Below are 218,524 nucleotides of genomic sequence, written 5' to 3'. Positions count from 1 at the left end.
CTTCTGGCCCCTGCACGAACCGCTACAGCGGCTCATTGCCGACCTCGCGCGCTTACTTGAGCAAATCGCACCGCATCTCTCCAACCGCGCTGCCGCCTAAAAAACAAACCCCACGTTCCGAAAAACATGGGGTTCGTCAGCAGTCTGAGGGCGCGCGATTGCGAGGCGCGAAGCCGGGAACGTGCACGAAGAAGGTCCGACGCAAGACCGCACGTATCCCAGTGGGGGAAATTGAGGCCTCGTCGAAACGAAGGGTAAGGTCGGGAAAACCAAGCTTTGACCTAGCACAATCCGATTCGATAGCGCCCCCCCTTGCTGGGCGCTTCGTCTTTCAAGCTCCTGCGAGGAACGAATCCTCGTCTGCGGGCGGCGGCGCGTCGAGGTAATCGGCCCACGCTTGCATGATGGGGCGACGGTCCTTGAGGAAGCGAGTTCGCTCGCAGGTTTGTTCAACGCCGCTGCGCTTATCGTGGGCGATGACTGACTCGGCAATCTCTTTCTTGATGTCTTTGTAGGTGTCGCCCACCCATGTGCGCAGCGTCGAGCGAAAACCGTGCGTCGAGGCTTCGCCGATCTGATAGCCCAAATCGCGCAGCACGTCATTCACGCGACTATTGGCGACCGGCGTTCCTTCGCGCGACGGGAAAACAAGGTCGTCGGGATGATGATCGCCCGGCAGCGCTTCAAGGAACGCGACCACCTGACGCGGCAGCGGGATTTCGTGAATATGCCTCTTCTTCATCCGATCCGGGGGAATCGTCCAGATGCGCCGTTGAAGATCGAATTCTTTCCAGCACGCAGCAGCGGCTTCGATATACCGGGCGCCGGTGTAGGTCACCAGCCAGAGGGCGCGACCGTCATTGTCAGTCCGGCCTGCCAGCTTTTGGACGAAATCATGTGCTTCCTGATAAGGCAGTGAGGACCGCGGCATGGCGACATGGACATGCTTGACGATTAGATGCTCGATACGACCGTCGTAGCGGGCTGGATTCGGGCCGTTGCGCGATCCGCGCGTCGTTGCTCAGTCGAGAATGTTCTCGATGCGACTCCGAACGTTCCGGGCCGTCTTATGTTTTCCCGTCCAGATCGGTTTCAGGATTGAGACGATGTGGTCCGTCTCTATGTCCGCCACGTCGAACGCGCCAATGACCGGCTCCGCGTAGTCACGCATGGTTTGCCGCCAGTCGTGCGCCGTGCGCTTGCCGGTCCAGCCGGCTTCGTGCGTCTCGATGTAGAGCGCGGCCGCTTCTTTGAAGGTGAGCCGGAGCGCAGTCTTTCGCTTCGATGCTGCGCGCACAGAGAACTTTGCGGCGCGTGGGTCGATGCCGGCTTCATGTCGCCAACTCAGTTCATGCAAGACTGGCTTGCGGCTCAGCGGACAAAGGATGCGGCTGCATAACTCGGGGCCTCTGAAAGGCGAAAAACCGAGGGAAGCTCACATATCCACATATGCAAAAACAAAAAACATCCACAAGACGCCACAACACAAAGCTCAAAGCTGCGAATCGAGCAACGCGATGCCTCGCTCAAGCATTTTTTCGGCAAACGGACGCCCACGCCACTCATCGAGCGTAATGCGTTTCGCGCAAGAAACGTCGTCATCGAAAATAGCCGTCTGACGGCGCGCGAACTCGCGGTCGTAGATGTTGAGGTTGGCCTCGTCGTTCAGCTTGAACGAGCGGCTGTCGAAGTTCGTCGAGCCGACCGACACGAGAAATTCGTCCACCACGATGAGCTTGCAGTGGAACATCGTCGGCTGATACTCGTACATCTCCACGCCCGCCGCGAGCAGGTCGCCCCAGCATGCGCGCGACGCCTCCCGCACCGTGTGCGTGTCGATGCGCTTGCCCGGCGTGATGATCCGCACCTTCACGCCACGCTTCGCCGCCTCGACGATCGCGTTGATCGTCAGCTTGTCCGGCACGAAGTACGCACTCGACAAGTGGATGGAACGGGTCGCGGCAGTGATCGCCATGAGGTACATCAGCTGCATGTCGTCGCTGCCACCGGAGGGCGAACTGCTGAACATGTGCGCGAGCCCGTCGCCCGCGACCGCGATTTCCGGAAAGTAGCGCGGGCCGTGCAGCACGTTGCCGCTCGCCTTGATCCAGTTGTCCATGAAGACCGCCTGCATCTGCCCGACCGCCGGACCTTCGACGCGAAAGTGCGTATCACGCCAGTGCTTCTCGTCCTGCGCATGCCCGGTCCACTCCTCGGCAATGCCCACGCCGCCCGTGAAACCGATGCGTCCGTCCATCACGAGCAGCTTGCGGTGCGTGCGGTCGTTCATGCGCCCAAGCCCCGTCCAGTGCGGCTTGTGATACTGGATGACCTCGGCGCCCGCCTCGCGCAGCATGCGCAAATAGCGCTTGTCCATCTTCGACGAGCCAACCCAGTCGAGCAGCACATGCACCGCGACACCCGCGCGCGCCTTGTCCGAAAGCGCATGGGCGATCTCCTCGCCGATCGCGCCGGACCAGTAGATGAAGGTTTCGAAGGTGATCGTCTGTTGCGCCGAGCGGATGCCGTCCAGCATCGACGGAAAGATCTCGTCGCCGTTCACGAGCACCTCGAAGCGGTTGCCCTCGACGACGGGCGGCCCGAGCAGCAAGCCCATCGAGCGCATGAACTGCGGATCGTCGCTTGCGTACTGGCGTTCGATCCGGTGCTCGATCTTCTTTTCACCGCTCGACAAGTTCGCGATCACGAGCACCACGACGAGGGTAACGACAACGGTCAGGGCAATCAGGGCAATCGTCGGCATGCGCGGGCCTCGCAAAGCGAACATCCGTCCGAAACCATCAGTGTACGAGGGTTCCGGAGGGCGCATGGCCCCGCTTCGCTCAGCTCTTCGCCTGCAACCAGCCCTGTTCCTTGCCGAGCTTCGCGATCTGCTTTGCGATTGAATCAGCAAGGCGCTTTTCGTCGGACGAGACTCCCGCGTGCTTCGTCTCCGATACCGCGTGCAAGCCGCCCGACACCGCGAGCGAACTCGCAACATGCCCCGCCGCCGCGCCGATACCCGCCATCTCCGCGACGCCAGGAGCGTGGCCACTGTCGGCCTTCGCGTCGAATTGCTCGAGCAGCTGCGGCGCGCCGTGCGCGGGCTTGAAGACGAGCTGCACGGTCGCGCCGACCTTGCTTTCGCCTGCGCCGAGACCGATCAGCATGCGGCGCCGGCGATTGCCCGCGTCGATCGTGTTGAAGTTGCCAACGACCTCGAGCACGTTCTGGTCGTCCGACGGCGGCACGTCGGCGCGAATGGCGCGCAGGCCCATCGACTGGAGCTTCGCGACGATCTCGTTCGCCACTTCCTCACGCGCCGCGATCGCGTCCTGCGTCGCTTTGTCGGCCTGCGAGCCGCCGGAGAACGCCGAGCCGATCTTCGAGATCATGCCGTGGTTGTCGAGCTTCACGTCGCTCGCGTCGCTGGCGAAGGCGTAGACGTAAATGTTGTCGAGCCCCACGGCGGGCGTGGCCGCGACGGTCTGCACGGTTTGAGCGCCGGATCGGCCGTACTGGCTCGCGGCTTGCGCGGGGTTGCTCGCGCAGCCCGCCAGCAGCGCCGTGCCGACGACGAGCCCCACGAGCGCCGCGCCGCGCGCCTTCCTGAAGGTCGTGTTGAGCGAGGAAAATTTGATCGGGTTGGACATGATGCATCTCCGGAAAAACGTGGAATCGTTGGCTCGTTCGTACCGCGCGATGAGGAGGCTGCCGTGCTGCTGCGCTCCTTATCCGTGATCTCGTCTGTGCGTGATACGGCTCTCGGTTCTCGTTGCTGCCCTGGCTCCCGGTCACGCAGACGCAACTATGCTCGATGGCCCCGGCGCGCGCCATCGAGCATTTATGTCGCAACGTTTCACGCCCCGCAAAGCCTTATGGAACAAGGCTTGCGCGATTTTCGGAACGTGGCGTCCGGCGCCCGCCGATGCACCGTTCATGCAGGTTTCCCGTGCTTCTGGTTAACTTCTGACCAACACATCGCGCTATGCGCGATGCATCCCGTCAAATCTTTTTGAAGGAGCAGACATGGACCTCAAGATCGCCAACAAGCTCGCATTGGTATCCGGATCGACGAAGGGCATCGGCCACGCCATCGCGGTGGCGCTCGCGCGCGAAGGTGCGCGCGTGATCGTCAACGGCCGCTCGCAGTCGTCAGTCGATGCCGCCCTCGCCAGACTGCGCGAACACGTGCCGAACGCGCAGGCCGAAGGCTTCGCCGGCGACGTCTCCGAGGCCGCGGCGGTCGACGCGCTCGTCGCGCGCTTTCCGCACGTCGATATTCTCGTGAACAACATGGGCATCTTCGACCCGAAGCCGTTCGAAGAAATCTCCGACGAGGAATGGCTGCGCTTTTTCAACGCCAATGTGATGTCTGGCGTGCGGCTCTCGCGCGCCTATCTGCCGAAGATGAAGGAGAAGAACTGGGGCCGGGTCGTGTTCATCAGCAGCGAGAGCGGCATTCAGATTCCCGTCGAGATGATTCACTACGGCCTCACCAAAACGGCGCAGCTCGCCCTCTCGCGCGGACTCGCCGAAACCTGCACGGGAACGGGCGTGACGGTCAACGCGGTTCTGCCAGGGCCGACGAGCTCCGAAGGCGTCACGGACTTCGTCGAGAAGCTCTCGGGCGGCAAGAGCTTTGATGAGTTCGAGGCGCAGTTCTTCGAGGAAGCGCGCCCGACCTCGATTCTCAAGCGCTTCATCACGCCCGAAGAAATCGCGAACATGGTGGCGTACGTGTGCTCGGAATTGTCGTCGGCGACGAACGGCGCCGCGCTGCGCGCGGACGGCGGCGTCGTGCGCGCGGCGTTCTGATGCGGCGCGCGATGGAACCTGTCCGACCATCGCGGGCAACTTTGAAACCCTGACTTCCCGGAGCCCCCATGCGATTCGACTACAAGACATTCCACATCGATTGCACCGCGCGTCACGATGAGGACGGGAATTACTACGCGCACGCCCGCATTACGCGTGCGCCTGGCGAGCCCACGACGCATGTGGAAGTCTTCGAATCCGGCGACCTCGATGCCTTCGCGAGCGAATCGGATGCCGTTCACTGCGCGCGCGCGTGGGCCATCGAGTGGTGTGACGAAGCACCGGGCTGAGCTTCGCGTTCCTCTCCAGAAACGTGGTCTGACGCCCGCACGGCACGGCGATTGCGCAATGTAAGCCGCGCAGCCGCAACGTCCAGCGAGGCGGCGCGCATCACCACAACCGATCAACGGGAGGACACCATGAAGAACGCAAAGCGAGGCTTGCTGATTTCGGCAATGATGCTGAGCCTGTCGGGCGCGGCGTTGGCGCAGGGAGCGGGCGGCGGAGCGGGAGGCGGCACGGCGGGCGGCAACGGAGCCGGCCAGGGCGGCACCGGCATGAGCACGCCGAACAGCAACGGCGAGACAGGCGCGACCTCGAACGCATCCGGCGCTAACACGATGGGCTCCACGCAAAGCTCGGGCAGCAAGATGCACAAGCCCAAGAAGAGCGACTCGGATTCAGGCACCTCGAGTGGCGGCGCCGCCAAGTCGTACTAAGCGTCGATCTGCACGCCCGGACCGCATGAAGGTCCGGGCCAGCTCTTCCGTCCAGGCTTCGTTTAGCGGCTAATTTAATAAGCGCTTACCGCCGCATCGGCTCGTCCCTGCAAAAGGATCCCCACCAGATAGGGATTTCGCGCATCCCCGCATCGCCGTAACTTAGCCCTCGAGCGCCTTCTGTCGCGTTCGACGCGTCTTTCCATTTGCTCGTCGAACGAAAACACGTATCGGCCACCCCGCATCGTGCCGGCGCTTGCGCGACCGCATGCTCCATCACGGCCGCACGCGCTCGATCCCATCCGTCGACAAAGCTGCAAGGAGTCCGAGAATCGCGTTTCCCGGCTGCCTGTGCATGCATTATTTCAAGGAGCTGGAAAATGAAGCCCAGGATCAACCCCAAACTCATCGCCATGATGGCCGCCTGCGCGATCGTCGCCAATGTTGCCGGCATCGGCGCCGCGCGCGCGCAAGGCATGCCCGCCGACGCGCAGCAACTCATCCAGACGATGCGCCCGATGGTCATGTCGCAGGCCACGCCCGAGCAGTCGCAAACCGCCGCGACGCCCGCGCAGCAAGCGGACGATTCCGCCTACGGTGGCACGACGGCCGGCGCGAGCGCCTCCGCGAGCGGCCGCCGTCAAGGCTGCACCGACATGCCGCGCTGCGACGTCTTCTTCGGTCAGTAACCGCGCGAAGTCATGCGTCGCGGACGCGTTCCGCGACGCCCCGCTCGACGCAGGTCGTCCACGCGAATCTCGCGCTGACCGACTCGCCCGGTTGCAGCACCGCGCCGCCCTTCATCGCGCGATCGACATCGAGATTGATCCAGTCCGCCACGTTGCTCACCGGCTCCACGCACAGCAGCCCGGGATGCGATGCCGGCGCGTAGACCACAAGGTGATCGAAAGGAGTTTCGGCATCGAGCATGATCGAGCGGCCTTCGTCGGGCCACGCGATCGTCGCCGCGCGCGACCAGCCGGCAAAATTGTTGTCGAGATCGAACGCATCGGCGGACATGCCTTCCACGGACGCCATCGCGTCGACGCAAGCATGCGGGCCGGCATGCGTCGGCAGGAGATCGGGCGTGCTGTGCCACATCGCGGCGACGCGCGCGTGAATGCGCGTGTTGCGCGTGCGCGGATAGTAGGGGTGATGTCCCATGCCGAAAGGCATCGGCCGATCGGACAGATTACGCGCCGACATCGTGACCGCTAGCGCATCGGCATCGAGCGCGATGTCCTGCGTCGCTTCGTATGCAAACGGCCAATGATGCGCCGCCTCGCGCGAAGGCTCATGCCGAAGATGCAGGCGCGCACGCGATTTCGACGTATCGCCCACGCGCCAGGGCAAGCGCCACGCATTGCCGTGCAGCGCATGCGCGAAGCCGTTGCCATCGCCGGAAAGATCGACGAGCGCACCGTCGAACACGAAGCGCGCATCGCGAATGCGATTGCAATACGGCAGGAGCGGAAAGCTCGCCATGCCCAGCGGGTCGCGCGCGGCAAGCGCTGCGGGCGTCGCGGGACGCAGCCAGTCGATCACGCGTTCACCGTGTGTCTCGTCGAAAGCCGCGATCGCTCCGCCGACCGCCGGCGCAAGCAGCACGCGCCGCTCGCCATGACGCAGCTCGACGAGCTGATCGGAAGGCGCGGCGCTCAATATGCGAACTGCCGGTAGCTTTCGTCAAAGACGCGCGCCGTCTTCTCGACCAGGGGATTGAAACGCAAGAGACGCCGCGCACGCGCGGGCAATCCGGCCAGGACATCGCGCGGCACGTCGATGCGCACCTCGGGCCGGAAATACCACGCGCGGCTGTAGCCGATCACGACCATCGGCCGCGGCTCGCCGGTCAGGTTCGGCGTGCCGCGATGCAGGCCGCGCACGTCGCGGATCAGCACGTCGCCGACGCGCATCGGCACGCGCTCGGCTGCAAAGCGTCCTGCCTGCAGGCCGGCAAAGGCTTCGTCGCGCGACATGCGATGCGTGCCGCGCGTCGTTTCGAGCGGGCCATTATGGTCATCGACATCGACGAGCGGAAAATTCACCGCAAGCTGGAACGAAGGCGTTTCGGGCGCGTCCTCGAAAAGCGGCGGCGTGTCGCGATGCCAGTCCTGATATTCCGATCCGAGCACGGGCGTGTCGGTGGCGAGCTGGCACATCACCGGATCGCGCCCCGCGACGCGCTCGACGATGCCCACGATGTCCTCGTCACAGAAGATCGACGGGTCCGCGAATTCGCCTTCGAAGGGCAAGGTCACGTAGTAACGCCCCGGCCCGCGATTGCCGTTCGCATCGGCGTCGACGTGCGGCTTCAGCAAAGGCGCGAACGCGTCCCGCCAGGCTTCGAGTGTGGCGCGCGGGAAATGATCGCGCAGCATGACGATGCCCTCCCGTTCGAACGCTTCGGCGAGCGCGTCCCGCGTGCCCTCGTCGTACTTGCCCATGCGCTGTCTCCTCGTTGCCGGTTCGAGAAAAGAATCGCACGCACGTAATCCCTTCGTCAATATTATTAGTAATAACCGGTGGAAACCCTGATCTGATACATGCAGTCTCGCGTGCTTTTCGCGTTGTTCATCACTAATATTAGTGGTAAATTTCTCTGGCCCGTGACGCATCGTTCGTGAAGAGTTGAGCCGCCCGACGCGGCACGCACAATGAAAAAATCCACGCAACGCCGCCCGACGATGACCGACATCGCGAAACTCACCGGCGTATCGCAATCGACGGTCTCGCTCGTGCTGAACAACGCGAGCGGCGCGAAGTTCTCCGACACCACGCGCGACAAGGTGCTGCGCGCCGCGCAGGAACTGGGCTACCGTATGACGCAGCGCGAGCCGGTCGCGGCGCTCGAGAGCGAGGGCGAGCGCAATCTGATCGTCTATCTGGCCGATGAAATCTCGACGAGCCCGCATCCGGTCGTGAGCATCGACGGCGCGCGCGACGCCGCGTTCGCCAATGGCCGCATGCTCGCGGTCTACTCGACACACGGCAACGCGGAGATCGAAGCCCGCGTGCTCGACGCGACGCTCGGCAATCCGAACGTGCTCGGCGTGATCTACGCGACGGTGTACACGCGCCGCGTCACGCTGCCGGCCGCGCTCGCCAGGGTGCCGACCGTGCTGCTCAACTGCTATGCGAACGAGGCGAACGTGTCGTCGGTCGTGCCGGCCGAAGTCGCGGGCGGGCACACGGCGACCGATCACCTGCTGGCCGCGGGTCACAGGCGCATCGGCTATATCAACGGCGAACCCTGGCAGGACGCGGCGCGCGATCGCCTGAAGGGTTATCGCACGGCGCTCGCCACGGCCGACCTGCCGTTCGCGCCGGAACTCGTGCGCGAAGGCGACTGGAGTCCCGGCACGGGCTTCGAGCAGACGCTCTCGCTGATGCGCGAGGCGAATCCGCCGACCGCCATCTTCTGCGCGAACGACCTGATGGCGCTCGGCGCGATCGAGGCGCTGAAGCAGCTCGGCCTGCGCGTGCCCGACGACGTCTCCGTGCTCGGCTACGACGACCAGGAAATCGCGCGGCATACGCATCCGCCGCTCTCGACCGTCGTGCTGCCGAACTACGAGCTCGGCCGCTGGGCGGTCGAGACGCTCCTGCAGGAAGAACAGAACCGCGCGGCGGGCGCGCCCGTGCGACGCCGCACCGTCAAGCTCGACGGACCGCTGATCGAGCGCGGCTCGGTCAGGGTAATTACCGAAGCAAAGCAGCTGGCGACTAATAATATTAGTGATTGACCGTTAATAAAACGCGATGAAATAATCGTCGCACTCGCAAGGACGCAGCACTGAAACTCTCGCAGCAGGCAGACCGGGCAACACAAGCATCGGCATCACTAGAAAAAGGCAAACCATCCTATGGAGGAAGACATGCTGTCGCTAGAGAAGAAATCGCGCCTGGGCCCGCGCCCGCTCGCTGCCGCACTGACCGCCCTGACGCTCGCGGCCGGCTTCACCGCCGCCCACGCCGCTGATGACGGCCTGCCGAAGATCCCGAACAAGAAGCCGCTGAAGGTCGGCTTCGCGCAGACCGAGAGCAACAATCCGTGGCGTCTTGCGGAAACGAAGAGCTTCAAGGAAATCGCGGCGAAATGCGGCTGGCAGATGGTCATGACCGACGCCAACAGCTCGGCGGCCAAGCAGGTCTCGGACATCCAGAGCATGATCGCGCAGCACGTCGACCTGCTCGTGTTCCCGCCACGCGAGGAGAAGCCGCTCGCGCCCGTGGTCTTGCAGGCGAAGAAGGCCGGCATTCCGGTGATTCTCGTGGACCGCAACATCGACCAGTCGATGGCCAAGGCGGGCAAGGACTACATCACGTTCATCGGTTCCGACTTCATCGATCAGGGCCACCGCGCCGCCGACTGGCTCGTGAAGGCGACCAACGGCAAGGCGACGATCATCGAACTTGAAGGCTCGACGGGCGCGTCCGCCGCGAACGACCGCAAGAAGGGCTTCGACGAAGTGATCGCAAAGAATCCGGGCATGAAGATCGTCGCGTCGCAAAGCGGCGACTTCGCGCGCGACAAGGGCCGTCAGGTGATGGAGACGCTGCTCCAGGCGCATCCGGACGTGACCGCCGTCTACGCGCACAACGACGAAATGGCGCTCGGCGCGATCGCCGCGATCAAGGCCGCGGGCAAGCAGCCGGGCAAGGATATCGTGCTCGTGACGATCGACGGCACCAAGGGCGGCCTCGAAGCCATCAAGGCCGGCGAACTCGGTGCAAGCGTGCAGTCGAGCCCGTTCTTCGGACCGCTCGCCTGCGATGTCGCGCAGAAGTACGCGAAGGGCGAAACGATCCCGCCGTGGGTCAAGGTGTCGGATCGCTTCTACGACAAGAGCAACGTCGACGCGAGCATGCAGTACGGGTATTGAGCGAAGTGTGCGTGTCTTGCGGGCGCCTGATCGAGGGCGCTCGCTTTTTCATTTCGATGGACCTCACGGCATGGCTCAGACTCCCCTACTCGACATGCAGGACATCGACATCGCGTTCGGCGGTGTCGCCGCGCTCAAGCGCGCGCGCCTGAGCGTCGCGGCGGGCGAAGTGCACGCGCTGATCGGCCAGAACGGCGCGGGCAAGTCCACGCTGATCAAGATTCTCACCGGCGCGTATCGCAAGAGCGCGGGCACGATTCGCTTCGATGGCCGCGAGGTCGATTTCCGCACGCCGAAGGACGCGCGCGAGGCGGGCATCAGCACGATCTATCAGGAGATCAACCTCGTGCCGTTCCGCTCGGTCGCAGAGAACATCTTCCTTGGACGCGAGCCGCGCAGGTTCGGCTTGATCGAATGGAAGACCGTGCAACGGCGCGCGTCGGAACTGCTCGAATCGTTCGGCTTGCATATCGATGTGAAGAAGCCCGTGCGCGAATATTCCACCGCGATTCAGCAGATGATTGCGCTCGCGCGCGCCGTATCGTCGGATGCCAGGATGGTCATCATGGACGAATCGACCTCCTCGCTCGACGAGCGCGAAGTCGAGTTGCTCTTCACCGTCGTGCGCCGCTTGCGCGACGACGGGCGCGCGGTGATCTTCGTCTCGCACCGGCTCGACGAACTGTATGCGCTATGCGATCGCGTCACCGTGATGCGCGACGGACAGACCGTCGCCGAAAACACGATGCAGGAGATGGACAAGCTGAAGCTCGTCACGACGATGCTCGGCCGCACGCTCGCCGCCGTCGTGCACGAGGACAGCGCGGTGAAGGAGGCGAATCTCGCGAAGCGCGGGCCCGTGACGCTCGCGGCACAGGGCCTTGCCGCGGGCGCGAAAGTCACGGACGTCTCGCTCGACGTGCATGCCGGCGAAGCGGTCGGCCTCGCGGGCCTGCTCGGCTCGGGCCGCACGGAAACGATGCGTCTGCTCTTCGGCGCGGACCGTCCCGCGCAGGGCACGCTTTCCGTGGGCGGCGAAAGTGCCGCGTTCAGGTCGCCGAAGGACGCGATCGCACGTGGCGTCGCGTATCTGACGGAAGACCGCAAGGCGGAAGGCATCGTGCCCGAACTCTCGGTGCGCGACAACCTGACGCTCGTCTGCCTGCCCGCGCTCACGAAGCGCGGCGTGGTCGACGTGGCGAAGCAGCGCGAGATCGTCGATGGCTTCATCGAATCGCTCGGCATCAAACTGCGCTCGCCGGACCAGCCGATACGCGAGCTGTCGGGCGGCAATCAGCAGAAGGTGCTGCTCGCGCGCTGGCTCGCGACGCATCCTCGCCTGCTGCTGCTCGATGAACCGACGCGCGGCATCGATGTCGGCGCGAAGGCCGATGTCGCGAAGATCGTGCGCGAGTTGCGCGATGCGGGGCTTGCGGTGCTGCTGTCCGCGTCGGAACTGGAAGAGCTGACGGCCGTGGCCGATCGCGCGGTGGTGATCCGCGATGGCGAGACGGTCGCGCAACTGGATGGCGCGCAGATGAACGAGGCGTCGATCATGGATGCGATCGCGTACGGTGCGGGAGAGCAATCGACGCTGGCCGAGGCGGTGGAATCGACGGCGCGAGGAAGCGAATGATGATCGACAAGACGCAACCGGCCGCGGCGTCCATGGCGCAGGAACCGGTGAAGAAGAAGCGCGGTGTCGCGATTCAGCGCGAGATCGCCGTGCTGCTCGCGATGGTCGTCTTCAACCTCATCTTCACGCAGCACTTCGTGTCGCTGCAGACGTTCAACGTGAATCTCACGCAAGTGGTGACGATCGTGATCGTCGGCATCGGCATGACGCTCGTCGTCGCGACGGGCGGCATCGACTTGTCGGTGGGCGCGTCTATGGCGATTGCCGGCGCGCTCGCGCCGATGCTCTTCATGAACATCGAGGGCCCGCTCGGCATTCTGCTCGCGTTCACGCTGCCGATACTGGCCGCCGCCGCATGCGGCATCTTCAACGGCTTGCTGGTGACGCGGCTCAACGTGCAGCCTATCGTCGCGACGCTGGTGTTGTTCATCGCGGGGCGCGGCATCGCGCAGGTCATCACCGACGGCAGCCTGCAGGCGTTCAACAATCCCGCATTTCAGTGGATCGCGCTGGGCAAGATCGCGGGCGTGCCGTTCCAGATCCTGCTGATGCTCGTGCTCGTCGCCCTCTTCACGTGGATCGTGCGCAAGACGCTGTTCGGCAAGTACCTGCTCGTGACGGGCGGCAACGAGGACGCCGCGTATCTTTCCGGCATTCCGACCGCGCGGGTGAAGATGATCGCGTACACCGTGTGCGCGGCGCTCGCGGGACTCGCGGGACTCATTTCGATTTCGGTGAATTCCTCGTCGGATGCGAACGTGGTGGGGCTGGGCGTCGAGCTCGATGCAATCGCGGCGGTCGCGGTCGGCGGCACGGCGCTTACGGGCGGCAAGGCGTATATCACCGGCACGCTGATCGGCGCGCTCATCATCCAGTTGCTGCGCTATACGTTGCTTGCGCACGGCATTCCGGATGCCGCCGCGCTCGTGCTCAAGGCCGCGATCATCATCGCGGCGGTATACGTGCAACGCAAGCGAGGCTGACCTCGTCATGAAAAAGAACCTGCCTATCCTGATTGCGCTCATCGCGTTGCTCGTGCTCGGCGTCGTGCGCTACGAGCATTTCCTGTCGGCGTACAACGTGACGTCTTTCTGGCGTTACAACTCGATGTTTGTGCTCATCTCGGTGGGCATGGCGTTCGTGATCATCACGGGCGGCATCGATCTTTCGGTTGGCGCGGTTGCTGCGCTGGCGAGCGTCGTGTCGGCGCTTGCGAGCGCGCATGGCGCATTGGCCGGCGTGCTTGCGGGATCGTTCGCGGGACTCGCGGTGGGCGTGTTGAATGGGCTCGTCATCACGCATATGCGCATTCTGCCGTTCATCGTCACGCTGGCGACGAGTCTTGGCGCGCACGGGCTCGCGCTGCTGTTCGGCCATAACGATGCGGTCGGCATCTCGTCCAATTCGAACTTCGCGAGCTTCGGCCAGGGCGATCTGTTCGGCTTGCCGATTCCGGGCATCGTGTCGGCGGTGGCGGCGATACTCGGCTGGATCGCGCTGCGTTCGTCGCGCTTCGGGAGGCATGCGCTCGCGATCGGCGGGAGCGAAGAGGCTTCGCGGCTGATGGGGTTGAATGTGGACCGCACGCTGGTCTTCGTTTATGCCGTGAGCGGATTGCTTGCCGGCATCGCGGGGGCGATTCTCGCCGCGCAGTTCGGCGCGGGGCAGCCGAATGAAGGCGTCGGCTGGGAGCTGTTTGCGATTTCGGCTGTCGTGCTCGGGGGCACGCGGCTTACGGGTGGAGATGGGTCGATTGCGATGACCATCGCGGGGGTCGCGTTGCTCGGGCTTGTGTTCAATCTGCTCAACTTCGAGAATGGCCTGGGGTATATATCGCTTTCGGCTTACTGGCAGTCGGTGATTCGCGGGTTGTTTCTGTTGCTCGTGATTGTGTTGCAGGCGAGGGTTCTGAATCGTCGGGGGAGCGCGGTTAAGGTCGCGCGTTGAGGGTTTTGCTTTGTTTTGCTTTGCCTGTTCTTTCGGCGGATCCCGTTTTCGTTTCGGTCTTTTAGCACTGCCCCTGTGCGGGGCAACGCTAATAGACCACTAAGACTTCAGGATTCCACATAAGAACAAGCAAACAAAGCAAAAACAAATGCCAAAAAAACAAAACCGGCCCAACTGCACAAAGCCGCCGGGCCGCAGGCCAATCAAAATCAACTACAGACAATCAAGCATGCCGATGCTCCGGAAGCGCCTCATGCACCGCTTCCTCCCGCCGCGTCCCCGACGGGGTCCCCTTCTCCCCAGGAATCCCGCGCCCGCGCAACGAACACCCCACCGTCTCGGTAACGAACAACAACGCAACCGCACCGACAGCACACGCGGCCATCATGTAATAAGCCGGCACCAACGTGCTCCCCGTACGCCCGATGAGCCAATCGGTGACCATCGGCGCAGTGCCGCCGAATATCGACGTCGACACGTTATAGGCAATCGCCATACCCGCATACCGCGCCTGCGTCGGGAACATCGCAGGGAACATCGCCGAGATGCTCGCCAGTTGCGGGACATAGAGCAGCCCCAGCACGGCGAGACCAATCAGCGCACCCGCAATGCCATGCGACATCAGCGTAAACATCGGCACCGCCGCGACAAAGATGCCAACGAGCGACAGCCACCACACCTTCTTCCGGCCGATACGATCAGACAACGCGCCCGCAAACGGCAGCAGCACCATCATCGACAACATGCCGAGCAGCGGCAGGAACAGCGAAAGGTTGTCGCTCATGCCGAGCTCCTTCTTCATGAAGGTCGGCATATAGGCGAGCAGCACGTAGTTCACCACGTTGAGCGCCACCACCAGCCCGCCGAGCTGAAGCAGCGGCTTCCAGTAGTTCGCGAACAACTCCCGCAACGGCACGCCCGCATGATGCTCACGCTCCGCCACTTCGGCGCACTCGCGGAACACCGGCGTGTCCTCCATCTTCGAGCGCAGATACAGGCCGATCAGACCAAGCGGCGCCGCAACCAGGAACGGCAGACGCCAGCCCCATGCATGCATGGCGTCGTTACCGAGCAGAACCGAGCAGCCGAGCATCAGAAACGCGCCAAGCGAGAAGCCCGCGAGCGTGCCGAATTCGAGGAAGCTGCCGCAGAAGCCGCGCTTGTGGTCAGGCGCGTACTCGGCCATGAAGGTCGCCGCGCCGCCATATTCACCGCCGGTCGAGAAGCCCTGAATCATACGCAGCGCGATGAGCGATGCAGGCGCCCAAATGCCGATGCTCGCGTATGAAGGCAGCAGGCCCACGAGAAGCGTCGCCACCGACATGATGATGATGGTCAGCGCCAGCACGTGCTTGCGGCCGAGCCGGTCGCCGAGCGGCCCCCAGAAGAGCCCGCCCAGCGGCCTGACAAGGAACGAAATCGCGAAGGTGGCCAGCGCGAAGAGCGTGGCTTGCGCCGTGCTGCCTGGAAAGAGCGCCGCGGAAATATAAGTCAGGCCGTAGCTGTAGATGCCGTAGTCGAACCATTCGGTCGCGTTGCCGATGGCCGAAGCCGCCATGGCGCGCCTGATCGGCCCGCGCGACGGCGCATGAAAGTGCGTCTGTTCGCCTTGCTTCGTGGAGGGTTGCACGTAACTCATAGTCGTCTTCCGGATGCGTCGATGATCCAGTGCTGCGCTCGAGTTCGCGCGCCATGCACCGCCTTGAGTTCAAGATACAGACGCACGCCGCCTGCCTCGCATGTCCTAGGACGATAGTAACGCTGGGGTTTTCCCCGAAGCGCGGGCCATTCTTGCCGATCGCCGGGTCGCGTCGCGGGCTTCTTACCGCCATGCCGCACGCCAGTCGGATTCACGGCCCCTGGCTCGCTGCGTGCGCATACCGCGTACCCGCATGAAGCGTCATAGGACATTTGCCATGTGTCGACGCTCAAGGCTCCGGATTGGCGATATCCGCCTCCACGATCCGCAAGCCGAGCGCCTCGGCGGCGCGGCGCGCGCTTTCGCTCGATTCGAACGGGCCGATCGTCTCGCAGCCGTCGAACGGATAGAGCACGCGCTTGTCGCGCTTCCTCACGACCTTCAACGTGCCGATGTGCATGCCCGTCGCGTTGACCACGTACGATGCGTAGATGTCGAAGCCTTCATGCATCCCTGCTTCTGATGTTGACGTAGTCTTGGGCATCGGTTTGGACATGATTTCGCGCGGGCAGCCTGGGTATGGGATCGTCGTTGTCTTGCACCGGCTCTCAGCAAAAAGCGTTCCGTTCCGGAAGCCCTCAGGGTCTTGCGCCCAAGCATCGCTTCAGGTTCAAATGCCGGGCGCCGCAGGCTCGACACTCGAACCCTTGCCCTCCTCACTCGCCGCCATGAAATCGCTCTTCCGGAAACTCGCCGCGTTCTCGTTCATTGCCGTCGCCGCCAGCGCCGTGCAGGCCGCCGAACTCCATGTGATGAGTTCCGGCGGATTCACCGCCGCGTACGAAATCCTCGGCCCGAAGTTCGCCGCCGCGACCGGCAATACGCTCGATACCGCGCTCGGGCCCTCGATGGGCACGTCGCCCGAAGCAATCCCCAACCGTCTCGCTCGCGGCGAGCCCGCCGATGTCGTCATCATGGTCGGCTACGCGCTCGACGATCTCGTCAAGCGAGGCCTGGTGATGCCGGATTCACGCGTCGAACTCGCCGATTCGCGCATCGGCATATCCGTGCGCACGGGCGCGCCGAAGCCCGACATCGGCACCGTGGACGCGCTCAGGGAAACGCTGCTGCACGCGAAATCCATCGCCTACTCGGACAGCGCGAGCGGCGTCTACATCCAGAACGAGATGTTCAGGAAGCTCGGCATCGAGGATCGAATCAGGCCGAAAGCGAAGATGATCCCGAAGATCCCGGTGGCCTCGGTCGTCGCGAACGGCGAGTACGAGATCGGCTTTCAGCAGGTGAGCGAGTTGCTGCCGGTGCCGGGCGCGCAGTTTGTCGGCAGGATTCCCGAAGAGGTGCAGTCGGTCACGCGCTTCGCGGCCGGCATTCCGGTCGGCGCGAAGCATCCCGACGAGGCGCGCGCGCTCCTGCGCTATCTCGCATCGCCGCAGGTGCAGGACACCGTGCGCGCCACCGGCCTCGATCCGATCGCGGCGCCCTGAGGGCCTTTGCTGACAGGGCTGACACGCGCACAGCCGGCGCAAAAGAAAGCGCTTTCCGTGCGAGAATTCGAAATCGCTCATGCTCGCCCGTTCGGGCCCTCTGCGTGAGAGGCAATCGCTGGCAGATGACATCGCCACATCGAAGGACGGGGCGAGGAGATCAAGCGTCGATGAAAGCTGACAATCTGATCGCGGATTCGAGGATGAACGGGCGCGACCCCAGCTTCCTCCTGGGCGGCGGCGAAATGGGCGCGCTCATCCGCAATTTCGATTGGACGCAGACCGCGCTCGGCGCGCCCGAGCACTGGCCGCAGAGCCTCAAGACGGCCATCCGCATCATGCTGACCTCGCGCCAGCCCATCTGGGTCGGCTGGGGCGCGGACCTGCTCTTCTTCTACAACGACGCGTACAAGTCGATCATCGGCGGCAAGCATCCGCAGGCGCTCGGCCAGCCGACGTCCGTCGTGTGGCGCGAGATCTGGAACGAAATCGGCCCGCTGCTCGACACGGCGCTCGCGGGCATCGAAGGGATATTCGTCGAGCAGAAGCTCCTCATCATGGAGCGCAACGGCTTTCCGGAGGAAACGTACTACACGTTCTCCTATAGCCCGATTCCCGACGACCACGGCGGCGCGGGCGGCATCATCTGCGCGAACAGCGACGACACCCAGCGCGTGCTCGGCGAGCGGCAGTTGAACGCGCTGCGCGAGCTGGCGGCATCGGCGGCCGATGCGCGCACCTGGCGGGAGGCGTGCGAACTGTCGATGAACACGCTGAAGAGCGCCCCGCGCGACATGCCGTTCGCGCTGCTCTACGCGGCCGAGCCGGGCGGCGAGACGGCGACGCTCGTCGGCGCGTGCGGCATCGAGCCGGGGCATCCGGGCGCGCCCGCAACGATGCACGCCTCGCGCATGAGCCCGTGGCCCTTTCAGGATGTGCTGCGCAACAACCAGGCGCGCGTCGTGACGGATCTCGATCGCCGGTTCGATGCGCCGCTGCCCACGGGCGCGTGGAACGTAGCGCCGCGCAGCGCCGTGCTGCTGCCCATCGCGCCATCGGGCGAGACGGGTCGCGCGAGCGTGCTGATCGCCGCACTCAATCCCTACCGGCTCTTCGACGAAGGCTATCGCTCGTTCATGAATCTCGTCGCCGGCCAGATCGGCGCCGCGATCGGCTACGCGCACGCTTACGACGAAGAGCGCCGCCGCGCCGAAGCGCTCGCCGAGATCGACCGGGCCAAGACCACGTTCTTCTCGAACATCAGCCACGAGTTCAGGACGCCGCTCACGCTGATGCTGGGCCCGCTCGAAGAACTGCTCGCCAGCCCCGGACGCGTCAGCCACGAGGACATGCGTCTCGTGGAGATCATGCATCGCAACGGCTCGCGGCTGCTGAAGCTCGTCAATGCGCTGCTGGACTTCTCGCGCATCGAGGCCGGGCGCATCGAGATTCATCGCCAGCCGACGGATATCGCCGTGTTCACCGCCGAGCTCGCCTCGCTCTTTCGCTCGGCGATCGAAACGGCCGGCCTGCGCCTCGAGATCGACGTTCCTTCGACGCCCGTCGTCGCGGACATCGACCGCGACATGTGGGAAAAGATCGTGATGAACCTGCTTTCGAACGCGTTCAAGTTCACGTTCGACGGCGTCATCCGGATCGCGTTGCGGACCAGCGCGGAGCAAGGCATCGAGATGAGCGTGCGCGATACGGGCATCGGCATTCCGGAGAACGAGCTCGGGCGCGTGTTCGAGCGTTTTCATCGCGTCGCGGGCGCGGCGGGACGGTCGGTGGAAGGCAGCGGCATCGGCCTCGCGATGGTGCAGGAGCTCGTCAAGCTGCACGGCGGGACGATCGGCGTCGAGAGCCGGCCGGGCGTCGGCACGCGCTTCACCGTGACGCTGCCCGCTCCGCGCGAGCCAGCGGCCGACGGGCACGGTGCGCCGCACGCCGAGGCGAGCGCCCGCGCGCGTTCATATGTCGATGCCGCCATGCGCTGGATGCCGGACGCCGGTGAGCAGCCGGCCGCGAATGCCGTGATGAACGAGGAAGACGTGCCGCTCGGCGTGCCCGGCGCCGATGAGCCGACACCGCTGGACGCGCTGCCGGGGCGCGTGCTCGTCGTCGACGACAATGCGGATCTGCGCGACTACATGCGCCGCATGCTCACCGCGGCGGGCCACGAAGTGAGCGTCGCCGCCGACGGCGAAGCCGCGCTCGCGATGGCCCGCGAAACGAGGCCGGACGTGATCGTCTCGGACGTGATGATGCCGCGCCTCGACGGCTTCGGCCTCCTGCGCGCGCTGCGCGAGGACGAGGTACTCCGCGAGACGCCGGTCGTGCTGCTGTCGGCGCGCGCGGGGGAAGAGGCGCGCGTGGGCGGCCTCGAAGCCGGCGCCGACGACTATCTGACCAAGCCCTTCTCCGCGCGCGAGCTGCTCGCGCGCGTGGCGAGCAATCTGCGGCTCGCGCGGTTGCGGCACGAGACCGAGCGGAAACTGCGCGAAGAATCGCGCACGCTGGAGATTCTCAATCGCGTCGGCACGACGGTTGCGGGCGAGCTCGAACTGAGCCGCGCGGTGCAGGTCGTGGTCGATGCCGCCACGGAACTGACGGGCGCCGCGTTCGGCTCGTTCTTCTACAACGTGATCGACGACGAAGGCGGCCGCTACACGCTCTACACGCTGTCGGGCGTGCCGAAGGACGCATTCGCCCGGTTTCCGATGCCGCGCAACACCGCCGTGTTCGGGCCGACGTTCGAAGGCGTTGGCATCGTGCGCTCGAACGACATCACGAAGGATCCGCGCTACGGTCACAACGCGCCGCATCACGGCATGCCGAAAGGCCATCTCGCCGTGTGCAGCTATCTCGCCGCGCCGGTCGTGTCGCGTACCGGCGAAGTGCTCGGCGGATTGTTCTTCGGGCATCCGGAGCCGGGCGTGTTCACCGAGCGGTCGGAGCGGATCGTCGCGGGCATCGCGGCGCAGGCGGCGATCGCCATCGACAACGCGCGGCTCTTCCAGGCGGCGCAGGACGAGATCGCGGAGCGCACCCGGGCGCAGGAGGCGCTGCGCGATCTGAACGAGACGCTCGAGCGCCGCGTGGCCGATGCGGTCGCCGACCGGGACCGGCTGTGGGAATTGAGCGAAGACCTGTTCTACGTCGCGAGCGTCGAGGGCGCGCTGCTGCGCGTGAGCCCTTCGTGGACGACGTTGCTCGGCTTCGACTCGCAGCGCCTGCATTCCCATGCGGTGCTGGACCTCGTGCATCCGGACGACGCGCGGGAGGCGGCCGCGGAGCTCGACAGGCTGCGCGCAACCGGCCTGCCCGTGCGCTACGAATGCCGGCTGCGGCGCACGGATGGCGGCTGGCGCTGGATCGCGTGGACCGTCTCGCTCGATCCGCGCACGCGGCGCATTCACGGCGTGGGCCGCGACGTCACCGCGGACCGCGAAACCGCCGACGCGCTGCGCCATGCCGAGGAAGCGCTGCGCATGGCCCAGAAGATGGAGGCGATCGGCAAGCTGACGGGCGGCGTCGCGCACGATTTCAACAACCTGCTGCAGGTGATCGGCGGCAATCTGCAGTTGCTCGCGAAGGACGTCGCCGGTCAGGACAGGTCCGAGCAACGAGTGAGGAATGCGCTCGCGGGCGTCGCGCGTGGCGCCAATCTTGCCTCGCAGCTACTCGCGTTCGGCAGACGCCAGCCGCTCGCGCCGAAGGTGGTCAATCTGGGGCGCTTCGTGCGCGGCCTCGACGACATGTTCCGCCGCGCGCTCGGCGACGGCATCGAGATCGAGACCATCGTGTCGGGCGGCTTGTGGAATACGCTCGTCGATCCGTTCCAGGTCGAGAACGCGCTGCTCAATCTCGCGATCAACGCGCGCGACGCGATGAACGGTCATGGCAAGCTCACGATCGAGGCGGGCAATGCGTCGCTCGACGAGACCTATGTGCTGCGCAACGTGGATGTCGCGCCGGGCCAGTACGTGATGGTCGCCGTGACGGACACGGGCATGGGCATGTCGCCCGAAGTGCAGGAGCGGGCGTTCGAGCCGTTCTTCACGACCAAGCGCGAGGGACAGGGCACGGGCCTCGGGCTTTCGATGGTCTATGGCTTCGTCAAGCAGTCCGGCGGCCACGTGAAGGTGTACAGCGAGGAAGGGCACGGCACGACGGTGCGCATCTATCTGCCGCGCGCGCGAGAGGAAGAGGATCTCGAAACGAACATCGATGCGGGCCCGGCGAAAGGCGGCAGCGAGACGATACTCGTGGTGGAGGATGATGAGGAAGTGCGCGCGACGGTCGTCGAGCTGCTTTCGGATCTCGGTTATCGCGTGCTGCGTGCGAAGGATGCGCAGAGCGCGCTGGCCATTGTCGAGAGCGGCGTGCCGATCGATCTCCTGTTCACCGACGTGGTGATGCCCGGGCCTTTGCGCAGCACCGAGCTGGCGCGCAAGGCGCGCGAGCGTGTGCCGGGTGTCGCGGTGCTGTTCACGTCGGGCTATACGGATAACGCGATCGTGCATGCGGGGCGGCTGGACGAAGGCATCGATCTGTTGAGCAAGCCTTATACGCATGAGGCGCTCGCGCGCAAGGTGCGGCATGTGCTCGGGCAGCGTGCGTCGGAAGCGGGGCCTGTTGGTCCGGAGGTGGGCGCGAGCGTGCCCGATGCTGCGCAAGAGGACGTGCTTTCGCGCATGCGTGTGCTGTTCGTCGAAGACAATGATCTGGTGCGCGCAAGCAGCGCGGAGTTGCTGCGCACGTTCGGACTGGATCTGATGGATGCGGGCAGCGTGGAGGAGGCGTTGGCGCTGTTGCGCCAACATCGGTTCGAGTTGCTGCTGACGGATGTCGATCTTGCGGGGAAGTCGGGGGTGGAGCTGGCGATCGAAGCATGTCGCGAGGACCCCGGTCTCGGGGTTGTGTTCGTGACTGGCTATGATCTCGCTCTCAGCGAGGATGAGCGGCGTGTTTTGCCTAAGGCTGTTCAGTTGCGGAAGCCTTTTGATCCGTTGGCGTTGGTTAATGCTTTGAATGCTGCGGTGGTGAGGTAGGGGTTTGGCTGGTTCGTTCGTTCGCTTGGGCTTCTATGAAATCCTGAGTTCTTAGTGGTCTATTAGCGTTGCCCCTGTGCGGGGCAACGCTAATAGACCACTAAGAATTCAGGATTCCACGGAAGAGCCAGCAGGCAAAACAGCCACCCCCTACATCACCCCAGAATCAAACTCCCCAAGCTCAAGCACCGCGAACCCACTCGCATGTTCCTTGGCCCAACGCTTGGCCACAGCCGCAACCGTACTCACATGCGCACTGCCACGCGCCGCGCCCGGCTCAACACACACCGCCCCCGCCGATAACCTGACGAAACCGAAAAACGTCCGCCGCGCCAGGCGATCCTCACCATGAATGCCGCCTGCGAGCCGCTCCTGCGGCGAATAGCGTGACTTCACCGTGAGCGTCGGCGCTTCGACTAGCATGCGCTCGAGCAGCACCGCGTTCATGTCGGCAGTCGCGCTCGTGCGCGTGCGCGCCGGATAGACCGCGATCTGCCCGAACGCAGCGCATTCGTCACCGTCTCGGGCAGGCGCGCCTCGGGCCGGGCCGCCGGGCGGCCGAGCAGATAGCCCTGCGCGCACGCAATGCCGAGATCCCGCACGATCTCCAGATCCGCCTCGCTCTCGATACCCTCCGCAATCAATAGCGCACCGCTCGCGTTGGCGAACGACACCATCGCCTTCACGGCTTCGAACTTGAGCGGATCGCGCGCAATATCCGCGACGAAGAAACGATCGATCTTCACGTAATGCGGCGCGAGCCGCACCCACAGATTCATCGACGCATTCGCGCTGCCGTAATCGTCGAGCGCGAATTGCGAGCCCGACGCACGCAGCGCGCGCACGCTCGCGCCGAATCTGTCGGCGTCGGCAATCACGCTCTGCTCCGTCAGCTCGACGACAAGCCGCTTCGCATCGAGCCCGCTCTCGCGCGCGAGATCGCCCGGCGTTTCGCATTCGGTGATGCCCGATTCGATCGCGGCCGCGCTGAAGTTGATGAACAAGAGCCTCGCGCGTTCGAGCCCCGCGAACGCCGCGATGCACGCGCGCGCCGCCGCCTGTTCGAGCGCAATGGTCTGCCGCTCCCGCGCGGCCTGTTCGAAAAGCGCCGCGGGCGATTCCAGCGCCGTGCCCGCCGGCCCGCGAATCAGGCCCTCATAGCCGATGATCTCGCCGTCCGCGAAGCGCACGATAGGCTGGAACACAGCCGTCAGTGCATTCGACGCGATGATCTGTTGGATGCTGGAAGTGTGCGTCTCGTGGACGCAGAGGCTGAGGGACATGGGCCTTTTCGATCGAACGGGCTATCGGCAAAACTAACGGCCCGCTTCGCCCGAACTTGAATGAAGCTTTTATGAAGCGTTGCACCGCGATGGTGCTTCGCCCATGTCCCGCTTTCGACTCGCGAACGATCAGCCGGCGCGGCGCTTGCGCACGGCCTGCGCGAGCAGTTCGAGCACCGGCTCGCTCTGCGCCCAGCCGAGGCACGCATCGGTGATCGACACGCCGTGCCTGAGCGGCACGCCCGGCTTCAGGTCCTGACGTCCCTCTTCCAGATGACTCTCGATCATCACGCCGGTGATGCGCCGCTCGCCCGCCTCCAGTTGCCGCGCGATGTCCTGAGCGACATCCACCTGGCGCAGGTGCGACTTGTTCGAGTTGGCGTGCGAGCAGTCGATCATCACCTGCTCGCGCTGGCCGAGCGCCGCCAGCGACGCGCAAGCCGCCGCGACGCTTTGCGCGTCGTAGTTCGGGCCCGCCTTGCCGCCGCGCAGAATGACATGGCAGTCGTCGTTGCCGCGCGTCTCGAAGATCGCGGCCATGCCCATCTTCGTCATGCCCATGAACGCATGGCTCGCGCGCGCCGCGACGATCGCATCCGCCGCCACCTGCACGCCGCCGTCGGTGCCGTTCTTGAAGCCGATCGGACAACTCAGCCCCGACGCCAGCTGACGATGGCTCTGGCTCTCCGTCGTGCGCGCGCCGATCGCGCCCCACGCGATCAGATCGGCGATGTATTGCGGGCTCAGAAGATCGAGGAACTCGGTTCCGGTCGGCAGTCCGAGCCCGCTGATGTCGAGCAGAAGCTCGCGCGCGCGGCGCAAACCCTCATTGATGCGGAAGCTGCCGTCCAGGCGCGGATCGTTGATATAGCCCTTCCAGCCGACCGTCGTGCGCGGCTTCTCGAAGTACACGCGCATCACGATGAAGAGATCGTCGCGCAAGCGGTCCGCCACGGTCTTGAGGCGGTGGGCGTACTCCATCGCCTGATCGTGATCGTGGATCGAACATGGGCCGACCACCACGACGAGCCGATCGTCGCGGCCATGAAGAATGTTCGCGATGGCCGCGCGGCTCTCTTCGACGAGCGTCTGCACGCCCGGCGTGACCGGCAGTTCGTCGAGCAGCAGCGCGGGCGAAATCAGCGGACGCACCGCGCCGATGCGCGTGTCGTCGATGCGGGTGGTGTCTTGCGTGGAGTCGGCCACGCCTGCCTCCTGATCGCGGGAGGGATTGTCGATGCGGGTCAAGATAGGCTCCGTCATGCGTTATCGATGCAAAATTCCAGGGTTTTATGCGTGTTAAACGCGCATATACTGCGTTGTTGCGCAAACATCCATTATCGCACTTGCGGCGAACCACGGCGCTCATCTGCCTTTGCGACAGTGCGTATCATGAAAGCGGAACGGTTTATTCAAAGGGAGCAGACCATGCGAATCGAAACGTCATTCCTGTTCGACCTGGACGGCACGCTCGTCGACAGCGTCTATCAGCACGTCCTGGCGTGGAAGGAAGCGCTCGACGCCGAGGGCATCGAATTGTCCGTGTGGCGAATCCACCGCAAGATCGGCATGAGCGGCGGGCTCTTCACCAATCAGTTGCTGCGCGAGACACACGGCGAGATCAGCCCCGATCGCGTGGAGCGGCTGCGTCATCTGCATGCGGAGGCGTACAAGCGGCTGCGCGCGCAGGTCTGCCCGCTGCCGGGCGCGCGCGAGCTGCTCGAAGCGCTCACGCAGGCAGGCACGCGCTGGGCCATCGCGACGAGCGGGCGCATGGAAACGGCGCAGGTCAATCTCGAAGCACTGGGCGTCGATCCGGCGAAGCAGGTCGTCGTCACGCGCGATCAGGTGAAGTATGCGAAGCCCGATCCCGATCTCTTCCTCGCCGCCGCCGCGCGGCTCAACGTGCCGATCGAGCATACAGTCGTCGTCGGCGACAGCATCTGGGACATGCTCGCCGCGCGCCGCTGCCGCTCGCTCGGCGTCGGCCTGTTGTCGGGCGGTTATGGCAGCGACGAACTGGAGCGCTCCGGCGCATTGCGCGTGTACGAAGACCCGGCCGACCTGCTCCTGCATCTCGACGAAGTCGCGGCGCGCCCTTGAAGCAAGCCGGATCGTGAGATGATCGCGCGCATGACTGCTCACTCTTCCATCGACATGCGCGCGTGGGGCGCCCTCTCCGACGGCACGCAAACGCATCTCTACACCTTGCGCAACGCTCAGGGCATGCGCATCGACATCAGCGATCTCGGCGCGACGCTCGTCTCATGGCTCGCGCCCGATCGCACGGGCCGGTTCGCCGATGTGCTGCTCGGCTACGACTCGCCCGACCAGTATGTGAGCGGCAGCGCGTTCATGGGCGCGATCGTCGGGCGCTGGGCGAACCGCATCCGCGATGCGCGCTTCGTGCTCGATGGCATCGTGCATGAAGTCGAGCGCAACGAAGGCGCGAACCATCTGCACGGCGGATCAGCGGGGTTTCATCGACAGATGTGGCGCGTGCAAGAAGCGGATGGCGCGCTCGTGATGACGCTGCCATCACCTTCGGGCGCGGCGGGCTTTCCCGGCAATCTGGACGTGACCGTGCGCTATGCGCTCGCGGACGACGGCACGCTATCCATCGATTACGAAGCGCGCACCGATGCGCCCACGCCGGTCAACCTGACGAATCATGCGTACTTCAATCTGAGCGGAAAGGCAGGCGAGGAAGCGAGCATTCGCGATCATCGAATCGCGATCGCGGCGAACGAGTACTTTACGATCGATGCAACGTCGATTCCCATCGCGCGTGACGACGTGACGAACAGCGTCTTCGATTTGCGCACACCTCGAACGATCGGCGCGCGTCTCGATGCCTCACACGAGCAACTCGCGCTCGCGGGTGGCTTCGACCATTGCTATGTAATCGACGATGAAGCAGAAGAACGCCGCCCCGTCGCCGTGCTGTTCGATCCGTCGACCGGGCGCGAGCTGACCGTGGCGACCGATGCGCGCGGCTTGCAGTTCTACTCGGGGAATCATCTGGAAGGCGTGCCGGCGCGCGGCGGCTCGCGTTATCGCAGGCACGCTGGCCTGTGTCTGGAAGCAGGCGGCTTCCCCAACGGAATCAACATGAACGGCGCGCACGCCGTCCTGCGTCCTGGCGAGGTGTATCGTCAGCGCACGCGCTACACACTGCAAGTGCGCTGAACGCGATCAGAAGATGTTGCGCAAGCCGATCGATACGCCGGTCTGATTCGAGCGGCCGGGCAGTTCGACATCGCCCGCGCCCGTCACCTTGTTGAAATCGACGGTGCCATACACTTCCGTGCGCTTCGACAGCGCGTACTCCGCGAGCGCGACGCCCGTATAACGATTGCCGCTGCCCGTCGCGCCGCCGCCGATTGCCGCGTTCTTCATGTGGTCGTAGTAGAACGCGCCCGTGAGCAACAGCGCTGGCGTGACCTGATACGTGACGCCCGCGAACGGACCGTCGTCACGGCGGCCCGAGCCCTTCAGGATATCCGTGCCCGAAACGAGGCCGCGCTGCTGCAGGATGCTGTCGACGAAGCCGGTATCGTCGGTCGAATGCAGATAGCCGACATAGAGCTTCGCCTGGCCGATTGCATAGACCGCGTTGGCGTTCCAGATCTTCTGCTTGTTGCTCGAGTTGTCGCTGTTCTGCTGATAGCCGCCGCCGACGGAGAGCGGACCCATCGCGTACGACGCCGTAAAGCCATACATGTTGCCCGCGCCGAGGTGACCCGGCACCTGGCCCGAGAAGCCGCCGGGACCGGTCGCCGTGTAGTTCGTGCCAAACGAGTACATCGCGCCGATCGTCAGGCCCGCGAACGTGCCGTTGTACTTCACCGCGTTATCCGCATAGAGACCCGCGCCCAATGCCACCGGCAGCCATGCGTTCTCGAAGTAGTTGCCCACCGTGAGTGGATCGTACGTGTCACCGAGCATGTCGAAGAGCGGCGTCTTCTGACGGCCAAGCGTGAGCGTGCCGTAACGGCTGGAGAGGCCGACGAAGGCCGCGCGATTGAATTCGCGCGCGCTGTCCGAGTACTGGCCGTTCTCCAGCTCGACGCCGCTCTCCAACTGGAAGATCGCCTTGAGGCCGCCGCCCAGATCCTCGCTGCCCTTCAGCCCGATACGGCTATTGGTGATCGCGCCGTTGGTCATGAACACCTTGCCGTCGTTGTTGGCGTTGGCGTTCGAGAGATAGCGCACACTCACGTCGGCGACGCCGTACAGCGTGACCGAGCTTTGCGCGAACGCGGATTGACAGGCGAGTGCGATCAAGGATGCGCCGACGCCTGCAACGGCACGCGATATGAATGTCTTCATGATGTGTCTATTTTTTAGCAATTTTTCTGATGGGCTTTGATGCGCAGCCTTTCAGTTCGCTGTCTGACTTTGCCCATGCCGGCAACGCTCGCAGAAACGCTTCGGCGCAACGAAAAAAGCACGTGGATTTTTAACACATTCAATATCGCGAGGCGCGGCTTATGGCAGGGCCTGTCGTGTTTTACGCAACAACGGTTGCATGATCAAAGGAATGCGCCTATGGATGGCGCGGCGAGCAAGACGGGCCGTCGCTCGTCGTGGCTGCGTTTGTCATGGCGTTGACTCACGCTCTCGCCCGCGCCGTTTGCGGTAGCTCGGACGGCACCGCTTCGAGGAAGCCGCGCCCCATCTCCTTTTCGAAGCGCGACGGGCTGCCCTCCCACACGATGCGCGCATGCTCGAGCACATACACGCGATCCGCATGAGGCAGCGCGAACGTGACGTTCTGCTCGCCGAGCAGCACCGTGATCGGCGTCGTCTTCTGCATCAGTTCCATCGCCTTCGACAACTGCTCGAGAATCACGGGCGCGAGGCCGAGCGTCGGCTCGTCGAGGATCAGGAGCTTCGGCTGCATCATCAAGGCGCGTGCGATCGCGAGCATCTGCTGCTCGCCGCCCGAGAGCGTGCGCGCGGTCTGCGCCTGACGCGATTCGAGAATCGGGAACAGCTCGAAGAGCCACTTGAGCTGATCCGCGCGCACCTTGTCGGCGAGATGGTAGCCGCCGAGATCGAGGTTCTCGCGCACCGTCATGTCGCCGAACAGCTCGCGCGTTTCCGGACACTGCACGATGCCCGCGCGCGCGATCGCCGCGCCGCTCATGCCCTTCAGGTCCTGCGTGCCGTAGCGAATCGTCCCCTGATAGGGCACGAGTCCGGAGATCGCGTTGAAGAGCGTCGTCTTGCCCGCGCCGTTCAACCCGACCACCGACACGAACTCGCCTTCACGCACCTGCAGGCTCACGCTGTCGAGCGCGCGCGCCTTGCCGTAGAGCACGCCGACGTTCTCGACCTGAAGGATCGGCGGCTTGTTGTTCGCCACTTCGGCGCCACGCTCGCGCGCCTCGATCTTGCCGCCGAGATAGACGCGGCGCACGGTCTCGTTGCGCATCACTTCTTCGGCCGTGCCTTCCGCCACGTATTCGCCGAGATACATCGCGAGCACGCGATCCGCCAGCGCCGCGAGGCTCTTCACGTTGTGATCGACGAGCAGTACCGCGCACCCTTCCGCACGAAAGCCGCGAATCAGGTCGGAGAACGCTTCCGATTCGGCCGCCGTGAGACCGGCGAAAGGTTCATCGACGAGCACGACACGCGGGTCCCGCGCAATCGCCTTCGCCATCTCCATGCGCCGCAGATCGGCGAACGGCAGGGTCGCCGGATGACGATGCATCACCTTGCTCAGGCCCACGCGCTCCGCGATCTCGCGCGCGCGCCGGTTCACGTGCGGGTCGGCGGCGAGCTTCACGAGCGAATCGGGCAGCAGCGCGAGCTTGATGTGTTCGAGCACCGTCTGCCGATGCAGCGGCCGTGAATGCTGGAACACGATACCCACGCCCGCGCGCGCGATGCGATGCGGCAGCCAGCCCGCCATCTCGACGCCATCGACCTTGATCGAGCCGGCATTGGGCCGCTCGATGCCCATGATGAGCTTCATCACCGTGGACTTGCCGGACCCGTTCGGACCAATGAGGCCGAGGATCTCGCCGGGCCGGATATCGAAGCCGATGTCCTTCACCGCGACGAGGCCGCCGAAGCGCTTCGTCAGACCGCGCACTGAGAGCAGGGGCATATCGTTCATTCGCGCTCCCTCACGCGCAGGATGTTGCCGAGCAATCCATCCGGAAAGAACAGGATGACCGCCAGTGCGACGGCCGCGACCACGAAGGTGTTGATCTGCCCGAGCGGACGCAGGAACTCGCCCGCGACGATGAGAAAGATCGAGCCGAGCACAGCACCGAGTATCGTGCGCCTGCCGCCCAGCACCGCCGCGATGATGATCTGCACGCCGATGCCGATATCGACCACGGTGCTGACCGACGCCGTGCCCTGATAGAACACGAGCATCGCGCCCGCGACGCCCGAGAACACCGCGCTGATGCAGAACGCCGCGAGCTTGTGCTTCACGACGTTGAAGCCGAGCGCCTGCGCACCGACCGTGTCCTGGCCGCTCGCCTGCAGGATGAGACCGATCGCCGAGCGCGACAGGCCGAACAGGATGATCGCGCAGACGATCAGGAACGCCAGCGCGATCCAGTAGTTATGGCCCGCATCGACGGACATCACATCGGGCACCATCATGCCGATCTCGCCGCCCGTGATGCCCGCGAAGATCACGATCGCGTTCTGCAGCAATAGCACCGCCACGAGCGTGACAAGGCCGAAGTACGGCCCGCGCAGCCGCAACGCGGGCACCGCGAGCAGCAACCCGCCGACGAGCGCGACGAGCCCGCCCGCGATCACGCATATCGGTATCGGCGCGGCGGCGTGCGCGTTCAATATCGCGGCGGAATACGCGCCCAGGCCGATCAGGAACGTCGGACCGAAGTTGACTTCGCCGGCAAAGCCGAACAGCAGGTCCCACGACATCGCGAAGACGCCGAAGTAATACGCGACGGTGAGCACGCCGAGAATGTAACCGGTGAGCCACCACGGCAGCGTCGCGGCGACGATTGCGAGCAGCACGGCGGCCCAGGTCAGACGCGAACGAACGATGTCTTTCATGATCAGCGACGTCCGAGAAAGCCCTGCGGCCGCACGTACACGACGAGCACCAGCAGCAGCAGCGCGGGAAGCGGCCGCAGCGTCGGCGCGATGAGATATGCGGTCACGGTCTCCAGATAGCCGACGACATAGGCGGCCATCAGCGAGCCCGAGACGCTGCCGAGACCGCCCAGCACGACGATGGAAAACGCGCTCGCCGTGAGCTGTCCCGTGTTGTTCGTGCTCACGCCGAGGAACGACGCGAGCAGCACGCCCGCGATGCCCGCGAGCACGCCGTAGATGGTCCAGGCGCGCAGATAGATGCGCGAGAGCTCGAAGCCGAGCAGCGTCAGCCCGCGCGGATTCATCGATGCGGCGAGCAGCGCTTTCCCCGCTTTCGTGCGGTTCACGAAGAGCCACAGCAGGCCGATCACGACCCAGCACACCACCGCGATCATGATTTCGTTATAGGGCACGCGCACGCCGCCCAGGCTCGCGACGCCCGGAATGAGCGGACGCATCGTAATGGGGTTGTCGGAGAAGAGATAGGCCATGCCCTGCTGGATCATGATGCCCCACAGCAACGTGCCGGTCAGCACGAAGATCTCCTTCTCCTCGCGCGGAATCGCACTGGAGCGCTGAATGGGCCGCACCACCATGAAGTACGTGATGTACGCGGCGATCATCCCGCAGATCACGCCGAGCGGCGTGCCGAGATACGTGCCCAGACCCGCTTCGCCCGCGAGCGCCCAGCCGAGCAGCGCGGCGATGAGCATCACGCCGCCGTGCGCGAGATTGAGCACGCCGGATACGCCGAAGATCAGCGTGAAGCCGATCGCCCCGAGCGCGTAGAGCGAGCTGATCGCGAAACCGTCGATGAGAATTTGCAGTGGCAGCATAGCGGCCCTTGATGTCGATGCCAACGTGGAACCGGTCCCCGCTAAACGCGTGAACGAGCGAGCGGCTTCATGACGAAGCGCTCGCCCGTTTCAGCACATTCAGTTGGCCGCTGCCTGCACCTTCACGAAGGCCGGGAACTTGACCTTCGCGTTCGCCACCGACTTCGGCCAGATCGCCACTTGCTTGCCGTTCTGCCATTGCAGATTGATGCCGGTGATATAGCCCTCGCCGTACTTCAGCGCGTGCGTGAACTGATCGTTCTTGCCGTAGAACTGCCAGCGTCCGATCGTGCCGACGTAGTCGGTCTTCTCCAGTGCATCGACCATCTTGTCGGGATCGGTCGAGCCCTGGTTGCGATGAATCGCATCCGCGATGATGTACACCAGGTCGTAGCTCGTGAAGCCGTCATATGCGGGCGATACGCCGCCAAAGCGCTTCTGGTATGACTCGACGAAGGGCACGGTCTTCGGCGTGATCGCGACGCCCGGCGCGGCAGCGGATGCCGTGATGACGCCTTCCGTCGCGCCGTTGGTGTCCTTCCAGAAGCTCGTCGTCGTGGCCTGCGAGCTCTGGCCCGACATCGGAATCGGCACTTGCTGATCGTGCCATTGCACCGTCGGTTGCACGCCGACGTGGCTGATGCCCGTCGTGATCGTGTCCGGATGCTTCGCCTCGATCTGGTTGAAGATCGGCGTGAAGTCCGACGTGTCCGGGTTGAAGCGGATGTGATCGAGCACCTTCAGGCCCGCCTTCGGCAGGCATTCGAGGTAGCGCTCGTCGAGCGGCTTGGTCCACGCGGCGTCTTCGCTCATCACCACGGTCGTCTTCATCTTGAACTCGCCGACGAGCACGTCATGCGAGAAATCGCAGATGGACTGCGCGATGAACGCGGACGTCATCCAGCCATGGAAGGTGTACTTGTAGTTGGTGTAGTCGTCGTGAACGCGCTTGGAGATATCGTTGCTCGCCGCGCCCGGCGTGATGAAGGGCATCTTCAGGCGCGCGGACCACGGCTCCATCGCGAGCGCGACTTCGCTGATATAGCTGCCGATGATCGCGACCACCTTGTCCTGACTCGCCGCGCGCTGGAATGCGCGCACGCCGTCGGAGGCCGACGAGTGGTCGTCATACGCGATGATCTGGATCTGCCTGCCGTCGACGCCGCCGTGGGCGTTGATCTCGTCCGCCGCGAGCTGCGCGGCCTTGCTGATCGAAGCGCCCGCGACCGCGGACTCCTCGCTGATGACGCCGATCTTGATCGGCTCTCCTGCTGCGTGCGCCGTGGCCGAAATGCCCAGCCCCGCCATCACCGTACCCGTTGCAATGACGGTCGTCATTCCCCGCCACGCCTTGATCTTGGACATCCGCAGTCTCCTCTTGTAATCGAATCGTGGAGCGACGCCGGCCAGACACATGCAGCTATTAAGGATTTGCCGACAAACATTAGCACTCGCTTATCGCGCGCTGAATCAGTAATAACGATAAAGACGATCATGCGGAAACATCATGAGTCGCGATGCGGCAAAGCCGCGAAGTCACTACACTTTCAAACTGCTTTCGTAATGAACTCGCGCAGCCACCGATGCGCCGGATCGCGATGCACGCGCTCGTGCCAGTACATCGACATCTCGTAGCCCGGTACGTCGACAGGTGGCGCGACGATGCGGAGCGCGGCGCTGTCCTGCACGAGACGCGAAGGCAGCATTGCGACGAGATCGGTCGTCTCGATCAGCGAGCGCACGAAGAGAAAATGCGGCACGGAAAGCACCACGCGCCGCGACAGGCCCAGCGCGGCCAGCGCTTCGTCGGTGGGACCGTGGAAGCCGCCGCCATCGGGCGACACGATCACCTGGTCCAGCGCGCAGAACTGCGAGAGCGTCGGGCGGCGCTTCAGGCGCGGGTGATCCTTGCGGCCCGCGAGCACATAGCTTTCCGTAAAGAGCGCGCGCCGATGCAAACCGGCGGGCGCATCCGACGTGATGTGAAACGCGAGATCGATGTCGCCGAGCTCCGCTTCCTTCGCGAGCCGCGGCGGATTCGCCTCGACGACCGCGAGCCGCGTATTCGGCGCGACCGCGCGCAGCGCACCGAGCGCAGGCAGAAGCACGGTCGATTCGCTGTAGTCCGTCGCCGCGATGCGCCAGATGTTGGCGGCGACGGATGGATCGAAGGCTTCTTCCGGCGACACCGCGCGTTCGAGCGAGGCCAGGGCCTCGCGCAGCGGCGCGCGCAGCGCTTGCGCGCGCGCCGTCGGCCACATGCCGCGCGGGCCGGGCAATAGCAACGGATCGCCGAAGATATCGCGCAGCTTGGCCAGATGCACGCTCACGGAAGGCTGCGAGAAATGAAGACGTTCCGCCGCACGCGTGACGTTCTGCTCGGCGAGCAGGACATCGAGCGTGACGAGCAGGTTGAGATCGAGCCGTCTAAGCACATTATTCATTTTAATTCCTGCAATTCGAGATATTCATTTCCAATATACCTGAGCACGCCCTATTCTGGCCTCCTTCCGAGTTGAACTGGAGATGCTTCATGAATGTGCTGATCGTGTATGCCCACCCGGAACGCCGCTCGCTCAACGGGGCCATCAATGACTTCACGGTCGAGCGGCTGCGCAATGACGGCCATGCGGTGCAGGTCTCCGACCTGTACGCGATGAACTGGAAAGCCCCGCTCGATGCAAACGACGTCCGCGAACGCAATGGCGACACGCCGTTTCACCCGAGCCTCGATTCGAAACACGCATTCGAAAACGGCCTGCAAAGCCGCGATATCGAAATCGAGCAGGACAAGCTGCGCTGGGCCGATGCCTTGATCCTGCAATTCCCGATGTGGTGGTTCTCGATGCCCGCGATCATGAAGGGCTGGGTCGAGCGCGTGTATGCGTACGGTTTCGGCTACGGTGTGGGCGAACACTCCGACACCCATTGGGGCGACCGCTACGGCGAGGGAATGATGGCAGGCAAGCGCGCGATGATCGTCGTCACGACGGGCGGCTGGGAGTCGCACTACGGCCCGCGCGGCATCAACGGACCGATCGACGACATCCTGTTCCCGATCCAGCATGGCGTGCTCTTCTATCCCGGCTTCGACGTGCTGCCGCCCTTCGTCGTCTATCACACGAGCACCATGGACGATGCGCGCCTGCAAGCAACCTGCGATGCGCTCGGGCAGCGCCTCGACCGCCTCTGGGACGACGCACCCATCGCATTCCGCAAGCAGAATCACGGCGATTACGCGATTCCCCTGCTCACGCTGCGCGACGAACTCGCGGAGGGCCGGACCGGTTTCGCGGCACACGTCGAGTAAACAGGTTCGCGGCAAAACGCGGAACCCGGCTAAGATTGATCCTTCGACACGAATGCAGCGAAGGCATGGCGCGGCGACCCGCCGTCATGCCTTCGCCGGACGACACGTAAGGAGGAAGACATCGAATGCTGACGATCTGGGGCAGAGCCAACTCGGTCAACGTGCAGAAAGTACTGTGGTGCTGCGAGGAACTGGGACTCGCGTACGACCGCATCGACGCCGGCCTGAACTTCGGGCGCAACGACGAGCCCGAATACCTCGCGATGAACCCGATGGGCCGCGTGCCCACGCTGGTCGACGGCGATTTCGTGCTATGGGAATCGAACTCGATCATCCGCTATCTCGCGATGCAGTACGGCCCCGCCAGCACGCTCTACCCCGGCGAGCCGAAGGTGCGCGCGAGCGCGGACCGCTGGCTCGACTGGACGCTCTCCACGCTGCAGCCCGCCGAGCGCCCGGTATTCTGGGGCTATGTCCGCACGAGCCCCGCCGACCGCGACGTGGCGCAGCTCGCCGCCGCCGCGAGCGGGGTCGAGAAACTCTGGCGCGTCATCGATGCGCATCTGAAAGGCCGCACCTATCTCGAAGGCAGCACGTTTACGCTGGCGGATCTCGTCATCGCGGCGTATGCGCGCCGCTGGTTCGGCATCGCCGAGCTCGCGCGGCCCGCGCTGCCCGAGCTCGAACGCTGGTACGTGGGCATCACGCAGCGCACGGGTTTTCAGCGCTACGTCGCGCCCGCATTGACCTGAACCGGAACGCATCGCCATGACCATCGAGCTACATACCTGGAATACGCCCAACGGACGCAAGATCAGCGTCGCGCTGGAGGAAATGCAACTGCCCTATACCGTGAAGACGGTGAACATTTCCAAGGGCGAGCAGCACGCGCCCGGGTTCCTGCGCATCAGCCCGAACAACCGCATACCGGCGATCGTCGATCCTGACGGCCCCGACGGCCAGCCGATCAGCGTGTTCGAATCCGGCGCGATCCTGCTCTATCTCGGCGAGAAGACCGGCAAGTTCCTGCCTGCAGGCCTGCGCGATCGCGTACCGGTGCTCGAATGGCTGATGTGGCAGATGGGCGGCTTCGGCCCGATGCCTGGGCAGGTGCATCACTTCCGCATGGTCGAGGCGGAAAGCGATCGCCGCTATGGACTGAAGCGCTATTCCGATGAAACCCGCCGTCTTTATGGCGTGCTCGACCGGCGTCTGGCGCAAGTGGAGTTCGTCGCGGGACCGCTGTCCGTCGCCGATTTCGCGATTCTCGGATGGGCCTGGCGGCATGAGCGGCATCAGGTTTCGCTCGACGAGTTTCCCAACGTCAAGCGCTGGTATGAAGCGCTCTTTGCGCGCCCTGCCGTCAGGCGCGGCTTCGAGGTCAAGCTCGACGATCTCGCCTGACATCTCGTCTGAAGGCTTCACCGCACCGGAGGAAGACATGCAGAAAGCTGGCTTTATCGGACTCGGCATCATGGGCAAGCCCATGGCCGTCAATCTTCGCAAGAACGGCGTCGAGCTTGCGGCCTTCACGAGAAGCGGCGTGCCCGACGAACTGACGCAGGCGGGCGTCGTCGCGTGCAGGAGCCCGGCCGAAGTCGCATCGAAGGCCGACATCCTGTTCGTGATGGTGCCGGACACACCAGACGTGGAGCGCGTGCTCTTCGGCGAGAAGGGCGTGGCGGAGAAGCTGAAGGCGGGGCAGATCGTTGTCGATTTGAGTTCCATCTCGCCAATGGCCACGCGCGAATTCGCGGCGAAGGTGCGCGAGAAAGGCGCGGATTATCTCGACGCGCCCGTCTCCGGCGGCGAAGTCGGCGCGAAGGCAGGCTCGCTCACGATCATGGTCGGCGGCGCGCAGGCCACCTTCGACAAGGTCAAGCCGCTCTTCGAGATGATGGGCAAGAACATCTCGCTCATCGGTGAAGTCGGCGCGGGGCAAGTGTGCAAGGTCGCCAATCAGGTGATCGTCGCGGCGACCATCGAGGCGGTGGGCGAGGCGCTCCTGCTCGCGTCGAAGGCGGGCGTCGATGCCGAGAAGGTCCGCACCGCACTGATGGGCGGCTTCGCGTCTTCGCGCATTCTCGAAGTGCACGGCGAACGCATGACCAAGCGCACGTTCGATCCCGGCTTTCGCATCGAACTGCATCAGAAGGATTTGAACCTGGCGCTGGCGACGGCGCAATCGCTCGGCGTCGCGCTGCCGAACACGGCGACGTGCCAGCAACTCTTCAATGCATGCACGGCGCACGGCGGCAAGGCGTGGGACCACTCCGCGATGGTGCGAGCGCTCGAAATCATGGCAAACCATGAGATCGGACAAAAGCCGAAATGCTGACACTGTGGAATGGTGCGCCGGCGTCAGTCGTGTGTAAGCCACGCGGGCATAATCGGGAAAGCGCATCGAAATGCGCGCACAGGAGACGACGATGACAGCCGGCATGTACGACGATGGCCTTCCCAAGACGGCCGCCAACTTCGCGGCGCTCACGCCGCTCAAGTTCATCGAGCGCGCGGCATCCGTGTATCCGACGCGCCCCGCCGTCGTACACGGCAATGTGCGGCGCAACTGGGCCGAAACCTATGCGCGCACGCGGCGGCTCGCGTCGGCGCTCGCGGCGCGCGGCATCGGCTTCGGCGATACGGTGGCCGCCATGCTGCCGAACACGCCTGAAATGGTCGAAGCGCACTTCGGCGTGCCGATGACGGGCGCCGTGCTCAACACGCTCAACACGCGGCTCGACGCCGCCACGCTCGCCTTCATGCTCACGCACGGCGAGGCGAAGGCGGTGCTCGTCGATCGCGAGTTCTCGGACGTGATGTGCAAGGCCCTGGCGGACGTTCCGCAGAAGGTGCTCGTCATCGACGTGGACGATCCGCAGTACACCGGCGCCGGCGAGCGCATCGGCGAAATCGAATACGAGGCGCTGCTCGCGAGCGGCGATTCCGCATACGAATGGTCGCCGCCATCGGACGAATGGAACGCCATCTGCCTGAACTACACGTCGGGGACGACGGGCAATCCGAAGGGCGTTGTCTATCACCATCGCGGCGCGTACACGAATGCGCTGAGCAACATCCTCGAATGGGACATGCCGAAGCACGCCGTTTACCTGTGGACGCTGCCGATGTTCCATTGCAACGGCTGGTGCTTTCCGTGGACCGTCGCGGCGCGCGCGGGCGTGAACGTGTGCCTGCGCCGGATCGACGCGAAAGCGATCTTCGATCTGATCCGTAACGAGGGCGTCACACACTATTGCGGCGCGCCGATCGTGCAGAACCTGCTCGTCAACGCGCCCGACGAGATGAAGGCCGGCATCGACCAGAAAGTCCATGCGATGGTCGCCGGCGCCGCGCCGCCCGCCGCGATGATCGAAGGCATGGAACGCATGGGTTTCCAGCTGACGCACGTGTACGGCCTGACCGAGGTTTATGGGCCCGCCGCCGTCTGCGCGCAGCAGGCCGAATGGAGCGAGCTCGATATCGGCGAGCGCGCGCGGCTCAATGCGCGTCAAGGCGTGCGCTATCACCTGCAGGACGCGGTCGCCGTGCGCGATCCGCTGTCGATGGAGCTCGTGCCGCCGGATGGCGAGACCATCGGCGAGATCATGTTCCGCGGCAACATCACGATGAAAGGCTATCTGAAGAACCCGGCCGCGACCGGGGAAGCGTTTCGCGGCGGCTGGTTCCATACGGGCGATCTGGCCGTCGCGTATCCGGACGGCTATGTGCGCATCAAGGATCGCAGCAAGGACATCATCATCTCGGGCGGCGAGAACATTTCGAGCATCGAGGTCGAGGACGTGCTGTACCGGCATCCCGCCGTGCTTGCGGTCGCCGTCGTGGCGAAGCCGGATGCGCGCTGGGGCGAGACGCCCTGCGCCTTCGTCGAGCTGAAGACGGGCGCACAGGCAAGCGCCGAGGATCTGATCGCGCATTGCAAGCAGTATCTCGCGGGCTTCAAGGTGCCGCGCGCGATCGAGTTCTGCGAGCTGCCGAAGACATCCACCGGCAAGATCCAGAAGTTCGAGTTGCGCAAGCGCGCGGGGTCGGTGGCGGCCATTGATGTTTGATGGAGAACATCTCGATGAGCGAACTGATCCAGATCGAACGCGACGCGTATGACGCCAGGGGCGTCGTCAAGCTCACGCTCAACCGTCCGGAAGCATTCAACGCGCTCTCGGAAGCGATGCTCGAAGCGCTGGAGCGCGCGTTGCAGGAGGTCGCCGCATCGGACGCGCGCGTGGTCGTGCTGGCAGGCGCGGGCCGCGCGTTCTGCGCGGGACACGATCTGAAGGAAATGCGCGCCGAGCCCGCGCTCGATTACTATCGCGAGCTCTTCGCGCGCTGCTCCCGCATGATGCTCACGATCCAGCGCATGCCGCAGCCGGTGATCGCGCGCGTGCAGGGCATCGCGACGGCAGCGGGATGTCAGCTCGTCGCGATGTGCGATCTCGCCGTGGCGTCGAGCGACGCGCGTTTCGCGGTTTCGGGCGTGAATCTCGGGCTGTTCTGCGCGACGCCGAGCGTGCCGCTGTCGCGCAACGTATCGCGCAAGGCGGCGTTCGAGATGCTCGTGACGGGCGAGTTCATCGACGCCGCGACGGCGCGCGAGCGCGGTCTGGTGAACCGCGTCGCATCGCCCGGCGAACTCGACGATGCGGTCCGCACGCTGGCTGCCGCGATCGCCGCCAAGCCGCGCGAAGCGGTCGCGGCGGGCAAGGGCTTGTTCTATCGGCAGCTCGAAACCGGCATCGAAGCCGCATACGCGCTCGCATCGGAAACGATGGCCTGCAACATGATGGACGACGCCACGCTCGAAGGCACGCAGGCGTTCATCGAGAAGCGTCCGCCGCGCTGGGACTGAAGCCTCAGCTCACGTGCTCGACCGGATGCTGTTCGAGCCACGCGTTCTCCTCGTCGCTATAGAGGCGTGAACGCGTGAGAAAGCGCAGCCCGGTCGGACGCTCCAGCGAGAACATGCCGCCGTTGCCCGGCACGGCATCGATGATGAGCTGCGTGTGCTGCCAATACTCGTATTGCGATTCGGTCATGTAGAACGGCACGCCGCCAATCATGCCCAGCTTGACGTCCGAGCCGCCGATCATGAACTCGTTGACCGGAAAGCACATCGGCGCGCTGCCGTCGCAGCAACCGCCGGACTGGTGGAACAGCATGTCGCCGTGCTCGGCCTTGAGTTTTTCGATCAGTTCGATCGCGGCTGGTGTGGCTGTGACGCGGGATACTTCGCTCATGGTTTTCTCTTTCTCGCTTGCTTCTGCTTTCGTAGAATCCTGTATTCGTGTCGGTCTATTAGCACTGCCCCTCCCCGGGGCGGGAGTCACTTTCTTTGCTGCTGCGAAGAAAGTAACCAAAGAAAGCAGCTTTGGGCCCGGAGTGCCACGGGCGGACTCGTCGTCATGGTCCGGGGTGACTCAGCCCCTAAGTGTCGCCCTCAAAGGACTCCCCCGGCTTGGCCCGCGCACGATCTGCCAAGCCAGTGCGTTCAGGGCACTGGTTCAGCTCCAAAGCGTTCCGGCCCGCTTCGCGGCCGTTGGGTCTTCTTCTTTTCAAGGGCCGCCGTTTTCCGGCGGCCCCCTCTCGCCTTAGAAGAAGCCGAGCGGCTTGTCGCTATAGCTGACGAGCAGGTTCTTCGTCTGCTGATAGTGATCGAGCATCATCTTGTGATTCTCGCGTCCGATGCCCGACTGCTTGTAGCCGCCGAACGCCGCGTGCGCCGGATACGCGTGATAGCAGTTGGTCCACACGCGCCCCGCCTGAATCGCGCGGCCGAAGCGGTAGGCCCGCGTGCCGTCGCGCGTCCAGACGCCCGCGCCCAAACCGTACAGCGTATCGTTCGCGATTTCGAGCGCCTCTTCCTCGTTCTTGAAGGTCGTCACGGAAAGAACCGGCCCGAAGATTTCCTCCTGGAAGATGCGCATCTTGTTGTGACCTTTGAACACGGTCGGCTTGATGTAGTACCCGTTCTTCAGCTCGCCTTCCAGCGTGTTGCGCTCGCCGCCCGAGAGGCACTCGGCGCCTTCCTGCTTGCCGAGATCGATGTACGACAGGATCTTCTCCAGCTGCTCCTGCGAGGCCTGTGCGCCGATCATCGTCTTCGTGTCGAGCGGATGGCCCTGCGCGATCGCCGCCACGCGCTTCAGCGCGCGCTCCATGAAGCGCTCGTAGATCGACTCCTGGACAAGCGCGCGCGACGGGCACGTACACACTTCGCCCTGATTCAGCGCGAACATCGCGAAGCCTTCGAGCGCCTTGTCGAAGAAGCTGTCGTCGGCGCTCAGCACGTCCTCGAAGAAGATGTTCGGGCTCTTGCCGCCCAGCTCCAGCGTGACGGGAATCAGGTTCTGGCTCGCGTACTGCATGATGAGACGGCCGGTCGTGGTCTCGCCGGTGAACGCGATCTTCGCGATGCGCTTGTTGGAGGCGAGCGGCTTGCCCGCCTCGAGACCGAAGCCGTTGACGACGTTGATGATGCCCGGCGGCAACAGGTCTGCGATGGTTTCGAGCAGCACCAGGATGGAAGCAGGCGTCTGCTCGGCCGGCTTCAGCACGACGCAATTGCCCGCGGCCAACGCCGGCGCCAGCTTCCAGACAGCCATCAGGATCGGGAAGTTCCACGGGATGATCTGCCCGACGACGCCCAGCGGCTCATGGAAGTGATAGGCGACCGTATCGTGATCGATCTCCGAGATCGAGCCTTCCTGCGCGCGCGCCGCGCTCGCGAAGTAGCGCATGTGATCGATCGCGAGCGGAATGTCCGCGGCCATGGTTTCGCGCAGCGGCTTGCCGTTGTCGATGGACTCGGCCACCGCGAGGCGCTGCAGGTTCGCCTCCATGCGATCGGCGATCTTCAGGAGCAGGTTCGCGCGATCCGTGACCGAGGTCTTGCCCCACGACGCCTTCGCGGCATGCGCCGCGTCGAGGGCGGCTTCGATGTCTGCTTCGCGCGAACGCGGAATCGACGTGAAGGGTTCGCCGGTGATCGGCGAGATATCGTCGAAATACTCACCGCCCGCAGGCGGCACCCACTTGCCGCCGATGAAGTTGCCATATTGCTTCTTGTACGGGTACTCGGTGCTCAGGAACTGCATCTCTGCGTGATTCATTTCTATGTGCTCCTCGCATGTCGACGTGAACGGGCCGGCACTGCCGAAGTCCGGCGCCGGTCGCTCTTGTTTGCGAGTTCCATGCCATCGTTCGCGCGATGAAGTCGTCGGCGCGCAAGCCGCTGCGGCATGCGGGTCCGCGGCGCGACGTCAGGGTTATTACGAGGTGCGCGCGAACTGTTCACATACAGAACACCTGCCTCGCGCTGTAGCGATGCGGTACAGCGCCGCCCCGTTCGTCACATGAAGTTCACATGGCCGTCAAAGCGTCACGGATGCGCGCGCATTGCCGCGCGAGCCGCGCCAGGCCTGCGGGCAAACGCTTATGGCACAAGTGTTCATATTGCAAAGCGCCTGGCACTTGTCTATGTTCTTGCCCAGCCGTGGCAAACCGTCGCACCCATATGTCGTTACATTGCATGTTTGGGCGTCGCGAAATGGCCTTGCGATCGGCGATGCGGACCGCGTCGCCGATCGCATGAACCACGGCGGGCCGCTGCCCGGCGACCCCGGCAGCCACCGCAAGCAATGACGAGCGCGCACATGCATTCCCAGCGCGCCACGGAGACCACAATGAACAGCACCACCAATCAAGGGGCCGCGCACGGCCCGACGCGCTTCTTCTCCAAGGAGGCGACCATCGCACGGCCCGGGTTCTCGCGCTGGATGGTGCCGCCCGCCGCACTCGCTGTTCATTTGTGCATCGGGCAGGCGTATGCGTTCTCGGTGTTCAATGCGCCGCTCACGAAGGTCATCGGCATCACGCAGTCCGCGCCGGATGACTGGTCGCTCACCACGCTCGGCTGGATCTTCTCGCTCGCGATCGCGTTTCTCGGCCTTTCGGCGGCGTTCGCCGGCAAGTGGCTGGAGAAGGTCGGCCCGCGCCGCACGATGTTCACCGCTGCCTGCTGCTTCGGGGGCGGCTTCCTCGTCGCGGCGCTCGGCGTCTATCTGCATCAGATCGTGCTGCTCTATCTCGGCTACGGCGTGATCGGCGGCATCGGGCTCGGTCTCGGCTATGTGTCGCCGGTGTCGACGCTGATCCGCTGGTTTCCGGACCGCCGCGGCATGGCGACGGGCATGGCGATCATGGGCTTCGGCGGCGGCGCGATGATCGCGGCGCCCGGCTCCGTCGCGCTGATGAACCACTTCAAGAGCGCGACGAGCGTCGGCGTGGCCGAAACGTTCCTCGTGCTCGGCGTGCTGTACTTCATCTCGATGACGATCGGCGCCCTCGCGATCCGCATTCCGCCCGCGGACTGGAAGCCGGCCGGCTGGACGCCGCCCGTGACCGCCAACAAGATGATCACGAAGAACCACGTGCACATCGACCAGGCGCTCAGGACGCCGCAGTTCTATCTGCTGTGGCTCGTGCTGTTCCTGAACGTGACGGCGGGCATCGGCGTGCTCGGACAGGCATCGGTGATGATTCAGGAAAGCTTCAAGGCGTCGGTCACGGCGGGGGCGGCGGCGGGCTTCGTCGGGCTGCTGTCGCTCTTCAACATGGGCGGGCGCTTCGTGTGGGCGTCGGCGTCGGACTGGATCGGCCGCAAGAACACGTACTTCGTGTTCTTCGTGCTGGGCGCGGTGCTGTATTTCCTCGTGCCGCAATTCGCGAGCGCCGGCAACATCGCGCTTTTCGTGCTCGCCTACGGCGTGATTCTGTCGATGTACGGCGGCGGCTTCGCCACCATCCCCGCGTATCTCGCGGACATGTTCGGCACGGCGTTCGTCGGCGGCATTCACGGCCGGCTGCTGACCGCCTGGGCCGCGGCGGGCGTCGCGGGTCCGGTGCTCGTCAACTACATCCGCGCGTACGAAGTGGCGCACGGCGTGGCCAAGGCAGATGCCTATACGATGACGCTGCACATCATGGCCGCGCTGCTCGTGATCGGCTTCCTCTGCAACCTGCTGATCGCGCGCGTGCACGAGAAGCATCACATGAACACATCGGCGCAGACCGCCAGCTGAGATTGAAAAGAGGAGATCCGCAATGAATACCCGTATCGATGCTCAGGAAGGTGGCTCGTCGAACAAAGGGCTGCTTTTGCTGTTCTGGGCGTATGTGCTCATTCCGCTCGCATGGGGTGTGACGAACACGCTCACGCAGGCGGTCAAGCTGTTCCAGTAAGCCGTCGGCAAGCGTCCTTTATGCGCGCCGGGCGGTCGACTTCGTGTCGGCTTCCGGCGCGCAGTCGTTTCAGCGCCCGCGATCCGCCACTTGTCGCAAGCTGCGGTGCGCGAGCGCGCTCAAGATGAGCGTGCCGCCAACGAGCGCCGCCAGATACGCGCCCGCCACGATCCAGTCCATTCCAGTCACGGTCGTTCTCCTTCGAATTGATCCGCGGCCGGGACGCCGCGGGAATGATTCACGCGATTGCAACTGCGTTCTTGGCTGATTTACGGCACGTGCGCGCAAAGGTTTAACGGTGCGCGCCGGTGTTGAAGGAGAAAGCCGAAATCGCGCGGCGCATAAACAGACCGATCGTTCGATTCTCAAACATGTGCCGCCGCGCGTGAAAAAGGCGCGAAATCGCGCGCCGGCGTATTGTTCGACTAGCGCCTCGGCGCACACGAAAACAACCCACGATCCCAAAGAACGGTCCGCCATGAAGAACGTATCCCGCCGCAGCTTCATGATTTTCAGCCTCGGCATGGGCTCGGCGCTCTGGCTCTCGCGAGCCGACGCCGATGCGCCGCATCTGAGCGAAGCCGACCCGGCGGCCGTCGCCGTCGGCTACAAGGAGGACGCCGCGAAGATAGACAAGTCGAAGTACTCGAACTATTCCGCCGGGCAGACCTGCGCAAACTGCTCCCTGTTCCAGGGCAAGTCGACGGATGCCTGGGGCGGCTGCACGCTCTTCGGCGAGAAGCTGGTGGCCGGACGCGGATGGTGCGCGTCCTACACGAACATGTGATGCGACGTAGCGTTCAGCGCACCGAATACCCGGCGAAACGCCAGACGTTGTCCGGGTCGAGAATGAACGTCACCATCTCGCGCGCCGACTGCGCGACCTGACTGAACTGCGTATCGAAGAGCACGTTGATATAGGCGCCGGCGGGCAGCTTGCCGGTGCCGTCGTATCGGTAGTGCCGGATACCCATCGGCATGCGCATGCCGGGCGCGCCGAACTGCGCGCGATCATGCGCGATCTTGTTCAGGAAATCGTCGCGCGAAATGATCCGTTTGGCGACGGGCGACGCGCCATCCCACACCTCTCCTGCCTTGCCCTCGTCGATCGTCCTCACGATGTCGAGCGCGACCTGAGCGATATCCTGGTCTTGCTTGTCCAGGACGGCTTGCTGCTCCCTGGTGAGCGACCGGGGTGCCGTGGACTGAACCGGCTGTGGCACGAGCTGTGCCGGTTGTTGCGCCTGGCTTGCGATGCCGTACGACATCAGCAGGAGCGCGCCGAGCGAAAGTTCGATGCTTGCTTTCATGATCCGGACGACATCCTTTTGTTGATGGTGCGAATCGCATCTTCGGCACCGCGATGAAAAATCAGAACCCGGCATCGCATGAATGAACGAGGAGACACGGCCGATTTTCCGGTGCGTGCTCCTCGCGCAATGACAAAGCCGTGCCTCCGCCCTTACTTGACGATCACTCCGTTGCGGGTGACGTCGATCGCGGTAGCCGCGAGGTACGTCGCCATGACGCTGTCTCCTACCTTGAGCTTGTCGAGCTGGACATCGGGCTGAACCTGCAGCGTCACCGTGCGCTTCGGACCGGTAAGCGTCACTTCGCGAGTCTTCATGTCGATTTTCTGAATGACGGCCACGACTTGCACGCCGGCCGTCTTCACGACGACACCGCCCGATGCGGGCGTCGTCTCTTCCGCCTTCACACGCGACAGCACGCCTTTGGGATCGACCTTGTCCGCCGAGATCAGCAGCGCACCGCGATACGCCACGTGCACTTCGTCGCCCACCTTGAGTTTCCTGACGTCGGCGACGGTGGGGTCGACATCGATCACGACCGTGTTGCCTTTCGGACCCTTCACTTCCACGCTGTTCGTATCGGCGAAGACCTGCGTGACCGTCGCCGTGAGGTTGATCCTGGCTGCCTCGCCCACGCCTTGCACCGCGCTGGCGGCATTTGCGGGACTGGCGCCCGAGGCCGGGCTCGCGGGTTGTTGTGCCTGAGCGGCGGACAGGAACACGAGGGCTGCACCGGCCGTAGCCGTTGCCGAAAGGATTCGAACGAGATGGGAAATGCGTTGCTGCATGAGTTGCTCCAAACGGAAATTCAGACCACGCGGGCCTGAGCAAAAGGATGACTAACGTTCGGATCCATTCGAATGGCTGCCCGTCCTGACACGGACAGATTCGTAAGCGTGCGAAACGTCGCCAGATTCTTATGTGCCCGGTGTGTCTAATCAAGAGCGATTTGCCGCGATTTTCAGCAGGTTTGGAACAATTCGATGAAATTTGACATCCACCCGCGTCGCCGGCCGGACATCGGTAGAAATCGACGGTAGCCAGGCGGGGCACGATTGATGCGACCTGAGCGATGAACGCAACACAACGGATCAGGTTACTTATGAGACTCGTCGACTGGAACATCCAATGGGGACGCGGCGTGGACGGCCGCGTCGATCTCGCGCGCATCGTCACCTAAGCGAAGGAACTGCACGATTTCGACGTGCTGTGCCTGCAGGAAGTGACGCGCGGCTTCCACGAAAGCGAACAGGCGGGCGGCCTCGCCGGCCATCCGGGCGCCGATCAGTTCGCCGAGCTGGAACAACTCATTCCGGGCGCGACCGTCATGGACTGCATCGGCTCCGATCTGCCGCCCGCGGGCGCGGGCCTCGCGCGGCGGCAATTCGGCAACGCGATCGTGAGCCGCCTGCCAGTGCGTCAGGTACTGCGCCATTCATTGCCGTGGCCCGCCGATCCGGCGAAGCCATCGATGCTGCGCGTCGCACTCGAAGCCGTCATCGATACCGACGTCGGCCCGCTGCGCATCATCAGCACGCATCTGGAGTTTTATTCGGAGAAGCAGCGGCTCGCGCAGATCGCGCGCCTGCGCGAGCTGCATGCCGAAGCCTGCGATCATGGGCGCCGCCCGGCGAAGGCCGAGAGCCAGTCGAGCCCGTTCGCCGACACCGCGCGGCCGAGCTCCGCGATCATCTGTGGCGACTTCAACAGCGCGTTCGAAGCGTCGGCGTATCGCGCGATGCTCGAGCCGTTCGCCGATGCGCCCGCGTTCGTCGATGCCTGGACCTGCGCGCATCCGAACGAGCCGCGCGCGGCGACCGTCGGCCTGTACGATCACGATCAATGGCCCGATGGCCCGTTCGCATGCGATTTCATCTTCGTGACGGAAGATCTGAAGCCGCGCATCGTCGGATGCGAAGCGGATCAGCAGAGCCGGTCATCGGATCATCAGCCGATGTGGCTCGAACTGCGTTAGACGCCCTCTTCGCGCGACAGGCCGTACAGCGCCTGCAGCACGGCCGCGCGCGCCTGTCCGATGATCATGCCGCGCCACACATCGTCGTCGATGCAGAAGGCCGCGCGAATCTGCTTGCGAATCGCGGCCTTCAGCGCTTCGGGCGCGTGCGGATGATGCCGCACCCAGACGTCCGCGCGCAGCATGTCGAGCATGTCGGTGAGCGGCACGGTTCCGTATTCGATCGCGATCGCCGCGTTCGCCGAGTGGGGGCACGTCTGCCGCAGCGTATCGAGCAGCGGCCCCGCGACGTCCGCCGCGATCGACGTGCCGTCCGACGGGCTCGTCACGTCCGCGCCCCACCAGCGTCGCGCGCGCTGCACGTCGCCGACGCAGATTTTCGCGCCGAAGCCGCGCGGGCCGAGTCCCGTATGAAAGTCGATCCAGCCGATCGACACGCACGTTTCGCCGTATTCCGCGAGCACAGCCCGCATCGTGCGCGTGCTCCACGCAGCCTCCGCGCCGCCGTAGAACATGCCTTGCGGATGCGTGTACTGCCCCGTCGTCACGGCTTGCTGATACGCCCATTGCCCGCGCGCTTCGATATAGCCGCGAATCGCCGCCACATTCGCCTCGTCGGGCGGCCAGTTCGGGGGCACCAGCAGCTCGTGCAGTTCCGCATAGGCCGGGTTCCGCGGCAGAGGTCCGGCAAAATCCACGCTGTTGCGATTCAGGTCGACGTTGCCTTCCGTCGTGCGGCTCAGATGAGAGAAACCATAAGGATTGGTCGCATGAACGAGCAGCATCGCGACACCGAGCCTGTCCATCAGCGCGGCCAGCACGTCGTCGCGCATCAACGCGATCTGCGCGCCCGAGCCGCAAAAGCCCTCGACGCCATGCGTCGCGGACGTGAGCACGAGCAGGCGCTTCGCATCGGCGGGACCGATGCGCACGATGTCGGTTGCGAGCGTCTCGCCTTCGAGGCCGATGACGCCATCCAGCACGCGCGTATCGACCGCGCGCTTGCGCTCGGCGGCCGTATCGAGAAATCGTCGACGCGCATCGCGGTAGGTCGATGAAAACATGTCCACCTCCTCCGTTGCGTCAGGCGCGCGCGAGAAACTTCTCGACGAGCCGCACCCAGTACGTCGCGCCGAGCGGCAGCAGTTCGTCGTTGAAGTCGTAGCTGCTGTTGTGCAGCATGCACGGACCGATTCCGTGACCATGCTCGCGATGCGCGCCCAGCCCGTTGCCGATATACGCATAGCAGCCGGGCCGCTCCAGCAGCATGTACGAGAAGTCTTCGGCGCCCATCGTCGGATCGACGCTGGTGTTCACGCGCTGTGCGCCGACGATGTCGCGCATCACGCCCAGCGCGAAGTGCGTCTCGGCTTCGGTGTTCACCGTCGGCGGATAGTTGCGCAGGAAACTAACTTCGGCCTTGCAACGATACGCCGCCGCCGTCGCCGCGACGATCTCCTTCGTGCGCGTCTCGATCAGATCGAGCACGTCGACGGAAAACGTGCGCACGGTGCCGGCGAGCGTCGCGGTCGTCGGAATCGCGTTGACCGCGTGGCCCGCCTGCATCCGCGTGATCGAAAGCACGGCGGCATCGATGGGGCGCTTGTTGCGCGTCACGATGCTTTGCAGGCCGGTGCCGATCTGCAGCGCCGTGAACACGGGATCGACGCCGTCGTGCGGAATGGCCGCATGCGCGCCCACGCCTTCGATGCGGATCTCGAACTCGTTGCTTGAAGCCTGCGTCGCGCCGACGCGCGCGCCGAATTCGCCCGCCGGCATGCCCGGCCAGTTGTGCAGTGCGAACACGGCATCGACGGGAAAGCGCTCGAACAGTCCGTCTTCGATCATCGCCTTCGCGCCGCCGCCGCCTTCTTCCGCCGGCTGGAAGATGAAGACGACGGTGCCGTCGAAGTCGCGATGCTTCGCGAGATATTGCGCGGCGCCGAGCAGCATCGCGGTGTGGCCGTCGTGGCCGCACGCGTGCATCTTGTTCTCGTGGCGCGAAGCGTGCGCGAAGGTGTTCAGCTCGGGAATGGGCAACGCGTCCATGTCGGCGCGCAGGCCGATCGCGCGCTTGCCCGCGCCTTTCCTGAGCACGCCGACGACGCCCGTCTTGCCGAGCCCGCGCGTCACTTCGATATCCCAGCCCTCGAGCTTTTGCGCGACGAGCTCGGCGGTGCGCGCTTCTTCGTAGCAAAGTTCGGGATGCGCGTGGATATCGCGGCGAATGGCCTGAATCTCGTCGCGCGACTGGGCGATCTCGGGAATGATCGACATGCTTTCCTCTTTGTGTGAATGGGTCAACGAACGGCACGGTCATGCCCGATGCATTGTCGATGGCCGGAATTCACAGGGAAAGCTGATATTTCTTGTCCGTGACTTAAGGAAAGCTTTAGCTTCAGTCTCAAGCCTCGCGCGGCGGCAAGGCTCCATGCGAACGCAATCGAATGCGCTCCTGCACGACGCTCATCACTGAATGGCGATCGTGAATCCTGCGCTCCAGCATGCCGACCACGCGGCGCGGCGTGTTCTTTGCGAGCGGCAGCACGCGCAGCGCGGGATCGCTGGCCCACGAGCCATATTCGAGCAGCGGCACGACCGACACGCCCGCATCCTGCCGCACCAGTTCGACGATCACTTCCAGCGAATTCAGTTCGAGGAACTCGTTCACCACGAGCCGGTTGTGCTTGAGCGCGCGCTCGATCAGTGCGCCGGTGCGCTGCGCGCGATCGAAGCGCAGGAACGGACGGTTCGCGAGCATCTCGGCGGCGCTCGCGGGCGCGCTGCCGGGCGAACCGATCGCCACGAGCGGCTCGGAATAAAGCGGCGTCCAGTTGAGGCTCGCCGGCGTCTTGCCCGCCATCTCGACGATCACCGCCGCATCGATCTCGCCCGCCTCCACTTGCGGCGCGAGCGCGAGCGCCTTGCCGGTGAACAGCCGCACATCGAGCCGCGGATACTGACCTTTCAATTCGGTGACGACGGATGCGAGCGCGCCCATCGCCGAATCGACCGCGCCGATGGAAACCGACCCGGCGATCTCATCGTCGAGGCCGGTGAGCCGCATGCTGTCGTACAGCGCGACGATGCGCTCCGCCTGCGGCAACACCTGCTTGCCGATGCTCGTCAGCCGGTTCGTGCGCCCCACGCGGTCGAAGAGCGGCCGCTTCAGATCGTCTTCGAGCGATTGCATCTGCATGCTCACGGCGGCTTGCGTGAGCGCGACCTTCTCGGCGGCTGCCGCGAAAGAGCCGTAGCGCGCGACGGCGATGAAGGTGCGCAGGAAGCGGATATTGCTCATTTGGCCTAGAGGCAATCCTGATCGTTCGATCAGGTTTCCTTGAGTGTCAGTTCAGAAATTCTATATTTTCTTATTTCAACCAGGCGTAATGTTTGCGTGTTGCAGCGGCTTGCGCGCCTGCCCGGCAAGCCATGAGAAAGCGGATGTCGCCGCACGAAAACAGACCGGCATTGATCAATCGCCCCACGCCCACGGAGTGCATTCGATGAGCACCGTACTACCTGCAGCACACGCGGCCGACCAGGACGCCGCGCTCAATCTGTCCGGCCGACGAGCCATCGTCGTATCGACCATCGGCAATGCGCTCGAATGGTTCGACTTCATGGTCTACGGCTTCTTCGCGGTCATCATTGCGAAGCTGTACTTTCCCGCGACGAATCCCACCATCTCGCTGCTCGCGACCTGGGCCACCTTCGGCGTCGGCTTTCTGACGCGGCCGCTCGGCGGCATCGTGCTGGGCGCGGTGGCGGATCGCGTCGGGCGCAAGTCGGCGCTCACGCTGACGATTTCGCTGATGGCCGTCGGCATCGCCATCATCGCGTTCGCGCCGACGTATGCCGCGATCGGCATCGCCGCGCCCTTGCTGATGCTGCTGGGCCGCCTGATCCAGGGCTTCTCCGCCGGCGGCGAAGTGGGCTGCGCGACGGCGTTCCTCGTCGAATACGCGCCCGCCAACAAGCGCGGCTATTTCGGCAGCTTCCAGATGGTCGCGCAGGCCGCGGCGAGTCTCGCGGGGTCGTTCTTCGGCGCGGTGCTCACGCGCACGCTGAGCCCCGAGCATCTGAACAGCTGGGGCTGGCGCATCCCGTTCGTGATCGGTCTGCTGATCGTGCCGGTCGGTCTCTATCTGCGTTCGAAGCTCGATGAATCCCCCGTGTTCGTCGACAAGGCGCAGAAGAACGAGCTGACCACGCGCCCGATCCGCGATACCGCCACGAAGCACTGGATGCCCGTCCTCGCGGGCTTCGGCCTGACGGTGTTCGGCACCATCGGCACGTACATCTTCCTGCTGTATTTGCCGACGCACGCGACGCGCGTGCTGCACATGGCGCTCACCGACGGCCTCATCAGCTCGACGATCGGCGCGCTCGTGTATCTCGTCTGCTGCCCGATCTTCGGCCGCCTGTCCGACCGCATCGGCCGCAAGAAGCTGATGGCCACGGCCCTCGCACTCTCGCTCCTCACCGCGTATCCGATCTTCGCGGTGCTGACGGCGCATCCGAGCCTGGCCGTGCTGATCGTCTGCCAGGCGCTGCTCATGACCTACCTCGGCATCTTCCAGGGCTGCTATCCTGCGTTCATTTCCGAGCTGCTTCCCTCGAGCGTGCGCTCGACGGGCATCTCGGTGAGCTACAACGTGGCGGTGATGATCTTCGGCGGCTTCGCGCCGGCCATCGTGCAATGGCTCACGATGACGACTGGCGACCCGCTCTCGATCTGCTATTACGTGATCTTCGGGAGCGCGGTCGCGCTTCTGACGATTTTCCCGCTGCGCGATCGCTACAGCGAAGCGCTGGCTTGAGCATGCTGCATCGCGCTCGCAAGCAAGGAAAATGGGCGGCCCGCACTGAGGATCGATGCGCTTAAGTCTGATTTAAGAAAGCGCGCTTACTCTGAAGTCTGACCGACCCACCCTCCTTCCGGCCGCGCAAGCGGCCATTTTTTTTGGAGCGACGCGATGCAGATGATCCTGCGCCTGATCCTGATCCTCGTGGCGCTCGTCGCATTCACGACGGTCGGCGTGTTCATTTTTTCGCTCTTCGCGCGGGGCGTGCTCCCGCACTGACGCTCTCGCCTGTCGCGCACGCCGGCCGAAAAGGCGTCCAGCGACCACGGGCATGTTTCATGCGCTGGCGTTCGATCAGGAAAGTTCCGCGGCGGCTGCCTATACTGGCTTGAGTGTCGATATTCGCTGCACCGTCGGCGTTCGAAAGTCCTGCGCGCGACGCGCAGATCCTTTCCCGCCGCTCTTTCCCAGCACCACCGGCGCCCGACACGCTTCGCCGCATCTTCGTCTTTCTCACATCCTGCCGCTCTTGCCGCTTCAGTGCGGCTTTTGCGCGATCGCCATTCCAGGAGAATGCCCGATGCCACAACGTCCTGTCCCCCAATCGAAAACCACGCACGCCGATACGCCGAACAAGAGCCGGCGCGCCGATGCACTCACGCCGACGCCGCCCGAGACCGGCGCCGCGAACGTCACCTTCACGCTGACGGTCAATGGCCGCGGCCATACGCTTTCGCTGGACCCGCGCACGACGCTGCTCGATGCGTTGCGCGAGCATCTGCATCTCACCGGCACGAAGAAAGGCTGCGATCACGGCCAGTGCGGCGCATGCACCGTTCATGTGAACGGCCGCCGCGTGAACTCATGCCTGTGCTTCGCCGCCGCGTGCGATGGCGACACCGTCACGACCATCGAAGGCATCGGCGAAGTGGATGCGCTGCATCCGCTGCAGGCCGCGTTCGTCGAATGCGACGGTTATCAGTGCGGCTACTGCACGGCCGGTCAGTTGATGTCGGCGGTCGCGCTGCTCAACGAGCCCATCGGCCCGAGCGACGACGACGTGCGCGAAGCGATGAGCGGCAACCTGTGCCGCTGCGGCGCGTATCAGAACATCGTCGCGGCGATCCAGTCGGTGCGCGCCACCAAGCCTTCGGCCAAGTAAGGAGAGCGACATGGAAACGTTTCAGCTCTCGCGCGCGCGCGACATGCGCGAAGCGATCAATGCCGGCGCGCTCGCGCATACCGCGCAGCAAGGCGCGGAAGTGCGCTTTCTCGCGGGCGGCACGACGCTGCTCGACCTGATGAAGCTGAACGTCGAGCGGCCGATGCGCGTGATCGATATCAGCCGCCTGCCGCTCGATGCGATCGAGGCGACGCAGGACGGCGGCGTGCGCATCGGGGCGACCTCGCGCAACTCGGACCTCGCGCATCATCCGCTGATTCGCGAGCGTTACGCGGTGCTGTCGCAGGCGGTGCTCGCGGGCGCCTCCGCGCAGTTGCGCAACATGGCGACGACCGGCGGCAACATCCTGCAGCGCACGCGTTGCGTGTATTTCCGTGACACGGCGTCGCCTTGCAACAAGCGCGAGCCGGGCAGCGGATGCTCGGCGATTCAGGGCGTCAATCGCATGATGGCCATTCTCGGCACGAGCGAATCGTGCATCGCGAGCAATCCGTCGGACATGTGCGTGGCGCTCCAGGCGCTGGAAGCGACGATTCACGTCGAAGGCACGGGCGGCAAGCGGGCGATTCCGATCGACGAGTTCTTTCTGCTGCCGGGCGCGACGCCCGATCGCGAGAACGTGCTCGATGCGGGCGATCTGGTCACGCACGTCACCTTGCCGCCGCCGGTGGAAGGCGCGCGCTCCGCTTATCTGAAGCTGCGCGATCGCGCGTCGTATGAGTTCGCGCTGGCGTCGGCGGGTGTCGTGATCGGCGTGAAGGATGGACGCATCGCGCACGCGCGCGTGGGTCTCGGCGGCGTCGGGACGAAGCCGTGGAGATCGCGAGAGGCGGAGAAGGAGCTGCAGGACGCGGCGCCCGACGAAGCCACGTTCAGACGCGCCGCCGATGCCGCGCTCGCCGATGCGAAGCCGCAAAGCGAGAACGGCTTCAAGGTCGAGCTCGCGAAGCGCTGCATCGTGCATACGCTCGAGATGGTCACGCAAACATCCTGAATACGACCGAGGAACCGAACATGTCCACCGCGCCCGACATCACGCAGTCCTTCATTGGACGGCCCCAGTCGCGCATCGACGGACCGCTGAAGGTCTGCGGCCGCGCGACTTATACCTCCGACGTCGACTTGCCCGGCATGCTGTATGCCGTGCCGGTCGGCGCGACCATTGCGAGCGGCAGGATCACGTCGCTCGAATTCGCCGCCGCGCAGGCCATGCCCGGCGTGAAGCTGATTCTGCATCGCGGCAATATCGGCCGCTTCTATCGCATCTCCGGCAATTCGATCGATACCGGTTTCGTCGACGAGAACCGCCCGCCGTTCGACGATGACATCATCCGCTATTACGGGCAATACGTCGCGCTCGTCGTGGCCGAAACCCTGGAAGCGGCGACCGCCGCGGCCGCGGCGATCAAGGTCGGCTATGACAAGACGCCGCACGACGTCAGCGCGACGCTCGGGGCCGACAAGGAACTCGACGTGCACAGCAAGCGCGGCGACCCCGACCAGGCCTTCGACGACGCGCCCGTGAAAATCGACGAGACCTATGTCACGCCGGTCGAAACGCATAACCCGATCGAACTGCATGCGACCGTCGCGCACTGGAACGGCGAAAGCTATACGTTCTACGAGACGAGCCAGGCCGTCACCAATCATCAGGGCACGCTGATGCAGATGATGGGCCTGCCGAAAGAGAAAGTGCGCGTGATCTCGCGCTATCTCGGCTCGGGCTTCGGCGGCAAGCTGTGGATGTGGCCGCATTCGCTGCTCGCCGCGGCCGCGACGCGGCAAACGGAACGGCCCGTGAAGCTCGTGCTCTCGCGCAAGATGATGTTTCAGAACGTCGGGCACCGGCCGACCACGCAGCAGCGGATGCGGCTTGCGGCAACGCAGGACGGCAAGCTCGTGTCGCTGCGGCACGATTTCGTGAATCACGCCGCGCTCGCCGACGAATACATGGAAGACTGCGGCGAAGCGACGCCGTCGATGTACAGCACGCCCAACCTGCGCGTGACGGGCGGCACGGTCAAGCGCAACGTCGGCTCGCCCACGGCGATGCGCGGTCCCGGCGCCGTGCCCGGCTTGTTCGCGCTCGAATCGGCAATGGACGAGCTCGCCATCGCGTTGAAGATGGACCCGGTCGAGCTGCGTCTGCGCAATGAGCCGAGCGTCGATGAAAGCACCGGCCTGCCGTTCTCGTCGCGGCATTTCGTCGAGTGCCTGAAGACCGGCGCGGAGAAGTTCGGCTGGTCGAGGCGCACGCCGGAAGTCGGTTCGATGAAGCGCGACGGGCTCACGCTCGGCTGGGGCGTCGGCGCATGCAGCTGGCCGGGCTTGCGCTTCTCCGCGGATGCGACCGTCGATCTGCGCGCGGACGGCAAGGCGCGCGTCGCGTGCGGCACGCAGGATATCGGCACGGGCACGTACACGATCCTCGCGCAGCTCGTCGCGGAACATACGGGCATTCCGCTCGACAGGATCGAGGTCGGTCTCGGCGATACGGCGCTGCCGCTCGGGCCGGTGTCGGGCGGATCGGCGGCGACGGCGTCGGTGATTCCGGCGGTATCGGATGCGGTTCGCGCCGCCGTCAGGACGCTGCTTGCGCGGGCGGCGCAGACCGAAGGTTCGCCCTTCGCCGGCGCAAAACCCGAAGAACTCGCGATGACCGGCGGCCAGGTGCATCGCAAGAACGAGCGGCCGGAGAGCGGCGTGCCGTATGCGCAGATACTCGAAGCGGCGAAGCTGCACGCGGCGTCGGGAAGCGGTAGCGCCAAGGGCGGCTTCGATGATCCGCTCAAGAAGAAGTGGTCGATTCATTCATTTGGCGCGCACTTCGCCGAAGTGACCTGGGAACCCGCGACCGCGCGCCTGCGCGTGAGCCGCGTCGTGACCGTGATCGATGCCGGCAGGATCCTGAATCCGCGCGCCGGGCGCAATCAGATCGAAGGGGCGGTGGTGATGGGCGTCGGCATGGCGCTGTTCGAGCACACGGTCTACGACGATCGCAGCGGCGCGCCGATCAACAGCAACCTGGCGGATTACGTCGTCGCGACCAATGCCGATACGCCGAAGATGGACGTCACCTTCCTCGATTATCCGGACACGATCTTCAACGAACTCGGCGCACGGGGAATCGCGGAGATCGGGCTGGCGGGCATCGCGGCGGCGATCACCGGCGCCGTGTATCACGCGACGGGCGTGCGCGTGAGGAAGCTGCCGGTGATGATCGAGGATTTGCTCAAGGCATAGCGAGTCGTGGGTTGCCGTTCGAGCCCGGTCTTTCGTGAGCTGTATTGGCATGGAAGCCGGGCTTGATTCCTGGCCGAGTTGCTTTCATTTCTCCGAACGCCTGGACCACGCATTGGCGCATCGGGAATGAAGTAACGCTATGCGTCGAAGCCCATCGCGCATCGAACGCGCGGGTGTTCGGTTCCGTCGCGCGCGGGCAAGACACGGAAGACAGCGACCTCGATTTGCTGATCGATCCGACGCCCAAGACCACGATGCTCGACATCGGAGCAATGCGCCACGAGTTGCGCGCATTGCGGACGCCATTCCAGTATGGGCCGCGACGCACACGCGCTGACTGATCACGTGAGCCAAGTCATTACGGCAATCGAACGCATCAGCCGCTATACCGGCGGAATCGACGAAACCGCCTTTCTGCAAGACGAACTGCTTCAGGACGCCGTCATTCGCAATCTCGAGGTCATCGGGGAGGCCAGCAGAATATTCGACCGCACTTCCCCGCCTTTGCTGCTGCACCCCGAAGTTCCTTTTTTATCCGCTTACGAAATGCGCAACGCGCTTGCGCACGGCTATTTCCAAGATCGACATGAACGTCATCTGGGCGACGATCCGGGAAGACCTCCGCGCTCTCCTGCTGCAATTTCAGTCCCTCGCAGAAAGTCTGCAAACTCGCGGCTAACAGCCCCAGCGCCTTTTCCCGCGTTCCAGCCGTCGCCGGCACGGACACCCCCTGGCACACCGCTTGCCTCCTTCCTGGGGTTCGATCCTCTCCCAAGACGCGCTACCATAGTGGCCAGCCCACCCCAAAACCCCTGTGTAGCAGAAAAATCAGCCGGAGTGCCCATGAACGACATGATCAAACAACACGGCCTGCAGGTCGACGCGAGCCTGGCGAAGTTCGTCGATGAGGAAGCCATCCCCGGCACGGGCGTCGACAGTGCGTCCTTCTGGAAGGGATTCGATGCGCTGGTGCACGACCTCGCCCCCAAGAACCGCGCGCTGCTCGCCGAGCGCGACCGCCTGCAGTCCGAACTCGACAACTGGCATCGCAACAATCCCGGCCCGGTGCGCGATCTGCGCGCCTATCGCAAGTTTCTCGAAGAGATCGGCTATATCGTGCCCGCGCCCGCCCACGTGCAGGCGAGCACCGCCAACGTCGATCGCGAGATCGCCGAGCAGGCCGGCCCGCAGCTGGTCGTGCCGCTCTCCAACCTGCGCTATGCGCTGAACGCGGCCAACGCGCGCTGGGGCAGTCTCTATGACGCGCTCTACGGCACCGACGCCATCGACGAAAGCGACGGCGCCGAGCGCACCGCCCAGTTCAATCCGAAGCGCGGCGCCAAGGTGATCGCCTATGCGCGCGCCTTCCTCGACGACAACGCGCCCCTCGCGCACGGCTCGCACGCCGATGCGACGAAGTACAGCGTCGAGCAGGGCAAGCTCGTCGTCACGCTGAAGGACGGCAGCAAGAGCGGCCTCGAAAACGCCGAACAGTTCGCGGGCTATCAGGGCGATGCGAGCGCGCCCAGCGGCATCCTGCTCAAGCACAACGACCTGCACTTCGAGATTCAGATCGACGCGAACAATCCCATCGGCAAGACGGATGCGGCGCACGTGAAGGACGTGCTGATCGAAGCGGCGGTCAGCACGATCATCGACTGTGAGGATTCGGTCGCGGCTGTCGACGCCGCCGACAAGACGCAGCTCTATCGCAACTGGCTCGGCCTGATGCAGGGCCATCTGTCGGAGCAGGTGACGAAGAACGGCAAGACCTTCACGCGCAGCATGAATCCGGACCGCGAATACACCGCGCCCGACGGCTCGACCGTCAGGCTGCACGGCCGTTCGCTCCTGTTCATCCGCAACGTCGGCCATCTGATGACGAACCCCGCCGTGCTCGACCGCGACGGCAACGAAGTGCCGGAAGGCATCCTCGACGCCGTGATGACCACGCTCGGCGCAATGCATGACCTCAAGAACAAGATGAACTCGCGCACGGGTTCCATCTACATCGTGAAGCCGAAGATGCATGGGCCCGCCGAAGTCGCGTTCGCGGACGAACTCTTCTCGCGCGTCGAAGACCTGCTCGGCCTGCCGCGTCACACGATCAAGATGGGCATCATGGACGAGGAGCGCCGCACGAGCGTCAACCTGAAGGCGTGCATCGCGGCGGCGGGTCCGCGCGTCGCGTTCATCAACACGGGCTTCCTGGATCGCACCGGCGACGAGATGCATTCGTCGATGGAAGCCGGCCCGATGATGCGCAAGGGCGACATGAAGTCGTCGAAGTGGATCAACGCCTATGAGCGCAGCAACGTGCTCGTCGGCCTGAACACGGGCCTGCGCGGGCGCGCGCAGATCGGCAAGGGCATGTGGGCGATGCCCGATCTGATGCACGCGATGCTCGAGCAGAAGATCGCGCATCCGCGGGCAGGCGCGAACACCGCATGGGTGCCCTCGCCCACGGCGGCCACGTTGCACGCGCTGCACTATCACATGGTCGACGTGCAGCAGGTTCAGCAGGAGCTCGAGAGCGTCGACTACGACAGCCAGAAGAACGAGCTGCTCGACGGTCTGCTGACGATTCCCGTCGTCGACAAGCCGTCTTGGTCGGAAGAGGACATCAGGAACGAAATCGAGAACAACGCGCAGGGCATTCTCGGTTATGTGGTGCGCTGGATCGATCAGGGCGTCGGCTGCTCGAAGGTGCCCGACATCCACGATGTCGGCCTGATGGAAGACCGCGCGACGCTGCGCATCTCCAGCCAGCACATCGCGAACTGGCTGCGTCACGGCATCGTCACGGAAGAGCAGGTTCGCAAGACGCTCGAACGCATGGCGGCTGTCGTCGACAAGCAGAACGAAGCCGATCCGACCTATCGCCCGATGGCGCCCGCCTTCGACAGCTCGTTCGCGTTCAAGGCTGCGTGCGCCCTCGTGTTCGAAGGCCGCACGCAACCCAACGGCTACACGGAACCGCTGCTGCACAAGTTCCGTCTCGCCGCGAAGCAGTCGATGTAATGTGAGGGCGCGCGCACGCCGGCCGGCGTGCGCGCGCCCAGGCGCTCACTGTTCCGACCAGAGCTTGCCCGCGGTCGCCCAGTTCTCGCGTTTCACGTCGGTCAGAATGATGTCCACCGAGCCCGGCTCGCAGCCGAGCGTCTCGCAGGTCGTGCGCGTGATCGCCTCGACGAACTTGCGCTTCTCTTCCGCCGTGCGACCTTCGAACAGCTGAATGTTGAATGTCGGCATTCCGTTGATCTCCTGTCGGGTTGAATTCAGTCGCGATACGACGCGTCGATGCGGTCCAGCTTGCGCAGCAGCGCGGGCCATTCGAGCGCGCCTTCGATGGCGTCGTCGTCGTGCAATTGCGCCGCGGTGCGGGTGACGACTTCCGGCGTCGGCATGATCATCTTGCCCACGCCCGCGAGCGCGCGCAGCTGAATATCGCATGCCTTGATGAGCATATCCATCAGCACGTAAGCCTCGGCGATGGTGCGCCCGAGCGTGAGCGGGCCGTGATTGCGCAACAGCATCGCGCGATGCGCGCCGAGGCTCGCCACCAGCCGCCCGCCTTCGGCCGGCGAAAACGCGAGGCCTTCGTAGTCGTGATACGCGAGATGGCCATGAAAGCGCATCGCGTGTTGCGACGCGGGCAGCAGGCCGTTAGGCTGCGTCGAGACCGCAATCGCCTCGCGCACATGCAGGTGCATCACGCATGCGGCGTCCTCGCGCGCGCGGTGCACGGCCGCGTGCAGCGCGAAGCCCGTCGCGTTCACCGGATGCGCGCTTTCGCCGATCACGTTGCCGTCGATATCGATCTTCACGAGGTTCGACGCCGTGACTTCATCGAACGAAAGCCCGAACGGATTGATGAGAAAGCGCCCGGGCTCGCCCGGCACGCTCGCGGAAATATGTGTGTAGACGACATCGTCCCAGCCATTGAGCGCGACGAGCCGGTACGCGGCGGCGAGATCCACGCGCGTGGCTTGCTCGGCCTCCGAGCGCGGCCCGCATTCCGCGATCCTGTGCTCAGGCGTGTGGGTGAACGACATGCGAATCTCCTTGTTTCGATGTTCCGGACAGACGCCGCCGAAGCGCGATGACCGCCCACGAAGCCAGCACGAACGGCGCGGTCAGCGCGGCGATGCCGAGGCAGTCGATCAGGCGCTCGATCAGCACGGCGGCAACGATGGCCAGCAATGCATAACGCTTGCCGATCGGCGCGGCCGCGAGCGCCGCAAGCGCCGCATTGAAACCGCACGCGCCCGAGAGCACGACGGCGTCGCTCGCGCCGCCGAGCCCATGCAGCGCCGCACCGAGCGCGCTGCCGGTGAGCGCCCAGCCCGCCTGCGACGGCCGCGCGGCGAGAAGCCCGGCCGCAATGAGTCCGCCCGCGAGCGCGCCGGTTGCGAACGTGATCGGCGCGAGACCCGCGAACGCAGCCTGAAGCATCGGGATGAAGCCGGCGGCGACGGGCGGAATCGCGCCCGTGTCGCCGCGATCGGCGAACAGCGGCAGCCAGCACCAGGTCACGATGATGGCCGGGCTGGAGAAGATCGGCAAGGCGTGGCGCGCGAGAATGCGCGTGAGCTTGTGGGCGAGAAAGGTCGCGCTCATCGCCGCGACGATCGCGACGGCGGCAGCCCGAGACGCATCGCCGATGAACGTGAAGGCGGCGAGCGCGGCGAGCGCGCCGTTGAAGCCGTAGAGATCGTCGCGGAAAGCGGGCGCGTCCGCATCTTCGATGATGACGCTGATGACATTGCCCGTCAGCGTGCCGGTCAGGAGCCCGCACGCGAGTCGCGGGCTCGCGCACAGCACGGCGAGAAACAGCAGCGCGCCTGTCGCGGCGTTGCGCTGAAGCACGATCTGCCCGATCGCGCGGGCGAAGCTGCGGAGCTGATCGCCGAATGCGGCGTCGGAATGGAGAGCGGAGGACATGCTTGGCGGCTACGGCGTGGGAAGCCGCCAGCATAAAGCAGCCGGCGCGCGCCGTGGGGCGGCGGGCCGAATAACCTGTATGTGGCTTGAAGCGGCGGGCGCGGTGGCGCGCCGAAGACCGGAAGCTTAGTTGAACGCCATCGGAACCAGCGGCGTCGGCTCTCCGACGCCCGGATTCGCCAGCGACAAGTCCGAGCTCAGGCGCACGATTTCCGTGACGTTTTCGCGGAAATTGGGGTGCTTTTCCCAGGTGATGTAGCTTGCGTCCAGCACGGCGGACAGCGTGAGCAGGGCAAAGGCGGCTTTTTCGAGCACTTCGTAGCGGCGGCGCATGATCTGTTCCTCAAACTTTGCGATATTGTAACAGACCCAAGGGTTTTCCCCTAGATCCATGTTGCAATGCCGCAAATCGCCCGCCGCAACGCCGTCGGCGCTCCGGCCCCATATCGACCGGGGCGCCGTTTCGAGGTTACATCGACGCCTCCAGCATAGCCTCGTAGTCCGCGCTCGACGCTTCGCGCGGATTCGTCTTATGACTGTGATCCTTCAGCGCGCCGGCGATGATGCGCGGGAACGACTCGCGCGTCACGCCGAGTTCGGCGAGGCCGCGCGGCAAGCCGAGCGACGCGGTCATCGCACGCACGGCTTCGCCGACTTCGCTGCCCGATTTCAGGCCCATTGCCTGCGCCATGCGGTCGAGTTTGCCCTCTTCCCGCATCGACGGCGCGCTGCTGTTGAATGCGATCACCGCCGGCAGAAAGATGGCGTTGAGCGTGCCGTGATGCAGCTTCGGATTGATGCCGCCAAGCGAGTGGCTCAGGCTGTGCACGCAGCCCAGGCCCTTCTGGAACGCGAGCGCGCCCTGCATCGACGCGCTCATCATGTTCAAGCGCGCGGTGCGGTCGGAGCCGTCGCGCGTCGCCCGCTCGATGTGACGCCACGCGCGCCACAGGCCGTCGAGCGCGATGCCGTCGGCGGGCGGATTGAACGCCGGCGCCATGAAGGTTTCGAGGCAGTGCGCGATGGCGTCCATGCCGGTCGCGGCCGTGAGCATCGGCGGCAGGCCGAGCGTCAGTTCGGGATCGCAGATCGCGACTTTCGGCACGACATGCGGAGAGATCACGCCGACCTTGCGGCCGTCGTCGAGAATCAGGATCGCGCCGCGGCCGACTTCGCTGCCGGTGCCCGCCGTCGTCGGAATCGCGATGACGGGTGCGGTCTTCGCCGTGATGCGGGCAAGGCCGCCCTCGATCACCGCGAAGCTTTGCAGCGGGCCTTCGTGCGTCGCGCAGACGGCCACGCCCTTCGCGAGATCGATCGACGAACCGCCGCCCACCGCGATCACGCCGTCGCAGTCGTGCTCCTTGTATATGGCCACGGCGGCGCGCACGGCGGCTTCGTTCGGATTCGGCGGCGTCGCGTCGAACACCGGCACGGGAGACGAGGAACCGAGCGCGTCGAGCACCTTGTCGACGAGGCCTGCCGCGCGAATGCCGGCGTCGGTCACGATCAACGGACGGCGAATGCCGATGCGCTCGCACTCGCTCGCAAGCAGGCGCACCGCGCCGAAATCGAATTGAATCTGCGTGATGTAGTTGATGAGGGACATGGTGACTGAGGGAAGGTTATGGCCGGTGGTCGCGTTCATCGTGCCGCGATGCCGGCCAGTATACGGCCCACGGCGTCGGCGCGCAGCTTGACGTGCCGCCGTTGTCTTCCCTCGCGCGAGGTGCGGCGTCAGAAACGGAAATCGTTGAAGAACTTCTCGCGTTCCATCACGGTGAACGCGGCGCGCTTGTGTGGGAAGTCGAATTCCTTGAGCGTGTAGAAGCCCATGCGATGCATGTAGGCGATGTGCCGGACGTGATCGATGCCCGGTACGCCGACGAGCCGTTCCGTGCGCGGATCGTCGATGAACATGTAATGCAGCACGCCGCTCCACCACGCCTTCAGCTTGCCCGCGCTCTGGAATTGCGCATCGCCGATCAGCAGATGCAGGCCGCGATCGAAATCGCCTGCATCGTAGAAGGGCCGAGGCGGTCTTCCTTCGCCCAACAGAACTCGAAGTAGCCGAAGGGCTTGTCGACAAAGTAGCCGATCATCGGGTGCATGTGCGGATCTTCGCGGCGCTCCGCGAGGTAGGCCGCATGCTCGGCGCGCGTGCCGCGCTGGTCCCAGAAGTGCGCGACGCGATCGAGGTTCATCCATGCGCTGAAGACTTCCGAATCGGCTTCGGGGTCGGCCGTGCGCAGGCTGAAGGTCATGTCGATCTGCGGGAAATGGCGTTCGTAGATGGTGCCTTCGGTGTTCTTCGGCCTCACGGGGTGGGTTCTGCCGTTCGTTTCCGTATAGCGCAGAGGTATTTCGCTCGATGCGGGCGCTTTTAGCCATGGGCGAGGGCTTTGCCAGAACGTTTTTCTCGATGTCGTCAGTAGAAGGTTGCCGTTGTTGTGTTCCGCTTCGTCGATCAGGTGCTCGTTTTTCGCCTGGGCCGCGAAGGAGTTTGCCTGTGTTTTCGTGGAATCCTGAATTCTTAGTGGTCTATTGGTGTTGCCCCTGTGCGGGGCGGCAGTCACTTTCTTTGCTGCTGCAAAGAAAGCAACCAAAGAAAGCAGCTTTGGGCCCAGGCAGACTCGTCGTCATGGTTCGGAGTGGCCCAGCCTCTAAGTGTCGTCCTCATAGGACTATCGCGGCTTGGCTCGCGCACGGTCTGCCCCAGCGGACCACAAGACAAACTGGTTCAGCACCAAAGAGCGCCGGCCCGCTTCGCGGCCGAAGGGAAATCCAAAATGTCAAGAACATTCGGGGAACGAATATTTTTTGTTACGCGAGCGCGCGATATTGGCCCGCGTCGGGGTCGATCTGGCGTACCCGGGATGGAGTGAGCGCGGCGCAATGCCCGGCCCGCCGCCGCGGCGCGCCTAAAGTCTGGAACCGGGCGACCGTTATTCGATGTGTGGTCCGGCTTTCCCGCAAGGGTCCAGCCATCGCCGGACCGCGCCGGAAACCAATATGGATCATCAGACTGAGGTGTTCACCCTGCCGCGCGGACGTGCGGCCACGTGGTTGCTGCACGCGGGAGCCGATATTCCCCGCGCGATCCGCGTCGCCCTGGTCGGGAGCCTGTTCGGCACCTTGCCGATCTTCGCGGGCGGCGTGCTCAACACGATTGCCGTCGCGTGGGTGCTCGACCGCCGGCATCCGGCGACGGCCTTCCATGTGTGGCTCGCGCTCGAAGTGGCGGTCTGCCTCGTGCGGCTGATCGTGCTCATCGTCGCGCGGCGGCGGGCGCGCCAGCGCAAGTCCACCCTGACCGATACCTACGTGCTGCTCGCGCCGCTTTGGGGCGCGACAGTCGGCTACGGCGCGCTCGTCTCCGTGCTGTCCGGCGACTGGATCGCGGCGACGCTCTCCTTTCTGTCCGCGGCCGCGATGGTCGGCGGCATCTGTTTTCGCAATTTCGGCGCGCCGCGTCTCGTCGCGGTGATGATCTTCCTGTCGCTCGGGCCGTGCTGCCTCGGCGCGGTGCTGGCGGGCGAGCCGACGCTGTGGCTCACGCTCCTGCAGATCCCCTTCTATCTCTTCGCCATGAGCGCCGCCGCATTCCGCCTGAACGGCATGCTCGTCTCGACGATGAAAGCCGAGCAGGAAAACGACCGCCGCGCGCGTCACGACGAGCTGACGGGCCTGCTCAACCGCGCGGGGCTGTTCCAGGCGGTGCGCTCTCGCGCGCCCGGGCATGCGTGTGACAGCGCGCGCACCGCGCTGCTCTATCTCGATCTCGACGGCTTCAAGGCCATCAACGACGCGCAGGGCCACGAAATCGGCGACACGCTGCTCGCGCTCGTCGCGCGGCGCCTGCGGCATCTGTCAGGGGAAGGCTCGCTGGTCGCGCGGCTCGGCGGCGACGAGTTCGTGATCGTCACGCAGCCGCAGGCCGATCCGCTCGCGCTCGCGGATGTCGTCGTGCGCGAGCTGGCGAAGCCGTTCCATGCCGATGACGACGTGCCTTTGCGGATCGGCGTGAGCATCGGCATCGCGATGTTCGATCATCATCACGACGAGCTCGACGGCGTGCTGCGGGATGCCGACAACGCGCTCTATGAAGCGAAGCGCGCCGGCAAGAGCCGCTGGGTCGCGGCGGGCGAGCGCGAGGCCGAGCACGCCCAGGCGCAGGCCCGCGCGATCAAACCGGTCGGGCTCGTCGCCTGAGCGATCAGCCGCTGAGCGCGGCGCTCAGGCTCTCCGCTTCCTTCGCGAACCGCTGGCGCTCCTCGCCGCGCAGACGATCGTCGCCCGGCAGGTCGACCGTGAGCGGGTCCATCGCCACGTCGTCGACGTGCACCTCGTAGTGCAGATGCGGCCCCGTCGCCCAGCCCGTCTCGCCGACGTAGCCGATCACCTGTCCGCGCTCGACCGTGCCGCCTTTCCTGACACCCTTCGCGAAGCGCGACAGATGCGCGTAGACGGTCGAATACGGCGGCGGATTCTCGAGCATGATGACCTTGCCGTAGCCCGTCTGCCTGCCGACGAACTTCACCTTGCCCTGCGCCGTCGCGTGCACCGGCGTGCCGATGGGCGCGGCGAGATCGACGCCGTCGTGGCTCTGCCAGCGATGCGTCACCGGATCGAGCCGGCGCAGCGAAAAGTCCGACGACACGCGCGTGAACGCGACCGGATAACGCGAGAACGCGGGCCGCGTGCTCTTTCCGTCCTTCGAGTAGTAGCGGGCTTCGCCCTGGGGATCGCGGTACAGGAACACGTCGTGCGACGACGAACCGGTCGTCAGGCGCACGGCGAGCGGTTCGTCATGGGCCGCGGCGCCACCTTGCGGCCGGTCGTAGATGACGCTCAGCGTGTCGCCTTTTCTGAGATCACGGTGCAGATCGACCTTTCCCGCGAAGGCGTCGGTCAGCGTCGCGATGGTGCCCTGATCCATGCCGAGGCTTTGCGCGGCCTGCGAGAAGGTCTGATCGACGGTCGCGCTTTCGGCGGCGCGCGCCAGCTCAGGCGGCTTCGGAGCGGGCGGCGCCAATGCCGGCGAAGCGCCTTGTTTCAGCGAAACAGCCGGGGCGTCTTCCTTGCTGGACGAAGGTGCATGCGCCCGGTTGAGCGAGTTGCACATCACGACGGATAGGACAGAGCCGATCGCGCAAGCAAAAAAGAATCTGCCTGCCTTGCCGGGCAGGGCGGTGGTTGGAATAAAAGCCATCGGTGGAGAAGCGGAACGAGCGACGCGCGGGTGGGCGCGATCGTTCGGAGAATCAGAAGGCACGGCGAGATGGCCGAGCGGCGGAACAGCCCGCGCGTTACTCGATCTGCCGCGAAATTGGGCTGATCGTCAGGGAAATCGATGCGAAACGGCGAGCTGGCATGAAGAAGCAGAGCCGTGGACACGGCTTCGGACGCGGCGCATTCAGGTTGCACCGAGACTATGAGAGATTTCTTAAACGAAACTTAAGCTGCCCCTTTTTAAGCTTTTGCACGAAGTTTGATGGCAATTGCAAGCCGATGACGGGCAGAAGCACGCCGATTACGAGCGCCGGAGGGGCGTCAGCGCTTTTCCACTTCCAGCGTCCGCGCATATCCCGTCAGTTCGAGATAGCCGCGCCCGGGCTTGTCGTCGCCGCTCAACCTGACCGCGCCTTCCCAGTAAAGGGCGCCGGTGGAATCGCGCGAGTCGAGTTCCTGATCGTCGATGAGCGGACTCAGCCGCCAGCGCGTCCCGCCGACGCGCACGTTCATCGCCACCGGATAAACCGTGTTCGTGCGCGGCGAACGCCACTGGCGTTCCGGCGTGAACTCGACCTCGCCCGGACCGAATTGCGTCGTGCGGCCTTCGCGGTCGCGCAGCGCGGCGTGCGCCCAGACCGCGTGCCCGTCGCGGGCGCGAACCTTGAACGCCATCAACGCGGAGCCGTCGTCCAGATTCGCGCCGAGCCAGTCCCAGCCGGCGGCGTCGGGCGACAGGAGCGTGCTCGACCATTCGTGATCGAGCCACGCGCGGCCCGTCACGGCGACGCTCGCATTCGCCTTCCCCGATGCCGACGGACGCGTCACGCTGCCCGTCACCTTCAGTTGCGGCTCGCTGTAGTAGTAGCTCGCCTGCTCGGGCAATGGCCCCTTGCGCGAATAGCCTTGCTCGCCCTGGATCATCGGCGGCTGCGTCGGCGTGAAGATCAGATGCAGCGCGAAGCCCGCGGCGTCCGCGCTGACCGAATAGCTGCCGTCCGATGCGCGCGTCATGCGCCAGGCATCGAGCCTGACGTCGGTGTTGCCCTCTTTCGCGTACGCGAGACCGAAACCCTGCCGTGCGATGTTCTGATCGTGCGCGAGCCGTCCATACGCGGGATCGGAGAGCGCCGCGTGCGCGACGATCAGTTGCGACGGATCGAACGCGCTCCCGCTTTCCTCCTTGCCCTTGCCCGTGTTCGAACGAAAGAACGTGATCTGGAAGCCCAGCGGCTGATGATCGGGCGTTTCGAGCCACCCGGTCGCGTACCACCATTCGGTGCGATAGCGCGGATGCGCGCCGCTGTCGCCGGGCCATTCGATCGCATGTCCCGGCACGACGGGCGCGAACGCCGGTTCGGCCGCGAGCACGGTCACCGGGAACAGCAGCGCGAGGAGCAATACGCGCATCACCAGTCCTCCCGCACGGCGCGCACCGCATCGACCGAAACGGCGCGCCGTCCCGAAAGGACGGCGGTCGCGCAGGACGACGCCAGCATCACGCCTGCGATGACGGCGATCATCGTCCACGGAACGTGCAGCGACATGCTCCAGTGAAACGACTGCGGATTCACGACGAACACGAGAATCAGGCTGATCGCGAAGCCGAGCACGCAGCCCAGCGCGATGCCGAGCAGCGTGAGCCATCCCGCCTCCGACGCGAGGAGCGCGAGGATCTGCGCGCGCGTCACGCCGACGTGCCGCAGCATGCCGAATTCGCGCGAGCGTGCGAGTGTCTGCATCGAGAACGTCGCGCCGACGCCGAAGAGACCGATCACGATCGCCACGGCTTCGAGCAGATAAGTCACGGCAAAGCTGCGGTCGAAAATGGTCAGGGTGCGCGCGCGGATCTCGCCGGGCTGCGAGAATTCCAGCGTATCGCCGAATGGCAGCTTCCTGATTGCCTCGATGACCTGCGCGGCGCTCGCCCCCGCGCGCAAGGCGATGGCGATGTCCGTCGCGGCCGTGTCGCCGGTCAGGCGCCGATAGTCGTCGATGCGCATTTGCAGCGCCCCCGTCTGCCGCACGTAATCGCGCCAGATTCCCGCGACGACGAAGCGCACGTTCGCCCCGCCGACCGGCAGCGCCACGCGCTCGCCCAAGCGGTAGCCGTACAGATCGGCCATCGCTTCCGAAGCCCACACCGGCGTCTCGTCCGCGCGCCACGCGGAAGGCGGCAACACCGCGCCGGTCATTTGCAGGGTCGCGCCGGGATCGGCGGCGTCGATTTCGCGCGCGATCAGCGCAACGGGCGGCTTCGCGGGATCGAGCGTGAGTTTCGACGCGCGCGTGAAGGCCGCATGCGCGACGCCGTTCGCGGCGGCAATCTGCCTCTGCTGGTCGGGACGCAGGCCGCCGGTGTCGCCGCTCGACGCCATGCGCACGTAGAGATCGGCGGACAGCAGATGCGCGAGCCAGTCCTCCACCGACACGCGAAAGCTCGTCACCATGATCGCCATCGCGACGATCAGCGTGAAGCTCGACAGCACGCCGCCCATCGCGATCGACGCCTGGCCCGGCGCATTCGCGAGGCGCGCGAGCGCGAGCGTCGCAACGGCATTGCGCGACCCCGGCGCGAAGCGAAACATGATCGCGGTAAGACGCGGCATCAGCGCGATCCCGCCGACGAGCAGCAGCGCGACCGCGACATACCCGGCGATGGGTGCATCGAAGACGGGCGGCGCCTGCGTGAGCGCGCCGCCGAGCGCGAGGCACGCGAGCGCCGGCCACGGCGTGCCGAGCGGCGCGAGCGCGGCTTCCTCGCTGCCGGCTTTCAGCGCCGGCGCGGGCCGTGCGCGCGCCGCTTCGAGCGCCGGAACGAGCGTGCCCGCGAGCGCGACGCCGATGCCGAGCGCAAGGAAGATCGCGCTCGCGACCGGCTCGAACGCGACGCGCGGCTCGACGCCCGGAAAGTAGCCGCCGCCGAGATCGCTGCCGAAGAAGCGTAGCGCGAGCGCCGCGACCGCGAAGCCGAGCGCGATGCCGAGCACGCCGCCCGCGACGCCGAGCAGCGCGCCTTCGAGCATGATCTGCCGCACGAGCGCCGCGCGCGTCATGCCGAGCACGCGCAGCATCGCGAACTGCGCGCGGCGGCGCACGACGCCCGCCGCCTGCGTCGAGAACACGAGAAACGCGCCGGTGAAGAGCGCGACCAATGCGAGCACGTTCATGTTGATGCGATACGCGCGCGAGAGACGGTCCGTGCGCGTTTCGACATCACGCGTTTCCGTCACGACGAGCCGCCCGCCGAGTTCGCGCTGCAGCGCCTGCCGGAAAGCGTCGCGCTCGACGCCGCGCGCGAGTTGCAGATCGACGCGCGAGAGCTTGCCCGTCATCGCGAAGCGCGTCTGCACGGCGGCGATGTCCATCACCGCGATGCGCTGCCCCGGCCGCGTCCTCGCAATGCCCCCCGCCACGCGCAACTTCACCGGCGAGGTGCCGCTTTGCAGCTCGATCTGCGCGCCATCGCGCGTGCCGAGCCATGTCTGCGCGGCGGGAGAAAGAAAGATGGCGTCGCCGGCGAGCACGTCGAGCGGCGCTTGCGGCGACGGCACGCCGGTCAGGTCCGGCGCGATGCGCTTCGCGCGGAACACGTCGATGCCGAGCACCTTGAGCGGCGCGTTCCTGCCGGGCACGGCGACGTCGACTTCGAGCACCGGGCTCGCCACCGCGACGCCCGCATGCGTCGCGAGCCGCGGATACACGCTTTCGTCGATGAAGGGCCGCGCGCCGCGCACCTGCAGGTCCGCTTGTCCCGAGAGACTGCGCGCGGCGGCGGAAAACTCGTTGAACGCGGCGCCGTTGATGAGCTGCACCGCATAGCCGAGTCCGACGCCGAGCGCGATCGTCAGCACCGCGACGAGCGCGCGGCCGCGATGACTGCGCCATTGCGCGCCAAGCAGCCAGCGCGTGAGCGTGTCGAACGAGCGGCGAGCGGCGGCGATGTCCGTCATGTCGCCACGGCCGAAGCGTGCAGCGCGCCGTCGGCGAGAATCAGCACGCGATCGGCGAAGGCGGCGGCCGCTTCCGAATGCGTGACCATGACCGTCGCGGCGCCCGTCGCCCGGGTTTCGGCGCGCAGCAGGCCGAGCACTTCATGCGCGGTTTGCGGATCGAGGTTGCCGGTGGGTTCGTCGGCGAGGAGCAGGCGCGGCCGGTGCACGAGCGCCCGCGCGATCGCCACCCGCTGCAATTCGCCGCCGGAAAGCTGGCGCGGCAGGTCGTCGTCGCGGCCTTCGAGGCCGACGGCCGCGAGCATCGCGCGCGCGGGCGCGGGCGGCATGCCGTTGAGCAGCAGCGGCACGGCGACGTTCTGATAAAGCGTCAGATGCGGCAGGACGTGAAACGCCTGAAACACGAAGCCGAGCTTCTGGCGACGCAGGCGCGTGGCGGCATCGTCGGAGAGGTTCGAGATCGGCGCGCCGTCGATCAGCACTTCGCCGCTGTCGGCGGAATCGAGGCCCGCGATCAGATTGAGGAGCGTCGATTTGCCTACGCCCGAATCGCCCATGATCGCGACGAACTCGCCCGCGCCGAGGGCGAAGTCGAGTTCGTCGAGGACGACGCGGCCGCCGCCGTAAGTCTTCGTGAGGCGGCGGCACTCGAGAGCGGGCGTGACGTCCGGGTCGGCGGGTCGCATGGCGGATTGGCAGGGCTCGATATCGGCGATGCAAGCATTGTGCCCAACAATCGCGTATTCATGCTCGATCCGCCGGCCGAACGCGGCCGCGCTATTCCTTCGCGCCGTATCCGCCGCCTCCCGGCGTCTGGATCACGAACACGTCGCCCGGATTCATCTGCGTGCGATGGCGTGCGCCGAAGCCTTCGCGTTCGTTCGAACCATCGCGCTCGACCCAGTTCGCGCCCGTCGCGCCCGGCGCCCCGCCTTCGAGCCCGAACGGCGGCACGCGGCGACGGTTCGACAGGATCACCGCCGTCATCGGTTCGAGAAAACGGATGCGCCGCTCGGTGCCGTCGCCGCCGCGCCTGCGCCCTTCCCCGCCACTGCCGCGCCGGACCCGAAAATCCTCGAGCCGCACGGGGAAGCGCCATTCGAGGACTTCGGGATCGGTCAGGCGCGAGTTGGTCATATGCGTCTGCACCGCGCCGCATCCCTCGAACGAAGGACCCGCGCCCGCGCCGCCGCAAATGGTTTCGTAGTACTGGTACGTGTCGTTGCCGAAGGTGAAGTTGTTCATCGTGCCCTGCGCGCCCGCCATCACGCCGAGCGCGCCGTAGAGCGCGTCGGTGACGACCTGCGAGGTCTCGACATTGCCCGCGACGACCGCCGCCGGATAGCGCGGATTGAGCATCGAGCCTTCCGGAATGCGGATGTCGAGCGGCTTCAGGCAGCCGGCGTTGAGCGGGATGTCGTCGTCGACGAGCGTGCGGAACACATACAGCACCGCCGCCTTGCAGATGGCCGCGGGCGCGTTGTAGTTGTTCGGCTGCTGCGCGCTCGTGCCCGCGAAATCGATGATCGCCGCGCGCTTCTCGCGATCGATCGACACCGCGACGACGATCTTCGCGCCATCGTCGAGCTCGTATTCGAAGCGGCCGTCCTTCAGCACGGAAAGCGTCCTGCGCACGACCTCTTCCGCGTTGTCCTGCACGTGCCGCATGTACGCGCGCACGACCTCGAGGCCGAACTGGTCGCACATGCGCGCGAGCTCTTCCGCGCCCTTGTTGCATGAAGCGACTTGCGCGCGCAAGTCGGCCATGTTCTGTTCGACCTTGCGCACCGGGTAAGCGCCCGATGTCAGCACCTCGCGAATCTCCCGTTCGAGAAAGCGCCCTTGCGACACGAGCTGCACGTTGTCGAGCAACACGCCCTCCTGATCGACGTGCGTGGAATCGGGCGGCATCGAGCCCGGCGAAATCCCGCCGATATCGGCATGATGCCCGCGCGCGGCGACATGGAACATCGGGCTCGCGTGGCCGTCGACGAACACGGGCATGATCACCGTCACGTCCGGCAAATGCGTGCCGCCGGCGTAGGGTGCGTTGAGCACGTACACGTCGCCGGGGCGCATGGTCGTGGCGCGACGCGCGATCACCGTCTGCACGCTCTCGCCCATCGAACCGAGATGCACGGGCATGTGCGGCGCGTTCGCAATCAGATTGCCGCCTTCGTCGAAGAGCGCGCACGAGAAGTCGAGACGCTCCTTGATGTTCACCGAGTACGACGTGTTCGCGAGCGTCACGCCCATTTGCTCCGCGATCGACATGAAGAGGTTGTTGAACACCTCGAGCAGAACGGGGTCCGCTTCGGTGCCGATCGCCTTGCGGTTATCGAGCGGCACGGTGCGCTCCACGACCAGGTGATTGTGCCGCGTCACCTGCACTTGCCAGCCGGGCTCGATCACCGTCGTTCCCGTCTTTTCGACGACGATGGCCGGGCCATCGATGCGCGCGCCGGGCGCGAGGGCGTCGCGATCGAACACGTGCGTGTCGTGCCAGACGCCAGCCGAGAACATGCGCGTCGTCGAAAGCGGTTCGGGATTCGTGGATGCGTCGCGCGCGAGCGGCCATCGCTCGTCGTCGACGCGCTGCGCATGGCCGACCGCCTCCACCGCCGCCGCTTCCATCACGAGCGCCTTGTTCGGCATCAGAAAGCCATAGCGCGTCCGATACAACTGCTCGAACGCCTTGGCGATTTCTCTCGAATCGTCGGACCACGCGATTTCCAGCGTCGTGTCCGTGCCTTCATATTTGATGTGCAACGTGCGCTTGATGCTGATCGCGCGCTCTTCGATGCGTTGCGCCTTTACCTCGTCACGCGTCGCACTTTCGAGCCGCGCGAACGCATCTTCGGTGGCCGCCAGCGATGCGTCGTCGAGGCGCGTTTCGAGCGCTTCCTGGCGCAATGCGCGCACATCGGCGAGTCCCATGCCATAGGCCGACAGCACGCCCGCGAGCGGATGGATGAACACGCGCGTCATGCCGAGCGCATCGGCGACGAGACACGCATGCTGGCCGCCCGCGCCGCCGAAGCACGCCAGCGCGTATTTCGTCACGTCGTAGCCGCGCTGCACCGAGATCTGCTTGATGGCGTTCGCCATGTTCTCGACGGCGATCTTCAGGAAGCCGTCGGCGATGGCTTCCGGCGCGCGCGCCACGCCCGTCGCCGCTTCGACTTGCGCTGCGACTTCCGCGAACTTGCGCCGAACCACTTCCGCATCGAGCGGCAAGTCGCCCGCCGGCCCGAATACATGCGGGAAATGGCGCGCGTCGATCTTGCCCGTCATCACGTTGCAGTCGGTCACGGTCAACGGACCGCCGCGCCGGTAGGACGCAGGCCCCGGATTCGCACCCGCGCTTTCCGGCCCGACGCGCAGGCGCGCGCCGTCGAACGTGCAGATCGAGCCGCCGCCCGCCGCGACCGTGTGGATCTTCATCATCGGCGCGCGGATGCGCACACCCGCCACTTCCGTCGCGAACTCGCGCTCGTACTCGCCGGCGTAATGCGTGACGTCGGTCGACGTGCCGCCCATGTCGAAACCGATGATCCTCTCGAAGCCGGCGAGCCTCGACACTTGCGCCGCGCCGACGATGCCGCCCGCCGGCCCCGACAGAATCGCATCCTTGCCCTGGAAGCGATGCGCATCGGTGAGGCCGCCGTTGCTCTGCATGAATTGCAGCGGCACCGGGCCGAGTTCGCTTTCGACCTGCGTCACGTAATGACGCAAGACGGGCGACAGATAGGCGTCGACGACGGTCGTATCGCCGCGCGAAACCAGCTTCATGAGAGGGCTGGTTTCGTGACTCACGGAGATCTGCGCAAAGCCGATGTCCCCCGCGATGCGCTTGAGCCTTTGCTCGTGGTCCGTGAAGCGGTAGCCGTGCATCAGCACGATCGCGCACGAGCGAATGCCGTCGTCGAACGCGCGCTGCAATGCCGCGCGTGCCTGCGCCTCGTCCAGTTCGCGCACGACCTCGCCCTGCGCGCCGATGCGCTCGTCGATCTCGACGACCGTGTCGTAGAGCGATTCGGGCAGCACGATCTCGCGCACGAACAGCTTCGGGCGGCTTTGATATGCGATGCGCAGCGCATCGGCGAAACCTTTCGTGATCGCGAGCACGGTGCGCTCGCCCTTGCGCTCGAGCAATGCATTGGTCGCGACGGTCGTGCCCATGCGTACGCTATCGATGCGTTCCGCAGGCACCGGCTCGTTCGGCGCCACGCCCAGCAGCTCGCGAATGCCCTGCACCGCCGAATCGCGATATCGTTCGGGATTCTCCGACAGCACCTTGTGTGTGACGAGGCTGCCATCCGGCTTGCGCGCGACGATATCGGTAAAGGTGCCGCCGCGGTCGATCCAGAATTGCCAGCGTTTGTCGGCGGGAACGTGCTCGTGCTTGTCCATCGTTGAAGACTCCATCGGAATAGATTCGAACTCAGGCTTTCAGTTGTGCGCCACGCGTTTCGGGCAGTGTCAGCGCGGCGAGGATCACCACGCCGTATGCAGCCGCCGCGAACGTGCCGATCGCCATGCCGAGCGACATCTTCTGCGCAACGTAGCCGATCAGGAACGGAAACGTGGCGCCGACCGCGCGGCCGAAGTTGTAGCAAAAACCCTGTCCCGAGCCGCGAATGCGCGTGGGGAAGAGCTCGGTCATGAATGCGCCCATGCCCGCGAAGATGCCCGATGCGAAGAAGCCGAGCGGAAAACCGAGCATGAGCAGAAGGCCGTTGCTCATCGGCACGCGGGTATAGGTCAGCGCGATGATCGTCGAGGCGATCGAGAACGCGATGAACGTGAGCTTGCGCCCGAAGCGGTCGCTCAGATACGCGCCGCACAGATAACCCGCATACGACCCGGCGATGATCACCGCGAGATAGCCGCCCGTGCCGACCACGCTCAGATGCTGCTCGGTCTTGAGATACGTCGGCAGCCAGGTGGTGATCGCGTAGTAGCCGCCTTGCGTGCCGGTCGCGAGAATGGCGGTGCGCAAGGTCGTGAGCCAGATATCCTTGCCGAAGATCTCGAGGAAAGAGCTCGATTCGCCGCGCTTCGTGTCGCACTCCTTCTGCTTCCTGTGCACGTCGGGTTCCTCGACGAAGCGGCGGATGAAGATCACGAACGGCGCAGGCAGCACGCCGAGCGCGAACAGCACGCGCCATGCGGTCTCGGCGGGCATCAGCGAGAACACGAGCGTGAAGAGCCCCGCCGACGCCGCCCAGCCGATCGCCCAGCCCGCCTGCACCATGCCGACCGCCTTGCCCCGATCGCGCGACCGGATCACTTCGCCGATCAGCACCGCGCCCGCCGTCCACTCGCCGCCGAAGCCGAAGCCCATCAGGCCGCGCGCGATCAGAAGCTGGCCGTAGTTCTGCGCGAACGCGCAGACGAGCGTAAAGAAGGCGAACCACAGGATCGTGATCTGCAGCGTCTTCACGCGGCCGATGCGGTCAGAGAGAATCCCGGCGAGCCATCCGCCGAGCGCGGACGTGAGCAATGTCACCGTGCCGATCAGCCCCGCTTCGCTATTGCTCAAGCCCCAGCTCGCGATGAGCGCGGGAATCGCGAAGCTCAGGAACTGCGTGTCCATCGCGTCGAGCGCGTAACCGATCTTGCAGCTCCAGAACGCGCGCTTCTCGCTCGCGCTCGTGTGCCGATACCAGCCGAACATCCCGGGGCTCGCGGCGGCGCTCGCGTGATCGTCGTCGTGCGGCGCGCCGGCGTAATGCGTTTCCGTGTTCATGCGTTTCTCCATATGAGGCCGCGTGTCAGAGCACGGCGAGCGATGCATTGGGAATATCGGTGACGAGCATGTGACCCGGCCGGTGCGCGATCGCGAACGGCAGGCGTGCGCTTTCTATCGCGCTTTGCGGCGTGACGCCGCACGCCCAGAACACCGGCAGCTCGTGCTCGTGAACCGACACGGCATCGCCGTAGTCGGGCCGCGAGAGATCGCCGATGCCGATCGCCGCCGGGCTGCCGATATGTACCGGCGCGCCGTGCACGGAAGGAAAGCGGCTCGTCACCTGCACGGCGCGAATGGCGTGCGCGCCGCTCATCGGACGCATCGACACGACGAGATTGCCGCGAAAGGGACCAGCGGCCTGATTGGGTATCGACGTGCGATACATCGGCACGTTGACGCCTTCATCGACGTGACGCAGCGGGATGCGTTCCTGCGCCAGCATCTGCTCGAAGGAGAACGAGCAGCCGATCGCGAACACGACGAGATCGTCGCGCCACAACTCGCGGATATCGCGCGGCTGTTCGCACAGCACGCCATCGCGATAGACGTTGTAGCCGGGAACATCGGTGCGGATGTCGAGCTCGCGGCCCAGGGCCGGCACGTCGAACTGGCCCGGTTCGCCCACGGCAAGCAGCGGGCACGCCTTCGGATTGCGCACGCAGAAGCGCAGGAAATCCTCGGCGCAGTCCCGCGGGAGGATGGCGAGATTGGCTTGCGCGTAGTCGCCGCAATAGCCCGCGGTGGGGCCGGTGAAAGCGCCGGTGCGGACCTGATGGCGAAAGTCTCGAGGCATGGTCGTGATCTCCAGTCGGATGCGATGACGTGCAGGTTAGGACCGAAAAAATAACGATGCCAGCGAGTAATTCCGACCCTCTCTGTCAAGGTTTTCTTAACACTTTCATGAGGGTTTCCCCCGAAATCTGCGACTGCGGACGCAATTCGAATCGCCACGTTGAAAGCTTTGTTTAACGCGCATAAGCTGGCGACGACTCGACATCCGGACGTCATCGCATGAACACGCGCTTTCTCGAAACCTTCGTCACGCTCGCGCAGCTGGAGAGCTTTCGCGCCACCGCGCGCCTCCTGCACGCGACGCCCGCGACCATCTCGCTGCGCGTGCGCTCGCTCGAAGACGAACTGAAGACCGAACTCGTCGATCGCTCCTCGGCGAAGTTCAGGCTCACGCCATCGGGACAGCGCCTGCTCGGGCCCGCGCAAACCGTCGTCGATGCGGCGCGCGCGTTGCGGCAGGCGGCGGGGCTCGAAGTGATCGTCGGCGGCAAGCTGCGGCTGGGCGTGATCGAGACCGTCGTGCATAGCTGGCTCGCGCACTATGTCACCGAGCTGAACGCCAGCTTCCCCAATCTCGAAGTCGATCTCACCGTCGATTCGAGTTCCGTCCTGCAACGGCGCATGCTCAACGGCGAGCTCGATATCGCGATTCGCGTGGAAGGCATCGACAGCACGAAGATCGTGTCGAGCGCCGTCGCAAGCTATCCGGTGCGATGGATCGCGCGGCGCGGCCTGCTCTCGAAGCGCGCCGCCGGACTTGCGCAACGCGTGCTCGCTCGCCCGGTCCTGACTTTCGGGCGCGGTACCGCGCCGCAGGTCGCGCTCGAGCACATCGTGCATACGCTCGCGCGCGAGATCGACATGCCCGTGGATCAGACCCGCATCACGTGCTCGCCTTCCGTCGCCGCGATCGTGCAACTCGTGCGCGACGGCTATGGCGTCGCGGCCATCCCCGCTCTCTTCGTCAGCGACGCGCTCACGAGCGGCGAGTTTGTCGAGTTGCCGCTGAAGCCGGTGCCGCCGCCGATCGTCGTCTCGCTGTGCACGCCCGTCGATGCAACGCCGACGATTCGCGCCGCCGCGAGCGCCGCACAGCTCGCATGCTCGGCGTATTGCCGTCAGCGGAAAAAGGATCTGATCGAGCCGCTCTGAGCTGCCTCGGGGTTATCCCTTAGACGCTTCGCATTGACTAAAGCCTGTGCTGAAATCAAACTGTGATCACAGATCAAAGATCAGCAAGGAAACGCCCGTGGCACCCCGATCCGCATCGCAACCCATTCCACAACTCGAAGTCATCGCCACAGAAACGATGGCGACCAAGGTCTACCAGCAACTGCGCGAAGCGATCATGAGCGGCAGTTTCGCCGCCGGCCAGCCGCTCAGTCTGCGCGGCGTGGCGGAAGCGGTCGGCTTGTCGACCATGCCGGTGCGCGGCGCGCTCACCCGCCTGCGCGCGGAAGGCGCGCTCGTCGACGGCCCGTCGCGCGGCCTCATGGTCCCGCCGATGACGCTCGAACTGCTGGAAGAGCTGCGCGACGTGCGCATCGCGCTGGAAGGCTGCGTCGCCGAGCGCGCGGCGGCCCGCATGACGAACGACGACGTCGCGGCCGTGCAGCGCATCTTCGACGAAATGGACGCGCACGTCGAAGCCGACGATGCGCGGGCCTACCTGCGCTGCAATTTCGCGTTCCACACGAGCATCTATCGGCATGGCGCGAGCGAGATGACGCTCGCGACGATCCAGAACATGTGGATGCGCATCGGTCCGTTCCTGAACATGGTCGCGCCCGATGTCGCGCACATGCGCGTGTCGATGGAAGCGCACCGGCAGATCATCGATGCGCTCTGGAAGCACGACGGCGCGGCCGCGCGCGAAGGTATCGCCAGGGATATCCGCGACGCGGCGCGCGATCTCGAAATGCGCTTGCAAACCCAGCAGGCAGAGAACACGCAAACGCGGCGCCAGGCGCAATCCTGAACGACGAAGGCGAAGCGTTCGAAGCGCCCTTCGCCGATTTACACCCTTCAGCATGACTGATCGCTTGAGCGAGGACGGTGCACGTCCTTGCCGAACATAACCAGAAAGGATTCAGACGATGGATTTCATGAAACTTCTCACGCCGCGCCCGGGCTTGCGGGTGCTCATCACGGGCGGCGCATCGGGCATCGGCCTCGTGATCGCGAAGGCGTTCGTATCGACGGGCGCACGCGTGCATGTCTGCGATGTCGATCCGAAGGCGATCGACGCCGTATCGACCGTTTCGCCGTCCATCACGGGCACGCGTGCGGACGTCGCCAGCAAGGACGACGTGAAGCGCGTGTTCGAGGACGTTCAGCGCGAACTCGGCGGACTGGACGTGCTCATCAACAACGCGGGCATCGCGGGACCGACTGGCGGCATCGACGCGATCGATTCGGCCGACTGGGAAAAGACCATCGACGTGAACCTGAACAGCCAGTACTACTTCGCGCGCGAAGCCGTGCCGACGCTGCGCCAGGGATCCGATGGCGGGGTGATCGTGTTCATGTCGTCGGTGGCGGGACGGCTCGGCTACGGCTTTCGCACGCCCTACTCCGCGACCAAGTGGGCCGTGGTCGGTCTCGCGAAGAGTCTCGCGATCGAGCTCGGCCCGGACAACATCCGCGTGAATGCGGTGCAGCCGGGCATCGTCAAGGGTCCGCGCATGGAAGGCGTGATCGCCGCGCGCGCGAAGCAGCTCGGCATCAGCTACGAGGACATGGAAAAGCAGTATCTCGCGAAGATTTCGCTGCGCCGCATGGTCACGCAGGAGGAAGTCGCGGCGAGCGTGCTGTATCTCAGCTCGCCGGCCGGCAGCGCCGTCTCGGGGCAGGCGCTCTCGGTCTGCGGCAACGTCGAAACGCTTTGAAGAAGGAACGAGGATCACATGGCAACGAAACGCAAGGTCATCATCACATGCGCACCGACGGGCGCCATTCATACGCCGTCGATGTCGCCCTATCTGCCGGTCACCCCCGATCAGATCGCCGAAGCCGCGCTGGCGGCCGCAAGGGAAGGCGCGGCGATTCTGCATCTGCACGCGCGCGATCCCGAAGACGGTCGCCCGACGCAGGACCCCGCCGTGTTCCAGCGCTTTCTGCCGCGCATCAAGTCGGAAACGGACGCGGTCATCAACCTGACGACGGGCGGCAGTCCGCACATGACGGTCGCCGAACGCCTGAAGCCCGCGCATCACTTTCAGCCGGAAGTGGCGTCGCTGAACATGGGTTCGATGAACTTCGGCCTCTATCCCATGCTCGACCGCTTCAAGGATCTGAAGCACGACTGGGAGCGCCAGCATCTCGAGAAGAGCCGTGATCTCGTGTTCAAGAACACGTTCGCGGATATCGAATACATCCTGACGTCGTGCTCGGCCAACGGCACGCGCTTCGAGTTCGAGTGCTACGACATCTCGCATCTGTATAACCTTGCGCACTTCGTCGATCGCGGGCTCGTCAAGGGACCGTTCTTCGTGCAGAGCGTGTTCGGCCTGCTGGGCGGCATCGGCGCGCATCCCGAGGACCTCGCCCATATGAAGCGCACGGCGGACCGCCTGTTCGGCAACGATTATGTCTGGTCGATTCTCGGCGCGGGCCGCAACCAGATTCCGCTCGGCTCGATCGGCGTCGCGCAGGGCTCGAACGTGCGCGTGGGTCTGGAGGATTCGCTGTGGATCGGCCCGGGCCAGCTCGCGGATTCGAGCGCGGCGCAGGTGCGCAAGATTCGGCAGGTCATCGAAGGCCTGTCGCTGGAAGTCGCGACGCCTGCCGAAGCACGCCGGATGCTGTCCCTCAAGGGCGGCGACAACGTGAACTTCTGATCGTCGATCGCACGCGCCGTGCATGCGGCGCGTGCTCACGCCATCACGCCAATAAAACTACAACGCTTACGGAGACACTTTCCTTGAACGCTCAACGCCTTCCCGACACCGCACCGCATACGCGCATGGCGCGTCCACTTTGATCCCGGGAGCCATCATGTCCAAGCCCAATACGACGAGCGCCGCGCAACACGCGTCGTTCAACGCCATGCTGCTGCGCAAGCTGATGCCCTTGCTGGTGATCGTCTATGTGATCAGCTTTCTCGATCGCACGAACATCGCGCTCGCGAAGCATTCGATGAGCATCGACCTCGGCATCTCCGCCGCCGCATACGGACTCGGCGCGGGTCTGTTCTTCCTGACCTACGCGCTCTTCGAGATTCCGAGCAACCTGATCATGCACAAGGTCGGCGCGCGCTTCTGGATCACGCGCATCATGGTGACATGGGGCGCGCTGTCGGTCGCGATGGCCTTCGTGACCGGTGAAACCTCGTTCTACGTGATGCGCCTTCTGCTCGGCGCCGCCGAAGCGGGACTCTTCCCCGGCGTGATGCTGTATCTGACGTACTGGTTCGGACGCGAGGAACGCGCTCGCGCAACGGGCTATTTCCTGCTCGGCGTGTGCGTGGCGAACATCGTCGGCGGACCGCTCGGCGGCGCGCTGCTCGAGCTCGACGGCTGGCTCGGCTTTCACGGCTGGCAATGGCTCTTCGTGATCGAAGGCCTGCCCGCGATCCTGCTCGCGTTCGTCGTGTGGAAGATGCTGCCCGATCGTCCGACGAGCGCGTCCTGGCTTTCGCGTGAAGAAGCGCTCGCGCTGGAACGCCGCCTCGCCGCCGAACAGGACGCCCAAGGCAGCGGTCACGGCGCCGGCGCATTTCGCAGCGTCCTCGCGGACCGTCAGGTGTGGCTCGCGATTCTCGTCTACTTCTGCCATCAACTGACGATCTACACGGTGATCTTCTTCCTGCCGGGCATCATCGGCTCGTCGGGGCACTTCTCGCCGCTCACCATCGGTCTGCTCACCGCAACCCCGTGGATTGCCGCGGCGATCGGCGCCGCCACGCTGCCGCGCTTCGCGAGCGATTCGTCGCGCAGCCGCCGCATATTGATCGGCGGGCTCGTCATCATGGCGTCAGGCATGCTGATCGCCGCCTGGGCGACGCCGGCGATCGGGCTTCTGGGCGTGTGCCTGTCCGCTTCGATGTTCTTCGTGGTGCAGTCGATCATCTTCACGTTCCCGTCGTCGCGCCTCTCGGGCAGCGCGCTTGCGGGCGGCCTCGGGCTCGTGAACTCGTGCGGCCTGCTGGGCGGCTTCGTCGGACCGACCGTGATGGGCATCATCGAGCAGACGACCGGCCGTGCGATGAACGGGCTCGTGTGTCTCGCGGTGGCGCTCCTGTTCGCCGCGGTGTGCAGCATGCGCTTGCGCCACGGCAACGAGGAACGCGCGGAAGACAAGCGCGGTGTGATGTCCAACGCGTGATGCGGCGCCGCACGCCTGCAACGGGCGTGCGGCGTTTCAGTCCTGCGGCAGCGTGCCGGGCCGGATATACGCGAACATGTGCGAGACGTAGTCCGGTTTGCCGAGCGGCACGCCGTGATGGCGCAGAATCGCGTACGCCGTCACGGCGTGAAAATAGAACTGCGGCAACGACCAGTCGCGCGCGTATTGCTCGCCGGTCATATCGAAGACGATGCCGTTCGGCAGATCGAGCGCGATCTGCAAGTCATTCCCGGCATCGAGCGCATCCGGCGCGAGGCCGGAGAGAAACGCGATCGCATCCGCGATACGCGATCGAGCATCGGCCAACGAGCCGGGTTGCTCATTCGACTTCCATCCTTCCTGCCGCACGTTCAGCAACGCCTGCGGCACTTCTTCTCCACGCAAACGATACGCGGACTCCTGCGCCTGAAAGCAGACGAAGCGCACTTGTGCCGCGAGCGGATACATGTCCGGCGCGAGGCGCAGGGTCACGAGCGCTTCGGGATCCGCGCCCTGTTCCCTGTCATGCGCGGCGGCCTTGTCGAGCCAAGCCGACAGGCTCTTCAGCGTCTGTACGAAAGTCGGAACGAGAAGACGGGTCAGTTGCATGAAGCGCTCCACAGGTTGAGGTACCGCGATCTTATATCGATGCAGCCTCAACCTGCATGGATCGCATCAGCCGCCGCGCAAGCCGAACACCGCGACGCCCGTCTTCGTGCCCACATAGACCTTGCCGTTCGCGATCATCGGCGAGATGAACTTGTTGCCCGGACCGAACTGGTCGCGCGCGCCCGACTGACTGCTGTTGTAGAGCTCGTTGGCGAGATTGCCGGCGTCGTAGGCGTGCAGTACCGCTGTCGTGCCGTTCTCGGCCGCCCACACGATGCCGTTCGCGCTGCCGTTGGCGGAGATGACGGGCGCGACGCCCGGAAAGCCCCAGCTCTGCGAGCTCTGGCTCGATGCGGTCGTCGCGAACACCGCGTTGGTGATCGGCAGCGCCTTGAGATGATCGCCCGCCGGACCGACGTACACCGTGTTGTTGTAATACGCGGGCGCGCTGAACATGGGGCCGAAGATCGTCGAGAAGAGCTCCTGATAGATGTGATCGCCGTTCGAATCGAAGTTGCCCATGGAATCGCGATTCACGATGAAGAGCGCGCGCGTCTTGCCGCCGCCCATCGCGAGATGCCTGACGTTGCCGTTGATGTCGACGAGATCGGGCAGCACCAGCACGCCGCCCGAGCCGAGATCGAGGTCCGCGTTCGATTGCTGCACCGTGTCCGACGGCTCGAAGTAATCGGCCACGTGGAGCGTGGGAGTCGGGCTGACCTTCAGGAAGCCATTGCCGAAATCGCCCTTGTTGGGCATGTCCTGCGCGTTGGTCGTCGGGTCGAAGGTGCCGTTGCCGTCGAGGAAATAGATCGACGTGCCATCGGATGCGAGCCCCGCGCCGCTCATCCAGATGCCGCCCATCTCGCCGTTCGGCGTGACGTTGAGGACGCCCGTCTGCTTGAGCGTGTCCGCGCTATGGCCGATGACCCAGCCGGTGTACGGCGGCGTATCGCAGTGCGAGCTCCAGCCCGTATAGATGACGCCGTTCAGCAGCAGCAGCGATGCGCGCTCGACATACTGGCCGGGCGTGAACGGCACGACGCCGTTCACGCTGCCCGACCCGGTGCCGGGATACGAGCCCGTGATCTCGGCGGGACCGTTGAAGAGCTCGGCGCCCGTGGTGATGTCCAGCGCATGAAGGCGTTGATGATAGCCGCCGCCGCTGTCGCGCGACATGCCGACCATATAGATCGTGCCATTCGGCCCACGCGAGCGGTCGATGACGGGCGTCGCCGTGATGCCGATGGTCGGCGAGATCTGGTTGCAGCCGCGGTCGTCGCTTGGCGTCTCGCCCGTGGGCACCGTGGAGACGCGCCAGAGTACCGTGCCGGTGTCCGCATCGAAGGCATACGCGCTCGCGTTCTCCGTCACGACGTAAAGCACGTTATGCGTTCCGCCCGCTATCGGCACGTTCGCGAGGAAGAGCGGTTGAGCATCGACGGCGCCATCAACGGAATAGAAGCCCAGCCTGCCGAATGTGGAGGCGTTGACGTTCGCGAGCGTGAGTCTGGTTTCCGCGAGTTGCTGGCCGGTGCGACGGATGTCGTTGTGATAGGTGGTCACGTCCATCGGATTGGATGCCGATGGCGGATTCCTCGCGGGCGTACTGGCGCCCGATGGCGCGCTCGCGCCGCTCGGCGAGGATGCCGTCGATGGACTCGACGCCGCGGCCGGTGGACTCGATGCCGGTGCCGCTGGGCTCGAAGCAGCCACTGGGCTCGATGCGGTGGAAGCATCCGACGCGGCCGACGGGCTTGACGGCCCGGACGATGGACTCGACGCCGGCGCAGCGCCCTGGGTAGTCGAGCCGGGGTCCGAGCCCGAACCGCCGCCGCTGCAGCCGGCGACCAGCGCTGCGAAAGCGAGTGCAATCACGCCAACCGTCACGTGCCCTTTCATCTGCGGATCTCCCGAATTCGAGGGGCCAGGCCGATGCTCTCGCGATTATTGTCTGCGACGGCGCCAGCAAATGAAAATGGTCGGACGATGGCTAGGATTTGGCGGAATGATTAGCCAGGTTTCTGCATGCGTATGATGATTGACGAACCGGGCGCGCCGGCTTTTGCGATGGAATCAGCGGGCCGGCCACCGCCTTCGTAGACGGAGACGCCGAGATTGCCCGCGATGGTCGGAATCGCGACCTTGGCGATCGACGAGTCGAGCACGTTCATGAAGGTAGCGAGCGCGACGGCGAGTGTCGCAAGAACGAGCTTCCCGCCTTGCAGCGGCGCGGGTTGCGTGGCCGGATTCATTGCATCACCTGTTCGGTCTATGACTGACATGTCAGATAATTGGACGAGAGAAAGCGCGCGTCAGTCTGCCGACCGCGAGGCCCGCGCGGTACTCCGTGAGCGCGAGTTGCTGCGCCCGGTGCGCGCCGTCTTCCGCGGCGCCTGCATCGACGAGTCGCGCATCGGTCGGTGCGGGTCACCGGCATTCACACTCACTTGCCTCGCGTCATCATTTCTACTATATTGGAAATATGGAAGAGAACGATGTCATCCGCGCCCTTGCGGCGCTTGCTCACGGGCTTCGCCTGCGTGTGTTCCGGATGCTGGTCGTGGCCGGTCCCGCAGGGCTGACGCCGGGCGCCATCGCCGAGCAACTCGATATTCCCAACGCGACGCTGTCCTTTCATCTGAAAGAGCTGATGCACGCGGGCCTGATCACGCAGGAGCGCGATGGGCGCAGCCTGATCTATCGGACCGCCTTCGAGCAGATGAATGCGCTCCTGGGCTTTCTGACCGAAAACTGCTGCCAGGGCCAGGCTTGCCTTGAGCCGGGCGCGGACTCATGCAAATGCTGACGGAGAACCTTCATGAAGCGGTTTCACATCCATGTCCACGTTGACGATCTTGCAGTCAGTGTCGCGTTCTATACGAAGCTGTTCGCCGCGGAACCGGCGCGCGTCGAAGCAGATTACGCGAAATGGATGCTGGACGATCCTCGCGTGAATTTTGCGATTTCGACGCGTGGCACGAAGGTCGGTGTGGACCACCTGGGCTTCCAGGTGGAGGACGCAGGGGAGCTGGCCGAGCTCTCGGAGAGGGCGAAGGCCGCGGACATGGCCCTGCTCGATCAGGGCGAAACCACGTGCTGCTATGCGCGCAGCGACAAGCACTGGATTGTCGATCCACAGGGCATCGCCTGGGAACATTTCCATACGCTCGACAGCGCGTTGGTCTATGGCGAAAGCCGGCAGGAATCGCCGTCGACAGCGGCATCGGCATCGGCTTGCTGCGCTCCGCGTGGCAAACCCGTCGGTGTTCCTGTGAAACCCGTCGGTTCGGCTTGCTGCTGAAAGCACGTCATGGCTGACAGAATCTACAACGTCCTGTTCATCTGTACGGGTAATTCGGCTCGATTCATCCTGGGCGAAGGCTTGATGAATCAATCGGGTCGTGGCCGCTTCAAGGCGTATTCCGCAGGCAGTCACCCCAAGGGCGGGTCAATCCCTACGGCTGCAAGCGCTGCAGAAATTCGGTATCTAGCCGATCCCGCTTCGGTCAAACGCAATGAGGAGCGCAAGCAGCAGGCGATCCGGGACGCCGCTGTTACATTGAAGCGCCTGATCGAACTATTCCTCTCGCTGCCTCTCGAGAAACTGGACGCCGCGGCCGTGAACAAGGCCGCCCACGATATCGGCAAGCAATAAGGCACCTTCCGCCATGACCACGAACGTACTCATCCTGTGCACTCACAATTCCGCCCGGAGTGTGCTAGCCGAGGGCATGCTGAACCATTGGGCCCGGAAGCTCCGCAAGGACGTCCGCGCGTACAGCGCAGGCAGTGCCCCGAGCGGTCGCATCAATCCGTTCGCCCTCGAAGCGCTGACGAACGCGGGTCTCGATAAGGAAAGCTATCGCAGCAAGAGCTGGGATGAATTCGCGAATGACGGCGCTCCGCAAATGCGCATCGTCATCACGGTCTGCGACAGCGCGGCTGCCGAACAATGTCCGCTTTGGCCAGGTAGCCCGGTCAAGGTCCACTGGGGCTATGCCGACCCGTCGAACGCGCCAGGCGGCGATGAAGGCAAGCGGCAGGCGTTCGAACTCACACGCCAGGCGATCGGCTATCGCATGCTGCAGTTGCTTGAACTTCCGCTGGACCGTCTGAGTGATGCCGGGCTTCAGCAAGCGCTGAACGACATCCAGCAAAGCTGAACCCTTCTCCGCCGAGTCGTCCCATGAACACCCCCAATGTTGCCGCTTCGAGAAGCACCGCTTCGAAACCGGCCATCAGCTTCTTCGAGCGATACCTGACCGTCTGGGTTGCACTGTGCATCGTCGCCGGCATCGTGCTCGGCCAGATTCTGCCAGGCGTCTTCCAGACGATCGGCCGGATGGAATACGCCCAGGTCAATCTCCCGGTCGGCCTGCTGATCTGGGTGATGATCATCCCGATGCTCGTCAAGGTCGACTTCGGCTCCTTGCATGAAGTCCGTCAGCACATCAAGGGGATCGGCGTTACGCTCGTTGTGAACTGGCTGGTGAAGCCGTTCTCGATGGCGTTGCTTGCCTGGATTTTCATCAAGCACCTCTTCGCGCCGATGCTGCCTGCCGCGCAGCTCGACAGCTACGTCGCGGGCCTCATCCTGCTGGCTGCTGCGCCGTGCACGGCGATGGTGTTCGTCTGGAGCCGGCTGACCGGCGGCGATCCGCTGTTCACGCTGTCGCAGGTGGCCCTGAACGACAGCATCATGGTGGTCGCCTTCGCGCCGCTCGTTGGCCTGCTGCTCGGCATCTCCGCGATTACGGTGCCCTGGGCGACACTGCTCACCTCCGTTGCGCTCTATATCGTGATCCCGGTGGTCCTCGCACAGATCCTGCGCAAGTTGCTGCTCGCCAGGGGACAGGCGTCATTCGATGCAGCGTTGGCGAAGATCGGCCCCTGGTCCATTACCGCCCTGCTCGCGACGCTGGTGCTGCTGTTCGCGTTCCAGGGCGAGGCCATCCTGAAGCAGCCGCTGGTCATTGTCCTGCTGGCCATCCCGATCCTGATCCAGGTGTTCTTCAACTCGGCCCTTGCGTACTGGCTCAATCGCGCGGTCGGCGAAACGCACAATGTCGCCTGCCCATCGGCGCTGATCGGCGCATCGAACTTCTTCGAACTGGCTGTCGCCACCGCGATCGGCCTGTTCGGTTTCAACTCAGGTGCCGCGCTTGCGACGGTCGTGGGCGTGCTGATCGAGGTGCCGGTCATGCTGCTGGTGGTGCGCATCGTCAATCGTTCGAAAGACTGGTACGAATGCGCCTGAGGAATACGGAAAAAACAACATGAGCGACGTCATCATCGATCACAACCCGGACTGCGGGACCTCGCGAAGGGCAAGCGTGTCCGATCTCACGACTGAACTGCCGCAAGTCGACCCGGCGCTGCTCCGCGTTCCCGACCTGGCCCGCCTGCAGCCTGCGAAAGCGTCGCCGCATCCGCCGCGTATCCTGCTTCTTTATGGTTCGCTGAGAGCGCGCTCCTTCAGCCGCTTGCTGACCGAAGAAGCCGCGCGCCTCCTCACGGCCATGGGCGCCGAAGTCCGCACGTTCAACCCGAGCGGCCTGCCGCTGCCGGACGATGCGCCGGACAGCCATCCCAAGGTCGCCGAGCTGCGGGATCTGGTGCTGTGGTCGGAAGGCATGGTCTGGTGCTCGCCGGAGCGGCACGGCGCGATGACCGGCATCATGAAGTCGCAGATCGACTGGATTCCACTTTCGGTCGGCGCGCTCCGGCCAACCCAGGGGAAGACGCTTGCCGTGATGCAGGTGAGCGGCGGCTCGCAGTCGTTCAATGCGGTCAACCAGATGCGCGTGCTCGGCCGCTGGATGCGGATGCTGACCATCCCCAACCAGTCGTCGGTGGCCAAGGCGTTCATGGAATTCGACGAAGCCGGCCGCATGAAGCCGTCAGCCTATTTCGACCGTGTCGTGGACGTGATGGAGGAACTGGTCAAGTTCACGTTGCTGACCCGTGACATTGGTCCCTATCTGGTCGATCGGTACAGCGAACGAAAGGAAAGTGCCGAGGAACTGACCAAGCGCGTGAACCAGGCCAGTATCTGACCCATGCCAGCTTCTGCTCCATTGGCGCCGTAGCGTAGCGCCCGGCCGAAACCGACCTCGCATCCGCCCTTCGGCCTTGCGCGACATCATGGCTGCTTCCGCAGTGCTTCGAACGTCCGTTGATGAGTCGCGCCGCAAAGGTTTGTCGACACGAACGGAGTCGATGCGATTATCCATCTCGGCAGACCATGGAGTTCAAGGTTCCGGAGGAGACACGGCCTTCGACTTCCGTCAACTCGATGTGTCCGGACAACGCCAACAGGAAACGCGTATCTGTTGGTCGACCGGCGTCACCAGGCAATTGCAGCACGCGCGCCGCAAGGACAATTTCGCGCTTAATCAATGGTGTAGAGCGACAGGACAAATTGGCACGTCGCATGCAATGTTGGTTTAGAGCCGGCGTTGCGCCGAATACCGTAAAACGGCATCAGCAGGCTTCGAAACACCGGACGCATCGGCGCCCGGTGTGGCTTTCAGGAGTCTACATATGCCGCTCGCTCGACTGCTCCTCTGCTTTCTCCAGTGCTCGTTCGTGGCCGCGGTGCTTTGTCCCGCCGCCGCGGGCGCCGCGAACCTGCCGACCGCATCGCAACGCTATGAAGCCGGCGCGCGTGACTCGGGTCCTGGCGATCCCGCCACACCGCACGCGCTGAAAGCTGGCATCGAGCGCCTGCGCACCGGCACGTGGTGGGAAGCCAACCGCAAGATCCGCCCGGAACTCGCGCAAGTCGGCGACTTGATGTTTCTCTTGCCGCTCGCCGACAGGAAGCTCGAACCATCGTCGGATGCGATCGGCCGCGTGCAGCGCCTGCGCGAAGCGCTGCGCAGCCACCTGACGCGCGAACCCGCCGGCTGGACCCGCCTCGTTGCGCAGGTGCGGGCAGAGCGCGTGAAGGCCGGCGATCTGTCAGCCGTGCTGCTCGCCGACGCGCTCGTCAACGAGGTCCGCTACCGTGACGGAACCGACGGCAGCTACTACGCGCCGGCACGGTTCTTTGCTGAAAGCGGCGTGTGCAAGGATTTTGCCGTCGCCAAATACCTGCTGCTGCGCGACGCGGGTTTCGACATCGCCCGGCTGCGGCTCGTGTCGCTCGCGCCGCGCTACCACAACACGCCGGACGACTGGCACGTCCTCCTCGTCGTGCAGATCGACGGCGCGAGCGAACCGCTCGCACTCGATTCACCGAGCGCGCCGACCGCGAAGCGCGCCGACGATACGGCCAACGAAGCATCGGCTTCGAGCGGTCCGTCCGCGCTGCTCGGCGCGATCCTCGCCGGCCGCAAGCCTGCCGACGCAGTGCTGCGCGCGCCCGCGGGACCGCTTGCCGCGCCGCTCAGCCGGTCGGGTCAGGCGCGGCGGCCGCTTGCGACAGTCTTTAACGAACACGGCAGCCGGTCGTTCGAACGCGCTGCGCCGGACGCGCTACGTCGCGCGTCAGCGGCAGGACGAAGCGCGAGCGCGACATATGTCGACGAAATGGGCGAGCCGTGGAAAGTCGACAGCTCCGGGACGTTTCCGAAGTGGCGCGTCGCCGCTGACCAGGCAGACGCGCCGGCGAAGCCGGGTCCGGCGGCAAGACTGATACGCGTGGCGGCACGCTGACTGAGTCGTGGATGGCGCGCTCCCGACGCCGCCGCGATCAAAAGGTCTTCCACGCGATCAATCCGCAGGACGGGGAGCATCCGGGCGAGACGAGCAGTTGATTCGTGAGTACATCGATCGGTGCAACGATCGCTCGTGACTCACAGATGGAGACAGGTGGCCGGCCTTCGCTGGTTGCGAAGTCACGCTCACGCCCCGTTGCAGCCACTGAAGATTCCAGAAAGCAGACTGCTGTTTATCTACTTTGCGGACATCCGTCGAGGAGCGGCAGGCCGTACTGACTGCTGCTCACTCGTGGCGGGCCTTCGGGCTTTTTTCACTTTGCGTGAGACGGAGCGCTGGCTGGCACCCTTTGGCAAGCGCTGAGCATTGCCAAGGAACTCGACCAGCCGTGTCTCGCATTCGGAAAACGAGTACCCGCGCCGCTGCGAGATCATAAAGGTGAGGGGGCGCATGTGCCATGCGCGCCGTTGGAGTTCGACAAGTGTTCCATTCGCGAGATCTTCCGCAACCAGATGATGCGGCATGTGCCCCCAGCACAAGCTTCCCCTGAGCAGATCGTGCTTCGCGCCGAGGTCATTCACCCGCCACTGGCGTTCACTGGCCACCCCCTGTTGTGTTTTTTCCGCATCGGGCTGATTGTCGGTTACGACGAGCTGGATGTGCCGGCCAAATTCCTCCCGCTGGATCGGCCCTGCGATTGCGGCCAGCGGATGCGATGGCGCACAGACGGTCACCATTTGCGCTTCACATAAATGCTGCCTTTCTATGGTAGCCGGGCTCAGCTCCGGCACGTCCGTGATCGTCACGGCCAATGCGCACGTGCCTTCGAGAACCAAACGCTCGCCGCCTTGCATGGTCGTCATGCGCAGATTGATTGCAACCGTTGGAAAGTCCGCCTGCAGGGTGCGCAGGCATTCAATCAGGTGGGCACGCGGAAAATAGGTATCCACGGCAATCGAGGCCTGCGGGACCCCGGCTTCAGCAATCGAAACCGCGCGCATCTTCATTTCCTCGGTACGTGAGATCACCCCACGAGCATCAGGCAGGAGGCTGCGGCCCGCGGCCGTCAGCGTCGCTTTGCGGGTGTTGCGCTCGAACAGCACCACATCAAAGGCACTCTCGAGCGCGTTGATCGCGTGACTGATCGCCGACTGTGCACGCCTCAGTTCCCGTGCAGCCCCGGAAAAGCTTCCCTGGTCACACACGGCGACGAAGGCCCGAAGTTGATTGATAGTGACGTTGTCGAGCATAAGTATCTAAAGAGTAGATGGTACTTATAGATATTCAGTCAATTGGCTTCATGGATCAAGAGCCCCAGAATCGTGTTTGTCGCTTTTGCTTCGAAGGATGCATGACATGAACAGACTGAATGGAAAGACCGCCGTGATCACCGGTGGCGCTACCGGCATCGGCCGCGCCGCAGCAAAGCGCTTCATCGAGGAGGGCGCCTTCGTCTTCATCTTCGGCCGCCGGCAGGAAGCGCTCGACGCCGCTGTGGCCGACCTCGGGCCCAATGCCCGCGCGGTAAAGGGCTCAGTCTCCGATCTGGCCGACCTCGACCGACTCTACGCGGCGGTAAAGGCCGAGCGCGGAACCCTCGACATCGTCTTCGCCAATGCCGGGGCCGGAAGCCAGCTTCCGCTCGGCAAGATCACCGCCGGGCACATTGACGAAATCTTCGACACCAATGTGAAGGGTTCGATCTTCACGGTCCAGAAAGCGCTGCCGCTGATGGGCGTGGGCGGTTCGATCATCCTGACCGGATCGAGCGCCGGCACCACGGGCGCCCCGGCATTCAGCGCCTACAGCGCGAGCAAGGCCGCAGTGCGCAACCTCGCGCGGACCTGGGCGGAGGACCTGAAGGGCACTGGCATCCGGGTAAACGTGCTGTCGCCCGGGCCGACGGCGACCGAACTCGCCGTGGAAGCGCTAGGCGAGGAAGGCATGAAGGTCTTCGCCTCGCTCAATCCGCTCAAGCGCATGGCCGATCCTGCGGAGATCGGAGCGGTGGCCGCCTTTCTCGCGTCGCAGGACAGCAGCTTCATGACCGCCAGCGAGGTCGCCGTCGACGGCGGTCTGGCGCAAATCTGACGCGCTACGCCCGGCTGGTCACTCCATTCGATATTCGGAGCCCGTAGGGCGTGGTAAACCGAAGGAGAATATATGAGCTACGCAATTATCGGCTTCGGCAAGATCGGCCAGGCTCTTGCCAAGGCGTTTGCCCGAAGCGGCATGGAAGTATCCGTTGCAACCACTCGCGACCCGGAAAGCTTTGCATCCGCTGCGGCCGCGATCGGACCCACGATCATTCCCAAAAAACTGGCGGAAGCGGTCAAGGCGGACATCGTCTTTCTGGCTGTCCGTTTCGAGTCGCACCAGGATGTCGCGAGGGCGCTGCCCACCTGGCAGGGGAAGACTATCGTCGATGTGACCAATGCCTACGGCGTGCCCCCAGAGGAACTGGGAGGGCAACCTTCTTCCAAGGCCGTCGCGCAGGCCTTCACGGGTGGAAAACTGGTTAAGGGCTTCAATCATTTGGGCGCTGCCGTCCTTGCCCAAGACCCGGCCGTACATGGTGGCAGAAGAGTCGTGTTCTTGGCGAGCGATGATGACGGCGCCGCAGCGGAGATTGGTGCGCTTGCGGAAAATCTCGGTTTCTCGCCGATCAAACTTGGCGGGCTTTCGGAAGGTGGACTGCTTGTACAGGCGCGCGGAAATAGCTGGGGTCAACTGATCTTTAAGGACTTGGTCAAGTTCGACTGATGAATCGTGATCGCAAATTTTGATGCGATCCTGCCTCGTGGACAAAGGGCAGCCACAGTTTGATTAAAGCGAGGGCGACGCCGGCAGTAACCCGGTCGCCCCGGCCTCTCGGGCCTCGTCACCCCCTGCGGCAGTTCTGGGTGCGCAGGAGACCGCCAAGGGCCTCCCCTCCGACGCGCATGTCCGATGTAAGGGAAATGGAGACATTTCGATGAGCATTGAAGAGAATGTCCAGATTGTGAAAGACTTTTTTGCAGCAATCGGCCGCGGCGATAAGCAAGGTCTGCTGGCGTTGTGTGCCGAAGATATCGAGTGGATCATTCCGGGCGAGGACTGGCCGCTGGCTGGCACGCACCACGGGCACGCGGGACTGGCGGATTTGCTTCAGACGCAATCCGAAACGATGGAAACGTCATTGACGGAGCCCCGCGAATCAGTCGCGCAGGGAGACCGGGTTCTGGTCGTCGGCTTCGCCAGGGGGAGAATCATAGCCACGAATAGGACGTTCGAGGACGATTGGGTCTTCGCCATTACCGTTCGGAATGGCAAACTGACGAACATCCGGGAGTACGTCGACACGCAAGCACTGGCGCGGGCCTCCGAGATGGACGCGCTTCCCAGGCCCTGACCCATCGAGATCGATACCGCACAAAATCGAATTCGCCGCCTGAATGTCGCAGTAGGACCGAAGGCAAATGTCTTTTGTTGGCCGACCAGAGCCGGTATGGTGAGCCGATTCGAACCCGTTCGGCGCCGCGTGCAATAAGCGTACTGTCCGGCGAGAGCGAACCGAAACGGCAACTGGCAGCGCCTACGCTAATCGTAGATCCCACAAGGCATCGAGTACGTGTTGAGTGGCACGCTCGACGTGCCCTGCACGGTGTGCAATGCCTAGTCGACGCCACAACGCCGGGCGCAGCGGACGCATGACGACGCGCCTGTCGGGTAATGGCGTCGTGGCCTCATGGGGCAAAAGCGCAGCGCCATACCCTGCCGCTACCAGACTCTTGATCGCGTCGTTGTAGTTGAGCTGAATACGCGGCGCAGGATGATGCCCCGCGGTCGCAAACCACTCCGCCGTCAGGCGCGAGAGACGCGTAGTCGCGTCATTGAGAATGAGAGGCTGAGCGGCGAGCCATTCAGGCGTTACACGGGCGGGGCACCGCCAATGCGCCGGCACGAAGGCCATCACGGGGTCGCGGCGCCAAGGCTTTATCACGAGTCCGGCCACGGGGGGCTGAGGCAGCGCGACCAGCCCGACATCCAGCGTCCCATCCGCCAATCGGGACAGCGTTTCATGCGACGTGAACACCGCAAGCTGAATATCGATTGCGGGATTGTGCCGGCGCAGCACCTCGAGCGCCTGCGGCAGCAAGTACGCGATCACGCCGGTCGACGCACCGAGCCGCACGCGCCCTTCGAGCCCCTGCACTTGGCGTTGAATATCGTCCAACGCCTGCTCCGCATCGGCCAGCAGTCGACGCGCGCGCTCCACCAGCACCTCTCCTATCGCCGACGGCCTTACCTGCCCGCGCTTCCGTGACAGAAGTGGCGCCCCAATGCGGTCCTCGAGTTCAGCGATATGGAGGCTGACCGTCGGAGGCGCCAGATTCAACGCGCGCGCCGCGTCGGCAAATGAGCCACGCTCGGTAATCGCGATCAGAGTGCGCAAGCGGTCCAGGCTGATCTCTCGCATGTCGGCGTCCAGATTCAGAAAACCTGAATGTTCAGGTTATGAAATTCAACTTTCCCTATTCTAGCGGTTCAGGGAACATGGGTGCTCGTTCTGCCCGTTACAACCACTCGGAGTATTCCGCGTATGAGCGCTCCCATTGTTTTCATCGATGGCGACCAAGGCACCACCGGACTGCAAATCCACGATCGGCTGCGCCATCGGACCGACATCACGCTGTTCACGCTTGCAGCCGCGGAACGCAAAGATGCGCGCCGTCGCGCAGAAGCCATCAACGCCTGCGACATCGCCATTCTCTGTTTGCCTGATGCCGCCGCACGCGAGGCCGTGGACGCCATCGTTAATCCTGCCGTCAGAGTCATCGACGCAAGTTCGGCCCACCGCACACAGCCGGGCTGGACATACGGCTTTCCGGAAATGACGCCCGGACAAGCTGAGCGCATCGCGAGCGCCCGTCGGGTCACCAATCCCGGCTGCTATCCGACGGGGGCAATTGGCTTGCTGCGTCCCCTGTTGCAGGCTGGGCTCATACCAGGCAACTACCCCATCAGCATTCATGCGGTGTCCGGCTACTCCGGACGCGGTCGTGCGGGCGTAGAGGAACACGAGGGGCAAGATGCCGTCAACGCGCCTTCATTCCAGGTATATGGTCTGGAACTCGCGCACAAGCACACCCCGGAAATTCAGACGCACGCCGGACTCGCGCAGCGGCCCATCTTCGTTCCTGCGTATGGTGCGTTTCGTCAGGGCATCGTGCTGACTGTGCCGCTGGAGTTGCGGCTGCTCGCACCCGACGTGGACGGCGCGAGGTTACACGCATGCCTCGCGCTTCACTATGCGGACGCGGCGCACGTGCGTGTCTTGCCGCCGCATGAAGCGGGTGTCCTGGCGCGCCTGGATCCGCAAGCGCTGAACGGTACGAACGACATGCGCTTAAGCGTATTTCCTAACGTGGAACACGGGCATGTCCTGCTGTCCGCGGTTTTCGACAATCTCGGCAAAGGCGCATCCGGCGCTGCGGTGCAGAACCTGAACCTGATGCTCACGCGGCAATAGTGGCCGATGGCTTGAGCTAACGTTCGGCAGCACCTACATGCCAACGATTGTCGCCAATCCGGTCATAACCTTCGAATGTCTGATAGTGGCCGAAAGTGATCAGCGAAACAAACGGGGCATCGGCGCCGGGACTAATCAACGCGCGAGTCGAAGCCCATCGCCCAACATCAGGGAAGCCAGTCCGGCCTGCCGCTGGATGTCGGTCTTTGCCAGTATCCGATTGAGATAGCCGCACCGTTCCAGTTCAGATGCCGCCTTGCATGGCCGCTCCGCGACATCCTCTCCTTGCCGAGCAGCGCGGGAAGCCATGCCTCGCCTCGCTGCCGTTGTTGCGTTGTTCATGCTGCAACGCAGCACTTCGAACTGGCCTCGACGCGCGCGCAGATCGCGCGGTTATTTAGCTTCGCCGCCCGCACCAGCCGTTCGCAAACGTTACTGGCGCCGGTCACACTGACATACCCTGCATGCGCCGGGCGAAACGCGCCCGCTCGGCTTGGTCCATCAGATGCAGGAATTGATCCGTGCCCATGTGAATCAGCTGTTCATGATCGCCGGCCTCGAAATAAATGTCCGGCTGCTGAGCGAGGCTCTCGTCGAGATAGGTTTGCATGCCATACGCCGTACATACCGGCGGAAGCGCTCCCGCATCGCAATCCTTGAACAACTCCCGCAGGTCGGGCTCTTTGGCCAGCATGAGATGGCGTCCGGTCCTTGTCCAAAGCTCGGACAATCGCACGGCGTAGGTCGATGGCAGCACGGCCGCCACATAGCCCTGCTCGTCCTCAAAAAGCACTGTTTTGGCGAGGCGATCGCCGGGAACATGGGCGGCCGCCGCGGATTCGGCGCTGGAATGGCTGTACGGATGACGCACGATTTCGTACTGCGAGCCCTTGCTGCGCAGGCAGTCCTGGAGTGTGGCTGACATTGACATGACGCACCTCCGCTGGAGGGACAGAAAAAGAAACTACTTCGCAAGCTTCCTTAAGAATAGTCCGCTTTCGCTCGCATTTGAAAAACAGCCTGAAGACGACGCCGACCCCGAGCGCGTGTGACGACGAGTGAGACCGCTACCCGTATGGCACACGGGTCTGTTTTCGCCAATAATGGCCCCACATCCACTACTGGACGAGGGCGGCCATGCCTTACAGCCCCGATTCCATACGTACCGTCGCCCTGGTCGGCCATGCCGGGTGCGGCAAGACCTCTCTCGTCGAAGCACTGCTGCACGAGGGCGGCGCGCTCCACGCGCGCGGCTCCGTCGAGCGCGGTACCACGGTGTGTGATTTCGACCCGCTCGAGCGCAAATATCGTCACTCGTTGAACTCCGCCATCACTCATCTGCACTACCGGGATACACGCATTTTTCTGCTGGATACGCCCGGCTATCCGGACTTTTCCGGGCTGTCGATCAGTGCGCTGCCCGCTGTCGAGACCGCTGCCATCGTCATCAACGCGCAGACCGGCATCGAAATGGCCACCCGGCGGATGATGGCGTGGGCGGAAGAACGCAAGCTCTGCAGAATGATCATCGTGAACGGTATCGATGTCGAAAAGGTCGATCTTCCGGGACTTCTGACGCAAATTCAGGAGACCTTCGGCACGACATGCCTGCCTATCAATCTGCCGGCTCAGCGCGGCCGTCAAGTGGTGGATTGCTTTTTCAACCCTGCTGGCGACGCCGACTTCCTGTCCGTTGCGGCAGCGCACACTGCATTGGTCGATCAAGTGGTCGAGATCGACCCCGCCCTGATGGAGCTTTACCTGGAGCAAGGCGACGCGATCAGCCCGGAGCAGTTGCACGAGCCCTTCGAGCGCGCGCTGCGCGAAGGGCATCTGGTGCCGATCTGCTTCACGTCAGCGGCCAACGGCGCCGGCATCGCGGAATTGCTCGACGTGTTCATCCGTCTCCTGCCCAATCCCATGGAAGGCAATCCGCCGCTCTTCTACCGCGATGCGGGCGGCCGTCAGGAAGTCGTGCACGTCGCACCCGTTTCCGACAAGCATGTATTGGCCCACGCCTTCAAGATCGTGACGGACCCTTACATCGGCAAGATCGCCGTGTTTCGTATCCACCAGGGCACGATAAGGCGCGACAGCCAGCTCTTTATCGGTGACGGACGCCAGCCGTTCAGGGTCGCCCATTTGATGATGCTGCAGGGCAAGGAGCACGTGGATGTCCCGCAAGCCGGTCCAGGCGACATCTGCGCCACGGCCAAGGTCGACGAGATTGGCTTCGATGCCGTCCTGCATGACGCTCCCGAAGACGGCAACATCCACCTGACCCCGCTCGACTTCCCCACACCCATCTATGGTCTGGCGATCGAGCCTGCGCGCCCGGGCAACGAGCAGCGCCTGTGGGAGGTTCTGCAAAAGCTGAGTGCGGAAGACCCGTGCCTGCGCATCGAGCACCCGGACGGCACCAACGAGACGGTGGTGCGAGGCTTGGGCGAGTTGCATCTGCGCATCATGCTGGAGCGATTGTCCGAACAGTACCAGCTCGAGGTCGTGACGCAACCACCGAAGATCGCTTATCGGGAAACCATCGGCGCCAAGGCTGAGGGGCATCATCGCCACAAGAAGCAAACCGGCGGCGCAGGGCAGTTCGGCGAAGTGATGCTGCGCGTGGAGCCATTGCCGCGAGGCACGGGTTTCGAGTTTGTCGACGCCGTCAAGGGCGGCGCCATTCCCGGCCAGTTCATGCCCGCGGTGGAGAAGGGCATCCTCCAGGTCATCGAGAAGGGGCCGCTTGCCGGCTTCCCGATGCAGGACGTACGAGTCACCGTCTACGACGGCAAGAGCCATTCAGTCGACTCCAAGGAAGTGGCATTCGTCTCCGCCGGGCGCAAGGCCTTCATCGATGCGGTTTTGAAGGCCCGGCCTATCCTGCTCGAGCCCATCGTGGACATCGAGGTGGTGACACCGGAAGCCACGATGGGTGGCGTCATCGCCGATCTGTCCGCCAAGCGCGGGCAGGTTCATGGCACACGCATGGCCGCCGGCAATACCGTGGTCGTCGCGGGGCAAGTGCCGTTGTCCGAACTCAACGACTATCAGTCGCGTCTGAACGCCATTGCCGGCGGACATGGTAACTACAACATTCAGCTGAGCCACTATGATCCGGCGCCCGCCGCCCAGCAGGAGCGTATGGCGTCGCAGCACAAAAAACAGGGCGACGCCGCGGCGCCATGAGCGGCACGCCGGTCACGTCGTCCGGATTGCTGTTTATCTGTTCTTGCCGTCGTGCCAGCCGGCGCGGAAGCCGACGGGCAGCCAGGATCATCGCTTTCACCTGAAAGCCATCCGAAAGCGTCGTCCATCGACTTGAGTCTGCGGGAAAACAGTTGAACGCTGCGTCAGAGTCGTCATCGCGTCCCACACTTGGGGATCCGAACCGACTAGGCATTTGCACGCGTTGACAATGCTGAATACGGTTTCTAGCATGCTAGCATCCTGATCGGAATTCAAGCGCGTGAGCACTTCTCCCGATACGACCAACGTCGCCAGCAGTCCCTATGACGCACTGCACAAGATCAGGAGCGGCGAACGCGGTAGCCTGACCGATGCGGTCGAGGCGGCGTTGAGAGAAGCCATCGTGACGCTGGTGCTGGAACCCGGAATGATGATCGACAAGCTGGCGGTCTGCGAACGCATGGGGGTATCGCGCTTTCCGGTTTCCGCGGCGTTGGCGAGGCTCGCGCATGCGGGTCTCGTCGAAGTCCTTCCGCAGCGCGGCACGCGGGTCAAGCCGATCGCGCTGGAGGACATTCATCAGCACATGTTCATACGCAGCGCGCTCGAAGTCGAAACCGTGCGCGCCGTCGCGCGACTGCATGACGCGGCGACGCTAGAAGCCCTGGCACTCAGTCTCGATCAGCAGCGCATGGCCCTGAAGACCGGCCAGCGCCTCGTATTTCATACGCTCGATCTGGGCTTCCACCAGATTCTCCTCGATGCGATCAGCCTGCCGCGCGTGAAGGACATTGTCGCGGTCTCGCGCAGTGCGCTGGATCGCGCGAGACAGCTTCTTGCGAGTCCGGAGCGCCTGGTGCACACGCTCGATGAACACGAGCGCATCTTCGACGCCATTCGAAGCGGCAATGCGGACGCGGCCGCCAACGCGATGCACGACCATCTCGATCAGGTCGTCGCGGAACTGCGCCGCTCGGCACAGGAGCGGCCCGACCTGTTCGTGCCGTAGCGGTTCGACGCGCGAATGATAAAGGCCCTGTTAAACCAGAATCCCGTGTCACACCCATGACTCCACTTATCTGCGTCGAACAGCTCAGCAAGCGCTTTCCAGGCGTGCGCGCGCTGCATGAAGTGCGCTTCGATCTCATGCCCGGTGAAGTCCACGCGTTGATGGGCGAAAACGGCGCGGGCAAGTCCACGCTCATGAAAATACTCGCGGGCGTGTACACGCGCGATTCCGGCGAGATGCTCTTCGACGGCAAGCCCGTCAACTTCACGAGCCCGCGCGAGGCGCAGACCCTGGGCATCGGCATCATTCATCAGGAATTGCAGTTGATGAATCATCTGACCATCGCGCAAAACATCTTCATCGGCCGCGAGCCGCGCAAGCTGCTCGGTCTCCTGCTCGACGAGGACAAGCTCAACGCGCAGGCGCGCGACATTCTCGCCCGCATGCATGTGAATCTCGATCCGCGCACCGTCGTCGGCACGCTCACGGTCGCCAGCCAGCAGATGGTCGAAATCGCCAAGGCGCTGTCCTTCGATTCGCGCGTGCTGATCATGGACGAACCGACTTCCGCGCTCAACGACGCGGAGATCGCCGAGCTGTTCCGCATCATCCGCCAGCTCAGGGAGCGCGGCGTCGGCGTGGTCTACATCTCGCACAAGATGGATGAGCTGAAGCAGATCGCCGACCGCGTGACCGTGCTGCGCGACGGCGAATACGTCGCCACTGTCAATGCGCACGAGACCAGCGTCGAGACGATCATCGGCATGATGGTCGGCAGAACACTGACCGATCTCACCTCCTTTCTCGGCGGCGCGCACCAGGGCGAGATCGCGCTCGAAGTGCGCCATCTCAACGCGGGCCCGCTGGTGCGAGATGTGAGCTTCACATTGCGGCGAGGCGAGATTCTCGGGTTCGCGGGCCTGATGGGCGCGGGCCGCACCGAGGTCGCGCGCGCGGTGTTCGGCGCGGATCCGGTCGAGTCGGGCGAGATCTTCGTGAAAGGCGTGAAGACGTCGGTGAAGAAGCCCAGCGATGCGGTGGCGCGCGGCATCGGCTATCTCTCCGAGGACCGCAAGCGCTTCGGCCTCGCGACGGGCATGGACGTCGAATCGAACATCGTGATGTCGAACCTCGGCAATTTCCTTTCGGGCCGCGTGTTCCTGCGCCGCGCGAAGATACGCAAGCGGGCGTCGCATTTCATCAAGCTGCTCGGAATCCGCACGCCCTCTCCTGCCCAGCCCGTGCGTCTGCTCTCGGGCGGCAATCAGCAAAAGATCGTGATCGCGAAGTGGCTCGAGCGCGACTGCGACGTGCTGTTCTTCGACGAGCCGACACGCGGCATCGATGTCGGCGCGAAAAGCGAAATCTACAAGCTGCTGCGCTCACTGGCCCAGCAAGGCAAGGCCATCGTGATGATTTCCTCTGAGTTGCCGGAAGTCCTGCGCATGAGCGATCGTATCGTCGTGATGTGCGAAGGGCGCATCACCGGAGAATTGTCATCGAGCGAAGCGACGCAAGAGCGCATCATGCAGCTCGCGACGCGGCGCGAAACCCTGAAAGCGGCATGAACCGCGTGAGATCCCTCCCATGACACAGCCTACGGAAACCGCGCCGCTCGCCAACGAAGGACGCATCAACGGCCTGCGCGCCCGCGTCTTCTCGCCCACTGCCCTGCAGAAGCTGCTGGCGTTCGCGAGCCTGATCCTGCTTCTGGTGTTCTTCAGCTTTGCGTCGCCCGCCTTCATGCAGATGGACAACATCCTCGGCATCCTGCAGGCGACGGCGGTCAACGGCGTGCTGGCGATCGCGGCCACGTTCGTCATCATCACGGGCGGCATCGACTTGTCCGTGGGCACGCTGATGACGTTCACCGCGGTGATATGCGGCGTGTTCCTCACGTTCTGGCACATGCCGATGTGGATCGGCATCGTTGCAGCGATCGTCACGGGCGCCCTATGTGGCACCGTCTCGGGCACGCTGACGGCGAAGATGAAGATACCGCCCTTCATCGCGACGCTCGGCATGATGATGCTGCTGAAGGGCCTGTCGCTCGTCGTCTCGGCGGACAAGCCGATCTATTTCACCGACACCGAGAACTTCTACATGATCTCGCAGGACTCGCTGATCGGTTACTTCCTTCCAAGCGTGCCGATTCCGAACGCCGTGCTGATCCTGTTCTTCCTGGCGATTGCAAGCTCCATCACGCTCAATCGCACGGCGCTGGGCCGTTACACGTTCGCGCTCGGCAGCAACGAGGAGGCCGTGCGTCTTTCGGGCGTCAATGTCGATCGCTGGAAGATCGCCATCTACGGTCTGGGTGGCGCGATCTGCGGCATTGCGGGATTGCTCATCGCCTCGCGTCTCAATTCCGCGCAGCCTGCGCTCGGGCAAGGCTACGAACTCGATGCGATCGCGGCGGTCGTGATCGGCGGCACGTCGCTCTCCGGCGGCTCGGGAACGATTCTCGGCACGATCATCGGCGCGTTCATCATGAGCGTGCTGACCAACGGCTTGCGCATCATGTCGGTCGCCCAGGAATGGCAGATCGTCGTGACGGGTCTCATCATCATTCTCGCGGTCTATGCGGATATCTTGCGGCGCAAGAAGAGCGGCTGATTCACAAACGGGAGCATTGAAAGACTCGCTCGACGAGTCGATATCGACAGCCTTACCCTAGGAGGAGATCTACCATGCTGAAAAGAAGAATCATCGGTGCGCTGATCGGCGCAGGCGCGCTTCTGGGCCTGACGAGCACCACGTATGCGGACGAACCCTATATTCCGCTGATATCGAAGGGCTTCCAGCATCAGTTCTGGCAAGCCGTCAAGTCGGGCGCAGAACAGGCAGCCAAGGAGCAGAAAGTCAAAATCACCTTCGAGGGTCCCGAAACCGAGGCTATGGTCGACAAGCAGATCGACATGCTCTCGGCGGCGCTCGCGAAGAAGCCCCAGGCGATCGGCATCGCCGCGCTCGACAGCAAGGCAGCCATTCCGCTGCTCAAGCGCGCGCAGAATCAAAAGATCCCGATCATCGCATTCGACTCCGGCGTGGACAGCGAGATTCCGCTTACCACCTGCGCGACGAACAATCTCGCGGCCGCCGCGCTCGCCGCCGACAAGATGGCCGAAGCAATCGGCAATTCCGGCGAAGTGGGCGTGATCGTGCACGATCAAACCAGCCGCACCGGCATCGACCGCCGCGACGGCTTTCTCAACGAGATGAAGGCCAAGCATCCGAACGTCAAGATCGTCTCCGTGCAATACGGCGGCGGCGACCACCTGAAGTCCGCTGAAATCGCCAAGGCGATGATCCAGGCCAATCCGAACATCAAGGGCATTTTCGGGGCCAACGAAGGCTCGGCGGAAGGCGCGGCGATCGGCGTGAAGGAATCGGGCAAGAAGCTGGTGCTGATCGGCTATGACTCCGGCAAGGAGCAGAAGGAAGACATCATGTCGGGCCTGATGGCGGGCGCAATCACACAGAATCCGATCGGCATCGGCAAGTGTGTCGTCGATTCGGCGGTAAAGGCGCTCAAGGGCCAGACTCTGCCAAAAACGGTCGACACCGGTTTCTACTGGTACGACAAGAGCAACATCAGCGATCCGAAGATCGCCGCGGTACTTTATGACTGATCGGGCGTGGTAGAAGAGAGGAAGAGTTCGCAGTCTTCCTCTTGCCTGTTCTGGCGCCGACCGCCACCACGAGATAGCGGCGCAGCACGCCCCTGCGGACATGACCGGACAGCGTCAGCCTCGCGCCCGCGACAGATCCTGAAGAAATGGCACGCCGGAGCGCATCGGTCTTCGGCGTGCCTTGCCACGTGCTCGAACCCATCGCATAAGGATCGACCCGAACACGTTGCGTGAGAGAAGCGTCAGAGCGTGACGGTCACCACGAGACCGTGCGGCGCGGCATGCTCAAGCTCGACACGAGCTCCAATGCGCTGCGCAATGGTTCCAACAATCGACAGTCCAAGTCCTGATCCTTCAGCCTCGTTACCAAGCAGGCGATAGAACGGATCGAACACGCGCACGCGCTCCTCTGGCGCGATACCTGGCCCCGTATCCTCGATTCGAATCCATGGCCTTCCCTCCTTGATTCCCGTGGAGAGATCCACGCGCCCGCCTTGTGGTGTGTAGCGAATCGCGTTGTCGACCAGGTTTTTCACCATGATCGTCAAGTCCGCTTGCGGTGCGTCCACATATACCTCCTGCACGCTCGAGACGCCGATATCTATGTGCTTCTCTTCCGCAAGCGGCATTTGATCTTCGAGAACGTTGCGAAAAACATCCTGCACACGCAGGCTCGAGGTTTCAAATGACGCCTGGTCCTGCAGGCGCGCCAGCGTCAGCAACTGAGTAAGTAGCGACCGTGAACGCGCAAGACCTCGCCGCAAGGCATCAAGACGCTCGCGCGCCGCGTGCGGCAGATCGCAATCACTCAAGCGCTCGACCTGCAACGACAACGCGGTCAAGGGTGAGCGCAGTTCGTGGGCAGCGTCGGCAACGAATCTGCGTTGCAATGCGATCGACGTTTCGACGCGCGAGAGCAGCCGGTTGATCGCGACGACGAACGGCGCGATTTCGCTGGGCAATGCAGCACTTGAAAGCGGGGAGATATCGTGCTCGGGACGCTTGTCGAGTTCGACGGACATCGTGGAAAGCGGCCCGAACATGTGCCGCAGAATAAGATGTAGTACGACCACTAGCACTAATGCAAGCGCCGTGAGCGGCATGACGGTACTAAGAGCACTATTGCGTGCGATCTCGTCGCGCCCGGCAGTCTGCTGGCCTACTGCAACCCGCGTGCCGTTTTCGAGCGTTTTGATGGCGAAGCGCCAGGACGTGCCGTCGACCATCGCGCTTTGCAGCCCGTCTGGCAAGGCGGGCGGAATTACAAGCGGCATAGGCTCGTCGATGGTTTGGATGACGAGCCTGGATTCATGATCCGCTCCAGCGACCTTCGCAAGCGCCTCTCGCTCTATCACGTTCAGTGTGCGCGGCGTCACGAGCGCTGAAATCTGCAAGAGCTGGCCGTCTTGCAACTCGTTCGCTTCGTGGAACGCAGTTTTGAACGCAATCACGCCGCCGATAGTCGCTATCACGACGACTAACAGCGACAGCCAGACGGAGAGCCGGAACTGAAGCGAGTTCGTCATATGGGCTTTGAGACCATCCAGCCCACGCCACGCACGTTCTTGATTGCGGCGGCGCCGAGCTTCTTGCGCAACGAGTGAATGATGAACTCCACTGCGTTGCTCTCCACCTCCTCGTTCCAGCCATAGATTCGATCCTCCAGATCCGTACGCGAGAGAATCGCGCCGGGTCGCATCATCAAGGCCTGCATGAGCGCGAATTCGCGACTGGAAAGCCGGATCGCAACGCCATCCGAGCTGGCTTCGCGGGTCGCGGGATCGAGGGTAAGCACTCCGTTGGTCAGTATTGGCGCGGCTTGCCCCCCGCGGCGGCGAATCACGGCGCGCATGCGCGCCAGCAACTCGGAGATGTCGAACGGTTTGATAAGGTAGTCGTCGGCGCCTTCGTCCAGACCGCGGATGCGGTCCTCGACCGAATCACGGGCGGTGATGATGATGAGCGGTACAGGATGGTTCCCACGACGCACAGCACGCAGCACATCGAGGCCGTCGGCGCCGGGCAGGCCGAGATCGAGCAGGATTGCGTCGTAGACGTGCGTCGCGATGCTCGTGAGCGCGAGCTTGCCGTCGCACACCCAATCCACAGCGTAGCTGCGATCTTTCAGTGTATCGCGTACGGATTCCCCGATCATACGGTCGTCTTCGACAAGCAGTACCCTCATGGCTGCCCCCCGCCAACCCTCGCCATCACGGGCAAGCGACGGCGAAGATAGCGTGTATTACGGTTTAACCGCGAATTGCGCGATTGTGGAGCGTAATCGACCAATACTTAGGAAATACTTAGGAGGTGAAAAAAGAGCGCCCGGCGAAGGCTGATGGGCGCGTGCGTACTCTCCGGCGCATCGTCAAAAGAGTCATTCGAAGCTCGGGGGCGCCTAAGGGATAACTAAGTCTGTCTCATCAGAGTGCCGTCTGAGGAAGCGCGACGCCACCCTGACTCCGTCCCTTGTGTGTCGCGCCCATCTGGCAATGGGGAGCCCGCTGATGGCCAATTCACAACGCGCGTACCTGCTCTGGGCAGATAACAAAGTTCCGCAGGTCACCGTCACATTCTGGCTGATCAAGATACTGTCAACCACAGTCGGCGAAACCGGGGCCGACTATCTTGCCGTTAATGCAGGACTGGGCACTCTCCTTACCGACGCAATTACCGCTACGCTTCTTGCGATTGCGCTCGGATTGCAGTTTCACTTCCGAAGGCTGGTTCCCTGGGCGTATTGGCTTACCGTGGTATTGATCAGTGTCGTCGGCACTCAGATCACCGACGCCCTCACCGATGGCGCCAACGTCAGTCTATACACGAGCACGCTATGGTTCGCTGCCTTACTGGCGATTGTTTTCTGGAGCTGGTACCGCTCCGAAAAGACCTTGTCAATCCAGCATATCGACACTCGGCGAAGGGAGATTTTTTACTGGGTGGCGATTCTTTGTACTTTTGCCCTGGGCACGGCTGCGGGTGATCTCGCGACAGAAGCACTGGGACTGGGCTTTACATGGGGTGTGGTGATGTTCGGCACACTAATCGCAGCCACCGCAGGCGCTGCGCATCTTGGAGTCAACCGCGTGCTGGCGTTCTGGATTGCATACATCCTCACACGCCCATTGGGCGCTTCACTCGGCGATTTGCTGTCGCAGTCACGGACGTACGGAGGTGTCGGACTCGGCACGGTCCATACAAGCGTCGCCTTTCTTGCCGTGATCGTCGCACTGGTGATTCTCGTCAGCGTTCGAAAGCTGTCGGCCAAAAATTCCCCTACGGCACAAATCTAGCTCCAAGGAGAGCAGCATCATGCAAGCAAACCGGTGGTTCGCCATTGGCGCCAGTGTGGTCATGGGCGGGGCTGTGTTCTTTACCTCGCTCTCCCCTGCCGGCTTTGATCTGGTTGCCTCGGTACAAGCCGCTTCAAAGCTTGGAGACCTTTCGCCGTTTCGTGCCATTGTGGCAGACACAGTCGCCAAGGTCGACCAAGACGATCTGGCGGGGGCGAGGACTCGCATCAAAGATCTGGAAACTTCATGGGATGAGGCTGAGCCATCCCTCAAGCCCCGGGCTGCGGCCGACTGGCATACCGTCGACAAGGCCATCGATCGAGCATTGGACGCCTTGCGGGCAAAGTCTCCCGATCAGGCGACTTGCAAAAAGGCGCTTACGGAGCTACTTGCAACGATTGACAAATTCGGCGCATAGGACATGCCTTTCCAACAACCCGACTCCTGAAGTGGTTTGCGATCAAGCAAATCAGCCTCCCGGCTCCACTAGAGTCGGGCGTCAGATAGCGCACTTGCAATCGACCGCATCAACGATAAAAGGGCCTTGCCACTCATTGAGGGCAGGCGCATATCCAACAGAACCACGTCGTAACATTGGGGACAACGACACGGCCTGCACCAGACGATTCGGATTGCAAACATAACCGGCCGTTGCAGATATCGATTTCGTTCCCTGGCCTCTCCTCCCGGAATCTGGCCGTATTGACGGATGCGATGGAAGCCGCCGGCAGCACGTGGAACGGAAAGCCGCACAAGGTGGCGCCGCGCTCGCCATTGATGATCACCGTACTCCTCTTGTTGCTGTACGTGCAGTTGCATCCAAATCTGATTGATAGTGATTTCGATCAACGACATGGCGACGTTCCCCGGAACGAGCGCGAGCCTTAAAGCGGTAGTGCCCCGTAGAGCAAGGAACGTAATCCCGTTGACTTTCGTTCCAACGCATAAGCGCGAGCGTGCAAGGTAAAGCCTACGCGTTATAGGCTCTCTAATACTTTTGTCAACTTTTCGAGTTGAATCTGGAGCGCCTCGAATCCTGCCTGCATGTCGGTTCTCAGACCGCTCAACTCCGCCGTTAAGCTGTCGATCTCCTTAACCAAGTCCTCGTTCGTAAGATTCTCGTTTGGCTCAGTTGATGGCCAGTTCATCGTTCTCTCCGTCCGAGCATTGACGTTAGCGGAGCGTAAATTGATCTGGTGGAGACCTGCAATCGTAAGGAATGGTCCAGCGAGCGCGACAAGTGTCCGGCAACCTCCGGGCGACGCGAGGGCACACGCGGACGGTAATTGAAGTCCTCAAGGCGCGTTGCGCGCAAACACTGACGAATGCTGGTTCAAACAGTCGGGTCGAAACTTCACGGGCGGACCTCGTGGTTAAGGATTTCTTAAGCATCCTTGACGCAGGCTGCGGGTTCCCTAGGGACCACATCGCCCGGAGGCATATGGCCCAACTCCATGTTGTGCACTTGTTCCTTGCCTTCTCTGCCGCCCTTTCTGAGCTATGCTCCGGGCTGGGTATCCTGTACACCGTGTCGGCCAGCTTCCTTGTCGGGCGCTTTTTTTCGCGTCCGATAGCGGCGTCAGATCGTTTTCCGGGAGTCACTGTCGCCAAGCCGTTGCATGGCGACGAGTGGCATCTGGTGGAGCATCTCACGAGCTTCGTCGAGCAGGACTATCCAGGGCCGGTTCAATATCTCATCGGTGTTCACGACGCAAATGATCCCGCGCTCAAAGCAGTCGACATACTCTGTTCTCGCTTTCCTGGAAAAAAGATAACGGTGGTGGCAGATGCCAGGCTTTACGGACCCAACCGTAAGATCGCAAATCTCGTAAACATGCTGGATCATGCGGAGCATGATGTGCTTTGTCTTGCGGACAGCGACGTCTGCGTCGGCCCGAGCTATCTCCGGAACATCGTCGGTGCGCTTCAGCAGCCCGGTGTCGGCCTGGTCACCAGCGCTTATCTCGGTTCGTGTGCGCCCGGATTCTGGCCTCGTGTAGGTTGCGCCTTGACCAACTATCACTTCCTGCCAGGCGTGATAACGGGCCTCTCCATCGGGCGCGCGCGACCTTGTTTCGGCCAGACCATTGCCATGACACGGGCGACACTTGGGCGCATAGGCGGTCTTGCGCAGTTTGCGCACCATCTCGCAGAGGATTACGCGATTGGAGAAGCGGTGCGCCGCAGCGGCCTCTCGGTCGCCATTCCACCATTCATCGTGCGTCACGCATGTGTCGAAAATACGTTTGCGCAGTTGTTTGCACACGAGTTGCGGTGGAGTCGCACGATTCGCGCTGCGGACCGGACGGGTCATCTCGGTTCTGTCCTGATGCATCCATTCCCGCTCGCCTTGCTCGCCATACTATTTTCTCTTGGCAAACCGCTGGCCTGTGGGCTGGCCGTGCTGTCGCTGATCGTTCGCGCAACGTTGATCCGGCAGACGGACCGCGCGACCGGAGAACGTTGCAGCGGCTCGTCATGGCTGCCACTTTGGGACGTTCTTCAATTCGTCATTTACGTGACGAGCTTCTTCTCGTCGCGCGTGTTGTGGCGAGGACAACGCTTCGAGGTTGACGACGACGGGTTGTTATCAACCTGCGTCAAAAGTGACCCTACCCCGGAATGATCTTCGATTGAGGATGACCGGTATTCTTGTCCAGGCCGCGCTCAGATGAAGTACCTCGGATCTCTTGCCGCCTTGCTTGGCCTAATGATCGCAGCGTGGCTCGTCTGGCGGGACCACCCTGCGACGATTCTGCATCTGCTGGAGTCCGCCGGCGCAGGGCTGGTGCTGGCCGCGCTCGTACATATCTTTCCGATGCTCCCGAATGCATGGGATTGGCGCACGCTGATTCGTGCCGGGCAGCGCCCCTCCTTTGCGACCATGCTCAAGCTCGTCTGGATTCGCGAGTCGATCAACGGACTGCTTCCCGTAGCGCGCATCGGTGGCGAAATCGTTTCATTTCGTCTGCTTGTACGCGTCGGCGTTCGGCCTGCCGCGGCTGTGGCCAGTCTCGTCGTAGACATGCAGCTCACGCTGATCAGCCAGGTCGTCTTCGCGCTGGTCGCCCTTGGATACGTGCTGGATCAGACTTCGTCGGATACCGTGCGACTCACAGGAAGGTTTGCGTGGGGTCTTTCGGCACTCGTGCCCGTGCTCTTTTTGTTCGCACTCGTGCAGCATGCGCGGCCCTTCGAACGCGCCGCGCGCACGCTCAACCGGATTACGAGCGGCAAGGTGTATGCGCTCGTGGGCAAATCGGCGCGCATCGACCAATCCATCAAGCTGATCTGGCGTCAGACTGGCGTCGTCCTGCGCTATCTGTTCATCTGGCAAACGCTGCAGTGCCTGGGTTTTGCACTCGAGATCTGGGTCGCATTGCGCGTGCTTGGTTCAGATGCGACCTTCGCGATGGCATTTGCGCTCGAGGCACTGATTCAGCTCCTGAGCAGTGTCGCCTTTCTCGTGCCGGGTAACCTGGGCGTGCAGGAAGGCGGCTTCGTGCTGATCGGCGGCATGCTGGGCATCGATGCGCCCACGTGTCTCGCTCTGGCAGGAGCGCGCCGATTGCGGGACTTACTGTTCTACGTGCCAGGACTCATTTATTGGCACGTGGCTGAACGTTCGTTTGGCCGCCAGTGCTCAACGGTTGCGAAGCCCGCTGAGAGGGTGAATCCGGCGTGTGCGCAGGAAAGCAGTCGCGGCGCACGTGATTGAGTCGTTGGCGAACCATGCGCGGGTCTCGCCTCCACAGGCACGCCTGGGGCGCTTCACGGCCGCGGGAAGTCAAATGAGCAATGAAACGTGAGATGGACACAAAGGCCCGGTTTCAAAGTTCCAAAGACCGGCGCGTCGAGCAAACCGTTCAAGCCGACTAAATTTGCCGCCCGCTGCGGAATCCCGGAAACGAATGCCAAGGACAGCACCGGGAATCCCGGCTGACAAGACCTGGCGTCATCCCGAGTCCGTTACGCATAGAATTGCGTTATCGATCAAGACACCGGCGGAGCATCAGATGCGCATTCTGGTCATCGAGGACGAGCTGAAGATGAGCGCTTACCTCAAGAAGGGCCTGGAAGAATCGGGCTATCGCGTCGACATGGCGAACGACGGCGCCGAAGGCCTGATCCTCGCGCAGGAGGAGAACTACGACGTCATCGTCCTCGACGTCATGCTGCCGACGATGGACGGCTGGGCAGTCCTCAAGACCCTGCGCGCAACGCGCTCGACCCCCGTGCTGTTTCTGACCGCCCGCGACGATGTCGCCGATCGCGTGCACGGTCTCGAGCTCGGCGCCGACGACTATCTCGTCAAGCCGTTTGCGTTCGTTGAATTGCTCGCCCGGGTGCGCACGCTCGCGCGCCGTGGCCCGCCACGGGAAAGCGAGTTGCTGAAAGTGGGCGACCTCGAGATCGACGTCAACCGTCGGCGCGTGCGGCGCGGCTCCACGCGCATCGATCTCACGCCGCGCGAATTCGCGCTGTTGCAACTGCTCGCGCGCCGCCAGGGCGAGGTATTGAGCCGCACGCAGATTGCGTCCTACGTCTGGGACATGAATTTCGACAGCGATACCAACGTGGTCGAGGTGGCGATCCGCCGCTTGCGCGCGAAAATCGACGACGATTTTCCGGTCAAGCTGATTCAGACGGTGCGAGGCGTCGGTTACGTGATCGAAGCCAAAGAGGCCGATTGATGGCTTCGCGTTCGCTGACGAGGACGCTCGCCCTGGCCTTTGCCGGCACGACGCTGGCGGTGTTCGCGCTCGTGGGCAGCGTGCTGTACTTCGCGCTCGATCGCGAGGTCAAGCAGCAGGACGATCTCGACATCGTGCTGATCGCGCGCCATGCGCGGCGGCTCGTCGAGGAGCTCGGCACGCTGGCCGACCTGAGCCGGCACGCCGATCGCCTGACGAGTCAGGTGCTCGGCAACGCGGCGCTCTCGATGGAGATACTCGGAGCCGATCGCAACGTGCTCCTCGCGTACAACACCGAGGGCATCGCCGATCCGGCGACGCCTTCTCCCGCGCTCTCGCGCCGAATCGGTGAGACGCAGCGGATCGTGCAAGGCGACATTGCCGAGTGGCACACGGCGCGGGGCGTGCCGGTTCGCGGCGTGGCCACCGACGCCCTGCTGCGCGACGGCACGCGGGTCACGCTGATCATCGCGCGCAATATGACCGACCGCTGGGTCCTTCTCGATTACTACCGCGACCGCTTGTACTGGACGGGCCTCGCCGGCGTGCTGCTCGCGTTCCTGATGAGCTCGATGCTGGTGCGCGAATCGCTGCGGCCGCTGCGCGAGATCGCGAGCAAGGCGGGGACGGTCACCGTCGACCGGCTCGGCACGCGCATCGAAGCGGGCAACGTGCCGCGCGAACTCGCCGCGCTCGTCGCTTCGCTGAACCGGATGCTCGACCGCCTGCACGACGGCTTCCAGCGCCTGTCGCAATACACGGCGGATCTCGCGCACGACATGCGCACGCCGCTCGGCAATCTGCGCAGCGCGACGGAGGTCGTGCTCGCGCGGCCCCATGGTGTCGATGAGTATCAGGCGGCGCTCGTGTCGAACCTCGAGGAGTGCGACCGCCTCTCGCGCATGATCGAAAGCGTGCTGTTTCTCGCGCGTGCGGAGCATCCGCAGTTCGCCGTGCGGCTCGGTGATCTCGACGCCGCGAAGGAGCTCGCCCATATCGCGGATTACTTCGAGGGCCTTGCCGACGACGCCGGCGTGCATCTGCGCGTGACCGGCGACGCGCACCTGCGCGCCGATGCGGAGCTGTTCCGGCGGGCGGTCAGCAACCTGCTGGCAAATGCGCTGCGCTACACGCCGCGCGGCGGCGACATCACGCTTTCGGCCGAAGCATCGCCGGACGCGGTACGCGTGACCGTCGCCAACCAGGGCCCCACGATCGCGCCCGAGCTGCTCGAACGGATTTTCGACCGCTTCTATCGCGTCGACCCGTCGCGCAGGCGCGAAACGAATAGCTCGGGTTCAACCGGCCTCGGGCTCGCAATCGTACGCACCATCATGGATCTGCACGGCGGCCGCGCCCATGCCGAAAGCGACGCCGCGAGCACGCGGTTCACTCTGACATTTCCGAAGTCTTTCCATCCGCCGCCGCCACGCCAGTAAGCGATGCGCGATCCCAACCACCGCCCAGCGCTTTCAGCAATCCGACGCTCGCATCGATGCGACGCGCCTCGATCTGATCGGAGGTTCGCTCGTTGGCCAACGCGATCGTCTGAGAGGTGACCACGTCGAGATAGCTGACGGCGCCCGCCTGGTAGCGGTTCATCGTGAGCTGCAACGCCTGCTGGGCGGCGGCGGTGGCGCGCTGCTGCGTGTCGGCCTCGCTCGCGAGCGTTTGCAGCGCGGACAGATTGTCTTCGACCTGCTGGAACGCGACGAGCACCGTCTGACGATAATCGGCGACCGTAGTGTCGTATTGCGCCGTCGCGCCCTTGAGCGTCGCGTCGCGGCGGCCGCCGTCGAACAGCGTGCCCACGAGCTGCGAGCCGATCGACCAGAGCAGGCTCGGCGCAGTAAGCCACGGCGCAAAGTACGTGCTTTCGAGCCCGGCGGTCGCCGACAGCGTCAGATCCGGATAGAAGGCTGCGCGCGCCTGGCCGATTTGCGCGTTGGCGGCGGCCACGCGCCTCTCGGCCGCGGCGATGTCCGGGCGACGTTCGAGCAGTTGCGAAGGCAGGCCCGGAGGAATTTGCGGCAGCGTGGCGGCGGCCGAGTCGGGCGATGAAGGACCGCCCCCGCGCTCACTTGCGCTCACCGCGGGCAACCTGAACGAAGACGCCGGAACGCCGACCAGTGTCGCAATCGCGTGCTGAAGCTGCGCGCGCTGGACATCGAGGTCGGTGTCCTGCGTACGGGTGCTGTCGAGCTGCGTCCGCGCTTCGGCGACCGCCGACGCGTCGATCCCGCCGGCCGCGAATTGCCGCTGCACGATCCTGAGCGACGCCGCGTAGGCGGCGACCGTGTCGTCGAGCAGCTTCTTCTGGATGTCGAGCGAGCGCAGATCGAAGTAATCCGTCGCGAGATCGCTCGCCATCGAGAGGCGCACGGATTGCAGGTCCGCTTCGCTCGCTTGCACCGTATCGCGCGCGTTGACCGTCGCGTCCTTGATGCGCCCGAACAGATCGGGCTCCCAGCTTGCGGCGACGCCCACCGAGTAGTCGGGCACGGTCTGGCCCGCCAGCGAATGCCCGAGCACGTTCTGCGAGAAGCGCGTTCTCGATTGCGCGATGCCGGCGGTCACGGTCGGCGCGTAACCGGCACGCTGATAGTCGAGCATCGCGCGTGCCGCCTGCAGTTGCGCGACGGCTTTCTTGACCGACTGGTTCGATACGTCGATGCGTGTTTCGAGGCGATCGAGCTCGGGATCATTGAAGAGCGTCCACCACGGGCCGCGCGGGCTGGCATCGGCAGGCGTCGCCACCGACCAGCCCGCCGGCGCCTGCGGCGCGCTCGTGTAGTGATCGGGCACGTCGACCTCGGGCTTCGTGTACGCCGGCAGCGTCGAGCAGGCGCTCAAGGCGCACACCAGACCGATGACGGCGGCCGCCGTGCCGGTGAGCGGGGCGCGCAGCCATGCTGAACGGATTTGAACCTGGAAGGACTTCATACCATCTCCTGCGATTGGCGCTTAGCCTTGCTTGCCGCGCGCGGCGGCCGCCTGCGCGGTGGCGACGCGCACCGCTTCGCCGTCGACGGTCGCGTCGCCCGGATTGTCGATGACGCGATCGCCCTCGGCTACGCCGGTCGCGACTTCGACGTAGGTGCCGAAATCCCGGCCGATCGTCACTTTCCTGAGCCGCACCTTGTTGTCGTTGCCGACCACTGCGACGGTCACGCCGTCCGGACGAAACAGCAGTGCGCTCACAGGCAGATCGAGCGCGGGATGGAGCGCCTGCAGCGCGAGATGGACTTGCGCGTAGGCGCCTGGCATCAGCGCGCCGTCGCGGTTGTCGACGTCGATTTCCAAACGCAGCGTCCGGCTGACGGGATCAATCGCGTCGGCGCTGCGCGCGACCGCGGCGGGGAACCGGCGGCCGGGGTATTGCTGGGTCGTCAGATAGACCTGGGTGCCTGACGTGACGTAGGCTGCATCGTCCTGCGGCACGCTCACGAAGATCCGCAATCTATCGGCCTGCTCGATATGAAAGAGCTCGCCCGGATTGCCGGCGAGGCCGGGCGATCCGCCCGCCGTGACGAGCGAGCCGACATCGACATTGCGCGTCGTGATGACGCCGTCAAACGGCGCGTTCACCTTTTCGTACGACACCAGTTCGGCAAGCCGCGCGACGTTCGCCTGAGCGGCCTCGAGCGCGGCGCGCTTCGCTTGCATGTCGCTCGTCTTCGTGTCGGCGTCCTGCTGCGAGACGGACTGCGTTTGCAGCATGGTCTGCCAGCGTTTCGCGGTGCTCGCCGCATAGTCGTAGTTCGCCTGCGCGACGGCTTCGTCGGCGCGCGCCTGCTTGAGCTGCGCGTCGAGCTCGGGCGTCTGGATATCGGCAAGCGTCTGGCCGGCTTTCACTTTCGCGCCGATGTCCGTGTACCAGTGTTCGATATAACCGCTCGTGCGCGCGTAGATCGAGGCATCGGCGTAAGGGGTCACCGAACCCGGCAGCAGCAATTCCTGCGAGGCCGGAGCGCGGCGAGGCGCGACGACGCTCACGACCGGGTCCCGCTGCGCATCGACCTGCTTCGTGAGCGCGGTGCCCGCGGCGAGGCGCGGCACGATGCCGATCGAGAGCAAAGCGGCGGCAATGCAGGCGAGCGCGACCGGCAACATCAGGCGGCGGCGCGATCGCGCACCGGATGTCGTTTCGGCGGAGTCCTTGTGAACGATAGTATCCGGTCCGGTCGACGGAGAAACGTCACGCTGATTCAGCGGCGCGTCAGGCTGGGTCATGGCGATTCCTTGAGAGCTTTCGATTCATTGGGCGTATCCGGTGGCCGTGTCGACGGCGGCGCGGCGGGCACGGCGGGCGAGCCACGTATGCACGAGGCCGAACACGACCGGCACGAACATCAGCGTGGAGACCGTGCCGAGCGCGAGGCCGCCGATTACCGCGCGTCCGAGCGGCGCATTCTGCTGGCCGCCGTCGCCAAGGCCGAGCGCCATCGGCAGCATGCCGATCAGCATCGCGAGCGCAGTCATCAGCACCGGACGGAAGCGGCTGAAGCCCGCTTCGAGCGCCGCGGCGAGCGGGGCGACGCCCTGGCTCAACAGCTCGCGCGCGGTATTGACGACGAGAATGCTGTTCGCCGTCGCGATGCCGATGCACAGGATCGTGCCCGTAAGCGCGGGCACGCTCAGTGTCGTGTGCGTGGAGAACAGCATCCACGCGATGCCCGCGAGCGAGCCGGGCAGGCCGCAGATGATGATGAACGGATCGACCCACGACTGGAAATTCACGACCATCAACAGGTAGACGAGCGCGATCGCGAACACCAGCCCGACGCCGAGCCCTTCGAACGATTGGTTCATCGATTGCACCTGACCGCGGATCACGATCGACGAGCCGGGAGGCAGTTGCGCGCGGGCCGAGTCGACGAGACGCGTCACGTCCGACGCCACGCCGCCGAGATCGCGCCCTTGTGCCGACGCGAAGATATCGAGCACCGGCTGCACGTTGTAGTGCGAGACGACCGCCTGCTGCGAGACGCGCGACATCGTGCCGAGCGTGCCGAGCTGATTCTGCGGATTGACCGAGGGCTGGTTCGTCGTCACCGGAATGTTCGCGAGCGTCTGCAGCGAGTGAATGTCGTACTGCGGCACTTCGGCCATGAGCGGATAGCTCACGCCGTTCTTCGGATCGAGCCAGAAGTTGGGTGTCGTCTGCGAGCTGCCGGACAGCGCGATCAGCAGGTTCTGCGCGACGTCATGCTGCGTGAGGCCCGCCTGCATCGCCTTGGTGCGGTCGACGTTCACGTTGATGGCCGGCTCGTCGCCCGGTTGCTGAATGCGGGCGTCGACGAGGCCGCGCACGCCGCGCAGTTGCCCGAGCAGGCGATCGGCGACGACGCGGTTGGCCGCGAGCCTGTTGCCCACGATCTGGATGTCGATCGGAGCGGGCAATCCGAAGTTCAGGATCTGGCTCACGATATCGGCGGGCAGGAACGCGAACGTGACGCCGGGAAACGACGCGTTCAGCACGTTGCGCAGTTTGGCGACGTACCCGGCGGTCGCGTGGTGGTCGGGCTTGAGCGTGATCAGAATATCGGCGTCTTCGGGACCGATCGGCCCGGATGAATCGTAGGTGAGATTGATGCCGCTCACCGGCAAGCCGATGTTGTCGAGCACGGCCGCCTGCTCGGACTTCGGGATCACCGTGCGGATCCTTGCCTCGACTTCGTCGGTGATGCGAGCGGTTTCCTCGATGCGCGTGCCGGTCGGCGCGCGCAGATGCAGGCGGATTTCGCCGGTGTCGATCGAAGGAAAGAAGTCGCGGCCGGTGAACGGCAGCAGCGCGAGCGAAGCGACGCACAGCGCCAGGTAGATCGGAATGAAGCGGCGGCGGCCAGCGATCGCCCGCTCCAGCGCGGCGCGGTAGCGATTTCGCAGCGCTTCGAAGCGATGTTCGAACGAGGCCTGAAACCGCACCAGCGCGCCGAAGCGTCCGCGCGCGGCTTGCCCGTCCTTCGACGGCGCGCGCATCAGGTACATCGCGAGCGTGGGAATCAGCGTGCGCGAGAAGAAGTACGACGCGCACATCGCGAACACCACGGCCTCCGCCAGCGGCACGAACAGATAGCGCGCGACGCCCGAGAGCAGGAACATCGGCACGAACACGATGCAGATCGCAAGCGTCGAGACGAAGGTAGGCACCGCGATCTCGCCCGATCCGCTGAGGATCGCGTCGTGCAGCGGCGCGCCGCTTTCGAGGTGGTGCGTGATGTTTTCGATCGCGACGGTCGCGTCGTCGACGAGTATGCCGACCGCCAGCGCGAGGCCGCCGAGCGTCATGATGTTGATCGTCTGCCCGAGGGCGGCGAGCGCGATCAGCGAGGTCAGCACCGAGAGGGGAATCGAGATCGCGATGATCAGCGTCGCACGCCAGCTGCCGAGAAAGAGCAGGATCATCGAGGCCGTCAGGCAGGCGGCGATCAGCGCTTCGCGCACGACGCCCGAAATCGCCGACTTCACGAACACCGACTGATCGGAAAGCGGTGTGATCGTGAGCGCCTTCGGCAGGCCCGCGGCGATCTTCGGCAGCATCGCCCTGACCTGCTGGATGATCGTGAGGGTCGATGCGCTGCCGGTCTTCTCGACTTGCAGCAACGCGGCGCGCTTGCCGTCGCTGCGCACGATATTGGTTTGCGGCGCGAAGCCGTCGATCACGTGCGCGACGTCCCGCACGTAGACCACGGTGCCGTTGACGGTCTTGATCGGCAAATTGTTGAGCGCCTCGACCGTGCGCGTACTGCCGTTCATCTCGACGTTGTACTCGCGTTTGCCGATTTTCGCGGTGCCGCCCGGAAGAATCAGGTTTTGCGCGTTGACCGCGTTGACGACATCGATCGGCGCAAGCCCCTTCGCCTGCAGCGCGCGAGGATCGAGCTGGACCATGATCTGACGGATCTTGCCGCCGTAAGGCAGCGGCACGGCGGCGCCTTGCACGGTCGCGAGCTGCGTGCGGATGAAGCTGTTGCCCAGGTCGTAGAGCGTCTGCTCCGGCAGCGTGTCGCTCGAAAGGCCGAGTTGCAGTACCGGCACCGTCGACGCGTTGTACGTGATGATGTTCGGCGGCAAGGTGCCGGGCGGCAGGACACGCAGGATCGACGCGGAGTTCGATGCGGCTTCGGCGATCGCGCGGTTGATGTCGGCGCCGGGGTGAAAGAAGATCTTGACGACCGATACGCCGTTGAGCGATTGCGACTCGATATGCTCGATATCGTCGACGTCGGACGTGAGCGCGCGCTCGTAGTTCGACGTGATCCGGTTGGCCATGTCCTCCGCGGAAAAGCCGTTGTACGTCCACACGATGCTGACGACCGGAATGTCGATGTTCGGAAAGATGTCCGTCGGCGTTCGCATGATCGCAATCGGTCCCAGGATGAACAGCAGGACGGCGAGAACGACGAAGGTATAGGGCCGCCGAAGGGCCAGTCTGACGATCCACATGACGATTCCTTGAGGAGAGGCTGTGCTTGGCCCCGGGCGCCACGGCGCGCATCGAGGCCTTACGTGGTGCACAGTTTGACGGGCGGGCATTTGCCCGTGGCTGACCGGCAAATTACAAGTCTGTTATCTGGCCCGACGCCCACCAGCGGCAGCAGGCGCGCCGCGGCCGCCGGAAAAGATAACGATCTTGTAACGAGCGGGTCAGCATCGGGACAGGCGCCGCTGCCGAGAATGAGGACAACTCTTCATCGACGCCGATGGAGAGGCTCGAGGCCTCATTCATGGTGAATGCGGCCGCTACGCTCTCGAAGGGAATCCATCATGAAGACACTGATCAAGACCGTACTGATTGCCTGTGCGCTGAGCGCGCCTGCATTCGCGTTTGCCCAAGCCGACAATGCGCCGGTGACTCGCGCCGAGGTGCGAGCCGATCTCGTCCGGGTCGAACAAGCAGGTTATCGTCCGGCGGCGGTCGATCCGTACTATCCCGCCGACATCCAGGCGGCCGAGGCGAAGATTGCGGCGCACGGCCAGACGCCCGAGGCGGCGTCGGTCGGCGGCGTGACGACAGGCATGTCGCAGGCCGGCGGCCCGCTCGCGTCGAACGACGCGCAGTCCATCTACGCTCACCATTGAACGCGCGTCCGCCAGCCGCCCGCCGCAACCCGGCTCCGCTCGGGAAGGCGCACTGCGCGGCCACTCGACCTGCGCCCCTGAAACGCGGCGCGCTGCCCCGCGCCGCGTGGGATCGTCCTCGACGCTGAGACGGCAGACGAGTGCGTCGACCGAGCGCTCGGACACCACGCAGCCGCGCTCGCTCAACTGCCGCGTCAGCCGCATGCGGGGCATCACGATCATCGGATTGCGCGTGATCCGATTCTCCTGCGTCAACGACCTCCGGGCCGCGAATATTCGACTCCGTTTTTACTTGACATTTAAACTATATAAACCTAAATTAATGTCACGAGCTACACGAGTCGGAGACACACATGCGCATCGTCTGCATTGGCGGCGGCCCGGCGGGCCTCTATTTCGGCCTGTTGATGAAACGCCGCCACCCCGCCTACGACATCACCGTCGTCGAGCGCAACCGCCCCTACGACACCTTCGGCTGGGGCGTCGTCTTCTCGGACCAGACCCTGGGCAACCTGCGCGCCGCCGACCCGCAAAGCGCCGACGCCATCCTCGACGCCTTCAAGCACTGGGACGACATCGAGGTCCATATCGACGGCCGCACGATCGGCTCGTCGGGTCACGGCTTCTGCGGCATCGGCCGCAAACGTCTGCTGAATATCCTGCAGGCGCGTTGCGAGGAACTCGGCGTGAAGCTTGTCTTCGAAATGCACGTGGTCGACGACGATGACTACGACGCCGATCTCATCATCGCGAGCGACGGCGCGAACAGCGCGGTCCGCCAGAAATACGCGTCCACGTATCAGCCCGACATCGACATGCGCGATTGCCGCTTCGTGTGGCTCGGCACGAACAAGTGCTTCGACGCCTTCACGTTCGCCTTCGAAAAGACCGAATGGGGCTGGTTCCAGGCGCATGCATATCGCTTCGACGAAAACACGTCGACGTTCATCGTCGAAACGCCGGAGCGCGTATGGCGCGCGGCCGGGCTCGCCGACATGAGCAAGGAAGAAGGCATCGCGTTCTGCGAAAAGCTCTTCGCGAAGTATCTCGACGGACATTCGCTGATGTCGAATGCGTCCCATCTGCGCGGCTCGGCGCAATGGATCCGCTTCCCGCGCGTCGTGAATCGCGAATGGGTGCATTGGAGAAAGGGCGCGAACGGCAAGCGCACGCCCGTCGTTCTGATGGGCGATGCCGCGCACACCGCGCATTTCTCGATCGGCTCCGGCACGAAGCTCGCGCTCGAAGACGCGATCGAGCTCGCGAACAGCATCGACACCGCGTTCGCCAGGCAGGACGGCGATCTCGAAGGCGCGCTCGCGCACTACACGCAGGTCCGCAGCGTCGATGTGCTGCGCATCCAGAACGCGGCGCGCAACTCGACGGAATGGTTCGAACATGTCGACCGCTACGCCTCGTTCGAGCCGGAGCAGTTCGCGTACTCGCTGCTCACGCGCTCGCAGCGCATTTCGCATGAAAACCTGCGCGAACGCGACGCGCGTTATCTCGCCTCGTTCGAGGACTGGCTCGCCGGACGCGCCGGACTCGAGCGCGCTGCGGACAAGCGTTCCGTTCCGCCGATGTTCACGCCCTTCAGGCTGCGCGGCGTCACGCTGAAGAATCGCGTGGTCGTTTCGCCCATGGCGCAATATTCCGCCGTCGATGGCGTCGCCGGCGACTATCACCTGATGCATCTCGGCGCGCGCGCGATGGGCGGCGCCTCGCTCGTCATGACGGAGATGACCTGCGTCTCGCCCGAGGCGCGGATCACGCCGGGATGTCCCGGCATGTATGCACCCGGGCACCTTCAGGCATGGAAACGCATCGTGGATTTCGTGCACGCGCAATCGGATGCGAAGATCGGCATGCAGCTCGGTCACGCGGGCGCGAAGGCCTCGACGCGCGTGAGCTGGGAAGGCATCGATCAGCCGCTACCCGAGGGCAACTGGCCGCTGGTCTCCGCATCGCCGCAACAGTATCTGCGGGGCGTGAGCCAATGGTCGCGTGAGGCGTCGCATGATGATCTGCGCGAGATAGAAACGCAGTTCGTGCGCGCCACCGAAATGGCCGCGCAGGCGGGCTTCGACTGGCTGGAGCTGCACTGCGCGCACGGCTATTTCCTGTCGAGCTTCCTCTCGCCGCTGACCAATCATCGCCCCGACGAATACGGCGGCTCGCTCGAAAACCGGCTGCGCTATCCGCTGCAGGTCTTCAAGGCCATGCGCGCGGCATGGCCCCAAGACAAGCCGATGTCCGTGCGCATCTCGGCGCACGACTGGGTCGATGGCGGCACGACGCCCGACGATGCCGTGGAAATCGCACGCGCATTCAAGGCAGCCGGCGCGGACATGATCGATGTATCGTCGGGACAGGTCAGCAAGGACGAAAAGCCCGTGTACGGCCGCATGTTCCAGACGCCGTTCGCCGATCGCATCCGCAACGAAGCGGGCATCGCGACGATCGCGGTCGGCGCGATATCGGAAGCGGATCACGTGAACAGCATCATCGCGGCGGGACGCGCCGATCTGTGTGCGGTGGCGCGTCCGCATCTCGCGAATCCGTCCTGGACGCTGAACGAAGCCGCGAAGATCGGCTACTTCGATGTTGCCTGGCCCAAGCAATACGCGGCCGCGAAGTCGCAACTGGAACGCAATCTGGAACGCGAACGCGCGATGGCCGCCGACAATGCACGACTCACGCCGCAAGAACGCGCGCAACGCGCCGAAGGAACCGTCTGATCATGATCTCTCTTGCCGACAAGCACGCGGTGGTGACGGGCGGAGGCAGCGGCATCGGCGCGTCGTGCGCCGAAGCGCTCGCGCATGCGGGCGCGCGCCTCACGCTGATGGGCCGCGACATCAGGCGCCTCGAAGCGCAGCGCGACGCGATGCGCGCCAGCGTCCACGTTGCATGCGTGAGCGTCGACGTGACCAACGAAGCCGCCGTCGGCGAAGCCTTCGCGCGCGCCGTCGAATTGCACGGCCCCGTCGACCTGCTCGTCAACAACGCGGGCCACGCTCACGCCGCGCCCTTCACGCACACCGATGCCGCACTGTGGCAACGCATGCTCGACGTGAACCTCACCGGCGTGTTCCTGTGCACGCGCGCCGTGCTGCCTGCGATGCTCGAACGCGGATACGGACGCATCGTCAATGTCGCGAGCACGGCGGGTCAGATCGGCTATGCGTATGTCGCCGCATATTGCGCGGCGAAGCACGGCGTGATCGGCCTCACGCGCGCGCTCGCCGCCGAAGTCGCGACGAAAGGCATCACGGTCAACGCGGTATGTCCCGGCTACACCGAAACGGAGCTGCTGCGCGCATCGCTCGACCAGATCATGGCGAAGACCTCGCGCAGCGAACAGGACGCGCGCGATGCGCTCGTGCGCAGCAACCCGCAACGCCGTTTCGTGCAGCCGGAAGAAGTCGCGAACGCGGTGCTGTGGCTCTGCGCGCCCGGCTCCGAAGCAATGAACGGCCAATCCATTTCCGTATCCGGTGGAGAAGTGACGTGACCAACGCCGCACGCAGCAAGAAGACGACTCCCGCGACGGAAGCGAAAGCACCCCGCAAGGGCATCGAGAAGCCGGCGGACAACGTCGTCGATCTGGAAATGAGCACGGGCGCCGACAGCCACATGGGCCTGCGCCTGTGGCTGCGCATGCTGACCACGACGAACCTCGTGCAGGCCGAATTGCGCAAGCGCCTGCGCACCGAGTTCGATACCACCTTGCCGCGCTTCGACCTGATGGCGCAGCTCGAACGCCATCCCGAAGGCCTGAAGATGACCGAGCTCTCGCGCCGCATGATGGTCACGGGCGGCAACGTGACGGGCATCACGGATCAATTGGAGAAGGAAGGCCTGGTGTCGCGCGATACCGATCCGAACGACCGCCGATCGATCAGCGTGCGCCTCACGCCGCAAGGCCGCGCGGCGTTCGACAAGATGGCGACCGCACACGAGCAATGGGTCGTCGAGATGTTCGGCGGCCTCGAATTGAACGAGAAATCGCAGACGCATCAGCGGCTCGGCAAGCTGAAGCAGCATCTGCTAAAGACGCTCAAAGACTGAAGGAGACGTTCATGACCTCATCCCCCGCCGACGCGCTTCTCGCCGGCAACCGCACCACGCTCGCCGCGTATCGCGTGAAGCATTTCCTCTGGTCCGTGACGAACGGCGTCGCGACCATCACGCTGAATCGCCCCGAGCGCAAGAACCCGCTGACTTTCGAATCGTATGCGGAACTGCGCGATCTGTTTCGTCAGCTCGCGTATGCGACCGACGTGAAAGCCGTCGTGATCCATGGCGCGGGCGGGAACTTCTGCTCCGGCGGCGACGTGCACGAAATCATCGCGCCGCTCATCGATCTGCCGATGCCCGAACTGCTGCTCTTCACGCGCATGACGGGCGATCTCGTCAAGGCGATGCGTCACTGCCCGCAACCGGTCATCGCGGCGGTCGACGGCGTATGCGCGGGCGCGGGCGCGATTCTCGCGATGGCCTCCGACATGCGCCTCGGCACCGCGCGCAGCAAGCTCGCGTTCCTGTTCGCGCGTGTCGGTCTCGCCGGCTGCGACATGGGCGCGTGCTCGATCCTGCCGCGCATCATCGGTCAGGGGCGCGCGGCGGAACTGCTCTTCACGGGCCGCGCCGCGACCGGCGACGAAGGCTACGACTGGGGCTTCTACAACCGCCTCTGCGCGCCCGATTCCCTGCTCGACGAAGCCGCCACGCTCGCATCCGAACTCGTCGCGGGCCCGACCTTCGCGCACGGCATCACGAAGAAGATGCTGCATCAGGAATGGAGCATGAGCATCGACGAAGCGATCGAATCCGAAGCGCAGGCGCAAGCCATCTGCATGAGCACGCGCGATTTCGAGCGCGCTTACCGCGCATTCGCCGCGAAGACGCGCCCCGCGTTCGAAGGAGACTGAATTGAACGTCGATCCACACAGCGCGCTCGCGTGGCCTTTCTTCGAGGAACGGCATCGCGAACTCGCGCGCGATGTCGATGCCTGGGCCGAGCGTCATCTGGCGCACGTCGATCACGCCGACACCGATGCGGCGTGCAAGCGCCTCGTGCGCATGCTGGGCGATGCGGGCTGGCTTGCGCATTGCATCGGCGGCACGCGATACGGCGCATCGAACGACACGATCGATACACGCGCCGTGTGCCTCCTGCGCGAAACGCTCGCGAAACACGACGGCCTCGCCGATTTCGCGTTCGCGATGCAAGGGCTCGGTTCCGGCGCCATCTCGCTCACCGGCACCGACGAGCAAAAGGAGCGCTATCTGCCGCGCGTCGCGAACGGCACGGCTCTGGCGGCGTTCGCCTTGTCGGAGCCCGAAGCAGGCTCCGACGTCGCGGCGATGTCGCTCGATGCGCGCTTCGATGGCGACGCCTGCATACTGAACGGCGACAAGACCTGGATCTCGAACGGCGGCATCGCGGACTTCTATGTCGTGTTCGCGCGCACCGGCGAAGCGCCGGGTTCTCGCGGCATCACCGCGTTCATCGTCGATGCGGATACGCCGGGGCTCGAAATCGCCGAACGCATCGACGTGATTGCGCCCCATCCGCTCGCGCGCCTGCACTTCGCCGACGCGCGCGTGCCGCGCAGCCAGATGCTCGGTGCGGCGGGCGAAGGCTTCAAGATCGCGATGCGCACGCTCGACATCTTCCGCACGTCGGTCGCGGCGGCGTCGCTCGGCTTTGCGCGCCACGCGATGCAGGAAGGGCTCGCGCGCGCCGCATCGCGCAAGATGTTCGGCCAGACGCTCGGCGATTTTCAACTGACGCAAGCGAAGCTCGCGCAGATGGCGCTCACCATCGACACCAGCGCGCTGCTCGTCTACCGCGCCGCATGGCTGCGCGATCGGGGCGAAAACGTCACGCGCGAAGCGGCAATGGCGAAGTGGCATGCGAGCGAAGGCGCGCAGCAGGTCATCGACGCGGCCGTCCAGTTGTGGGGCGGCCTCGGCGTGAAATCCGGCATGGCGGTCGAATCGCTCTATCGCGAGATCCGCGCCCTGCGCATCTATGAAGGCGCGACCGAAGTTCAACAGTTGATCGTCGGACGAGACGTATTGAAAGCGCACGGAGCACGCCAGCGATGAGCCGAACCTTCGACATGCCGATGCGCATCCGCTTCGCTCACTGCGACCCGGCGGGCATCGTCTATTTTCCGCAATACCTCGTGATGACGAACGCGCTCGTCGAGGATTGGTTCAACGACGCGCTACGCATCGACTACGCGCACATGATCACCGTGCGCCGCGTGGGCCTTCCCATCGTCAAGCTCGGTTGCGAGTTCTCGCGGCCGAGCCGCATGGGTGAAACGGTGACGCTGTCGCTCGCCATCGACTCCGTGGGACGACGCTCGATCCGCATCGACATCGTGTGCCGTTGCGGCGACGAAGTGCGCTTTCGCGCAAAGCAGGTTCTGGTGACGACATCGCTCGACGATGGCCGTTCGATCGACATTCCCGGCGACATCGCCCGCGCACTCGAGCAGTTCGCGCCGGCCACGAGCCGTGCATTGCAGGAGGAATCAGGGACATGAAAAAGACGCTTCTGCCTTCGGGCTGGGTCAAGCCGCGCGGCTACGCGAACGGCGTCGCGGTGCGCGGCACGCAGGTGTATATCGCCGGACAGATCGGCTGGAACGAACAGGCGCGCTTCGTCAGCGACGCGTTCGGCGCGCAGGCCGCGCAGGCGCTGCGCAATGTCGTGGCCGTGCTGCGCGAGGCGGGCGGCAAGCCCGAGCATCTCGTGCGCATGACCTGGTACGTGACCGACAAGCGCGCCTATCTCGCGGCGGCGAAGGAGATCGGCGCGGCGTTTCGCGAGCTGATCGGCGATTACGACATCGCGATGAGCGCGGTGCAGGTCGTCGCACTGATCGAAGACGATGCATTGGTGGAAATCGAAGCCACGGCTGTCATCCCCGACTAAGCGGAGAGCACGATGGAACGGTCAGCACACGTCGATACATTCGCGCGCGATCACCTGCCGCCGGAGGATCAGTGGCCGGTGTTCATGCTCGACAACGCCGATGTCGCCTACCCCGCGCGCATCAATTGCGCGACGGAACTGCTGGATCGCGCGATCGAAAGCGGACATGGCGACCGGCCCGCCATCTGGTCCGACGTGAACGGCGCGCCCCATGCCACCAGCTACAGGGAATTGCGCGCGCTCGTGAATCGCAGCGCACGTGTGCTCGTCGATGAAATGGGCTTGCGTCCAGGCAATCGGGTGCTCCTGCGCGGCCCGAATACCTTGCAGATGGCGGTCGCGTTCTTCGCGGCGCTGAAGGCGGGACTCGTCGTCGTGCCGACCATGCCGCTTCTGCGTGCGAAGGAGCTGAAGCAGATCATCGACAAGGCCCGGATTTCAGCGGCGCTTTGCGATGTTCGCCTGATGGACGAGCTCGCCCGCTGCCGCGCAAAGGACGACGAGTTCCAATGCGAAACCCTCGCGCAGGTCCTCACGTTCCACGACGACGCGCCCGCCTCGCTCGAATCGCTCGCGGCGGCGAAGCCCGATCATTTCGATGCCTGCGACACGGCCGCCGACGATGTCTGCCTGATTGCGTTCACGAGCGGCACGACAGGCGCGCCGAAGGGCTGCATGCATTTTCATCGCGACGTGCTCGCGATGTGCGATCTCTTCCCGCGCCACATCCTGAAGCCGACGTCGAGCGACGTATTCTGCGGCACGCCGCCGCTCGCATTCACGTTCGGCCTAGGCGGCCTGCTGTGCTTTCCGCTGCGTGTGGGCGCATCGACGGTGCTGCTCGAAAAGCTCACGCCCGAAATGCTGCTGCAAACGGTCGAACGCTTTCGCGCGACCATCATGTTCACCGCGCCGACCTTCTATAGGCAAATGGCGCCGCTCGTCGAGCGCTTCGACATTTCGAGCCTCACGAAGACCGTTTCCGCCGGCGAGGCGTTGCCCGATTCCACGCGTGCGCTGTGGCACGAAGCGAGCGGCATCGAGATGATCGACGGCATCGGCGGCACGGAGATGATCCATATCTTCATTTCGTCGGCGGGTGCGGACGTGCGCGAGCATGCAATCGGCCGCGCGGTGCCGGGTTACATCGTGCAGGCCGTCGACGATGCGATGCAGCCCGTGCCGCCCGGCACGATCGGCAAGCTCGCCGTGCGCGGCCCGACTGGCTGCCGTTATCTCGCAGATGAACGTCAGCTGAAGTTCGTGCGCGACGGCTGGAACCTGCCCGGCGATTCCGTCGTGATCGACGAAGACGGCTACGTGTTCTATCAGGCGCGCGCCGACGACATGATCGTCTCGGCGGGGTACAACATCTCCGGGCCGGAAGTGGAAAGCGTGCTGATGCAGCACGAAGCGGTGGCCGAGTGCGGCGTGATTGGCGTGCCGGACGAAACCCGCGGACAGGTGGTGAAGGCGTTCGTCGTGCTCAATCCCGGCTTCACGGGCGACGATGCGCTCATCGCCGAGCTGCAGGATTTCGTCAAGCGCAACGTCGCGCCCTATAAGTATCCTCGCGTGGTGACCTTCCTCGATTCACTGCCGCGCACCGAGACGGGCAAGCTCAAGCGCTTCGCATTGCGCGCGATGTAGCGCGTCCGCAAGAGAAAAGCAGAAATCATCGGTTCGGCCAGAAACGTTTGCTTGGTAGAGTATGGTTCACGCCCGCCGCGAGGCGGCTCGCCAACTCTTCCGAGCAAACAAGAAAAATGGCTCTGACGCGACGTTTCCTTGCTGTTTCCTTTTCCGCGGCGCTTGCAATGAGTTCGCAAGCCGCACTGGCCGCGAGCAAGACGCTCGTGTTCTGCTCCGAAGGCAGCCCCGCCGGCTTCGACTCCGCGCAGTACACGACCAGCACCGACTTCGACGCGGGCGCGCACGCCGTCTACGACACGCTCGTCGAGTTCAGGCGCGGAACGCTCGATCTCGTGCCCGGCCTCGCGGAGAAATGGGACGAGTCGCCGGACGCGAAGACCTTCACCTTCCATCTTCGACGCGGCGTGAAATTCCAGTCGACGCCCTGGTTCAAGCCCACGCGCGACTTCAACGCGGACGACGTCGTGTTCACGTTCAGGCGCATGATCGATCCGAACGAGCCGTTCCAGAAGGCGCATCCGGTCAGCTTTCCGTATCTGACGGATCTCGGCTACGACAAGAACATCGCATCGGTCGACAAGCTCGACGACTACACCGTGCGCTTCACGCTCAAGACGCCGGATGTCGTGTTCGTGCGCAACATTGCGATGGAATTCGCATCGATCGTATCGGCGGAATATGCGGCGCAACTGCTCAAGCAAGGCAAGCCCGAGAATCTCAATCAGAAGCCGGTCGGCACGGGCGCGTTCGTATTCCGCGACTACCAGAAGGATGCGACGATCCGCTATGACGCCAACCCGACATACTGGAACAGAAAGGACGTCCACATCGACAAGCTGGTCTTCTCGATCACGCCCGACGCCGCCGTGCGCCAGCAGAAGCTGTCGGGCGGCGAATGCCAGGTGACGTCCTTCCCGCGCCCCGCCGATATCGCCGCGTCCAGGCAGGACCCGAAGCTCACGGTGCTGTCTGGCGTCGGCTTCAATATCGCGTATGTGGGCTACAACACCACGCACAAGCCGCTCGACAACGTCAACGTGCGCCGCGCGCTCGACATGGCGATCGACAAGCAGGCGATCATCAGAACGGTCTACGAAGGCGCGGCCACTGTCGCCACGAACCCGATGCCGCCCTCGCAGTGGTCGTATGACAAGGCGCTCAAGGACGCGCCGCGAGATCCCGCGAAGGCGCGCGAGCTCCTCAAGGAAGCGGGCTTCCCGGACGGCTTCGCGATCACGCTCTGGGCCATGCCCGTGCAGCGCGGCTACAACCCGAACGCGCGCCTGATGGCGCAACTGATTCAATCGGACTGGGCGAAGATCGGCGTGAAGGCGAACATCGTCACTTACGAATGGGCCGAGTACAACAAGCGCGCGAAGACGAACGGCGAGCACGATGCGATCCTGTACGGCTGGCTCGGCGACAACGGCGACCCGGACAACTGGCTCGGCACGACGCTCGGCTGCGATGCGGTCCACGGCAGCAACATGGCGAAGTGGTGCAACAGGCAATTCGACGACCTGCTCGCGAAGGCGCGCCTCATTACCGATCAGAACGCGCGCACGAAGCTCTACGAAGAAGCGCAGGTCGTGTTCAAGGATCAGGTGCCGTACACGCCGATTGCGCACGCGAACATCTTTCAGCCGATCTCGAAACGCGTGCACGGCTATCTGATCAGCCCGCTCGGCGGGCATCGCTTCGACGGCATCACGCTCGATTGACGGCGCTCGCCGCGCGGGGAATGGCGGGGTTGAGCGGTCATCAGCCTCCTCGATACCACGCGTCAATACTGTCTCGCTGTTCGCGCTTGCCCGATTGCGTCTTGTATGCGTCACCGCCTCCGACCGCATGGGTGCCGACATCGGGCGTGTCGTGCGCGGCACCCTTCGAGCTCATCGCATCCGCGCCGTGAGCGCTGTACGAGACCGGCGCGACCGCGTCTTGGCAATGCATGTTGGCCGAGCCGCAATCGTCCGCCAGCGCGGGGATGGCGGACCATGCCGCGTTCGCGGCCAGAAGAATGGCAGTGAGTTTCGCTTTCATGGCGACTCCAGTGACTTGTCGACAAAACGAAGCGCGCGGGAAAGCATCGCGCCCGCGCCGACAAGTGCATGGCCTGTGCCATTTTCGATGGACGCATCGCTCTAAAAGAGCTGAATGACCTGAAAACAAAGCGTTCCGGCTCGGGGCACGATCACCCGCGCGGTCGCTTTGAATCACGCGACTGTCGGATGAAGGCCAACGCCTGACATCGACTTGTTCGCCCACGTCCGACATCGCGAAACCGTGATGTGTCGTTTTGAGCCGATTTCCGGACGCGTGAGCGAAGGCACGCGCGCGCGACGATCCGCACACTCCAGAGAACAATCATGCCGAGGGCCGCTCGCGCTCCATCAGGCCGCGGCGCCCCATCGGCGGTCAATGCAATTCAGGAGTAGCACAAGTGAGCCCCTCGCACGAGCGCCATGCCGCAATCAAGCCGTCGCCGCCTCTCGAGCTGGACGACATCACGGTCGTCGATCACGCGCTGCTCAAGCGCGCAGTCGGCGCGATGGCGCTCGGCAACGCAATGGAGTGGTTCGACTTCGGCGTCTACAGCTACATCGCGGTCGTGCTCGGCAAGGTGTTCTTTCCGTCGAGCAGCCCGTCCGCACAATTGATCGCGACCTTCGGCACCTTCGCCGCGGCCTTTCTCGTGCGGCCGATCGGCGGCATGGTCTTCGGCCCGCTCGGCGACCGCATCGGCCGCCAGCGCGTGCTGGCGATGACGATGATCATGATGGCCGTCGGCACATTCTGCATCGGCCTGATACCGGGATATGACAGGATCGGCATACTCGCGCCGGTGCTGCTGCTCGTCGCGCGTCTCGTGCAGGGCTTCTCCACGGGCGGCGAGTATGGCGGCGCGGCGACGTTCATCGCCGAGTTCTCGACCGATGCGCGGCGCGGCTTCTTCGGCAGCTTTCTTGAAGTGGGCACGCTCGCGGGCTATATCCTCGGCGCGGGAACGGTCGCGCTGCTGACGGCGCTGCTCTCGCACGAAGCGCTGCTTTCGTGGGGCTGGCGCGTGCCGTTCATGATCGCGGGTCCGCTCGGACTCGTGGGCCTCTATATCCGCATGAAGCTCGAAGAGACGCCCGCGTTCAGGAAGGAAGCCGAGGCGCGGGAGGCGGACGAACGGTCACGCCCGAAGCAATCGTTCATCGAACTGCTCGCGCATCAGCTCAAGCCGCTGCTGCAATGTGTGGGGCTCGTACTGATCTTCAACGTCACCGATTACATGGCGTTGTCGTACCTGCCGAGTTTCCTGTCGGCGACGCTTCATTTCGACGAAACGCACGGGCTCTTTCTCGTGCTGCTCGTGATGGTGCTGATGATCCCGATGACGCTGTTCGCGGGCCATCTGTCGGACCGGATCGGCCGCAAGCCGGTGATGATGTCCGGCTGCATCGGTCTGTTCGCGCTGTCGATTCCGGCGCTTCTGCTCGTGCGCACAGGCACGGTGCTGCCGGTGTTCACCGGCCTGCTGATTCTGGGCGCATTGCTTTCGACCTTCACGGGCGTGATGCCGTCGTCGCTGCCGGCCCTCTTTCCGACGCGCATTCGTTGCGGCGCGCTCGCCATCGGCTTCAACGTGTCGGTATCGCTGTTCGGCGGCACGACGCCGCTCGTCACCGCGTGGCTCGTCGATCAGACCGGCAATCTGATGATGCCCGCGTACTATCTGATGGCGGCGTCCGTGATCGGCATGGTGTCGGTGCTCGCATTGCGCGAAACGGCGCGCATGCCGTTGCTCGGATCGGGACCGTGCGTCGCCACGCACGCGGAAGCGCTCGCGCTCACCCGCACGAAGCTGAAGGTCGTTCATTCGGGCAAGGGCAAAACCGTACCGGAAAAGAAGCGCGCATGAATCCGGCGGCATTCATGCCGCGAGCGCATCCCTCAATGCTTCCAGGAACCTGACATAAGCGGTCGCGCCTGGGTCTGCGTGCCCGATGCTGCGCTCCTGCACCCATGCGGCGCGCCCCTTCTTCGATTGCATCGCGGCGGTCGCGCTGACCTGCTCGTTCGCGTTCGCGATCATCGCGTCGAGCATGTCCGTCGCGCTGCCTTGCGATATGGCCAGTACATCGAGACTCGGCACCAGCGCATCGAGCACGGTCTTGTCGCCGACCTGGCTCTTGCCGCGCTCGATGATCCGCGCCGCGACTGCATGACCGATCGCAAGCGCCTCGTCGCGACCGATCGTGTCCTTGCCGATCACCGTCTTCGCCGCCGCGAGCAGGCCGCCGCCGACGAGCGCCGCGAAGGTCGACGGATTCGCGGTGGAAAACGCCTTGGCAGCGGCGAGCAGCGCTTCGTTCAACGACGTCTCGTCGGGCAGCGCGGCCAGCGCCTTCACGATGGCCGCGGACCCCGCCTGCACGGTGATGCCGAGATCGCCGTCGCCGAGCGCCGCGTCGAGCTCGCGCAGTTCATCGGCATGATTGGGAAGCGCGCTTAGCGCGCGCGAGAGGATGTCCCGCAGTTCCTTGCTCGTCACACTCATTGCACGCTCCTTTTCAGGACTCGGTTCCGTCGCGGAAGAACGGCGAACGCGCGGGCGCCGCAAGCAGTGCTTCGAGTTCGTCGTCGAGCAGCATCACCGTGATGGATGCGCCCGCCATTTCCAGGCTCGTCACGTACTCGCCGACATACGAGCGCGCGACCTTCAACCCTTGGTCCGCGATGAGCGCCGCCGAGCGCCGGTAGAGCAGATACAGTTCTTCCAGCGGCGTCGCGCCCAGTCCGTTTACGAGCAGCGCGACGCGCGAGCCCCTGGACGCGGCGAGATCGCCGACGATCTGGCGGGTGAGGCGCTCGGCGATGGCATCGGCGGATTCGAGTTTGCCGCGATGCGTGCCCGGTTCGCCGTGAATGCCGATGCCGATCTCCATCTCGCCTTCCGGCAGCGTGAAAGTGGGTTTGCCCGCTGCGGGCAGAATCGTCGGCGAAAGGCCGACGCCCATGGTGCGGCAGTTCGCGTTGGCCTTGGCGCAAATGCGCGCCACTTCGTCGAGGGAATCGCCGCGTTCGGCTGCGGCGCCTGCGCATTTGAAGGCGAACACCATGCCGGCCACGCCGCGCCGATCCGCCGAACGTTCTTTCGGTGCGGAGGCGACATCGTCGGTCAGCACGACGGTTTTGACGTCGATGCCTTCGGCTTCCGCGAGGTCCGCTGCGAGGTCGAAGTTGAGCACGTCGCCGCCATAGTTGCCGTAGACATAGAGCACGCCCGCGCCGCCGTTTACGGCCTTCGTCGCTTCGAAGATCTGCTCCGAGGAGGGCGACGAGAATACGTTGCCCACTGCCACGCCGCTGCACAATCCCTCGCCTACGTAGCCGAGAAAGCCCGGCATGTGGCCGGAACCGCCGCCCGTTACGATGCCGACGCGGCCTTGCCTCGGGGAGTCGGCGCGCACGAGCGCGCGGTGGTCTTCTGTTGCGGACTTCATCCATTTCGGATGTGCGAGTAGTAGGGCTTCGATGATCTCATCGACGAAAGCATCGGGATGGTTGATGATCTTTTTCATCTTTGAGTATCTCCTTGGTGTTGGTTTGCTTGTTTGTTTGTCTGCTCGTTCGCTTGCTTGCGCTTTCGGGGAATCCTGAATTCTTGGTGGTCTATTAGCACTGCCCCTCCCCGGGGCGGGGGTCACTTTCTTTGCTGCTGCAAAGAAAGTGACTGCCGCCCCGCACAGGGGCAACGCTAATAGACCACTAAGAAATCAGGATTTCATGGAAGAAATCCCAACCACCCCTACTTCCTCCGCTGACTCAAAGCATCGAGCAAAACAGCAGCAAAAATGACCCCACCTTGAATGAACTGCGTCCAGAACGGATTCACGCCGAGCAACGAAAGGCCCACGTTGATCACCCCGATCAACACCACCCCGATGAATGTCCCGACGATGGACCCGCGCCCGCCCGCAAGCGACGTCCCGCCGATCACGATGGCCGCGATCACCTGCAACTCAAGCCCGTTAGCCGCCGAAGGCAAAGCAGAATTCAGGCGCCCCGCCAGCACGATGCCGGCAATCGCCGCCGTCACTCCAGCAAGCATGTAAGTGAAGAACACAACCCGCCGCACCGGAATCCCCGCAAGCCGAGCCGCTTCCTGATTCCCGCCTACGGCGAACACCTGATGCCCGAACGTCGTCTTGCGCAACAGCACATGCCCGACGATGAACACGACAAGCATCACGATCATCGGCATGGGCAGGCCCGCAACGGTCTTCGCGCCGAACAGCGTGAACGCATCGGGAAAATCGAACTTGGTACGGCCATCCGAAATGGCCAGTGTGAGGCCGCGCGCCATGGCCATCGCCGCAAGCGTGACGATGAACGGCACGAGCCTCAGCCACGACACCGCGAGCCCGTTGAGCGCCCCCGCGAACGCGCCCACCGCGAGCGCGGCGCAAAGCCCCGCAAGGCCCAGTCCCACCGCGCCCGGGCTCGATCCCGCCATGACGGTCGCCGCAACCATGCCGCTCAGCGCGACGAGCGAGCCCACCGACAAGTCGATGCCCGACGTGATGATGACGAACGTGCCGCCCACCGCCGCAATGCCCACCACCGATACCTGCACCATGATGTTCGTGAGCGTGCTGGTGGTGAGAAACTCGGGCGATGCGATCGACAACGCCACGCATATGATGACGAGCGCCGCGAACAGAGGCCCGATGCCGCTCCTCAACTGACGAATCACGCGGCGTGACAGCGCCTCCGTGTCCGAACGATCGGCTGCCGTGGTGGTCATGCGCCCGCTCCTGTCGTTGCCCACTGAATGACCGTTTCCGAATCCGCCCTGTCGCGCGCAATCTCGGTCACGATGCTGCCGCGATACATCACGAGCACGCGATCCGACATGCCGAGCAACTCCGGCAACTCCGAACTCACCATGACGACCGCCGCGCCCGCGCGCGCCATCGTCACCATGTGCGCGTAGATCTCGGACTTCGCGCCCACGTCGATGCCGCGCGTCGGCTCGTCGAGCATGATGACGGCGGGACTCGTCGCCGTCGCGCGGCCAAGGATCACCTTCTGCTGATTGCCGCCCGAGAGCGTCCCCGTGATCTGCAGCACCGACGAGGCACGCACCCCGAAACGCGTGCTCGCATCCTGCGCCAGCCTGCGCTTCTTCGCGCGGCTGACGAAACCGCCGCTCGCCAGCGCCTTCAGGCTCGACAACGCAATGTTCTCCTCGATGCTCGCCTCGAGCACGAGCCCCTCGAGCTTGCGATCTTCCGACGTATAGACGAGCCCATGACGCACGCCTTCGGTCGGCGAATGATTGGTGACCTTCCTGCCCCTCACGAGGATCTCGCCGCCCGTCACGGGCAGCGCGCCGAAGATCGTCTTCAGCAACTCCGTGCGCCCCGCACCCGCAATGCCCGCAATGCCGACGATCTCCCCGGCGCGTACCGAGAAGCTCGCATTGCGCAAGAGCGGCGCACTCGCAAGATTGCGCACCTCGAGCACGACGGGACCATAGTCGCGCGGCTCCCACGGATAGAACGATTCGAGATTGCGCGCGACCATCGCCTGCACGAGATCCGCCTCGGTCCATTCGGACATTGGCCGCGCGCCGACAGTCGCGCCATCGCGCATCACGACGGCGGAATCGGCAAGCTCGAACACTTCTTCCAGATGATGCGAGATGAAGATGATGCCCATGCCTTCCGCACGCAGCCGCCGCACCACCGCATACAAATTGGCGATGTCGTGGCTTTGCAGCGCGGCGGTCGGCTCGTCCATCACGAGGATGCGCGCATCGCGCGCGATCGCCTTCGCCACCTCGACAAGCTGCCGCTTGTTCAACGGCAAGTCGCCGAGACGCATCCACGGCGGCACGTTTTCGAGCCCGACGCGCGCGAGCGCTTCACGCGCCATCGCGTTCGCCTCGCGCATCATCACGAAGCCCTTGCGTGAAGGCATGCGGCCAAGGAACAGATTCTCCGCAACGGTCATGTCGTTGATCAGCGACAGCTCCTGATAGATGACCGCCACGCCCGCATCGATTGCCGCATTGGTGCCGCGCGCGAGCGGCACGCCGTCGATCTCGATCATGCCCTCGTCGGGCTCGTACGCGCCCGAGAGCGCCTTCACGAGCGAGGACTTGCCCGCGCCGTTCTCGCCGACGATCGCCATCACGTGACCCGCGTGCAACTCGAGGCTCACGCCGCGCAGCGCCTTCACGCCGGGAAAGCTCTTGACGATGCCCTGCATGCGCAACAGCGGCGCTTTCACATGCTCAGGCGCGCGCGCTTGCGCTTCGGTTTCCACTGTCATGTCGTGCATTCCGCTTGCGGGCCGCGTGCTCATGAACGGCACGCGGCCGCGGTTGCCCCTACTGCTTCACTTCCTCGGACCAGAGACCGTACTTCTTCACTTCATCCGAATCGATGTTCGACTTGTCGATGAGCATCGTCGGCCATGCATAGTTCGCCGGCACGTTTTTCTTCGCGTTGTAGTCCGCGATGAACTGCAGCGACTGCGCCGCCATCCGGATCGGGTTCTGCGAGATCGTCGCGTCCTGCTTGCCCGCGCGAATCGCGGATAGCGCCTGCGCGGTGCCGTCCGCGCCGATCACGAGAATATGCTCCTTGTCGCCGAGCGGCTTGTAGCGGCCTGCGTTGTCGATGGCTTTTTCCGCGCCTACGGTGTTGTCGTCGTTCGCGCCGAAGACAGCATCGATCTGCGGGAATTTCTGCAGGATGCTGGTCATCGCATTGAGCGACTTCTCCTGATCGAACGCGCCCTCCTGACGCGCGACGACCTTGATGTCGGGATACTTCGCGATCTCGTCGCTGAAGCCCTTCTCGCGATCCGTCGCGGCCGTCGTGCCGACGAGGCCGATCAGGTCGACCACGTTGCCCTTCTCCGAGCCGTAGCGCTTCTTCAGTTGCTCGGCGATCCATTTGGCCGCCGTCTGCCCGAGCGCGACATTGTCCGACGCGACAAAGGACGTGACCTTGCCGCCGTCCGAGCCGCGGTCGAGCGTAAACACGGGAATGCCCATCGAGTTCGCTTTCTCGACGGCGGGAATGATCGCCTTCGAATCGATCGGATTGAGGACGATCGCCGTCACGCCCTGGCTCAACAGATTGATCGCGTCGTTGACCTGCTGCTGCGCGTCGCCGTTGGCGTTGGTCTGCACGAGCTCGAAACCTTGCTCCTTCGCACCGCGCTCGACGCCCGCCTTCAGGCCGACGAAAAACGCGTTGTTCAGCGTCGCGATCGAGAAACCGATCTTGGTCTTGCCGCCCGACGCGCTCGTGGCCGGCGCGCTCGCCGGTGCGCTCGCACTCGCCGCCGATGCGCTGCTGCTCGTGGAGGACGACGAGTTGTCGCTCTTCGAGCATCCGCTCAACGCGGCCGCCGCGCACAGCAATACGGCGCCCGTGGATTTGCCGAACGTTCCCCATCTGTCGAATCTTGCCGAACTCCAGGCCATGGCTGTCTCCGTTGTACGAGTTGTTCAATGCGATGTCGTTGCGTGTGGTTGCGCTGAGGCTTCGCTACCGCGATGCGCGCTTCAGCGATCCTCCGTATTGCGCCTGCCGTAAGTCTTGAACTTCTCCAGCACTTCATCCATCTGCTCGTCGGAAAGCACAGGCGGTGCACCGATCTGCAGCGCCAGCAGATATTGCTTCGCGAGCACTTCCACTTCATGCGCGAGCCATACGGCGCGCCCGAGATCGGTGCCGAGCGCGATCACGCCATGATGCGCAAGCAGACACGCGCGGCGGTCTTCGAGCGCGGCGAGCGCATGATCGGACAGTTGCTGGCTGCCGAAGACGGCATAAGGCGCGCACCGTATCGACTTGCCGCCGGCCGCGGCGACCATGTAATGCAGCGCGGGAATGTCGCGGCCATGAATGGCGAGCGCGGTCGCCGCGATCGAATGCGTATGCACGACCGCGTGAACATCGGTCCGCGCGCGCAGGATGTCGCGATGCATGCGCCACTCCGACGAAGGACGTTCGACGCGCAAGAGCTCGGCATCGTCGGTGATGTCGAGCGGCAGCCATACGATGGCTGCTTCGCCGAGTTCGCGCGCGGGCACGCCGCTCGGCGTGATCAGGAAGCCGTCGCGGTATCGGGCGCTCACGTTGCCCGACGTGCCCTGATTGATACCGAGCCGTTCCATCTCCAGCGATGTGTCGACGATCGCGCGGCGCAACGCGCGTTCGTCGGCGGCGCTCATGCGGCGCTCCCCTCTGCGGCGAAGAGACTTCTCAGCGAGCGCTCGAACGGCGCCCGCACGATGCCGCGTTCCGTGATGAAGCCGGTGACGAGCGCGTGCGGCGTGACATCGAACGCGGGGTTGCGCGCGTTCATCGCGTCGGGCGCGATGCGCCGTCCGGCGAGATGCGTCACTTCCTCCGCATCACGCTCCTCGATTTCGATGCGCGCGCCGCCGGGCGTCTGCAGGTCCAGCGTCGACGAAGGGCAGGCGACGTAGAACGGAATGCCGTAGTAATTCGCCGCGATCGCAAGGCCGAGCGTACCAATCTTGTTGGCGAAATCGCCATTCGCGGCGACGCGGTCCGTCCCGACGATGACGAGATCGACGAGCCCTTGCGACATGATCGACGCGGCGGCGCTGTCCATGATGAGCGTGACGTCCACGCCCGCCTGCTGCAATTCGAACGCGGTGAGACGCGCGCCTTGCAGAAGCGGACGCGTCTCGTCCGCATAGACCTTGAACGCAATCCCCGCGCGATGCGCGGCATAGATCGGCGCGGTTGCGGTGCCCAGGCCCGTCGTCGCGAGCGCGCCTGCGTTGCAGTGCGTGAGCACGCCGCATCCTTCCACGATGAGCGGCATGCCGTGCTCGCCGATGCCTTCGCACAGCGCCTGATCTTCCTCGTGTATGCGCCTGGCTTCGGCGACGAGCGCTTCGTAGAGCGTCGCCGCATCTTTTGCATCGACGTCGCGTGCATGGCGCAGCATGCGCCGCAAGCCCCAGCTCAGATTCACGGCGGTAGGCCGCGCCGTTTCGAGCCAGCTCGCATGACGCTCCAGCTCCGCGCGAAACTGCGCGACGGGCAGCGCGGTCGATGCCCGCATCGCGATGCACAGCCCATATGCGGCCGCGACGCCGATCGCCGGCGCACCGCGCACGCGCAACTCACGAATGGCGCGCCACACCGCTGCCACGTCGGCGACGTTCTCCACTACGATCTCATGCGGCAAGCGCGTCTGATCGAGCAGCAGCAGATCGCCGTCGCGCCATTCGATCGTCGGCGCAAGCGTGGTGAACAAGGGCTGCGAAACCATGAAATCTCCCTTTGCGAAAGAAACGCCGCCGTCAAATCGTCGCGCCATCGCGCTGAATCTCGCGCGCGAGCATCGCCACCCGCCCGATATCGCCGAGCGTGGCGCGCTGCACGAGCAAGGCTTCCGCACAACGCAGGCAGCGCACCTCGATGCGCGCACGCGCCTCGGCATCCGGAACGCGCGTGATCTCCGCGACCTTCGCCATGCCGACGATGCGCCGGATCATCTTGCAGCCCGCGAAGCCGAGCGTATCGGCCAGCAGACGCCGCATGAAATGCGCGCGATACGCCGCGACCGCGCGGCTCTCCGCTTGTCCGCCGATGAAGCGCCGCTTGCTGCGGCTCTCGTGATCGCGCCACAGCTCGAGGAACTGCGTGTTGAAGCCGGACCAGATGCGCACCATCTGTTCGAGCAGCCATTCCTGATACGGGCCGGGATCGCGTCCGTCGATGCGGCCGTGCCAGTCGCGCGAGAAGTAGGCGAGCAGCAGGTTCGCGATGACCGCGCCGACGTCGAAGCCCATCGGTCCATAGAACGCGAACTCCGGATCGATCACGAAGGTCTCGTCCTCGTTGACCATGATCGAGCCGGTATGCAGGTCGCCGTGCAGCAGGGTCTCGGCGTGATTCATGAACACCCACTTCATGTCGGCCGCCGCGATGCGCAGCGGTTCGTTCGTCCTGAGCCGCTCGATCGCGGCTTTCGGCAGCGCGGGGCTATAGACGTTCGATGGATGATCCTCGAACGGAAACGTGAAGACGAGATCCTCGGTGATCTTGCACAGTTCCGAATTGACCGCCGCGCCCGCGGCCTGCTTCTTGATGTCGGGCGCGAGAAAGAGATCGGAGCCGTAGAAGAGCGTATGCGCGAGATAGGTCGACAGATGATCCGCGAGTCGCGGATAGGTCGCGCCGTCCATCAAGCCTTGCCGCAGGATGCGATGCGACGCGAGCCGCTGCATCACCATGAGAAAACGCTTGCTGTCCGCGTGATAGACCTTCGGCACGTGTTGCGGGCACAGCGCGCCGAAGCGCCTCAGCGCGGCGACTTCGTGCTCCATGCGCTGACAGGAAAGCGGCCACGTCTTGCCGACGAGCCGCAGAAAAGGCGGCGCCTGCTTGACGACGACGCTGCGCTCCGGCGCCTTCGCATTGGTCACGAAGTACACGTAGTTCAGGTTGCCGTCTCCCACTTCGGCGACTTCGAGATCGTCGGGGTCGCCGAGCAGCGCGCGCACGTCGGGCACGCCGCCCAGATAGGCGGCGAGCTCCTGCGCGGTAAAGGCTTCAAACTCCATCGGTGTCTCCTCCGATGTTGCTCCGGCGCGCGCGCCTTTCAGCGACGCTTGCGCACCAGATCGAACTTGAAGATGCTCGTGTTGTAGTAGTCGTTGCTATAGCAAAGCGGCTCGCCGCTCTGATCGAAATCCACTTCGTCCAGCAGCAGAAACAGGCCGAAGCCGTCGCCCAGTTCCGGCAGGTCGCGCGGCGTGAGGATGGTCGGCTGTATCGACGTATGCGTGTGCGACAGCCGCCGCCCCGTGCGCGCGAACATGCCGAAGAGCGATTCGCCCAGCTCGCCCTCGGCGGCATCGAAAACGTGCTTCGGGATCGTGTCGATGCAGTACGCGGCGATGGCGTCGTCCGCGCGGCGCACGCGTTCGATCCGCACGCATGGATCGCCGGGCCTGATGCCGAGCTTTTCCGCCAGACTCTCCGAGGCCGCGACCGTGTCCATCTGGATGCGGCTCGTCGATGGCACCGCGCCGACGCTGCGGATCATGTCCGTCACCGACATCAGATCATCGAGCCCGCCATGCAGCGTCAGCGAAATTTGTCTGATGAAGGTGCCCTTGCCTTGCTGACGCGACAGCAAGCCATGCGAGATCATCTGCGCCACGGCCTCCCGCAAGCTGGAGCGGCCGACGCCGAGCAGCTCGCAAAGCTCTATTTCAGTGGGAATCTGGTCGCCGGGCTTGAGCTTGCGCTCACGGATCATCGTCAGGAGCGACTCCTGGATCTTGTCGCTCATCGAACGCTCGACGCTCAGGCGCATGCGGCTCTCCCGGATGGCAGTGCCTGGAATATACATCAGACGTCTGATGTTTCTGTCGGGATTTTCCCGAAGTGCTTAACGCTTATGAACGCGCGATTTCCTTGCGCAGATGCAGCACGAATGTGCCCGTCACGCGCGACGCGACGGGCTTTGCAGCGCACGATTCCTGATCGATCAGGCGGGCGCGGTCACGCTCAGAAACGGAGCGATGTTTTGCATCGCGCGCTCGACATAGGCTGCCTTTTCGCCGACGGGCGCGACGTAATGCATTGCGCCGCGCGCCGCTTCGAGGCCTTCGAGCCGTGCGATCACCCAGGCGGCCAGATACTGGGACGCCAGACATCCGCCCGCCGTGGCGACGTTGCCGTTCGCGACGAACGGTTGATCGAGCGTGCGCACGCCCGCTTCCTCGACCCAGGGCCTGGTCGTCAGGTCCGTGCATGCGGGAACGTCCCGAAGCAGTCCGAGCTTCGCCAGAACGAGCGTTCCCGAGCATTGCGCGGCCAGCAGCTGACGCGCGGGATCGAGCCTCAGACGCGCCATCAATGCCGCATCGGCGACGACTTCGCGTGTCTGCATGCCGCTTCCGACGATCACGGCATCGGCATGCGCGGCGTCTTCGAGCGACGCCTGCGCTTTCAGCACGACACCGTTCATGGAACGCACTTCCGCCGATGGACATGCGATCGACACCTTCCAGTCCGGCTTCTTCACGCGGTTGAGAATGCCGAACGCGATCAGCGAATCCAGTTCGTTGAAGCCCTCGAACGTGAGAATGGCGATGTGCATCGTGTCCTCCTTTCAAGACGAAGATTGCATGCGTGCATGCTACGGGCAATGACGAATACAATCAAAACATTGTCATGGATACATCCTCCGATGCCGAAACCGCCTCGCTACAAGCACCTCGTCGACCGATTCGCGGACGACATCCGCTCTGGCCGTCTGAAGCCCGGCGCGCGTCTGCCCACGCACCGGCAACTGGCAGCGAGCGAAGGGCTCGGGCTCGTCACCGCCACGCGCGTCTATGCCGAACTGGGTGCGATGGGCCTCGTCAGCGGCGAAACGGGACGCGGCACCTTCGTCAAGGAAACGACGCTTTCGCGCGAGCTCGGCATCGATCAGGTGGCCATCGCCGCGGACATGGTCGATCTGAACTTCAACTATCCCGCGCTCGCCGGTCAGGCGGAGCTGCTGCGCAATGCGTTGCGGCAGCTGTCATCGGCGGGCGATCTGGAGGCCCTGCTGCGCTATCAGCCGCATGGCGGCCGCGTGCATGAGCGGGCGTCTGTCGCGCGTCATCTCGTGCGCCGCGGGCTTTCCGTGACGGGCGGGAACGTGATGCTCGTCGATGGCGCGCAGCATGGGCTCGCCACGACCGTGATGGCGCTCCTGAAGCCGGGTGACGTGGTGGCCGTGGATGCGCTCACGTATACCGGCTTCAAGCTGCTGGCCGAGGCGCATCGACTGGAACTCGCGCCGCTGCCCGGCTCGGGCGGGGGGCCTGATTTCGACGCACTCGAGACCTTGTGCAAGCGCCGCCGCGTGCGCGCCATCTATACGATGCCGACGCTGCACAACCCGCTCGGCTGGGTGCTGAAAGCGAGCAGGCGCAAGCAGCTGGTCTCGATCGCGCGCAAGCATGGCTTGTTCATCATCGAGGATGCCGCCTATGCCTTTCTCGCGGACGACGCCCCGCCGCCGCTCGCGGCAATCGCGCCGGAGCTCACGGTTTATGTATCCGGGTTCTCGAAGAGCGTGGCGACGGGCCTGCGCGTCGGTTATGTCGTGGCGCCACTCGAATGGGCGCCGATGATCGAGCGCGCGATCAGAGTGACGACGTGGAACACGCCGGGCGTGATGACGGCGATCGCATGCGGCTGGCTGGAGGACGGTACGGTCGAGCGGCTCGAAGCCGAGAAACGCGCGGACGCGTCGATGCGGCAGGCGATCGCGGCCAGCGCGTTGGGCCGTTTGAAGCGCGTGGCGCATCCTGCTTCGTACTTCGTGTGGCTGCCGATGCCGGAGGAAGTCCGCGCGGACCGGATCGCGGCGGCGCTCATGCGCGAGCGGATTTCGGTCTCGACGGCCGAGCCGTTCTGTACCGCGGCGCACGTGCCGCATGCGTTGCGGCTGGCGTTGGGGTCGGTGGATGTCGGGACGCTGGAGGAGGCGTTGCGAAGGGTTCAACAGGTGGTCGAGGCGCATGCCTGCTGAGCGTCGCAAAACGCAGCCGGCAAGCGACACCGGAGGCCCCTTCGTCGATTTTTTCCACGATGAGCGGCCAGCGCCAGATACTGCGCCAGCGGAGACGGCCCAGGAGTGGGCTGCGGAATAACGGGATCGAATGGAAAAAGATGCATGTCACGCTCGTGAATTCGCCACGGCAGATTTTGCGGTTTTCAAATCAAATCGCCATTGCAAGGGCCCAGCGGGGCCTGACATTTCAGCGACGGACGTACCGGGACCAAGGCATTCTCGTGTAATCCGTCTGTGCGCAATTAAACCATTCGCTCGCGTTTCCTCTCCCGCCGCGTCTCCGATAAATCCCCCGAAGCGCCCAGCGCCGCGGCTTCCGCTCGGCTCTTGCACATAAATTGAGCAAATTTCCCGATAAGTGCGATCAAAAATCAAGCCCCTTTTCCGATAGCCTCCATTCGGATGTATCGATAATCCCAGACCTGAAACTCATCGTAAATAGCAAACGTATTGCGCTATTTTTGTGTTTCAATTGAAGCCAAAATCCGTCTTACCAAACCCGATAGTTTCGCGATTGCCGTCGCGATCCATCGATTGGAAATTGGCCTATGCGTACTCAATACGAGACGTCTACACCGAAAGAAAAACTCACGGCGGAACATAAGCGGCAGGCGCATTTCCAGCGATGGTTCGCCACGTTTGCAAGCCTCGCCCATTCGCGGCTCCCGCTGCCTGCGTATCTGCAAAAAGTCACCGATACGCTGAGAGAGGTCGCGGACGTCGCGTCCGCCGTCGTGGAATGGATCGAGGGCGAGGAACTCGTCTATCGCGCGGCGAGCGGCGCGGCGGCGGTGCATGTCGGCGTGCGGCTGCCCACCGCCGGCAGCCTGTCGGGCCTGTGCATCACGCGCCAGCAGGCGCTCATCAGCCGCAACACGGCGACGGACCATCGCGTGGACCGCGTCGCGTGCGAGGCGGTCGGCGCGGTGTCGATGGTCGTCGCGCCGGTCATCTACGAAGGCCGCTCGGTCGCGGTGCTGAAACTCATCTCCGGCGAAGTCGACCATTTCGGCCAGTCGGACATCGGCATCCTGCACGCGTTTTGCGCGTGCATCGCGGAAACCATCGCGCGCGAGGAAATCGCGCAGGAGAACCGCGACCTGCTGAAGGAAAACGCCAGCGTCGCCGCCGATCTCACCGTGGAGTCGTCGCTGCGCATCGAATACGAAAAGAAGCTCGCCGACGCCTTGCGCCGGCGTCAGACCGTGCTTGACAACGCGCATGTCGCGTTCGTGTCGATGGACGAAGCGGGCATGACGGTCGACTGGAACGAGGCCGCGGCGCTGCTCTTCGGCTGGAAGCAGCAGGAAGTCGCGGGCAAGGAGCTCGCCGCGTTCATCGTACCCGATCGCTTTCGCGACGCGCATCGCGCGGGGCTCACGCGCTATCTCGCGACGGGCGAGGCGCGCATGATCAACCAGCGCGTCGAGCTGCCCGCGCTGCGCCGCGACGGCAGCGAGTTCGCCGCCGAGCTGACGATCAGCGAAGTGTGGTACGAGGGCCAGCGCCAGTTCGCGTGCTTCGTGCACGACATCACCGACCGGCGCCGCGCGACCGAGGCGAACGAGCGCCTGCGCCTTCTGATCAATTCGGTGAGCGATTACGCGATCTGCATGCTCGATCAGAACGGCTACGTGCGCTCGTGGAACGACGGCGCGCGCGCCATCTACGGGTTCACGGCGGCGGAAGCGATCGGCCGCCACTTCGCGCTGTTCTATACGTCCGACGAACACGGCCGCGACCGTCCCGGCGACGATCTGACGCTGGCGGCCAAGCGCGGACGCGTCGAGCACGAAGGCTGGCACCTGCGCAGGGACGGCTCCGAGTTCTGGGCGCACATGATCCTGAGCGCGCTGCCGAGCAATAGCGGCGGCGAGCAGAGCTTCGTCAAGATCACGCGCGACATGACCGCGCGGCGGCGGCTCGAAGAGCTCGAAGCGTCGAGCCGGCGCATGAACGAGTTTCTCGCGCTGCTCGGCCACGAACTGCGCAATCCGCTCGCGCCGATCCGCAACGCGGTGAGCATTCTCAAGCTGAAGGCTTCCGACGACGCCGACGTGATCCGCAGCCGCCAGATCGTCGACCGGCAGCTCGCGCATCTCACCAGGCTCGTCGACGACCTGCTCGAAGCCGGACGCGTGAGCTCGGGCAAGATCCGCCTGACGACCGACATCCTCGATATCGCGGATGTCGTGCATCTGAGCGTCGAGGCGAGCCAGCCGCTCTTCGACGAGCGCGGGCAGCGCATCGTGGTGCTGGAGAGCGGTCGGCCGCTCTACGTGAACGGCGATCCGACGCGGCTCGTTCAGGCGCTCAACAATCTGCTCAACAACGCGTCGAAGTTCAGCCCGCCCGCATCGACCATCACGCTCGAAGTCGGCCCGCGCGGCGGCTCGATCATGGTGCGCGTGATCGATCAGGGCCGCGGCATTTCTCCGGAAGCGCTCGGCATCGTGTTCGATCTGTTCGTGCAGGAGCATCCGCCGGGCGCGCATCCCGACGAAGGCGGCCTCGGCATCGGCCTGACGCTCGTGCGTGCGATCGCGGAGCTGCATGGCGGGCACGTCGAGGCGAAGAGCGGCGGCGCGGGCAAGGGCAGCGCGTTCTCGCTGTGGCTGCCGCTCGCGGAGCCGCAGGCGGACGGCGCAGCGGCGGACGCGGCGACTGCCGCGGCCGCGGGCCATCAGCTCGCCGTGCTCGTCGTCGACGACAACCGCGATTCCGCCGACAGCATGGCCCTGCTCGTCGAGATGCTCGGCCACCATGCGCGCGCAGCCTATGACGGGCCAGACGCGCTCGATTCATTCGAGGCGGACCGGCCGCAAGTCGTGCTGCTCGATCTGTCGATGCCGGGCATGACGGGCTTCGACGTGATCCGCCGCATGCGCGACGAGGGCAAGCGCGTGATCGTCGCGGCGATGACAGGACTCGGCTCCGACGAGGACAGGGCCCGCACGCGCGCCGCCGGCTTCGATGCGCATCTCGTCAAGCCGGTCGATCTTCCGGAACTGGAGCGCGTGCTGGCGCTGGCGGGGCGCGCGTGACGCTTTCCGGCACGCGCGTCACGCGCATTCCACCGTCACATTCCCCCGCTCCTCGAAGCGCGCGAGCACGGGCGCTTCGGCCAATGCATCGGTGACGAGCGTCCAGTTGCGTTCCAGCGGCGTCCAGTGCTGCTGGCTCGCGCGCTCCAGCTTGTTCGACGTGACCAGCACGAACACGGCCGCCGCCTGCCCGATGATGCATTCCTTCAGGAACGCCTGCTCCGCCGTCGCTTCGCACAGCCCGCGCCCCGCGACGACGCCGTCCGCGCCGAGAAACGCCTTGTCGAACGTCACGCGCGACAGCGCCACCTGCGCGAGCGCCCCAAGCGTGCTCATGCTCGACGGCCGCACGTCGCCGCCGATCAGCGTCACGGGCACTTCCGCCGCCGCGAGCACGCTCACCGCAAGCAGGTTGTTCGTCACGACGTGAATCTCCGTGCGCCCGGCGAGACATCGCGCGAGCGCGGCGGTCGTCGTGCCGCCGTCGAGAAAGATCGTGTCGCCGTCCTGCACGTGGCGCGCCGCCGCGCGCGCGATCGCTTCCTTCTGCTCGCGGAAACTCGCGCGCCGGGTATCGAGCGACTCCTCCGGCTCGTGCATGCCCACCGACGCCGCGCCGCCGTACGTGCGCACGATGCGCCGCTCCTCGGCCAGCGCCCGCAGGTCTCGGCGCACCGTCGCCTCCGACATGCCGAAGTGCTCGCACAGAGCGGCGACATCGTTCATGCCGGAGAGCACCGCTTTGAGCATCGCCTCGCGGCGTTTCTCGACTTTCATCCTGTTTCCTGAGTGCTGAGTGGTTGCGTTCGCTTGTTCGGCGAGGACGCACAGTGTAGCGAACCGGCCGGGTTCGCCGAATGCTCGCACTCACTTCAGACCGCGCAGCCGACGTTTTGATCGATTCGATCATTCAAACCGGCAATTTGGTCCAAATCGATCAGGGTAAACGCCTGTGGCGACCGGTTTGCGCAAAGCAGCGCGGAGGAATACACTTCGATTTGATCGAATCGATCAATCTGTGACTGATTCGGCCATAAACCACTCTGGAGACACGCATGGCTCAGATTCACATCAAGCGCGCCGTCGAGCGCGTGCCCGGCGGGATGATGATCGTCCCGCTGCTGATCGGCTCGCTGATCGCGACCTTCACCCCGGGAATGCCGAAGTTCTTCGGCTCGTTCACGAACGCGCTCTTCACCGGCGCGCTGCCGATTCTCGCGGTGTTCTATGTCTGCATGGGCGCGAGCATCGACGTGAAGGCGACGCCCTATCTCCTCAAGAAAGGCGGCGCGCTGTTCGCGACGAAGGTCGGCACGGCGATCGTCGCGGGCATCGTGCTCGGGCATTTTCTCGGCGAGCAGCCGGTGACGTCCGGCCTGTTCGCGGGCATCTCGACGCTCGCCGTCGTCGCCGCGATGAACGACACCAACGGCGGTCTCTATATGGCGCTGATGGGCCAGTACGGCCGCTCGGAGGATGTCGGCGCGTACACGATCATGTCACTTGAATCCGGCCCGTTCCTGACGATGGTCACGCTCGGCGTCGCGGGCCTCTCCGCGTTTCCGTGGCCGACGCTCGTCGGCAGCATCCTGCCGCTCGCGGTCGGCATGCTGCTCGGCAATCTCGATCGCGAGATGCGCGACTTCCTCGGCCGCGCCGTGCCCGTGATGATCCCGTTCTTCGCGCTGGCGCTCGGCGCGAGCCTGGACCTGCACAAGGTCTGGCAAGCCGGTTTGCTCGGCATCGGCCTGGGCTTCGCGGTCGTGATCGTGACGGGCATTCCGCTCTACTTCGCGGATCGCCTGACCGGCGGCACGGGCGTCGCGGGCGCCGCGGCGGCGAATACCGCGGGCAACGCGGCGGCCGTTCCCGCGCTGATCGCGGCGGCCAATCCTGTCTATGCCGAAGCGGCCAGGACGGCGACGCTGCTCGTCGCGGCGTGCGTGGTCGTGACGGCCATCGTGTCGCCGGTGCTGACGGCCGGCATCGCGAAGCGCGTGAACGCGCGGCACGAGGCGCGCTCGTCCGCGAAGGCGCGGGAGGCGACGCAATGAAGGCGTCGAGCTTGCTGATCGTCGCCGACGATCTCTCGGGCGCCGCCGACTGCGCCATCGCATTCGCGGCGGACGGCCGCAAGACGGTCGTGGCGCTCGACGCGAGCGCACCGGATGAAAGCGCGGTGGTGATCGCAGCCGACACCGACACGCGCCGCCTCGCGCCCGCCGAAGCCGCGACGCGCACGGCGAACGCATGGCAGGCGTTGCGCGCGCCGGGACGGCGTCTGTACAAGAAGATCGATTCGACTTTGCGCGGCAACTGGAGCGCCGAAGTCGCGGCGCTCGCCGCGCTCGCGGGTCCGGCGATCGTCACGCCGGCGTTTCCGGCGACGGGCCGCACCGTGCGCGGTGGCCGCGTGATCGTGCGAGGCGTTCCGCTCGAAGAAACCGAAACGTGGAAGCTGGAAAACGCCGGGCAGGACGCGGCATTGCGCGTCATGCTCGAAGCGGCGGGCTTGCGCATCGCGCATGTCGCGCTCGATGCGTTGCGCGCGGCGCCGCAGCATATCGTCGCGATGATTGCATCGGCTCCGGCTGACGGCATCGGCGCGATCATCGTCGATGCGGAAACGAGCGACGATCTCGCCGCGCTCGCGCGCGTGACCGCATCGGTCGATGAGCCGTTCTTCTGGGTCGGCTCGGGCGGACTCGCGCGCGAGCTGGCCGCGCTGCCGGATCTCTTCGATGCGGGCGCTGCTTCGCACGCCGCGCGCTCGATGGACCCGACGCGAGGCCCGATACTCGCGCTCGTCGGCAGTCTCTCCGCGATCTCCGAGCGTCAATGCGCGATGCTGCGCGCCGAAGCGGGCGTCTGCGAGATGATCGTGCCGCCCGCCGTATTGCGCGACGGCGCGCGTCATCCGGAATGGCAGGCGTGGCACGCGCGCATCGGCGCGAGTGTGCGCGGCAATGAAGACGCGATCGTGCGCATCGGCCGAGACGACGCCTTCGATCCCGTGGAAGGCGCGCTTCTGTCGAACGCGCTCGCGGCGCTCGTCGCGCCTCACTTCGACAGGCTCGGCGGACTCATCGCGACCGGCGGCGAAACCGCGCGCGCGATGCTTGCCGCGGCGCATGTCGGCAGCCTCGAACTCGTGCGCGAAATCGAAGCGGGCGTCGCGCTCGGCCGGCCATCCAGCGGCAACGGCCCCGCCATCGTCACCAAAGCCGGCGCATTTGGCAGCGAGCATGCGCTGCTCGGCGCGTACCTGCATCTGCGCGGCGCGGACATTCCCGTCGCGCGTCAGTAACCGATATCATCCAGACGAAAATCATGAGCAACTATCTTCCCGTAATCGGCATCACGATGGGCGACGCAAGCGGCGTGGGCCCGGAAATCGTCGTCAAGAGCCTCGCGCACGATGCGGTCTATCGGCAGTGCCGTCCGCTCGTGATCGGCGATGCGCGCCGCCTCGAGCGCGCGAACGAGATCGTCGGCGGCAAGGCGAAGGTGCGTCGCGTCGAGGATGCGTCGCAGGCGCGCTACGAGCCGGGTGTGATCGATTGCATCGACCTCGGCCTGATTCCCGACGATCTGCCCTTCGGCGAGCTGTCCGCCGTCGCGGGCGATGCGGCATATCAGTACATCGCGCGTGCCGTGGAACTGGCTCAGGCCAATCAGATCGATGCGATCTGCACCGCGCCGCTCAACAAGGAAGCGCTGCACGCGGGCGGCCACAAATTCCCCGGCCACACGGAGATGCTCGCGCATCTGACGGGCGTCGACGAAGTGTCGATGATGCTCGTCGCGCCGCAATTGCGCGTGATTCACGTGACGACGCATATCGGCATCATCGATGCGATCCGCAAGATCGAGCCGGGTCTCGTGCAGCGCACGATCGAGCGCGGCAACGCGACGCTCGTGAAAGCGGGCATCGCGAAGCCGCGTATCGGTGTGTGCGGCATCAATCCGCATGCGGGCGAGAACGGCCTGTTCGGCTACGGCGAGGAAGAGGAGAAGATCATTCCCGCCATCAAGGTGCTGCAGGAACGCGGGCTCGACGTGACGGGACCCCTGCCCGCCGATACCCTGTTCTATCGCGCGGGACGCGGCGACTTCGATCTCGTCGTCGCGATGTATCACGATCAGGGGCATGGTCCCGTGAAGGTGCTCGGCCTCGAGGCGGGCGTGAACGTAACGGTCGGGCTCGAGGTGATCCGCACATCGGTCGATCACGGCACGGCGTTCGATATCGCGGGCAAGGGCATCGCGGACGAAGGCAGCATGCTCGAAGCGCTGCGCCAGGGCGCGGAGCTGGCGACGCGACGCCACTGAGCGCGCATTCGCGGTCGGCGCGACAATAGGCGCTTCACACGAAGCGCTCGCGCGGATCGATCATGTCTTTTCAAACTTCTTTCGATACGTTAAGCCGTATCTGGCGCATCGCCGGCTTGCCCGACGATGCGCTTGCCTTCATCGATCTTCCTGGCCGGGATCCGGTCTTTCCCTCCAGCTTTGCTGTCGGCACGGCGGCGCAGGCGACGATCGGCGCGGCGGCGCTCGCGGCTTGCGAGCTTGGCGCGGCGCGGGGTGTCGCGAGGCAGCGCGTTTCCGTCGATATGACGCATGCGGCTGTCGAATGCACCGGGGCTTTCACCGTCGATGGCAAGGAGCCGGAGACATGGGGACGCTTCTCCGGTCTCTATCGCTGCGCCGATGGATATGTGCGCATTCACGCGAACTTCGAACATCATCAGGACGGCGCGCTGCGTCTGCTCGGGCTCGATCCGCGAACCGCGACGCGTGAGGATGCCGAACGCGCCTTGCTCTCCTGGCGTGCGATCGATTACGAGAACGCAGCGGCCGGGCAAGGTCTGGTGGTCACGATGCTGCGCACGTTCGATGAATGGGATGCGACGCCGCAGGCCAAGGCCATCGCCGCGCAGCCGCTGATGACGATCACGCGCATCGGCGATGCGCCGCCGCTCGCCTTGCCTCCCTTGTCGGCCGATGCGCGGCCGCTCGATGGCCTGCGTGTGCTCGATTTCACGCGCATTCTCGCGGGGCCGGTCGGCGGGCGCGCGCTCGCTGCTTTCGGCGCGGATGTCATGCTCGTGAACGCGCCGCATTTGCCGAATATTCCCGCAATTGCCGATACGAGCCGGGGAAAGAGGTCGGCGCTGCTCGATTTGCGCGCAACGAGCGATCGAGAGACGCTTTGGCGGCTGATCGATGAGGCGCATGTTTTTTCGCAGGGGTATCGGCCGGGCGGCCTGGCTTCGCTCGGATTCGGGCCGGACGCGCTGGCCGAGCGTCGGCCCGGCATCGTTTATACGTCGCTTACGGCGTACGGCACCGAAGGACCGTGGGCCGAGCGACGCGGCTTCGATTCGCTCGTGCAGACCGCGATGGGATTCAATGCCGCGGAAGGCGAAGCGGCAGGCGAAGGCAAGCCGCGTGCATTGCCGATGCAGACGCTCGATATGGCGAGCGGATTCCTGATGGCGTTCGGCGCGGCGGCGGCGTTATGGAAGCAGCAGCGCGAAGGCGGCAGCTGGCATGTGCGGATCTCGCTCGCGCAGACGGGGCAGTGGTTGCGCGGATTGGGCCGCGTCGATGGCGGGTTGAAGACCGCGAAGCCGGATTTCGCGCCGTATGTCGAGCGCTACGAGTCAGGATATGGAGAGTTGATGGCGGTGCGGCCGAGCGCATGCCTGGAGCGCACACCCACGGGTTACGCGCGGCCTTCCGTGCCGCCGGGGGCGTCCGACCCGAGCTGGTGAGCAGTTTGCAAGAGGAGGCTGGAAACGGCCGGCCTCCGCTTCGGTCACACCACGAACGCTTTTCCCGACGCGTCCCACGCGCGGCTCGAAGTCACCTCAAGTTTCCACAGAACGTTCCGTTAATGCGTTGTTGGCGCGCCATAAAGCGCAGCCGTCCGTGCTCATTTCCAAAAAGACAACCAACAACGTTCTCATGAAACTGCTCTCGAAGATCGTGCTGCTCGCACTGCCCGTTCTCGCCGCCTGCGGAGGCGGAGGGAACGACGAAACGTGCGTCACGAGCGGAGATCTGCACAAAACGTGTGTCGCCAAGACTTCGCACGCGATTCCCGAAGGCATCTGGTTCGGCGCGACGACGACCGGCCTCGCCGCGCAGACGATCGTCCTCGAGACCGGGCAGTATTTCAGCATCTATACGGAGAACGGCGGCCTCGTCTGGCTGACGGAAGGGATCGTCACGGCCAGCGACGGCGCGTTCACCGATCCGGCGACCGTCGCGGTGCATTACCTGGGCGCGATCATCGCAGGAACGCTCTCCGGAACCTTCACGGCGAAGAGCACGCTCGCGGCGACGGCATCGATCAACACGACGCCGAATACCACGGCGCTGAGCTTCAACGGCAATTACAACGCCACCTACGACACGCCGCTCGCGATCAGCGACGTGCTCGGCACCTGGAGAAACCCGGCGAACATCACCACGACGACGGCCATCACGTTCGCGGCTGACGGCTCGGTGACGGGCGCGCAGGGTGCATGCACCTTTGCCGGCAACTTCAAGCCGCGCGCGACGGGCAAGCATATTCTCGACGGCACGCTGACGTTCACCAATTCCTCCTGCGCGACCGGCAGCGGCGTGACGATGCCGGTGGAAGCCACCGTCGTCAACAATCAGATGAGCATCGTCGGGGTTACGCCGCAGCGCTCCACCGCGTTCTATCTGGCGGCCACGCGCTGATGCGGCGCCGGCGCGCCGATCAATTCGCGCACGAACCCAGGCAGCTACGCGAGGGTCAAGCGGATCGAGCTTCGGGTTCGCTCGACACGCCCGCGTCGATGCTCACCGGCACGCGCCGCGCGAGCGCGCACATCAGCTCGTAACCGATCGTCCCCGACGGCTCCGCCACTTCGTCCACCTTGACGTGCTCGCCCCACAATTCGACCGATGAACCGATGCCCGCCGCCGGGCACGGCGTGAGATCGACCGTGAGCATGTCCATCGACACGCGTCCGACGATGTGCGTGCGCACGCCATCCACCGTCACCGGAGTGCCCGCCGGCGCGTGGCGCGGATAGCCGTCCGCATAGCCGCACGCAACCACGCCGATGCGCATCGGGCGATCCGCCGTGAAGGTGCGGCCATAGCCGATCGTCTCGCCGGCATCGAGCGTCTGCACGCCGATGATGCGGCTTTCGAGCGTCATCGCGGCACGCAAGGAGAAGCCTTCGATGTGACGCGCACAACCCGTCGGCGACGCGCCGTAGAGAATCGTGCCGGGCCGCACCCAGTCGCGATGCGCGCGCGGATGCCAAAGCACCGCCGCCGAATTCGACAGCGAACGCGTGCCGGGAAGATCGCGCGTGGCGGCATCGAACTCGTCGATCTGCCAGTCGATCGCGCCGTCGTCCGCATTCGCGAAGTGGCTCATGAGACCGATCGAGCCGATCGCCTCGATGCCCGACGCGCGCTCCCACGCGCCCTCGAACTCCGCCGGACGATATCCGAGCCGGTTCATGCCCGAATTCATCTTCAACTGGATATCGATGCGCTCGCGCGGCCGCGCGGCCTTCAGCATGTGGAGCTGATCGTCGCAATGCACCGTGACGACCAGGCGGTGACGGTCCGCCAGCTCGACGTCTTCAGGTTCGAAAATACCTTCCAGCAGGAGGATCGGCCGGGTCCAGCCGAGTTCGCGCACGCGCACGGCTTCGTCGAGATCGAGCAGCGCGATGCCGTCCGCTTCCGCGAGCGCGGGATAGATCCGCTCGATGCCGTGGCCATAGGCGTTCGCCTTGATGACGGCCCAGACGCGCGACGATGCCGCCGTGCGCTTGACGAGCTGGAGGTTATGACGGACGGCGTCGAGATGGATGCGCGCGGAAATCGGACGTGGCATGAGTGCTCCGGGGCACGACGGTCGTTCGCATGCAGTGCGTCGTGCTGAGTTTTGGTTTGAAGGCAGTGGATTGATGAATCGTATCGACCAATATGTAGTATTTGTTAATATATTTATTAATTTTTTTGGTCGAAACGCCTGTCGAACTGCTTTTCATCCCAGGCCCGCGCGCTCAGCTCAGATAGCCGAGATGCTCAGCCAGAATGACGCTGCCGACGCCGATCAGCATCAGGCCGCCCGCGATCTCCGCCCGCTTGCCGATGGTCGCGCCGACGAGCCGTCCGACCATCACGCCGATCGTCACCATCAGCATCGTCGCGAAGCCGATGGTCGCCGCGGTCGAGAAAATGTCGACATCAATGAACGCGAGACCCGCACCGACCGCCATCGCGTCGATGCTGGTGGCGAAACCGGTGAGCGCGAGCACCCAGAAGGAATGGGAACTGGGCTTTTCTTCTTCGTGGCGCACGCCGCTCGAGCCCTCGCGAATCATGCGCGCGCCGAGCAAAAACAGCAGGCCGAACGCGATCCAGTGGTCCCAGGCGGTCACATATTGCGCGGCGGCCTTGCCGAGCGCCCAGCCGACGAGCGGCGTCAGCGCTTCGATCACGCCGAAGATCACGCCGGTCTTCAGCGCCTCGGCGATGCGTGGCTTGTGGAGCGTCGCGCCCTTGCCGACAGCGGCGGCGAAGGCGTCGGTGGACATGGCGAATGCGAGAAACAGGGTGGAGGCGAGGTTCATCGAGTAGCGCTCTGGTCGGGCAAGATGGAACGACAGAACACGCGCCCGACCGGTCGCGGATTTCTGTCGATGGTCTTGCCAACCTTGTTATGGCTGCCCATGCCACGGTCAAGATCGACCGAGCGTGTTGACATGAGCGCTTTTCCGGTGCGGAAAAGCCGGCTACTCCCCAGCGAAGAAACGGAGCTTAGCACGACTTGGCGGCCGTTACCGCGTTGATCGCGTCGATTGAGGTACAGTGAATGCGTTATGCCGCAGTTCCCACCTCATGCAGACAGCACCATGACGGAGGCACCATGCAGGCAGGTCAGCTCACACAAGCAGCGGCGCGCGAAGCGGTCGAGCGTCTCTACCGCGCGTTTTCGAGCAAGGATGTCGCGCTGCTGCGCGAGGCGGTCACGCCCGACTGGCAATACATTCCCGAGCCGCCCGGACAAAAGCCCGGTCCCAACCAGATGATCCCCATCTTCGCCGATCTCGCCAACGCGCTGCCGGACATGCGCATCGAGATTCTGGACATGCTGACGCAGAACAACCGCGTCGGCGTGCGCGCCGAAGTGAGCGGCACGCAGTCCGGCCCGTTGATGGGCATCGCCGCTACGAAGAAACCCATCCGCTTCGCCATCCACTCGTTCCACGAACTGCGCGACGGCCGCGTCTCGAAAACCTGGCATCTCGAGGACTGGCTGAGCGTGTTCCGGCAACTGGACGCCGTGCCGCCCCGGATGAATCCGCGCGTCTAGGCGCGCGACTCGCGCACGCGTCCGAAGCCCGCCGCACGCGCCTTCTTCTCCAGCAACCCGACGAGCGCCTCCAGCGGCCGCGGCTCGTCACACGCTCGACGCCCGCGCGCGCGTCGTCGAACAGGGAGAGGAAGCCGCGCGTTCACTTCCCCAGCAGCCCGAACACGCCGACGCCATTCTTCGTGCCGACATACACCTTGCCGTTCGCGATCATCGGCGTGATGAACTTGTTGCCCTGGCCGAACTGGTCGCGCCCGCCGGTATCGCCGCTGTTGTAGAGCTGGCGGGCGAGATTGGTCGCATCGTAAGCACGCAGGCCGGCGATCGTGCCGTTCTCCGCCGCCCACAGGATGCCGTTCGTCCGGCCGTTCGCCGAAACGCTCGGCGTAGCGCCCGGCGAGCCGAACGAATTCGCGGTCTGGCTCGCGGGAGTGGCTGAAAGCGCGGCGTTCGTGATCGTGAACGCCTTGATGCTGTCGCCGATCGAGCCGAAATACACCGTGTTGCTGAAGTATGCGGGCGCCGCGAACATCGGGCCGCGAATCTGCCCGACGAGCTCCTGATAGATGTGGTCCGCGTTCGAATCGAACTTGCCCATCGAGTCGCGGTTCACTACGTAGATCGTCGAGTTCTTGCCCGCGCCGAGCGCCAGGTGACGGATCGTGCCGCTCGCGTCGGCGAGATCGGGCAGCACGAGCGCGCCGCCAGAGCCGAGGTCCTCGTCGGCGTTCGATTCCTGCACCGTGTTCGACGGCTGGAAATAGTCCGTCACGGTGAGCGTCGGCGTCGTGCCGAGTTTCAGGAAGCCATTGCCGAAGTCGCCGTTGATCGGCATGTCCTGCGCGTTGAGCGTGGCGTCGAAGGTGCCGTTCGCGTCGAGGAAATAGATCGACGCGCCGTCCGACGCGAGGCCCGCGCCGCTCATCCAGATCGCGCCCATCTGGCCGTTCGGCGTGAGGTTCAGCACGCTCGCCTGCTGGAGCGTGTTCGCGTTGTAGCCGATCACCCAGCCGGTGTACGGCAGGATGTCGCAGTGCGAGGTCCACGCGGTATAGACGACGCCGTTGAGCAGCAGCAGCGACGCGCGCTCGGCGTACTGGCCCGGATCGAACGAGACCGCGCCGTTCTGGCTGCCGAGGCCATTGCCGGGATACGTCGCGGTGATTTCCGTCGGGCCGTTGAAGAGTTCGGCGCCCGTCTTGATGTCGAGCGCGTGAATGCGCTGGTGATAGCCGCCCGAGCCGTCCTTCGACATGCCGACCACGTACATCGCGCCGTTCGGGCCGCGCGACCGGTCGATGACCGGCGTTGCCGTGATGCCGATCGTCGGCGTGATCTGCGAACAGCCGTGATCATCGCTGGGCGATTCGCCGCTGCCGAGCGTCGTGGTTTTCCAGAGCACGGCGCCGCTGTCGGCGTCGAAGGCGTAGACGCTTGCGTTCTCCGTCGCGACATACAGCACGTTGTGCGTGCCGCCCGCGATCGGCACGCCGGCGAGGAAGAGCGGCTCGGCGTCGACGGCGCCATCGACGGAAAAGACGGCTAGCTTGCCGAAGGTGCTGGAGTTGACGTTCGCGGGCGTGAGGGTGGTTTCCGCGAGTTGCTGGCCCGTGCGGCCGATATCGTTGTGCCAGGTGGCGACATCCATCGGGTTCCCCACCGGCGTAGTCGTACCGGTGCCGGAGCCGCCGCCCGCGTTGCTGCCCGTTCCGCTGCCGCTTCCCGTGCTTCCCGTGCTTCCCGAACTTCCCGTGCCCGTGCTTCCGCCGCCCGGCGCGGTCGTTCCGCCCGCTGATGCGCCAGAGGGGCTTGATGCGCCCGAAGGCGCGCTGCCGCCCGTCGCCGTCGATGCCGAATCGCCGCTGGAGCCCCCGCCGCTACACGCGACGATGATCGCCGTCACGACCACGGCGCCGAACGCGGCGGCACGACCCGGGATATGCGCTTTCATTTGCATTCTCCTTTCCGGACGAGCAAGACAGCCGGGGCCTTGGCCCCTCGCGTTGCGCATCATCAAATTTCCCAAAAGGAATTTGTTGCAACGCGTCATATGTGCTAACCTAGGGTTATTACCTAGATAGTTACCCTTAGCACGGAGTTCACCATGGGAATCATCGCCGCAACGCCGATCGCCCTCGTTTCGTTCATCGCCGCAAAGCTGCGTGCCGCCACTCGCGACGCCCTCAAGGCCCGCGCCAAGGTCAGCGCACTGATGGCCGAAGCGTACCGTCGAGCGATCTAACGCCTCAGCGCGGGGAAATATTCCCCGCGCGCTTAATACCGCGTCATTGCCACGCTCACTGCAGCGCGTATGCGATGACGTAATCCCCGGCCTTCGTCCCGAGCGAGCCGTGCCCGCCGGCGGTCACCAGCAGATACTGCTTGCCGTTGGCATCCGCATAGCTCATCGGCGTCGCCTGGCCGCCCGCCGGCAGCCGCGCCTCCCATAGTTTCTTGCCGTCGCGCACGTCATAGGCGCGCACGTATTGGTCGAGCGTGCCCGTCAGGAACGCGACACCGCCGGCCGTCACGATCGTTCCGCCCAGGCTCGGCACGCCGAGCGGCATCGGAATCGGCAAGGGCGCGCTGTCGACGATCGTGCCGTTCTTGTGCATCCAAGCAATCTTGTTCGTGCGCAGATCGACGCCCGCCACATAGCCCCACGGCGGCGCCTGGCACGGAATTCCCAGCGGTGAGAGAAACGCGCTGATCTCGAAGCCGAAAGGCGTGCCGCGCGCCAGCTTGATGCCGCTCGTCTCGCTGCCCTTCTTCTCGCCGTTGCTCTCCGGAATCTGCTCGCGCGGAATCAGCTTCGACGTGAACGCCATGTAGTCCGGATTCGCGATCAGAATCTGCCGCACCGGATCCACCGAAATCCCGCCCCAGTCGAACACCCCGAAATTGCCGGGGAACACGAGCGTGCCCTGTTCCGACGGCGGCGTGAACGGTCCGTCGTAGCGCAGACTCCTGAACTTGATGCGGCACCAGAGTTGATCGAAGGGCGTCGTGCCCCACATGTCCGCTTCCGTCACGCGCGGCGGGTTGAAGTTGAGCGCCGAGACGGCCTGCGTCGGCGACGTGCGATCGCCCTTCGCGGCGCCCTGCGGCACCGGCGCTTCGCTGATCGGCACGATCGGCTGCCCCGTCTCGCGATTCAGCACGTAGATGCTGCCCTGCTTCGTCGATGCGATCACCGCCGGCTGCATGCCCTGCGCCGTCTGCAGGTCGACGAGCGTCGGCTGGCCGCCCACGTCCATATCCCACAGATCGTGGTGCGTGAACTGGTAGTTCCAGCGCAGCTTGCCCGTCGCGGCATCGAGCGCGACGAGGCCCGCCGCGAACTTCTCGGCCTGCGGCGTGCGCTGGCCGCCCCACTGGTCGGGTGTTTGATTGCCCATCGGCAGGTAGATCATGCCGCGCTTCTCGTCGACGCTGAACATCGACCACATGTTGGGCGAGTTGCGCACGTAGGTGCCGCCCGGCGCGATCGGCTCGGTGGCGTCCGGGTTGCCCGAATCCCAGTTCCAGACGAGATGGCCGTCGCTCACGTCGAACGCGCGGATCACGCCCGACGGCTCGTTGTTCGATTCATTGTCGGTCACGTGACCGCCGACGATCACGAGATTGCGGAAGACCGCGGGCGGCGACGTCGAATAGTAGCCGCCCGGCGTGAACGGGCCGATGTTGGCGCGCAGATCGATCGCACCGCCTTTGCCGAAGCCCGTGCAGAGCTTGCCGGTGTCGGCGTCGAGCGCGATGAGGCGGGCATCGGCGGTCGGCAGGAACAGGCGGCGCGGGCATTCGGCCAGGGCCGTGGTCTGCGCGGGCGTCTGCACCGGCGCGGCGGGCGCCGATGCCGGAACCGCCGCCGCTTCGGCCGGCGCGGACGCGGCGGAGGCGGCCTGCGCATCCGATGCCGGCGGCGCGCTGGCGGCAGCCGCCAGGTCGGAAACCGCATCGGAAGCCGCGGCGGGCGCGGCGGCGGCCACCCCATGCGCCGCCGGATCGTAGTAGGCGACGCCCCGGCAAGTCATGTGCTCCCAGTGCTTGAACCCGATCGGGCTCCGGATCTGCGGATCGAAGCGCCACTTTTCCTTGCCGGTCGTGGCGTCGAGCGCGATCACCTTGCTATGCGGCGTGCACAGAAAAATCGTGTCGCCGACCTTGAGCGGCGTATTTTCGTCGGTGGTCTCGGTGGGATCGTCGGGGCCGGGCATGTCGCCCGTGCGGTAGGTCCACGCGACTTTCAACTGATGCGCGTTTTCCGGCGTGACCTGCGTAAGCGGCACGTAACGCTGCGCGAGCGGCGAGCCGCCATAATCGACCCAGTCGCCGGGCGCGCGGCCGGTGCCCGCATTCGCATCCGGCTGGTTGGCGTCGGCGGCGACCTCCACGTCGATGCGACCGGGCCGGTCATGCGGATCGTTGAAATAGGTGCCGATGCCGAGCAGAAGCGCCAGAATGATGGCGGCGGCGAGCGGCGTGCGCGCGGCGCGCGCGGTGGAAGGCGGACCGAACAGCGCGCCGCGATGCACGAAGGGAATCAGCAGCCAGATCGCGAGCAGCACCCAGATCCACAAGCGCGGCAGCAATTGCCAGAAATCGAAATGCACTTCAACCACGGCCCAGATCGTCGAGCCGAATAGCACGAGCGCAAAAAGCAGGAGCGCCGAGCGGCGCCGTATCAGCAGCAAAAGCCCGGTCAGGACGATGGCCGCACCCGCGATCACGTAGTACCAGGATCCCTTCAGCGCCGCGAGGTACGCGCCGCCTGCCGCCAGCAGCGCGCCGATGACGATGAACACGATGGCCGTAAAGAACGTAAGCGGATGAAGTCTTCCGTTGCCAGCCATGCTGAATCCCTCCGTGACGATGATTGGGCGGAACACGGCCGGCAAGCGGTCGTGGTTCGGACGCTGTCGCGTCGTCGGGTGGAGCAATCTGCGTGCCGTTTCGGCGGAAGGCTGGGCGTACGGAGCGTGCCTATGGGTGGACTGGCTGCATTGGTGCGGCAGGCGCGCAAATCAGAGTTGTCGTGGCCAGAGTCCGCCGGGTAGGTTGGCGAGAATCGCGCCGGAAACGAATGCCGCCTTCAGATCGGCGCGTTCGGAGAAACGCGGCGCGTCGAACCACATCAGAAATTCTTCACGCCAGTTGCCCCACGCGTTTTCATCGAAATCGAAATCCTCGTCGATGCGGCCGTTGTCGCGCAGATACGCGCCGACCACTTGCGTGCCATTCCAGTAAGCGACGGCGACGTCGGTCAGGTCCGCGGTCACGCCGCGCGGAAGATCGCGCAACATCATCGCGACGTGCGCCTTGAACGATTTGAATTCGGTCGGTCTCATCGCCTGCTCCGCGTCAAAAAGTGCGTAAGGAAGGACTGCGTGATTCGACTCCTGAGGCGCGTTCATTCAGCCGAACACGCCCTTGTTCAAATCCTTTTCGAACGCGGCGGTCCATTCCGTGCCGTGTCCGATGCGGTATTCGCGTTCCTTCAGCGTCGAGCGCCGCGTGATGGTGACGACGCCCTGCAGCGGGTACACGTCGTCCACGACATCGCAGGCGCCGCCCTCCTGCACGAGGAAATCGCTTTCATCGAGCCGATGGCGCGAGAGAATCGCCAGAAAATCCGCTCGTTCGTCCGGTGCGATCACTGACATGGCGGCCTCCATGATCGAACGCTGCCTCCATTCAAAGTAGCACACGCGCGAAAGAACGGCGGCGCATATCTTGCGTGGAGCGCGGCAGGGCGCACGCGCGCCGGGTCCCTTCTGGAGGAGTCGAATGACGATGAATCGCGCATCAATCAGCCTTCACGCGAGCCTTTGCGCGGCCGCGCTCGCTTTCTGCGCACACGCCCGCGCCGACGATGTCGTATGCGGCACGCTGGAAAGCGCAACGGGCGGACAGGACGCAATGATTACGTTGCGCGAGGGCGAAGCCGTGAATTTCTGGCGCGGCGGCAACGTGCGGCACGGTGCGCTGCACGTGTACAAGGATGGCGAGGTCTATCGCGTGTACTGGCAGCCGGAAGGAAGCGGCGATCAGTACGTGCTCGCGAATGAAGGCACGAACGCCGTGCGGCTCATCCTGACGCCGACACGGGGCACGAAAGTGGACACGGGACCGGGCAGCCTGCCGCCGCAGAAAGTGCTGTCCTGTCCCGCGATGTAGCGATGACGGCGCTTATTTCGCTGCCAGCACCTTGCCGATAGCGTCGGCGACGATCTGCACGTTGCCGTCGTTCAGGCCCGCGACGCACATGCGGCCCGAGCGCAGGATATAGACGCCGAATTCTTCCTTCAGCCGATCCGCCTGTTCCGCCACCAGGCCCGTGTACGTGAACATGCCGCGTTGCTTGATATAGCGCGTCAGCATCTCGCCGCGCACATGGTCTTTCAGGCCGTCGTGAATCGCCCGGCGCATGCGCGCGATGCGCTGGCACATCGACGCCAGCTCTTCCTGCCACGATTGCCTGAGCTCTGGCGTGTTCAGCACGTGCGTGACGATCTTCGCGCCATGCGTCGGCGGATTGCTGTAGTTCGCGCGCACCGCGCTCGTCAGTTGGCCGAGCACGCGGTCGGCCTCGGCGGCATCGTCGCAGATCACGTGCAGGCCGCCGCAGCGCTCGCCGTACAGCGAAAAATTCTTCGAGAACGAATTGGCGATGAACGCCGGCACGCCGCGGCGCCCGAGTTCGCGCACGGCGAAGGCGTCGTCGTCGAGGCCCGAGCCGAATCCCTGATACGCCATGTCGACGAACGGCAGCAGATCGCGCTTTTGCAGCACGTCGATGAGCTTCACCCATTGCGCCTCATCGAGATCGACGCCCGTCGGGTTATGGCAGCACGCGTGCAACAGCACAACGCTCTTCGCGGGCAGCTTGTCGATGGCTTCGAGCATCGCGTCGAACAGCAGGCCGCCGGTGGCTTCGTCGTAGTACGGATACGTGTTCACCTCGAAGCCCGCGCGCTCGAAGATGAAACGATGGTTCTCCCAAGTCGGATCGCTCACCCACACCTTCGATTGCGGGAAATAGCGTTTGATGAAATCGGCGCCCACTTTCAGCGCGCCCGAGCCGCCGAGCGTCTGCACGCTCGCGATGCGGCCATCCGCCCGCGGCGGGCTGTCGTTGCCGAACACGAGGGCCTGCACCGCGTCGCGATAGTGCGCGAAACCGGCCATCGGCAGATAGGGCTTCGGGCCCAGGTCCTTCAGGATCGACAGTTCCGCTTCGCGCACGGCCTGCATCACGGGCAGGCGGCCTTCGTCGTCGAAGTAGATGCCGATGCTCAGGTTGACCTTGTTGGTGCGGGGGTCCTTCTGGAAGTTTTCGTTCAGCGAGAGGATCGGGTCGCCGGGGTAGGCATCGATATGTTCGAACATGGTGATGGTGTCAGGACGAGAGATCAGCGAGATGGAAGACGGTTTGCGCGATCCGCATCACCGCCCCTTTTTTTGAGATAGTAGCCGATTCCGAGAACGGCCAGCCAAACCGGAATCAGGTACACGGACAGGCGCAAGTCCGGCGTCTCGTACATCACCCACACGATACCCGCGAGGAACGCGAGCACGACGTAGTTCGTGAGCGGGTGGCCGAAGCTCGGAAACGCCGTCGCTTCGTTGCGCGCGCGCTTCTGCCGCCGGAACCCGAGATGGATGATGCTGATCATCGCCCAGTTGATGACGAGCGCCGACACGGCGAGGCCCATCAGCAGGCCGAACGCGCGCCCCGGGATCATATAGTTGATCACGACGCATGCCGCTGTCACGAGCGCCGACACCGCCAGCGCCGTCAGCGGAATGCCGCGTTCGTTCACGCGCAGCAGCGCGCGCGGCGCGTTGCCTTGCTGCGCGAGGCCGTACAGCATGCGGCTGTTGGCATAGACGCCGCTGTTGTACACGGAGAGCGCGGCGGTCAGCACGATCACGTTGAGCACGTTCGCCACGAGCGTGCTGTTCATCTCGCGGAAGATCAGCACGAACGGGCACCCGCCGGCCGCGACCTTGTCCCACGGATACAGCGAGAGCAGCACGCCGAGCGCGCCGACATAGAAGATCAGAATGCGATAGATGACCTGGTTCGTCGCCCGCGGAATGCTGCGCGACGGATCTTCCGCTTCCGCCGCCGTAATGCCGACGAGCTCCAGCCCGCCGAACGAGAACATGATGACGGCCATCGACATCACGAGTCCGCTCGCGCCGTTCGGAAAAAACCCGCCGAGCCGCCACAGGTTCGCGACGCTCGCCTCCGGCCCCGCCTTGCCCGATGCAAGCAGATAGCCGCCGAACAGAATCATCCCGACGATGGCCGCCACTTTCACGATCGCGAACCAGAACTCCGTCTCGCCGTAGGACTTCACGCTCGTCAGGTTGATCGCGTTGACGATCACGAAGCACGCGAGCGCCGACACCCACGCCGGCAGATCCGGCCACCAGTACTGCATGTAGATCCCGATCGCCGAAAGCTCGGCCATGCTGACGAGGATGTAGATCGCCCAGTAGTTCCAGCCCGAAACGAAGCCGGCGGCGTGACCCCAGTATTTGTCGGCGAAATGGCTGAAGGAGCCGGCGACGGGTTCGTCGACGATCATCTCCCCTAGCTGCCGCATGATGAAAAACGCCATCAGACCGGCGATCGCGTAGCCGAGCAGCACGGACGGCCCGGCGAGCTCGATCGTCTGCGCGACGCCGAGAAACAAGCCGGTGCCGATCGCTCCGCCGAGCGCGATCAACTGAATATGGCGGCTCTTGAGTCCGCGCCTGAGTTCGTCGTGCTGCGTTGCTTCGTTCGTGTTGCCTGAAACCATGTCGATGCCTGCCAGAACCGCAAAAATTACCGTGCGCCGCTGGGATGCACGCTCGATCGTGTCATTTCGACCACCTACCGGCGGTCCTTTTCGGGTAAAAAGTGTTGTTTTTTTGTGCGAATGGTTTCCGGTTGTCGGCGCGAGCGCGCTGCCTGCCCGAAAACGAATCCGCGATTTTACCGCCCGGCGGCCGCAAAGCCTTGATGGGCGGACCCCGCCCCGCGAATACCACGGTCGCGAAGGCGATATAGCAGACGATTTGAGGCCGGAATCGGGTGTTGTTCGGAGAATTGCTTTACGCACGCCGGCAGCAGAATCGCACCATGCACTCACGAGGAGTCGCCATGTATCAGACGATGGAAGGTAGCGCCAGGCCGCATCGCACGGCCGGATTTGTCGCTGAAGAAACGCAGGAAAGCGCGCCGGCCACGCAAGCCGAGTTGCTGCGCACGCTGCAGGGGGTGTCGGACAACATCATGCGTCTCGCGGGCAAGCTGCGCGCCGGGCGCAATCCCGCCGCCGACGACGCCGCGTCGATCACCGAGCAACACGCGCTTGCCCAACAGCTGATTGGCCGTCTCCTCGCGCTGCCCGCTTCGCAGTCTTGAGGCAGGCGTGAGGCAAATATAGGGAGCTGACGCGGGACCGGCTGCAAACCGCCCGCGTTCATCGCATCTGGAAGAAGAGAATGAACTACTTGACGATCATCGCAGCTGTCTGGGCGATCTGCGCGATTTGTGCGGTGCTGTTCATCCGCGGTGCGACCCGGCGCGATCAGGAGCCGCGGCGCGTGCGCGAGCCGAACGCCAAACGCTCGAAGGATTTCGGCCGCACGGTCTGAAGACCGCGCAGCCTCGAACCGGAAACCGGCGCGGCGCGAGCGCACGCCCCGCCGGGAGAACCGTAAAGCCGTTCCTCCCAATATTACTTCCCTGCGCTGATCGCGGAAACCGCGGCCCGCAAGCCCAGTAGATAGCTGTCCACGCCGAAGCCGGAAATCTGTCCCTTCGCGATCTCCGCGAACACCGACTTGTGGCGGAACTCCTCGCGCGCGTGCACGTGCGACATGTGCACTTCGATGATCGGCACGGTCAGGATGGCGAGCGCGTCGCGGATGGCGTAGCTGTAATGCGTCCACGCGCCCGCGTTGATCACGACCGCATCGACCTTTTCCTCGAACGCGCGATGGATGCGCGAGCACATCTCGCCTTCGCTGTTCGTCTGATAGCACTCCACTTCCACGCCCAGCTCCTTGCCGAGCGCGCTCAGGTCCGAGTCGATCTGCGCGAGCGTCGCCGTGCCGTACTGCTTCGGGTCACGCTTGCCGAACATGTTGAGGTTGACGCCGTGCAGCGTCAGGATCTTTGCCATGAAATTTCCTTCGATTGGAATGAAACGGGATGGTGAATGCGACTCAGGCGGTCTCGACGATCCTGCCGCTCGTCGCGGCAAGCACGATGGCCTCGGTGATCCGCAGATTCTGAAGCCCGTCGCGCGCGCTGACAATAGGCTCGGCCTCCCCGCGCGCCACGCGCCCGAAATGCTCCATCTGATGCGCGAGCGGATCGTCGCGCTGCATCGGCACGATGCTTTCCTCGAACGGCTTCCACCACGAGCGGTCGCCGGCCGCGGCGTAGGACTTGAGGCGCATCGTCGGCACGGACAGCGAGCCGAACGTGCCCGCGATCACGTAGCAGTCTTCGTCGGGATACGTCGAATATGCCTTGTTCTCCTGCGAGGTCTGCTCCCAGCTGCGCGGGCACGCGGCCGTGTCGGAGAGCATGAAGGTGCCGAGCGCGCCGCTCGCGAAACGCAGGTTGATGGCGACGGTATCCTCCACGGGAAAGCCGCGCGTCGCGTGCGATGCGAACGCCTGCACCGCGACGATGTCGCCGCACAGCATGCGCAGGTTGTGCACCTCGTGAATCATGTTGAGCAGGATCGGGCCGCCGCCCGGCTCCCGCCGCCAGGGTGCATCGGCATAGTACTCGTCGGGCTTGAAGAACACGGCACTGCCCATCACCGCGACGAGCTTGCCCAGACGCCCTTCGTCGATCACCTGCTTCGCGCGCGCCATGATCGGGCTGTGCGCGCGATGATGGCCGATCAGCATCTTCGCACCCGAACGCTCGACTTCATCCACGAGCGCCTGCGCTTCGGCGACGGTCGGCGCGATCGGCTTTTCCAGCAGCACCGGCACGCCCGCCGCAAGACAGATGCGCGCGTGCTCGACATGCAATTGATTCGGCGTGGCGAGCACGATGCCGTCGGGGCGATTCTTCGCGAGCAGCTCATCGAGCGTCCTGTAGAGCGGCACGCCCGCTTTCGCCGCAATAGCGGCGGCCGCGGGCGCCGGATCGACGATTGCGGAAAGCGTGCAGGTCGCGCTGTTCTGCGCAACGCCCATGTGCGCCTGGCCGATATAGCCCGCGCCTGCCACTGCGATGCGTGTCTTGCCTGAGTCTGTGTTCACTGGGATTCACCGGATGGATAAAAAGAGCGCGCACGAAGGCACGCGGACGGCGCGAGCCCGCGCCGCCGTGAGAGAACCATGGAGTTGGATCGAGCCGGTCCGCGACTTACGAAGCGCGCGCGTTCGCCACCGATTCCGCGCGCAGACGGTCGTACTCCGACTTCTCGACCGGCCGCGCATCCGGCTCGCCGAGCTGGCTGAGCGGAATGCGAAACGTCTCGCGCGCGCTCCATGCGGCGATTGCCGAGATGATCGTCACCGCGAGCGTGATCGTGCCGATCGTGAACGGGACGTTCGTCGATCCGGGCGGCGCGACGGTCGCGAAGAGCGCGGGCAGGAGCGCCGTGATGGTCGTGCCGATGTTCTGCGCGATGGCCATCGCGGAGACGCGCGTGCGCGTCGGGAAGAGTTCGGGATAGAAGCTCGGGAAGATCGCGTTGTAGCCCTGATAGACGATGCCCCACATCAGAAGCGACGCGACGATCGCCATGCCGACGCTATGAATGCTGATCGCGTAGAGATAGAGATACGACAGCAGGCCCGAGGCGATGGCGCCGACGATGACCGGCGGCTTGCGCCCGATCTTGTCCGACAGGTTGCCGACGAGCGGAATCACCACCACGGCAATGATGTTGCCCGCGACCGGAATCCACAGATAGACGCTCTTGTGAAAGCCGATGCCGTAGGCCGACTGCACCGCATAGGCCGCGCCGAAGATCGTCGCGACGACGGGAATCACGTTCATCAGCGCCATGCAGACGACGCGGATCATGTCGGGGAGGTTGTACTTGAAGGCGTCGACGATCGGCGAGCGCGGCACCGCGCCCTTCTCGCCCTCCCGCTCGAAAGCGGGCGTCTCGTGCACTTCGCGCCGGATGATGTAGCCCGCGATCAGCACAACCGCCGAGAGCAGGAACGGGATGCGCCAGCCCCACGAATTGAACGCCTCCTCCGGCATGTAGTACGCGAGCGGCAGGAACACGGCGGCGGCGAGAATCTGCCCCGCCTGCACGCCTTGCAGCGTGAAGCTTGCGAAATACCCGCGCCGCCCGAATGGCGAGTGCTCGAGGATCATCGAGCTCGCGCCGGAGATTTCCCCCGCGACCGCGAAGCCCTGGACCAGCCGCAGGATCACGAGCAGCGCCGGCGCGAGCATGCCGACGCTCTGATACGTCGGCAGCAGGCCGACGGCCATCGTGGAGAAGCCCATCAGGAACATGCACAGCACGAGCACGGTCTTGCGGCCGTGCGTGTCGCCCCAGTGGCCGAGCACGAACGCCCCGATCGGCCGCGCGACGTAGCCGACGCCATATGTCGCGAGCGACGCGACGATCGCGACCTTCGGGTTGCCGGAGGGAAAGAAAATCTGTGGGAAGATGAGCGATGCGGCCTGCGCGTAGATGAAGAAGTCGTAGTATTCGAGCGCGGAGCCTATCCAGCCGCTCGCGGTGGCCTTCTTCGTCTGCTTGCGATGCTCGGCGTGCGACCCGCCTTGTGCATCGGGCGAAAGAGAGTTCGTATCCATGACGTCTCCTGTCGACCGGAGTCGGCGCATGCGCGCCTTGCCCGGGTCTCATTCAAGGCTTTTTTTGGATCGTTCGACGGTTTTCTCCGGCCGTCATCACGACGATGCTCTTACATCGATATCACAGTTCTTCTTTGATCCCTCACCCGGCGACATCCGATGCGCCGTGCACAAGGGACGCCCATTCATGATCGCCCCTGAATGGAAAGCTTTCGATGAGGCAAAACCCGCGCGCCGCGTATGCGATGAAAGGCTTCGGCGTTAAATTACTATGTCTCGCCAAAAACATAATCGATCCTGGAGGAAAATCAGAATGCGCTCCGAGCGAATAATCCGCTGGCTCGAAAGCCGGGCGAGGCGAAATCTGCCTAAAGCTTGTGCACATGCGGCCGTAAACACGATCACCGGCGGTGAGGGCATCGCCGCCGTCCTCCATCGCGTCCGCTCCCCCGTATGTCAGGCAACCCGTCCTTGATCGAATCCATTCTGGCCACGCCGGCGGCAGGGGACGGGCAAATCACGGCCGCCATTCGCGCATCGCTGCTCTCGACGCTCGTCGAGGACATCCGTCCGCTGCTGCTGTCCGGCGTCTCCAGTGCGTTCGTCGCGGTCATCGCGCTCGGGCGCCTGCACGCGCTCTGGACGATTCTCTGGGTCGCGGGCGATGCGCTGCTGCTCGCGGTGCGCGTCGGCATCGTGTGCCGCTACCGCGCGCTCAGCCGGCCGAGCGCGCCGCATCCCGCGCCATGGGCCGCGCGCTATGCGCCGTTCGCCCTCGCGATGTGTCTCGTGACCGGCCTCGGCACGATGGCCTGCGTGGTCTCGGGCGATGCCGTGCTGGCAGCGCTCGCCATCATGGTGACGGCGGGGCTGCTCGGCGGCATCGCGTCGCGCAACGCGGGCACGCCGCATCTGGCGATCGCGCAGGTATGCCTGGGCGCGGTGCCGATCGGCGTCGGCGCGCTTTTCGGGCCGGCAGGCTACTGGATTCTCGTGCCGCCGCTCTTTCTCTATATCGGCGCGATGTGCGCGGTCGTGCACCGTCACTACCACGGCCTCGTCGCGCTGATGACCGCCGAGCAAGGCCACGCCGAAATCGCCGCGCGCTTCGACGCCGCGCTCGCGCACATGCCGCACGGCCTGTGCACCGTGGATGCGTCGGGCAAGGTCATCATCGCGAATCGCAAGGCGGCGGAGCTGTTCGGCGCGACCGTCGAGATGCTGCGCATGAACGTGCCCCTGCCGGATTTCATCGGATTCGTCGGGCTCGCGAAGTTCGGCGAGACGCTGCGCGCGCAGGTTTCCGAACGCTGCACGCAATGGCTCAGGGAAGGCAATCTGCCGCTCGATCTGCAACTCTGCGATGGCCGGCAGCTCGAGCTGAGCCGCAATCCGGTGCCGGACGGCAGCGCGGTGATCATCATCGAGGACGTGACGGAGCGCCGCAAGAACGAGGCGAAGATCCTGCACTGGGCGCATCACGATTCGCTCACGGGCCTGCCGAATCGCCGCTATCTCGGCGATCACGCCGAACGCCTGATGGCGGGCGGCGCCGGGCGCGAAAAGGTGCTGGTGATGTACGTCGATCTCGACGGCTTCAAGCGCGTGAATGACTCGCACGGCCACAACGCGGGCGACGAGCTGCTGCGGCTCGTCGCCGACCGCCTGCGCAACGCGATGCGGCGCGGCGAGCTGGCCGCGCGCCTCGGCGGCGACGAATTCGCGATCGTCGCGACGTATATCGCGGACGCATCGAGCGTGGCGTTCGTGCAGAAGATCATTCGCGAGTTGTCGGCGCCCTACACGCTCGCCGGCAGACAGACCGTGCGCGTGGGCGTGAGCGCCGGCATTGCGCTTGCCCGGCCGGGCGAATTGTTCGAAAGCGCGTTGAAGCGCGCCGATGCCGCGCTTTACGAGGTGAAGACGCAGGAACGCGGCGCATACCGGTTCTCCGATCAGGACAGCCCGCCGGCGAGCAACGAAGAACAGGCGGTCGTCGCGCAGGAGCACAGAACCCGTTCCTGGTAAAGCTCGCCGTTTGCCGTTGCACGCTGCGTGACGAAGCGTCAAACGTTCGTATAGGCGCGCCGAGTCGTTCGTAGAATGGTGGGCGCGCGTGCGCTTCCTTAAGCTGACTTCAGGGTCACGCACAGGGAGCGCATCATGAGCGACGCATCGACACGCAGGCTGTTATCGGGCTGTGCCGCCGTGCTGGCGTTCGGTGCATGGTATTCGGTCAACGCGCCGCATGACTGGAGCGCGCTCGACCGCGCGGGCTACGACACGGAACTGCCGCTGGAGCGCATCGCGCTCGGCGAAGAGGCTGCGACGTCCATCGAGACGCCGCAACGATAAACGCGGCCAGCGCCGCTACGCGCGCGGCGGCGTGGACGCGCCCTGCGGCATCTTCACGCCGAGCGCCTCGGCCTTCAGCACGAGATCGGCGAGCGAGCGCGCCGCCATCTTCTTCATCGCCTGGCCGCGATGAATCTTCACGGTGATCTCGCTCAGGTTCATCTCCGCCGCAATCTGCTTGTTCATCAGACCGGATACGACGAACGCCATGACCTCGCGCTCGCGCGGCGTGAGCGTTTCGTACGAGCGCCGCAAGTCCGCCACCGAGCGGCTCGCCGTGCGCCTTTGCGCGTCGCTTTCGAGCGCCTGCGCGACGGCATCGAGCATGTCCTGGTCGCGAAACGGCTTCGCGAGAAAGTCCCTGGCGCCGGCCTTCATCGCCTTCACGGTCATCGCGATGTCGCCGTGCGCGGTCATGAAGACGATCGGCAGGCCGAGCTGGCTCGCCGCGATCTGCTCCTGCACCGCGAGGCCGCTCTGCCCTTTCAGACGCACGTCGAGGATCAGGCAGCTCGGCACGTCCGGCATGTCGTAGGCGAGGAACTCGTGCGCGGACGCGAACGTCATCGCGCTCAATCCGACCGAGCGCAGCAGCATGCTGAGCGCATCGCGCATCGAATCGTCGTCGTCGACCACGTAGACCATCGCGCCGTTCGGTTTCGTGTCCGCGCCGCTGTCAGTGCTCATCGTCTCCCCCTTCGTTCTCGGGCAGCACGAAGCGCAAGCGCGCGCCGCCTTCAGCGGGCGCTTCCGCCCATATCCTGCCGCCGTGCGCCTCGATGATGGAACGGCAAATCGACAAGCCCATGCCCATGCCTTCGGCCTTCGTCGTGAAGAACGCATCGAAGAGCCGGCGGGCGTTTTCTTCGCTGATGCCCGTGCCCGAATCCTGCACGGTGATTTCGGCGTAGCCGGGCTCGCCCCGGCTGTCGCCCGTCGCGATCCGCAACGTGCGCGGCCCGGCCACGCCGGACATCGCCTGGGCGGCGTTCATGATCAGATTGATGAGCACCTGCTGCAACTGCACGCGATCGCAGCGCACCGTGGGCGACGGCATCGCGAGATCGGTGCGCACCTCCACGCGATGACGCGCCAGCTCGCGCCGCACGAGTTCGATCGTCTCGCCGACGATCTCGTTCATCTCCAGCGTCGCGGGCTGGCTGTCGCGCTTTCTCGCCATGGCGCGGATGCGCGCGATGACTTCGCTCGCGCGCCTGGCATCGCGAATCATCTGCGTGATCGATTGCTGCGCTTCCGCGATGTCCGGTTTCTCGCGGCCGAGCCAGCGCAAGCCGGCGTCGCCGCAGGTGACGATGGCGGCCATCGGCTGCGTGACTTCATGCGCGATCGACGCGGCGAGCTCGCCCAGCATCGTGACGCGCGTCACGTGCGCGAGCTCGGCGGTGGAACGCGCGAGCGCCTCCTGCGCGAGCTTGGTTTCAGTGACGTCCATCAGCGCGCCGACGTACTCGTCGCCGTCGGCTTCCGTGGATGCCCGATGCGCGACGAAATGCACATGCTTGACGGAGCCATCCGGAAGCAGCAGCCGATGCTCGACGTCGATTTCGCGCGCGCCGCTCATCGCCGATTCGTGCGCGCCGCGCACGATCGCGATGTCGTCGGGATGCGTGCGTGCGAGGATCGCGTCGATGGATGGCGCGATATCGCGCGAATGATCGAAGATGCGATACGCCTCGTCCGACCACCACATCGTGCCGGCGGGCAGGCGCGTCGCGATGCTGCCCGTACGCGAGAGGCGCTGCGCGTCGAGCAGGAACGCCTCGCTGCGCTTCAGCGCATGCTCGGCCTGCTTGCGCGCCTCGATATCGGTGTTGACGCCGTACCAGCGCAGGATCGCGCCGGTCGCGTCGCGCAACGGCTCGGCGCCGAGATGCATCCAGCGGTAGAGGCCGTCGCCGCCGCGAATGCGCGAGACGTTCTCGAACGGCGTGCCCGCCGCGATCGCGGCTTGCCAGTCGCGCTGCATCTGCGCGAAATCGGCGGGGTGCACGATCGTGCGCCACACGTCGCCGCCGCCTTCGTCGAGCGTCACGCCGAGATCGTTCCAGCGGCGGTTGATGAAGATGAGCCGGCCATCCGACGACGAGCTCCACACCATGCCGGGAATCGCGTCGATCGTCTTGCGCAGCTCCTCGCGCTGGCGCTGGAGCTCGGCTTCCATGCGTTTGCGCTGGGTGATGTCGTTGCTCGTCGCAAGCACGGCGCGCGGCATGCCTTTGGCGTCGCGCAGCAACGCGGCGCGGCTCGCGATGACGATCTCGCCGCCGTCATGCCGCACGCGCGTGATCTCGCCGTCCCAGCGGCCCGAGCGCAGCAGCTCCGCGCGAATCTGCGCGTGCGGCACGGGCGAGGTCGATTGCGTCATGCGATGAATCGGCTGGCCGAGCGCCTCTCGCGCCGGGAAACCGTAGAGCGCCTCGGCGCCGCGATTCCAGAACGTGATGCGGTCGTTCATGTCGTGCGCGACGATCGCATCGTGCGTGAGATTGAGCAGTTCCAGCTGCTCCTGCATCTTCGTGGTGGCGGCCTGATTGCGCAGCGTGAGGATTGCGGTCGTGACGATCGCGACCAGGCTCACCGCGCAGCGCGCGAGCGCGCCGCTCGACACCTGCTCGTCGTGCGAGAGGATGAAGCCGATGAGCGTCAGCAGGACGCAGCCCCACGCGGTGGTGACGGTCGCGGTGCGATTGCCCGTCGATGCGACGAGCAGCACGACGACCACGTAAAGCACCGCGATCGCGATATCGAGCGGCGTGAGCGCGTCGATCAGGAACACGGCGAGGCCGATGACCACCGCGAGAATCGACACGATGCGGGCATCGGGACGCCCCGCGCGCGGCGCGCTCTGGAACGTCTCCATCACGGCCGAGCGGACGCCGGCGGATGATTACGAACGACGAACGAAACGAGCGACATGGTCATATGCCTTCGAACAAGCGTTCGTTGAGAAATATCGCGGCCTGCGCGCCGCGACAAGGCATGCGCGCGGGCCGGATTACGCTGTGATTCTAATCCTTCCAAAAGCCTTGCTGGATGCGCTCGAGGCAATCGGCGACGGCGGTTCCGTCGACGGGCTTGCTCAGAAAGCACACGGCGCCGCCGTCGAGCGCCTGGCGGCGCGCGGCATCCGACGCGAAAGCGGTAATGAACACGACCGGCACGCCGAGCCCGAGCTCGCGCAGGCGCTGCTGCAGTTGCAGGCCGGACATGCCGGGCATGTTGAGATCGGTGATGACGCAGGCGAGGCCGTCGAGCGAATCGGTGTCGAGAAACGCTTCCGCCGACGCATACAGGCTGACCGCCCAGCCGAGCGAGCGCAGCAGGCTGGAGGAGGCGACGCGGACGGATTCGTCATCGTCGATCACGGAGACTCTTGAAGGCGATTGCAAGGGCGTTGTCCTGGACCGTGCGTGAAGTTCGGCGGGCATGGGACTGGTCCACCGCCTGGATGGAAGCTATCTTACGCACGCGGCGATGACCGGGAAATCATATGTACGTATAGGTTGAAGCGCCCGCTTTCATCCAGCGGCCGGAAAGCGCCTCCTGCACGTTGTCCGCCGAGGCCGTATATTTCCCCTCTGCCACTCAGGGAACCTTCATGTCGACGTCAACATCGACCGCACTCGACGGCGCGAAGCGCATCGAGCTCACACGCGGCCTGATCGCGCTCTTCGCGTTCTGCTGCGGCGCCATCGTCGCGAATCTCTATTACGCGCAGCCGATCACCGAACTCATCGCGCCCGATCTGCACATGGCGGGCGGCATGGCGAGCCTCATCGTCTCGCTCACGCAGATCGGCTACGCGCTCGGCCTGTTCTTCATCGTGCCGCTCGGCGATCTGCTGGAAAACCGCAAGCTCATGATCGCGACCGCGCTCGTCTCGATCGCGAGCCTCGCGGCCGCCGCGTTCGCGCACGCGCCCGGCTGGTTCCTCGTGATCTCGCTCCTGATCGGCTTCTCGTCGGTGGCCGTGCAGATCCTGATTCCGCTCGCGGCGCACCTCGCGCCGGACGAATCGCGCGGCAAGGTCGTCGGCACGATCATGAGCGGGCTTCTGCTCGGCATTCTGCTGTCCCGGCCGATCTCGAGTCTCGTTGCGGGCCACTTCGGCTGGCGCGCGATGTTCGGCGCCGCCGCCGTGCTGATGGTCGTCATCACGACCGTGCTCACGCTCACGATCCCGCGCCGCCAGCCGAGCCACCAGGCGACCTATTTCCAGCTGATCGGCTCGCTCGGCCATCTCGTGCGCACCATGCCGGTGCTGCGTCATCGCTCGCTCTATCAGGCGCTGATGTTCGCGTCGTTCAGTCTCTTCTGGACCGCGGTTCCCGTCGAGCTCACGCGCCATTACGGGCTGACGCAGACGGCCATCGGCATCTTCGCGCTCATCGGGGCGACGGGCGCGACGTCCGCGCCGATCGCCGGGCGTCTCGCCGATGCAGGCCACACCGTGCGCGCGACCTTCATCGCGCTCGTTCTCGCCGCGCTCGCGTATCTGCCCGTCGTGATCCATCCCGCGTGGGGCGTGGGCGCGCTCGTCGTGACGGGCATCGTGCTCGACTTCGCCGTGCAGATGAACATGGTGCTCGGCCAGCGCGAGATCTACGCACTGCATGCATCGAGCCGCAACCGGCTGAACGCTGTCTATATGACGAGTATCTTCGTCGGCGGCGCATTCGGCTCGGCGTTCGCGAGCCCGCTCTATGAACATGGCGGCTGGACGTTCGTCGCGCTCGTCGCCACGGCGTTTCCGCTGGTCGCGCTGGCGCATTTCCTTCTGATCGGGCGGCATCACGCGGCACATCACTGAGTCGCGCGCCTATACGCACGGATGAACCGCCTGTATCCGCGGCTGATGGCGTGAAGCGCTCGGCGAACGAATCTTCGTGGAATTCCTTGCGAGATCGCTCACGGAGAAGTTACCGCTCAGGGCTCAGGGCTTGGGAATGCGGATGCGGCTGATCATCAGCGAGCCCGAGACCGCATAGACGAGCACGAGCGGATGCAGCGTGAAGGCGCCGATGCGCCACGCGCCGAACCACATGCTCTCGCCGATCGCGCCCATCCACGCGCCGAGGGTCAGCAGGAGCACGATCAGGAACGAGGTGGGAATCGGCGTGCCTTCGAAGTGCGTGACCTTGCCGCTGCCGCCCGACATCTCTTCCGCCGTCACGTTGTAGCGCGCGAGACGCGACACGCCGCATGCGACGAAATACGCCAGAATCACGCGGTCATAGAGGCCGCGCATGCCGAACCCATAGCCGATGATCGCCGGCGCGACGCCGAAGGAGATCACGTCGGCGAGCGAATCCAGTTCCTTCCCCAGCAGCGACGCCTTCTGGCGCCAGCGCGCGATGCGACCGTCGAGCACGTCGAACACCAGCGCCGCGAACACCAGCGCGCAGGCGAGATAGATATGCACGACGTCGGAATCGTCGAGGTAGGACATCGACGAGAACAGCGCGCCCGTGCCGCATACCGCGTTGCCCAGCGTGAACCAGTCGGCCAGGTGGAAATCGCGGATCATCGAGAATCGTTTCATTCGTTTCTGTTTCGTGACGGTCGAGCAGCGTCCGACGCGGGCGCCGCCTGGTCTCTCAAGTCTATCATCGCACCCTCTTTCGACAGCACGCCGCATGCCCGCAAACCTGTACGCGAACGTACAGGTTTGCGTTATAATGCACGGCATCGACCGCCGCACTCTAGATGTCCGTCATGTCCTCGACCAAGCCCGCGCGGCTCACCATCCGCGACGCCGCCGAGCGGCTGCAAGTCACGCCGCGCACGCTCAAGTACTACGAAGAGCGCGGGCTCGTCACGCCCACGCGCAGCGAGGGCCGCTACCGGCTCTATAGCGAGCAGGATCTCGAGTTGTTCGCGCGCATCCTGCGCCTGCGCTCGCTTGGCTTTTCGCTGCAGGGCATCGTCGAGATGCTGAAGCGCCCCGTGGAAACGCTCGGCGAAGGCCGCACGGGCTATTCCGCCTCGTCGCTGCGCGAGATAGAACAGGCGCTTTCGCAGCAAATCGAAGCCGTGGATGCGCGCATCGCAGCCGTGCGCCGCGAGCTCAAGGAAGCGCAGGCGGTGCGCAGCGAGCTTTCCAGCGACCTCGACTATTTGCGCCGCAGAATCGCGGGCGAGAGCCAGGAAACGCTGCTTCAGGAACGGCTGGCCGCGCGCAAGGCGCGCAAAGCGAAAAGCGCCAGGGGCGATGACGAATGATCGCCGCGTCGACCAGATATCCGAAGGCGATTGCCGAGCGCTTGCGCGCCGACTCCTTCGCGTGGGCGATTGCGCTCGCGACCGGCCTGGACTACTTCGACAATTCCATCTTTTCCTTTTTCACGAGCTATATCGCGGGCGGCATCAATGCGTCGTCGGACGAGCTGGTCTGGGCTTCGAGCGCGTATGCAGTCGCGTCCGTGCTCGGCATCCTGCAGCAGCAGTGGTGGATCGAGCGCATCGGCAACCGGCGCTATATCGCCGGATGCCTGCTGCTCTTCGCGGCGGGCGCGCTTGCGGCCACGCTGTCCGAATCAGCGATCGAACTCGCCCTCGCGCGCGGATTCCAGGGCTATTTCATCGGCCCGATGATGAGCGCGGCGCGCATCCTGATCCAGACCCGCTTCACGCCGCAGCAGCGCCCGAAAGCGACGCGCCGCTTTCTCAACATGATCCTGCTCGGCAGCGCGCTCGCGCCCTTGTGCGGCGGCTATCTCGTCGCGTGGGTCGGCTGGCGTGCGCTCTTCACGTGCAGCGCGTTCGCGGGCGTCGTGCTCGGCGTGCTGGCGTTCCTCGCCGTGCCCTCCGCGGGGCGCGTTCATCCCGAGGAACGCGGCGACACGCATTTCTGGCCGTACATCATCTTCGCGTTCGCGCAGGGCGCGCTGCAGATCGTCATGCAGCAAGTGCGCTTCGAGCTCTTCAGCGGCTCGCCCGAACTGATCGTCCTGACCGCCGCCGGCCTGCTTTCGCTCGGCTGGTTCGTGTGGCACCAGTGGCATCACCCGAGGCCGCTCCTGCGCCTGCATGCGCTGCGCGAGAAGACGTTTCAGGTGGGCATCGTCCTGTACATCGCGTTCTACTACATCAGCAACGCGATGAGCTTTCTCGTCTCGCGCCTGCTCGAAGGCGGCTTGAGCTATCCGGTGGAAAACGCCGGGCGGCTCGTCGGATTCACGTCGATGCTGTCGCTCGCGATGGCCGTCGTGTATTTCCGTTACTCGTCGCGCATCAAGCACAAGAAATGGCTGATCACGACCGGCTTCCTGCTGGCCGCCTTTGTCGGTACATGGATGATCAACATGCCGCCCGACGTCAGCATGCCGTGGCTCATCCTGCCGATGATCCTGCGCGGCATGCTGCTGCTCTTCATCGCGCTGCCGGTGGCCAATCTCACGTTCCGCGTGTTCGCCATCGATGAATACAGCCACGGCTATCGCTTCAAGAACATCGTCAAGCAGCTGACGTACTCCTTCTCGACGGCGACCATCATCATTCTGGAGCAGCATCGCGTCGCGCTGCATCAGACGCGGCTCGTCGAAGCGGTCAATCCGTACAACCCGATCTTCCAGAGCGCGTATCAGGGGCTCGTCGGCGGCTTCCAGAACATGGGGCACGGCGCTTCCGAAGCGAAAGGCCTGGCGCTCGTCGAGATCAGCCGCATCGTCACACAGCAGGCGAACTTCCTCAGTTCGCTGGATGGCTTCTACTACATCATCGGCGTCGCGCTCTGCGCAAGCGTGATCGCGATATGGCAGAAGAAAATCGATTGACCGTCTCAGAGCAAAGAAAGTGGACACACTCAGCAGCATGCGGATGTTCGTTCGCGTAGCCGAAGAAGGCAGCTTCACCGCCGCCGCGCTGCGCATGGATACCTCGACGGCCGCGACATCGCGCGCCATCGCCGCGCTGGAGGCGCATCTCAACGCGCGGCTCCTGCATCGCAGCACGCGGCGCGTGACGCTGACCGAAGCGGGCAGGCGCTATCTGCAACGTTGCGAGCAGATCCTCGCCTGCGTCGATCAGGCGGAAGCCGAAGCCGCCGACGCGCGAGTGCGTCCTTCCGGCCAGTTGCGCATCCACGCATCGACGAGCCTCGGTCAGTCCTATGTCGTGCCCGCCATCGTGCGCTATCAGGAGCAGCATCCGGCCGTCTCGATCGACCTGACGCTCTCGCAGCACACGCCGGATATCATCGACGAAGGCTACGATCTCACGGTGCAGGCGAGCGTCGCCGAATTGCCCGATTCGAGCCTCGTCGCGCAACGGCTCGGCACGGTGCACAGCGTGCTGTGCGCGTCGCCCGGCTATTTGCGCGAGCATGGCGCGCCACGCACGCTGGATGACCTCTCGCGTCATCCGTGCTATCAGCTCGTCTCCACGATCTTTCCGCGCGACTACTGGACCTTCGAAGGCCCCAACGGAACGGAAGTCTTTCCTCTCGCGAGGGCGAACTTCGGCGTAAATGTCGCGGGGGCGCTGGCCGTCGCGCTGCGCGAAGGCGTGGGCATCGGCGCATTGCCGATGTCGACGGCGGGCGCCGCGTTGAAAAGCGGCGCACTCGTGCGCGTGCTGCCGGAATATCGTCTGCAATCGCTGACGCTTCACGCGCTGTATCCGTCACGTCAGTATCTCAATGCGAAGGTGAGGACCTTCGTCGAGTTCATCAGGGATTTCTTTCCGCACATCCTGGCAAGCGACGCCGCGGAGCTCGGCTGACCGGTGGTGTGACGCATGAACGAACAAGCCCTCGTCAAGCGGCCTTGTTCATGGCCCATGCTCAAGGTTCGCAGTCGACATCGGCGAGAAGTTCGGTCAGCTTGCGCGACGCCGTCTTCAGTTCGGGCATCAGTTTCCTGCGAATCGCCGCGCCCTCGGGCTGCAGCTCGATCGCGCCGCAGTTCAGGGACATCAACGTCTGCGCACGTCCGACGCGAATCGGCAGCGCGATGCCGTACGCATTGCGCTGATATTCGCCGATGCATACGCATACGCCGGTTCGCTTCAAATCCTCGAACGCCGCGTCGATATTGCGACGCACGGCGCCCGCGCTCTCGCCCGCCGCCTGCAGCAGTTCATCGAGGAGCGACGCGCGCCGCTGCTCCGGCAAGCCATAGAGATAAGCGCGGCCGAGCGCCGTGGATTCCATCGGCAGCAGGCATCCCACGCCGGTGCGCAAGGTCGAGATCTTCGCGCTAATGCCGCACGCGACATAAAGCATATGCAGATGATGCGGCACGGCGAGCGCCACGCAAACATCGAGCTTGTCCGCCAGTTCCTGCAGATAAGGATTCGCCGCCCGCGTGACGGGGCTCGTCTCCAGATACGCGTGACCGATGCCGAGCGCGCCCGCGCCCAGTTCGAAGAGACGCCCGCCGCCCGCGCGCCGCAGAAAGCCGATGCGGATGAGCGTCGTCGTCAGGCGCGACACCGTCGCCTTCGAAAGACCCGTGCGGCGCACGAGTTCGGCATTGGAGAGCGGGGCGCGTTCCGCATGAAACGCGCTCAACACTTCCAGGCCGCGCTCCACGGTGAGCGTGATGCTGCGTGCTTCGCCGGCGTTGCTCATGTCGGTTTCAACCTCCTGCAAAAAGCGCCTGCTGCTGCAACGACTGCGCGGCCGCGACGAGACGCCGACCCAGCTCGCGCTCGATGCGCGCCCGCCCCATGCGCGCGCTCTTGCCGATGCACGCCAGAACGAGCGGTGTCCTGTCCGCGATGACGAGCGGCGCGGCCACGATCGCGAGCTCCGCCTCCCATTCGCCGAGCGACATGCAATACCCCGCGTTATGCACCTGCGAGATGCCTTCGGTAATGCGCCGCCGGAGAAGCGGCCACTCGCGTTCCGTCTTGCGCTCGACGTTGCCGAGCAGATAGAAGCGCTCGAGCTCGGGCAACGCGGCGAGCATCGCCCAGCCCATCGGAGACGACGCGATGCGCAGGCGTGTGCCCGCGGACAGATTCAGATCCAGCGCGCCCGGTCTGCCCGCGCACGTTTCAAGGACGATCACATCGAGGCGGTCGCGCGCGCCGAGCACGACATAGCTTTCGCTGGCATCGGCGAAGGATTGCATTTCCAGCCGCGCGACCCGCTGAACGTTCGAATGCGCAATCGCGGCATAGCCGAGCGAAAGCACGGGGGCGGCCAGCCGATACTTGCGACGCTCGGGCGAATAATGCAAATAGCCAAGCGCGACGAGCGAGCGCAGCATGCGCGACACCGAAGGCGCGGGAATGCCGGTTTCGAGCACGAGCTCCTGGTTGCAAAGCCACGGCGTTTGCGGCGTGAACGCCGCCAGAATGGAAAGGCTGCGCGCGAGCGGGGCGACCATCGCCTGACCGCCGCGCTCGCGCTCTCTTGCGGGTCGTTCGCTTTCGCCCGATGCGGCTTTCGAGCCGGGCGTCGAACTCGAAGCGGCCGATTGAACCGCCTGACGCGCCTGCAGATTCATCGAGCACTCCGGGTTGTGTTGGTGACACCGTCGATAGGGTCCATTACAGAGTTCCGGTGGCGCAAGGGTCAACGAGGTCCGAAATACGTTCCGTACATTGAAAGATCATTGGCGTGTGTGGTGCGCGGCGGAATACGGGAAAACCCCTGAAACCGTGCGCCAGACCTTCCGCGCGCACGTGTCGAACTACGGAACATCATGCAAACGGCAGCGCGGGCCTGCGCGGGTCGGGCGGAAACACGTGCCATCCGCCTCCCTCGTGACGAAAGAAGCAAATCGTCACGGCGCCGGTTGCAAGCTCCGCCTCGATTCGTACGCCTCGCTTGTATCTGGAATGACGAAAGGCGCTGATGCGTGTGGGCATCGCGTGATTCGGCGGCAACCAGGTATCGAAAATATCGCGCAGGGACTTCCGGACGGCTTCCATTTCAACCTCCACTACACCGGCAATCGTGCCTTGCATTGCACGGAACGTTCACGAACAATCCTTCCATTCCGACATCATTCGAAGCGCTCCATACGCTTCGGGAAACGTCAAACCGAAGAGGCCCATTGCGTCTACATTCACGCTCACGTCCTGCGAGGAAACCGGGCGCCGTGGCTTGTGCCAGCGGCCCTTGTCGTCCGCGTGCTTCTGGTCTTCGACTTCAGCGGTCATGCTCTGTCGCTTGCCTTCATGCTGTGGCGGCGCTCACGCGGCGTCAACGCGCGCCGTACATGTGTTCCGTACATCGACTTCACTCGAACGCGCCCGCGTCGGCCAAAGCGGCGACTTTCGCTTCCGGCAACCAGCCGTCCAGTGCGGCCCGGGCGTTCTCCGTGCTCAATTCGGCAGGCGGCCGCGGCGTCGCCAGCTTCGTCCGCGAGAAGCGTGGCGCGGGTGCGGGCTGCATCACGCCAGCGACATCGATGAACGTGCCTCTCTCCTTCATGTGCGGATGCTCGTATGCCTCCTGCAAATCCAGCACCGGCGACACGCACGCATCCGTTCCCTCAAATAGAGCCAGCCATTCGCCGCGCGGCTTCGTTCTGAATCGCGCGGCGAGAATCTCCCTTGCCCTCGACCACTTGCGCGCGTCCATCTGGCTGCCGAGCGAAGCCGGGTCGATGTCGAGCCGTTCGAGCAGTTGCAGATAGAACTTCTTTTCGATCGGCGCCACCGAGAGATACTTGCCGTCCGCGCATTCGTACACTTGATAGAAGTGCGCGCCCGAGTCGAGCATGTTGCTGCCGCGCTCCGCGTTCATCATGCCCGCTTCGCGCAAGCCGACGAGCACGGTCATCAACGATGCGACACCATCGACGATCGCGGTGTCCACCACCTGCCCCACGCCCGACGCGCGCGCTTCGAATATGCCTGCGAGAAGGCCCAGCGCGAGATAAAGCGATCCGCCCGCGTAGTCGCCGATGACGTTAAGCGGGATCGAAGGCGCCTCACCGCGCGGACCAATGGCGTTCAACACGCCCGTAACGGCGATGTAGTTGAGATCATGTCCCGCGTTCTGCGCGAGCGGGCCGTCCTGTCCCCAACCCGTCACGCGGCCATAGACCAGGCGAAAATTGCGCGTCATGCAAGCGTCGGGCCCGAGGCCCAGGCGCTCGGTGACGCCCGGTCGAAAGCCTTCGATCAACGCATCCGCCTTCTCGACGAGGTCGAGCACGAGCTCGCGCCCCGCCGGGTCCTTCAGATCGACGCGAATCGACTTGCGATTCCTGAGCGCCACGTCGTACTCGATGGGACGCGGCAGGCCGTTCCCCGAAGGTTCCTTCCGATCGACGCGTATCACTGTCGCACCGAGATCGGCGAGCAGCATCGCGGCCACGGGGCCGGGGCCGATGCCCGCCAGTTCGACGATTCGCACACCCGCTAACGGTCCCACTTCGATTCCCTCCTAGATGACGCCCGCCTTGAACAGCTCATCGATCTCGCTCTTCGACAGATTCAGCAAACCGCCGTACACGGCTTCGTTCGCCGAGCCGAGCTCGGTCGCGGGCTGGTCGAACTGCGCCTTGAACTTCGAGAACTGAATCGGCATGCCCATGCCGACCGCGCCGATGTCGCCGAAACGCGGATGCTGCAGGTTCATCACCGCGCCGCTTTCGTGCAGACGCGGATCGTGCAGCACTTCATCGGGACGACGCACGCGCGCGCACGGCACCGAGCGCTTCTCGAGCAGCTCGCGAACGACTTCGTCCGACGTATGCCGCTCGGTCCAGTGCTGGATCATCGCGTTCAGTTCGGCCGCATGCTTCACGCGCGCACCGCGATGCATGAAACGCGCGTCCTCCAGCAGATGCAACTGGTCGAGCGCATCGAGCAGGCCGCGGAACCAGTCGCCATGCACCGCCGCGATAGCGACGTGACCGTCCTTCGTCGGATACACGCCGAAAGGAACGAGGCGGTCCTGGAAGTTTCCCGTGCGCATCGCGTATCCCGCCTTGCCGAACACGTCGAAGTGCTCCTCGGCGATCCACGATGCGAGGCAATCGAGCATCGACACCTTCACATGCTGTCCCTCGCCCGTCCTGCCGCGATAGATCAGCGCGGAGAGAATGCCGTTGACCGCATAGAGCGGAGCCAGTAGATCGGCGACGGGCAGGCCGCAGCGCGTGGGCGGCCCGTCGGCGACGCCGGTGACTTCCATGAGGCCGCTCAAGGCCTGCACGATGATGTCCATCCCTTTCAGGCCGGGATACGCGCTCGGTTCGCCCAGCGCCTTGATCGACGCATAGACGATCTTCGGGTTGCTCCGCTTCACGCTTTCATAGTCGACCCCCAGCCGCGCGGTGGCGCCCTCGCTCATGTTCTCGATGACGACATCGCACTGCTTCGCGAGGTTCATGAAAATCTCGCGTCCGCGTTCGCTCTTGAGATCGAGCGTGATGCTGCGCTTGTTGCGCGCGCGGTTGAGGATGGTGAGCGACACTTCGTCGTCGGCCCGCGCGCCGAAATTGATTCCGTCGCGGCCGACGAACGGCGGATTCGTGCGCGCGAGATCGCCGCCACCGGGCGCCTCGATGCGGATCACGTCCGCGCCGAGCGCGCCGAGCAACATCGAGCCGTAAGGGCCGGCGAGCGCCACCGTCATGTCGAGCACGCGAATGCCTTCGAGCGGCCTTGATATCGATTCAGCCATCTTCGTCTCCCTGAATCTCCATGCGTTCTTTTAGTAGGACTTCGGCAGACCGAGCACCTTGTTGGAGATGAAGTTCAGCACCATCTCCTGCGAGATGGGCGCGAGCCTCAACAGCCGCACCTCGCGCCACAGACGTTCGACGTGATACTCCTTCGCATACGCGAAGCCGCCGTGCGTCTGCATCGCCTGATCGCATGCGCGGTAGCCCGCATCGGCGCCGAGGAACTTCGCGGCATTGGCTTCCGCGCCGCACGGCTTGTGCGCGTCATACAGCGCGGCCGCGCGCAGCCCCATGATTTCGGCGGCCTCGAGCCGCATCCAGTTTTCCGCGAGCGGATGCGCGACCGCCTGGTTCTTGCCGATCGGCCTGTCGAAGATCACGCGCGTATTCGCATACTCGACGGCGAGATCCAGCGCTGCCCGTCCGATGCCGATCGCCTCCATGCCGACGACGATGCGCTCCGGGTTCAAGCCGTCCAGCAGATAGCGGAAGCCCTGCCCCATTTCGCCGACGACATCGTCATCCGCCACTTCGAGACCGTCGATGAACACTTCGTTCGAGTCCACCGCGGCGCGGCCCAGCTTGTCGATCACGCGCACGTCGCAATGCTTGCGGTCGAGGTCGGCGAAGAACAGCGTCATGCCGTCGAGCGGACGCGCCTCGTCGCGCGGCGACGTGCGTGCGAGCAGCAGAATCTTCGTTGCGTTCTGCCCGTTGGTCGTCCACACCTTCTGACCGTTGATGACCCAGCGGTCGCCCTTTTTCTCCGCTCGCGTGCGGATGCGCGAGGTATCCACGCCCGAAGTCGGTTCCGTCACACCGAAGGCCATCAGCATTTCGCCGCGCGCAAGCAACGGCAGATACTTGCGCTTCATCTCTTCGGAGCCGTGGCGCAGGATCGGCTGCGGCGGGAACACGTAGAAATGAATCGCCGATGCGCCGCTCATGCCTGCGCCCGAGGCGCCGATTTCGTTAAGCATCACGGCGGCTTCGGTCACGCCGAGTCCCATGCCGCCGTATTCCTCGGGCATCAGAATGCCCATCCATCCGGCTTCCGCGAAGGCCTTCACGAAGTCCCACGGATACTTCTCGTTCTTGTCGCACTCGCGCCAGTATGCGAGGTCGAATTTGCGCGCGAGCGTGCGCGCCGCGCGCCGCACGTCGTTCAGATGCGCTTCGCGTTCTTCCTGTACCGCGCTCGTCATGGTCGCCTCACTCATGGTCGTTTTCCTTGCCTACTGCGCCGGACGAAGCAGCATCAAGCCGACGCGCACTGCCTCGCACACGACTTCGTCGTGCTGGTTCAGACCGATATGCCTGAAGGTCACGATGCCCGAATCGTTGCGGCTCTTCGACAGCCGCGCGTTGACGATCTGCGTGCGCACGTGGATGGTGTCGCCGTGAAAGACCGGCTTCGGAAACTTGATCTCCTGGAAGCCGAGATTGCCGAGCGTCGTGCCGAGCGTGGTTTCCTGAACCGTCACGCCCGCGATCAGCGCGAGCAGGAACATGCTGTTCACGAGGCGCTGGCCGTAGATCGTGTTCTTGCAGTATTCGGCGTCGATATGCAGCGGCGCGCAGTTATAGGTCATTGCGGAGAAGAGGACGTTGTCCGTCTCCGTCACCGTCCGGCGAATGGCGTGCTCGATGACGAGCCCTTCCTTGCAGTCTTCAAAATAGAGTCCAGCCACGATTCACTCCTCCAGATACGTCGAGTCTTCACTTGTTGTAGGCACGCGCCAGTTCGATGATTTCCCGCGCCGTCTTCGCATGGGCGATGTCGATGTGCTCGCCGTCGTAGATCGTCGACGCACGGCCTTCCGCCTGCGCCTTGTCGAGCGCCGCGATCATGCCTTCGTAGAACGCGACTTCATCGGCTGACGGGCTATAGACTTCATTCGCCGTCGCGACATTCGACGGATGCAGCAGCAATTCGCCCGTCATGCCGAGCGCGCGGTCCTTCAGCGCGGATGCACGCAGGCCGTCCAGATCGCGCACCTGTTGCCACACGCCGCCGATCGGCAGCTTGCCCGCCGCGCGCGCGGCCATTACGGCGCGCGACTTGAAATAGAGGCTCTCGCGTCCTTCCGGCGACCAGACATAGCCGAGCGCGCGCGCCACGTCCGCGTTCTTCGCCGTCGCGCCGACCAGCGCCGATACGCGTTCGCGCAACGCGATTTCATAGGCGAAGTGCAGCGCGCGCGCCGTCTCCAGCAGCGGAACCACGCGCGTCGTGCCGATCTCCGCGCCATTGCGATACTCGGCTTCCGACAGCATCATCGACACGCAGTCGACGTCCTCCGGGCCGCACGGCTTGGAGATCACGATGCCTTCCACGTGCGGACCGACGACCGCGAGAATGTCGTCGAAGTCGTACAAGTGCGGGCTGCGATTGATCCGCACGAAGGTCCGCTGCTTCTGTTCCGCGAGCCACGCGAGCTTCGATTTGACGATCTCGCGGGCCTCCTTCTTGGCGTCCATCGGGACGCTGTCCTCCAGGTCGAGGATCAGCGCGTCGGCTTTTGAATCGATCACTTTCTCGATCCAAGTCGGCTTGTTGCCGGGAACGAACAGGAACGATCTGATCGGCTTCATCGGGGTAGGCGTCTTCATCTCCATAGTGTTCCTAACTATTTATTGTTTCAGGGTGCGCATCGGGTTCGGCACGGGAAGGGAAAAGGGGGCGCTTCGTCAGGCGCCGCGGTTATTCGAATTCCTTGGATACATGCTACGAAGAGCCGGCTCCAACAGCAATTTCGCAGTGGCGAAGCGGAGGTTCTTGTTTTGCGAATGCGCCGGGGAACGGCTTGTGGAAAAGGGTTCGCGCGCGAAGTATTCATCAGATGTTTCGGCGAAGCACGCGGAGAGAAACGCTTGGCGCGCACGCGTTCCGTAGTTCGAAAGCGGCAAGGAACGACGATGGGTTGCACGCTGTGCGCGTCACGCACGAAAGACTGAAACACGCGCATTCGAAGTACGGAACGAATGCGCGCCCCTCGTTGCCCCCGGTGCGCGCACGCTGCAACATGAGGAAGCGGCTTCGCTTGCCGCTTCATTCGCACGGAAATGCTACTCGCGAGGACGAAAATGAAACGAGGCGCGCGCCTTCCCGGTACACCTGATCCCATGCACATCTGGAGCGGCGCGGACGGATTGCGCATCGCCGGCGATTCGTGGGGCGATCCGAGTGATCCGCTCGTCGTACTGCTGCATGGCGGCGGTCAGACGCGGCATGCCTGGGGCGGCACGGGTGAATTGCTCGGCACGTCCGGCTATCACGCGGTCGCGTTCGACGCGCGCGGCCACGGCGATTCCGACTGGTCTCCCGAGGGCGACTATAGCCAGGACGCTTTCGTGCGCGATCTTCGATGTGTGCTCGACGCGCTCGGCGCGACGTGCCCGACGCTCATCGGCGCTTCGCTCGGCGGAGGCACGAGTCTCGTGTCGGTCGGGGAGGAGCACGTCGAGGCGAACGCCCTCGTGCTCGTCGATATCGTGCCCAGTACGGAAGCGGCCGGTGTCGCGCGCATACGCACGTTCATGGGACAGAAGCCCGATGGCTTCGCGTCGCTCGAGGAAGTTGCGGATGCAATCAGTGCATATCAGCCGCAGCGCCGCCGCCCGGATAATCTCGACGGCCTCGCGAAGAACGTGCGCCTGAGCGACGACGGCGTCTATCGCTGGCATTGGGACCCGCGCTTTCTCGCGTATCCGCGCGATCTCGGCGAGCGGCGTCGGCGGCTTTCCGCGAGCGCACGCAAGCTTGCGGTGCCCACGCTGCTCGTGCGCGGCGGCAGTTCGGACGTCGTCTCCGAAGAAGGCGTGCGTGAGTTCCTCGATCTCTGCCCTCAAGCGGAATACGTGAACGTCGCGCAGGCCGGCCACATGGTGGCGGGCGACCGCAACGACATCTTCGGCCATGCGACCATCGACTTTCTCGCGCGGCACGTGCCCGCATGAGCTATTCGCCGTTCACTGCGCAGGTTGCCTCCCCGCGTCCCCCCTTTCATTGACCGTCGGCTCGGCGACATGGTAGGTTTTTGTAATCGAACAAAACGACAAGAACAAGCAGACGCGCAGGAGGCGCCATGAACGGTCTCAGCATGCACATGCTCGTGCGCAGAGTGGACCTCTTCACATTGAAGCTCTTCCTTACCGCCATCGAGGAAGGGCAGATCGGCCGCGCCGCCGCGCGCGAGCACATTGCGCCATCGGCCGCCACCAAGCGCATTCAGGATCTGGAAGACCTCGCGGGCGTGAAGCTGTTCGAGCGCAATCCCAAGGGCGTGGTGCCTAGCGCGGCCGGCGAGATCTTCGCGCGCCATATCCGCGTGATGCTCGACAACCTGAACGACATGCGCCGCGAGATCACCGAGTTCGCGGACGGGGTGGGCGGCCGCGTGAGCATCAGCGCGCTGCGCATCATGATTCAGCAGTTCCTCGGCAAGGAGATCAGCAATTTCACACGGCGCTTTCCTCTGGTGAATGTCGCGCTGCGCGAAGACAGCAGCCCGAACGCGGTGCGCGCGCTGCTTGCGGGCGACGTGGACGTCGCGATATTCGTCGCCGATGATGCCGCCGGCAACGCCATGATCGACAGCATCGAGTACAAGCTCGACAGGCTCGTCGCCGTGATGCCGCTCGACCATCCGGCAAGCGCGCGTCACGCGCTCACCTTCGACGATCTCCTCGATCTCGATCTCATCAACTATCGCTCTTCCATCATGACGAAGCTTCGGCAGGTGGCGCAGCAGCGCGGCCGCGACTTGCACGTCAAGTATGAAGTCACGAGCGTGGAAGCCGCACGCAGCCTGGTAAGCGCGGGACTTGGCATCACCGTGCAGCCGGCCAGCATGTTGTCGATGGAAGACCGCGCGCAGCTTGCCACGGTATCGCTCGAAGGCGGTTGGGCGCAACGAATCTACTGCATCGGCACCTTGCATGATCATCCTCTTTCTCCGGCGGTCAAGGCGCTGATCGAACAACTGACGCTGCGCCTGGCGCCTGAGGATTTGAACGTGTCGGCCGATGCGCGGACTGCGCCTTGATGCGCTGATCCGACGTCACGCAAAACGGCCCGCGTAGGCGGGCCGCTTGCATTCCGGCGCGTGAATCACGCGCGCTAGGCCAGCGCCTTCGCTGCACGCTCCTCGGCGAGAATGCGCCGATAATGCCGCAACGACGAGAACAGCAGCCACGCGGTGATCGCCGCCGCGATCGGGCATACGATGCCGATCGAATAGCCGACCATCTTCGGATCGTGGAAAAACTTGTCCGTGACGAGCGCAATCGAAGTCGGCCCGAGTCCAAAGCCGATCAGTTGTCCGCTGAACGTGTAGAGCGCCGCAACCACGCCGCGCATCCGGCTCGGCGTGCCGCGCTGCATCGAGGCGGCCATGACGCCGGTCGGCAGGCTGGAAAAGAAGATCGCCGCCGCAGCCGCCGTCAGTGCGCCGAATGCGCCCGGCGCGAAGGGGATCGCCGCGCTCGCGACGAGCGTCGCCAGCAGCGAGAACGCGGCCGTGCGCAATGTCGCGTCTTCGTAGCCGCGCTTTTCCAGCAGCCGCGCAACCCACGGTCCGATGAGCACGCCCGCGGCGCCGAACGTCACGACGATCATCCCGAAACGAAAGCCCACCGCTGCGGGCGCGACGCCGTGAAAGCGAATCAGGAAGGACGGCAGCCACGAGGGAATGCCGAGCACGATCATGCCCAGCGTGCCGAGCGCGAGATAGATTCGCGTGTAGAACCCACGCCGCCGCCACAGGAAATCGACGGCCTCGCGAGTGGTGAACTTCCTGTCGTCCTCCACTGCGACGAGCGCCTGGGTTCGCTTGGGCTCGCGCACGGTCAGCACGATCAGCAGCGCCAGCAGGATGCCCGGCGCGCCGATCAGCACGAAAGCCATCTGCCAGACGTCGAGATTCTCGAGCAGCGGAATCTGCACGCGCACATGCCTGGCGAACGTGATGACCGCGCCGCCCGCGACCAGCGAGAAGCCGCCGCCCAGCAACGGCCCGAGCATGAAGATCGACATCGCGCGCGGCGTGCGGCGCGCGGAAAAGATGTCCGAGATGATCGACCAGCCGACAGGCAGCACACACGCCTCGCTCGCGCCCACGCCGAAGCGCGCGGCGAAAAGCTCGAAGTATGTGTCGGCACGTCCGCATAGCGCAGTGAAGATGCTCCACAGGCAGATGCCCGTGAGCAGAACATTGCGCCGGTTCGACATGTCGACCAGACGCCCGAACAAGGGCGCCGCCAGCAAGTAAGCGGATATGAACGCGAGCCCTTGAACGAGGCTCAACTGCGTATCCGATATCAGAAGCGAGCGCTTGATCGGATCGACAAGAAGGTTCAGCAATTGACGGTCGATATACGCCAGCGAAAACGACACCGTCAACATGATGAGCACGTACCACGACCGCGCGCCGTCGCGCTCGGCGAGATTATCGGCGTGAGCGTCGACGCGAACGTCTTCGCCCAGCTCGCCGGAATCGGCTGCCTGAATGATGTTCCTCACGTCTTCTCCTGAAGGCCCCGATCGTCTGCGAGGCACGTGATGCTGCTTCGTCTCTGTTGCGGATGTCGAATCATTCGAATGGATTCGGCATTGCGTCACCTGAGCGGATCGAGCCGCATGCGCTTTGTGAGCTCATTAGATGAACAATCTCTCGCGAGATCAATTCGTCGCGCTGCGTCGATCCGTACTTTGGAAATGCCGCGTCGCGTCAGAACTTGTGGCGGATCGCGACGCGAATCGCGCTCTGGTGATTCGTCGTCGATGCCGTCAATTGATTGATGGACGCGACAGCGTCCCTGCCCGTCGAATCGGTTCCGCTCGCGTGCTGATACGTGCCCACGAAATAGAGGTCCGTGCGCTTTGAGAGGAAGTAGTCGACGCCGACCGACGCCTGGTTGTAGTGCGCGCCGCCCTTGCCATCGGCGCCGTCGTTGTTCGTATAGACGTACGCCGCACCGACGAGCAATGCCGGCGTGATCTGATACTTCGCGTTGACTTCGACGTTGTTGAACTTCGCCGTCCCGCTGATGCCGCCCGCGGGAACCGGACCGGACGACGTGTCGCCGAGATCGCGGAACTGCGTGTTCGAATACGTGGCACCGAGCGTGAATGCGCCGAACGTATAGGCCGCGCCCGCGCCGATCACCTGCAGCGTGCGCGCCGACGCGTAGCCGGATATCACCGGCGACGACCCGAAGTTCGAACCCGGCACGCCGCCCACCGTAGGCGCAACGGTGCCTCCATCGCCGTAGAACGACGTATTCGGGTTGCGCACATTGAGGTAGCCGACGCCTGCATAGAGCGGACCTTGCGAATAGTTCGCGCCCACCGACCAGATCTGATTGCGCCCCACGCTTCCGGGCACGCCGCCCAACGAATAGACGCCGCTTGCCGTCACGCCGTGGAACGTCGGGCTCGTGTATTTGATCGCGTTGTTGGTGCGGTTCGTATTGTTGAAGTTGTCGTTGTCGGAGGGATGCGCGGCCATGTACCCACCCCATTGATCGCCGACTTCCAGAATGCCGAGATTGTCGACGACGGAATCGTATTGCCGCCCGAGGGTGAACGTGCCGTACGGACTCGTCACTCCGACATACGCTTGTCGCCCGAAGCCCAATCCGCCTTGCCCGAGCTTTCCGGTGTTGATGTCGAAGCCGTTCTCGAGCACGAAGATCGCACCGAATCCCCCGCCGAGATCTTCCTGCCCGCGAAGGCCCCAGCGGCTTCCGTTCAGCACGCCGCTGGTCAGATTGTAGAGATGACTGCCGCCCGCGTTGCTGTTGTAGTTGAACCCTTCGTCCAGAATCCCGTATAGCCGTACGCTGCTCTGTCCATAAGCCGCGCCGCTGACGAATCCTGCCGCCGCGCAAAGCGCAATCGCCTTTCTCATCGAATGTCTCCAAAGTTGTTTTGAGTTTATTTGCAGCAAAAGTCTGGCTAATTCGCTTCGTATGTCTAATCTTCCAGCAATGAGAGAGGCTCTGTACAAACCTCTTTCAGCCATGAAGCGGACTTCCGCGCGCCATGTCGTCGCAACGCTTCGCCATTAGATTGCCGGTGTCACACACCGTCAATGCAATGCGCTGGTCGAATCCGTACTTCGAAAGCCGTGTCATTTCAGAGCCCGTCATACGCGTGATGACCCTTACGGGTTCCCCCGCATCGGGCACGCGCAGGCATCGGGTCGGGAGGAAGTATGATGAGCGAACGACCAACCATCCCGCTCCAGCCCCATGCTCCCGTCAGGTGACTCGTACGAAGCCGTCGCATCGCAATTCGAATGGCGCATTCCCGCGCGCTACAACATCGCACAGGACGTGTGTGACAAATGGGCGGATGGCTCGGACCGTCTTGCGCTCATCGTCGAGGCCGCCGACGCTTCGCAGAAGCGCTATACCTTCGACGACCTCAAACGCCTCTCCAACCGCTTCGCCAATGCAATGAAAGCGCAGGGCGTCACGCGCGGCGATCGCGTCGCCATCTTCGTGCGGCAGTCGGTCGAGGCGGCGATCGCGCATGTCGCGGCGTATCGGATGGGCTGCATCGCCGTGCCGCTGTTTGCGCTCTTCGGCATGGACGCGATCGAGTTCCGTCTCGCGCATTCGGGCGCGAGGGCCGTTATCACCGACGCGGAAGGCGCCGCGAAAATCGCGCAGATCCGCGGCGCATTGCCCGACCTGCATCACGTCTTTACCACCGACGCGAATTTCTGGCCCGCCATCGAAGCCGCGTCCGACGATGAAACCCTCGTCGACACCGCCGCCGACGATCCGGCCGTCGTCATCTACACGTCGGGCACGACGGGCAAGCCGAAGGGCGCGCTGCACGGGCATCGCATCCTGCTCGGACATCTGCCGGGCGTGGAGATGTCGCAGCAATGCTTTCCGCTCGACGCCACGCTGTTCTGGACGCCTGCGGACTGGGCGTGGATCGGCGGGCTGTTCGATGTGCTCATGCCGTCGTGGCATCACGGCGTTCCGGTGCTCGCGCGCCGTTTCGACAAGTTCGACGGCGAATCCGCGTTCGAACTGCTCGCGCGCAACAAGGTAAGCCATACGTTCCTGCCGCCGACCGCGCTCAAGATGATGCGCGCGACGCCCGGTGCGAACCGCGAAGGCCTCGCGCTGTGCTCGGTAGCGAGCGGCGGCGAATCGCTCGGGGAAGAGCTGCTGTCGTGGGGGCGCGCGATGCTCGGCGTCACGATCAACGAGTTCTACGGACAGACCGAGTGCAACATGGTGCTGTCGTCGTGCGAGAAATGGTTCGAGCCGCGCAACGGGTCGATCGGCAAGGCGGTGCCGGGGCATCGCGTGGCGATCGTCGACGACAATGGCGTGCCGCTGCCCAACGGAACGCCAGGTCATATTGCGATCGAAAAGCCCGATCCGGTGATGTTCCTCGGCTACTGGCGCGACGAAGCCGCGACCGCACATAAGTTTCGCGGCGACTTCCTGCTGACGGGCGACCTCGGCACGCTCGACGACGATGGCTTCTTCCGCTTCATCGGCCGCGACGACGACGTCATCACGAGCGCGGGCTACCGCATCGGGCCAGGACCGATCGAGGACTGTCTGATCCGGCATCCGGCCGTGCGCTTCGCGGCGGCGATCGGCGTGCCGGATGCGAAGCGCACGGAGATCGTGTGCGCGGTCGTCGTGCTCAACGATGGCTTCGAACCCGGCGATGCGCTGGTCCGCGAATTGCAGGAACATGTGCGCACACGGCTCGCGGCGCACGAATATCCGCGCGAAGTGCGCTTCGTCTCCGAACTGCCCATGACTGCGACGGGCAAGGTCATTCGCAAGTCGCTGCGCGCGCAGTTCACGCCGGGGACGAACTAGACCGTCGCTGTGCAGCAAGCGCGTCACGGAGAGAGCAAATGGGCTTGAAACATGCACTCGCGCTTGCGAGCCTGATGCTGGCCTGCGCGTCATCGATGGCCGCGAGCCTCGTGATCAATGTCGGGGGCGACCGCTCCCTCACGACCGAGCAGCTGCTCGCGCGTCCCGACGTCGCAACGATCCGCGTTCCGAACGACGTCACCTTTCGCGGCACGATGACGTACCGCGCGGTGCCTTTGCGCGCGCTGCTCGCCATCACGCAATTGCCCGCCGACAAGGAGCTTCAGATCACCGCCGCCGATGGCTTCGTCACGCATCTGCCGTCGAATCTCCTCTTCGGCGATGGAAAGAAGCGCGCGGAACCGTGGCTCGCGATCGAATCGCCGGACGAGCCGTGGCCGCGCGTGCCGGGCAGCGGCGATATCGGTCCGTTCTATGTCGTGTGGATCGATCCGGCCTTGTCGGGTGTGACGAACGAGCAATGGCCCTTCAAGGTCGATGCGATCCGCATCGCGCCGACGCTCACCGCGCGCTGGCCGCAAATCGCGGCCGACCAGAGCGTGCCCGCCGCTTCGCCCGTTCGCCGCGGTCAGACCGTGTTCGCGACGCAGTGCATGGTTTGCCACAAGATGAATGGGGCCGGCGATGCGTCGATGGGCCCGGATCTGAATCTCCCGCACAACCCGACCGAATATTTCCAACCGTGGGTGCTGAAGTCGTTCATCCGCAATCCGAGGTCGATCCGCGCGTGGCAGGACATGAAAATGCCGGGCTTCGACCGGAACGCCATCAGCGACACCGACGTCGACGCGGTCATCGCCTATCTCGGCTACATGGCGAAACGCCGGAAGTAAGTACGGCTCTACGGGAAATCCCCACGTTTCATCGCGCGAACATTGCATACAATGTTTCCGTCAACCGCCTGAAACGGGGCAGCAGTGCCGCATAGCCAGAGCGCTTTGCATACAATTCCGTCCGAACCGGCGCGTTCGGCGGACGACGTCTACATCGCCATCAAGGACGCGCTGGCCGGCGGCCAGTACGGCGCGGGCCAGTACTTGCGCGAGGAGCAGCTCGCCAAAAGCCTCGGCGTGAGCCGCACGCCGGTGCGCGAAGCCTTGCGCCGGCTCGATGCCGAGGGCTGGGTCGAAACGCGCCCTAACTACGGCGTACGCGTGAAGGCCTGGACCTTGCAGGACGCGCGCGAGATCTTCGAGGCGCGGCTTCTGATCGAGCCCTATCTCGCCGGGCGCGCGGCGCTGTCGATCGGCGCGCCGGACATCGCGCGCCTGAAGACGCTCGCCGCTGCGATGCTCGCAATCACGCAGCGTCCGTCGACACCCGAATCCTGCGAAGCGTGGTTCGTCGCGAACGGCGAATTCCACGCGATCATCACGGCCGCCGCGAACAACGCGCGCCTCGACCGCTCGCTCAAGTCGATGAAGGAGACGCCGCTCATCAAGTGGACCTTCGACACCTATAGCGACGACGACCGCGAGCGCAGCGCGCGCCAGCATCTCGAAATCGTTCTTGCGCTCGAACAGCGCAACGCCGCGTGGGCGGAAGCCGCCACGCGCTGCCACATTCTCGCCGCCGAAAAGGCGGTGCTCGATCGCCACGACAGGGAGCATCCCGCCTCCGCCTGAGTCGCGGCGCTTCGGGCAGCAACGGCATTACGAACCGTCATTGGACAGTCGCGCGAGCGACGCTGGAGACACGATATGCTGAGCACGGATGGCACGACCATAAGCACCGTAAGCGCCGGTCCGCGACTGGACCGGCTGCCCATCTCCGGCTTTCACAAGCGCGTGCTGTGGCTGATCGGCGCGGGCATGTTCCTCGATTCGTTCGACATCTATCTCGCGGGCGGCGTGCTCGGCGCGCTCGCCAAGACCGGCTGGTCGACGATGCATCTGAACGCCGCGTTCCTCTCGTCGACGTTCGTCGGCATGTTGATCGGCGCGTTCACGGCAGGCGTGCTCGGCGACGCGAAAGGCCGCAAATTCACGTATCAGTTCAATCTCGCCGTATTCGGCCTCGCGTCGATCGCGGGCGCGTTCGCGCCGAACATGACGTGGCTCATCGTGTGCCGCTTCTTCATGGGCCTCGGGCTGGGCGCGGAGATCGTCGTGGGCTATGGATCGGTCGGCGAATTCATGCCGCCCGCCGTGCGCGGCAAGTGGTCGGCGTATCTGTCGCTCATCACGAACTCGGCGCTGTTCTTCTCGACGTTCCTCGGCTATCTCATCATCCCGACGATCGGCTGGCGCGCAATGTTCGCGATCGTCGGGATCGGCGCGATGATCGTGTGGATCATCCGCAAGAAGATGCCCGAATCGCCGCGCTGGCTCGAATCCAAAGGCCGCTACGACGAAGCCGAAGCGATCCTGCGCGCCGCCGAAGAAGAATCCGCCCGCCGTGCGCCGCTGCCGCCCATCGCCGACGCGCCGCGCACGGTGACGAAGAAAACCACGCTGCTCGAACTTTTCGCGCCCGCACAGCTTCGCCGCATGTTCGTATCGATCATCGTGCAGGTCTCGATCAACATGGTGATCTACGGCTTCATCGTATGGGTGCCGACGTTCCTGATGAAGCAAGGCATCGGCATGGCGTCGTCGCTCGGCTATTCGACGCTGATGTCGCTCGGCGGACCTGCGGGCGCGCTCGTCGGCGTGCTGATCGCAGACAGGATCGGGCGCAAGAACGGGCTCATCGCGGTGTCGGCGCTCGCGGCGGTGATCGGCTGGCTCTACGGGCATTCGACGGGGGTCGAAACGGCGACGCTGCTCGGCTTCCTGCTCTTCACGCTCACCTATCTGATGGTCGCGCTCGGCATCGCGACCTACATTCCCGAGCTCTTCGCCACCGAGAACCGCATGCGCGCGAACGGCATCGCGGGCTGCGCAGGGCGCATCACGGGTATTTTCGCGCCGCAGCTCGTCGTCGTGATGTACGCAACAGGCGGCGTGAAGGACGTGCTGTCGATGATCATCGGCGCGCTCGTCGTCATGGCCGTCGTGCTCGCGGTGTTCGGCATCGAGACGAATCGCCGCTCGCTGGAAGACATCGCGCCTTCGCCCGACACCGGCGAAGCGCTCGCGACGTCATCGCTCTCGCACGAATCACAACGTTGAATCCTTCACTTCGCACACACGGGACACCTCATGAGCGTTTCACATGAAAGCAAGCGTCAGGCGTTGAAAGCGCGGTTCGCGCGCAAGGAGATCGTCACCGCGCCCGGCATCTTCGACATGATCTCCGCGAAGATGGCCGACTCGATGGGCTTCGATTGCCTCTACATGACGGGACTCGGCACGGTCGCGTCCTACCTGGGACTGCCGGATGCGGGGCTCGCCACGTACACCGACATGCTCGATCGCGTCGCGGCGTTTTGCGGCGGCACGAAGACGCCGATGATCTGCGATGGCGACACGGGCTACGGCGGTCTGCTCAACGTCGCGCATACGGTGCGTGGTTACGAACAGGCGGGAGCGGCGGGCATTCAGCTCGAAGATCAGGAATTTCCCAAGAAATGCGGCCACACGCCGGGGCGGCGCGTGATCGCGCCCGAGGAGATGGTGCGCAAGATCAAGGTCGCGGTGGAAAGCCGCGGAGACAGCAATTTCCAGATCGTCGCGAGAACCGATGCCCGTACGTCACTCGGCCTCGACGAAGCGCTGCGGCGCGGCGAGGCTTATGCGAAGGCCGGCGCGGATGTGCTGTTCATCGAATCGCCGGAAAGCGTGGCGGAACTGGAGACGATCGGGCGCACGTTCGACATGCCGCTGCTCGTCAACGTGGTCGAAGGTGGAAGGACGCCGCAGCTTGCGCCGGAAGAATTGCAGAAGCTCGGCTTTTCGCTGGCGATCTATCCGGCTTCGGGTTTTCTCTCCGTCGCGAAGGCGCTCAAGGACGTGTACGGCGAGATTCTCGCCCGCAAAGGCACCGAAGGCGCTTCCGGTGCGATGTATCCGTTCCCGGAGATGTGCGAGCTGATGGGCTTCCCGGAAGTCTGGGCGTTCGATCGGGCGCATGCGGACTGACCGCTTCGAATGGCCTGCGTTTCGCGCAGTCGAAACTCAAGCCACCGCCGCCACGCAATCGATCTCGATGTCGAAGCCGCCCGGCCACGCCGGAACGTTGATGAAAATGCGTGCGGGAGGGTTCGCTCCGAAGAAGCGCGCGTAGACCGCGTTGACGGTGGGAAACGCATCGACGGACGTGCAATAGACGTTGCACTTCAACACCTGATCCAGCGACGAGCCCGCGGTCTCGACGCACAGCTTCAACTGCTCGAGAACCAGCTCGGTCTGCCGTTCGATGCCTGCATTCGCAACGACTTCTCCCGTCGCCGGATCGAAGGGCGGAAAGCCGGACACGTAGACCGTGTCGCCGTGACGCGTGACGGCCGAGGTCGGCGCCTTGAACCGTTCGAGCCAGGTCGAAAGCGGTTCGACGCGGATGATTTCACGAGCCATGTTCATGGTCTCCCTTGAAATGAGGAACTATGCGCGCTCGTCGAATATTCCGTTGAGATCGTTGCCCGCCGCCGCATCCTTGAATCCATCGAAACGCCCGTCGGCGAGCCCTTGCGCCGCGCGGATGAACCCGCCCCACGCGGCGCGCGCGAGCCCTCCGCCGACGCTCACGCGCCGCACGCCGAACGCGGCGACGTCGCTCAAGGTGAACTCCGATACGCCGCCGATCAACAGATTCACCGGCTTCGGCGCGACCGCCTTCACCACGGCTTCAATCTGCTCGCGCGTCTTGATGCCGGGCGCATAGAGACAATCCGCGCCCGCGTCGGAATAGGCCTTGAGACGCGCGATCGCGTCGTCGAGATCGGGCTTGCCCGCGAAGAAATTCTCCGCGCGGCCGACGAGCAAGGTATCGCCGCCGCTTTCATCGATCGCGCGCCGCGCCGCCTTCATGCGCTCCACGGCGATATCGACCGGAAACAGGGGCGCCGATGCATCGCCGGTCGAATCCTCGATCGACAAGCCCGCGACACCCGTTTCCACCGCGAGCCTCACGCTGTGCGCGACTTCATCCGGCGTCGCGCCGAAGCCGTTTTCGAAGTCCGCGTTCACCGGCAAGCCGGTCGCCTCGACGATCTCGCGCAAATGAGCGAGCACGAGATCACGCGTGACGTGATTGTCCGCCCGGCCTTTGGACCATGCGAAGCCGGAGCTCGTCGTCGCGAGCGCCTTGAAGCCCAGCGTTTCCAGATAGCGCGCGGACCCGACATCCCACGGATTCGGCAACATGAAGCAACCGGATTCGTGCAGCGCACGAAAAGCGGCGCGTTTCCCGGCGACGGTGCGAGGCATGGCGGTCTCCTGTCGATGAACGATCGAGTCAAGCGTAGACGATACGCGATTAGCCGCAAACGCGTGCGTCATCCGAGCGTGCGGATGGAATTGCTGATGCTGCGCGCGCATTCGATCACCGCGGGCGCGAGCCGCTGCTCCGCTTCGGCCAGTGTCCAGCGGCTCGTCGGCGCGACGACGTGCACCGCCGCGACCGGCCGCCGCTCGCCGTCGAGCACGGGCGCGGCGATCGTCATGTCGCCGAGAAACAGTTCCTCGCGATTGGTCGCATAGCCGTTGCGGCGCGCCTTCTCCAGAATCGCTTCGAGCTTGCCGGGGTCCGTCTCCGTGTACTGCGTATGCGCGATGCGCTCGCTGGCATCGATGATCGCGCGTGCTTCATCGACCGGCAGCGCGCTCAGATAGGCGCGACCCGAGGCCGTGCAATACATCGGAATGCGGCTTCCGATGGGCATGTGAATGGGCACGAACTTCATGCAGACGAAACGCGCGACGTAGAGCATCTCGTCGCCGTCGGGCTCGGTGAGATTGCAGGTCTCGCCTGCCACGTTGGTGAGCTCGGAGAGAAACGGATTCGCGACGTCGATTACCGTGTCCGCCGCGAGATAGTTGTAGCCGATCTGCATCACGCGCGGCGTCAGTTGATAGCGCTTCGTGCGCGGATGCTTCCTCACGTAGCCGAGCTTCTCCAGCGTGTAGATCATGCGCTGCGCGCTGCTCTTCGTGATGCCCGCCGCCTCCGCGAGTTCGGGCAGGCTCATCGTGCGCCGCTGCGCGGAAAACGAGCGCAGCACCGCGATGCCCTTCTCCAGCGACTGGTTGAAGAGCGCATCCGCCGTTTCGCCGCCAGTGTCCTCGGTCGGCTCGTCGTTCATGAAAATCCCAATTGTGATTGTCCCCGAATTGAAACTAGCATATCGATATTCGATACGCAAAGTTTGATGTTCGATTTTTTTGACTCGCATATCATGCAGCCATGTGGTCTGCGGTTTCGATTTCAATCATCGGGAGAAAGCCTCATGATTCGAGCACTGAAGCGTATTGCGGCCGGTCTGACCGCCGGATGGATCATCGCAGCGGCGCCCGCCGCGTTCGCCGAAACCACGTACACGGTCGGCTCCACCGCCACCGGCGTGCCGTTCACCTTCCTCGACGTGAAGAGCAACGAGATCCAGGGCCTGCTGGTCGATGCCATCAGCGCAACGGGCAAGGCCGCCGGCTTCGACGTGAAGGTGCAGCAGACCACGTTCTCCGCGCTGATTCCCTCGCTCACGACGAAGAAGATCGACATCATTTCCGCCGCGATGCTCAAGACGCCCGCGCGCGAGCAGGTCGTCGATTTCTCGGACACGGTCTATAGCTACGGCGAAGGCCTCATCGTACGCGCGGACGACAAGGGCAAGTACACGTCGATGGACGATCTGAAGGGCGAAGTCGTGGGCGCACAGGTGGGGACCGCATTCGTCGATGCGCTGAACAAGAAAGGCATCTTCAAGGAAGTGCGCACCTACGACTCCGTCGCGGACATCATGCGCGACGTCGCGCTCGGCCGCATCAAGGCGGGCTTCGGCGATCACCCGATCGTCGCGTATCAGTTGCAGAAGAACCCGAATCCGCAATTGCGCCTGGTCGAAGGCTACAAGCCGGAGGTCACGGGACAAGTGTGCTTCGTCGTCAGAAAGGGCGACAAGGAAACGCTCGACAAGCTCAACGCGGGCATCAGGAAGATCAAGGCCGACGGCGAACTCGCGCAGATCATCAAGAAGTGGCAGGAGGAATGACGCGGCATTGAAGGAAGCACCGTCATGTTCATTCAGAACGCGCTCGACTTCCTGCCGATCCTGCTCAAGGGCGCGGTCGTCACGATCGAGATCACGATCTGCTCGTTCATCCTGAGCACGCTCATCGGGCTCGCGCTCGCGCTGATGCGGGTGTCGGCGAACAAGGCGCTCTCGAATCTCGCGGCGCTCATCGTCAACGTGATTCGCGGGCTGCCGATCATTGTGCAGCTCTTCTACATCTACTTCGTGCTGCCCGATCTCGGCGTGCAATTGAGCGCGTTTCAGGCGGGTTTCATCGGTCTCGGGATCGCGTACAGCGCGTATCAGGCGGAGAACTTTCGCGCGGGCATTCAGGCGATCGATCGCGGGCAGATCGAGGCGGCGCAGTCCATCGGCATGAAGGGCGGGCTCATCATGCGGCGCGTGGTGCTGCCGCAGGCGTTTCGCATCGCGTTGCCGCCCTATGGCAATACGCTCGTGATGATGCTCAAGGACTCGTCGCTCGCCTCGACCATCACCGTCGCTGAAATGACGCGCGCGGGGCAGCTGATCGCGTCGTCGACGTTCCAGAACATGACCGTGTTTACGCTCGTCGCGCTGCTCTATCTCGCGTTGAGCCTGCCGCTCGTCTATGCGCTGCGGGTGCTCGAACGTCGACTCACGCTCAGGAAACGCACGCGAGGCAAGCGATGATCGATATCGACGCCATCCACAAGCGCTTTCACGATCAGGAAGTGTTGAAGGGCGTGAGCCTCAAGGTCGACGCGGGCGAAGTCGTGTGTCTGATCGGTCCTTCGGGATCGGGCAAATCGACGCTGCTTCGCTGCATCAACGGGCTCGAAAGCCATGACGCGGGCACGATCACCGTCGAAGGCGAGCGCGTCGATGCGAAGAGCAAACGCATTCACGAATTGCGCACGCATGTCGGCATGGTGTTTCAACGCTTCAATCTGTTTCCGCATCGCACGGCGCTGGAAAATGTCTGCGAAGGGCCGCTCTACGTGAAAAAGCAGCCGCGCGATGCGGTGCGCGAGCACGCGCGTCAGCTGCTGAAGAAGGTGGGGCTGGCGCATCGCATCGATGCATATCCCGACGAGCTTTCCGGCGGACAGCAGCAACGCGTCGCCATCGCACGCGCGCTCGCGATGGAACCGAAAGCCATGCTTTTCGACGAACCGACGTCCGCGCTCGATCCCGAACTCGTCGGCGAAGTGCTCGGCGTGATGCGCCAGCTCGCGCGCGACGGCATGACGATGATCGTCGTCACGCACGAAATGGGCTTCGCGCGCGAAGTCGCGGACCGCGTGTGCTTTCTTTATGACGGCACCATCTGCGAGGAAGGCCGCGCAGCGGACGTGCTGGAACGGCCGCAGCATCAGCGCACGCGTGACTTCCTTCGGCGAATGCTTGCCAACGGCGGGAGCGCGGACAAATGAACCAGCGTCAAACGACTTCCGCGCTGCCATTGCCGCCGTCGCTGTGGGCCGCGACCGCCGAGCCGCCCGTTCCCGCGCCGCCGCTCGCGGATTCGAAAGCGGTCGATGTCGCGATCGTCGGTGCGGGCTTCACGGGGCTTTCGTGCGCGCTGCATCTCGCGCAAGGCGGCATGTCCGTCTGCGTGATCGATGCGAACGAGCCCGGTTGGGGCGCATCGGGCCGCAACGGCGGACAGGTGATTCCAGGCCTCAAGTACGATCCCGACGAATTGCTTCGACGCTTCGGCAAGGAAGACGGCGAGGCGATCGTGCGGATGGTCGGCGGCGCGGCGGATAACGTGTTCAATCTCATCGAGCGTCATCGCATTTCCTGCGATGCGACGCGCAACGGCTGGATTCAGCCGACGCATTCCGAGAAGCTCATCGGCGTATTGCACGCGCGCGCGCGGCAGTGGCAGGCGCGCGGCGCGCCTGTCGAGTTGCTCGATCGCGCGCAATTGGCGAAGCGGCTCGGCACCCATGCGTATATCGGCGGCTGGATCGATCTGCGCGCGGGCAGCGTGCAGCCGCTCAGCTACGCGCGCGGTCTTGCGCGAGCGGCAATCGCGCACGGCGTCGCGATTCACGGCGCGACGCGCGCGACGAAGCTGGAGGCATCGGAAAGCGGCTGGCGCATCGATACCGCGCACGGGCCGCATATCCATGCGCGGCAGGTACTGCTCGCGACCAACGGCTACACGGACGGATTGTGGCCGCGGCTCGCGCAATCGCTGATCGCGGCGAACAGCTTCATCGTCGCGACCAAGCCGCTGCCTGACGAGATCGGCCAGCACATCTTGCCGGGGCGGGCGGTCGCTTCCGATTCGCGCCGCCTCCTGCTCTACTTTCGACGCGATGCCCACGGCCGCTTTCTGATGGGCGGACGCGGACCGTTTCGCGAGCCGCGCGATGCCGCCGACTGGGCGCATCTCGAACGCGCCGCGCGGCTTCTGTATCCGCAATTGAAAGGCGTCGAGTATGAATATCGCTGGGCAGGCCGCGTCGCCATCACGCGCGATTTTCTGCCGCATGTGCATCTGCCCGCGCCGGGACTGGCCATCGCATTGGGCTACAACGGCCGCGGCGTCGCGATGGCCACCACGTTCGGCAAGCATCTCGCCGCGCATCTCGCGGGCGTCGAGCGCGGCTGGCCCCTGCCGCCTGCTTCCATCGAGCCGATTCCGTTGCATGCGCTGCAGCGGTTCTATATCAGCGCCGGCGTCGCGTGGTATGCGCTGCTCGACGCGTTGTCCTGACCCTTTATCGAATCGCGTTCACTAAGTCTCTCTTAAGCAAGCGCCCACTACGCTTGAGCCTTTACTTTTCCATGAGAGACACCATGGAGCATGCAAAGAAGGCGCTCACCAAAGTTCCGGAAGTGACCCTCGTTTTCTGGATCATCAAGATCGCGGCGACGACGCTCGGCGAAACCGGCGGCGACGCACTCTCGATGTCGATGAATCTCGGCTATCTGATGAGCACGGTCATCTTCGCGGGCGTGTTCGCAGTCGCGGTGATTGCGCAGATCAAGGCGGAACGCTTCAACCCCGCGCTCTACTGGATCACGATCATCGCGACGACGACCGTCGGCACCACGCTCGCCGACTTCGCGGACCGGTCGCTCGGCATCGGCTACGCGGGCGGCAGCGCGATCCTGCTCGTGTCGCTGCTCGCGTCGCTCGCGGTGTGGCATCGCACGATGGGGTCGGTGTCGGTCGCGACCATCGCATCGCCGAAAGCGGAGGCGTTCTACTGGGTCACGATCATGTTCTCGCAGACGCTCGGCACCGCGCTCGGCGACTGGACCGCCGATAACGCGGGCTTCGGCTATACGGGCGCGGCGGTGATCTTCGGCGGGTTGCTCGTGCTGATCGTGATCGCGTACTACTTCACGGAGATCTCGCGCACCTTGCTGTTCTGGAGCGCGTTCATTCTGACGCGGCCGCTTGGCGCCGTAACCGGCGATTTTCTCGACAAGCCCGTCGCGAACGGCGGACTGGCGATGAGCCGCTATGGGGCATCGATCGCGCTCGTGATGTTCATCGTCATATGCGGCTTGCTGTTCAGGCAGCGGCCCGCGCGGGCGGCGCATTGAAGGCCATTGAAAGCAAAGCGGCGACCCCGAAGGGTCGCCGCTCGCTGCCACTTCAACTGCCGTTGCGGCTTACTTCTTCAGATCGAACCGATCGAGATTCATCACCTTGGTCCAGGCCGCGACGAAGTCCTTGACGAACTTCTCCTGCGCATCGGCGCTTGCATAGACCTCGGACAGCGCCCGCAGAACCGAATGCGAGCCGAAGATCAGATCGACGCGGCTGCCCGTCCACTTCCTCTGACCCGTCTTGCGATCGCGCCCTTCGAACACGTCCCGGCGTGACGAAATCGGCTGCCATTCCGTGTTCATGTCGAGCAGGTTGACGAAGAAGTCGTTGGTCAGAGTTTCCGGCCGGTCGGTGAAAACGCCGTGCGCGTTCTTCCCGGCCGAAACATTCAGCGCACGCAATCCGCCGACGAGCGCCGTCATCTCGGGAGCGGTCAGGGTCAGCAGTTGCGCCTTGTCGATCAAAAGCGTCTCGGCCGGAACCCGAATGCCCTCCTTGATGAAGTTGCGGAAGCCGTCGGCGACCGGTTCGAGCGCCGAGACCGAGAGCACGTCCGTCTTCTCCTGCGTGGCGTCCATGCGGCCCGGGGTGAACGGCACGGTCACTTTCTGACCGGCCTTCTCCGCCGCCTGCTCGATGGCCGCGCCGCCCGCCAGCACGATCAGGTCGGCCATCGAAATCCGCTTGCCGCCGGACTGCGCCGCGTTGAACTCGCTCTGGATGCCTTCGAGCGTCTTCAGCACCTTCGCCAGTTGCTCAGGCTCGTTCGCCTGCCAGTCCTTCTGCGGCGCGAGGCGGATGCGCGCGCCGTTGGCGCCGCCGCGCTTGTCGGAACCGCGGAAGGTCGATGCCGACGCCCACGCGGTCGACACGAGATCGGAGATCGGCAGTCCCGACGCCAGCACCTTCTGCTTGAGCGCCGCGACATCCTGCTCACCGACGAGCGGATGATCGACCTCCGGAATCGGATCCTGCCAGAGCAGTTCTTCCTGCGGAACTTCCGGGCCGAGGTAGCGGGCGCGTGGTCCCATGTCGCGGTGCGTCAGCTTGAACCACGCGCGGGCAAACGCGTCGGCGAACTGGTCGGGGTTCTCCCAGAAGCGCTTCGAAATCTTCGCGTATTCCGGATCGAGGCGCAGCGACAGGTCGGTCGTCAGCATCGTCGGCTTCAGCTTCTTCGACGGATCGTACGCATGCGGAACGGTTTCGCCCGAATCCTTCGCGACCCATTGATTCGCGCCCGCCGGGCTCTTGGTCAGTTCCCACTCATGGCCGAACAGGCTCTCCCAGAAGCCGCTGCCCCACTTCGTCGGCGTCGTGGTCCAGGTCACTTCGAGGCCGCTCGTGATCGTGTCCGCGCCCTTGCCGGTGCCGTAGCTGTTCTTCCAGCCGAGGCCCATGTTCTCGATATCGGCGGATTCGGGCTCGGGACCGACATTGTCCGCGGGACCGGCGCCGTGCGTCTTGCCGAACGTATGGCCGCCCGCGATCAGCGCGACGGTTTCCTCGTCGTTCATCGCCATGCGCGCGAAGGTCTCGCGAATGTCATGCGCCGCCGCGAGCGGATCGGGATTGCCGTCCGGGCCTTCCGGATTGACATAGATCAGACCCATCTGCACCGCGCCGAGCGGGTTTTCCAGATTGCGGCCATGGTCGGTGCGGCTGACTTCTTCGCCATGTTTCTCCTCATCGGCGGTGATCACGCCCTGATCTTCGTCGTCGCCGGCGGCGCCCTTGCCGTAGCGGACATCCCCGCCGAGCCAGGTCTTTTCATTGCCCCAGTACACGTCCTGGTCCGGCTCCCACGTATCCTCGCGGCCGCCCGCAAAGCCGAAGGTCTTGAAGCCCATCGTTTCCAGCGCGACGTTGCCGGCCAGGATCATCAGATCGGCCCAGGAAATATTCTGGCCGTATTTCTGCTTGATCGGCCAGAGCAGGCGACGGGCCTTGTCGAGACTGACGTTGTCCGGCCAGCTGTTGACCGGCGCGAAACGCTGCTGGCCACGGCCGCCGCCTCCGCGGCCATCGCCGATGCGGTACGTGCCGGCGCTATGCCACGCCATGCGGATGAAAAGCGGTCCATAGTGGCCGAAGTCGGCGGGCCACCATTCCTGTGAATTGGTCATCAGTGCCGCGAGGTCCTTCTTGACGGCGGCCAGATCGAGGCTCTTGAACGCTTCGGCATAGTCGAAATCGGGTTCCAGAGGATTGGACTTGCTGGAATGCAGGCTCAGCAAGTCGACCCGTAGTTGCCTCGGCCACCAGTCACGGTTCGTCGTGCCGGTACCGGCGGCATGAGTGAACGGGCACTTCGATTCGTTTGACATGCGCTATCTCCTTGCGAGGACGTACCCACTAGTTGTTCTATGACGTCAGATTTCCGTGCTGCATGCACCTTGGTCCGATGAGGGAGGGCGCGGCGCGCGATCGGGCGAGCACGACCCGCCCCGGCAGGCCTTCCGCATCTTAAAAAATACGTGAGAGCGACCATCAATAGAATGCGATTTTTGCAATGCCGCTGATAGGTGACGGCTATAGGCTTGATGCTTTCAGCTTGTTGCAGTGCGGGATCGTGCTCGATGCACCAGCGGTAGTACATCCACGCATTTACGCGCGACGCGCGCGAGTTGGCAGGCTTTTCAGTCTAGCAGCGTCCGGCGAGCTTGGCAGATGAAGTGTACGAGCGTCCCGATCCGCTCCAGCCGACGATGAACCGAACGCCGCGTCAACTCGTCCGTCCGGCGAATGGCGGGCGACGCGGCGGGTGTTGGAGCATTTGGCAACACACCTCTGGCGTTGTCAAAATGTCCAACACGCAAGCGAGTCTCATGACTGCTTGCGTACGTCGTATCGAATGAGTGCGTTCTGCGCTACGACGACGAGCGGAGAAAGGGCGATCACTGTCACTTTGCCGGCGCCGAGACGTCTTACGAATTTTCGTCGGTCGAACCGCTTTATTCAGATTTCCTAACCGACGTACGAATCTGGAACAGATGGAGGCCTTCACCACGCCGCGCCGGCAGATCATCCGCATGATGACGGCGCCGGCCCCATGTCGATCCGCGAGCTCGCGCGGAGTCTCGAGCGCGACGTGAAGGGCGTTCATCGCGATGTCAAGGCGCTACTCGAAGCCGGCTTGCTGGAACACGACGAGAACGGCGCCATCGTGTTCCCATACGACGCCGTGCACGTCGATTTCACGTTGAAAGCGGCGGATCTCGCTCGACCCGCCGTCGCGGAAGCCCAGGCGCTCGAGTCGCCTATCGCCGCAGATTCCGCACGATCGCCGCGCAGCCCGCGTCGACGAGCGGCTCCACGAAAGAGCGAGCCTCGTCCGGCAGGAAATCGCTGATCCACTCGAAGCGGCAACGCTCGCCCTCGGCCGGCGTAATCCGCATCGACGCATGATGATGCTCGAAGCGCCCGCCGACGACCGTATACGCGATGCGCATCCGCTCGTCGTCGACCGCGACGATCCGCTCCTCGACCACACTCCCGTCGGCGAATGTGACGCGGCGCACGCCGCCGTCGAGTTCGACGTCGACGAGCACGCCCGCGAATGCGCGGCCCGCGCCCAACGGATCGCGCAACACGGCCCATGCGTCGGCCGCCGGCATGTCGAGCATGCACTCGCGATACAAGGTCGTCATAGCTGCCTCCTTCCGGTGACGGATCAGCTCCAGTCGTCCATGTCGTGCTTGATGCTGTGGCGATTCGCGATGAGCGTTTCCACGCTCGGCTCGTTGTTCATCGCGCGCTGAATGGCGAGCTTGGTCGCTTCGTAGTTCGTGCGGTACATGTCCTTCTTGTCGAGATTCGCGTCCGTCGCGCAGCGCGGATCGATCCACACGAGGCTGATGATGCACAACGCGTTGGCCTGATCCTTCGGCAGGATGCCTTCGATCAGGCAATCGACCACGGCGTCCGCGGTAGCCGACTGCACCACGCCGCCGAACAGGTCGATGTTCGCCATGTCCTTCAGCGTCACCTTCGGGACAATCATCGTCACGGGCCGGACCATCTGATTGCATGCGCGTATCGCGAACATGGCGGTGTGTCCTTTCGACTGAGCCATCATGTTGGCGAACGCGTGGCCGACCGGCCCGTCGACGCGACCGATCAGAATTTCGGGCATCGCGTCGGTGGCTTGTCCAGGTGCGGCCAGCACGGTTGCTTCGCCTGCGCGAAACGTGAGATCCAGACTCATGGATGCTCTCCTTTCAGGGCTGAACGATGGTTCGAAAGATCGAAGGGACAATCGCACGCAAGGACGATGCCATCCCGCCCGCCACGCCCCGGCGGCACGTTCGGCAAGCAGGCGGAGACACACTGTCCGCACGGCGTGACACAGTGCGCGGGACGGCGTTTTCCCTGTCCTCCCTGTTTCGGGTGGGGGTGTTGGCAGACGCGCGCACTTAACGTGACACGAGCGTGCAGGCCGCGGCGCCTTTGGCGTGGCCGAACCCCTTATCGCCCATCACGGCGCGCCGCACCACGCGCCGCATACTTGAGCCGACCCGAACCATGACCCCTCTCGACGGTTACCGCCCACGCGCGGCGTGGACCATGACGCTGATGCTGACGGCGCTCGCCCTCATCAATTTCCTCGACAAGATCGTGCTCGGCATGGTCGCGGTGCCGCTGATGCGCGAGCTGAACTTGTCGCCTTCGCAATTCGGGCTCGTCGCGGGGAGCTTTTACTGGCTCTTTGCGCTCTCGACCGTGCTGGTCGGTTTTCTTTCCAACCGCGTGCAGACCCGCTGGCTCCTGCTCGGCATGGGCATTCTGTGGGCAATCCTGCAGATGCCCCAGGCGCTGTTCAGCAGCATGGCCGCCTTTCTGTTGAGCCGCGTCGCGCTCGGAGCGGCGGAAGGACCGTACTATCCGGTTTCCGTTCACGCGCTCTACAAATGGTTTCCGGACGAGAAGCGCAACATGCCCGTCGCCCTGCTGAATCAGGGCGCGGCGCTGGGGTTGCTGCTCGCCGGTCTGCTGATCCCCGTTGTGACGCATCACTGGGGATGGCGCATGAACTTCATCATTCTGGGAAGCATCGGCGCGGTGTGGAGCGTGCTGTGGCTGTGCGTCGGCCGGGAAGGGAATCTGACGAGGCATGGTTCCTCGCGGGCCGGCGCGTTCGGAGCGGACTCGGGCGCGGCACGCGTGCCTTATCGCAGACTGCTCACCGATCCGACCATCCTCTCGATCTTCCTCATCGGCTTCTCCGCGTACTGGATGCTCGGCGCCAATACGACCTGGCTGCCAACCTATCTCGAAAGAGCGCTCGGCTTCTCCGGCTTGAGCGCGGGCCGTTGGTTCGCGGTCGTGATCGGCACCGCCGCGCCGGTCAACCTCGGTCTCAGCTGGCTCTCGCAGCGGATGTTGGCGCGCGGCGCGCCGTCGCGGCGGGCCCGAGTGCAACTGGTTTGCCTGGCGGCCACCGGCAGCGCGATCCTGTTCCTGGCGCTCGCCGGGCTCACGCTCGCCCCCCTTCAGAAGATCGCGGTTTTCGCGCTCGCCGGCGCGCTGCCGACCGTGGCCCTCGTCCTCGCTCCCGCGCTGCTTTCCGAAGTGGTGCCGGACAGTCAGCGCGGTGCGCTCATCGCGATCCATACCGCGTTGTCGAGTCTCGGCGCCGCGATCGCACCTGTGCTCGTGGGGCGCATCGTGCAGGCGCACGGCAGCACGAATCCGCACGCATACGAACTTGGCTTCGCCACGAGCGCGACGATACTGATCGTCGCCTCACTCGTCGCGCTGCGCTGGCTGCATCCGGATCGTTCGCTGCGCGAGCCCGCGAGCGCCATCGCGACGACCGCAGGCTGAAACATACCGGCGAAAAAAGAGCGCGATGGCAAGATCATCGCGCTCTTTTCTTTTCAGTGCGTGCTGCGTGATCGACGCGTCAGAAGGTCGAGAGCGTCAAAGCGTTGCGCACCGATTTCACGCCAGGCACACCCTGCGTTACGCGCGCCGCCTGTTCGATCTGCGCTTCCTCGGGCACCCAGCCCTCCAGCAACACCGCGCCGTCGGTCGCGCGTACCGTGATGCCGGTCGCGCGCAATCCCTTCGCCTTGCCGAGCGCTGTCAGGACGCGGCGGCGCAGTGCGCGATCGTCGGCCTTCGACGAGGATTTCCACGCGGGTTTCGACGCTTCCACGGTGGCCGAAGCAGCGCCGCCGTCCTGCGCGCGAGCATGGAACGATACGGAGATCACGAAAGCGCCGAGCGCCAGTTGTGCGATTCGAATGAGGTTCATGGCCTTTTATCGACTTGATTGGAATGAGCGAAGCGCGAACGCCGTGGCGCGTCCAGAAGCACAGCAGCGTCCGCGCGACCGAATTCAGAAGCGATGCGTCATGCCGACGCCAACGAGCGTCTGCGGCGCATCGATGCCGTTCGGCGTGATGCCCGGCCAGCTGATCGTCGCGGTGCCGTTGTTCTTGATATAGCCGGCACGCGCATAGATCGCGGTTCGTTTCGAGAGGCTGTGATCCATGCCCAGCTGCACGCCCCACGCGTTGTCATGCATGCCGCGCACGACGCGCTGAAGGCCCGCTATCTCGATCGTGTCGAACGGCGTGGCCTGGATCGTCGCGCCAGCTTCCATCACACTGAACGGATGCACGACGTCGAGGCGTGCGGCGAGCGAGTTCGCGGGCGCATCGTCGGGCTGGTGATACGCGTAATTGAACGACAGGTTGACAATGCCGATGCGATATCCCACCGCACCGGTGAAATGCTTGGTCGACACCGTATTGAGCGGACCGGGCAGGCCCGGAAATGTCTTCGAGCCGGGATGCTGATACTGATACGACATCCCTGCATACAGCCCGTAGCCCGAATAGGTCGCGGCGATGTCAATCATGTTGCCGTTGGTTTGCGGAAGCGGCTGGGTAACGGTGGACGACAACGCATACAAAGCCCACAACTGGAAACCGGCGATGTTCGGACTCTTGTATACGATTGCGTTGCTCGAACGGCCGCCGCCGGTCTGAACGCCCATCGTGCCGCGATCAATACTCTGCGACGCCGCGGCGAGCGGCGAGAGTATTTCGTTCGCGCGCAGCGGATCGGTCGGATAAAGCACCCAGAAGGTCGGTTGATACTGGCGGCCGAGCGTGACCGAGCCGTATTTCTCGTGCACGATACCGACCCACGCCTGCCGATAGAACATCGCGGACGAATCCGCGAGGAAGGTTCCGTTATTGAGGTTATAGCCGTTCTCGAGCGTAAAAGCCGCCGAAAGGCCACCGCCAAGATTCTCCGTGCCCTTCAGACCGAACAGCGATCCGCTGTTGCCTCCGCTTCTCAGCGACCAGGACTGCTGGCCGCCGTTGTCGAGAAACTGGAAGAACGTATCGGCCACGCCGTATAGTGTGACGCTCGACTGCGCCGCGGCACCTCCCGCGGCGAGTGCGAGCGTCGCTCCGATTAGGCCTTTTCTGATGAAACGCATGCATGTCTCCTCGTCGTGTGAACCTCGTAGGCGGTACGCGCACGCAGCCGGTGGATTGGTGCGTCGGCCTGATGCATCAGGCGATGGCGCTCCGCGTTCCGGCTCAGTGTTACAGTCGACCGCGCATGGACCACTACCCATAACGAGTGGGAACGGGATTACCCCGAATCGCCAGAGAACTGTATTCACCGACGGTCACGAGAGACAAGTGCTTTTATCTTATTAATTCGCATATCGAACAAATCGATCGATGCGCATTTGCGAAACGGTCGCGTATGGGTCGAGCGATCCGCTCAGCCCGCGTGCGCTTCATCGGGCAGATCGGCCAGTATCTCGGTATGAAAATCCGCATCGCCAAAGCGCAGCGTCGATGCGATCAGGTACTTCAGATAATCGCCCACCGGAAGTTCCGCGGTCACGCCCATGCCGCCGTGCAACTGCACCGCCTGCTGGCCGATGAAGCGCGCAGCCTTGCTCACGATAATCTTCGCGGACGCGATCATCCGTCGGCGCTGCGCGGCGTCCGGAACGTCGAGCGCGGCCGCTGCCACATGCGCCATCGACAGTGCGAGCTCCTTCTGCACGAGCATGTCGGCCATGCGATGACGCAGCGCCTGGAAGCGCCCGAGCGGCTGGCCGAACTGCTTGCGGGTGCGCAAATACTCGGCGGTCATTTCGATGAGCCGCTCCATCGCTCCGGCGCTCGACGCGCACAAGGCCGCGATGCCGAGATCGAGCGCGGTCTCCAGCATCTCGATGCCATGCGATGCGCCGCCCAGCAGCGCGCCATGAGACACGCGCACGCTCCGTAGTTCGACTTCGGCGCAGCGTTCGCCATCGAGCACGGGATACGGCCATACGGACACACCCGGTGACGACAGCGGAACGAGAAAGAGCGATACGGCCTGTGCCGCGCCATTCCACCCCGACACGATCAGCGTTTGGGCGTTATCCGCGTGCCAGACGTGTGTCTTGCGGCCGTCGAGAACGAATCCGCCCTCCACGCGCCGGACCGCAGTCAAAGGCCGCGTGAAGTCGTAGCGCGTGTCGGCTTCCTGATAGGCAAGCGTGACGATTTCGCTGCCATCGGCAATCGCGCGCAAGAAATCATGCCGCTGAGGCTCGCTTCCGTAACGCTGGATCAGGCCCGTGGCGACCACGCCGCAAGAAATCAGCGGTTCGGGCAGCAGCGCGCGCCCCGCCTCGTATTGCACGACGAAGGTATCGAGCGCGCCGCCGTCGAAGCCGCCGTAGTCCGATGAAATGGTCAACCCGAGCAAGCCGAATTCGGCGTAGGCGCACCAAGCGTCGCGGCTGAAGGCGTTGCGCTCGCGCACGGTACCGCGGCGCGTTTCGATCGGATACCGCTCTTCGGCGAAGCGCCTCAGACTGTCGGCCAGTTGACGCTGCTCGTCGCTATAAGAAAAGTCCATGACGTCGCCTCACAGATCGAGAATCGCTTTTGCGATGATTTCTTTCTGCACTTCGTTCGTTCCGCCGTAGATCGTCGGCTTGCGCATTTCGAGATAGAAGCTGGCAACGCCTGCCGAGTAACCGGGCGCTGGCGTCCAGCCATCGAAGCGGTCCGTGAGCCATTCCGGGGAGAACGGCAGCGCGTTCGGCCCGGCGATCTCCAGTTGCAGCGCGGACAGTTCCTGCTGGATCTCCGAGCCGCGAATCTTGAGGATCGATGCCTCCGGGCCAGGGCCGTGCTGGCTCGCGTCGGTCGCGACGCGCAACAGCAGCATCTCGAGCGCCATGATCTCCGCCTCGATGCGTGCGATCTTCTCGCGCACGCGCACGTCGTCGGAGAGCGGCCGGCCATATCTGCGCTCGGCCTTCGCGAGCCTCTTCAGATAGCGCAATTCGCGCTGGCATATTCCGAGCCCCGCGATGCCGGTGCGCTCGTGTCCGAGCAGGTATTTGGCATAGGTCCAGCCGCGGTTCTCTTCGCCGACCAGGTTCTCGACGGGCACCTTCACGTCGTCGAGCCAGACCTCGTTGACATCGGTCATGCCTTCGAGCGTTTCGATCGGACGAACGCTGATGCCCGGCGTCTTCATGTCGATCAGCAAGAGCGATATGCCGCTTTGCTGCTTGGCTTCAGGATCGGTGCGCACGAGGCAGAACATCCAGTTCGCGTGTTGCGCGTAGGTGGTCCAGGCCTTCTGCCCGGTCACGACGTAATGGTCGCCGCGACGCACGGCACGTGTCTTCAGCGCCGCGAGATCGGAGCCCGCGCCCGGCTCGGAGTAGCCCTGGCACCACCAGTCCTCGGCGGTCGGAATGCGCGGCAGGAAGCGCGCCTGCTGCGCCTCGCTGCCGAACTTCATCAGCACGGGGCCGATCATGTTCAAGCCGAACGGAAGCTGGCGCGGCGCGCCCGCGATCCCGCATTCGATATCGAACAGAAGCCGCCGCAGCGGGCTCCAGCCGGTCCCGCCGAAGCGCGCCGGCCAGCCGGGAGCGCCCCAGCCGCGCCGCTGCAGGATGCACTGCCAGCGCACGTGATCGTCCCGGTCGAGGTGACGATGCTCGAGCACCTTGTCCCGCACATCGACGGGCAGGGATTGCTGCACAAATCGGCGCACTTCGTCACGGAAGGCGAGATCATCGCTCGAATAGCTCAGGTTCATTGAACGTCCTTCTGGGCGCGCTCCCGAACGGAGCGTGTGGTTGGATCGACGTACTCGACATGCACGCATGCACCGTCTCGCAACGACGGACTCACGATACGCCGCGGCATCGGCGGAACCGCCACCCACCTCGGGTGGTCGCGGCTTCGGGCGTCGAGTCGTATGCTTTCGACACAGGGCAAACGCTCTCGACATATATGCAGGTTCGTGGGTGCCAGCGATCCATCTCGCGCGTCCGCGAAGCGCATCCACGCCCAGGAGACAACGTAATGAGCACGCTAGAGGCAAGCGGCAAGGTGGTGTTGTCCTATCGTCCCGTGCGGTTTCCGGAGCGCCGTACGCTCGTCGAGCGCCGCGGCGACGGCACGCTGATTCTTCGCTCCGCTCGCGCCTTGCCGGACATCCCGCAGCGGTCCTTTGCCGACTTCATCCCTCACTGGGCCGCCGAGCGTGGCGATACCCACGCCTTCTGCGAGCGCGGCGAGGACGGCGCGTGGCGTTCCCTGAGCTGGCGCGAGCTGTGGCGCGAGGTTCGAACAGTCGCCGCCGCGCTGCTCGACATCGGCCTGGGCCCGCAGCGGCCGCTCATGCTGCTGTCGGGCAATTCCGTCGAGGAGGCCGTCGTGCTGCTCGCGGCCGAATACGCCGGCATTCCCGCCGCACCCGTGTCGCCCACGTACGCGCTGATGAGCAGGGACTTCGCGCGGCTCAAGGCCATCCGCGAGCGGGTACCGCCCGGCGCCGTGTTCGTTCAGGACGCCGGTCCGTACGCAGCGGCTCTCGCGGCGCTTTCGCTCGACAGCGCGCCGGTCATCGCGGTCAAGGGCGCGTCCGCAGGACACGTCCAATGGCGCGAACTCGCCGAAGCGTCGCTCAGCGGTCCGCGCCTGCAGCGTGTCGAGCGCGCGCACGCCGCCATCCGCGACAACGACACCGCCCGCGTGCTTTTCACCTCCGGCTCGACCGGCGCGCCGAAGGCAGTGCGCCTGACGTATCGGAATCTGGCGTCCGTCGCCGCCTACTATTCGGATAACCTCTTCTGGATGCGGGAATCGCAGCCCGTGTTTCTCGACTGGCTACCGTGGCATCATGGCCTGGGTGGCGTGCTGCATCTCGGTCGCGCAATCCAGTTCGGCGCGACGCACTACATCGACGACGGACGGCCCGTTCCCGGGGCGATCGAGCGCACCATGCGCAATCTCCGCGACGTCGCGCCGACCAGCTTTACGACCGTGCCGTCCGCCTGGGCGGCGCTCGCAACCGAACTCGAACGCGATCCGCTGCTCGCCAGGAATCTCTTCACACACGCGGCATTCTTCGGGTACGGCGGCGCGAGCCTGCCCGTCGACGTCTACAACCGCATTCAGCGCGTGGCCGAGCAGACGATCGGCCAGCGCATGACCTTCTGCTCGGGCCTCGCGTCGACGGAAACGTCCGGCATGGGCACGCACTGCGGCTGGCCGACCGATGCGCCCGGCAACATCGGCGTGCCGGTTCCGGGCGCCGAAGTCAAGCTCCTGCCGCTCGAAGGCGGCGACGGCCGCTACGAGATCCGCATGCGCGGTCCCCACGTGTTCGGCGGCTATATCGGCCAGCCGGAACTGACCGCCGCGGCGTTCGACGACGAAGGCTTTTTTCGCCTGGGCGACGCGGTGCGCCTCGCCGATCCCGACGATCCCTCGAAAGGCATGGTTTTCGCGGGCCGCACCGTCGAGGACTTCAAGCTCGCGAACGGCAGCTGGGTGCGCACCGGCGCGCTGCGTCTCGCACTCCTCGAGCGCTGCGCACCCTTGCTGTCCGATGCCGTGATCTGCGGACACGACCGCGACTATCTCGCCGCGCTCGCGTGGCCGAACGTCGCCGCGTGCCAGCGCATCGCGCCGGAGCTCGCGTCGCTCGACGCGCAGGCGCTTGCGAAGCATCCGCTCATCGTCGCCGCGTTGAACGAACGGCTCCGAAATCAGGACATGGCGGGCGCGACGCTCGTCGTCGAAAGGCTGATTCTGATGGCCGAGCCGCCGTCGCTCGACGCCAACGAGATCGCCGACAAAGGCTATGTCAATCAGGCGGCCACGCGCGCGCGGCGGGCGCATCTGATCGAGGCCTTGTACGAGCGCGAGCCCGCCCCTCACATCGCCCGCGCGCGCGGATAACTCACGCAGGAAAACAGCAGGCACACAGCCACCAGCACAGGAGCTTCCGATGCACATCCATCGCAGCGTCTTCCGAGA

At 64.5% G+C, this 218,524-nt stretch carries 198 protein-coding genes, 4 pseudogenes and 1 riboswitch (1 of these 203 cut by a window edge); of the genes and pseudogenes, 105 read left to right on the top strand and 97 right to left on the bottom strand.

Translation table 11 applies throughout. From position 1 onward, the window contains the following. Positions 1 to 331: 331 nt before the first annotated feature. The 4 genes from AWB83_RS03485 to AWB83_RS03470 all read right to left on the bottom strand — a co-directional run bounded on the left by AWB83_RS03485 (position 332) and on the right by AWB83_RS03470 (position 3,653). Positions 332 to 931, bottom strand: a complete 600-nt coding sequence (locus AWB83_RS03485) for a site-specific integrase (RefSeq protein ID WP_087042835.1) — start codon at positions 929 to 931, stop codon at positions 332 to 334. A 90-nt stretch (positions 932 to 1,021) separates the two neighbouring features. Continuing rightward, on the bottom strand, positions 1,022 to 1,297 hold the full coding sequence (locus AWB83_RS36685; protein ID WP_087042834.1) for a phage integrase central domain-containing protein: 276 nt from the start codon (positions 1,295 to 1,297) through the stop codon (positions 1,022 to 1,024). A gap of 195 nt (positions 1,298 to 1,492) precedes the next feature. Beyond that, positions 1,493 to 2,764, bottom strand: coding sequence for a cardiolipin synthase (gene cls / locus AWB83_RS03475; protein ID WP_087042833.1), 1,272 nt, complete (start codon positions 2,762 to 2,764; stop codon positions 1,493 to 1,495). Positions 2,765 to 2,843: 79 nt separating this feature from the next. After that, complete coding sequence (locus AWB83_RS03470; protein ID WP_087042832.1) at positions 2,844 to 3,653, bottom strand: DUF4410 domain-containing protein; 810 nt, start codon at positions 3,651 to 3,653, stop codon at positions 2,844 to 2,846. A 376-nt stretch (positions 3,654 to 4,029) separates the two neighbouring features. Between AWB83_RS03470 and AWB83_RS03465 the strand changes: the two genes are divergently transcribed. From AWB83_RS03465 to AWB83_RS03445, 4 genes are all read left to right on the top strand, one after another. Further along, positions 4,030 to 4,818 (top strand): SDR family NAD(P)-dependent oxidoreductase, encoded by a 789-nt coding sequence (locus AWB83_RS03465; protein WP_087042831.1) that lies wholly within the window; start codon positions 4,030 to 4,032, stop codon positions 4,816 to 4,818. A gap of 68 nt (positions 4,819 to 4,886) precedes the next feature. Next, positions 4,887 to 5,108: a hypothetical protein gene (locus AWB83_RS03460; protein ID WP_087042830.1), complete on the top strand. Its 222-nt coding sequence runs from the start codon at positions 4,887 to 4,889 to the stop codon at positions 5,106 to 5,108. 129 nt (positions 5,109 to 5,237) lie between these two features. Continuing rightward, on the top strand, positions 5,238 to 5,537 hold the full coding sequence (locus AWB83_RS03455) for a hypothetical protein (protein ID WP_244197552.1): 300 nt from the start codon (positions 5,238 to 5,240) through the stop codon (positions 5,535 to 5,537). Between the two features lie 380 nt (positions 5,538 to 5,917). Then, a complete protein-coding gene (locus AWB83_RS03445) occupies positions 5,918 to 6,226 on the top strand; it encodes a hypothetical protein (protein WP_244197551.1) in 309 nt (102 codons plus the stop codon). A gap of 10 nt (positions 6,227 to 6,236) precedes the next feature. On the opposite strand, the gene AWB83_RS03440 is transcribed toward AWB83_RS03445, so the two are convergent. Next, a complete protein-coding gene (locus AWB83_RS03440; protein WP_087042826.1) occupies positions 6,237 to 7,199 on the bottom strand; it encodes an aldose 1-epimerase in 963 nt (320 codons plus the stop codon). Then, positions 7,196 to 7,984, bottom strand: coding sequence for a phytanoyl-CoA dioxygenase family protein (locus tag AWB83_RS03435; protein WP_087042825.1), 789 nt, complete (start codon positions 7,982 to 7,984; stop codon positions 7,196 to 7,198). Before AWB83_RS03435 ends, AWB83_RS03440 begins: the two co-directional genes overlap by 4 nt. A gap of 210 nt (positions 7,985 to 8,194) precedes the next feature. Here AWB83_RS03435 and AWB83_RS03430 point away from each other — a divergent pair, with 210 nt between their 5' ends. The 5 genes from AWB83_RS03430 (at position 8,195) to AWB83_RS03410 (ending at position 14,006) form a co-directional block, all read left to right on the top strand. Further along, positions 8,195 to 9,283 carry a LacI family DNA-binding transcriptional regulator gene (locus AWB83_RS03430; protein ID WP_244197550.1) on the top strand — a complete coding sequence of 363 codons (1,089 nt, stop codon included), beginning with the start codon at positions 8,195 to 8,197 and terminating at the stop codon, positions 9,281 to 9,283. Positions 9,284 to 9,415: 132 nt separating this feature from the next. Beyond that, positions 9,416 to 10,423, top strand: coding sequence for an ABC transporter substrate-binding protein (locus AWB83_RS03425; protein ID WP_087042875.1), 1,008 nt, complete (start codon positions 9,416 to 9,418; stop codon positions 10,421 to 10,423). 70 nt (positions 10,424 to 10,493) lie between these two features. Continuing rightward, positions 10,494 to 12,059, top strand: a complete 1,566-nt coding sequence (locus tag AWB83_RS03420; protein WP_087042824.1) for a sugar ABC transporter ATP-binding protein — start codon at positions 10,494 to 10,496, stop codon at positions 12,057 to 12,059. Further along, a complete protein-coding gene (locus tag AWB83_RS03415) occupies positions 12,059 to 13,042 on the top strand; it encodes an ABC transporter permease (RefSeq protein ID WP_374729053.1) in 984 nt (327 codons plus the stop codon). The genes AWB83_RS03420 and AWB83_RS03415 overlap by 1 nt, the downstream gene beginning before the upstream one ends. A gap of 7 nt (positions 13,043 to 13,049) precedes the next feature. After that, the gene (locus tag AWB83_RS03410; protein WP_087042822.1) at positions 13,050 to 14,006 is read left to right on the top strand and encodes an ABC transporter permease; all 957 of its coding nucleotides are present in this window, start codon (positions 13,050 to 13,052) and stop codon (positions 14,004 to 14,006) included. Between the two features lie 223 nt (positions 14,007 to 14,229). On the opposite strand, the gene AWB83_RS03405 is transcribed toward AWB83_RS03410, so the two are convergent. Together AWB83_RS03405 and AWB83_RS03400 are read right to left on the bottom strand one after the other, a co-directional pair. After that, positions 14,230 to 15,645, bottom strand: a complete 1,416-nt coding sequence (locus tag AWB83_RS03405) for an MFS transporter (protein ID WP_087042821.1) — start codon at positions 15,643 to 15,645, stop codon at positions 14,230 to 14,232. 289 nt (positions 15,646 to 15,934) lie between these two features. After that, positions 15,935 to 16,189: a DUF6723 family protein gene (locus AWB83_RS03400; protein WP_087042820.1), complete on the bottom strand. Its 255-nt coding sequence runs from the start codon at positions 16,187 to 16,189 to the stop codon at positions 15,935 to 15,937. Between the two features lie 184 nt (positions 16,190 to 16,373). Between AWB83_RS03400 and AWB83_RS03395 the strand changes: the two genes are divergently transcribed. Together AWB83_RS03395 and AWB83_RS03390 are read left to right on the top strand one after the other, a co-directional pair. Further along, entirely contained in the window at positions 16,374 to 17,150 is a 777-nt protein-coding gene (locus tag AWB83_RS03395) for a substrate-binding domain-containing protein (protein ID WP_087042874.1), read from the top strand. 170 nt (positions 17,151 to 17,320) lie between these two features. Then, entirely contained in the window at positions 17,321 to 22,204 is a 4,884-nt protein-coding gene (locus AWB83_RS03390; RefSeq protein ID WP_087042819.1) for a response regulator, read from the top strand. A gap of 150 nt (positions 22,205 to 22,354) precedes the next feature. On the opposite strand, the gene AWB83_RS36680 is transcribed toward AWB83_RS03390, so the two are convergent. The 3 genes from AWB83_RS36680 to AWB83_RS03380 form a co-directional block, all read right to left on the bottom strand. Then, a complete protein-coding gene (locus tag AWB83_RS36680) occupies positions 22,355 to 22,651 on the bottom strand; it encodes a hypothetical protein (protein WP_167389048.1) in 297 nt (98 codons plus the stop codon). Further along, the gene (locus tag AWB83_RS03385) at positions 22,648 to 23,487 is read right to left on the bottom strand and encodes an EAL domain-containing protein (protein WP_341866674.1); all 840 of its coding nucleotides are present in this window, start codon (positions 23,485 to 23,487) and stop codon (positions 22,648 to 22,650) included. Before AWB83_RS03385 ends, AWB83_RS36680 begins: the two co-directional genes overlap by 4 nt. Positions 23,488 to 23,616: 129 nt before the next feature. Next, positions 23,617 to 24,735: a 3-deoxy-7-phosphoheptulonate synthase gene (locus AWB83_RS03380; protein ID WP_087042873.1), complete on the bottom strand. Its 1,119-nt coding sequence runs from the start codon at positions 24,733 to 24,735 to the stop codon at positions 23,617 to 23,619. Between the two features lie 180 nt (positions 24,736 to 24,915). Between AWB83_RS03380 and AWB83_RS03375 the strand changes: the two genes are divergently transcribed. After that, entirely contained in the window at positions 24,916 to 25,590 is a 675-nt protein-coding gene (locus AWB83_RS03375; RefSeq protein ID WP_087042818.1) for an HAD family hydrolase, read from the top strand. A gap of 30 nt (positions 25,591 to 25,620) precedes the next feature. Beyond that, complete coding sequence (locus tag AWB83_RS03370; RefSeq protein ID WP_087042872.1) at positions 25,621 to 26,676, top strand: aldose epimerase family protein; 1,056 nt, start codon at positions 25,621 to 25,623, stop codon at positions 26,674 to 26,676. Between the two features lie 6 nt (positions 26,677 to 26,682). Here the strand turns inward: AWB83_RS03370 and AWB83_RS03365 are convergent, their stop codons facing one another. From AWB83_RS03365 to AWB83_RS03340, 6 genes are all read right to left on the bottom strand, one after another. Beyond that, positions 26,683 to 27,819 carry a porin gene (locus AWB83_RS03365; RefSeq protein ID WP_087042817.1) on the bottom strand — a complete coding sequence of 379 codons (1,137 nt, stop codon included), beginning with the start codon at positions 27,817 to 27,819 and terminating at the stop codon, positions 26,683 to 26,685. 283 nt (positions 27,820 to 28,102) lie between these two features. Continuing rightward, positions 28,103 to 29,617, bottom strand: a complete 1,515-nt coding sequence (locus AWB83_RS03360) for an ATP-binding cassette domain-containing protein (protein WP_087042816.1) — start codon at positions 29,615 to 29,617, stop codon at positions 28,103 to 28,105. Then, positions 29,614 to 30,540, bottom strand: coding sequence for a branched-chain amino acid ABC transporter permease (locus AWB83_RS03355; protein WP_087042815.1), 927 nt, complete (start codon positions 30,538 to 30,540; stop codon positions 29,614 to 29,616). Before AWB83_RS03355 ends, AWB83_RS03360 begins: the two co-directional genes overlap by 4 nt. 2 nt (positions 30,541 to 30,542) lie before the next feature. Beyond that, positions 30,543 to 31,418: a branched-chain amino acid ABC transporter permease gene (locus AWB83_RS03350; protein ID WP_087042814.1), complete on the bottom strand. Its 876-nt coding sequence runs from the start codon at positions 31,416 to 31,418 to the stop codon at positions 30,543 to 30,545. A 99-nt stretch (positions 31,419 to 31,517) separates the two neighbouring features. After that, positions 31,518 to 32,783: an ABC transporter substrate-binding protein gene (locus AWB83_RS03345; protein ID WP_087042813.1), complete on the bottom strand. Its 1,266-nt coding sequence runs from the start codon at positions 32,781 to 32,783 to the stop codon at positions 31,518 to 31,520. A 182-nt stretch (positions 32,784 to 32,965) separates the two neighbouring features. After that, a complete protein-coding gene (locus AWB83_RS03340; RefSeq protein ID WP_087042812.1) occupies positions 32,966 to 33,862 on the bottom strand; it encodes a LysR family transcriptional regulator in 897 nt (298 codons plus the stop codon). Positions 33,863 to 33,951: 89 nt separating this feature from the next. Here AWB83_RS03340 and AWB83_RS03335 point away from each other — a divergent pair, with 89 nt between their 5' ends. The 6 genes from AWB83_RS03335 to AWB83_RS03310 all read left to right on the top strand — a co-directional run bounded on the left by AWB83_RS03335 (position 33,952) and on the right by AWB83_RS03310 (position 39,595). Next, positions 33,952 to 34,728 (top strand): NAD(P)H-dependent oxidoreductase, encoded by a 777-nt coding sequence (locus AWB83_RS03335; RefSeq protein WP_087042811.1) that lies wholly within the window; start codon positions 33,952 to 33,954, stop codon positions 34,726 to 34,728. A gap of 125 nt (positions 34,729 to 34,853) precedes the next feature. Then, positions 34,854 to 35,480, top strand: coding sequence for a glutathione S-transferase family protein (locus AWB83_RS03330; RefSeq protein ID WP_087042810.1), 627 nt, complete (start codon positions 34,854 to 34,856; stop codon positions 35,478 to 35,480). A gap of 16 nt (positions 35,481 to 35,496) precedes the next feature. Continuing rightward, positions 35,497 to 36,132, top strand: a complete 636-nt coding sequence (locus tag AWB83_RS03325) for a glutathione S-transferase family protein (RefSeq protein WP_087042809.1) — start codon at positions 35,497 to 35,499, stop codon at positions 36,130 to 36,132. After that, positions 36,014 to 37,066 (top strand): 2-hydroxy-3-oxopropionate reductase, encoded by a 1,053-nt coding sequence (locus tag AWB83_RS03320; protein WP_341866673.1) that lies wholly within the window; start codon positions 36,014 to 36,016, stop codon positions 37,064 to 37,066. The genes AWB83_RS03325 and AWB83_RS03320 overlap by 119 nt, the downstream gene beginning before the upstream one ends. 91 nt (positions 37,067 to 37,157) lie before the next feature. Next, complete coding sequence (locus tag AWB83_RS03315; RefSeq protein ID WP_087042871.1) at positions 37,158 to 38,801, top strand: acyl-CoA synthetase; 1,644 nt, start codon at positions 37,158 to 37,160, stop codon at positions 38,799 to 38,801. Between the two features lie 14 nt (positions 38,802 to 38,815). Beyond that, positions 38,816 to 39,595 (top strand): enoyl-CoA hydratase, encoded by a 780-nt coding sequence (locus AWB83_RS03310; RefSeq protein ID WP_087042870.1) that lies wholly within the window; start codon positions 38,816 to 38,818, stop codon positions 39,593 to 39,595. 4 nt (positions 39,596 to 39,599) lie between these two features. Here the strand turns inward: AWB83_RS03310 and AWB83_RS03305 are convergent, their stop codons facing one another. Further along, positions 39,600 to 39,983, bottom strand: coding sequence for a DUF779 domain-containing protein (locus AWB83_RS03305; protein ID WP_087042807.1), 384 nt, complete (start codon positions 39,981 to 39,983; stop codon positions 39,600 to 39,602). Between the two features lie 351 nt (positions 39,984 to 40,334). After that, positions 40,335 to 41,855: an aldehyde dehydrogenase gene (adh, locus tag AWB83_RS03295; RefSeq protein ID WP_087042805.1), complete on the bottom strand. Its 1,521-nt coding sequence runs from the start codon at positions 41,853 to 41,855 to the stop codon at positions 40,335 to 40,337. A gap of 573 nt (positions 41,856 to 42,428) precedes the next feature. Here adh and AWB83_RS03290 point away from each other — a divergent pair. The 3 genes from AWB83_RS03290 to AWB83_RS03280 all read left to right on the top strand — a co-directional run bounded on the left by AWB83_RS03290 (position 42,429) and on the right by AWB83_RS03280 (position 44,773). Further along, on the top strand, positions 42,429 to 43,826 hold the full coding sequence (locus AWB83_RS03290; protein ID WP_087042804.1) for an L-lactate MFS transporter: 1,398 nt from the start codon (positions 42,429 to 42,431) through the stop codon (positions 43,824 to 43,826). Positions 43,827 to 43,848: 22 nt separating this feature from the next. Continuing rightward, entirely contained in the window at positions 43,849 to 43,986 is a 138-nt protein-coding gene (locus AWB83_RS03285; protein WP_087042803.1) for an MFS transporter small subunit, read from the top strand. 478 nt (positions 43,987 to 44,464) lie between these two features. Continuing rightward, positions 44,465 to 44,773 carry a high-potential iron-sulfur protein gene (locus tag AWB83_RS03280; RefSeq protein WP_167389057.1) on the top strand — a complete coding sequence of 103 codons (309 nt, stop codon included), beginning with the start codon at positions 44,465 to 44,467 and terminating at the stop codon, positions 44,771 to 44,773. Between the two features lie 13 nt (positions 44,774 to 44,786). Here the strand turns inward: AWB83_RS03280 and AWB83_RS03275 are convergent, their stop codons facing one another. After that, the gene (locus tag AWB83_RS03275; protein ID WP_087042802.1) at positions 44,787 to 45,296 is read right to left on the bottom strand and encodes a DUF4019 domain-containing protein; all 510 of its coding nucleotides are present in this window, start codon (positions 45,294 to 45,296) and stop codon (positions 44,787 to 44,789) included. Positions 45,297 to 45,448: 152 nt separating this feature from the next. Then, positions 45,449 to 46,084, bottom strand: coding sequence for a hypothetical protein (locus AWB83_RS03270; protein WP_087042868.1), 636 nt, complete (start codon positions 46,082 to 46,084; stop codon positions 45,449 to 45,451). A 314-nt stretch (positions 46,085 to 46,398) separates the two neighbouring features. Here AWB83_RS03270 and AWB83_RS03265 point away from each other — a divergent pair. Beyond that, positions 46,399 to 47,271, top strand: a pseudogene (locus tag AWB83_RS03265) (endonuclease/exonuclease/phosphatase family protein). Here the strand turns inward: AWB83_RS03265 and AWB83_RS03260 are convergent. From AWB83_RS03260 to AWB83_RS03250, 3 genes are all read right to left on the bottom strand, one after another. After that, entirely contained in the window at positions 47,268 to 48,335 is a 1,068-nt protein-coding gene (locus AWB83_RS03260) for a M14 family metallopeptidase (protein WP_087042801.1), read from the bottom strand. The pseudogene AWB83_RS03265 and the gene AWB83_RS03260 overlap by 4 nt on opposite strands. A 19-nt stretch (positions 48,336 to 48,354) precedes the next feature. Further along, positions 48,355 to 49,548 carry a M20 aminoacylase family protein gene (locus AWB83_RS03255; protein WP_087042800.1) on the bottom strand — a complete coding sequence of 398 codons (1,194 nt, stop codon included), beginning with the start codon at positions 49,546 to 49,548 and terminating at the stop codon, positions 48,355 to 48,357. A 127-nt stretch (positions 49,549 to 49,675) separates the two neighbouring features. After that, a complete protein-coding gene (locus AWB83_RS03250; protein ID WP_087042799.1) occupies positions 49,676 to 50,572 on the bottom strand; it encodes a LysR substrate-binding domain-containing protein in 897 nt (298 codons plus the stop codon). Positions 50,573 to 50,777: 205 nt separating this feature from the next. Between AWB83_RS03250 and AWB83_RS03245 the strand changes: the two genes are divergently transcribed. From AWB83_RS03245 to AWB83_RS03220, 7 genes and pseudogenes are all read left to right on the top strand, one after another. Then, positions 50,778 to 52,094: an MFS transporter gene (locus AWB83_RS03245; RefSeq protein WP_087042798.1), complete on the top strand. Its 1,317-nt coding sequence runs from the start codon at positions 50,778 to 50,780 to the stop codon at positions 52,092 to 52,094. A gap of 565 nt (positions 52,095 to 52,659) precedes the next feature. After that, positions 52,660 to 53,241: a (2Fe-2S)-binding protein gene (locus tag AWB83_RS03240; protein ID WP_087042797.1), complete on the top strand. Its 582-nt coding sequence runs from the start codon at positions 52,660 to 52,662 to the stop codon at positions 53,239 to 53,241. A 10-nt stretch (positions 53,242 to 53,251) separates the two neighbouring features. Next, a complete protein-coding gene (locus tag AWB83_RS03235; RefSeq protein WP_087042796.1) occupies positions 53,252 to 54,256 on the top strand; it encodes an FAD binding domain-containing protein in 1,005 nt (334 codons plus the stop codon). A 20-nt stretch (positions 54,257 to 54,276) separates the two neighbouring features. Continuing rightward, a complete protein-coding gene (locus tag AWB83_RS03230) occupies positions 54,277 to 56,505 on the top strand; it encodes a xanthine dehydrogenase family protein molybdopterin-binding subunit (protein WP_087042795.1) in 2,229 nt (742 codons plus the stop codon). A gap of 173 nt (positions 56,506 to 56,678) precedes the next feature. Continuing rightward, complete coding sequence (locus tag AWB83_RS03225) at positions 56,679 to 56,846, top strand: nucleotidyltransferase family protein (protein ID WP_374729049.1); 168 nt, start codon at positions 56,679 to 56,681, stop codon at positions 56,844 to 56,846. Further along, positions 56,818 to 57,072, top strand: a pseudogene (locus AWB83_RS37675) (HepT-like ribonuclease domain-containing protein); the annotation flags it as partial. The gene AWB83_RS03225 and the pseudogene AWB83_RS37675, both read left to right, overlap by 29 nt. Positions 57,073 to 57,348: 276 nt before the next feature. Then, positions 57,349 to 59,526: a malate synthase G gene (locus tag AWB83_RS03220; protein WP_167389056.1), complete on the top strand. Its 2,178-nt coding sequence runs from the start codon at positions 57,349 to 57,351 to the stop codon at positions 59,524 to 59,526. A 45-nt stretch (positions 59,527 to 59,571) separates the two neighbouring features. Here the strand turns inward: AWB83_RS03220 and AWB83_RS03215 are convergent, their stop codons facing one another. From AWB83_RS03215 to AWB83_RS03190, 6 genes and pseudogenes are all read right to left on the bottom strand, one after another. Continuing rightward, positions 59,572 to 59,757 (bottom strand): 4-oxalocrotonate tautomerase, encoded by a 186-nt coding sequence (locus AWB83_RS03215; protein WP_016347879.1) that lies wholly within the window; start codon positions 59,755 to 59,757, stop codon positions 59,572 to 59,574. A gap of 26 nt (positions 59,758 to 59,783) precedes the next feature. After that, positions 59,784 to 60,560 (bottom strand): class II aldolase/adducin family protein, encoded by a 777-nt coding sequence (locus AWB83_RS03210; RefSeq protein ID WP_087042793.1) that lies wholly within the window; start codon positions 60,558 to 60,560, stop codon positions 59,784 to 59,786. Continuing rightward, positions 60,538 to 61,449: an urea transporter gene (locus AWB83_RS03205; protein WP_087042792.1), complete on the bottom strand. Its 912-nt coding sequence runs from the start codon at positions 61,447 to 61,449 to the stop codon at positions 60,538 to 60,540. Before AWB83_RS03205 ends, AWB83_RS03210 begins: the two co-directional genes overlap by 23 nt. 126 nt (positions 61,450 to 61,575) lie before the next feature. Further along, the gene (locus AWB83_RS03200) at positions 61,576 to 61,842 is read right to left on the bottom strand and encodes a hypothetical protein (RefSeq protein ID WP_244197547.1); all 267 of its coding nucleotides are present in this window, start codon (positions 61,840 to 61,842) and stop codon (positions 61,576 to 61,578) included. Positions 61,843 to 61,918: 76 nt separating this feature from the next. Next, positions 61,919 to 63,058 carry a 4-hydroxybutyrate dehydrogenase gene (gene gbd / locus AWB83_RS03195; RefSeq protein WP_087042790.1) on the bottom strand — a complete coding sequence of 380 codons (1,140 nt, stop codon included), beginning with the start codon at positions 63,056 to 63,058 and terminating at the stop codon, positions 61,919 to 61,921. Between the two features lie 128 nt (positions 63,059 to 63,186). After that, a pseudogene (locus tag AWB83_RS03190) lies at positions 63,187 to 63,980 on the bottom strand (GNAT family N-acetyltransferase). A gap of 481 nt (positions 63,981 to 64,461) precedes the next feature. On the opposite strand from AWB83_RS03190, the gene AWB83_RS03185 reads away from it, so the two are divergent. After that, positions 64,462 to 65,661 carry a GGDEF domain-containing protein gene (locus AWB83_RS03185; RefSeq protein ID WP_087042789.1) on the top strand — a complete coding sequence of 400 codons (1,200 nt, stop codon included), beginning with the start codon at positions 64,462 to 64,464 and terminating at the stop codon, positions 65,659 to 65,661. 4 nt (positions 65,662 to 65,665) lie between these two features. Here the strand turns inward: AWB83_RS03185 and AWB83_RS03180 are convergent, their stop codons facing one another. From AWB83_RS03180 to AWB83_RS03150, 7 genes are all read right to left on the bottom strand, one after another. Further along, positions 65,666 to 66,484, bottom strand: coding sequence for a peptidoglycan DD-metalloendopeptidase family protein (locus tag AWB83_RS03180; RefSeq protein WP_244197546.1), 819 nt, complete (start codon positions 66,482 to 66,484; stop codon positions 65,666 to 65,668). 518 nt (positions 66,485 to 67,002) lie between these two features. Continuing rightward, a complete protein-coding gene (locus AWB83_RS03175; protein WP_087042788.1) occupies positions 67,003 to 68,091 on the bottom strand; it encodes a lipocalin-like domain-containing protein in 1,089 nt (362 codons plus the stop codon). Further along, a complete protein-coding gene (locus AWB83_RS03170) occupies positions 68,091 to 70,634 on the bottom strand; it encodes an FtsX-like permease family protein (protein ID WP_087042787.1) in 2,544 nt (847 codons plus the stop codon). The genes AWB83_RS03175 and AWB83_RS03170 overlap by 1 nt, the downstream gene beginning before the upstream one ends. Then, positions 70,631 to 71,320 carry an ABC transporter ATP-binding protein gene (locus tag AWB83_RS03165; RefSeq protein ID WP_087042786.1) on the bottom strand — a complete coding sequence of 230 codons (690 nt, stop codon included), beginning with the start codon at positions 71,318 to 71,320 and terminating at the stop codon, positions 70,631 to 70,633. The genes AWB83_RS03170 and AWB83_RS03165 overlap by 4 nt, the downstream gene beginning before the upstream one ends. 91 nt (positions 71,321 to 71,411) lie before the next feature. Then, positions 71,412 to 75,047 (bottom strand): hydantoinase B/oxoprolinase family protein, encoded by a 3,636-nt coding sequence (locus AWB83_RS03160; protein WP_087042785.1) that lies wholly within the window; start codon positions 75,045 to 75,047, stop codon positions 71,412 to 71,414. A 31-nt stretch (positions 75,048 to 75,078) separates the two neighbouring features. Then, entirely contained in the window at positions 75,079 to 76,386 is a 1,308-nt protein-coding gene (locus tag AWB83_RS03155; RefSeq protein WP_087042864.1) for an MFS transporter, read from the bottom strand. Positions 76,387 to 76,411: 25 nt separating this feature from the next. Further along, a complete protein-coding gene (locus AWB83_RS03150; protein WP_087042784.1) occupies positions 76,412 to 77,182 on the bottom strand; it encodes a putative hydro-lyase in 771 nt (256 codons plus the stop codon). Between the two features lie 218 nt (positions 77,183 to 77,400). On the opposite strand from AWB83_RS03150, the gene AWB83_RS03145 reads away from it, so the two are divergent. The 5 genes from AWB83_RS03145 to AWB83_RS03125 all read left to right on the top strand — a co-directional run bounded on the left by AWB83_RS03145 (position 77,401) and on the right by AWB83_RS03125 (position 82,506). Next, positions 77,401 to 78,333, top strand: coding sequence for a LysR family transcriptional regulator (locus AWB83_RS03145; protein WP_087042783.1), 933 nt, complete (start codon positions 77,401 to 77,403; stop codon positions 78,331 to 78,333). Positions 78,334 to 78,430: 97 nt separating this feature from the next. Continuing rightward, positions 78,431 to 79,159: a GntR family transcriptional regulator gene (locus AWB83_RS03140; protein WP_279629071.1), complete on the top strand. Its 729-nt coding sequence runs from the start codon at positions 78,431 to 78,433 to the stop codon at positions 79,157 to 79,159. 118 nt (positions 79,160 to 79,277) lie between these two features. Then, complete coding sequence (locus tag AWB83_RS03135; protein WP_087042781.1) at positions 79,278 to 80,069, top strand: SDR family oxidoreductase; 792 nt, start codon at positions 79,278 to 79,280, stop codon at positions 80,067 to 80,069. Between the two features lie 18 nt (positions 80,070 to 80,087). Continuing rightward, the gene (kce, locus tag AWB83_RS03130; RefSeq protein ID WP_087042780.1) at positions 80,088 to 81,020 is read left to right on the top strand and encodes a 3,5-dioxohexanoate:acetyl-CoA acetone transferase; all 933 of its coding nucleotides are present in this window, start codon (positions 80,088 to 80,090) and stop codon (positions 81,018 to 81,020) included. 157 nt (positions 81,021 to 81,177) lie between these two features. Further along, positions 81,178 to 82,506 (top strand): MFS transporter, encoded by a 1,329-nt coding sequence (locus tag AWB83_RS03125; protein WP_087042779.1) that lies wholly within the window; start codon positions 81,178 to 81,180, stop codon positions 82,504 to 82,506. Between the two features lie 36 nt (positions 82,507 to 82,542). Here AWB83_RS03125 and AWB83_RS03120 read toward each other — a convergent pair whose 3' ends face one another. The 3 genes and pseudogenes from AWB83_RS03120 to AWB83_RS03110 form a co-directional block, all read right to left on the bottom strand. Beyond that, positions 82,543 to 83,115, bottom strand: a complete 573-nt coding sequence (locus AWB83_RS03120; RefSeq protein ID WP_087042863.1) for a DUF1993 domain-containing protein — start codon at positions 83,113 to 83,115, stop codon at positions 82,543 to 82,545. A 66-nt stretch (positions 83,116 to 83,181) separates the two neighbouring features. Continuing rightward, on the bottom strand, positions 83,182 to 84,687 hold the full coding sequence (locus AWB83_RS03115; protein WP_244197545.1) for a pyrrolo-quinoline quinone: 1,506 nt from the start codon (positions 84,685 to 84,687) through the stop codon (positions 83,182 to 83,184). Positions 84,688 to 85,208: 521 nt separating this feature from the next. After that, positions 85,209 to 85,370, bottom strand: a pseudogene (locus tag AWB83_RS03110) (DHA2 family efflux MFS transporter permease subunit); the annotation flags it as partial. A 230-nt stretch (positions 85,371 to 85,600) separates the two neighbouring features. On the opposite strand from AWB83_RS03110, the gene AWB83_RS03105 reads away from it, so the two are divergent. The 7 genes from AWB83_RS03105 (at position 85,601) to AWB83_RS03075 (ending at position 90,777) form a co-directional block, all read left to right on the top strand. Further along, on the top strand, positions 85,601 to 85,924 hold the full coding sequence (locus tag AWB83_RS03105) for an ArsR/SmtB family transcription factor (RefSeq protein ID WP_087042777.1): 324 nt from the start codon (positions 85,601 to 85,603) through the stop codon (positions 85,922 to 85,924). A 12-nt stretch (positions 85,925 to 85,936) separates the two neighbouring features. Further along, positions 85,937 to 86,419, top strand: a complete 483-nt coding sequence (locus AWB83_RS03100; RefSeq protein ID WP_087042776.1) for an ArsI/CadI family heavy metal resistance metalloenzyme — start codon at positions 85,937 to 85,939, stop codon at positions 86,417 to 86,419. A 9-nt stretch (positions 86,420 to 86,428) separates the two neighbouring features. Beyond that, a complete protein-coding gene (locus AWB83_RS03095) occupies positions 86,429 to 86,773 on the top strand; it encodes an arsenate reductase/protein-tyrosine-phosphatase family protein (protein ID WP_087042775.1) in 345 nt (114 codons plus the stop codon). Positions 86,774 to 86,786: 13 nt separating this feature from the next. After that, on the top strand, positions 86,787 to 87,281 hold the full coding sequence (locus AWB83_RS03090) for an arsenate reductase ArsC (protein ID WP_087042774.1): 495 nt from the start codon (positions 86,787 to 86,789) through the stop codon (positions 87,279 to 87,281). Positions 87,282 to 87,304: 23 nt separating this feature from the next. Continuing rightward, entirely contained in the window at positions 87,305 to 88,375 is a 1,071-nt protein-coding gene (gene arsB, locus AWB83_RS03085; protein WP_087042773.1) for an ACR3 family arsenite efflux transporter, read from the top strand. A 19-nt stretch (positions 88,376 to 88,394) separates the two neighbouring features. Further along, positions 88,395 to 89,174, top strand: a complete 780-nt coding sequence (gene arsH, locus AWB83_RS03080; protein WP_374729048.1) for an arsenical resistance protein ArsH — start codon at positions 88,395 to 88,397, stop codon at positions 89,172 to 89,174. A gap of 487 nt (positions 89,175 to 89,661) precedes the next feature. Beyond that, on the top strand, positions 89,662 to 90,777 hold the full coding sequence (locus AWB83_RS03075) for a transglutaminase-like domain-containing protein (RefSeq protein WP_087042772.1): 1,116 nt from the start codon (positions 89,662 to 89,664) through the stop codon (positions 90,775 to 90,777). 239 nt (positions 90,778 to 91,016) lie between these two features. On the opposite strand, the gene AWB83_RS03070 is transcribed toward AWB83_RS03075, so the two are convergent. Then, on the bottom strand, positions 91,017 to 92,030 hold the full coding sequence (locus tag AWB83_RS03070) for a LysR family transcriptional regulator (protein WP_087042771.1): 1,014 nt from the start codon (positions 92,028 to 92,030) through the stop codon (positions 91,017 to 91,019). A 106-nt stretch (positions 92,031 to 92,136) separates the two neighbouring features. Between AWB83_RS03070 and AWB83_RS03065 the strand changes: the two genes are divergently transcribed. The 3 genes from AWB83_RS03065 (at position 92,137) to AWB83_RS03055 (ending at position 94,171) form a co-directional block, all read left to right on the top strand. After that, a complete protein-coding gene (locus AWB83_RS03065; protein WP_087042861.1) occupies positions 92,137 to 92,871 on the top strand; it encodes an SDR family NAD(P)-dependent oxidoreductase in 735 nt (244 codons plus the stop codon). Between the two features lie 72 nt (positions 92,872 to 92,943). After that, positions 92,944 to 93,543, top strand: a complete 600-nt coding sequence (locus AWB83_RS03060) for an NADPH-dependent F420 reductase (protein ID WP_087042770.1) — start codon at positions 92,944 to 92,946, stop codon at positions 93,541 to 93,543. Between the two features lie 211 nt (positions 93,544 to 93,754). After that, positions 93,755 to 94,171 (top strand): nuclear transport factor 2 family protein, encoded by a 417-nt coding sequence (locus AWB83_RS03055; RefSeq protein ID WP_087042769.1) that lies wholly within the window; start codon positions 93,755 to 93,757, stop codon positions 94,169 to 94,171. 183 nt (positions 94,172 to 94,354) lie between these two features. On the opposite strand, the gene AWB83_RS03050 is transcribed toward AWB83_RS03055, so the two are convergent. Then, positions 94,355 to 95,239: a LysR family transcriptional regulator gene (locus AWB83_RS03050; RefSeq protein WP_087042768.1), complete on the bottom strand. Its 885-nt coding sequence runs from the start codon at positions 95,237 to 95,239 to the stop codon at positions 94,355 to 94,357. Positions 95,240 to 95,362: 123 nt separating this feature from the next. Here AWB83_RS03050 and argC point away from each other — a divergent pair, with 123 nt between their 5' ends. Then, positions 95,363 to 96,292, top strand: a complete 930-nt coding sequence (gene argC / locus AWB83_RS03045) for an N-acetyl-gamma-glutamyl-phosphate reductase (RefSeq protein ID WP_087042767.1) — start codon at positions 95,363 to 95,365, stop codon at positions 96,290 to 96,292. A 445-nt stretch (positions 96,293 to 96,737) separates the two neighbouring features. On the opposite strand, the gene AWB83_RS03040 is transcribed toward argC, so the two are convergent. Further along, positions 96,738 to 97,223: an aminoacyl-tRNA deacylase gene (locus AWB83_RS03040; RefSeq protein WP_087042766.1), complete on the bottom strand. Its 486-nt coding sequence runs from the start codon at positions 97,221 to 97,223 to the stop codon at positions 96,738 to 96,740. A 206-nt stretch (positions 97,224 to 97,429) separates the two neighbouring features. On the opposite strand from AWB83_RS03040, the gene fusA reads away from it, so the two are divergent. From fusA to AWB83_RS03015, 5 genes are all read left to right on the top strand, one after another. Continuing rightward, positions 97,430 to 99,481, top strand: a complete 2,052-nt coding sequence (gene fusA / locus AWB83_RS03035) for an elongation factor G (RefSeq protein ID WP_087042765.1) — start codon at positions 97,430 to 97,432, stop codon at positions 99,479 to 99,481. Between the two features lie 280 nt (positions 99,482 to 99,761). Continuing rightward, positions 99,762 to 100,490, top strand: a complete 729-nt coding sequence (locus AWB83_RS03030) for a GntR family transcriptional regulator (protein ID WP_087042764.1) — start codon at positions 99,762 to 99,764, stop codon at positions 100,488 to 100,490. A gap of 56 nt (positions 100,491 to 100,546) precedes the next feature. Beyond that, entirely contained in the window at positions 100,547 to 102,058 is a 1,512-nt protein-coding gene (locus AWB83_RS03025) for a sugar ABC transporter ATP-binding protein (RefSeq protein ID WP_087042763.1), read from the top strand. A 19-nt stretch (positions 102,059 to 102,077) separates the two neighbouring features. After that, positions 102,078 to 103,106 carry an ABC transporter permease gene (locus AWB83_RS03020; protein ID WP_087042762.1) on the top strand — a complete coding sequence of 343 codons (1,029 nt, stop codon included), beginning with the start codon at positions 102,078 to 102,080 and terminating at the stop codon, positions 103,104 to 103,106. Positions 103,107 to 103,180: 74 nt separating this feature from the next. Beyond that, positions 103,181 to 104,122 carry an ABC transporter substrate-binding protein gene (locus tag AWB83_RS03015; RefSeq protein ID WP_087042761.1) on the top strand — a complete coding sequence of 314 codons (942 nt, stop codon included), beginning with the start codon at positions 103,181 to 103,183 and terminating at the stop codon, positions 104,120 to 104,122. A gap of 242 nt (positions 104,123 to 104,364) precedes the next feature. On the opposite strand, the gene AWB83_RS03010 is transcribed toward AWB83_RS03015, so the two are convergent. Both AWB83_RS03010 and AWB83_RS03005 read right to left on the bottom strand, forming a co-directional pair. Beyond that, complete coding sequence (locus tag AWB83_RS03010; RefSeq protein ID WP_087042760.1) at positions 104,365 to 105,648, bottom strand: ATP-binding protein; 1,284 nt, start codon at positions 105,646 to 105,648, stop codon at positions 104,365 to 104,367. Continuing rightward, positions 105,645 to 106,307: a response regulator gene (locus AWB83_RS03005; RefSeq protein ID WP_087042759.1), complete on the bottom strand. Its 663-nt coding sequence runs from the start codon at positions 106,305 to 106,307 to the stop codon at positions 105,645 to 105,647. Before AWB83_RS03005 ends, AWB83_RS03010 begins: the two co-directional genes overlap by 4 nt. Positions 106,308 to 106,629: 322 nt before the next feature. Here AWB83_RS03005 and AWB83_RS03000 point away from each other — a divergent pair, with 322 nt between their 5' ends. The 3 genes from AWB83_RS03000 to AWB83_RS02990 all read left to right on the top strand — a co-directional run bounded on the left by AWB83_RS03000 (position 106,630) and on the right by AWB83_RS02990 (position 108,303). Continuing rightward, on the top strand, positions 106,630 to 107,415 hold the full coding sequence (locus tag AWB83_RS03000; protein ID WP_087042860.1) for a COG4705 family protein: 786 nt from the start codon (positions 106,630 to 106,632) through the stop codon (positions 107,413 to 107,415). A gap of 19 nt (positions 107,416 to 107,434) precedes the next feature. Beyond that, positions 107,435 to 107,833 carry a histidine kinase gene (locus tag AWB83_RS02995; protein ID WP_374729047.1) on the top strand — a complete coding sequence of 133 codons (399 nt, stop codon included), beginning with the start codon at positions 107,435 to 107,437 and terminating at the stop codon, positions 107,831 to 107,833. A 296-nt stretch (positions 107,834 to 108,129) separates the two neighbouring features. Beyond that, positions 108,130 to 108,303, top strand: coding sequence for a hypothetical protein (locus AWB83_RS02990; protein ID WP_159463005.1), 174 nt, complete (start codon positions 108,130 to 108,132; stop codon positions 108,301 to 108,303). An 89-nt stretch (positions 108,304 to 108,392) separates the two neighbouring features. Here AWB83_RS02990 and AWB83_RS36400 read toward each other — a convergent pair whose 3' ends face one another. Further along, a complete protein-coding gene (locus tag AWB83_RS36400; protein WP_159463004.1) occupies positions 108,393 to 108,563 on the bottom strand; it encodes a hypothetical protein in 171 nt (56 codons plus the stop codon). Positions 108,564 to 108,856: 293 nt separating this feature from the next. Here AWB83_RS36400 and hpnI point away from each other — a divergent pair, with 293 nt between their 5' ends. From hpnI to AWB83_RS02970, 4 genes are all read left to right on the top strand, one after another. Continuing rightward, complete coding sequence (gene hpnI, locus AWB83_RS02985) at positions 108,857 to 110,041, top strand: bacteriohopanetetrol glucosamine biosynthesis glycosyltransferase HpnI (RefSeq protein ID WP_087042858.1); 1,185 nt, start codon at positions 108,857 to 108,859, stop codon at positions 110,039 to 110,041. Between the two features lie 45 nt (positions 110,042 to 110,086). Continuing rightward, on the top strand, positions 110,087 to 111,133 hold the full coding sequence (locus AWB83_RS02980) for a lysylphosphatidylglycerol synthase domain-containing protein (protein WP_087042757.1): 1,047 nt from the start codon (positions 110,087 to 110,089) through the stop codon (positions 111,131 to 111,133). Between the two features lie 298 nt (positions 111,134 to 111,431). After that, positions 111,432 to 112,109 (top strand): heavy metal response regulator transcription factor, encoded by a 678-nt coding sequence (locus AWB83_RS02975; RefSeq protein WP_087042756.1) that lies wholly within the window; start codon positions 111,432 to 111,434, stop codon positions 112,107 to 112,109. Continuing rightward, positions 112,109 to 113,548 carry a heavy metal sensor histidine kinase gene (locus AWB83_RS02970; RefSeq protein ID WP_087042755.1) on the top strand — a complete coding sequence of 480 codons (1,440 nt, stop codon included), beginning with the start codon at positions 112,109 to 112,111 and terminating at the stop codon, positions 113,546 to 113,548. Before AWB83_RS02975 ends, AWB83_RS02970 begins: the two co-directional genes overlap by 1 nt. On the opposite strand, the gene AWB83_RS02965 is transcribed toward AWB83_RS02970, so the two are convergent. The 3 genes from AWB83_RS02965 to AWB83_RS02955 are packed head-to-tail and all read right to left on the bottom strand — an operon-like array spanning position 113,499 to position 119,558. Then, positions 113,499 to 115,052: an efflux transporter outer membrane subunit gene (locus tag AWB83_RS02965; protein WP_087042754.1), complete on the bottom strand. Its 1,554-nt coding sequence runs from the start codon at positions 115,050 to 115,052 to the stop codon at positions 113,499 to 113,501. The genes AWB83_RS02970 and AWB83_RS02965 overlap by 50 nt on opposite strands. 21 nt (positions 115,053 to 115,073) lie before the next feature. Next, positions 115,074 to 116,342 carry an efflux RND transporter periplasmic adaptor subunit gene (locus tag AWB83_RS02960; protein ID WP_087042753.1) on the bottom strand — a complete coding sequence of 423 codons (1,269 nt, stop codon included), beginning with the start codon at positions 116,340 to 116,342 and terminating at the stop codon, positions 115,074 to 115,076. Positions 116,343 to 116,366: 24 nt separating this feature from the next. Then, on the bottom strand, positions 116,367 to 119,558 hold the full coding sequence (locus AWB83_RS02955; protein WP_087042752.1) for an efflux RND transporter permease subunit: 3,192 nt from the start codon (positions 119,556 to 119,558) through the stop codon (positions 116,367 to 116,369). Between the two features lie 321 nt (positions 119,559 to 119,879). Here AWB83_RS02955 and AWB83_RS02950 point away from each other — a divergent pair, with 321 nt between their 5' ends. From AWB83_RS02950 to AWB83_RS02905, 10 genes are all read left to right on the top strand, one after another. Next, positions 119,880 to 120,194, top strand: coding sequence for a DUF4148 domain-containing protein (locus AWB83_RS02950; RefSeq protein ID WP_087042751.1), 315 nt, complete (start codon positions 119,880 to 119,882; stop codon positions 120,192 to 120,194). Between the two features lie 353 nt (positions 120,195 to 120,547). Continuing rightward, complete coding sequence (locus AWB83_RS02945; RefSeq protein WP_087042750.1) at positions 120,548 to 122,932, top strand: bifunctional salicylyl-CoA 5-hydroxylase/oxidoreductase; 2,385 nt, start codon at positions 120,548 to 120,550, stop codon at positions 122,930 to 122,932. A gap of 2 nt (positions 122,933 to 122,934) precedes the next feature. Beyond that, positions 122,935 to 123,708, top strand: coding sequence for an SDR family NAD(P)-dependent oxidoreductase (locus AWB83_RS02940; protein ID WP_087042749.1), 774 nt, complete (start codon positions 122,935 to 122,937; stop codon positions 123,706 to 123,708). Beyond that, positions 123,705 to 124,265, top strand: coding sequence for a MarR family winged helix-turn-helix transcriptional regulator (locus AWB83_RS02935; protein ID WP_087042748.1), 561 nt, complete (start codon positions 123,705 to 123,707; stop codon positions 124,263 to 124,265). Before AWB83_RS02940 ends, AWB83_RS02935 begins: the two co-directional genes overlap by 4 nt. A gap of 11 nt (positions 124,266 to 124,276) precedes the next feature. Further along, entirely contained in the window at positions 124,277 to 125,128 is an 852-nt protein-coding gene (locus tag AWB83_RS02930) for an enoyl-CoA hydratase family protein (protein WP_087042747.1), read from the top strand. 1 nt (position 125,129) lies between these two features. Beyond that, positions 125,130 to 126,311, top strand: a complete 1,182-nt coding sequence (locus tag AWB83_RS02925) for an acyl-CoA dehydrogenase family protein (RefSeq protein WP_087042746.1) — start codon at positions 125,130 to 125,132, stop codon at positions 126,309 to 126,311. Continuing rightward, complete coding sequence (locus AWB83_RS02920) at positions 126,308 to 126,757, top strand: acyl-CoA thioesterase (protein WP_087042745.1); 450 nt, start codon at positions 126,308 to 126,310, stop codon at positions 126,755 to 126,757. The genes AWB83_RS02925 and AWB83_RS02920 overlap by 4 nt, the downstream gene beginning before the upstream one ends. Continuing rightward, complete coding sequence (locus AWB83_RS02915) at positions 126,754 to 127,149, top strand: RidA family protein (RefSeq protein WP_087042744.1); 396 nt, start codon at positions 126,754 to 126,756, stop codon at positions 127,147 to 127,149. The genes AWB83_RS02920 and AWB83_RS02915 overlap by 4 nt, the downstream gene beginning before the upstream one ends. Positions 127,150 to 127,161: 12 nt before the next feature. Continuing rightward, positions 127,162 to 128,799, top strand: coding sequence for an AMP-binding protein (locus AWB83_RS02910; protein ID WP_087042743.1), 1,638 nt, complete (start codon positions 127,162 to 127,164; stop codon positions 128,797 to 128,799). Positions 128,800 to 128,915: 116 nt separating this feature from the next. After that, positions 128,916 to 130,523, top strand: coding sequence for an ABC transporter substrate-binding protein (locus AWB83_RS02905; RefSeq protein ID WP_087042742.1), 1,608 nt, complete (start codon positions 128,916 to 128,918; stop codon positions 130,521 to 130,523). Between the two features lie 40 nt (positions 130,524 to 130,563). On the opposite strand, the gene AWB83_RS02900 is transcribed toward AWB83_RS02905, so the two are convergent. Further along, positions 130,564 to 130,845: a hypothetical protein gene (locus tag AWB83_RS02900; RefSeq protein ID WP_087042741.1), complete on the bottom strand. Its 282-nt coding sequence runs from the start codon at positions 130,843 to 130,845 to the stop codon at positions 130,564 to 130,566. Positions 130,846 to 131,245: 400 nt separating this feature from the next. On the opposite strand from AWB83_RS02900, the gene proP reads away from it, so the two are divergent. Beyond that, on the top strand, positions 131,246 to 132,712 hold the full coding sequence (proP, locus tag AWB83_RS02895; protein WP_087042740.1) for a glycine betaine/L-proline transporter ProP: 1,467 nt from the start codon (positions 131,246 to 131,248) through the stop codon (positions 132,710 to 132,712). Positions 132,713 to 132,724: 12 nt separating this feature from the next. On the opposite strand, the gene AWB83_RS02890 is transcribed toward proP, so the two are convergent. The 10 genes from AWB83_RS02890 to AWB83_RS02845 all read right to left on the bottom strand — a co-directional run bounded on the left by AWB83_RS02890 (position 132,725) and on the right by AWB83_RS02845 (position 142,971). Further along, positions 132,725 to 133,351 (bottom strand): DAK2 domain-containing protein, encoded by a 627-nt coding sequence (locus AWB83_RS02890; protein ID WP_087042739.1) that lies wholly within the window; start codon positions 133,349 to 133,351, stop codon positions 132,725 to 132,727. 13 nt (positions 133,352 to 133,364) lie between these two features. Next, positions 133,365 to 134,375: a dihydroxyacetone kinase subunit DhaK gene (locus AWB83_RS02885; RefSeq protein WP_087042738.1), complete on the bottom strand. Its 1,011-nt coding sequence runs from the start codon at positions 134,373 to 134,375 to the stop codon at positions 133,365 to 133,367. A gap of 227 nt (positions 134,376 to 134,602) precedes the next feature. Next, on the bottom strand, positions 134,603 to 135,601 hold the full coding sequence (locus AWB83_RS02880) for an ABC transporter permease (protein ID WP_087042737.1): 999 nt from the start codon (positions 135,599 to 135,601) through the stop codon (positions 134,603 to 134,605). Beyond that, the gene (locus AWB83_RS02875; protein WP_374729046.1) at positions 135,598 to 137,142 is read right to left on the bottom strand and encodes a sugar ABC transporter ATP-binding protein; all 1,545 of its coding nucleotides are present in this window, start codon (positions 137,140 to 137,142) and stop codon (positions 135,598 to 135,600) included. The genes AWB83_RS02880 and AWB83_RS02875 overlap by 4 nt, the downstream gene beginning before the upstream one ends. A gap of 49 nt (positions 137,143 to 137,191) precedes the next feature. Then, the gene (locus AWB83_RS02870) at positions 137,192 to 138,298 is read right to left on the bottom strand and encodes a sugar ABC transporter substrate-binding protein (protein WP_087042736.1); all 1,107 of its coding nucleotides are present in this window, start codon (positions 138,296 to 138,298) and stop codon (positions 137,192 to 137,194) included. An 81-nt stretch (positions 138,299 to 138,379) separates the two neighbouring features. Continuing rightward, on the bottom strand, positions 138,380 to 139,051 hold the full coding sequence (locus AWB83_RS02865; protein WP_087042735.1) for an L-fuculose-phosphate aldolase: 672 nt from the start codon (positions 139,049 to 139,051) through the stop codon (positions 138,380 to 138,382). Next, the gene (mtnA, locus tag AWB83_RS02860) at positions 139,048 to 140,127 is read right to left on the bottom strand and encodes an S-methyl-5-thioribose-1-phosphate isomerase (RefSeq protein ID WP_087042734.1); all 1,080 of its coding nucleotides are present in this window, start codon (positions 140,125 to 140,127) and stop codon (positions 139,048 to 139,050) included. The genes AWB83_RS02865 and mtnA overlap by 4 nt, the downstream gene beginning before the upstream one ends. A gap of 31 nt (positions 140,128 to 140,158) precedes the next feature. Continuing rightward, positions 140,159 to 141,424: an S-methyl-5-thioribose kinase gene (gene mtnK, locus AWB83_RS02855; protein WP_087042733.1), complete on the bottom strand. Its 1,266-nt coding sequence runs from the start codon at positions 141,422 to 141,424 to the stop codon at positions 140,159 to 140,161. Positions 141,425 to 141,462: 38 nt separating this feature from the next. Beyond that, entirely contained in the window at positions 141,463 to 142,158 is a 696-nt protein-coding gene (locus tag AWB83_RS02850; RefSeq protein ID WP_244197543.1) for a GntR family transcriptional regulator, read from the bottom strand. Positions 142,159 to 142,356: 198 nt separating this feature from the next. After that, positions 142,357 to 142,971: a DJ-1/PfpI family protein gene (locus tag AWB83_RS02845; RefSeq protein ID WP_087042731.1), complete on the bottom strand. Its 615-nt coding sequence runs from the start codon at positions 142,969 to 142,971 to the stop codon at positions 142,357 to 142,359. A gap of 90 nt (positions 142,972 to 143,061) precedes the next feature. On the opposite strand from AWB83_RS02845, the gene AWB83_RS02840 reads away from it, so the two are divergent. Next, complete coding sequence (locus AWB83_RS02840; protein ID WP_087042730.1) at positions 143,062 to 144,399, top strand: aminotransferase-like domain-containing protein; 1,338 nt, start codon at positions 143,062 to 143,064, stop codon at positions 144,397 to 144,399. Between the two features lie 590 nt (positions 144,400 to 144,989). Beyond that, positions 144,990 to 147,485: a hybrid sensor histidine kinase/response regulator gene (locus tag AWB83_RS02830; protein WP_087042728.1), complete on the top strand. Its 2,496-nt coding sequence runs from the start codon at positions 144,990 to 144,992 to the stop codon at positions 147,483 to 147,485. Between the two features lie 18 nt (positions 147,486 to 147,503). Here the strand turns inward: AWB83_RS02830 and AWB83_RS02825 are convergent, their stop codons facing one another. Continuing rightward, positions 147,504 to 148,262, bottom strand: coding sequence for a DeoR/GlpR family DNA-binding transcription regulator (locus tag AWB83_RS02825; RefSeq protein WP_087042727.1), 759 nt, complete (start codon positions 148,260 to 148,262; stop codon positions 147,504 to 147,506). A 278-nt stretch (positions 148,263 to 148,540) separates the two neighbouring features. On the opposite strand from AWB83_RS02825, the gene AWB83_RS02820 reads away from it, so the two are divergent. The 5 genes from AWB83_RS02820 to AWB83_RS02800 all read left to right on the top strand — a co-directional run bounded on the left by AWB83_RS02820 (position 148,541) and on the right by AWB83_RS02800 (position 154,223). After that, on the top strand, positions 148,541 to 149,539 hold the full coding sequence (locus AWB83_RS02820) for a 2-keto-3-deoxygluconate permease (protein WP_087042726.1): 999 nt from the start codon (positions 148,541 to 148,543) through the stop codon (positions 149,537 to 149,539). Then, complete coding sequence (locus AWB83_RS02815; protein WP_087042725.1) at positions 149,536 to 150,792, top strand: four-carbon acid sugar kinase family protein; 1,257 nt, start codon at positions 149,536 to 149,538, stop codon at positions 150,790 to 150,792. The genes AWB83_RS02820 and AWB83_RS02815 overlap by 4 nt, the downstream gene beginning before the upstream one ends. Before the next feature lie 23 nt (positions 150,793 to 150,815). Further along, a complete protein-coding gene (pdxA, locus tag AWB83_RS02810; RefSeq protein ID WP_087042724.1) occupies positions 150,816 to 151,817 on the top strand; it encodes a 4-hydroxythreonine-4-phosphate dehydrogenase PdxA in 1,002 nt (333 codons plus the stop codon). A gap of 62 nt (positions 151,818 to 151,879) precedes the next feature. After that, positions 151,880 to 153,265: a CoA transferase gene (locus AWB83_RS02805; protein ID WP_087042723.1), complete on the top strand. Its 1,386-nt coding sequence runs from the start codon at positions 151,880 to 151,882 to the stop codon at positions 153,263 to 153,265. A 193-nt stretch (positions 153,266 to 153,458) separates the two neighbouring features. Further along, on the top strand, positions 153,459 to 154,223 hold the full coding sequence (locus AWB83_RS02800) for a hypothetical protein (protein ID WP_087042856.1): 765 nt from the start codon (positions 153,459 to 153,461) through the stop codon (positions 154,221 to 154,223). A 55-nt stretch (positions 154,224 to 154,278) separates the two neighbouring features. Here the strand turns inward: AWB83_RS02800 and alr are convergent, their stop codons facing one another. After that, positions 154,279 to 155,382 (bottom strand): alanine racemase, encoded by a 1,104-nt coding sequence (alr, locus tag AWB83_RS02795; RefSeq protein WP_087042722.1) that lies wholly within the window; start codon positions 155,380 to 155,382, stop codon positions 154,279 to 154,281. A 172-nt stretch (positions 155,383 to 155,554) separates the two neighbouring features. Further along, the gene (gene mntP / locus AWB83_RS02790; RefSeq protein ID WP_087042721.1) at positions 155,555 to 156,124 is read right to left on the bottom strand and encodes a manganese efflux pump MntP; all 570 of its coding nucleotides are present in this window, start codon (positions 156,122 to 156,124) and stop codon (positions 155,555 to 155,557) included. A 10-nt stretch (positions 156,125 to 156,134) separates the two neighbouring features. After that, positions 156,135 to 156,308: riboswitch (yybP-ykoY riboswitch) on the bottom strand. Between the two features lie 112 nt (positions 156,309 to 156,420). On the opposite strand from mntP, the gene AWB83_RS02785 reads away from it, so the two are divergent. After that, the gene (locus AWB83_RS02785) at positions 156,421 to 156,867 is read left to right on the top strand and encodes an ester cyclase (RefSeq protein WP_087042720.1); all 447 of its coding nucleotides are present in this window, start codon (positions 156,421 to 156,423) and stop codon (positions 156,865 to 156,867) included. A gap of 142 nt (positions 156,868 to 157,009) precedes the next feature. Here AWB83_RS02785 and AWB83_RS02780 read toward each other — a convergent pair whose 3' ends face one another. After that, positions 157,010 to 158,515, bottom strand: a complete 1,506-nt coding sequence (locus AWB83_RS02780; RefSeq protein WP_208636693.1) for an outer membrane protein assembly factor BamB family protein — start codon at positions 158,513 to 158,515, stop codon at positions 157,010 to 157,012. A 456-nt stretch (positions 158,516 to 158,971) separates the two neighbouring features. On the opposite strand from AWB83_RS02780, the gene AWB83_RS36670 reads away from it, so the two are divergent. Beyond that, the gene (locus AWB83_RS36670; protein ID WP_167389055.1) at positions 158,972 to 159,109 is read left to right on the top strand and encodes a hypothetical protein; all 138 of its coding nucleotides are present in this window, start codon (positions 158,972 to 158,974) and stop codon (positions 159,107 to 159,109) included. A gap of 55 nt (positions 159,110 to 159,164) precedes the next feature. On the opposite strand, the gene AWB83_RS02775 is transcribed toward AWB83_RS36670, so the two are convergent. From AWB83_RS02775 to AWB83_RS02765, 3 genes are all read right to left on the bottom strand, one after another. Further along, entirely contained in the window at positions 159,165 to 161,720 is a 2,556-nt protein-coding gene (locus AWB83_RS02775) for a glucose/quinate/shikimate family membrane-bound PQQ-dependent dehydrogenase (protein WP_087042718.1), read from the bottom strand. Between the two features lie 171 nt (positions 161,721 to 161,891). Next, the gene (locus AWB83_RS02770) at positions 161,892 to 162,215 is read right to left on the bottom strand and encodes a hypothetical protein (protein WP_087042855.1); all 324 of its coding nucleotides are present in this window, start codon (positions 162,213 to 162,215) and stop codon (positions 161,892 to 161,894) included. Between the two features lie 66 nt (positions 162,216 to 162,281). After that, positions 162,282 to 162,530, bottom strand: a complete 249-nt coding sequence (locus AWB83_RS02765; protein ID WP_087042854.1) for a hypothetical protein — start codon at positions 162,528 to 162,530, stop codon at positions 162,282 to 162,284. Positions 162,531 to 162,660: 130 nt separating this feature from the next. Here AWB83_RS02765 and AWB83_RS02760 point away from each other — a divergent pair, with 130 nt between their 5' ends. Next, a complete protein-coding gene (locus AWB83_RS02760; RefSeq protein ID WP_087042853.1) occupies positions 162,661 to 163,044 on the top strand; it encodes a hypothetical protein in 384 nt (127 codons plus the stop codon). Between the two features lie 12 nt (positions 163,045 to 163,056). Here AWB83_RS02760 and AWB83_RS02755 read toward each other — a convergent pair whose 3' ends face one another. After that, positions 163,057 to 164,256: an amino acid aminotransferase gene (locus AWB83_RS02755; RefSeq protein ID WP_087042717.1), complete on the bottom strand. Its 1,200-nt coding sequence runs from the start codon at positions 164,254 to 164,256 to the stop codon at positions 163,057 to 163,059. A gap of 23 nt (positions 164,257 to 164,279) precedes the next feature. Further along, positions 164,280 to 165,680, bottom strand: coding sequence for an amino acid permease (locus AWB83_RS02750; protein WP_087042716.1), 1,401 nt, complete (start codon positions 165,678 to 165,680; stop codon positions 164,280 to 164,282). A 344-nt stretch (positions 165,681 to 166,024) separates the two neighbouring features. Here AWB83_RS02750 and AWB83_RS02745 point away from each other — a divergent pair, with 344 nt between their 5' ends. After that, a complete protein-coding gene (locus AWB83_RS02745) occupies positions 166,025 to 166,288 on the top strand; it encodes a hypothetical protein (protein ID WP_087042715.1) in 264 nt (87 codons plus the stop codon). Between the two features lie 80 nt (positions 166,289 to 166,368). Continuing rightward, positions 166,369 to 166,521, top strand: coding sequence for a hypothetical protein (locus AWB83_RS36665; protein ID WP_167389054.1), 153 nt, complete (start codon positions 166,369 to 166,371; stop codon positions 166,519 to 166,521). Positions 166,522 to 166,604: 83 nt separating this feature from the next. Here the strand turns inward: AWB83_RS36665 and aroQ are convergent, their stop codons facing one another. The 3 genes from aroQ to AWB83_RS02730 all read right to left on the bottom strand — a co-directional run bounded on the left by aroQ (position 166,605) and on the right by AWB83_RS02730 (position 169,678). Next, the gene (gene aroQ / locus AWB83_RS02740; RefSeq protein WP_087042714.1) at positions 166,605 to 167,051 is read right to left on the bottom strand and encodes a type II 3-dehydroquinate dehydratase; all 447 of its coding nucleotides are present in this window, start codon (positions 167,049 to 167,051) and stop codon (positions 166,605 to 166,607) included. 43 nt (positions 167,052 to 167,094) lie between these two features. Continuing rightward, on the bottom strand, positions 167,095 to 168,153 hold the full coding sequence (locus tag AWB83_RS02735) for a Gfo/Idh/MocA family protein (RefSeq protein WP_279629070.1): 1,059 nt from the start codon (positions 168,151 to 168,153) through the stop codon (positions 167,095 to 167,097). A 106-nt stretch (positions 168,154 to 168,259) separates the two neighbouring features. Continuing rightward, complete coding sequence (locus AWB83_RS02730; protein ID WP_087042712.1) at positions 168,260 to 169,678, bottom strand: MFS transporter; 1,419 nt, start codon at positions 169,676 to 169,678, stop codon at positions 168,260 to 168,262. A gap of 453 nt (positions 169,679 to 170,131) precedes the next feature. Between AWB83_RS02730 and AWB83_RS02725 the strand changes: the two genes are divergently transcribed. Together AWB83_RS02725 and AWB83_RS02720 are read left to right on the top strand one after the other, a co-directional pair. Beyond that, on the top strand, positions 170,132 to 171,706 hold the full coding sequence (locus tag AWB83_RS02725) for a sensor domain-containing diguanylate cyclase (RefSeq protein ID WP_087042711.1): 1,575 nt from the start codon (positions 170,132 to 170,134) through the stop codon (positions 171,704 to 171,706). Positions 171,707 to 171,841: 135 nt separating this feature from the next. Then, complete coding sequence (locus AWB83_RS02720) at positions 171,842 to 172,033, top strand: hypothetical protein (RefSeq protein ID WP_087042710.1); 192 nt, start codon at positions 171,842 to 171,844, stop codon at positions 172,031 to 172,033. A 15-nt stretch (positions 172,034 to 172,048) separates the two neighbouring features. On the opposite strand, the gene AWB83_RS02715 is transcribed toward AWB83_RS02720, so the two are convergent. The 3 genes from AWB83_RS02715 to AWB83_RS02705 all read right to left on the bottom strand — a co-directional run bounded on the left by AWB83_RS02715 (position 172,049) and on the right by AWB83_RS02705 (position 175,419). Next, positions 172,049 to 172,720, bottom strand: a complete 672-nt coding sequence (locus AWB83_RS02715) for a response regulator transcription factor (RefSeq protein ID WP_087042709.1) — start codon at positions 172,718 to 172,720, stop codon at positions 172,049 to 172,051. After that, complete coding sequence (locus tag AWB83_RS02710; RefSeq protein WP_087042708.1) at positions 172,710 to 174,914, bottom strand: PAS domain-containing sensor histidine kinase; 2,205 nt, start codon at positions 174,912 to 174,914, stop codon at positions 172,710 to 172,712. Before AWB83_RS02710 ends, AWB83_RS02715 begins: the two co-directional genes overlap by 11 nt. A 148-nt stretch (positions 174,915 to 175,062) precedes the next feature. Then, positions 175,063 to 175,419: a response regulator transcription factor gene (locus AWB83_RS02705; protein WP_087042707.1), complete on the bottom strand. Its 357-nt coding sequence runs from the start codon at positions 175,417 to 175,419 to the stop codon at positions 175,063 to 175,065. A 233-nt stretch (positions 175,420 to 175,652) separates the two neighbouring features. Between AWB83_RS02705 and AWB83_RS02700 the strand changes: the two genes are divergently transcribed. Continuing rightward, positions 175,653 to 176,864: an MFS transporter gene (locus AWB83_RS02700; protein ID WP_087042706.1), complete on the top strand. Its 1,212-nt coding sequence runs from the start codon at positions 175,653 to 175,655 to the stop codon at positions 176,862 to 176,864. A gap of 123 nt (positions 176,865 to 176,987) precedes the next feature. Here the strand turns inward: AWB83_RS02700 and pssA are convergent, their stop codons facing one another. After that, positions 176,988 to 177,596, bottom strand: coding sequence for a CDP-diacylglycerol--serine O-phosphatidyltransferase (pssA, locus tag AWB83_RS02695; protein WP_087042705.1), 609 nt, complete (start codon positions 177,594 to 177,596; stop codon positions 176,988 to 176,990). Between the two features lie 173 nt (positions 177,597 to 177,769). Here pssA and AWB83_RS02690 point away from each other — a divergent pair, with 173 nt between their 5' ends. From AWB83_RS02690 to AWB83_RS02680, 3 genes are read left to right on the top strand one after another with little or no spacing between them, the layout of a single operon-like run. Continuing rightward, positions 177,770 to 178,276: a MerR family transcriptional regulator gene (locus tag AWB83_RS02690; protein WP_087042852.1), complete on the top strand. Its 507-nt coding sequence runs from the start codon at positions 177,770 to 177,772 to the stop codon at positions 178,274 to 178,276. After that, positions 178,273 to 179,829, top strand: coding sequence for an MFS transporter (locus AWB83_RS02685; RefSeq protein ID WP_087042704.1), 1,557 nt, complete (start codon positions 178,273 to 178,275; stop codon positions 179,827 to 179,829). Before AWB83_RS02690 ends, AWB83_RS02685 begins: the two co-directional genes overlap by 4 nt. A gap of 19 nt (positions 179,830 to 179,848) precedes the next feature. Next, complete coding sequence (locus AWB83_RS02680) at positions 179,849 to 180,775, top strand: LysR family transcriptional regulator (protein ID WP_087042703.1); 927 nt, start codon at positions 179,849 to 179,851, stop codon at positions 180,773 to 180,775. Positions 180,776 to 180,836: 61 nt separating this feature from the next. On the opposite strand, the gene AWB83_RS02675 is transcribed toward AWB83_RS02680, so the two are convergent. The 9 genes from AWB83_RS02675 to AWB83_RS02640 all read right to left on the bottom strand — a co-directional run bounded on the left by AWB83_RS02675 (position 180,837) and on the right by AWB83_RS02640 (position 188,259). Next, complete coding sequence (locus AWB83_RS02675; RefSeq protein ID WP_087042702.1) at positions 180,837 to 181,625, bottom strand: IclR family transcriptional regulator; 789 nt, start codon at positions 181,623 to 181,625, stop codon at positions 180,837 to 180,839. Positions 181,626 to 181,632: 7 nt separating this feature from the next. Continuing rightward, complete coding sequence (locus AWB83_RS02670; protein WP_087042701.1) at positions 181,633 to 182,508, bottom strand: IclR family transcriptional regulator; 876 nt, start codon at positions 182,506 to 182,508, stop codon at positions 181,633 to 181,635. Between the two features lie 196 nt (positions 182,509 to 182,704). Next, entirely contained in the window at positions 182,705 to 182,971 is a 267-nt protein-coding gene (locus AWB83_RS02665; protein ID WP_244197542.1) for a hypothetical protein, read from the bottom strand. Positions 182,972 to 182,983: 12 nt separating this feature from the next. Further along, complete coding sequence (locus tag AWB83_RS35935) at positions 182,984 to 183,166, bottom strand: hypothetical protein (RefSeq protein WP_143750003.1); 183 nt, start codon at positions 183,164 to 183,166, stop codon at positions 182,984 to 182,986. A 79-nt stretch (positions 183,167 to 183,245) separates the two neighbouring features. After that, positions 183,246 to 184,388: a CaiB/BaiF CoA transferase family protein gene (locus AWB83_RS02660; RefSeq protein WP_087042699.1), complete on the bottom strand. Its 1,143-nt coding sequence runs from the start codon at positions 184,386 to 184,388 to the stop codon at positions 183,246 to 183,248. A 12-nt stretch (positions 184,389 to 184,400) separates the two neighbouring features. Continuing rightward, positions 184,401 to 185,645, bottom strand: a complete 1,245-nt coding sequence (locus AWB83_RS02655; protein ID WP_087042698.1) for a CaiB/BaiF CoA transferase family protein — start codon at positions 185,643 to 185,645, stop codon at positions 184,401 to 184,403. A gap of 30 nt (positions 185,646 to 185,675) precedes the next feature. Beyond that, a complete protein-coding gene (locus tag AWB83_RS02650) occupies positions 185,676 to 186,866 on the bottom strand; it encodes an acyl-CoA dehydrogenase family protein (protein ID WP_244197541.1) in 1,191 nt (396 codons plus the stop codon). Between the two features lie 15 nt (positions 186,867 to 186,881). After that, positions 186,882 to 187,337: a MaoC family dehydratase gene (locus tag AWB83_RS02645; protein ID WP_087042697.1), complete on the bottom strand. Its 456-nt coding sequence runs from the start codon at positions 187,335 to 187,337 to the stop codon at positions 186,882 to 186,884. Positions 187,338 to 187,365: 28 nt separating this feature from the next. After that, positions 187,366 to 188,259: an HpcH/HpaI aldolase/citrate lyase family protein gene (locus tag AWB83_RS02640; RefSeq protein ID WP_167389051.1), complete on the bottom strand. Its 894-nt coding sequence runs from the start codon at positions 188,257 to 188,259 to the stop codon at positions 187,366 to 187,368. Between the two features lie 474 nt (positions 188,260 to 188,733). Between AWB83_RS02640 and AWB83_RS02635 the strand changes: the two genes are divergently transcribed. Together AWB83_RS02635 and AWB83_RS02630 are read left to right on the top strand one after the other, a co-directional pair. Then, entirely contained in the window at positions 188,734 to 189,606 is an 873-nt protein-coding gene (locus tag AWB83_RS02635; RefSeq protein ID WP_087042696.1) for an alpha/beta fold hydrolase, read from the top strand. A 128-nt stretch (positions 189,607 to 189,734) separates the two neighbouring features. Next, positions 189,735 to 190,694 (top strand): LysR family transcriptional regulator, encoded by a 960-nt coding sequence (locus AWB83_RS02630; protein WP_087042695.1) that lies wholly within the window; start codon positions 189,735 to 189,737, stop codon positions 190,692 to 190,694. A gap of 74 nt (positions 190,695 to 190,768) precedes the next feature. On the opposite strand, the gene AWB83_RS02625 is transcribed toward AWB83_RS02630, so the two are convergent. After that, positions 190,769 to 192,169, bottom strand: coding sequence for an MFS transporter (locus AWB83_RS02625; protein ID WP_244197540.1), 1,401 nt, complete (start codon positions 192,167 to 192,169; stop codon positions 190,769 to 190,771). 208 nt (positions 192,170 to 192,377) lie between these two features. After that, positions 192,378 to 193,559, bottom strand: coding sequence for a porin (locus tag AWB83_RS02620; RefSeq protein ID WP_087042694.1), 1,182 nt, complete (start codon positions 193,557 to 193,559; stop codon positions 192,378 to 192,380). A 343-nt stretch (positions 193,560 to 193,902) separates the two neighbouring features. On the opposite strand from AWB83_RS02620, the gene AWB83_RS02615 reads away from it, so the two are divergent. The 5 genes from AWB83_RS02615 to AWB83_RS02595 all read left to right on the top strand — a co-directional run bounded on the left by AWB83_RS02615 (position 193,903) and on the right by AWB83_RS02595 (position 199,553). Then, positions 193,903 to 195,510, top strand: coding sequence for an acyl-CoA synthetase (locus tag AWB83_RS02615; RefSeq protein ID WP_087042693.1), 1,608 nt, complete (start codon positions 193,903 to 193,905; stop codon positions 195,508 to 195,510). A 38-nt stretch (positions 195,511 to 195,548) separates the two neighbouring features. Continuing rightward, complete coding sequence (locus tag AWB83_RS02610) at positions 195,549 to 196,364, top strand: cytochrome c (RefSeq protein ID WP_087042692.1); 816 nt, start codon at positions 195,549 to 195,551, stop codon at positions 196,362 to 196,364. Between the two features lie 114 nt (positions 196,365 to 196,478). Continuing rightward, complete coding sequence (locus AWB83_RS02605; RefSeq protein WP_374729052.1) at positions 196,479 to 197,156, top strand: GntR family transcriptional regulator; 678 nt, start codon at positions 196,479 to 196,481, stop codon at positions 197,154 to 197,156. 75 nt (positions 197,157 to 197,231) lie between these two features. Next, complete coding sequence (locus tag AWB83_RS02600; RefSeq protein ID WP_087042690.1) at positions 197,232 to 198,644, top strand: MFS transporter; 1,413 nt, start codon at positions 197,232 to 197,234, stop codon at positions 198,642 to 198,644. 30 nt (positions 198,645 to 198,674) lie between these two features. Then, entirely contained in the window at positions 198,675 to 199,553 is an 879-nt protein-coding gene (locus AWB83_RS02595) for an isocitrate lyase/PEP mutase family protein (protein ID WP_087042689.1), read from the top strand. 36 nt (positions 199,554 to 199,589) lie between these two features. Here the strand turns inward: AWB83_RS02595 and AWB83_RS02590 are convergent, their stop codons facing one another. The 3 genes from AWB83_RS02590 to AWB83_RS02580 all read right to left on the bottom strand — a co-directional run bounded on the left by AWB83_RS02590 (position 199,590) and on the right by AWB83_RS02580 (position 201,715). Then, complete coding sequence (locus tag AWB83_RS02590; protein WP_087042848.1) at positions 199,590 to 199,988, bottom strand: RidA family protein; 399 nt, start codon at positions 199,986 to 199,988, stop codon at positions 199,590 to 199,592. 27 nt (positions 199,989 to 200,015) lie between these two features. After that, positions 200,016 to 200,840, bottom strand: a complete 825-nt coding sequence (locus AWB83_RS02585; RefSeq protein WP_087042688.1) for an isocitrate lyase/PEP mutase family protein — start codon at positions 200,838 to 200,840, stop codon at positions 200,016 to 200,018. Positions 200,841 to 200,908: 68 nt separating this feature from the next. After that, on the bottom strand, positions 200,909 to 201,715 hold the full coding sequence (locus tag AWB83_RS02580; RefSeq protein WP_087042687.1) for an IclR family transcriptional regulator: 807 nt from the start codon (positions 201,713 to 201,715) through the stop codon (positions 200,909 to 200,911). Between the two features lie 144 nt (positions 201,716 to 201,859). On the opposite strand from AWB83_RS02580, the gene AWB83_RS02575 reads away from it, so the two are divergent. From AWB83_RS02575 to AWB83_RS02555, 5 genes are all read left to right on the top strand, one after another. Next, a complete protein-coding gene (locus tag AWB83_RS02575; RefSeq protein WP_087042686.1) occupies positions 201,860 to 202,621 on the top strand; it encodes an ABC transporter substrate-binding protein in 762 nt (253 codons plus the stop codon). Between the two features lie 24 nt (positions 202,622 to 202,645). Next, positions 202,646 to 203,314: an amino acid ABC transporter permease gene (locus AWB83_RS02570; protein ID WP_087042685.1), complete on the top strand. Its 669-nt coding sequence runs from the start codon at positions 202,646 to 202,648 to the stop codon at positions 203,312 to 203,314. Then, positions 203,311 to 204,057: an amino acid ABC transporter ATP-binding protein gene (locus AWB83_RS02565; protein WP_087042684.1), complete on the top strand. Its 747-nt coding sequence runs from the start codon at positions 203,311 to 203,313 to the stop codon at positions 204,055 to 204,057. The genes AWB83_RS02570 and AWB83_RS02565 overlap by 4 nt, the downstream gene beginning before the upstream one ends. Further along, positions 204,054 to 205,352 (top strand): NAD(P)/FAD-dependent oxidoreductase, encoded by a 1,299-nt coding sequence (locus AWB83_RS02560; protein WP_087042683.1) that lies wholly within the window; start codon positions 204,054 to 204,056, stop codon positions 205,350 to 205,352. The genes AWB83_RS02565 and AWB83_RS02560 overlap by 4 nt, the downstream gene beginning before the upstream one ends. An 83-nt stretch (positions 205,353 to 205,435) precedes the next feature. Beyond that, on the top strand, positions 205,436 to 206,191 hold the full coding sequence (locus tag AWB83_RS02555; protein ID WP_374729045.1) for a COG4705 family protein: 756 nt from the start codon (positions 205,436 to 205,438) through the stop codon (positions 206,189 to 206,191). A gap of 69 nt (positions 206,192 to 206,260) precedes the next feature. Here AWB83_RS02555 and katG read toward each other — a convergent pair whose 3' ends face one another. Further along, complete coding sequence (gene katG / locus AWB83_RS02550; protein WP_087042681.1) at positions 206,261 to 208,525, bottom strand: catalase/peroxidase HPI; 2,265 nt, start codon at positions 208,523 to 208,525, stop codon at positions 206,261 to 206,263. A 505-nt stretch (positions 208,526 to 209,030) separates the two neighbouring features. Here katG and AWB83_RS37875 point away from each other — a divergent pair. Then, a complete protein-coding gene (locus AWB83_RS37875) occupies positions 209,031 to 209,234 on the top strand; it encodes a toxin-antitoxin system TumE family protein (RefSeq protein WP_510183545.1) in 204 nt (67 codons plus the stop codon). Positions 209,235 to 209,250: 16 nt separating this feature from the next. Then, positions 209,251 to 209,550 carry an HVO_A0114 family putative DNA-binding protein gene (locus AWB83_RS37815; RefSeq protein WP_445343892.1) on the top strand — a complete coding sequence of 100 codons (300 nt, stop codon included), beginning with the start codon at positions 209,251 to 209,253 and terminating at the stop codon, positions 209,548 to 209,550. Here the strand turns inward: AWB83_RS37815 and AWB83_RS02535 are convergent. Together AWB83_RS02535 and fae are read right to left on the bottom strand one after the other, a co-directional pair. Beyond that, positions 209,459 to 209,848 (bottom strand): SRPBCC family protein, encoded by a 390-nt coding sequence (locus AWB83_RS02535; RefSeq protein WP_087042680.1) that lies wholly within the window; start codon positions 209,846 to 209,848, stop codon positions 209,459 to 209,461. The two genes, AWB83_RS37815 and AWB83_RS02535, sit on opposite strands and share 92 nt — an antisense overlap. Before the next feature lie 23 nt (positions 209,849 to 209,871). Next, positions 209,872 to 210,405 (bottom strand): formaldehyde-activating enzyme, encoded by a 534-nt coding sequence (gene fae / locus AWB83_RS02530; protein WP_087042679.1) that lies wholly within the window; start codon positions 210,403 to 210,405, stop codon positions 209,872 to 209,874. Between the two features lie 317 nt (positions 210,406 to 210,722). On the opposite strand from fae, the gene AWB83_RS02525 reads away from it, so the two are divergent. Continuing rightward, positions 210,723 to 212,024, top strand: coding sequence for an MFS transporter (locus AWB83_RS02525; RefSeq protein ID WP_087042678.1), 1,302 nt, complete (start codon positions 210,723 to 210,725; stop codon positions 212,022 to 212,024). 79 nt (positions 212,025 to 212,103) lie between these two features. Here the strand turns inward: AWB83_RS02525 and AWB83_RS02520 are convergent, their stop codons facing one another. The 4 genes from AWB83_RS02520 to AWB83_RS02505 form a co-directional block, all read right to left on the bottom strand. Beyond that, the gene (locus tag AWB83_RS02520) at positions 212,104 to 212,457 is read right to left on the bottom strand and encodes a BON domain-containing protein (protein ID WP_087042677.1); all 354 of its coding nucleotides are present in this window, start codon (positions 212,455 to 212,457) and stop codon (positions 212,104 to 212,106) included. 84 nt (positions 212,458 to 212,541) lie between these two features. Continuing rightward, positions 212,542 to 213,657 carry a porin gene (locus AWB83_RS02515; protein ID WP_087042676.1) on the bottom strand — a complete coding sequence of 372 codons (1,116 nt, stop codon included), beginning with the start codon at positions 213,655 to 213,657 and terminating at the stop codon, positions 212,542 to 212,544. 293 nt (positions 213,658 to 213,950) lie between these two features. Further along, the gene (locus tag AWB83_RS02510; protein ID WP_087042675.1) at positions 213,951 to 215,090 is read right to left on the bottom strand and encodes an acyl-CoA dehydrogenase family protein; all 1,140 of its coding nucleotides are present in this window, start codon (positions 215,088 to 215,090) and stop codon (positions 213,951 to 213,953) included. A gap of 9 nt (positions 215,091 to 215,099) precedes the next feature. After that, positions 215,100 to 216,293 carry an acyl-CoA dehydrogenase family protein gene (locus AWB83_RS02505; protein ID WP_087042674.1) on the bottom strand — a complete coding sequence of 398 codons (1,194 nt, stop codon included), beginning with the start codon at positions 216,291 to 216,293 and terminating at the stop codon, positions 215,100 to 215,102. 269 nt (positions 216,294 to 216,562) lie between these two features. Between AWB83_RS02505 and AWB83_RS02500 the strand changes: the two genes are divergently transcribed. Beyond that, positions 216,563 to 218,446, top strand: coding sequence for a feruloyl-CoA synthase (locus AWB83_RS02500; RefSeq protein ID WP_087042673.1), 1,884 nt, complete (start codon positions 216,563 to 216,565; stop codon positions 218,444 to 218,446). Between the two features lie 49 nt (positions 218,447 to 218,495). Continuing rightward, positions 218,496 to 218,524 carry the start of an acyl-CoA dehydrogenase family protein gene (locus AWB83_RS02495; RefSeq protein ID WP_087042672.1) on the top strand. 1,111 nt of this gene lie beyond the right edge of the window, so 29 of the gene's 1,140 nt are visible here — the first part of the coding sequence; the start codon lies at positions 218,496 to 218,498; the stop codon falls past the right edge of the window.

This window comes from Caballeronia ptereochthonis (genome assembly GCF_001545075.1).
GTDB classification, from domain to species: Bacteria; Pseudomonadota; Gammaproteobacteria; order Burkholderiales; family Burkholderiaceae; genus Caballeronia; species Caballeronia ptereochthonis.
Note: the sequence above shows the minus strand (reverse complement) of the source record. Positions and strands in the feature narration are given on the sequence as shown.

Excerpts from the sequence above, each read along its gene's own strand:
- AWB83_RS02555 (WP_374729045.1), top strand. The coding sequence starts at position 205,436 with ATGGAGCATGCAAAGAAGGCGCTCACCAAAGTTCCGGAAGTGACCCTC.
- AWB83_RS03375 (WP_087042818.1), top strand. The coding sequence starts at position 24,916 with ATGCGAATCGAAACGTCATTCCTGTTCGACCTGGACGGCACGCTCGTC.
- AWB83_RS03120 (WP_087042863.1), bottom strand. The coding sequence starts at position 83,115 with ATGCAACTGACCCGTCTTCTCGTTCCGACTTTCGTACAGACGCTGAAG.
- AWB83_RS02715 (WP_087042709.1), bottom strand. The coding sequence starts at position 172,720 with ATGAGCACTGACAGCGGCGCGGACACGAAACCGAACGGCGCGATGGTC.
- AWB83_RS03255 (WP_087042800.1), bottom strand. The coding sequence starts at position 49,548 with ATGTCGATCATTCCCGAGATCGCCCAGTCGCGCGACGAGATTCAGGCC.
- AWB83_RS02500 (WP_087042673.1), top strand. The coding sequence starts at position 216,563 with ATGAGCACGCTAGAGGCAAGCGGCAAGGTGGTGTTGTCCTATCGTCCC.
- alr (WP_087042722.1), bottom strand. The coding sequence starts at position 155,382 with ATGCCACGTCCGATTTCCGCGCGCATCCATCTCGACGCCGTCCGTCAT.
- arsH (WP_374729048.1), top strand. The coding sequence starts at position 88,395 with ATGAGCGACGTCATCATCGATCACAACCCGGACTGCGGGACCTCGCGA.
- AWB83_RS02830 (WP_087042728.1), top strand. The coding sequence starts at position 144,990 with ATGCGTACTCAATACGAGACGTCTACACCGAAAGAAAAACTCACGGCG.
- AWB83_RS03010 (WP_087042760.1), bottom strand. The coding sequence starts at position 105,648 with ATGACGAACTCGCTTCAGTTCCGGCTCTCCGTCTGGCTGTCGCTGTTA.
- AWB83_RS02535 (WP_087042680.1), bottom strand. The coding sequence starts at position 209,848 with ATGACGACCTTGTATCGCGAGTGCATGCTCGACATGCCGGCGGCCGAC.
- AWB83_RS03260 (WP_087042801.1), bottom strand. The coding sequence starts at position 48,335 with ATGTTTTCATCGACCTACCGCGATGCGCGTCGACGATTTCTCGATACG.
- AWB83_RS03150 (WP_087042784.1), bottom strand. The coding sequence starts at position 77,182 with ATGCCTCGAGACTTTCGCCATCAGGTCCGCACCGGCGCTTTCACCGGC.
- mtnA (WP_087042734.1), bottom strand. The coding sequence starts at position 140,127 with ATGGTTTCGCAGCCCTTGTTCACCACGCTTGCGCCGACGATCGAATGG.
- AWB83_RS02600 (WP_087042690.1), top strand. The coding sequence starts at position 197,232 with ATGCTGAGCACGGATGGCACGACCATAAGCACCGTAAGCGCCGGTCCG.
- gbd (WP_087042790.1), bottom strand. The coding sequence starts at position 63,058 with ATGTCCCTCATCAACTACATCACGCAGATTCAATTCGATTTCGGCGCG.
- AWB83_RS02785 (WP_087042720.1), top strand. The coding sequence starts at position 156,421 with ATGCAGGCAGGTCAGCTCACACAAGCAGCGGCGCGCGAAGCGGTCGAG.
- AWB83_RS02610 (WP_087042692.1), top strand. The coding sequence starts at position 195,549 with ATGGGCTTGAAACATGCACTCGCGCTTGCGAGCCTGATGCTGGCCTGC.
- AWB83_RS02590 (WP_087042848.1), bottom strand. The coding sequence starts at position 199,988 with ATGGCTCGTGAAATCATCCGCGTCGAACCGCTTTCGACCTGGCTCGAA.
- argC (WP_087042767.1), top strand. The coding sequence starts at position 95,363 with ATGAGCGCTCCCATTGTTTTCATCGATGGCGACCAAGGCACCACCGGA.
- AWB83_RS03145 (WP_087042783.1), top strand. The coding sequence starts at position 77,401 with ATGAACACGCGCTTTCTCGAAACCTTCGTCACGCTCGCGCAGCTGGAG.
- AWB83_RS02770 (WP_087042855.1), bottom strand. The coding sequence starts at position 162,215 with ATGAGACCGACCGAATTCAAATCGTTCAAGGCGCACGTCGCGATGATG.
- AWB83_RS03170 (WP_087042787.1), bottom strand. The coding sequence starts at position 70,634 with ATGACGGACATCGCCGCCGCTCGCCGCTCGTTCGACACGCTCACGCGC.
- AWB83_RS02815 (WP_087042725.1), top strand. The coding sequence starts at position 149,536 with ATGAAGGCGTCGAGCTTGCTGATCGTCGCCGACGATCTCTCGGGCGCC.
- AWB83_RS03410 (WP_087042822.1), top strand. The coding sequence starts at position 13,050 with ATGAAAAAGAACCTGCCTATCCTGATTGCGCTCATCGCGTTGCTCGTG.
- AWB83_RS03400 (WP_087042820.1), bottom strand. The coding sequence starts at position 16,189 with ATGCCCAAGACTACGTCAACATCAGAAGCAGGGATGCATGAAGGCTTC.
- AWB83_RS03305 (WP_087042807.1), bottom strand. The coding sequence starts at position 39,983 with ATGAGCGAAGTATCCCGCGTCACAGCCACACCAGCCGCGATCGAACTG.
- AWB83_RS02975 (WP_087042756.1), top strand. The coding sequence starts at position 111,432 with ATGCGCATTCTGGTCATCGAGGACGAGCTGAAGATGAGCGCTTACCTC.
- AWB83_RS03200 (WP_244197547.1), bottom strand. The coding sequence starts at position 61,842 with ATGGATCTAGGGGAAAACCCTTGGGTCTGTTACAATATCGCAAAGTTT.
- AWB83_RS36670 (WP_167389055.1), top strand. The coding sequence starts at position 158,972 with ATGGGAATCATCGCCGCAACGCCGATCGCCCTCGTTTCGTTCATCGCC.
- AWB83_RS02950 (WP_087042751.1), top strand. The coding sequence starts at position 119,880 with ATGAAGACACTGATCAAGACCGTACTGATTGCCTGTGCGCTGAGCGCG.
- AWB83_RS03285 (WP_087042803.1), top strand. The coding sequence starts at position 43,849 with ATGAATACCCGTATCGATGCTCAGGAAGGTGGCTCGTCGAACAAAGGG.
- pssA (WP_087042705.1), bottom strand. The coding sequence starts at position 177,596 with ATGAAACGATTCTCGATGATCCGCGATTTCCACCTGGCCGACTGGTTC.
- AWB83_RS02630 (WP_087042695.1), top strand. The coding sequence starts at position 189,735 with ATGAACGGTCTCAGCATGCACATGCTCGTGCGCAGAGTGGACCTCTTC.
- AWB83_RS03335 (WP_087042811.1), top strand. The coding sequence starts at position 33,952 with ATGAATGTGCTGATCGTGTATGCCCACCCGGAACGCCGCTCGCTCAAC.
- AWB83_RS03485 (WP_087042835.1), bottom strand. The coding sequence starts at position 931 with ATGCCGCGGTCCTCACTGCCTTATCAGGAAGCACATGATTTCGTCCAA.
- AWB83_RS03115 (WP_244197545.1), bottom strand. The coding sequence starts at position 84,687 with ATGGACGTGACCACCTATCACAACGACATCCGTCGCACCGGCCAGCAA.
- AWB83_RS03050 (WP_087042768.1), bottom strand. The coding sequence starts at position 95,239 with ATGCGAGAGATCAGCCTGGACCGCTTGCGCACTCTGATCGCGATTACC.
- AWB83_RS02900 (WP_087042741.1), bottom strand. The coding sequence starts at position 130,845 with ATGAAAGCGAAACTCACTGCCATTCTTCTGGCCGCGAACGCGGCATGG.
- AWB83_RS03235 (WP_087042796.1), top strand. The coding sequence starts at position 53,252 with ATGGAAACGTTTCAGCTCTCGCGCGCGCGCGACATGCGCGAAGCGATC.
- AWB83_RS03385 (WP_341866674.1), bottom strand. The coding sequence starts at position 23,487 with ATGTCCCTCAGCCTCTGCGTCCACGAGACGCACACTTCCAGCATCCAA.
- AWB83_RS03020 (WP_087042762.1), top strand. The coding sequence starts at position 102,078 with ATGACACAGCCTACGGAAACCGCGCCGCTCGCCAACGAAGGACGCATC.
- AWB83_RS02905 (WP_087042742.1), top strand. The coding sequence starts at position 128,916 with ATGGCTCTGACGCGACGTTTCCTTGCTGTTTCCTTTTCCGCGGCGCTT.
- AWB83_RS03005 (WP_087042759.1), bottom strand. The coding sequence starts at position 106,307 with ATGAGGGTACTGCTTGTCGAAGACGACCGTATGATCGGGGAATCCGTA.
- cls (WP_087042833.1), bottom strand. The coding sequence starts at position 2,764 with ATGCCGACGATTGCCCTGATTGCCCTGACCGTTGTCGTTACCCTCGTC.
- AWB83_RS36400 (WP_159463004.1), bottom strand. The coding sequence starts at position 108,563 with ATGAACTGGCCATCAACTGAGCCAAACGAGAATCTTACGAACGAGGAC.
- aroQ (WP_087042714.1), bottom strand. The coding sequence starts at position 167,051 with ATGGCAAAGATCCTGACGCTGCACGGCGTCAACCTCAACATGTTCGGC.
- AWB83_RS36665 (WP_167389054.1), top strand. The coding sequence starts at position 166,369 with ATGAACTACTTGACGATCATCGCAGCTGTCTGGGCGATCTGCGCGATT.
- AWB83_RS03000 (WP_087042860.1), top strand. The coding sequence starts at position 106,630 with ATGGCCAATTCACAACGCGCGTACCTGCTCTGGGCAGATAACAAAGTT.
- AWB83_RS03290 (WP_087042804.1), top strand. The coding sequence starts at position 42,429 with ATGAACAGCACCACCAATCAAGGGGCCGCGCACGGCCCGACGCGCTTC.
- AWB83_RS02820 (WP_087042726.1), top strand. The coding sequence starts at position 148,541 with ATGGCTCAGATTCACATCAAGCGCGCCGTCGAGCGCGTGCCCGGCGGG.
- AWB83_RS03025 (WP_087042763.1), top strand. The coding sequence starts at position 100,547 with ATGACTCCACTTATCTGCGTCGAACAGCTCAGCAAGCGCTTTCCAGGC.
- AWB83_RS03240 (WP_087042797.1), top strand. The coding sequence starts at position 52,660 with ATGCCACAACGTCCTGTCCCCCAATCGAAAACCACGCACGCCGATACG.
- AWB83_RS03325 (WP_087042809.1), top strand. The coding sequence starts at position 35,497 with ATGACCATCGAGCTACATACCTGGAATACGCCCAACGGACGCAAGATC.
- AWB83_RS03205 (WP_087042792.1), bottom strand. The coding sequence starts at position 61,449 with ATGTCCTCCGCTCTCCATTCCGACGCCGCATTCGGCGATCAGCTCCGC.
- arsB (WP_087042773.1), top strand. The coding sequence starts at position 87,305 with ATGAACACCCCCAATGTTGCCGCTTCGAGAAGCACCGCTTCGAAACCG.
- AWB83_RS03465 (WP_087042831.1), top strand. The coding sequence starts at position 4,030 with ATGGACCTCAAGATCGCCAACAAGCTCGCATTGGTATCCGGATCGACG.
- AWB83_RS03250 (WP_087042799.1), bottom strand. The coding sequence starts at position 50,572 with ATGAGCAATATCCGCTTCCTGCGCACCTTCATCGCCGTCGCGCGCTAC.
- AWB83_RS03185 (WP_087042789.1), top strand. The coding sequence starts at position 64,462 with ATGGATCATCAGACTGAGGTGTTCACCCTGCCGCGCGGACGTGCGGCC.
- AWB83_RS03310 (WP_087042870.1), top strand. The coding sequence starts at position 38,816 with ATGAGCGAACTGATCCAGATCGAACGCGACGCGTATGACGCCAGGGGC.
- AWB83_RS03155 (WP_087042864.1), bottom strand. The coding sequence starts at position 76,386 with ATGAACACGGAAACGCATTACGCCGGCGCGCCGCACGACGACGATCAC.
- AWB83_RS02640 (WP_167389051.1), bottom strand. The coding sequence starts at position 188,259 with ATGAAGACGCCTACCCCGATGAAGCCGATCAGATCGTTCCTGTTCGTT.
- AWB83_RS02730 (WP_087042712.1), bottom strand. The coding sequence starts at position 169,678 with ATGGATACGAACTCTCTTTCGCCCGATGCACAAGGCGGGTCGCACGCC.
- AWB83_RS02710 (WP_087042708.1), bottom strand. The coding sequence starts at position 174,914 with ATGGAGACGTTCCAGAGCGCGCCGCGCGCGGGGCGTCCCGATGCCCGC.
- AWB83_RS02960 (WP_087042753.1), bottom strand. The coding sequence starts at position 116,342 with ATGACCCAGCCTGACGCGCCGCTGAATCAGCGTGACGTTTCTCCGTCG.
- AWB83_RS02845 (WP_087042731.1), bottom strand. The coding sequence starts at position 142,971 with ATGCACATCGCCATTCTCACGTTCGAGGGCTTCAACGAACTGGATTCG.
- AWB83_RS02595 (WP_087042689.1), top strand. The coding sequence starts at position 198,675 with ATGAGCGTTTCACATGAAAGCAAGCGTCAGGCGTTGAAAGCGCGGTTC.
- AWB83_RS02965 (WP_087042754.1), bottom strand. The coding sequence starts at position 115,052 with ATGAAGTCCTTCCAGGTTCAAATCCGTTCAGCATGGCTGCGCGCCCCG.
- AWB83_RS02575 (WP_087042686.1), top strand. The coding sequence starts at position 201,860 with ATGATTCGAGCACTGAAGCGTATTGCGGCCGGTCTGACCGCCGGATGG.
- AWB83_RS02800 (WP_087042856.1), top strand. The coding sequence starts at position 153,459 with ATGAAACTGCTCTCGAAGATCGTGCTGCTCGCACTGCCCGTTCTCGCC.
- AWB83_RS03245 (WP_087042798.1), top strand. The coding sequence starts at position 50,778 with ATGAGCACCGTACTACCTGCAGCACACGCGGCCGACCAGGACGCCGCG.
- AWB83_RS02580 (WP_087042687.1), bottom strand. The coding sequence starts at position 201,715 with ATGAACGACGAGCCGACCGAGGACACTGGCGGCGAAACGGCGGATGCG.
- AWB83_RS03365 (WP_087042817.1), bottom strand. The coding sequence starts at position 27,819 with ATGAAGACATTCATATCGCGTGCCGTTGCAGGCGTCGGCGCATCCTTG.
- AWB83_RS02805 (WP_087042723.1), top strand. The coding sequence starts at position 151,880 with ATGTCTTTTCAAACTTCTTTCGATACGTTAAGCCGTATCTGGCGCATC.
- AWB83_RS02885 (WP_087042738.1), bottom strand. The coding sequence starts at position 134,375 with ATGAAAAAGATCATCAACCATCCCGATGCTTTCGTCGATGAGATCATC.
- AWB83_RS02615 (WP_087042693.1), top strand. The coding sequence starts at position 193,903 with ATGCTCCCGTCAGGTGACTCGTACGAAGCCGTCGCATCGCAATTCGAA.
- mntP (WP_087042721.1), bottom strand. The coding sequence starts at position 156,124 with ATGAACCTCGCCTCCACCCTGTTTCTCGCATTCGCCATGTCCACCGAC.
- AWB83_RS02880 (WP_087042737.1), bottom strand. The coding sequence starts at position 135,601 with ATGACCACCACGGCAGCCGATCGTTCGGACACGGAGGCGCTGTCACGC.
- adh (WP_087042805.1), bottom strand. The coding sequence starts at position 41,855 with ATGAATCACGCAGAGATGCAGTTCCTGAGCACCGAGTACCCGTACAAG.
- AWB83_RS02915 (WP_087042744.1), top strand. The coding sequence starts at position 126,754 with ATGAAAAAGACGCTTCTGCCTTCGGGCTGGGTCAAGCCGCGCGGCTAC.
- AWB83_RS03420 (WP_087042824.1), top strand. The coding sequence starts at position 10,494 with ATGGCTCAGACTCCCCTACTCGACATGCAGGACATCGACATCGCGTTC.
- AWB83_RS02635 (WP_087042696.1), top strand. The coding sequence starts at position 188,734 with ATGAAACGAGGCGCGCGCCTTCCCGGTACACCTGATCCCATGCACATC.
- AWB83_RS02560 (WP_087042683.1), top strand. The coding sequence starts at position 204,054 with ATGAACCAGCGTCAAACGACTTCCGCGCTGCCATTGCCGCCGTCGCTG.
- AWB83_RS02515 (WP_087042676.1), bottom strand. The coding sequence starts at position 213,657 with ATGCGTTTCATCAGAAAAGGCCTAATCGGAGCGACGCTCGCACTCGCC.
- AWB83_RS02655 (WP_087042698.1), bottom strand. The coding sequence starts at position 185,645 with ATGGCTGAATCGATATCAAGGCCGCTCGAAGGCATTCGCGTGCTCGAC.
- AWB83_RS02565 (WP_087042684.1), top strand. The coding sequence starts at position 203,311 with ATGATCGATATCGACGCCATCCACAAGCGCTTTCACGATCAGGAAGTG.
- AWB83_RS03280 (WP_167389057.1), top strand. The coding sequence starts at position 44,465 with ATGAAGAACGTATCCCGCCGCAGCTTCATGATTTTCAGCCTCGGCATG.
- AWB83_RS03455 (WP_244197552.1), top strand. The coding sequence starts at position 5,238 with ATGAAGAACGCAAAGCGAGGCTTGCTGATTTCGGCAATGATGCTGAGC.
- AWB83_RS02665 (WP_244197542.1), bottom strand. The coding sequence starts at position 182,971 with ATGCAAGGCACGATTGCCGGTGTAGTGGAGGTTGAAATGGAAGCCGTC.
- AWB83_RS02520 (WP_087042677.1), bottom strand. The coding sequence starts at position 212,457 with ATGAACCTCATTCGAATCGCACAACTGGCGCTCGGCGCTTTCGTGATC.
- AWB83_RS02720 (WP_087042710.1), top strand. The coding sequence starts at position 171,842 with ATGAGCGACGCATCGACACGCAGGCTGTTATCGGGCTGTGCCGCCGTG.
- AWB83_RS03060 (WP_087042770.1), top strand. The coding sequence starts at position 92,944 with ATGAGCTACGCAATTATCGGCTTCGGCAAGATCGGCCAGGCTCTTGCC.
- AWB83_RS03395 (WP_087042874.1), top strand. The coding sequence starts at position 16,374 with ATGAAATCGCTCTTCCGGAAACTCGCCGCGTTCTCGTTCATTGCCGTC.
- AWB83_RS03210 (WP_087042793.1), bottom strand. The coding sequence starts at position 60,560 with ATGTCGTTCACCCACACGCCTGAGCACAGGATCGCGGAATGCGGGCCG.
- AWB83_RS02505 (WP_087042674.1), bottom strand. The coding sequence starts at position 216,293 with ATGAACCTGAGCTATTCGAGCGATGATCTCGCCTTCCGTGACGAAGTG.
- AWB83_RS02675 (WP_087042702.1), bottom strand. The coding sequence starts at position 181,625 with ATGAGCAACGCCGGCGAAGCACGCAGCATCACGCTCACCGTGGAGCGC.
- AWB83_RS02990 (WP_159463005.1), top strand. The coding sequence starts at position 108,130 with ATGGAAGCCGCCGGCAGCACGTGGAACGGAAAGCCGCACAAGGTGGCG.
- AWB83_RS03220 (WP_167389056.1), top strand. The coding sequence starts at position 57,349 with ATGAACGACATGATCAAACAACACGGCCTGCAGGTCGACGCGAGCCTG.
- fusA (WP_087042765.1), top strand. The coding sequence starts at position 97,430 with ATGCCTTACAGCCCCGATTCCATACGTACCGTCGCCCTGGTCGGCCAT.
- AWB83_RS02940 (WP_087042749.1), top strand. The coding sequence starts at position 122,935 with ATGATCTCTCTTGCCGACAAGCACGCGGTGGTGACGGGCGGAGGCAGC.
- AWB83_RS02650 (WP_244197541.1), bottom strand. The coding sequence starts at position 186,866 with ATGAGTGAGGCGACCATGACGAGCGCGGTACAGGAAGAACGCGAAGCG.
- AWB83_RS02840 (WP_087042730.1), top strand. The coding sequence starts at position 143,062 with ATGCCGAAACCGCCTCGCTACAAGCACCTCGTCGACCGATTCGCGGAC.
- AWB83_RS03345 (WP_087042813.1), bottom strand. The coding sequence starts at position 32,783 with ATGTCCAAGATCAAGGCGTGGCGGGGAATGACGACCGTCATTGCAACG.
- AWB83_RS02870 (WP_087042736.1), bottom strand. The coding sequence starts at position 138,298 with ATGGCCTGGAGTTCGGCAAGATTCGACAGATGGGGAACGTTCGGCAAA.
- AWB83_RS02760 (WP_087042853.1), top strand. The coding sequence starts at position 162,661 with ATGAATCGCGCATCAATCAGCCTTCACGCGAGCCTTTGCGCGGCCGCG.
- AWB83_RS37815 (WP_445343892.1), top strand. The coding sequence starts at position 209,251 with ATGTCGATCCGCGAGCTCGCGCGGAGTCTCGAGCGCGACGTGAAGGGC.
- AWB83_RS03350 (WP_087042814.1), bottom strand. The coding sequence starts at position 31,418 with ATGCTGCCACTGCAAATTCTCATCGACGGTTTCGCGATCAGCTCGCTC.
- AWB83_RS03215 (WP_016347879.1), bottom strand. The coding sequence starts at position 59,757 with ATGCCGACATTCAACATTCAGCTGTTCGAAGGTCGCACGGCGGAAGAG.
- AWB83_RS02725 (WP_087042711.1), top strand. The coding sequence starts at position 170,132 with ATGTCAGGCAACCCGTCCTTGATCGAATCCATTCTGGCCACGCCGGCG.
- AWB83_RS02685 (WP_087042704.1), top strand. The coding sequence starts at position 178,273 with ATGATCGCCGCGTCGACCAGATATCCGAAGGCGATTGCCGAGCGCTTG.
- AWB83_RS02970 (WP_087042755.1), top strand. The coding sequence starts at position 112,109 with ATGGCTTCGCGTTCGCTGACGAGGACGCTCGCCCTGGCCTTTGCCGGC.
- AWB83_RS03175 (WP_087042788.1), bottom strand. The coding sequence starts at position 68,091 with ATGCGCGTATTGCTCCTCGCGCTGCTGTTCCCGGTGACCGTGCTCGCG.
- katG (WP_087042681.1), bottom strand. The coding sequence starts at position 208,525 with ATGTCAAACGAATCGAAGTGCCCGTTCACTCATGCCGCCGGTACCGGC.
- AWB83_RS03165 (WP_087042786.1), bottom strand. The coding sequence starts at position 71,320 with ATGCGACCCGCCGACCCGGACGTCACGCCCGCTCTCGAGTGCCGCCGC.
- AWB83_RS36680 (WP_167389048.1), bottom strand. The coding sequence starts at position 22,651 with ATGAACGCGGTGCTGCTCGAGCGCATGCTAGTCGAAGCGCCGACGCTC.
- fae (WP_087042679.1), bottom strand. The coding sequence starts at position 210,405 with ATGAGTCTGGATCTCACGTTTCGCGCAGGCGAAGCAACCGTGCTGGCC.
- AWB83_RS02700 (WP_087042706.1), top strand. The coding sequence starts at position 175,653 with ATGTCGACGTCAACATCGACCGCACTCGACGGCGCGAAGCGCATCGAG.
- AWB83_RS03470 (WP_087042832.1), bottom strand. The coding sequence starts at position 3,653 with ATGTCCAACCCGATCAAATTTTCCTCGCTCAACACGACCTTCAGGAAG.
- AWB83_RS03135 (WP_087042781.1), top strand. The coding sequence starts at position 79,278 with ATGGATTTCATGAAACTTCTCACGCCGCGCCCGGGCTTGCGGGTGCTC.
- AWB83_RS02980 (WP_087042757.1), top strand. The coding sequence starts at position 110,087 with ATGAAGTACCTCGGATCTCTTGCCGCCTTGCTTGGCCTAATGATCGCA.
- AWB83_RS35935 (WP_143750003.1), bottom strand. The coding sequence starts at position 183,166 with ATGACCGCTGAAGTCGAAGACCAGAAGCACGCGGACGACAAGGGCCGC.
- AWB83_RS03070 (WP_087042771.1), bottom strand. The coding sequence starts at position 92,030 with ATGCTCGACAACGTCACTATCAATCAACTTCGGGCCTTCGTCGCCGTG.
- AWB83_RS03405 (WP_087042821.1), bottom strand. The coding sequence starts at position 15,645 with ATGAGTTACGTGCAACCCTCCACGAAGCAAGGCGAACAGACGCACTTT.
- AWB83_RS02750 (WP_087042716.1), bottom strand. The coding sequence starts at position 165,680 with ATGGTTTCAGGCAACACGAACGAAGCAACGCAGCACGACGAACTCAGG.
- AWB83_RS02910 (WP_087042743.1), top strand. The coding sequence starts at position 127,162 with ATGGAACGGTCAGCACACGTCGATACATTCGCGCGCGATCACCTGCCG.
- AWB83_RS03275 (WP_087042802.1), bottom strand. The coding sequence starts at position 45,296 with ATGAAAGCAAGCATCGAACTTTCGCTCGGCGCGCTCCTGCTGATGTCG.
- AWB83_RS02930 (WP_087042747.1), top strand. The coding sequence starts at position 124,277 with ATGACCTCATCCCCCGCCGACGCGCTTCTCGCCGGCAACCGCACCACG.
- AWB83_RS02690 (WP_087042852.1), top strand. The coding sequence starts at position 177,770 with ATGTCCTCGACCAAGCCCGCGCGGCTCACCATCCGCGACGCCGCCGAG.
- AWB83_RS03445 (WP_244197551.1), top strand. The coding sequence starts at position 5,918 with ATGAAGCCCAGGATCAACCCCAAACTCATCGCCATGATGGCCGCCTGC.
- AWB83_RS02775 (WP_087042718.1), bottom strand. The coding sequence starts at position 161,720 with ATGGCTGGCAACGGAAGACTTCATCCGCTTACGTTCTTTACGGCCATC.
- AWB83_RS03315 (WP_087042871.1), top strand. The coding sequence starts at position 37,158 with ATGACAGCCGGCATGTACGACGATGGCCTTCCCAAGACGGCCGCCAAC.
- AWB83_RS03330 (WP_087042810.1), top strand. The coding sequence starts at position 34,854 with ATGCTGACGATCTGGGGCAGAGCCAACTCGGTCAACGTGCAGAAAGTA.
- kce (WP_087042780.1), top strand. The coding sequence starts at position 80,088 with ATGGCAACGAAACGCAAGGTCATCATCACATGCGCACCGACGGGCGCC.
- AWB83_RS02995 (WP_374729047.1), top strand. The coding sequence starts at position 107,435 with ATGCAAGCAAACCGGTGGTTCGCCATTGGCGCCAGTGTGGTCATGGGC.
- AWB83_RS03015 (WP_087042761.1), top strand. The coding sequence starts at position 103,181 with ATGCTGAAAAGAAGAATCATCGGTGCGCTGATCGGCGCAGGCGCGCTT.
- AWB83_RS03160 (WP_087042785.1), bottom strand. The coding sequence starts at position 75,047 with ATGGACAAGCACGAGCACGTTCCCGCCGACAAACGCTGGCAATTCTGG.
- AWB83_RS02850 (WP_244197543.1), bottom strand. The coding sequence starts at position 142,158 with ATGAGCGACAAGATCCAGGAGTCGCTCCTGACGATGATCCGTGAGCGC.
- AWB83_RS02510 (WP_087042675.1), bottom strand. The coding sequence starts at position 215,090 with ATGGACTTTTCTTATAGCGACGAGCAGCGTCAACTGGCCGACAGTCTG.
- AWB83_RS02755 (WP_087042717.1), bottom strand. The coding sequence starts at position 164,256 with ATGTTCGAACATATCGATGCCTACCCCGGCGACCCGATCCTCTCGCTG.
- AWB83_RS03355 (WP_087042815.1), bottom strand. The coding sequence starts at position 30,540 with ATGAAAGACATCGTTCGTTCGCGTCTGACCTGGGCCGCCGTGCTGCTC.
- AWB83_RS03390 (WP_087042819.1), top strand. The coding sequence starts at position 17,321 with ATGAAAGCTGACAATCTGATCGCGGATTCGAGGATGAACGGGCGCGAC.
- AWB83_RS02920 (WP_087042745.1), top strand. The coding sequence starts at position 126,308 with ATGAGCCGAACCTTCGACATGCCGATGCGCATCCGCTTCGCTCACTGC.
- AWB83_RS02955 (WP_087042752.1), bottom strand. The coding sequence starts at position 119,558 with ATGTGGATCGTCAGACTGGCCCTTCGGCGGCCCTATACCTTCGTCGTT.
- AWB83_RS02945 (WP_087042750.1), top strand. The coding sequence starts at position 120,548 with ATGCGCATCGTCTGCATTGGCGGCGGCCCGGCGGGCCTCTATTTCGGC.
- mtnK (WP_087042733.1), bottom strand. The coding sequence starts at position 141,424 with ATGGAGTTTGAAGCCTTTACCGCGCAGGAGCTCGCCGCCTATCTGGGC.
- AWB83_RS03360 (WP_087042816.1), bottom strand. The coding sequence starts at position 29,617 with ATGAACGATATGCCCCTGCTCTCAGTGCGCGGTCTGACGAAGCGCTTC.
- AWB83_RS03430 (WP_244197550.1), top strand. The coding sequence starts at position 8,195 with ATGAAAAAATCCACGCAACGCCGCCCGACGATGACCGACATCGCGAAA.
- AWB83_RS03100 (WP_087042776.1), top strand. The coding sequence starts at position 85,937 with ATGAAGCGGTTTCACATCCATGTCCACGTTGACGATCTTGCAGTCAGT.
- AWB83_RS02780 (WP_208636693.1), bottom strand. The coding sequence starts at position 158,515 with ATGGATGTCGCCACCTGGCACAACGATATCGGCCGCACGGGCCAGCAA.
- AWB83_RS03095 (WP_087042775.1), top strand. The coding sequence starts at position 86,429 with ATGGCTGACAGAATCTACAACGTCCTGTTCATCTGTACGGGTAATTCG.
- AWB83_RS02865 (WP_087042735.1), bottom strand. The coding sequence starts at position 139,051 with ATGAGCGCCGCCGACGAACGCGCGTTGCGCCGCGCGATCGTCGACACA.
- hpnI (WP_087042858.1), top strand. The coding sequence starts at position 108,857 with ATGGCCCAACTCCATGTTGTGCACTTGTTCCTTGCCTTCTCTGCCGCC.
- AWB83_RS03065 (WP_087042861.1), top strand. The coding sequence starts at position 92,137 with ATGAACAGACTGAATGGAAAGACCGCCGTGATCACCGGTGGCGCTACC.
- AWB83_RS02620 (WP_087042694.1), bottom strand. The coding sequence starts at position 193,559 with ATGAGAAAGGCGATTGCGCTTTGCGCGGCGGCAGGATTCGTCAGCGGC.
- pdxA (WP_087042724.1), top strand. The coding sequence starts at position 150,816 with ATGAGCAACTATCTTCCCGTAATCGGCATCACGATGGGCGACGCAAGC.
- AWB83_RS03425 (WP_087042875.1), top strand. The coding sequence starts at position 9,416 with ATGCTGTCGCTAGAGAAGAAATCGCGCCTGGGCCCGCGCCCGCTCGCT.
- AWB83_RS03040 (WP_087042766.1), bottom strand. The coding sequence starts at position 97,223 with ATGTCAATGTCAGCCACACTCCAGGACTGCCTGCGCAGCAAGGGCTCG.
- AWB83_RS02525 (WP_087042678.1), top strand. The coding sequence starts at position 210,723 with ATGACCCCTCTCGACGGTTACCGCCCACGCGCGGCGTGGACCATGACG.
- AWB83_RS03105 (WP_087042777.1), top strand. The coding sequence starts at position 85,601 with ATGGAAGAGAACGATGTCATCCGCGCCCTTGCGGCGCTTGCTCACGGG.
- AWB83_RS02825 (WP_087042727.1), bottom strand. The coding sequence starts at position 148,262 with ATGAAAGTCGAGAAACGCCGCGAGGCGATGCTCAAAGCGGTGCTCTCC.
- AWB83_RS03320 (WP_341866673.1), top strand. The coding sequence starts at position 36,014 with ATGAGCGGCATCAGGTTTCGCTCGACGAGTTTCCCAACGTCAAGCGCT.
- AWB83_RS02890 (WP_087042739.1), bottom strand. The coding sequence starts at position 133,351 with ATGAGTGTGACGAGCAAGGAACTGCGGGACATCCTCTCGCGCGCGCTA.
- AWB83_RS03075 (WP_087042772.1), top strand. The coding sequence starts at position 89,662 with ATGCCGCTCGCTCGACTGCTCCTCTGCTTTCTCCAGTGCTCGTTCGTG.
- AWB83_RS02670 (WP_087042701.1), bottom strand. The coding sequence starts at position 182,508 with ATGAATCTGCAGGCGCGTCAGGCGGTTCAATCGGCCGCTTCGAGTTCG.
- AWB83_RS03340 (WP_087042812.1), bottom strand. The coding sequence starts at position 33,862 with ATGAATAATGTGCTTAGACGGCTCGATCTCAACCTGCTCGTCACGCTC.
- AWB83_RS02585 (WP_087042688.1), bottom strand. The coding sequence starts at position 200,840 with ATGCCTCGCACCGTCGCCGGGAAACGCGCCGCTTTTCGTGCGCTGCAC.
- AWB83_RS03230 (WP_087042795.1), top strand. The coding sequence starts at position 54,277 with ATGTCCACCGCGCCCGACATCACGCAGTCCTTCATTGGACGGCCCCAG.
- AWB83_RS02765 (WP_087042854.1), bottom strand. The coding sequence starts at position 162,530 with ATGTCAGTGATCGCACCGGACGAACGAGCGGATTTTCTGGCGATTCTC.
- AWB83_RS02570 (WP_087042685.1), top strand. The coding sequence starts at position 202,646 with ATGTTCATTCAGAACGCGCTCGACTTCCTGCCGATCCTGCTCAAGGGC.
- AWB83_RS02875 (WP_374729046.1), bottom strand. The coding sequence starts at position 137,142 with ATGCACGACATGACAGTGGAAACCGAAGCGCAAGCGCGCGCGCCTGAG.
- AWB83_RS03270 (WP_087042868.1), bottom strand. The coding sequence starts at position 46,084 with ATGCAGCAACGCATTTCCCATCTCGTTCGAATCCTTTCGGCAACGGCT.
- AWB83_RS02745 (WP_087042715.1), top strand. The coding sequence starts at position 166,025 with ATGTATCAGACGATGGAAGGTAGCGCCAGGCCGCATCGCACGGCCGGA.
- AWB83_RS03370 (WP_087042872.1), top strand. The coding sequence starts at position 25,621 with ATGACTGCTCACTCTTCCATCGACATGCGCGCGTGGGGCGCCCTCTCC.
- AWB83_RS03125 (WP_087042779.1), top strand. The coding sequence starts at position 81,178 with ATGTCCAAGCCCAATACGACGAGCGCCGCGCAACACGCGTCGTTCAAC.
- AWB83_RS03090 (WP_087042774.1), top strand. The coding sequence starts at position 86,787 with ATGACCACGAACGTACTCATCCTGTGCACTCACAATTCCGCCCGGAGT.
- AWB83_RS03460 (WP_087042830.1), top strand. The coding sequence starts at position 4,887 with ATGCGATTCGACTACAAGACATTCCACATCGATTGCACCGCGCGTCAC.
- AWB83_RS03415 (WP_374729053.1), top strand. The coding sequence starts at position 12,059 with ATGATCGACAAGACGCAACCGGCCGCGGCGTCCATGGCGCAGGAACCG.
- AWB83_RS03435 (WP_087042825.1), bottom strand. The coding sequence starts at position 7,984 with ATGGGCAAGTACGACGAGGGCACGCGGGACGCGCTCGCCGAAGCGTTC.
- AWB83_RS03055 (WP_087042769.1), top strand. The coding sequence starts at position 93,755 with ATGAGCATTGAAGAGAATGTCCAGATTGTGAAAGACTTTTTTGCAGCA.